The organism is Butyricicoccus porcorum, assembly GCF_051246315.1.
Lineage (GTDB): Bacteria > Bacillota > Clostridia > Oscillospirales > Butyricicoccaceae > Butyricicoccus_A > Butyricicoccus_A porcorum.
The window spans coordinates 1,496,356-1,723,928 of sequence record NZ_CP178353.1 but is presented as its reverse complement, the minus strand read 5'-3'; the positions used below and the strand labels follow the sequence as shown (position 1 = coordinate 1,723,928).

238 protein-coding genes, 5 tRNA genes, 8 pseudogenes and 1 other annotated feature (2 of these 252 only partly in view) are annotated in these 227,573 nt (G+C 50.7%); of the genes and pseudogenes, 90 read left to right on the top strand and 161 right to left on the bottom strand.

The genetic code is table 11. The features are described 5' to 3' along the window. The 3 genes from ACLM7Z_RS08500 to ACLM7Z_RS08490 all read right to left on the bottom strand — a co-directional run. Nucleotides 1–1,081, bottom strand: partial view of an IS256 family transposase gene (locus ACLM7Z_RS08500; RefSeq protein ID WP_435644879.1) — the 5' portion only. It extends 143 nt beyond the left edge of the window; only the first 1,081 of its 1,224 coding nucleotides appear in the window; its start codon is at nt 1,079–1,081; its stop codon lies off the left edge, out of view. A 189-nt stretch (nt 1,082–1,270) separates the two neighbouring features. After that, nucleotides 1,271–1,513, bottom strand: a complete 243-nt coding sequence (locus tag ACLM7Z_RS08495) for a helix-turn-helix domain-containing protein (RefSeq protein WP_435644878.1) — start codon at nt 1,511–1,513, stop codon at nt 1,271–1,273. 540 nt (nt 1,514–2,053) lie between these two features. After that, complete coding sequence (locus ACLM7Z_RS08490; protein ID WP_435644877.1) at nt 2,054–2,257, bottom strand: hypothetical protein; 204 nt, start codon at nt 2,255–2,257, stop codon at nt 2,054–2,056. 384 nt (nt 2,258–2,641) lie between these two features. Here ACLM7Z_RS08490 and ACLM7Z_RS08485 point away from each other — a divergent pair, with 384 nt between their 5' ends. From ACLM7Z_RS08485 to ACLM7Z_RS08415, 15 genes and pseudogenes are all read left to right on the top strand, one after another. Beyond that, the gene (locus ACLM7Z_RS08485) at nt 2,642–3,121 is read left to right on the top strand and encodes a PcfB family protein (protein ID WP_435644876.1); all 480 of its coding nucleotides are present in this window, start codon (nt 2,642–2,644) and stop codon (nt 3,119–3,121) included. Further along, nucleotides 3,118–4,959 (top strand): VirD4-like conjugal transfer protein, CD1115 family, encoded by a 1,842-nt coding sequence (locus ACLM7Z_RS08480; RefSeq protein ID WP_435644875.1) that lies wholly within the window; start codon nt 3,118–3,120, stop codon nt 4,957–4,959. Before ACLM7Z_RS08485 ends, ACLM7Z_RS08480 begins: the two co-directional genes overlap by 4 nt. A 37-nt stretch (nt 4,960–4,996) precedes the next feature. Next, the gene (locus tag ACLM7Z_RS08475; RefSeq protein WP_435644874.1) at nt 4,997–5,380 is read left to right on the top strand and encodes a hypothetical protein; all 384 of its coding nucleotides are present in this window, start codon (nt 4,997–4,999) and stop codon (nt 5,378–5,380) included. Nucleotides 5,381–5,393: 13 nt separating this feature from the next. Beyond that, complete coding sequence (locus tag ACLM7Z_RS08470) at nt 5,394–6,215, top strand: VirB6/TrbL-like conjugal transfer protein, CD1112 family (protein ID WP_435644873.1); 822 nt, start codon at nt 5,394–5,396, stop codon at nt 6,213–6,215. Between the two features lie 14 nt (nt 6,216–6,229). Further along, on the top strand, nt 6,230–6,661 hold the full coding sequence (locus ACLM7Z_RS08465) for a PrgI family protein (protein ID WP_435644872.1): 432 nt from the start codon (nt 6,230–6,232) through the stop codon (nt 6,659–6,661). Then, complete coding sequence (locus ACLM7Z_RS08460) at nt 6,618–9,866, top strand: VirB4-like conjugal transfer ATPase, CD1110 family (RefSeq protein ID WP_435644871.1); 3,249 nt, start codon at nt 6,618–6,620, stop codon at nt 9,864–9,866. The genes ACLM7Z_RS08465 and ACLM7Z_RS08460 overlap by 44 nt, the downstream gene beginning before the upstream one ends. A gap of 738 nt (nt 9,867–10,604) precedes the next feature. Continuing rightward, nucleotides 10,605–13,043, top strand: coding sequence for a peptidoglycan DD-metalloendopeptidase family protein (locus ACLM7Z_RS08455; RefSeq protein WP_435644870.1), 2,439 nt, complete (start codon nt 10,605–10,607; stop codon nt 13,041–13,043). A 9-nt stretch (nt 13,044–13,052) separates the two neighbouring features. Continuing rightward, complete coding sequence (locus ACLM7Z_RS08450; protein WP_435644869.1) at nt 13,053–13,370, top strand: hypothetical protein; 318 nt, start codon at nt 13,053–13,055, stop codon at nt 13,368–13,370. Beyond that, nucleotides 13,367–15,136 carry a DNA topoisomerase 3 gene (locus ACLM7Z_RS08445; RefSeq protein ID WP_435644868.1) on the top strand — a complete coding sequence of 590 codons (1,770 nt, stop codon included), beginning with the start codon at nt 13,367–13,369 and terminating at the stop codon, nt 15,134–15,136. The genes ACLM7Z_RS08450 and ACLM7Z_RS08445 overlap by 4 nt, the downstream gene beginning before the upstream one ends. Beyond that, complete coding sequence (locus ACLM7Z_RS08440) at nt 15,133–16,863, top strand: SpaA isopeptide-forming pilin-related protein (protein ID WP_435644867.1); 1,731 nt, start codon at nt 15,133–15,135, stop codon at nt 16,861–16,863. Before ACLM7Z_RS08445 ends, ACLM7Z_RS08440 begins: the two co-directional genes overlap by 4 nt. After that, a complete protein-coding gene (locus tag ACLM7Z_RS08435) occupies nt 16,860–17,699 on the top strand; it encodes a class C sortase (RefSeq protein WP_435644866.1) in 840 nt (279 codons plus the stop codon). Before ACLM7Z_RS08440 ends, ACLM7Z_RS08435 begins: the two co-directional genes overlap by 4 nt. Next, a complete protein-coding gene (locus ACLM7Z_RS08430; RefSeq protein ID WP_435644865.1) occupies nt 17,689–18,411 on the top strand; it encodes a SpaA isopeptide-forming pilin-related protein in 723 nt (240 codons plus the stop codon). The genes ACLM7Z_RS08435 and ACLM7Z_RS08430 overlap by 11 nt, the downstream gene beginning before the upstream one ends. Nucleotides 18,412–18,441: 30 nt before the next feature. Continuing rightward, nucleotides 18,442–19,956: a SpaH/EbpB family LPXTG-anchored major pilin gene (locus ACLM7Z_RS08425; protein ID WP_435644864.1), complete on the top strand. Its 1,515-nt coding sequence runs from the start codon at nt 18,442–18,444 to the stop codon at nt 19,954–19,956. 21 nt (nt 19,957–19,977) lie between these two features. Continuing rightward, on the top strand, nt 19,978–20,439 hold the full coding sequence (locus ACLM7Z_RS08420) for a hypothetical protein (protein WP_435644863.1): 462 nt from the start codon (nt 19,978–19,980) through the stop codon (nt 20,437–20,439). A 1,141-nt stretch (nt 20,440–21,580) separates the two neighbouring features. Further along, nucleotides 21,581–23,482, top strand: a pseudogene (locus tag ACLM7Z_RS08415) (helicase); the annotation flags it as partial. A 43-nt stretch (nt 23,483–23,525) separates the two neighbouring features. On the opposite strand, the gene ACLM7Z_RS08410 reads toward ACLM7Z_RS08415, so the two are convergent. Continuing rightward, entirely contained in the window at nt 23,526–24,434 is a 909-nt protein-coding gene (locus ACLM7Z_RS08410) for an IS3 family transposase (RefSeq protein ID WP_435644794.1), read from the bottom strand. Continuing rightward, nucleotides 24,431–24,769 carry a transposase gene (locus ACLM7Z_RS08405; RefSeq protein WP_087021933.1) on the bottom strand — a complete coding sequence of 113 codons (339 nt, stop codon included), beginning with the start codon at nt 24,767–24,769 and terminating at the stop codon, nt 24,431–24,433. Before ACLM7Z_RS08405 ends, ACLM7Z_RS08410 begins: the two co-directional genes overlap by 4 nt. Before the next feature lie 77 nt (nt 24,770–24,846). Between ACLM7Z_RS08405 and ACLM7Z_RS08400 the strand changes: the two are divergent. The 3 genes and pseudogenes from ACLM7Z_RS08400 to ACLM7Z_RS08390 form a co-directional block, all read left to right on the top strand. After that, nucleotides 24,847–27,867: pseudogene (locus ACLM7Z_RS08400) on the top strand (DEAD/DEAH box helicase family protein); the annotation flags it as partial. Nucleotides 27,868–27,880: 13 nt separating this feature from the next. Further along, nucleotides 27,881–30,628, top strand: a complete 2,748-nt coding sequence (locus ACLM7Z_RS08395) for a DUF3849 domain-containing protein (RefSeq protein ID WP_435644862.1) — start codon at nt 27,881–27,883, stop codon at nt 30,626–30,628. Beyond that, nucleotides 30,625–30,828 carry a transposon-transfer assisting family protein gene (locus ACLM7Z_RS08390; RefSeq protein ID WP_435644861.1) on the top strand — a complete coding sequence of 68 codons (204 nt, stop codon included), beginning with the start codon at nt 30,625–30,627 and terminating at the stop codon, nt 30,826–30,828. Before ACLM7Z_RS08395 ends, ACLM7Z_RS08390 begins: the two co-directional genes overlap by 4 nt. Before the next feature lie 53 nt (nt 30,829–30,881). Here ACLM7Z_RS08390 and ACLM7Z_RS08385 read toward each other — a convergent pair whose 3' ends face one another. After that, on the bottom strand, nt 30,882–31,130 hold the full coding sequence (locus ACLM7Z_RS08385; protein WP_435644860.1) for a helix-turn-helix domain-containing protein: 249 nt from the start codon (nt 31,128–31,130) through the stop codon (nt 30,882–30,884). A 118-nt stretch (nt 31,131–31,248) separates the two neighbouring features. Here ACLM7Z_RS08385 and ACLM7Z_RS08380 point away from each other — a divergent pair, with 118 nt between their 5' ends. From ACLM7Z_RS08380 to ACLM7Z_RS08365, 4 genes are all read left to right on the top strand, one after another. Continuing rightward, nucleotides 31,249–31,581, top strand: a complete 333-nt coding sequence (locus ACLM7Z_RS08380) for a hypothetical protein (RefSeq protein WP_435644859.1) — start codon at nt 31,249–31,251, stop codon at nt 31,579–31,581. After that, nucleotides 31,548–32,471, top strand: a complete 924-nt coding sequence (locus ACLM7Z_RS08375) for a transposase (RefSeq protein ID WP_435644858.1) — start codon at nt 31,548–31,550, stop codon at nt 32,469–32,471. The genes ACLM7Z_RS08380 and ACLM7Z_RS08375 overlap by 34 nt, the downstream gene beginning before the upstream one ends. 135 nt (nt 32,472–32,606) lie before the next feature. Continuing rightward, complete coding sequence (locus ACLM7Z_RS08370) at nt 32,607–32,957, top strand: transposase (RefSeq protein ID WP_435644809.1); 351 nt, start codon at nt 32,607–32,609, stop codon at nt 32,955–32,957. A gap of 68 nt (nt 32,958–33,025) precedes the next feature. Further along, nucleotides 33,026–33,244, top strand: coding sequence for a hypothetical protein (locus ACLM7Z_RS08365; RefSeq protein WP_435644857.1), 219 nt, complete (start codon nt 33,026–33,028; stop codon nt 33,242–33,244). Between the two features lie 40 nt (nt 33,245–33,284). Here ACLM7Z_RS08365 and ACLM7Z_RS08360 read toward each other — a convergent pair whose 3' ends face one another. The 12 genes from ACLM7Z_RS08360 to ACLM7Z_RS08305 form a co-directional block, all read right to left on the bottom strand. After that, the gene (locus ACLM7Z_RS08360) at nt 33,285–34,022 is read right to left on the bottom strand and encodes a hypothetical protein (protein ID WP_435644856.1); all 738 of its coding nucleotides are present in this window, start codon (nt 34,020–34,022) and stop codon (nt 33,285–33,287) included. Continuing rightward, entirely contained in the window at nt 34,015–35,112 is a 1,098-nt protein-coding gene (locus ACLM7Z_RS08355) for an AAA family ATPase (protein WP_435644855.1), read from the bottom strand. The genes ACLM7Z_RS08360 and ACLM7Z_RS08355 overlap by 8 nt, the downstream gene beginning before the upstream one ends. Nucleotides 35,113–35,223: 111 nt before the next feature. Further along, the gene (locus ACLM7Z_RS08350; RefSeq protein ID WP_435644854.1) at nt 35,224–35,574 is read right to left on the bottom strand and encodes a hypothetical protein; all 351 of its coding nucleotides are present in this window, start codon (nt 35,572–35,574) and stop codon (nt 35,224–35,226) included. 13 nt (nt 35,575–35,587) lie between these two features. After that, complete coding sequence (gene srtB / locus ACLM7Z_RS08345; protein WP_435644853.1) at nt 35,588–36,334, bottom strand: class B sortase; 747 nt, start codon at nt 36,332–36,334, stop codon at nt 35,588–35,590. Next, on the bottom strand, nt 36,331–37,680 hold the full coding sequence (locus tag ACLM7Z_RS08340) for a relaxase/mobilization nuclease domain-containing protein (protein ID WP_435644852.1): 1,350 nt from the start codon (nt 37,678–37,680) through the stop codon (nt 36,331–36,333). The genes srtB and ACLM7Z_RS08340 overlap by 4 nt, the downstream gene beginning before the upstream one ends. A 1-nt stretch (nt 37,681) precedes the next feature. Next, entirely contained in the window at nt 37,682–38,221 is a 540-nt protein-coding gene (locus tag ACLM7Z_RS08335) for a MobC family plasmid mobilization relaxosome protein (RefSeq protein WP_435644851.1), read from the bottom strand. Beyond that, nucleotides 38,199–38,663, bottom strand: coding sequence for a helix-turn-helix domain-containing protein (locus ACLM7Z_RS08330; protein ID WP_435644850.1), 465 nt, complete (start codon nt 38,661–38,663; stop codon nt 38,199–38,201). The genes ACLM7Z_RS08335 and ACLM7Z_RS08330 overlap by 23 nt, the downstream gene beginning before the upstream one ends. Next, complete coding sequence (locus ACLM7Z_RS08325) at nt 38,660–38,998, bottom strand: hypothetical protein (RefSeq protein WP_435644849.1); 339 nt, start codon at nt 38,996–38,998, stop codon at nt 38,660–38,662. Before ACLM7Z_RS08325 ends, ACLM7Z_RS08330 begins: the two co-directional genes overlap by 4 nt. Continuing rightward, a complete protein-coding gene (locus ACLM7Z_RS08320; protein WP_435644848.1) occupies nt 38,982–39,134 on the bottom strand; it encodes a hypothetical protein in 153 nt (50 codons plus the stop codon). Before ACLM7Z_RS08320 ends, ACLM7Z_RS08325 begins: the two co-directional genes overlap by 17 nt. 134 nt (nt 39,135–39,268) lie before the next feature. Beyond that, nucleotides 39,269–40,318, bottom strand: a complete 1,050-nt coding sequence (locus ACLM7Z_RS08315) for an AAA family ATPase (protein ID WP_435644847.1) — start codon at nt 40,316–40,318, stop codon at nt 39,269–39,271. Nucleotides 40,319–40,356: 38 nt separating this feature from the next. Beyond that, a complete protein-coding gene (locus ACLM7Z_RS08310; protein ID WP_435644846.1) occupies nt 40,357–40,542 on the bottom strand; it encodes a hypothetical protein in 186 nt (61 codons plus the stop codon). A gap of 1 nt (nt 40,543) precedes the next feature. Continuing rightward, the gene (locus ACLM7Z_RS08305) at nt 40,544–40,693 is read right to left on the bottom strand and encodes a hypothetical protein (RefSeq protein ID WP_435644845.1); all 150 of its coding nucleotides are present in this window, start codon (nt 40,691–40,693) and stop codon (nt 40,544–40,546) included. 284 nt (nt 40,694–40,977) lie between these two features. Between ACLM7Z_RS08305 and ACLM7Z_RS08300 the strand changes: the two genes are divergently transcribed. Next, on the top strand, nt 40,978–41,364 hold the full coding sequence (locus ACLM7Z_RS08300) for a helix-turn-helix domain-containing protein (RefSeq protein ID WP_291236810.1): 387 nt from the start codon (nt 40,978–40,980) through the stop codon (nt 41,362–41,364). A 179-nt stretch (nt 41,365–41,543) separates the two neighbouring features. Then, nucleotides 41,544–42,560, top strand: a pseudogene (locus ACLM7Z_RS08295) (recombinase family protein); the annotation flags it as partial. 422 nt (nt 42,561–42,982) lie between these two features. On the opposite strand, the gene ACLM7Z_RS08290 reads toward ACLM7Z_RS08295, so the two are convergent. From ACLM7Z_RS08290 to ACLM7Z_RS08155, 28 genes are all read right to left on the bottom strand, one after another. Next, nucleotides 42,983–43,056 (bottom strand) — tRNA-Cys (locus tag ACLM7Z_RS08290). A 3-nt stretch (nt 43,057–43,059) separates the two neighbouring features. Continuing rightward, nucleotides 43,060–43,135, bottom strand: a tRNA-Gly gene (locus ACLM7Z_RS08285). Between the two features lie 6 nt (nt 43,136–43,141). Then, a tRNA-Phe gene (locus ACLM7Z_RS08280) sits at nt 43,142–43,217 on the bottom strand. Nucleotides 43,218–43,347: 130 nt separating this feature from the next. Then, nucleotides 43,348–43,424, bottom strand: a tRNA-Asp gene (locus tag ACLM7Z_RS08275). A 3-nt stretch (nt 43,425–43,427) separates the two neighbouring features. Further along, nucleotides 43,428–43,503, bottom strand: a tRNA-Val gene (locus ACLM7Z_RS08270). A gap of 124 nt (nt 43,504–43,627) precedes the next feature. Continuing rightward, the gene (hslO, locus tag ACLM7Z_RS08265) at nt 43,628–44,527 is read right to left on the bottom strand and encodes an Hsp33 family molecular chaperone HslO (protein ID WP_435644844.1); all 900 of its coding nucleotides are present in this window, start codon (nt 44,525–44,527) and stop codon (nt 43,628–43,630) included. Nucleotides 44,528–44,536: 9 nt separating this feature from the next. Continuing rightward, on the bottom strand, nt 44,537–45,298 hold the full coding sequence (locus tag ACLM7Z_RS08260; RefSeq protein ID WP_087018343.1) for a class I SAM-dependent DNA methyltransferase: 762 nt from the start codon (nt 45,296–45,298) through the stop codon (nt 44,537–44,539). Further along, nucleotides 45,291–45,593 carry a YerC/YecD family TrpR-related protein gene (locus ACLM7Z_RS08255; protein ID WP_087018345.1) on the bottom strand — a complete coding sequence of 101 codons (303 nt, stop codon included), beginning with the start codon at nt 45,591–45,593 and terminating at the stop codon, nt 45,291–45,293. The genes ACLM7Z_RS08260 and ACLM7Z_RS08255 overlap by 8 nt, the downstream gene beginning before the upstream one ends. Before the next feature lie 170 nt (nt 45,594–45,763). Beyond that, a complete protein-coding gene (gene gatB / locus ACLM7Z_RS08250; protein WP_273349176.1) occupies nt 45,764–47,197 on the bottom strand; it encodes an Asp-tRNA(Asn)/Glu-tRNA(Gln) amidotransferase subunit GatB in 1,434 nt (477 codons plus the stop codon). A 16-nt stretch (nt 47,198–47,213) separates the two neighbouring features. Next, nucleotides 47,214–48,671, bottom strand: a complete 1,458-nt coding sequence (gene gatA / locus ACLM7Z_RS08245) for an Asp-tRNA(Asn)/Glu-tRNA(Gln) amidotransferase subunit GatA (RefSeq protein WP_435644843.1) — start codon at nt 48,669–48,671, stop codon at nt 47,214–47,216. 13 nt (nt 48,672–48,684) lie between these two features. Beyond that, on the bottom strand, nt 48,685–48,969 hold the full coding sequence (gene gatC / locus ACLM7Z_RS08240) for an Asp-tRNA(Asn)/Glu-tRNA(Gln) amidotransferase subunit GatC (protein ID WP_087018351.1): 285 nt from the start codon (nt 48,967–48,969) through the stop codon (nt 48,685–48,687). Next, nucleotides 48,969–50,945, bottom strand: coding sequence for an NAD-dependent DNA ligase LigA (ligA, locus tag ACLM7Z_RS08235; RefSeq protein ID WP_087018354.1), 1,977 nt, complete (start codon nt 50,943–50,945; stop codon nt 48,969–48,971). The genes gatC and ligA overlap by 1 nt, the downstream gene beginning before the upstream one ends. 86 nt (nt 50,946–51,031) lie before the next feature. Then, the gene (locus ACLM7Z_RS08230) at nt 51,032–51,673 is read right to left on the bottom strand and encodes a sporulation protein YunB (protein ID WP_165761065.1); all 642 of its coding nucleotides are present in this window, start codon (nt 51,671–51,673) and stop codon (nt 51,032–51,034) included. A 117-nt stretch (nt 51,674–51,790) separates the two neighbouring features. Next, complete coding sequence (locus tag ACLM7Z_RS08225; RefSeq protein ID WP_242969798.1) at nt 51,791–53,734, bottom strand: bifunctional 4-hydroxy-3-methylbut-2-enyl diphosphate reductase/30S ribosomal protein S1; 1,944 nt, start codon at nt 53,732–53,734, stop codon at nt 51,791–51,793. Further along, nucleotides 53,734–54,321 (bottom strand): lysophospholipid acyltransferase family protein, encoded by a 588-nt coding sequence (locus tag ACLM7Z_RS08220; RefSeq protein ID WP_087018360.1) that lies wholly within the window; start codon nt 54,319–54,321, stop codon nt 53,734–53,736. The genes ACLM7Z_RS08225 and ACLM7Z_RS08220 overlap by 1 nt, the downstream gene beginning before the upstream one ends. Beyond that, nucleotides 54,318–54,998: a (d)CMP kinase gene (cmk, locus tag ACLM7Z_RS08215; RefSeq protein ID WP_087018362.1), complete on the bottom strand. Its 681-nt coding sequence runs from the start codon at nt 54,996–54,998 to the stop codon at nt 54,318–54,320. Before cmk ends, ACLM7Z_RS08220 begins: the two co-directional genes overlap by 4 nt. A 23-nt stretch (nt 54,999–55,021) precedes the next feature. Next, entirely contained in the window at nt 55,022–56,284 is a 1,263-nt protein-coding gene (locus ACLM7Z_RS08210; protein WP_242969799.1) for an NAD(P)/FAD-dependent oxidoreductase, read from the bottom strand. Further along, a complete protein-coding gene (locus tag ACLM7Z_RS08205; protein ID WP_087018367.1) occupies nt 56,262–57,125 on the bottom strand; it encodes a MurR/RpiR family transcriptional regulator in 864 nt (287 codons plus the stop codon). The genes ACLM7Z_RS08210 and ACLM7Z_RS08205 overlap by 23 nt, the downstream gene beginning before the upstream one ends. A gap of 129 nt (nt 57,126–57,254) precedes the next feature. After that, nucleotides 57,255–57,977, bottom strand: a complete 723-nt coding sequence (locus ACLM7Z_RS08200; protein ID WP_273349188.1) for a pseudouridine synthase — start codon at nt 57,975–57,977, stop codon at nt 57,255–57,257. 50 nt (nt 57,978–58,027) lie between these two features. Beyond that, nucleotides 58,028–59,143 (bottom strand): D-alanyl-D-alanine carboxypeptidase family protein, encoded by a 1,116-nt coding sequence (locus ACLM7Z_RS08195; protein ID WP_165761066.1) that lies wholly within the window; start codon nt 59,141–59,143, stop codon nt 58,028–58,030. A gap of 96 nt (nt 59,144–59,239) precedes the next feature. Further along, nucleotides 59,240–59,689 (bottom strand): GerW family sporulation protein, encoded by a 450-nt coding sequence (ytfJ, locus tag ACLM7Z_RS08190; protein WP_087018373.1) that lies wholly within the window; start codon nt 59,687–59,689, stop codon nt 59,240–59,242. 63 nt (nt 59,690–59,752) lie between these two features. Further along, nucleotides 59,753–60,442 carry a DUF2953 domain-containing protein gene (locus tag ACLM7Z_RS08185; protein WP_435644842.1) on the bottom strand — a complete coding sequence of 230 codons (690 nt, stop codon included), beginning with the start codon at nt 60,440–60,442 and terminating at the stop codon, nt 59,753–59,755. After that, entirely contained in the window at nt 60,439–60,993 is a 555-nt protein-coding gene (gene scpB, locus ACLM7Z_RS08180) for an SMC-Scp complex subunit ScpB (RefSeq protein ID WP_087018376.1), read from the bottom strand. Before scpB ends, ACLM7Z_RS08185 begins: the two co-directional genes overlap by 4 nt. Next, a complete protein-coding gene (locus ACLM7Z_RS08175; protein WP_273349193.1) occupies nt 60,990–61,748 on the bottom strand; it encodes a segregation/condensation protein A in 759 nt (252 codons plus the stop codon). Before ACLM7Z_RS08175 ends, scpB begins: the two co-directional genes overlap by 4 nt. 3 nt (nt 61,749–61,751) lie before the next feature. Further along, nucleotides 61,752–62,390: a site-2 protease family protein gene (locus tag ACLM7Z_RS08170; RefSeq protein ID WP_087018380.1), complete on the bottom strand. Its 639-nt coding sequence runs from the start codon at nt 62,388–62,390 to the stop codon at nt 61,752–61,754. 177 nt (nt 62,391–62,567) lie between these two features. Beyond that, the gene (locus ACLM7Z_RS08165; protein WP_087018382.1) at nt 62,568–63,005 is read right to left on the bottom strand and encodes an HIT family protein; all 438 of its coding nucleotides are present in this window, start codon (nt 63,003–63,005) and stop codon (nt 62,568–62,570) included. A gap of 66 nt (nt 63,006–63,071) precedes the next feature. Next, nucleotides 63,072–64,205 carry an FkbM family methyltransferase gene (locus tag ACLM7Z_RS08160; protein WP_242969800.1) on the bottom strand — a complete coding sequence of 378 codons (1,134 nt, stop codon included), beginning with the start codon at nt 64,203–64,205 and terminating at the stop codon, nt 63,072–63,074. Continuing rightward, entirely contained in the window at nt 64,196–64,534 is a 339-nt protein-coding gene (locus tag ACLM7Z_RS08155; protein ID WP_087018677.1) for an arsenate reductase family protein, read from the bottom strand. Before ACLM7Z_RS08155 ends, ACLM7Z_RS08160 begins: the two co-directional genes overlap by 10 nt. Before the next feature lie 570 nt (nt 64,535–65,104). On the opposite strand from ACLM7Z_RS08155, the gene ACLM7Z_RS08150 reads away from it, so the two are divergent. Beyond that, on the top strand, nt 65,105–66,703 hold the full coding sequence (locus ACLM7Z_RS08150) for a peptide chain release factor 3 (protein WP_087018386.1): 1,599 nt from the start codon (nt 65,105–65,107) through the stop codon (nt 66,701–66,703). Nucleotides 66,704–66,785: 82 nt separating this feature from the next. Here ACLM7Z_RS08150 and ACLM7Z_RS08145 read toward each other — a convergent pair whose 3' ends face one another. From ACLM7Z_RS08145 to ACLM7Z_RS08135, 3 genes are all read right to left on the bottom strand, one after another. Further along, nucleotides 66,786–67,343, bottom strand: coding sequence for a biotin transporter BioY (locus tag ACLM7Z_RS08145; protein ID WP_087018388.1), 558 nt, complete (start codon nt 67,341–67,343; stop codon nt 66,786–66,788). Nucleotides 67,344–67,463: 120 nt separating this feature from the next. Next, nucleotides 67,464–68,375: a helix-turn-helix domain-containing protein gene (locus ACLM7Z_RS08140; protein ID WP_087018390.1), complete on the bottom strand. Its 912-nt coding sequence runs from the start codon at nt 68,373–68,375 to the stop codon at nt 67,464–67,466. 112 nt (nt 68,376–68,487) lie between these two features. Next, nucleotides 68,488–68,979, bottom strand: coding sequence for an NAD(+) diphosphatase (locus tag ACLM7Z_RS08135; protein WP_435644841.1), 492 nt, complete (start codon nt 68,977–68,979; stop codon nt 68,488–68,490). A 119-nt stretch (nt 68,980–69,098) separates the two neighbouring features. Between ACLM7Z_RS08135 and ACLM7Z_RS08130 the strand changes: the two genes are divergently transcribed. Further along, nucleotides 69,099–70,439 carry a M20/M25/M40 family metallo-hydrolase gene (locus ACLM7Z_RS08130; protein ID WP_087018393.1) on the top strand — a complete coding sequence of 447 codons (1,341 nt, stop codon included), beginning with the start codon at nt 69,099–69,101 and terminating at the stop codon, nt 70,437–70,439. A 55-nt stretch (nt 70,440–70,494) separates the two neighbouring features. On the opposite strand, the gene ACLM7Z_RS08125 is transcribed toward ACLM7Z_RS08130, so the two are convergent. Beyond that, complete coding sequence (locus tag ACLM7Z_RS08125) at nt 70,495–71,856, bottom strand: MATE family efflux transporter (protein ID WP_087018395.1); 1,362 nt, start codon at nt 71,854–71,856, stop codon at nt 70,495–70,497. A gap of 202 nt (nt 71,857–72,058) precedes the next feature. Between ACLM7Z_RS08125 and ACLM7Z_RS08120 the strand changes: the two genes are divergently transcribed. The 5 genes from ACLM7Z_RS08120 (at nt 72,059) to ACLM7Z_RS08100 (ending at nt 75,949) form a co-directional block, all read left to right on the top strand. Then, nucleotides 72,059–72,931, top strand: a complete 873-nt coding sequence (locus tag ACLM7Z_RS08120; protein ID WP_087018397.1) for a helix-turn-helix domain-containing protein — start codon at nt 72,059–72,061, stop codon at nt 72,929–72,931. Nucleotides 72,932–72,947: 16 nt separating this feature from the next. After that, the gene (locus ACLM7Z_RS08115; RefSeq protein ID WP_087018399.1) at nt 72,948–73,901 is read left to right on the top strand and encodes a carbohydrate kinase family protein; all 954 of its coding nucleotides are present in this window, start codon (nt 72,948–72,950) and stop codon (nt 73,899–73,901) included. Nucleotides 73,902–74,089: 188 nt separating this feature from the next. Further along, nucleotides 74,090–74,623, top strand: a complete 534-nt coding sequence (locus ACLM7Z_RS08110; protein ID WP_435644840.1) for a hypothetical protein — start codon at nt 74,090–74,092, stop codon at nt 74,621–74,623. A gap of 586 nt (nt 74,624–75,209) precedes the next feature. Then, nucleotides 75,210–75,584, top strand: a complete 375-nt coding sequence (locus tag ACLM7Z_RS08105) for a CrcB family protein (RefSeq protein WP_273349204.1) — start codon at nt 75,210–75,212, stop codon at nt 75,582–75,584. Continuing rightward, complete coding sequence (locus ACLM7Z_RS08100) at nt 75,581–75,949, top strand: fluoride efflux transporter FluC (protein ID WP_087018407.1); 369 nt, start codon at nt 75,581–75,583, stop codon at nt 75,947–75,949. Before ACLM7Z_RS08105 ends, ACLM7Z_RS08100 begins: the two co-directional genes overlap by 4 nt. Nucleotides 75,950–75,955: 6 nt before the next feature. On the opposite strand, the gene truA is transcribed toward ACLM7Z_RS08100, so the two are convergent. Continuing rightward, nucleotides 75,956–76,696: a tRNA pseudouridine(38-40) synthase TruA gene (truA, locus tag ACLM7Z_RS08095; RefSeq protein WP_435644839.1), complete on the bottom strand. Its 741-nt coding sequence runs from the start codon at nt 76,694–76,696 to the stop codon at nt 75,956–75,958. Nucleotides 76,697–77,017: 321 nt separating this feature from the next. Here truA and ACLM7Z_RS08090 point away from each other — a divergent pair, with 321 nt between their 5' ends. Further along, a complete protein-coding gene (locus ACLM7Z_RS08090; RefSeq protein ID WP_087018411.1) occupies nt 77,018–78,442 on the top strand; it encodes an alanine/glycine:cation symporter family protein in 1,425 nt (474 codons plus the stop codon). A 117-nt stretch (nt 78,443–78,559) separates the two neighbouring features. After that, nucleotides 78,560–79,336: an HAD-IIB family hydrolase gene (locus tag ACLM7Z_RS08085; RefSeq protein WP_087018413.1), complete on the top strand. Its 777-nt coding sequence runs from the start codon at nt 78,560–78,562 to the stop codon at nt 79,334–79,336. 65 nt (nt 79,337–79,401) lie between these two features. Here ACLM7Z_RS08085 and ACLM7Z_RS08080 read toward each other — a convergent pair whose 3' ends face one another. The 11 genes from ACLM7Z_RS08080 to ilvB form a co-directional block, all read right to left on the bottom strand. After that, a complete protein-coding gene (locus ACLM7Z_RS08080) occupies nt 79,402–79,827 on the bottom strand; it encodes a hypothetical protein (protein ID WP_133058263.1) in 426 nt (141 codons plus the stop codon). A gap of 117 nt (nt 79,828–79,944) precedes the next feature. Beyond that, nucleotides 79,945–80,373: a hypothetical protein gene (locus tag ACLM7Z_RS08075; RefSeq protein WP_087018417.1), complete on the bottom strand. Its 429-nt coding sequence runs from the start codon at nt 80,371–80,373 to the stop codon at nt 79,945–79,947. Continuing rightward, nucleotides 80,370–80,747 carry a hypothetical protein gene (locus ACLM7Z_RS08070; RefSeq protein ID WP_133058264.1) on the bottom strand — a complete coding sequence of 126 codons (378 nt, stop codon included), beginning with the start codon at nt 80,745–80,747 and terminating at the stop codon, nt 80,370–80,372. Before ACLM7Z_RS08070 ends, ACLM7Z_RS08075 begins: the two co-directional genes overlap by 4 nt. A gap of 34 nt (nt 80,748–80,781) precedes the next feature. After that, nucleotides 80,782–81,315, bottom strand: a complete 534-nt coding sequence (locus ACLM7Z_RS08065; RefSeq protein WP_165761067.1) for a PadR family transcriptional regulator — start codon at nt 81,313–81,315, stop codon at nt 80,782–80,784. A gap of 167 nt (nt 81,316–81,482) precedes the next feature. Next, nucleotides 81,483–82,274 carry a hypothetical protein gene (locus ACLM7Z_RS08060; protein WP_435644838.1) on the bottom strand — a complete coding sequence of 264 codons (792 nt, stop codon included), beginning with the start codon at nt 82,272–82,274 and terminating at the stop codon, nt 81,483–81,485. A 24-nt stretch (nt 82,275–82,298) separates the two neighbouring features. Then, complete coding sequence (locus tag ACLM7Z_RS08055; RefSeq protein ID WP_435644837.1) at nt 82,299–82,484, bottom strand: hypothetical protein; 186 nt, start codon at nt 82,482–82,484, stop codon at nt 82,299–82,301. A 70-nt stretch (nt 82,485–82,554) separates the two neighbouring features. After that, entirely contained in the window at nt 82,555–82,905 is a 351-nt protein-coding gene (locus tag ACLM7Z_RS08050) for an amidase domain-containing protein (RefSeq protein WP_435644836.1), read from the bottom strand. A gap of 199 nt (nt 82,906–83,104) precedes the next feature. Then, nucleotides 83,105–84,763: a dihydroxy-acid dehydratase gene (ilvD, locus tag ACLM7Z_RS08045; protein ID WP_273350304.1), complete on the bottom strand. Its 1,659-nt coding sequence runs from the start codon at nt 84,761–84,763 to the stop codon at nt 83,105–83,107. A 110-nt stretch (nt 84,764–84,873) separates the two neighbouring features. Beyond that, nucleotides 84,874–85,875 (bottom strand): ketol-acid reductoisomerase, encoded by a 1,002-nt coding sequence (gene ilvC / locus ACLM7Z_RS08040; RefSeq protein WP_394273667.1) that lies wholly within the window; start codon nt 85,873–85,875, stop codon nt 84,874–84,876. A gap of 99 nt (nt 85,876–85,974) precedes the next feature. Further along, the gene (gene ilvN / locus ACLM7Z_RS08035) at nt 85,975–86,463 is read right to left on the bottom strand and encodes an acetolactate synthase small subunit (RefSeq protein WP_087018431.1); all 489 of its coding nucleotides are present in this window, start codon (nt 86,461–86,463) and stop codon (nt 85,975–85,977) included. A 15-nt stretch (nt 86,464–86,478) separates the two neighbouring features. Then, nucleotides 86,479–88,143, bottom strand: coding sequence for a biosynthetic-type acetolactate synthase large subunit (ilvB, locus tag ACLM7Z_RS08030; RefSeq protein WP_087018433.1), 1,665 nt, complete (start codon nt 88,141–88,143; stop codon nt 86,479–86,481). Between the two features lie 111 nt (nt 88,144–88,254). Further along, nucleotides 88,255–88,512 (bottom strand) — a binding site (T-box leader). A gap of 174 nt (nt 88,513–88,686) precedes the next feature. Here ilvB and ACLM7Z_RS08025 point away from each other — a divergent pair. Next, nucleotides 88,687–89,370, top strand: coding sequence for a DUF421 domain-containing protein (locus tag ACLM7Z_RS08025; RefSeq protein WP_087018434.1), 684 nt, complete (start codon nt 88,687–88,689; stop codon nt 89,368–89,370). Continuing rightward, the gene (locus tag ACLM7Z_RS08020; protein WP_087018436.1) at nt 89,367–89,747 is read left to right on the top strand and encodes a DUF4363 family protein; all 381 of its coding nucleotides are present in this window, start codon (nt 89,367–89,369) and stop codon (nt 89,745–89,747) included. Before ACLM7Z_RS08025 ends, ACLM7Z_RS08020 begins: the two co-directional genes overlap by 4 nt. A gap of 54 nt (nt 89,748–89,801) precedes the next feature. Here ACLM7Z_RS08020 and ACLM7Z_RS08015 read toward each other — a convergent pair whose 3' ends face one another. From ACLM7Z_RS08015 to ACLM7Z_RS08005, 3 genes are all read right to left on the bottom strand, one after another. Beyond that, complete coding sequence (locus tag ACLM7Z_RS08015) at nt 89,802–90,212, bottom strand: hypothetical protein (protein ID WP_087018438.1); 411 nt, start codon at nt 90,210–90,212, stop codon at nt 89,802–89,804. 126 nt (nt 90,213–90,338) lie between these two features. After that, nucleotides 90,339–91,490, bottom strand: a complete 1,152-nt coding sequence (locus ACLM7Z_RS08010) for a D-alanyl-D-alanine carboxypeptidase family protein (protein WP_435645767.1) — start codon at nt 91,488–91,490, stop codon at nt 90,339–90,341. Nucleotides 91,491–91,650: 160 nt separating this feature from the next. Further along, nucleotides 91,651–91,890 (bottom strand): HPr family phosphocarrier protein, encoded by a 240-nt coding sequence (locus ACLM7Z_RS08005; RefSeq protein WP_242969801.1) that lies wholly within the window; start codon nt 91,888–91,890, stop codon nt 91,651–91,653. A 122-nt stretch (nt 91,891–92,012) separates the two neighbouring features. On the opposite strand from ACLM7Z_RS08005, the gene mtaB reads away from it, so the two are divergent. Next, nucleotides 92,013–93,308, top strand: a complete 1,296-nt coding sequence (gene mtaB / locus ACLM7Z_RS08000; protein WP_273349117.1) for a tRNA (N(6)-L-threonylcarbamoyladenosine(37)-C(2))-methylthiotransferase MtaB — start codon at nt 92,013–92,015, stop codon at nt 93,306–93,308. A gap of 407 nt (nt 93,309–93,715) precedes the next feature. Here the strand turns inward: mtaB and glgB are convergent, their stop codons facing one another. Beyond that, the gene (gene glgB, locus ACLM7Z_RS07995; RefSeq protein ID WP_435644835.1) at nt 93,716–95,674 is read right to left on the bottom strand and encodes a 1,4-alpha-glucan branching protein GlgB; all 1,959 of its coding nucleotides are present in this window, start codon (nt 95,672–95,674) and stop codon (nt 93,716–93,718) included. Between the two features lie 285 nt (nt 95,675–95,959). Between glgB and ACLM7Z_RS07990 the strand changes: the two genes are divergently transcribed. After that, nucleotides 95,960–96,394 carry an acyl-CoA thioesterase gene (locus ACLM7Z_RS07990; protein ID WP_273349116.1) on the top strand — a complete coding sequence of 145 codons (435 nt, stop codon included), beginning with the start codon at nt 95,960–95,962 and terminating at the stop codon, nt 96,392–96,394. A gap of 162 nt (nt 96,395–96,556) precedes the next feature. Continuing rightward, nucleotides 96,557–96,808: a DUF6061 family protein gene (locus ACLM7Z_RS07985; RefSeq protein WP_087018450.1), complete on the top strand. Its 252-nt coding sequence runs from the start codon at nt 96,557–96,559 to the stop codon at nt 96,806–96,808. Between the two features lie 51 nt (nt 96,809–96,859). Here the strand turns inward: ACLM7Z_RS07985 and ACLM7Z_RS07980 are convergent, their stop codons facing one another. Then, nucleotides 96,860–97,171 (bottom strand): helix-turn-helix domain-containing protein, encoded by a 312-nt coding sequence (locus ACLM7Z_RS07980; protein ID WP_087018452.1) that lies wholly within the window; start codon nt 97,169–97,171, stop codon nt 96,860–96,862. Between the two features lie 563 nt (nt 97,172–97,734). Here ACLM7Z_RS07980 and ACLM7Z_RS07975 point away from each other — a divergent pair. The 3 genes from ACLM7Z_RS07975 to ACLM7Z_RS07965 all read left to right on the top strand — a co-directional run bounded on the left by ACLM7Z_RS07975 (nt 97,735) and on the right by ACLM7Z_RS07965 (nt 100,586). Then, nucleotides 97,735–97,860 carry a hypothetical protein gene (locus tag ACLM7Z_RS07975; protein ID WP_435644834.1) on the top strand — a complete coding sequence of 42 codons (126 nt, stop codon included), beginning with the start codon at nt 97,735–97,737 and terminating at the stop codon, nt 97,858–97,860. Between the two features lie 38 nt (nt 97,861–97,898). Then, a complete protein-coding gene (locus tag ACLM7Z_RS07970; protein WP_435644833.1) occupies nt 97,899–98,120 on the top strand; it encodes a hypothetical protein in 222 nt (73 codons plus the stop codon). Between the two features lie 84 nt (nt 98,121–98,204). Then, a complete protein-coding gene (locus ACLM7Z_RS07965) occupies nt 98,205–100,586 on the top strand; it encodes a type I restriction endonuclease subunit R (RefSeq protein WP_435644832.1) in 2,382 nt (793 codons plus the stop codon). A gap of 72 nt (nt 100,587–100,658) precedes the next feature. On the opposite strand, the gene ACLM7Z_RS07960 is transcribed toward ACLM7Z_RS07965, so the two are convergent. From ACLM7Z_RS07960 to ACLM7Z_RS07945, 4 genes are read right to left on the bottom strand one after another with little or no spacing between them, the layout of a single operon-like run. Further along, nucleotides 100,659–101,507 carry a patatin-like phospholipase family protein gene (locus tag ACLM7Z_RS07960; protein ID WP_435644831.1) on the bottom strand — a complete coding sequence of 283 codons (849 nt, stop codon included), beginning with the start codon at nt 101,505–101,507 and terminating at the stop codon, nt 100,659–100,661. Between the two features lie 37 nt (nt 101,508–101,544). After that, nucleotides 101,545–102,306, bottom strand: a complete 762-nt coding sequence (locus ACLM7Z_RS07955) for a 4Fe-4S binding protein (RefSeq protein WP_435644830.1) — start codon at nt 102,304–102,306, stop codon at nt 101,545–101,547. Between the two features lie 15 nt (nt 102,307–102,321). Then, complete coding sequence (locus ACLM7Z_RS07950) at nt 102,322–103,164, bottom strand: nitroreductase family protein (RefSeq protein ID WP_435644829.1); 843 nt, start codon at nt 103,162–103,164, stop codon at nt 102,322–102,324. A 16-nt stretch (nt 103,165–103,180) separates the two neighbouring features. After that, the gene (locus ACLM7Z_RS07945; protein WP_435644828.1) at nt 103,181–104,182 is read right to left on the bottom strand and encodes an NADP-dependent oxidoreductase; all 1,002 of its coding nucleotides are present in this window, start codon (nt 104,180–104,182) and stop codon (nt 103,181–103,183) included. 182 nt (nt 104,183–104,364) lie between these two features. Here ACLM7Z_RS07945 and ACLM7Z_RS07940 point away from each other — a divergent pair, with 182 nt between their 5' ends. After that, nucleotides 104,365–104,811, top strand: coding sequence for an Rrf2 family transcriptional regulator (locus ACLM7Z_RS07940; protein WP_435644827.1), 447 nt, complete (start codon nt 104,365–104,367; stop codon nt 104,809–104,811). Nucleotides 104,812–104,859: 48 nt separating this feature from the next. On the opposite strand, the gene ACLM7Z_RS07935 is transcribed toward ACLM7Z_RS07940, so the two are convergent. The 3 genes from ACLM7Z_RS07935 to ACLM7Z_RS07925 all read right to left on the bottom strand — a co-directional run bounded on the left by ACLM7Z_RS07935 (nt 104,860) and on the right by ACLM7Z_RS07925 (nt 107,200). Next, nucleotides 104,860–106,050: a hypothetical protein gene (locus ACLM7Z_RS07935; RefSeq protein WP_435644826.1), complete on the bottom strand. Its 1,191-nt coding sequence runs from the start codon at nt 106,048–106,050 to the stop codon at nt 104,860–104,862. A 32-nt stretch (nt 106,051–106,082) separates the two neighbouring features. After that, the gene (locus ACLM7Z_RS07930) at nt 106,083–106,718 is read right to left on the bottom strand and encodes a DUF6076 domain-containing protein (protein WP_435644825.1); all 636 of its coding nucleotides are present in this window, start codon (nt 106,716–106,718) and stop codon (nt 106,083–106,085) included. A gap of 185 nt (nt 106,719–106,903) precedes the next feature. Next, the gene (locus tag ACLM7Z_RS07925) at nt 106,904–107,200 is read right to left on the bottom strand and encodes a hypothetical protein (RefSeq protein ID WP_435644824.1); all 297 of its coding nucleotides are present in this window, start codon (nt 107,198–107,200) and stop codon (nt 106,904–106,906) included. 173 nt (nt 107,201–107,373) lie between these two features. Between ACLM7Z_RS07925 and ACLM7Z_RS07920 the strand changes: the two genes are divergently transcribed. From ACLM7Z_RS07920 to ACLM7Z_RS07890, 7 genes are all read left to right on the top strand, one after another. After that, nucleotides 107,374–107,760 (top strand): CHC2 zinc finger domain-containing protein, encoded by a 387-nt coding sequence (locus ACLM7Z_RS07920; RefSeq protein WP_435644823.1) that lies wholly within the window; start codon nt 107,374–107,376, stop codon nt 107,758–107,760. Between the two features lie 202 nt (nt 107,761–107,962). Continuing rightward, the gene (locus ACLM7Z_RS07915) at nt 107,963–109,258 is read left to right on the top strand and encodes a DNA primase family protein (RefSeq protein ID WP_435644822.1); all 1,296 of its coding nucleotides are present in this window, start codon (nt 107,963–107,965) and stop codon (nt 109,256–109,258) included. Nucleotides 109,259–109,681: 423 nt separating this feature from the next. Beyond that, the gene (locus ACLM7Z_RS07910; RefSeq protein ID WP_435644821.1) at nt 109,682–109,933 is read left to right on the top strand and encodes an LLM class flavin-dependent oxidoreductase; all 252 of its coding nucleotides are present in this window, start codon (nt 109,682–109,684) and stop codon (nt 109,931–109,933) included. 459 nt (nt 109,934–110,392) lie between these two features. Further along, complete coding sequence (locus ACLM7Z_RS07905; protein ID WP_435644820.1) at nt 110,393–111,610, top strand: plasmid recombination protein; 1,218 nt, start codon at nt 110,393–110,395, stop codon at nt 111,608–111,610. A 17-nt stretch (nt 111,611–111,627) separates the two neighbouring features. Beyond that, entirely contained in the window at nt 111,628–111,897 is a 270-nt protein-coding gene (locus ACLM7Z_RS07900; protein ID WP_055080158.1) for a hypothetical protein, read from the top strand. A gap of 77 nt (nt 111,898–111,974) precedes the next feature. Beyond that, on the top strand, nt 111,975–112,781 hold the full coding sequence (locus ACLM7Z_RS07895; protein WP_435644819.1) for a recombinase family protein: 807 nt from the start codon (nt 111,975–111,977) through the stop codon (nt 112,779–112,781). 29 nt (nt 112,782–112,810) lie between these two features. After that, nucleotides 112,811–113,359 carry a DUF4368 domain-containing protein gene (locus ACLM7Z_RS07890; protein WP_435644818.1) on the top strand — a complete coding sequence of 183 codons (549 nt, stop codon included), beginning with the start codon at nt 112,811–112,813 and terminating at the stop codon, nt 113,357–113,359. A gap of 71 nt (nt 113,360–113,430) precedes the next feature. Here the strand turns inward: ACLM7Z_RS07890 and ACLM7Z_RS07885 are convergent, their stop codons facing one another. From ACLM7Z_RS07885 to ACLM7Z_RS07740, 30 genes are all read right to left on the bottom strand, one after another. Continuing rightward, entirely contained in the window at nt 113,431–114,129 is a 699-nt protein-coding gene (locus tag ACLM7Z_RS07885; RefSeq protein ID WP_087018485.1) for a DNA alkylation repair protein, read from the bottom strand. After that, nucleotides 114,126–116,132 (bottom strand): leucine-rich repeat protein, encoded by a 2,007-nt coding sequence (locus tag ACLM7Z_RS07880; protein WP_435644817.1) that lies wholly within the window; start codon nt 116,130–116,132, stop codon nt 114,126–114,128. Before ACLM7Z_RS07880 ends, ACLM7Z_RS07885 begins: the two co-directional genes overlap by 4 nt. A gap of 113 nt (nt 116,133–116,245) precedes the next feature. Beyond that, nucleotides 116,246–117,625, bottom strand: coding sequence for an MATE family efflux transporter (locus ACLM7Z_RS07875; protein ID WP_087018489.1), 1,380 nt, complete (start codon nt 117,623–117,625; stop codon nt 116,246–116,248). A gap of 58 nt (nt 117,626–117,683) precedes the next feature. Beyond that, the gene (locus tag ACLM7Z_RS07870; protein ID WP_133058265.1) at nt 117,684–118,028 is read right to left on the bottom strand and encodes a hypothetical protein; all 345 of its coding nucleotides are present in this window, start codon (nt 118,026–118,028) and stop codon (nt 117,684–117,686) included. Between the two features lie 34 nt (nt 118,029–118,062). Beyond that, nucleotides 118,063–118,998, bottom strand: coding sequence for a magnesium transporter CorA family protein (locus tag ACLM7Z_RS07865; protein WP_087018493.1), 936 nt, complete (start codon nt 118,996–118,998; stop codon nt 118,063–118,065). Nucleotides 118,999–119,116: 118 nt separating this feature from the next. Further along, nucleotides 119,117–120,280: a cell division protein FtsZ gene (ftsZ, locus tag ACLM7Z_RS07860; protein WP_087018495.1), complete on the bottom strand. Its 1,164-nt coding sequence runs from the start codon at nt 120,278–120,280 to the stop codon at nt 119,117–119,119. Between the two features lie 228 nt (nt 120,281–120,508). Then, entirely contained in the window at nt 120,509–121,627 is a 1,119-nt protein-coding gene (locus tag ACLM7Z_RS07855) for an FtsQ-type POTRA domain-containing protein (RefSeq protein WP_273350468.1), read from the bottom strand. Between the two features lie 24 nt (nt 121,628–121,651). Then, entirely contained in the window at nt 121,652–122,776 is a 1,125-nt protein-coding gene (murG, locus tag ACLM7Z_RS07850) for an undecaprenyldiphospho-muramoylpentapeptide beta-N-acetylglucosaminyltransferase (RefSeq protein WP_087018499.1), read from the bottom strand. A 36-nt stretch (nt 122,777–122,812) separates the two neighbouring features. After that, nucleotides 122,813–124,105, bottom strand: a complete 1,293-nt coding sequence (locus ACLM7Z_RS07845; RefSeq protein ID WP_435644816.1) for an FtsW/RodA/SpoVE family cell cycle protein — start codon at nt 124,103–124,105, stop codon at nt 122,813–122,815. Nucleotides 124,106–124,145: 40 nt separating this feature from the next. Continuing rightward, entirely contained in the window at nt 124,146–125,192 is a 1,047-nt protein-coding gene (gene mraY / locus ACLM7Z_RS07840; protein WP_087018502.1) for a phospho-N-acetylmuramoyl-pentapeptide-transferase, read from the bottom strand. A gap of 23 nt (nt 125,193–125,215) precedes the next feature. After that, nucleotides 125,216–126,574, bottom strand: a complete 1,359-nt coding sequence (locus tag ACLM7Z_RS07835; RefSeq protein WP_087018504.1) for a UDP-N-acetylmuramoyl-tripeptide--D-alanyl-D-alanine ligase — start codon at nt 126,572–126,574, stop codon at nt 125,216–125,218. Between the two features lie 88 nt (nt 126,575–126,662). Next, complete coding sequence (locus ACLM7Z_RS07830) at nt 126,663–128,111, bottom strand: UDP-N-acetylmuramoyl-L-alanyl-D-glutamate--2,6-diaminopimelate ligase (RefSeq protein ID WP_435644815.1); 1,449 nt, start codon at nt 128,109–128,111, stop codon at nt 126,663–126,665. A gap of 16 nt (nt 128,112–128,127) precedes the next feature. After that, a complete protein-coding gene (locus ACLM7Z_RS07825; RefSeq protein ID WP_087018508.1) occupies nt 128,128–130,440 on the bottom strand; it encodes a penicillin-binding transpeptidase domain-containing protein in 2,313 nt (770 codons plus the stop codon). A gap of 169 nt (nt 130,441–130,609) precedes the next feature. Beyond that, a complete protein-coding gene (locus ACLM7Z_RS07820; RefSeq protein ID WP_087018510.1) occupies nt 130,610–131,089 on the bottom strand; it encodes a septum formation initiator family protein in 480 nt (159 codons plus the stop codon). Nucleotides 131,090–131,106: 17 nt separating this feature from the next. Continuing rightward, complete coding sequence (rsmH, locus tag ACLM7Z_RS07815) at nt 131,107–132,051, bottom strand: 16S rRNA (cytosine(1402)-N(4))-methyltransferase RsmH (RefSeq protein WP_087018513.1); 945 nt, start codon at nt 132,049–132,051, stop codon at nt 131,107–131,109. 18 nt (nt 132,052–132,069) lie between these two features. After that, a complete protein-coding gene (gene mraZ / locus ACLM7Z_RS07810; RefSeq protein WP_087018515.1) occupies nt 132,070–132,486 on the bottom strand; it encodes a division/cell wall cluster transcriptional repressor MraZ in 417 nt (138 codons plus the stop codon). Nucleotides 132,487–132,764: 278 nt separating this feature from the next. Next, a complete protein-coding gene (locus ACLM7Z_RS07805; protein WP_087018517.1) occupies nt 132,765–133,226 on the bottom strand; it encodes a F0F1 ATP synthase subunit B family protein in 462 nt (153 codons plus the stop codon). Nucleotides 133,227–133,271: 45 nt separating this feature from the next. Further along, nucleotides 133,272–133,757: a pantetheine-phosphate adenylyltransferase gene (gene coaD, locus ACLM7Z_RS07800; RefSeq protein WP_087018519.1), complete on the bottom strand. Its 486-nt coding sequence runs from the start codon at nt 133,755–133,757 to the stop codon at nt 133,272–133,274. Nucleotides 133,758–133,794: 37 nt separating this feature from the next. Further along, nucleotides 133,795–134,352 (bottom strand): 16S rRNA (guanine(966)-N(2))-methyltransferase RsmD, encoded by a 558-nt coding sequence (gene rsmD / locus ACLM7Z_RS07795; protein WP_087018521.1) that lies wholly within the window; start codon nt 134,350–134,352, stop codon nt 133,795–133,797. Next, nucleotides 134,349–136,193 (bottom strand): excinuclease ABC subunit UvrC, encoded by a 1,845-nt coding sequence (gene uvrC, locus ACLM7Z_RS07790; RefSeq protein ID WP_435644814.1) that lies wholly within the window; start codon nt 136,191–136,193, stop codon nt 134,349–134,351. Before uvrC ends, rsmD begins: the two co-directional genes overlap by 4 nt. A gap of 74 nt (nt 136,194–136,267) precedes the next feature. Then, on the bottom strand, nt 136,268–136,546 hold the full coding sequence (locus ACLM7Z_RS07785) for an HPr family phosphocarrier protein (protein ID WP_087018525.1): 279 nt from the start codon (nt 136,544–136,546) through the stop codon (nt 136,268–136,270). 256 nt (nt 136,547–136,802) lie between these two features. After that, nucleotides 136,803–139,199 (bottom strand): endonuclease MutS2, encoded by a 2,397-nt coding sequence (locus tag ACLM7Z_RS07780; protein WP_435644813.1) that lies wholly within the window; start codon nt 139,197–139,199, stop codon nt 136,803–136,805. 42 nt (nt 139,200–139,241) lie between these two features. Beyond that, on the bottom strand, nt 139,242–139,721 hold the full coding sequence (locus ACLM7Z_RS07775) for a DUF1648 domain-containing protein (RefSeq protein ID WP_087018529.1): 480 nt from the start codon (nt 139,719–139,721) through the stop codon (nt 139,242–139,244). Between the two features lie 28 nt (nt 139,722–139,749). After that, complete coding sequence (gene recO, locus ACLM7Z_RS07770) at nt 139,750–140,502, bottom strand: DNA repair protein RecO (RefSeq protein WP_087018530.1); 753 nt, start codon at nt 140,500–140,502, stop codon at nt 139,750–139,752. A gap of 23 nt (nt 140,503–140,525) precedes the next feature. Beyond that, nucleotides 140,526–141,419 carry a GTPase Era gene (gene era / locus ACLM7Z_RS07765; protein WP_273350472.1) on the bottom strand — a complete coding sequence of 298 codons (894 nt, stop codon included), beginning with the start codon at nt 141,417–141,419 and terminating at the stop codon, nt 140,526–140,528. Then, nucleotides 141,416–141,889 (bottom strand): diacylglycerol kinase family protein, encoded by a 474-nt coding sequence (locus ACLM7Z_RS07760; RefSeq protein ID WP_087018535.1) that lies wholly within the window; start codon nt 141,887–141,889, stop codon nt 141,416–141,418. The genes era and ACLM7Z_RS07760 overlap by 4 nt, the downstream gene beginning before the upstream one ends. Beyond that, on the bottom strand, nt 141,879–142,382 hold the full coding sequence (gene ybeY / locus ACLM7Z_RS07755) for an rRNA maturation RNase YbeY (protein ID WP_273350473.1): 504 nt from the start codon (nt 142,380–142,382) through the stop codon (nt 141,879–141,881). Before ybeY ends, ACLM7Z_RS07760 begins: the two co-directional genes overlap by 11 nt. A gap of 9 nt (nt 142,383–142,391) precedes the next feature. Further along, entirely contained in the window at nt 142,392–143,402 is a 1,011-nt protein-coding gene (locus ACLM7Z_RS07750) for a PhoH family protein (protein ID WP_087018539.1), read from the bottom strand. A gap of 71 nt (nt 143,403–143,473) precedes the next feature. Next, entirely contained in the window at nt 143,474–144,724 is a 1,251-nt protein-coding gene (locus tag ACLM7Z_RS07745; RefSeq protein WP_273350474.1) for a sporulation protein YqfD, read from the bottom strand. 4 nt (nt 144,725–144,728) lie between these two features. After that, a complete protein-coding gene (locus tag ACLM7Z_RS07740) occupies nt 144,729–144,971 on the bottom strand; it encodes a YabP/YqfC family sporulation protein (RefSeq protein WP_133058266.1) in 243 nt (80 codons plus the stop codon). 102 nt (nt 144,972–145,073) lie between these two features. Here ACLM7Z_RS07740 and ACLM7Z_RS07735 point away from each other — a divergent pair, with 102 nt between their 5' ends. From ACLM7Z_RS07735 to ACLM7Z_RS07725, 3 genes are all read left to right on the top strand, one after another. Beyond that, entirely contained in the window at nt 145,074–146,054 is a 981-nt protein-coding gene (locus ACLM7Z_RS07735; RefSeq protein ID WP_087018545.1) for a nucleoside recognition domain-containing protein, read from the top strand. Nucleotides 146,055–146,194: 140 nt separating this feature from the next. Then, nucleotides 146,195–146,680, top strand: a complete 486-nt coding sequence (locus ACLM7Z_RS07730; RefSeq protein WP_435644812.1) for a hypothetical protein — start codon at nt 146,195–146,197, stop codon at nt 146,678–146,680. Further along, nucleotides 146,667–148,262 carry a D-alanyl-D-alanine carboxypeptidase family protein gene (locus tag ACLM7Z_RS07725; protein ID WP_165761073.1) on the top strand — a complete coding sequence of 532 codons (1,596 nt, stop codon included), beginning with the start codon at nt 146,667–146,669 and terminating at the stop codon, nt 148,260–148,262. The genes ACLM7Z_RS07730 and ACLM7Z_RS07725 overlap by 14 nt, the downstream gene beginning before the upstream one ends. Nucleotides 148,263–148,349: 87 nt before the next feature. On the opposite strand, the pseudogene ACLM7Z_RS07720 reads toward ACLM7Z_RS07725, so the two are convergent. From ACLM7Z_RS07720 to ACLM7Z_RS07705, 4 genes and pseudogenes are all read right to left on the bottom strand, one after another. Further along, nucleotides 148,350–148,670, bottom strand: a pseudogene (locus ACLM7Z_RS07720) (YmaF family protein); the annotation flags it as partial. A 317-nt stretch (nt 148,671–148,987) separates the two neighbouring features. Further along, complete coding sequence (locus ACLM7Z_RS07715; protein ID WP_133058268.1) at nt 148,988–149,644, bottom strand: hypothetical protein; 657 nt, start codon at nt 149,642–149,644, stop codon at nt 148,988–148,990. 21 nt (nt 149,645–149,665) lie between these two features. Next, nucleotides 149,666–150,523 (bottom strand): hypothetical protein, encoded by an 858-nt coding sequence (locus tag ACLM7Z_RS07710; protein WP_087018551.1) that lies wholly within the window; start codon nt 150,521–150,523, stop codon nt 149,666–149,668. Next, nucleotides 150,444–150,743 (bottom strand): hypothetical protein, encoded by a 300-nt coding sequence (locus ACLM7Z_RS07705; RefSeq protein WP_273350476.1) that lies wholly within the window; start codon nt 150,741–150,743, stop codon nt 150,444–150,446. Before ACLM7Z_RS07705 ends, ACLM7Z_RS07710 begins: the two co-directional genes overlap by 80 nt. A gap of 121 nt (nt 150,744–150,864) precedes the next feature. Between ACLM7Z_RS07705 and ACLM7Z_RS07700 the strand changes: the two genes are divergently transcribed. Continuing rightward, nucleotides 150,865–151,455: a TetR/AcrR family transcriptional regulator gene (locus ACLM7Z_RS07700; protein ID WP_273350477.1), complete on the top strand. Its 591-nt coding sequence runs from the start codon at nt 150,865–150,867 to the stop codon at nt 151,453–151,455. A gap of 68 nt (nt 151,456–151,523) precedes the next feature. Here ACLM7Z_RS07700 and ACLM7Z_RS07695 read toward each other — a convergent pair whose 3' ends face one another. The 4 genes from ACLM7Z_RS07695 to fba all read right to left on the bottom strand — a co-directional run bounded on the left by ACLM7Z_RS07695 (nt 151,524) and on the right by fba (nt 156,876). Next, a complete protein-coding gene (locus tag ACLM7Z_RS07695; protein ID WP_087018555.1) occupies nt 151,524–152,252 on the bottom strand; it encodes an amino acid ABC transporter ATP-binding protein in 729 nt (242 codons plus the stop codon). Next, nucleotides 152,239–154,461, bottom strand: a complete 2,223-nt coding sequence (locus tag ACLM7Z_RS07690) for an ABC transporter permease subunit (protein WP_087018557.1) — start codon at nt 154,459–154,461, stop codon at nt 152,239–152,241. Before ACLM7Z_RS07690 ends, ACLM7Z_RS07695 begins: the two co-directional genes overlap by 14 nt. Before the next feature lie 95 nt (nt 154,462–154,556). Further along, nucleotides 154,557–155,624, bottom strand: coding sequence for a branched-chain amino acid aminotransferase (locus ACLM7Z_RS07685; RefSeq protein WP_087018559.1), 1,068 nt, complete (start codon nt 155,622–155,624; stop codon nt 154,557–154,559). Between the two features lie 283 nt (nt 155,625–155,907). Beyond that, nucleotides 155,908–156,876, bottom strand: coding sequence for a class II fructose-1,6-bisphosphate aldolase (gene fba, locus ACLM7Z_RS07680; protein ID WP_087018561.1), 969 nt, complete (start codon nt 156,874–156,876; stop codon nt 155,908–155,910). A 296-nt stretch (nt 156,877–157,172) separates the two neighbouring features. Here fba and ACLM7Z_RS07675 point away from each other — a divergent pair, with 296 nt between their 5' ends. The 6 genes from ACLM7Z_RS07675 to ACLM7Z_RS07650 all read left to right on the top strand — a co-directional run bounded on the left by ACLM7Z_RS07675 (nt 157,173) and on the right by ACLM7Z_RS07650 (nt 161,295). Further along, the gene (locus ACLM7Z_RS07675; protein ID WP_087018563.1) at nt 157,173–158,408 is read left to right on the top strand and encodes a 6-phosphofructokinase; all 1,236 of its coding nucleotides are present in this window, start codon (nt 157,173–157,175) and stop codon (nt 158,406–158,408) included. A 163-nt stretch (nt 158,409–158,571) separates the two neighbouring features. Then, nucleotides 158,572–159,021, top strand: coding sequence for a LytTR family DNA-binding domain-containing protein (locus ACLM7Z_RS07670; protein ID WP_087018565.1), 450 nt, complete (start codon nt 158,572–158,574; stop codon nt 159,019–159,021). A gap of 3 nt (nt 159,022–159,024) precedes the next feature. After that, nucleotides 159,025–159,426 (top strand): DUF3021 family protein, encoded by a 402-nt coding sequence (locus ACLM7Z_RS07665; RefSeq protein WP_087018567.1) that lies wholly within the window; start codon nt 159,025–159,027, stop codon nt 159,424–159,426. Between the two features lie 60 nt (nt 159,427–159,486). Next, on the top strand, nt 159,487–159,633 hold the full coding sequence (locus ACLM7Z_RS07660; RefSeq protein ID WP_242969803.1) for a hypothetical protein: 147 nt from the start codon (nt 159,487–159,489) through the stop codon (nt 159,631–159,633). Nucleotides 159,634–159,647: 14 nt separating this feature from the next. Further along, a complete protein-coding gene (spoVM, locus tag ACLM7Z_RS07655) occupies nt 159,648–159,734 on the top strand; it encodes a stage V sporulation protein SpoVM (protein WP_108721046.1) in 87 nt (28 codons plus the stop codon). 175 nt (nt 159,735–159,909) lie between these two features. After that, a complete protein-coding gene (locus ACLM7Z_RS07650) occupies nt 159,910–161,295 on the top strand; it encodes an MATE family efflux transporter (RefSeq protein ID WP_087018569.1) in 1,386 nt (461 codons plus the stop codon). Nucleotides 161,296–161,346: 51 nt separating this feature from the next. Here ACLM7Z_RS07650 and ACLM7Z_RS07645 read toward each other — a convergent pair whose 3' ends face one another. Next, a complete protein-coding gene (locus tag ACLM7Z_RS07645) occupies nt 161,347–162,045 on the bottom strand; it encodes an HAD family hydrolase (RefSeq protein ID WP_087018571.1) in 699 nt (232 codons plus the stop codon). A gap of 124 nt (nt 162,046–162,169) precedes the next feature. On the opposite strand from ACLM7Z_RS07645, the gene ACLM7Z_RS07640 reads away from it, so the two are divergent. From ACLM7Z_RS07640 to ACLM7Z_RS07615, 6 genes are all read left to right on the top strand, one after another. Then, a complete protein-coding gene (locus ACLM7Z_RS07640; RefSeq protein ID WP_435644811.1) occupies nt 162,170–162,940 on the top strand; it encodes a DUF3794 domain-containing protein in 771 nt (256 codons plus the stop codon). Further along, entirely contained in the window at nt 162,941–163,864 is a 924-nt protein-coding gene (locus tag ACLM7Z_RS07635; RefSeq protein WP_435644810.1) for a transposase, read from the top strand. A 135-nt stretch (nt 163,865–163,999) separates the two neighbouring features. Continuing rightward, a complete protein-coding gene (locus tag ACLM7Z_RS07630) occupies nt 164,000–164,350 on the top strand; it encodes a transposase (protein ID WP_435644809.1) in 351 nt (116 codons plus the stop codon). After that, nucleotides 164,316–165,143, top strand: coding sequence for a LysM peptidoglycan-binding domain-containing protein (locus ACLM7Z_RS07625; RefSeq protein WP_435644808.1), 828 nt, complete (start codon nt 164,316–164,318; stop codon nt 165,141–165,143). The genes ACLM7Z_RS07630 and ACLM7Z_RS07625 overlap by 35 nt, the downstream gene beginning before the upstream one ends. A 24-nt stretch (nt 165,144–165,167) precedes the next feature. Further along, nucleotides 165,168–166,646, top strand: a complete 1,479-nt coding sequence (gene spoIVA / locus ACLM7Z_RS07620) for a stage IV sporulation protein A (RefSeq protein ID WP_087018574.1) — start codon at nt 165,168–165,170, stop codon at nt 166,644–166,646. 205 nt (nt 166,647–166,851) lie between these two features. Further along, entirely contained in the window at nt 166,852–168,057 is a 1,206-nt protein-coding gene (locus ACLM7Z_RS07615; protein WP_087018576.1) for a cofactor-independent phosphoglycerate mutase, read from the top strand. A 100-nt stretch (nt 168,058–168,157) separates the two neighbouring features. On the opposite strand, the gene tagD is transcribed toward ACLM7Z_RS07615, so the two are convergent. The 5 genes from tagD to ACLM7Z_RS07590 form a co-directional block, all read right to left on the bottom strand. After that, on the bottom strand, nt 168,158–168,556 hold the full coding sequence (tagD, locus tag ACLM7Z_RS07610; protein WP_087018578.1) for a glycerol-3-phosphate cytidylyltransferase: 399 nt from the start codon (nt 168,554–168,556) through the stop codon (nt 168,158–168,160). Between the two features lie 162 nt (nt 168,557–168,718). Next, a complete protein-coding gene (locus ACLM7Z_RS07605) occupies nt 168,719–169,489 on the bottom strand; it encodes a hypothetical protein (RefSeq protein ID WP_087018580.1) in 771 nt (256 codons plus the stop codon). Then, nucleotides 169,486–169,776, bottom strand: a complete 291-nt coding sequence (locus ACLM7Z_RS07600) for a phage holin (protein WP_435644807.1) — start codon at nt 169,774–169,776, stop codon at nt 169,486–169,488. The genes ACLM7Z_RS07605 and ACLM7Z_RS07600 overlap by 4 nt, the downstream gene beginning before the upstream one ends. A gap of 12 nt (nt 169,777–169,788) precedes the next feature. After that, on the bottom strand, nt 169,789–170,061 hold the full coding sequence (locus tag ACLM7Z_RS07595) for a hypothetical protein (protein ID WP_273349086.1): 273 nt from the start codon (nt 170,059–170,061) through the stop codon (nt 169,789–169,791). A gap of 118 nt (nt 170,062–170,179) precedes the next feature. Then, nucleotides 170,180–170,983 (bottom strand): amidohydrolase family protein, encoded by an 804-nt coding sequence (locus ACLM7Z_RS07590; protein ID WP_273349087.1) that lies wholly within the window; start codon nt 170,981–170,983, stop codon nt 170,180–170,182. Nucleotides 170,984–171,189: 206 nt separating this feature from the next. Between ACLM7Z_RS07590 and ACLM7Z_RS07585 the strand changes: the two genes are divergently transcribed. Beyond that, the gene (locus ACLM7Z_RS07585; protein WP_435644806.1) at nt 171,190–171,660 is read left to right on the top strand and encodes a hypothetical protein; all 471 of its coding nucleotides are present in this window, start codon (nt 171,190–171,192) and stop codon (nt 171,658–171,660) included. Here ACLM7Z_RS07585 and ACLM7Z_RS07580 read toward each other — a convergent pair. Further along, on the bottom strand, nt 171,639–172,049 hold the full coding sequence (locus ACLM7Z_RS07580; protein ID WP_435645766.1) for a transposase: 411 nt from the start codon (nt 172,047–172,049) through the stop codon (nt 171,639–171,641). The genes ACLM7Z_RS07585 and ACLM7Z_RS07580 overlap by 22 nt on opposite strands. A 152-nt stretch (nt 172,050–172,201) precedes the next feature. After that, entirely contained in the window at nt 172,202–173,053 is an 852-nt protein-coding gene (locus ACLM7Z_RS07575) for a transposase (protein WP_435644805.1), read from the bottom strand. A gap of 29 nt (nt 173,054–173,082) precedes the next feature. Here ACLM7Z_RS07575 and ACLM7Z_RS07570 point away from each other — a divergent pair, with 29 nt between their 5' ends. Further along, entirely contained in the window at nt 173,083–173,376 is a 294-nt protein-coding gene (locus ACLM7Z_RS07570; RefSeq protein ID WP_435644804.1) for a helix-turn-helix domain-containing protein, read from the top strand. 532 nt (nt 173,377–173,908) lie between these two features. Here ACLM7Z_RS07570 and ACLM7Z_RS07565 read toward each other — a convergent pair. Together ACLM7Z_RS07565 and ACLM7Z_RS07560 are read right to left on the bottom strand one after the other, a co-directional pair. Continuing rightward, nucleotides 173,909–174,112 carry a helix-turn-helix transcriptional regulator gene (locus ACLM7Z_RS07565; protein ID WP_087018589.1) on the bottom strand — a complete coding sequence of 68 codons (204 nt, stop codon included), beginning with the start codon at nt 174,110–174,112 and terminating at the stop codon, nt 173,909–173,911. A 229-nt stretch (nt 174,113–174,341) separates the two neighbouring features. Then, the gene (locus ACLM7Z_RS07560) at nt 174,342–174,884 is read right to left on the bottom strand and encodes a hydrolase (RefSeq protein WP_087018590.1); all 543 of its coding nucleotides are present in this window, start codon (nt 174,882–174,884) and stop codon (nt 174,342–174,344) included. Between the two features lie 294 nt (nt 174,885–175,178). On the opposite strand from ACLM7Z_RS07560, the gene ACLM7Z_RS07555 reads away from it, so the two are divergent. Continuing rightward, nucleotides 175,179–175,625: a MarR family winged helix-turn-helix transcriptional regulator gene (locus tag ACLM7Z_RS07555; RefSeq protein ID WP_165761075.1), complete on the top strand. Its 447-nt coding sequence runs from the start codon at nt 175,179–175,181 to the stop codon at nt 175,623–175,625. Nucleotides 175,626–175,666: 41 nt separating this feature from the next. On the opposite strand, the gene ACLM7Z_RS07550 is transcribed toward ACLM7Z_RS07555, so the two are convergent. After that, nucleotides 175,667–176,401 carry a polysaccharide deacetylase family protein gene (locus tag ACLM7Z_RS07550; RefSeq protein ID WP_242969804.1) on the bottom strand — a complete coding sequence of 245 codons (735 nt, stop codon included), beginning with the start codon at nt 176,399–176,401 and terminating at the stop codon, nt 175,667–175,669. 527 nt (nt 176,402–176,928) lie between these two features. Here ACLM7Z_RS07550 and ACLM7Z_RS07545 point away from each other — a divergent pair. The 4 genes from ACLM7Z_RS07545 to ACLM7Z_RS07530 all read left to right on the top strand — a co-directional run bounded on the left by ACLM7Z_RS07545 (nt 176,929) and on the right by ACLM7Z_RS07530 (nt 182,171). Next, entirely contained in the window at nt 176,929–178,665 is a 1,737-nt protein-coding gene (locus ACLM7Z_RS07545; protein WP_435644803.1) for a solute:sodium symporter family transporter, read from the top strand. A 163-nt stretch (nt 178,666–178,828) separates the two neighbouring features. Continuing rightward, nucleotides 178,829–179,854 carry a LacI family DNA-binding transcriptional regulator gene (locus ACLM7Z_RS07540; RefSeq protein ID WP_273349089.1) on the top strand — a complete coding sequence of 342 codons (1,026 nt, stop codon included), beginning with the start codon at nt 178,829–178,831 and terminating at the stop codon, nt 179,852–179,854. A gap of 363 nt (nt 179,855–180,217) precedes the next feature. Next, nucleotides 180,218–181,234 (top strand): Gfo/Idh/MocA family protein, encoded by a 1,017-nt coding sequence (locus ACLM7Z_RS07535; RefSeq protein ID WP_087018600.1) that lies wholly within the window; start codon nt 180,218–180,220, stop codon nt 181,232–181,234. 46 nt (nt 181,235–181,280) lie between these two features. Next, nucleotides 181,281–182,171 (top strand): sugar phosphate isomerase/epimerase family protein, encoded by an 891-nt coding sequence (locus ACLM7Z_RS07530; RefSeq protein WP_087018602.1) that lies wholly within the window; start codon nt 181,281–181,283, stop codon nt 182,169–182,171. Nucleotides 182,172–182,308: 137 nt separating this feature from the next. Here ACLM7Z_RS07530 and ACLM7Z_RS07525 read toward each other — a convergent pair whose 3' ends face one another. The 8 genes from ACLM7Z_RS07525 to ACLM7Z_RS07490 form a co-directional block, all read right to left on the bottom strand. Continuing rightward, a complete protein-coding gene (locus tag ACLM7Z_RS07525) occupies nt 182,309–182,524 on the bottom strand; it encodes a hypothetical protein (RefSeq protein WP_273349090.1) in 216 nt (71 codons plus the stop codon). A gap of 72 nt (nt 182,525–182,596) precedes the next feature. Further along, nucleotides 182,597–182,848, bottom strand: a complete 252-nt coding sequence (locus tag ACLM7Z_RS07520) for a hypothetical protein (RefSeq protein WP_087018606.1) — start codon at nt 182,846–182,848, stop codon at nt 182,597–182,599. Continuing rightward, a complete protein-coding gene (locus ACLM7Z_RS07515; protein WP_087018608.1) occupies nt 182,845–183,294 on the bottom strand; it encodes a GatB/YqeY domain-containing protein in 450 nt (149 codons plus the stop codon). The genes ACLM7Z_RS07520 and ACLM7Z_RS07515 overlap by 4 nt, the downstream gene beginning before the upstream one ends. Next, nucleotides 183,261–184,070, bottom strand: coding sequence for an RNA polymerase sigma factor (locus ACLM7Z_RS07510; RefSeq protein ID WP_435644802.1), 810 nt, complete (start codon nt 184,068–184,070; stop codon nt 183,261–183,263). Before ACLM7Z_RS07510 ends, ACLM7Z_RS07515 begins: the two co-directional genes overlap by 34 nt. A 187-nt stretch (nt 184,071–184,257) precedes the next feature. After that, nucleotides 184,258–184,797 carry a CD1247 N-terminal domain-containing protein gene (locus ACLM7Z_RS07505; RefSeq protein WP_087018613.1) on the bottom strand — a complete coding sequence of 180 codons (540 nt, stop codon included), beginning with the start codon at nt 184,795–184,797 and terminating at the stop codon, nt 184,258–184,260. Between the two features lie 65 nt (nt 184,798–184,862). After that, nucleotides 184,863–185,423: an elongation factor P gene (gene efp / locus ACLM7Z_RS07500; RefSeq protein WP_087018614.1), complete on the bottom strand. Its 561-nt coding sequence runs from the start codon at nt 185,421–185,423 to the stop codon at nt 184,863–184,865. Between the two features lie 87 nt (nt 185,424–185,510). Beyond that, nucleotides 185,511–186,572: a M24 family metallopeptidase gene (locus tag ACLM7Z_RS07495; RefSeq protein WP_435644801.1), complete on the bottom strand. Its 1,062-nt coding sequence runs from the start codon at nt 186,570–186,572 to the stop codon at nt 185,511–185,513. A 3-nt stretch (nt 186,573–186,575) separates the two neighbouring features. Then, the gene (locus ACLM7Z_RS07490) at nt 186,576–187,457 is read right to left on the bottom strand and encodes a TIM barrel protein (protein WP_087018618.1); all 882 of its coding nucleotides are present in this window, start codon (nt 187,455–187,457) and stop codon (nt 186,576–186,578) included. A 106-nt stretch (nt 187,458–187,563) separates the two neighbouring features. Between ACLM7Z_RS07490 and ACLM7Z_RS07485 the strand changes: the two genes are divergently transcribed. Further along, nucleotides 187,564–188,334 (top strand): hypothetical protein, encoded by a 771-nt coding sequence (locus ACLM7Z_RS07485; protein ID WP_087018621.1) that lies wholly within the window; start codon nt 187,564–187,566, stop codon nt 188,332–188,334. 36 nt (nt 188,335–188,370) lie between these two features. Here the strand turns inward: ACLM7Z_RS07485 and ACLM7Z_RS07480 are convergent, their stop codons facing one another. The 10 genes from ACLM7Z_RS07480 to polA all read right to left on the bottom strand — a co-directional run bounded on the left by ACLM7Z_RS07480 (nt 188,371) and on the right by polA (nt 196,879). Then, nucleotides 188,371–188,877, bottom strand: coding sequence for a hypothetical protein (locus ACLM7Z_RS07480; protein WP_087018623.1), 507 nt, complete (start codon nt 188,875–188,877; stop codon nt 188,371–188,373). Nucleotides 188,878–189,123: 246 nt separating this feature from the next. Next, nucleotides 189,124–189,438, bottom strand: coding sequence for a DUF2614 family zinc ribbon-containing protein (locus ACLM7Z_RS07475; protein WP_087018625.1), 315 nt, complete (start codon nt 189,436–189,438; stop codon nt 189,124–189,126). A gap of 98 nt (nt 189,439–189,536) precedes the next feature. Beyond that, complete coding sequence (locus ACLM7Z_RS07470) at nt 189,537–189,680, bottom strand: hypothetical protein (RefSeq protein ID WP_165761076.1); 144 nt, start codon at nt 189,678–189,680, stop codon at nt 189,537–189,539. A 136-nt stretch (nt 189,681–189,816) separates the two neighbouring features. Next, the gene (locus tag ACLM7Z_RS07465) at nt 189,817–190,470 is read right to left on the bottom strand and encodes a redox-sensing transcriptional repressor Rex (protein ID WP_087018627.1); all 654 of its coding nucleotides are present in this window, start codon (nt 190,468–190,470) and stop codon (nt 189,817–189,819) included. Nucleotides 190,471–190,498: 28 nt separating this feature from the next. Next, on the bottom strand, nt 190,499–191,707 hold the full coding sequence (locus ACLM7Z_RS07460) for an NADP-dependent isocitrate dehydrogenase (protein WP_435644800.1): 1,209 nt from the start codon (nt 191,705–191,707) through the stop codon (nt 190,499–190,501). 320 nt (nt 191,708–192,027) lie between these two features. Then, entirely contained in the window at nt 192,028–193,080 is a 1,053-nt protein-coding gene (gene tsaD, locus ACLM7Z_RS07455) for a tRNA (adenosine(37)-N6)-threonylcarbamoyltransferase complex transferase subunit TsaD (protein WP_087018631.1), read from the bottom strand. A gap of 16 nt (nt 193,081–193,096) precedes the next feature. After that, entirely contained in the window at nt 193,097–193,423 is a 327-nt protein-coding gene (locus ACLM7Z_RS07450; protein WP_242969805.1) for a hypothetical protein, read from the bottom strand. A 2-nt stretch (nt 193,424–193,425) separates the two neighbouring features. Then, nucleotides 193,426–193,875, bottom strand: a complete 450-nt coding sequence (gene rimI, locus ACLM7Z_RS07445; protein ID WP_087018633.1) for a ribosomal protein S18-alanine N-acetyltransferase — start codon at nt 193,873–193,875, stop codon at nt 193,426–193,428. Continuing rightward, nucleotides 193,872–194,243, bottom strand: a complete 372-nt coding sequence (locus ACLM7Z_RS07440; RefSeq protein ID WP_435644799.1) for a hypothetical protein — start codon at nt 194,241–194,243, stop codon at nt 193,872–193,874. Before ACLM7Z_RS07440 ends, rimI begins: the two co-directional genes overlap by 4 nt. Before the next feature lie 2 nt (nt 194,244–194,245). Beyond that, nucleotides 194,246–196,879 (bottom strand): DNA polymerase I, encoded by a 2,634-nt coding sequence (gene polA, locus ACLM7Z_RS07435; RefSeq protein ID WP_435644798.1) that lies wholly within the window; start codon nt 196,877–196,879, stop codon nt 194,246–194,248. 238 nt (nt 196,880–197,117) lie between these two features. Between polA and ACLM7Z_RS07430 the strand changes: the two genes are divergently transcribed. Continuing rightward, entirely contained in the window at nt 197,118–199,004 is a 1,887-nt protein-coding gene (locus tag ACLM7Z_RS07430; RefSeq protein ID WP_087018638.1) for an LTA synthase family protein, read from the top strand. Nucleotides 199,005–199,115: 111 nt separating this feature from the next. Here the strand turns inward: ACLM7Z_RS07430 and spo0A are convergent, their stop codons facing one another. The 4 genes from spo0A to spoIVB form a co-directional block, all read right to left on the bottom strand. Next, nucleotides 199,116–199,892 (bottom strand): sporulation transcription factor Spo0A, encoded by a 777-nt coding sequence (gene spo0A / locus ACLM7Z_RS07425; protein WP_087018640.1) that lies wholly within the window; start codon nt 199,890–199,892, stop codon nt 199,116–199,118. A gap of 254 nt (nt 199,893–200,146) precedes the next feature. Then, nucleotides 200,147–200,332, bottom strand: a complete 186-nt coding sequence (locus ACLM7Z_RS07420) for a SpoIVB peptidase S55 domain-containing protein (protein ID WP_435645765.1) — start codon at nt 200,330–200,332, stop codon at nt 200,147–200,149. Between the two features lie 107 nt (nt 200,333–200,439). Next, nucleotides 200,440–200,970: a GNAT family N-acetyltransferase gene (locus tag ACLM7Z_RS07415; protein WP_087018646.1), complete on the bottom strand. Its 531-nt coding sequence runs from the start codon at nt 200,968–200,970 to the stop codon at nt 200,440–200,442. Nucleotides 200,971–201,111: 141 nt separating this feature from the next. After that, a complete protein-coding gene (gene spoIVB / locus ACLM7Z_RS07410; protein WP_435644797.1) occupies nt 201,112–202,119 on the bottom strand; it encodes a SpoIVB peptidase in 1,008 nt (335 codons plus the stop codon). Nucleotides 202,120–202,364: 245 nt separating this feature from the next. Here spoIVB and ACLM7Z_RS07405 point away from each other — a divergent pair, with 245 nt between their 5' ends. Next, nucleotides 202,365–202,772, top strand: a complete 408-nt coding sequence (locus ACLM7Z_RS07405) for an SLOG family protein (RefSeq protein ID WP_108721048.1) — start codon at nt 202,365–202,367, stop codon at nt 202,770–202,772. 134 nt (nt 202,773–202,906) lie between these two features. Here the strand turns inward: ACLM7Z_RS07405 and ACLM7Z_RS07400 are convergent, their stop codons facing one another. Both ACLM7Z_RS07400 and ACLM7Z_RS07395 read right to left on the bottom strand, forming a co-directional pair. Then, on the bottom strand, nt 202,907–203,050 hold the full coding sequence (locus ACLM7Z_RS07400) for a hypothetical protein (protein WP_165761079.1): 144 nt from the start codon (nt 203,048–203,050) through the stop codon (nt 202,907–202,909). Between the two features lie 780 nt (nt 203,051–203,830). Then, nucleotides 203,831–204,055, bottom strand: a complete 225-nt coding sequence (locus ACLM7Z_RS07395; RefSeq protein WP_435644796.1) for a hypothetical protein — start codon at nt 204,053–204,055, stop codon at nt 203,831–203,833. A gap of 949 nt (nt 204,056–205,004) precedes the next feature. On the opposite strand from ACLM7Z_RS07395, the gene ACLM7Z_RS07390 reads away from it, so the two are divergent. The 3 genes and pseudogenes from ACLM7Z_RS07390 to ACLM7Z_RS07380 all read left to right on the top strand — a co-directional run bounded on the left by ACLM7Z_RS07390 (nt 205,005) and on the right by ACLM7Z_RS07380 (nt 206,208). Further along, a complete protein-coding gene (locus ACLM7Z_RS07390; RefSeq protein ID WP_087017840.1) occupies nt 205,005–205,301 on the top strand; it encodes a transposase in 297 nt (98 codons plus the stop codon). A gap of 62 nt (nt 205,302–205,363) precedes the next feature. Beyond that, nucleotides 205,364–205,609, top strand: a pseudogene (locus tag ACLM7Z_RS07385) (IS3 family transposase); the annotation flags it as partial. A 125-nt stretch (nt 205,610–205,734) separates the two neighbouring features. Beyond that, entirely contained in the window at nt 205,735–206,208 is a 474-nt protein-coding gene (locus ACLM7Z_RS07380; RefSeq protein ID WP_435645764.1) for a transposase, read from the top strand. A 13-nt stretch (nt 206,209–206,221) separates the two neighbouring features. On the opposite strand, the gene ACLM7Z_RS07375 is transcribed toward ACLM7Z_RS07380, so the two are convergent. From ACLM7Z_RS07375 to ACLM7Z_RS07335, 9 genes and pseudogenes are all read right to left on the bottom strand, one after another. Then, nucleotides 206,222–206,659 carry an RNA polymerase subunit sigma-70 gene (locus ACLM7Z_RS07375; protein WP_435644795.1) on the bottom strand — a complete coding sequence of 146 codons (438 nt, stop codon included), beginning with the start codon at nt 206,657–206,659 and terminating at the stop codon, nt 206,222–206,224. Between the two features lie 167 nt (nt 206,660–206,826). Then, nucleotides 206,827–207,654 (bottom strand): bacitracin resistance undecaprenyl-diphosphatase BcrD, encoded by an 828-nt coding sequence (bcrD, locus tag ACLM7Z_RS07370; protein WP_002576322.1) that lies wholly within the window; start codon nt 207,652–207,654, stop codon nt 206,827–206,829. Further along, complete coding sequence (locus tag ACLM7Z_RS07365) at nt 207,654–208,403, bottom strand: ABC transporter permease (RefSeq protein WP_002576323.1); 750 nt, start codon at nt 208,401–208,403, stop codon at nt 207,654–207,656. Before ACLM7Z_RS07365 ends, bcrD begins: the two co-directional genes overlap by 1 nt. Then, nucleotides 208,396–209,313 (bottom strand): bacitracin ABC transporter ATP-binding protein BcrA, encoded by a 918-nt coding sequence (gene bcrA, locus ACLM7Z_RS07360; protein WP_002576324.1) that lies wholly within the window; start codon nt 209,311–209,313, stop codon nt 208,396–208,398. Before bcrA ends, ACLM7Z_RS07365 begins: the two co-directional genes overlap by 8 nt. Nucleotides 209,314–209,493: 180 nt before the next feature. After that, on the bottom strand, nt 209,494–210,108 hold the full coding sequence (gene bcrR, locus ACLM7Z_RS07355; protein ID WP_002576325.1) for a bacitracin resistance transcriptional activator BcrR: 615 nt from the start codon (nt 210,106–210,108) through the stop codon (nt 209,494–209,496). 168 nt (nt 210,109–210,276) lie between these two features. Further along, entirely contained in the window at nt 210,277–211,185 is a 909-nt protein-coding gene (locus ACLM7Z_RS07350) for an IS3 family transposase (RefSeq protein ID WP_435644794.1), read from the bottom strand. Next, nucleotides 211,182–211,520 (bottom strand): transposase, encoded by a 339-nt coding sequence (locus ACLM7Z_RS07345; RefSeq protein WP_087021933.1) that lies wholly within the window; start codon nt 211,518–211,520, stop codon nt 211,182–211,184. Before ACLM7Z_RS07345 ends, ACLM7Z_RS07350 begins: the two co-directional genes overlap by 4 nt. 133 nt (nt 211,521–211,653) lie before the next feature. Continuing rightward, nucleotides 211,654–215,598 carry a hypothetical protein gene (locus ACLM7Z_RS07340; protein ID WP_435645785.1) on the bottom strand — a complete coding sequence of 1,315 codons (3,945 nt, stop codon included), beginning with the start codon at nt 215,596–215,598 and terminating at the stop codon, nt 211,654–211,656. A gap of 93 nt (nt 215,599–215,691) precedes the next feature. Then, a pseudogene (locus tag ACLM7Z_RS07335) lies at nt 215,692–216,069 on the bottom strand (C-type lectin domain-containing protein); the annotation flags it as partial. Nucleotides 216,070–217,038: 969 nt separating this feature from the next. Between ACLM7Z_RS07335 and ACLM7Z_RS07330 the strand changes: the two are divergent. The 3 genes from ACLM7Z_RS07330 (at nt 217,039) to ACLM7Z_RS07320 (ending at nt 220,088) form a co-directional block, all read left to right on the top strand. Beyond that, complete coding sequence (locus ACLM7Z_RS07330; protein WP_435644793.1) at nt 217,039–217,968, top strand: hypothetical protein; 930 nt, start codon at nt 217,039–217,041, stop codon at nt 217,966–217,968. Nucleotides 217,969–218,019: 51 nt separating this feature from the next. Further along, nucleotides 218,020–218,220 (top strand): helix-turn-helix domain-containing protein, encoded by a 201-nt coding sequence (locus tag ACLM7Z_RS07325; RefSeq protein ID WP_087021924.1) that lies wholly within the window; start codon nt 218,020–218,022, stop codon nt 218,218–218,220. Between the two features lie 461 nt (nt 218,221–218,681). Further along, nucleotides 218,682–220,088 carry an IS1182 family transposase gene (locus ACLM7Z_RS07320; protein ID WP_435644792.1) on the top strand — a complete coding sequence of 469 codons (1,407 nt, stop codon included), beginning with the start codon at nt 218,682–218,684 and terminating at the stop codon, nt 220,086–220,088. Nucleotides 220,089–220,337: 249 nt separating this feature from the next. Here the strand turns inward: ACLM7Z_RS07320 and ACLM7Z_RS07315 are convergent, their stop codons facing one another. After that, nucleotides 220,338–220,559, bottom strand: a complete 222-nt coding sequence (locus ACLM7Z_RS07315; RefSeq protein ID WP_087021921.1) for a hypothetical protein — start codon at nt 220,557–220,559, stop codon at nt 220,338–220,340. 67 nt (nt 220,560–220,626) lie between these two features. Continuing rightward, nucleotides 220,627–221,031 carry a hypothetical protein gene (locus tag ACLM7Z_RS07310; RefSeq protein WP_133058309.1) on the bottom strand — a complete coding sequence of 135 codons (405 nt, stop codon included), beginning with the start codon at nt 221,029–221,031 and terminating at the stop codon, nt 220,627–220,629. A gap of 121 nt (nt 221,032–221,152) precedes the next feature. Between ACLM7Z_RS07310 and ACLM7Z_RS07305 the strand changes: the two genes are divergently transcribed. Then, nucleotides 221,153–221,446 (top strand): helix-turn-helix domain-containing protein, encoded by a 294-nt coding sequence (locus ACLM7Z_RS07305; RefSeq protein WP_087021918.1) that lies wholly within the window; start codon nt 221,153–221,155, stop codon nt 221,444–221,446. Nucleotides 221,447–221,495: 49 nt separating this feature from the next. Here ACLM7Z_RS07305 and ACLM7Z_RS07300 read toward each other — a convergent pair whose 3' ends face one another. Both ACLM7Z_RS07300 and ACLM7Z_RS07295 read right to left on the bottom strand, forming a co-directional pair. Further along, nucleotides 221,496–222,140 carry a hypothetical protein gene (locus ACLM7Z_RS07300; RefSeq protein ID WP_087021915.1) on the bottom strand — a complete coding sequence of 215 codons (645 nt, stop codon included), beginning with the start codon at nt 222,138–222,140 and terminating at the stop codon, nt 221,496–221,498. Beyond that, nucleotides 222,140–222,337 carry a hypothetical protein gene (locus ACLM7Z_RS07295; protein WP_133058308.1) on the bottom strand — a complete coding sequence of 66 codons (198 nt, stop codon included), beginning with the start codon at nt 222,335–222,337 and terminating at the stop codon, nt 222,140–222,142. The genes ACLM7Z_RS07300 and ACLM7Z_RS07295 overlap by 1 nt, the downstream gene beginning before the upstream one ends. 255 nt (nt 222,338–222,592) lie before the next feature. Here ACLM7Z_RS07295 and ACLM7Z_RS07290 point away from each other — a divergent pair, with 255 nt between their 5' ends. The 8 genes and pseudogenes from ACLM7Z_RS07290 (at nt 222,593) to ACLM7Z_RS07255 (ending at nt 227,173) form a co-directional block, all read left to right on the top strand. Beyond that, nucleotides 222,593–222,940: a transposase gene (locus tag ACLM7Z_RS07290; RefSeq protein WP_242969783.1), complete on the top strand. Its 348-nt coding sequence runs from the start codon at nt 222,593–222,595 to the stop codon at nt 222,938–222,940. Continuing rightward, on the top strand, nt 222,891–223,340 hold the full coding sequence (locus ACLM7Z_RS07285) for an IS3 family transposase (protein WP_435644791.1): 450 nt from the start codon (nt 222,891–222,893) through the stop codon (nt 223,338–223,340). Before ACLM7Z_RS07290 ends, ACLM7Z_RS07285 begins: the two co-directional genes overlap by 50 nt. Nucleotides 223,341–223,352: 12 nt before the next feature. Then, nucleotides 223,353–223,748: a transposase gene (locus ACLM7Z_RS07280; RefSeq protein ID WP_435645763.1), complete on the top strand. Its 396-nt coding sequence runs from the start codon at nt 223,353–223,355 to the stop codon at nt 223,746–223,748. A gap of 279 nt (nt 223,749–224,027) precedes the next feature. Beyond that, nucleotides 224,028–224,987, top strand: coding sequence for a polysaccharide deacetylase family protein (locus ACLM7Z_RS07275; RefSeq protein ID WP_087020564.1), 960 nt, complete (start codon nt 224,028–224,030; stop codon nt 224,985–224,987). Between the two features lie 98 nt (nt 224,988–225,085). Next, nucleotides 225,086–225,259: pseudogene (locus tag ACLM7Z_RS07270) on the top strand (transketolase family protein); the annotation flags it as partial. Nucleotides 225,260–225,352: 93 nt separating this feature from the next. Next, nucleotides 225,353–225,673, top strand: a pseudogene (locus ACLM7Z_RS07265) (amidoligase family protein); the annotation flags it as partial. Between the two features lie 295 nt (nt 225,674–225,968). Then, entirely contained in the window at nt 225,969–226,265 is a 297-nt protein-coding gene (locus ACLM7Z_RS07260; protein WP_087017840.1) for a transposase, read from the top strand. A 32-nt stretch (nt 226,266–226,297) separates the two neighbouring features. Beyond that, entirely contained in the window at nt 226,298–227,173 is an 876-nt protein-coding gene (locus ACLM7Z_RS07255; RefSeq protein WP_435644790.1) for an IS3 family transposase, read from the top strand. A 176-nt stretch (nt 227,174–227,349) separates the two neighbouring features. On the opposite strand, the gene ACLM7Z_RS07250 is transcribed toward ACLM7Z_RS07255, so the two are convergent. Continuing rightward, nucleotides 227,350–227,573: the final stretch of a GGGtGRT protein gene (locus ACLM7Z_RS07250; protein WP_273350364.1), read on the bottom strand. Its footprint extends 778 nt past the window's final position; 224 of the gene's 1,002 nt are visible here — the last part of the coding sequence; its start codon lies off the right edge, out of view; it ends in the stop codon at nt 227,350–227,352.

Sequence of the window (227,573 nt, the reverse complement as noted above, 5' to 3'; positions counted from 1 at the left end):
ACGGCTTGTTCTTCGTCATTTGCCGGAACTGGCGGTTCAGCCCCTCAATAATGTTCGTCGTGTATATGATCTTCCGAATCTCCATGGGATATTCGAAGAAGGTGCTGAGCACGTCCCAATTCTCTTCCCAACTCTTGACGCAGGAAGGATATTGGCTGCACCATTTTTCTGCAAAGTTTTTCAGTTGTTGTATGGCCTCGTCTTCTGTCACTGCCGTGTAGATTTTCTTCAGATCGGCAACGACTTGACGGATGTCTTTGTAGCTAACATATTTGGTAGAACTGCGAATCTGGTGCACGATGCAGCGCTGCAGCCTTGCCTTGGGATAGACCGCCTCAATCGCCTGGGGCATTCCACAGAGACCATCGGTGCAGAACAGATAAACATCCAAAACTCCTCTGCTTTTCAGGTCATTCAACACATTTAGCCAAAATTTGCTGCTCTCGTGCTCTCCAATCCAGACACCTAAGATATCCTTCTGACCGTCCATCGTGATACCCAGCACTACATAGGCAGCCTTGGTCACATATCGGTGATCCTCCTTGACCTTGTAGTGGATAGCATCCATAAAGATAAATGGGTAGACCGGTTCCAGCGGGCGATTATGCCAGGCTGTAACTTCTGGCATAATTTTCTCACTGATCTTTGTGACCAACTCAGGAGAAATGTCCACGTCATACAGGCTCTTGATCTGCTCTGCAATATCCCGCTGGCTCATCCCGCAGGCGTATAGGGCCAGAATCTTGTCCTCCATCCCATCCGCATTCCGACTATACTTGCCAATAATCTTTGGCTCAAAGCTGCCGTTGCGGTCACGCGGGACCCTGATGTCAATCTCGCCTAACTGGGTTTTTACTTTCTTCTGGGAATAGCCGTTGCGGTAATTCCTGGGTTGATCTCCTGCTGTAGGGGCAGAACGCTGGCATCTTTCATGACCGAGTTCCTCCTCCATCTCCACTTCCATCACCTGCTGAATGACGTCTCGGAACATCTCTTTCATAGCTTGCATGATGTCGGCTGTGCTGGTAAAGTGTTGGCTTTTCACGTATTCCCGTAATAAATCCTGTGGTACTCTCTGCATGATTATTGTCTCCTTTTCCGTTTAGGTGGTTGCTTCCATTCTTGACGGATTGGAGTTCAATCATACTGCCGAAGCTTGTCGTTTACACGAAATTTTCAGGGGTCTCGTAATCAAGGCAGGGCCTTTTGCAGCGGCTATCGCCTTCCGTTGCCCTTCATTTGCATTTCCAAAATCAAACATATCAGCGCCCTACATTCTTTCCTGTAACTGCTTCTCGGATGCGAGACTTCCATCCGGTACGACTTCCATAATATCAGAAATGTCACACTGAAGCGCAGTACATATCTTCAAGAGAACCGCTGTGCTGACATTCTCCCCGTGAGCGAGCTTCGCTACTGTAGATGAGCTGAGTTGCGCAGCCATCCGCAGATCCTGTTTCTTCATGTCCTTGTCTATAAGTAATTTCCATAATTTTTTATAACTAATAACCATGCGTTTACCTCTCGAATCCGTAACCTTTTGTTTCCATCAAAGGTATTCCTCTTTAAAGTAACTCAGTATTTAAAGATAGTTATAGCACATTATGTTTCTAAAATCAATGGTAGAGTTCGAGAACGAAAATATTATGTTTCTAAAGTGAGTAGATAAATCTTGTATATGTTTATAAGTTCATTTCAGTTTACTCAGATAAATTATATCACTTAAGCAAGCAAAATCAATTTATAGTTCTTCGCTATAGTATTTTGAATAAGTAATCTGCTTGGTGCTACACATCATCCCAAGTAGGGATGATGTGTACACTGTGTCTCTCGCCAAGTTGGCGAGAGATACAGTTCTTTACCCAATTATAGCTTTTCAATAAAATAGCGCAAAATCTTGACATTGGTGACATGCTTAAGTCAAGAGGTGATTATGATATTACACAACGAAGCCAGAAAGCTTTCCATTGCAGCACTATGCTGTGATGCTTTTTCGTCTGCAAAAAGAAAACCTCCAGCTGTTTCCAACTGAAGGTCATCAAAGACTCTGTATTCAGTTCTCTCTCCGTGCTGCGTCAATCAGCAGATTCATATACTCCGTCATGGAAATTCCCAGCATTCTTGCTTTGCGATGCAGGAACTCATAATTTTCCGGTGTGTATGCCATGTTGATGCGCTTCTGTTTATGTCCCTTGCGTCCTTGTGTGGGCGGGAACTTTGACCGTTCCATATTGTTCTCCTGCGGAATCATACTCATATCGTTCACTCCTGTCTATCCAGTCCCGATTATCAAAAAATGATAGTCGGGATTTTGTTTTGTCCGAAATCACGTTACATAAAGTATACCACATTACTTTGCATCTTTCGATAGCTATTCTGTAAATATTCCGCAGTTTTCCGAACTTTTTCAACCACTTCTTGTACATCGTGTGCAGACCTCCTGTACACGATTTTTTCATGTCATTTTTTCAAAGTTATAGTTGCATTGCTATAAATTCTCAGCCTCTTGTTCTATTGTCTTATACTTCGTATTCCAACCTCACACCACCTCATGTACAGCCATAAATAGTGTCTTGATTTCGCTTATTTCTATGATATAAGTGGTTTTAAGGCAATTCAAATTCAGATTGGAGTGAGGAAAATGAGTGAATACCAAGATAAAGTCATACAGCTTAGCTGCAAGATTTCCGCATCAACCGGAAAAGAACTGATATACATTCTTCCGCAGCTCCTGAGAAGACTGCATAACCGGAACTATCAGATTGTTCACGGTGAGCAAAGTCTGAAAAAGCTGAACCTGCAAAATAGCGAGATACAAGCCATTCCCATCACAGATGAGGACATCAAAAACCTGAAAAAGCAGCTGAACCGCTATTCTGTGGATTTCAGCGTACTCAAGGAGCCAGACGGCACCATGCAGGTTTATTTTAAAGCACAGGATGTTGATCGTGTTTACAGCGCGCTCAAGCACATTGTAAAGAATCTGAACCCAGATCAGTCCAAACGGCTTTCGCAGACGATTGCAGCAGCCAAAGCAAAAGCAGAACAGCTCAATCAGGCACAGGAACAGAAATCTCCGCATCGTGCTCATGAGCAGAATAAGGATACACCGAAACAATGAAAAAGAACCACAAACAGCTTCTTATTTTCGCCGGTATCTGCTCTGCTCCGGCTGCTTTTGTCTCTGACCGTATTGCTGCACTCTGTCTGTCCATGGGCGGTTCTCCGATTCTGAATATTCCTGATGCCTGTAACTCTGTCTGGACAGATATTGTAACTCGTCCTTTTTATATCAGCCTGCATCCGTACGCTCTGCTGATTGCTGCCATCGCATTGACGGCAATCTGGCTCAGTGTGCTGTACAAGCTGGCTGATACCGGCAATTATATGCCCGGTATCGAGCATGGCTCTGCACGTTGGGGCACAGAAAAAGACAGCAAATATTTCAAGGATGCTGAATTTCAAAACAATATCATTCTTACACAGACCGAATGGATTTCCATTCAATCCAAATTCATCAAGATTGGTCTGGACACCTATGACCCAAATCATAATGTCCTGATTGTCGGAGGCTCCGGTTCCGGTAAAACCCGTCGGTATCTGGCTCCGAATGTGATGCAGATGCACAGCAGTTATGTCATTACAGACCCAAAGGGCAATCTGCTGTATCAAATGGGCGATATGCTGCAGGAAAACGGTTATACCATTCGTGTTCTGAATCTGGTTGATCTGGCGCATTCAGACCATTACAATCCGTTCTGCTACTTGAAGGACGATCTAGACATCATGCGTCTGGTGGACAATCTGATGAAAAACACCAAAGACCCGGATGCGTCATCCGGTGATACCTTTTGGCTCGATCAGGCAAGAGGTATTTACTGTGCTTTGTTTGCGTATTTGCTGTACGAAACCGAACCGGCAGACCGGACAATGAAAAATGTTTTGAATCTCATGCTATTGGCAGAAGTCCGAGAGGATAATGACGATTTACATACGCCGCTGGATGTCATGTTTGACGAGCTGGCAGAACGCAAGCCGGACTGCTTTGCTGTCGTGCAGTACAAAAAGTTCAAGCAGTCCAAGGGACGAACTGCAGCTTCTATCCTTGCGACTGCAAACAGCCGTCTGGATAAATTTTATGTCGATTCCGTAGCGGAACTGACTTCCAAAGATGATCTGCATTTTGATCATATCGGCGATGACCCGGAGCATCCGGTGGCACTGTTTATTGTTCTGTCTGATACAGACAGCTCCTTGAATTTTCTTGCAGCGATGATGTATCAGCAGCTGTTCGACATGCTCATCCGCAGAGCCGATAACGTCTATCACGGCAAGCTGCCGTGTCCGGTGCGCTTTCTGCTCGATGAGTTCTCCAATATCGGTGAAATTCCTGATTTCGACAAGAAACTGGCAACCATTCGTTCCAGAAATATTTCCGCAGATATTATCCTGCAAGGTCTGTCACAGCTCAAAAAGATGTACAAAGACCACTGGGAAATCATCGTTACCAACTGCGACAGTCTGCTGTTTCTCGGCAGCATGGAGCAATTCACGCTGGAGTACATTTCCAAGCTTATCGGAAAAACAACCGTAGACAACAAAAATGCCAGTGAAAGCAAGGGTATGAACGGGTCATATTCCATTGCAAATCAGATTCTTGCCCGTGAATTGATTACGCCGGATGAGCTTGCCCGTCTGCACAGTGAGGAATGTGTGCTGCTGATTTCACACAAAATGCCGTTTCGGTCATTGAAATATGATCCGGCGAAGCATCCGAACTATTCCAAGACTGCACTTGCTGACAAAAACAAATGGTTTGATCTGCGGAAACGAAAAGATCTGTCTGATGACGAAGAACCGGACATTCCCGAAGATGCAGAAGCAGACAGTAAGATTCTTTCGATTGAAGTAGACGAATCCTTAAAGCAGGAAATCAACGATTCTGTACAGGAATCCTGATTCAATATAACATTTTCGCAAGAAAGGAGACTTTCCCATGAAGAAAAACATCTGGTTTTCTGAACGCAAAGCCCGTCTGCATCAGCAGCTGGCACGGTATCCGTGCATCCGCAAAACGGCAAAAGCTGTCCGCAATATTGCTTCATCCGCTGCTCCGGCACTGGCTGGCGCATTTGTACTATCTATGCTCGTTCCATCTGCATTTGCAGATGATCCAGGAGCAGCCACCTTGAATACAGTACTGACCACCTTGACCACCTATGTCAAGCTGGCAGGCGGTGTCCTGTGTGTCTGGGGTGCTGTTGTGCTCGGCTCCGGTCTGAATGACCATAACGGTCCCGGTATTCAGCAGGGCATCTGGCGTATTGTCGGCGGCGGTGTCATCATTGCAGCTGCTGCGCTGTTCTCCAGCCTGAGCTGACGGAGGAATCCGCATGACAGATTTCATCTTGATGCTGCTGGAGAGCATAAACGGCGATCTGACCAGTCTGTCAGCCAGCAATGCACTGACCGGCACAATGGACAGCTTTTCCGGCAGTCTGTATGGCTACATCACCAGTATTCAAACCAATGTGGCGCTGCCGATTGCCTATGTAGTGCTGTCGCTGTTCTGCGTACTTGCGCTCTATGATGCAGCGGTCAAATCTGAAGGCTCCGGCAGTACGACAATGGGTGTGGAAATTGTAGTGCATCTGCTCATTAAGCTGACACTGTGCATCTGGGCGATTGATAATTGTCCTACCATCCTGAATGCAATTTATGATGTCTCGACCAGCTTCACCTCACAGGCAAGTCATTATTTCAGCTCTGCAAGCCTGACCGGTCTGGATATAGATGCACTCAAGGACATCATAGATGATCTGGATTTCTGGTCAAAATTTGGTGCCATGATTATTATGCTGCTCACATGGCTCATTATGAAATTTGCAATGCTGATGGCAAAAATTATCGTCATTACCCGTTTTATCGAGCTGTATCTGTATTTCTGCGTTGCTCCGGTGCCGATTGCAGCACTCCCGTCACCGGAGCTGTCCCAGATCGGCAAGGGCTTTCTCAAATCCTTTGCTGCTGTCTGCATACAGGGCACATTGATATTCCTTGTATTGTCATTCTTCCCGTATATCGCAGGCACGGTATTAAGCGGCAGCAGCGATTTCCTTGCCATTGCAACCGGATTGATTGGCTATGGTGTCGTTCTGATTATCGCCGTATTCTCAACCAGCAAATGGGCAAAGTCCATCTGCAACGCTATGTAAAGGAGGCCGGAATATTGCTGCAAACATCCATTCCAAAGGAAATTCGTGACTATCAGGAGAAAATCATCTTCGGTCTTTCCATTCGTCAGCTGGGCTTCGCTTCTCTTGCCGTTGCAGTGGGTATCGGCTCATATTTCGTGCTGACCCATCTGCTTTCCGTTCCATTATCCATTGCATCGTATTGCATTGTCGCAGTCTGTGCGCCGTTTATGGCACTCGGATTCATCCGCATTCACGGACGCACATTTGAACAGCATCTGCTTCTGGTTTACCGGCACCGCAAGCGTGGAACCCAGCCAAGATTATATGCACGGACATTGCTGCCGGATTTACTGGAGCCGGATGCCGTTCACGAAATTCCATACCACAAACCCACATCGAACCTGAACAGGAGGCGAAAATATGAAGCACAGCAGGAAGCAGCGTCTGTCCGGAAAACAGAATAAATCCCGCAGAAAGCAGGAACAAAGCCGTCTGACTGCACAGGATTCCATCTTTTATGAGCAGATGATGCAGGATGGTATGTGCGTGCTTGCTGATAATATGTACTCCCGTACCTATGCGTTCGATGATGTCAATTATCGGCTGAGCCGACGGGATGATCAGGTCGAGTTTTTCACTAAATGGTGTGAAATTCAGAACTATCATGATCCGGAAACCTTTTATCAAATGCTGCTTATCAACCGTACTGTTGACCGTGATGATTTCATGGATAAGATGTATTCTCCGCTCCGTGGAGATCAGTACGACATCTACCGCAAGGAGATGAATGCGGTTCGTGCTCAGCGCGGCATGGAAGGCAACAACAGCATCGTCAGAGAACGATACATTACCTACGGCGTGCAGTCGCAGGATGCAGACCTTGCCCGTCAGAAGCTCAACCGTCTGGACACCGATGCAGCAGCACAGTTCAAGGCAATGGGCAGTGCCATGCACCAGCTCGACGGTGAACAGCGGCTTGCTGTCATCAGCAGTCTGCTTCGTCCGGCTGAGCCGTTCCAGTTTTCCTATGAAAATCTGGTCATCAGCGGAGGCACGACGAAAGACGCTGTCTGTCCGTCCTCGTTTGATTTCAAACCGGTACGAACCTTCCGGTTTGGCGATAAATACGGACAGATTTTATGCGCAACCGGTCTGCCGGATACGCTTTCTGACAACATTCTGTCTGACATTGCTGACCTGCCGATTAACCTTGCTCTGTCACTCCATGTACAGGCAGAAGATCAGAACAAAGCTCTGGAATATGTCAGACGGCAGATCGGCTTTATGGATGAAGAAGCATCCGAAAAACAACGCAAAGCAACCAAAGCCGGATATTCCGCTGAACTGGCACTTCCGCATGAATTCAAGTTCACCTATGACAAAGCAACAAACCTGATTAACGATATGCAGTACAAGGATCAGCATTTGTTCCGCACAACGCTGATGGCGTTTACTTACGGCGATACGGAAGAAGATGTCTTGAAAGATTCCGCACAGATCATTGCCACTGCCCGTAAGCTGGGTGTTACGTTTACCACTCTGGATTATGAGCAGGAATACGGCATGAACAGCATTCTTCCATTAGGACGCAACTTTGTACAGTATCGCCGGACATTAACCACCGCTGCCGTTTCCATTTTCATGCCGTTTATGGCTGTGGAATTGCAGCAGCCGGGCGGTATCAACTACGGTGTCAATGCCCGTTCCAATGCCATGATTTCCTTTAATCGTCTGATGCTCCGTGCAGCAAACGGTGTCATTCTCGGCACACCGGGCAGCGGTAAGGGTATGTTTACCAAGCAGGAGCTGGTCAATGTTTTCCTTGACCGGCTGAACGATGACATTATCATCATTGACCCGGAAGCAGAATATGCGCCACTTGCGGATTGTTTTCCGGAGGATTCTGAAGTGCTGCGTATTTACGGCGGCAGTGACACCCATCTCAATCCGCTGGATATCACCGAAAATTACGGCGATACCGATGATCCTCTGGCAATGAAGCTGGATTTCATGTGCTCATTTATCGAGCAGTTGTCTGCAAGCCGTGCTGGTCTGGACGGCAGCGACATCAGTATCATTGACCGTGCGCTGCATGAAACCTATCGCAAATATTTCCAGAATCCCGAACCGGCACAGATGCCGACACTCGTTGATTTTTACAACGTCCTGAATGATCAGGAAGAACCGAGAGCCAGAGCGATTGCGCTCCAGCTGGAAGCCTACATCACCGGTTCGCTGAACGTATTCAGCTACCGCACCAATGTCAACACGGAAAAGCGTCTTGTCATCTATGACATCAAGCAGTTGGGCAAGCATCTTCGCACTGTCGGTATGCTGACCGTGCTTGACCAGATCTGGAACAAGGTCACTTCCAACCGTGAAAAGGGTAAGCGCACATGGATTTATATTGATGAAATGCAGCTGTTGTTCTCCAATGACTACTGCTCTACCTATTTCTTTGAATTGTGGTCAAGAGCAAGAAAATGGGGCGCAGTTCCGACTGGTACAACGCAGAATGTAGAAACACTTCTGCTGTCCGATACTGCACGGCGAATGCTGTCCAACTCTGATTTCGTAGTCATGCTGAACCAGTCCAAAAATGATAGTGTACAGCTTGCCGAGCTGCTGAACATTTCCTCTCAGCAGCTGCATTATGTGACCAATGCGCCAAAGGGTCATGGCCTAATGTATGTCGAAGGTCGGATTATCCCGTTCAATTCGGAGTTCCCGAAGCACACCAAACTGTATGCAGCCATGACCACCAAGCTGGAAGAAGTCTCAGCTCAGCGGTATCACAAGACGTTATCCCATTATTCGCAGGCAGCCGAAGAACCTGAACCAATTTCTGAAGAAGCTCTGTTCACGCTGACCTTGCAGGTATTCGGCAAGCAGTTCACCACTGTCACTGAAGATATTCCGCTGTTTGAACAGATCGGTATTGGTGACGCAGCGTTTGAAATTCAGAGCGAAACAGAACCGGACAAGGTGCGAAAAATCCGCACAGACCAGTCCGGCAAATGCATGATTCATCTGCCTGCCGGACGGTATGCCGTCTCCGCCGCTCACGTACCCGACTGCTATCAGCTGCCGGATGTTCCTCGTATCATCGAGATTGCAAACGACACAAATATTCCGATTGTTCTGCCGGAAAAGTCTGTCAGAATTGAATTTCTGACCAATATTGCAGCATCTGAGCCGTTTGGCTTAACTACAGCTGACCGAAAGATGGATTTCATTCTGTACGCAGATCATGATTTGACCGCACTTGACGGTACGGTCCTTCCTGCCGGAAGTGCTGCGGCTCACGCTGAACGTGACGGTGAAACATGGAGCATCTCAACCATGCTGACCGGTAAATTCCTGCTCGGGCAGACAGGACAGCCTGCGGATGCAGAACTGGATCTACAGCCGGAAGTGCATGAACAACTCATGCAGCTGCCGGACATCATCCCTGCACCGGTACTGTATCAGCCGTTCTCCGGTACAAAGTACGATGAGGACGGTCAGCCTATGGCAGATCAAATTGTTGCGCTGTTCCATGCAGAAAGCAATGATTTTGCACTCGAAACTGCTGTTTTGGCAACAAAAACCGATGCCGAAGGACGATATTCCTTTGACATTCCGACAGAGCTTGCAGATACGCTCTGGAAAACAAAAATTCTCACTTAAAATCATCTGAGAGGAGGACACGATATGGAACAGGAAAAGAATTCGCTGATTACAGATACCGCTGAAAGCATAATTCATCCGGAAAACAGTTCAGCTTCACCAAAGAAGCTGTACAAGCCTGCATTTGATGATGTGCTGAATTCCGTTTCTATGCCGTCCTCCTCTCAGGAAATATATCGGCACGAAACCGGTCACTCCGGCAGTACCGTAGTTCATACCGCTTCTGAAACTACTATATCCAGTGGTCCTTCATCCTTTCTGCCGCCAAATATAGAGAATCAGGAGCCGTTTTCCTCTTTTTCTATACACGGCGATGTCCCTGCATCCGCTCCCCCCCTTTTGACGGATGCAGGTTTCCGCCCAAAACAAAAATCCAGCATACCTGAACGCAGAAATGCCGTGTCCGGTATGGCATCTCATTCTATAAATGAAACAAAGAATCAAGAAAACAGTCCTTCCTCTGACCTGCTGCATGATGAACATCCGCCGGATTTTGTTTCACCTGTACCGCCAGTTGTACAGGTATCAGGAACCAGTTATTCCGCTGAAATTCTGAACGTCCCGGTTTCTCACTCTGACGAGATACCATCCAGGGAGCCGGATGTTTTCAAATCAGTTTCTCACGATAAATCGAACGCAACCCCCAAACAGCCAGGTGTTCCGAATATAGTTCCGCCGAACAGTTCTAAAACAGAACGAAATCAGCCGGATATTCCGGCAGAAAACCACTTCGCAGACATGCTTTCCACCGGCAGTGCACAGACTTTTGCTCAAGCTGTTCGTGAGCCAGAAAATCCGTCCTCCATGCTTTCCGGTATGAAGCAGACCGCTTATCGTGGTGTACTCCATTCTGCCGGAGCCGGTGACGATTTTACAGATCGTGCAGGCGGTCAGGGCAAGCGCGCCGTGATTTCCGGTGCTGTAATGACCTATGGTGCTGCAAAGGCAACCGCAAAATCTGTAAAGCGTATCGGTAAATTCGGTTTAAGAACCCATCAGTATAGGATGGATGGACTGATAAAAGACCGGAAAACTGCCGCTTTACAGGCTGGAAAGTTCAGCTTACAGGAAGGCAAAGGCTTGATTGCCGATGCCGGAAGCCGATTGGTCAAGGAAGGTCTGGTCATTGCGGAAGATTTTGAAGGCTCGGATGATCTTGGCATTCAGGCGATAGTGAAAACCAAGAACACTGTCCGCAATGTGTCCTATGCCCGAAGATTATTTGGAAATCAGCCGAAACGCTCTGTTTGGCAGACACTCCGGCAGGCACCGGCGTTTGTTTCCAATACTGTTTCCAGTGTCGGCAGAATTGCTTCTAAAATCACTTCTGCCGCTGTATCCGGTATAAGCTCTCTCAGTTTGATTTCCGGTGTCTCGCTTCTGCTCGTTCTGGTCATGACCATGATTCCGGCAGCGTATGCGCTGACCGGTGCTGCATCCATTGCAGCAGATGACGAAACAATTACCGAAGTATATTCCTACATCACAGAGCTTGACGCAAATCTGTCCAAGAAAATCTATGACTACCGCTCGGATGCAGATGTTGTGGATTACTACTTAAACGGCTCTCAGACCGTCGATACCATCGAAATTTTTACCGACGCAGACCAGATGCTGAATTATCTGGACTGTGTATATGGCGATTACAAATTTGCGGAAGTCAAGGACAAAATCAACGAAATATATTCCGATTTGTACCAGATTGATCTGACCAAGTACACGCAGAATGTCGGCACAACCAGCGAAAGTGATACAGTCGTTGATCCAGATACACAGGAACCCAGCTCACCTGATCTGATTTCCACTTATACACCGGTTTATGGTAATCCGGTCAGCAAAAAGCCCGGCTCAACACTCAATACTGCAATATTAAGCAATTCTATCTGTGCCGGAACCTTTAAGCTGACATTTTACTGCGGCTGTGTCATCTGCTCCGAACAATACGGCAACATGACTTCAACCGGCGTAACAGCACAGGAAGGACGCACGATTGCCGTTGACCCGACAGTGATTCCTTACGGCACCAAGGTACATATTGACGGCTGGGGTGACTTTATCGCAGAGGACTGCGGCGGTGCGATTAAGGGCAATCACATAGATGTTTTCGTCGCAGATCATCAGCGTGCGAATTCGCTTGGCGTTCAGTATGCGTCAGTCTACATCATGAACGGCTCAATTGCAGGCGGCATTTATCTTCCGGCTGTCGGCTCCGGAACTGTTTCTCACATGAAGGTCAAAGTCACAACACAATCCGTGAGAAGCTATCTGCAGGACCGGATGGACGATGACCAGAAAGACAAGTCTCAGCTGATGAACCAGATCGGTCAGTATACAACCCGTATGAATTATGCTTCTCCGCTGGAAACCGATTCGTGGTATGTCTCCCGCAGATACGGCTACTACTATTCCGGCTCAGTCAAACAGCATTTCGGTGCTGATATTGCCGCAAATGCCGGTGCAGCAGTGCTTGCCGTCTGCTCCGGCACAGTGACGAAAATCGGTTCCAATACTGAAAACGGAACCTATCTGATTCTGCAAAGCGGAAACAACAAATTCCTGTACGGAAATCTTGCCCGTACGCTGGTTTCTGAGGGCGATACCGTTGAGAAAGGCGACGCAATCGCCAAAGTCGGCAGTGCAGGCTCCGGCTGTGTGAGCAGTTCACTGCACATGGAATACACGAAAAATGGGATTTCTCTGAATCCATGCTTTTATCTCTATAACGCTTCGACCGCTGGAACCGGTTCCAACGTCGGCTCCACAGATATTGTCGAGGTTGCACGTTCCCAGCTCGGACAGCAGGGCGGTCAGCCATACTGGTCATACATGGGCTTCAGCAGCCGTGTTGCATGGTGTGCATCGTTCGTATCATGGTGCGCCAATCAGTGCGGTTACATTGATGCCGGTATTATCCCGAAGCATGCTGCGTGTGCATCCGGTGTCAGCTGGTTCCAGCAGCATGGTCAATGGCAGAACCGCAATTATGTTCCGTCTCCAGGCGACATCATTTACTTTGACTGGACCGGTTCCGGTGTCAGTCATCATGTGGGCATTGTCGAAAAGGTTGAGGGCAGCACCGTTTACACCATCGAAGGCAATTCATCGGATGCCGTGCATGAGCGTCATTACACCATCGGTGAAGCAGATATTCTCGGCTACGGTATCCCGAACTATTAGGAGGCAGATATGGCAGAAAAGAAAGAAAAATTATCTAAATTTGACCGTCAGCGTCTGGAATTGCAGAAATTACAGCAGCGTATCCGTGCTGACACAGAACGGGCAAAGCAGCTGGAAATCAGCAGCAGACAAACCGGTCAGAACGATTTATGGAACAAGGCAAAGAAAACCGGCCTGACGATAGATCAGGTCTTTGATTATATCGACAAGCTGGCTGCACTGGTCAGTCACCGCATGACCAGACCGGAATTTGATGATTTTCTGCTGGAGCTCCATGAACAATACGAGCAGTCCGCAGACAAGCAGGATGGGAGTGAAAACACATGAAAACCTTAATTATTGCAGAGAAAAAAACTGTTGGCGAAGCGATTGCAGCGGCAATCGGCGTGAAGAACCGTCATGCCGGTTACATGGACGGCAATCACTACATTGTCAGCTGGTGTCAAGGGCATTTGATCAGCTTCTGCAAACCGGATGAATATGACAAACGCTATCATGTCTGGAGCATGGATGATCTGCCGATTATTCCAGTTGACTGGAAAACAGAGATTCTGGCAAAGACGGAAAAACAGTTCCGTATTCTGAAAGGTCTGATGAATGATTCCGCTGTGCATGAAATCATCTGTGCAACAGATGCCGGACGTGAGGGCGAACTGATTTTCCGGCTCGTCTATGACAAGGCGAATTGCCGCAAGTCAGTCAAACGCTTGTGGGTAAACAGTATCGAAGAAGAAGCCATTCGGAACGGCATGGAAAATCTCAAACCGGCTTCGGAATATGACGGCCTGTATCTGGCTGCGCTCTGCCGTGCAAAGGCAGACTGGCTGATTGGCATGAATCTTTCCCGCATATTTTCTTTGAAGTATGACAATCGGCTGACCATCGGGCGTGTGCAGTCTCCGACAGTGAATCTGATCGTCCAGCGTGACAAGGAAATTCACGGATTTTCACCGCAGTTTTACCGGTTGATTACCGCAGATACCGGAGGCTTGAAGCTGCAAATGCGTGTGGAAACCGAAGCGGAAGCAAATGCAATCTGTGAAGCCTGCATCGGACAGAATGCGGTCATCACTTCTGTTGAAAGCAAAAATGGTCAGAGCAGACCACCAAGGCTCTACAACCTGACCGACATGCAGAGAGATGCCAACCGCATTTACGGCTATTCGGCACAGAAAACGCTGGACACAATTCAGTCATTGTATGAGAAAAAACTGTGCACCTATCCGAGAACGGACAGCCGGTATCTTCCGCATGAAATGCACTTCCAGACTGCACGGCTGATTGAACAGCTGATGGATACACCCAATCTTCTGCCGGACCGCTTCCGCAAATCCTTTCCGATCCAGTTTCTGGAAACAGACCAGCTGATCTGTGACGAGAAAATTACAGACCATCACGCACTGGTTCCGACTGCTTCTGTCATATCGGAAGATCTTTCGGAACTCTCCGAAGCACAGCACAATCTGCTGTATCTCATGGTCTGCCGTCTGATTCTGGCAGCGGCTCCGCCGCAGGAATTCCGCACGCACACGATTAAAGCGGATATTGCAGGCTATGCGTTTGAAACCAAACTGAAAGAGATCACCAAACGAGGCTGGAAGGATTTGTACTCTGTGCTGTTTGGTAAACCCGCCGAAGAAAACGAGCCGGAAGAAGTTTCTTCCATTCCGAAGCAGAATGATTCCTATCCAGTTATCAATCTGCTCAATGAACCGAAACAGACCGCTCCGCCGAAGCCATTCACCGAAGATACCTTGCTGGCCGCAATGGAGCACGCTGGTAAAAGCATTGAAGATGCCGAACTCCGTTCTGCTGTCCGTGACTGCGGTTTGGGAACACCGGCAACCCGTGCCGGAACGATTGAAAGCATTATTCGCACCGGTTATGTGAAGCGTCAGGGCAAAACGCTGATTCCAACAGAGAAAGGAATGCAGCTGATTGCCATTCTGGATGACCGCATTACTTCACCAGAGCTGACAGCACACTGGGAACAGATGCTTTCTCTGATTCAGAACGGCAGTTATCCGCCGGAGCAGTTTCTGGATGAAATTATTTCGTACATCAAAGAAGTTCAACAGGAGGTGCTGAAATGAAATTTCTGAAACGTGTCATCGGCGGTGTATTATCCGCTTTCATGCTGGTCAGCAGTGTCGCACCGGCTCTGGCAGCTTCTGATATTGTTACCACTACTTCTTCCGGTTATCAGTATCTTTCCGGTGTCTCATCCAAGCTGGGTTATCGCTCACAAACAAAAGCCACTGTTTCCAGCGGCAATTACAAGGGACTTCCTGCATATTGTCTGGAATTCCACAAGGACATGACAACCGGTGTTGCTCTGACAGAAACCACCTCTTTCTGGAATACACTGCAAAGCGCAGGCTTGAGTGATGCACAGATTTCCGGTATTGCATATACATCCAATTTCGGTTATCCGAACTTTAACTACGGTATAACTGATGAAAATGCACTGTATGTCGCAACGCAGTGGATCATGTGGGAATATGCGCTGGCATACCGCACCTCTGCGGATGGTGATAATCCGACAGCAGGACTGAATGGCTCATTTCTGAGCGAGTATGCAGATTTGGAGAAAACACATCAGTCCCGACTGCGTGAATATCTTGGAGATTCCTCCTTTGATATTCGGCAGCGTTTCTGGTATGCGATGAATGACAAAGGCTATTCCAATGTCATTACTGCATACAGGGGCATTCTAAACAATATTAAGAACGCCACCACCCAGCCGAGCTTTCTTGGCTCATCTACGACACTGAAATGGTCTGACACCAATCAGCGGTATGAGGCAACGCTGACCGATACCAACAAGGTCATCAACAGCGGCTATTACTGGTCTGCATCCTGCTCCAACAGCAATGTGAATTTTTCATACAGTGGAAATACGATGACGATTTATACGACAGCCGATCTGTCCAATGTGCAGATTACGATGACCAAAAATCTTCCGACCGATGAGCTTACCAGTGTTATCCTGATTAACTCCTCAAACAGCAGTGCGCAGAAGATGCTTGTCGGTACATATCCGATCAATGCGCAGACCGGAACGCTGACGATCAGTACAGAAGTCCGAAAAGGCACGATTCAGCTGACCAAGGTGAATGCCGATGATACCAGTGAAAAGCTGTCCGGTGCAGCCTTTACCGTCTATACCGACACCAATAAAAACGGAACCTTTGATTCGGGAACCGATACTCAATACGGTACAATGACCGAAAGCTCCGGTGTATATACGCTGAAAGATGTTCCGGTTGGTATGTATCTGGTCAAGGAAACCAAGGCACCAGCCAATTATGAGATTGACCCAAAATATTATTCGGTAACGGTCACAGCCGACACCACTTCAACGGTAGCAAATCTGGACAGCAAGTATTTTGCTGATACGCCGACACCGGTCGATGTTCCATTCCTCAAGGTAGATGAAACCGGCACACCGCTTGCCGGTGCAAAGCTGGTTGTCTACGATTCCTCCAATAAGCAGGTTGAAGCATGGACTTCCGGCACCTCTGCTCATGTGATCTCTACACTGACTATTGGCAAGACCTACCGGCTGCATGAAACCGCTGCACCGGATGGCTATTTCACAGCAGATGATATTACATTCACTGTCACTGCCAACAGTAGCGGAAATGTCGTGACCATCAGCGGCAAGGCTGCTTCTTCTGTCACGATGGCAGATGAACCGCTGATTGTTATGCCGGAAACCGGAGGCATGGGAACACGGTTGTTTCCCATTACCGGTGTCAGTCTGATGGGTGCTGCTGCAATGCTGTTTCTGTATAGAAAGAAGATTCATAGAAAATGAAGAAGCACCATGCCGGAACAATCCTGATGCTGATGTTTTTTCTCGCAGGTGCGCTGGTGTTCCTCTATCCCACGATCAGCGACTGGATTGTGCAGAAAACCAGCAGAGTTGAGATTGAACAGTATAACGCCGTTGTCTCCGACATGACCGATGCACAGTCAGCGGAAATGCTCAAACATGCACAGGAATACAACGAAAAGCTGTCCGGTTCCGCAATTACAGACCCGTTTTCGGACACTTCATCTTCCACTGATTCCAACGATTATGATTCTCTGCTTGATATGAGCAACGGCATTATGGCGTACATTGAGATTCCATCTATCAACGTTTATCTGCCGATTTATCACGGTACAGATTCAGAAACGTTGGAAAAGGGTGCAGGACACATTCAGGGAACATCATTTCCGGTCGGCGGTAAAGGCACACATGCAGTTATCGCCGGACATACCGGACTGCCGGGGAAGATGCTGTTTACCAATCTGGAGCAGCTGCAAAATGGTGATACATTTATCATCCATGTACTCGGAAAAGAGCTAACCTATCAGGTCGATCAGATTCTTGTTGTCGAGCCGGATGATACCAGTGCTTTGCAGATTGATTCCAACAAGGATTATGTAACACTTCTGACCTGTACACCGTATGGTGTAAACACCCATCGGCTGCTTGTTCGAGGTGTGCGGGTTGAAGATGCGCAGAAAACAGATACAGTATCTGGAACCAGTCATACAAGTCATCTGCATTTCGTCATTTCTACGCTGTTTCTGCTGGTATTTCTGGCTGGTATTCATCATTTTCGCAACAAATTTCTGATTGGAGGCAAACACTATGAAACATAAATTCAAACGCACGGTCAGCTCATTGTCTCTGTGTTCGCTGCTCGTATTGTCTGCGGTTCCTGCGTTTGCAGCTGAGGACGTTCCCCCTGGTGACACAGAAACGATTCAGCAGCCCGATGAAACCGAAACCGGCTCTGCTGTAGAAATGCAGACCGGAACCATTACTGTTTCCTATTTGTATGACGGTATCGGTATTTCAAATGCTCAATTCAGCATCTACAAGGTTGCAGAACGCAGAGAGCATTTATCTCTGGCGTTTCAGCTGATTGATGCGCTGTCTGATTTGAGTGTCAACATCACGAAGCCGGACAGTGAGGATATTTCCAAGCTGAACGCTGCCATTACGGAAAAGAATCTCTTTCCTGCCGGAACAGCCGAAACTGATTCTTCCGGACAGGCTGTCTTTCATGATGTGGAAGAAGGCTTATATCTGCTGGTACAGACCAATTCTCTGGACAATTATGAGGTGACTTCTCCGTCTTTGATTGCCATTCCGTCCGAAGATGGTTCCTATTCTGTGACAGCAGAGCCGAAAGCAGAACATACACCAGAAACTACTGCCACACCGCCAACCTCTTCATCACCGAAAACCGGTGTAGACGCCGTGAATTACACCTTTCCAGCCGTCATTTCAGCAGTTTCCTGTGTACTTCTGGCAGTCGTTACATTTATCAAGCGTAAATTTACCAGCTGCTCTGCCGGTAAAAAATAATTTCTCATCTACCCGAAGGAGGAACTCTCTATGAAATTCAAATCTATGTTAAAGCGGTTCAGTGCCATTGCACTGGCTGGTGCAATTACTATCGGCACAGCAATCTGTGCCTCTGCTGCCGATGTACAGATGTCCGGCTTTCAGCCGACGGCTGCCACCGGCACACTCACCGTCAGCAGTGATGGTAAGTATGATGTCTACAAGCTGTACACTGCTATTCCCGGCAACAATGCCTACACCTATGAAGCAAACAGCAAGTATTCCTCTATGCTCAATGGTGTAACTGCCAAGCAGCTGAGCAAGTACGATTCTGCCGAAGTACAGAATTTTCTGAATACCATGATGGGCAAATTCAGCAGCTCTATTGCAGCTGACTACACCATTGACGGCAACTCTGCCTCTACCCTGCCGATTGGCTATTACATGGTCGTGCAGAAGTCGGATGCAGCTGTTCCGGGTACAGTAACCTCTCCCCTGCTGGTTGCAATTCCATCCGCTGCGGATGATCAGTGGGTTTACAACGTCACAAAGAAGCCGAAATCCTCTTCCACCAGCCTGACCAAAAAGATCATTGAGGACGATACCGGTAATCTGGTGGATACCTCTAATTCCAAGATCGGCAGCGACATCAATTATCAGATTGATTCCACTGTTCCGGCTTACGGCGATGACATTGACAAGTCGAAAATTACCTACAAGATCACTGATAATCCATCCAAGGCACTGACTGTCAAGATGGAATCTATAACCGTAAAGATGGGTGATACCAAGCTGACGGAAAAGTCTCATTACAATCTGATTCCGAACAGCGACGGCGGTTTCTCTGTTGATTTTGATTACTCTAGGCTGACACCGGGTGCAACAGTAACTGTAACCTTTGCAGCTGCACTGAACCAGAATGCCGTTATCAACAAGAATACCGGTCTGACCATTGCAGATTACACTTCTGTCGAGGATGAAAACTACAACGGTACCGGTAACCCGAATGGTGCAACACTGGAATATACCAACAACTATTACACCGGCACAACATCCAAGATTCGTGACATCGTAACCTCTTTCACTACCATGGTCGGTATCGAGAAGATTGATGAGGATGATGCCAACACCAAGCTGGCAGCAACCTTTGGTGTGTACTCTGATAAGGACTGCACCAAGCTGCTGGAATCCCTGACCACCAATGAAACCACTGGCACCATTCATTCCAGCACGCTCAAGCCAGGTACATATTACCTTCAGGAAATGATTGCACCGGAAGGCTATGCAATCTCTGACGCAGTTTACACCATCAATGTTTCTGCGACTAAGAACGCTTCCGGCGAGTATGACGGTACTTTCGTCATCAGGGTCAATGATTCCCAGCTGAACAACGCCATTTCTATCGGTGATTATCAGAATGTCGAAACTCTGACCATTACCAATGTCAAGGGTGTAAAGCTGCCGGGCACCGGCGGTATGGGCACTGCCCTGTTCACCATTACCGGTATCGGTCTGATGGGAACCGGTGCATTCCTGTTCCTGCGCCGCAGGATGAAGAAGCACTGATCTTGTAACGAGGTGATTTCCATGAAATTTTTCATTAAACGCCGGATTTCTGCAGCGGCTCTGGCTGCAGTGCTTTCTACTGCTGCACTCGCTGGAAATGTTGTTCCGGCTTCTGCTGCCAGCACCGCACAAACTGTCAAGCTGGCAAGCAGTTCAGCATCAAAGCTTGCTGCACCTAATGTAAGGATCAGCGTCAGCTATCCCTCTAAGACAAAAGCAGCGGTCAAACTGTCGTGGAGCAAGATTTCCGGAGCTTCCGGTTATCAGATTCTATATGGAGGTAATTCCAGCATGACAGTCGATGACGGCTCCTGCAATACAACAGCAGTCTCCAAAACCTTTACTTCCACTCGCAGCTCTAAAGTATATAACCGTTATTTCAAAGTTCGTGCGTATAAAACCGTGAACGGCACAAAGGTTTATGGCAGTTGGTCTGCTGTGAAAAGCGTTTCCATTGCAAGAAAATACTCATCCATCCATTGAACCGGAAGCTCCGGTTATCAAGGCGGAGCTTCACTGCTCCGCCTTTTCTTTTTGAAAGAAGTGAATTTTCATGCCAAACAAAATACAGCAATACAGCCAGCTTGTCAGCGAAACCATGCAGCGCATTGCAAGCAGTCCGTCTCAATGGGCAGCATTTCTGTCCACTGCTGCAAACAACTATAAATACAGCTATCCCGATCAGCTGATGATTTTTGCACAAAAACCGGAAGCTACTGCCTGTGCGGATTTCGTGTTCTGGAATAAGCGGATGCACCGTTCCATCAATGCCGGAACCTCCGGTATTGCACTGTTTGACGCAAATTCAGATTATCCGAGAATGCGCTATGTCTTCGATATATCGGATACTTCTCCAAGAAAGAATGCCGTTCCGGTGCAGCTCTGGTCTATGTCAGATGAACACCGTCAGACCGTTCACCAGTCTTTATCTAACCGATTCGGTGTTCCATCTGAGCATTTCACCTTGGAAGATCAGATGGCACGCACTGCCGTTAAACTGACCTCTGATTTCTGGAATGCAAACCGTACCTATTTCGAGGAACGGATTCCGGCAAAACAGGCAAAATCCTTTTATGATACAGCGGTTTCCAGCGTGATTTTCTCACTGTATATGCGCTGCGGAAATAAGATCAATCCGCAGGATTTTCATACATTTGAGACGGTTTCCATGCTGAATCCACAGGCAGTCACTGCATTAGGTGCAACAGTCAGCAATGTTTCATCACAGATGCTGCGAACGATTGAAGCTGCAATCCGTAAATATGAACAGGAAAGGACACAGGAACATGAACGAGACAACCAACAATCAGAACCACAACCGTCCGCTGGGCAGGTACGGCAGGCTGCGCCGGAGCTTTCTTCAGGAGACCAATCTGCTGCTGTTCAACGAAATGCTGCTGAACGGGAGCCTGTATCCGCACCTGTACCAGATCGAGGAACAGGCGAACCGGTTGCACGAACAGATCATGAGCGAACTGCTCCGGAGGAATCCTCCGCTGGACAAGAAAAACAATCAGATGGAATGGGTACAGCACATGAACAGTCTGCAAGCACAGACGGAGGAAATCGTGATGCAGGAGCTGATTCTCAATTAAACCTGTTTTCTGCAGAACCTGCACCAGCTGTTGAAAAACCTGTTTCCGTCCCCAAACAAATCTCAGCTTCCAATTTCCATATCACGGACGATCATCTTGGCGAAGGCTCCGCAAAGGTTAAATTCAACCGCAATATCGAAGCCATACGAACACTGTTCACGTTGGAAGAAGAAAATCGTCCTGCAGCACCGGAAGAGCAGCAGATTCTGTCCCAGTATGTCGGCTGGGGCGGTCTGTCAGATGCGTTTGATGCCAACAAATCTGCATGGGCGCAGGAATATCAGACCTTAAAGGAACTGCTGCCTGAGGATGCATACGGCATGGCTCGTGCCTCTACCCTGAACGCCCATTACACCAGTCCTACCGTTATCAAGGCAATTTATGAAGCTGTTGGACAGCTCGGATTTCGGACCGGCAATATTCTGGAGCCGTCCTGCGGTATCGGCAATTTCTTCGGACTTCTGCCGGAAGAAATGCAGGAAAGCAGGCTCTATGGCGTGGAGCTGGATTCCATCACCGGACGCATCGCACAGAAACTCTATCCCGATGCAGATATTACGGTTGTAGGCTTTGAAACCACCGATAAACGTGATTTTTATGATTTAGCAGTCGGAAATGTGCCGTTTGGCAATTATAAAGTAAATGATAAGGCATACAACAAATTAGGCTTTTCCATCCACAATTATTTCGTTGCAAAAGCACTTGATCAGGTGCGTGCCGGAGGCATTGTCGCCTTTGTGACCAGCCGCTACACAATGGATCAGCGTTCGCCGGATGTACGCAAATACATTGCCCAGCGTGCAGAACTGCTGGGAGCTATCCGTCTGCCGAACAATGCGTTTCGTGCGAATGCCGGTACGGATGTTGTATCCGATATTCTGTTCCTGCAAAAGCGTGAAATGCAGATGGATGTAGAACCGGATTGGGTGCATCTCTCACAGACAGAGGATGGCATTACGCTCAACAGCTATTTTATTGAGCATCCTGAAATGGTGCTGGGACAGCTGACAACTGCCAGCACACAGTATGGCAAAGAAGAGTGTACCGTTCTCCCGATAAAGGGAGCTGATCTTGCGGAGCAGCTGCATGAAGCTGTCAGCCATATTCACGGCAGTTACCAGCCTGCGGAAATCATTGACCATGCCGCCGAAGAAAATACAGATATTCTTCCGGCTGACCCGGATGTAAAGAATTTTTCGTATACCGTTGTTGACGGTGAAATCTATTATCGGGAAAACTCTATCATGACCCGTGCAGACATCAATGCGACTTCCAAAGGCAGAATTGCCGGTATGGTCAATCTGCGCCAGATCGTCAATGAGCTGATTGAATATCAGTTAGAGGATTATCCTGATGCTGAAATTATCGCCAAACAGCAGGAGCTGAATACGGCTTATGATGCATTTACAAAGAAATACGGTCTTATCAACTCCCGTGCGAATACTTCCGCATTTTCGCAGGATTCCTCCTATTATCTGCTCTGTTCACTGGAAAATCTGGATGAAAACGGCAATCTGGAGAGCAAAGCAGATATGTTCACCAGGCGCACCATCCGGCCGGCACACAGCATTACTTCTGTTGATACGCCGAGTGAAGCACTGGCTGTCAGTCTCGGCGAACATGGCAAGGTTGATCTGCCCTACATGGCACAGCTGCTGGGGACGCCGGATGAATACGATACGATCATCGCTGACTTAAAGGGTATTATTTTCAAAGATCCGCTGGCAGACAAAAGCATAACATCCGGTTGGCAGACTGCGGATGAATACCTTTCCGGTGATGTGAGAAGCAAGCTGCGTATCGCACAGATGGCGGCGAACCGTGATTCCGCTTTCAATATCAATGTGGAAGCACTGCAAAAGGCACAGCCGAAGGATTTAGACGCTTCCGAAATTGATGTCCGGCTGGGTGCAACATGGATTGACGCTGATTGAAGTTGTCAAGATCAGTTGACACATTTTGCTCAAGGATTTGCTAAGCAGCTTTCTTTAGGGAATGATAGTATCTCTGGCGTTTTACCATCGGAGGCAGCCCGCCATTTCTGGAACAGATACGGCGGTTATTCCAATACCCGATAAAGAATCTCCAAATCAGCGTCTTGAGTTCATCAATGGTCATCTTTTCGGTGTTGTAACGTCCATAAAGTAGTTCAACCTTCATTCTGGCCCACATGCTTTCGCAGCGTGCATTATCATGGCATCTTCCACCAGCACTGTTCATACTCTGAAGGATTCCATATCGGCCGATGGCTGCCCGATACTCCTGACTGGTATATTGTGCTCCTCTGTCACTGTGAATGATAACGCCACGCAGATCGTGGCAGGCATCATGGGCATTCTTCAGCGTCTGAACACACAGGGATGCTCTCATGTTGGTATCCATTGCAAGCCCCAGAACACAGGAATCGTAGCAGTCAAAGACAGCGGATACATATAGCTTTCCATCTTTTCCTTTGACTTCAGTAATATCCGTAACGCACTTCGTTAGTGGTTTGTCTGCGTCAAAATTGCGTCTTAGCAGATCATCGGATTTACGAGTTTCCTTATCTGCTCTGGTAATGCCATTGGGCTTGCGCCTTGGTGTGTGGCTGATACCCAGTTCCTCCATGATCCGGTATACCGTCCGTTCACTTGGAATTTGCACGCCCTGTGGCTGTTTCAGACGTAAAGCCTGATACATGCGGATTCGACCGTAAGTATCGTTGCATTCGTCTTCTGCAAGGATCTCCAGCATGGCATCAGCCAAATCCTGATACTTCCATGGGCGAGTCTGGGCCTTCAGATATTTGTAGAACCCCTGCCTGCTGACATGGAGCAACTTACAGTAGAATGCAATTTTCCCCGTGTTCTGGCCATCGTTGGTTTTCAAGGCAATGAATTTCATTCTTTCGTTCTTGCAGACCTCCGACGGCTCGCGGCGAAAAAAGCGCTGGCTTCCTCCAGAAATTCATTTTCTTCTCTGAGCCGTTTGATTTCCTTGTTCTGCTCTTTAACCTGTTTGCGAAGCAGCTGAATTTCTTCACTCAGAGTCATGGCTCTTTGCGGTGTCTGTGTGCCGGCTCCCAGGCTCAAGTTGCCCAGACGGTACTGACGCATCCATGTATGCAGGGTGTTCGCTGGAATACCAAGTTCTTTGGCTGCCTTCGTTGTACCAATTTCCAACGCCAGTTTAACTGCTTGTACTTTATATTCCATATCATAGGTTCTGTTTTGTGGCATCGTTGTTGTCTCCTTTTTCTCTTGATTATATTTTTAATCCTTGAGAATCAGTTGTCAACTAAAATTATACAACATCAGATTACATCCATGATTTCATGATTGAAACCTTTGAAACGCCGTTTTATCTCCGTGACAACATTCAAGTGCAGTTTTCTGCTTACACCTCTGAATGGCGCATCACAAACAAAAGCCACCCAAGTCATAACGATGTTGCCGCTTATGTGACCTACGGCACAGACCGCGCAAACGCTTATAAGATTCTGGAAGATACGCTTAATCTGAAGGATGCCCGTATTTATGATACCGTCGAAGATTCCGAAGGAAAGAAAAAGCGCTTGCTCAATAAAAAAGAAACCATGCTTGCCCAGCAGAAACAGCAGGCAATCAAGGATGCTTTTCAGGAATGGATTTGGAAATCTCCTGCACGCAGAGAAGTTCTGACTGCTAAATATAACGAATTGTTCAATTCAGTACGTCCCCGTGAATATGACGGCTCACATATTCAGTTCATCGGCATGAATCCCGATATTCGTCTCCGTCCGCATCAGATCAATGCGATTGCCCGTGTTCTGTACGGCGGAAATACACTTCTGGCACACGAAGTAGGCGCTGGAAAGAGCTTTGAAATGGCAGCGTCCGCAATGGAAAGTAAACGGCTAGGTTTGTGCCAGAAAAGTCTGTTTGTTGTGCCGAATCACCTGACTTTACAGTGGGCAAATGAGTTTCTGCGCTTATATCCCAGTGCAAAGCTGCTGGTTGCCAGCAAAAAGGATTTTGAAACGGCAAACCGCAAGAAATTCTGTTCCCGGATTGCCACTGGCGATTATGATGCCGTCATCATCGGTCACAGTCAGTTTGAACGGATTCCGGTTTCGCCGGAACGTCAGGAACGATTGCTGCGAAGTCAGATTGATGACATTACCGCTGCGATTGATGAGGTAAAGCGAAGCAACGGCGAAAATTTTACCATCAAACAGATGGAGAAAACACGCAAAACGCTGGAATCTCGTTTGGATAAGCTGAATGATACAACCCGTAAGGACGATGTCATTTACTTTGAACAGCTGGGTGTCGACCGGTTGTTTGTAGACGAATCACAGGCATTCAAAAATCTGTTTTTATACACGAAAATGCGGAATGTCGCCGGATTATCCACTTCCGAATCCCAGAAAAGTTCTGATATGTTTATGAAGTGTCAGTACATGGACGAGCTGACCGGAGGCAAGGGCATTATTTTTGCAACCGGTACGCCGGTCAGCAACTCCATCACGGAGCTGTATACCGTCATGCGTTATCTGCAATATCATACCTTGCAGCAAAAGGGACTGACGCATTTTGACGCATGGGCAAGTACATTTGGAGAAACCACAACAGCGATTGAGCTTGCACCAGAAGGTACCGGTTACCGTGCCAGAACACGCTTTGCAAAATTCTTCAATCTGCCGGAATTGATGACGATGTTCAAAGAGGTGGCGGACATCAAGACATCAGACCAGTTACATCTTCCGGTTCCGGAGGTTGAAACGGAAACCATTGTTGTGCAGCCGTCTGAAATTCAGAAGGATATGGTTGCCTCCCTGTCTGACCGTGCAGCGGACATTCACGCCGGAAATGTTGACCCGTCAATTGACAATATGCTGCGTATTACCTCAGACGGACGCAAAATCGGACTGGATCAGCGTTTGATGAATCCGCTGCTGCCGGATGACCCGAACAGCAAGGTTAATGCCTGCGTACAGAAAGTATTTGATATCTGGGATGAAACCGCCGATGACCGGCTGACACAGATCATCTTCTGCGACACCTCTACTCCGAAAGCAAACGGTGAATTCAATGTATATGATGATGTGAAAGCCAAGCTGATTAAACGCGGCATCCCGGAAAACGAAATTACCTTCATTCACAATGCAAATACGGAAGTACAGAAAAAGGAACTGTTTGCAAAGCTGCGTTCCGGTCAGGTGAGAATTCTGCTGGGAAGTACACAAAAATGCGGTGCAGGTACAAATATTCAAACAAAACTGGTTGCTCTTCATCATTTGGATGTTGGTTGGAGACCGGCTGATCTTACACAGAGAAACGGCAGAATCATTCGTCAGGGCAATGAAAACAAGCTGGTACATATATATCAATATGTGACGAACGGCACATTTGATAGTTATCTCTGGCAGACGCTGGAGAATAAACAGCGTTTTATCAGTCAGATTATGACCAGTAAATCACCGGTACGCTCCTGTGAGGATGTGGATGAACAGGCTTTGTCCTATGCAGAGGTCAAGGCATTGTGTGCCGGGAATCCGCTTATCCGTGAAAAAATGAATCTGGATGTTGAAGTTGCAAAGCTGAAGGTTTTGAAAGCTGACCATCAGAGCAAACAGTTCCGCTTAGAGGATAGACTGCTGAAATATTTCCCATCTGAAATCCGCAGTCAGAAAGCTCTGATAGCCGGATTAACTGCGGATTTGAAAACCTTTGAGGCTCATCCGCAGGGCAAAGACTCATTCTGCGGAATTGAACTGAACGGACAGCAGTTTACAGATAAAAATGATGCTGGCCTGATTCTGCTCAGCTTGTGCAATACCATTTCCGGCTCCGAACCAACTCTAGTTGGACGGTATCGAGGCTTTTCGTTAGAGCTGTGCTTCAACAGCTTTGAGCAGAATTTTGATGCCATTCTTAAGGGTGCCATTCGGCACAGAGTAACGCTTGGAACGGATTCCAGAGGCAATTTTCTGCGTCTGGACAACCATTTAGCGACGATTCCGAAGCTGCTTGAGAATGCAATAGCTGATCTGGATAATCTGCATCAACAGGAAGCTGCTGCGAAGGAAGAAATCGGCAAACCATTTCCGCAGGAATCCGAATTAAAGGAAAAATCAGCTCGTCTGGCAGAACTGGATATCGAGCTGAATATGGGAGACGAACCGGAACGATCCGCAGAGCCGGAAGCGGAAACACCGGAAAAGTCATCCGAAGCCGCTGAACGTCCGAAGCTGTCCAGAAGTCTGTCTGAACGTATCATCACTGCGAAAAAGATTGCGGATGAATATAACAAAAGCCACGACGGGAATAACCGGAATCGTGACTTAGCGATGTAAAGGAGCTGATATTATGCCAAACAAACAGGAAAACCAGCAGGCTCGTGCTGAAAAAGTCAACGCTCTGCTGAAACAAATTGAAACCGGTACGCAGGAGGTATTCACCAGCGAACGCTATCTGCATTTTCTGCGTACCATGTCCAAATTTCATCAATATTCTTACCGCAACTGCATGCTGATCGCCATGCAGAAACCGGATGCTACTCATGTGGCCGGATTTCAGACATGGCAGAAAAAGTTCAAACGAACTGTTATTCGAGGTCAGAAAGGTATTCAGATTCTCGGCTACACGCCTTACAAAAAGGAAGTTGAGGTCGAGATGAAGGATGCAGACGGACGCATTATATATGGTAAAGACGGCAATCCGATCATGATCATTGAAGAACATTTGATCCCGCATTACCGTCCGGTTTATGTCTTTGATGTCAGCCAGACCTATGGCGAACCGCTGCCGGAGATTGGAGCCGAATTGACCGGTCTGGTGCAGAATTATGCGGATTTAATTCCGATTTTGCAGCATATTTCGCCGTTTCCGATACTCTTTGATGACCTGAACAGTCATTCGCCGGATACACATGGATATTGTGATTTTCTCATGCAGGAAATTCATGTCCGTCAGGGTATGAGTGAAGTTCAGACAGTAAAAACTGTCATCCACGAACTGGCTCATGCTGTGCTTCATGCGCCGGAACGGGATTTGCCATCAGAGAAACGGGCGGATCGTGCTACCCGTGAGGTGCAGGCTGAAAGCGTCGCTTTTGTCGTCTGCAATCACCTCGATGTAGATACATCTGATTACACCTTTGATTATCTGGCAAGCTGGAGCAGCAGCCATGAACTCAAAGAGCTGCAAGCCAGTCTGACTGTGATTCAAAAGCAGGCGTGTCAGCTAATTGATGCGATTGATAATGAACTGGAAAAGCTCCGTGAACAGCAGCTTTCGCAGGCTCTGGATGAGAAATATCAGGCTGTCGAGCTGTTTGAGCAGCCTGCATTGTTCACCAATGGCAGAGTTAATCCCGATATTCTGCCGGATGGATTGTACTTATATGACTTGAGAGGCTCTGACGATGATCCCGGTATTCCGGTTACGATTGAATCCGCTGTCACAGTCAATCATGCCGGTTCGGTTATCACGGCAGCTCCGCTGGAAATACCGGAACAAGGCTTTCTTTGTCTGGGAAATGGTCTGAATTTTGCAGATGGTGAGCTGAGTATTCGGGAATATCAGCACTGTTCCGAACAGGTTCTGATGCGTGCTGCCGAGCCTCGATTTGGTATTTATCAGCTGCGTGCTGCTGAGGAAAATGCAATGCTACGTTTTACCGGAATGGACTATCTGGAAGAACAGAATTTAACGGTTGACGGTGCGAATTATGAATTTATCTACGGCGATACGCTGGCAGAAAATGACACATTAGACACCATCTATACACGCTTTAGTCTGCATCATCCCGAAGATTATTCCGGTCATTCGCTGTCTGTCAGCGATGTCATCGTCCTGCATCAAAATGGCAAATCAGAAGCGCATTTTGTGGATTCTATCGGATTTACCGAACTTCCTGACTTTGTATCGGAACGAGAGAAAATTTTGAATTATAAGATTCCAGAACAGAATTACCAGCCGGAATATCGTATTGAACTCGATGAAACTGCTCAGACTTTCCTCGTTAAAGCAGAGAACAAGACGGTTTATGAGAGCACAGTTCGTGCGGACTGTGTACAGTTCATCACTGACCACACAACACCCAGTGAATGGCGGTATTATATCATTCCTGACCTGAACACATGGGCAGCCAATTCCGCAGATCAGACACCGATTGAATACTATCTGACCTTTGAAGAAGCAAAGGCTCGTTTTGATGAGCTGCGTCCGCAGGCATACAATCAGGAAACTATGTTGAATCGTTCCGGTTTGCCGTCTGCACGGCTGACGCTTGGCATTGACCGTCTGGACAAACCGAGTGCCACTGATATTCTTCATGTCAGAGACGGTAAAAATGTCATGGTAACAGATTTTGTCCGGCAGAATGATTTGAACACAGATGCTGTTGTCCTTGATATGATTTCCGAAACAGCTCAAAAAATCGGCTATGAGCAGGTGCAGGATTATCCGCTTCAGCCGGACGGCAATTATGCCAGCAAGCCGGTTATTCTGGATTTCACAGAATGGAGCAAAACACAGCCATATCTGAAACTGTCTGCTGAACCGCTTCCTGTCTATCCGTTCCCATACACTTATGCAAAGGAACATGGTGAATTGGAACAGTATCAGGCATCCAGAACAGCAAATATCGCCTGTAAAGATGCGATTGAACAGTCAATTCATGATAATTTTGATGGAATGCGGCTGAATCATGATGCCGCTAAAGACGTTATTACATCGTTTGGAAAAGAACGTGTTGCGTATGTGCTGGCAACTACGGTGCAGCTTCTTGAGCATGACGGCAGATTTTCTCCACGAAACAAAAGCTGGGCGCATACAATTGACAGCCAACCGGACAACAACGTTTTTGACGAAGATCGCCGTTCCAGCTTTCGGGTCGACAGCCATCCTGCTGTCTTGGATGGTTTTATTCATCTGTTCCGTCAGGAAACTGAACCAAAGCAGGAGCAAGCTGTCCGCAAACAGCCGGAGAAGTTCCATGATGCGCTTTCATCCCGTCTCTCAGATAGGATTTCGGCAGCAAAAAAGATTGCACAGACGCAAAATACGGGCAATTCTCACGAATTCCAGTCAAGAAAGGAGCCGCAGGTATGAATGAAATAAATTTTACAGTCTATGAAGAGGATTTGATTCGGATTTATCATCTAGACAACAATCCTACGTTGGCTGGTACGATTGCCAATATCCAGAAGAATCTGCCGTATATTGAAGATCAGGATGTGCGAGATGATGTGGAGGTGGTGCGAAGAAAGCTGGAACAGATTTCTCAGACAGATTTTGAAAAACTTTTCTGAGCAGAAATAAGGACGGAACATTACAGATGATTCTGGGGTGTTCCGTCCTATTTTTATTCCGTATTATCTAATCCTGCAAAGAATTCATCATACGAACAGTTATAAAGCTTTCTCAACTCAATCAATACGCTGGCTCGAATGTTCAATTCACCAGCTTCATATTTTGCGTATGTTGTTCTGCCAATGTCACAGCCTCTCTGTTGAAGCTTTGTACACAATTTTTCCTGAGAAATGCCTGCATCAGCACGGAGCCGACGTAAATTATCGCCCATATTTCTGTCTCGTCTGATTTTTTGCTCCATTTCCTTACTCCCGTAAATTGACCAGTATTGGTTGCAACTACGGATATTGTATGATAAAATCAAGCAAGATATTGACCGCTATACTGGTCAATTATTGTGATTGGTGAGGACTTAGGATATGGACATTATTACAGAAAAATTTTATTATTCCGATGATCGGGAATATTGGAATGAACAGTTAGAAATTTCAAAAGAATACCTCATGCTGCAGTCTGAGGCTTTGCAGGACGTTCCGAAAGAAGATTGTCAGCACCTTATGCAGGAACTGGACAAATCTATTTCTGAGGTATTATCACAGCTTCTTCCGCTCCCGGACAAGCTCTGCACAATCGTTGATCCCGCCAAATACAATACGTTCTGTTCGCTTGTCAATGGGGCCTGCGGACAAAAAGTTGGACTCCAAAAGGAGGGAACTGAATGTATACAAAAGAGCAGGAAGAAATCGCACTAAGAGAATACGAGCGGCTGGGATCAATAGCTGCTGTAATCCGTCGGTTAGGATACCCGAGCGAGTCTACGCTTTACCGCTGGTATGAGCGCAAAAAAGCCGGGTTAGAGAACAGACATGGCCACACAGAAGAGTCTCCCACAGAGATGGATCATCACTGCAACACATCGGGGCATCCAAGGCATCCCTCAGCAGAATTCAAATATGAGGTAATTCACCGTTGCTTTGAATTAGGCGAAGATGTAGAATATGTATCAAGGGAAATCGGATACAGCCGTATGAGCATATACGTCTGGCGCAGGAAATATCTGAAGTATGGGATGGTGGGTCTGATGGCGAAGAGAAAAAGCATACCAAGGGAGCCGTTGCCTCAGGATCATGCATTGCCTGAATCTGAGGAACTGGAGAATCTTCGAACGCAACTCCAGGAACTGCAGTTTGAAGTAGATGTGCTGAAGGAGACCATCTCAGTTTTAAAAAAAGACCCCGGCATCGATCTAACGGTACTCAGAAACCGTGAAAAGGCAGTGATCATCGATGCCTTGAAGGGGAAATATGCACTGCCAGCGCTGCTGTCCCGTTTTAAGATGGCCAAAAGCAGTTACTATTACCAGCAAGCTGTTATGAACAAACCCGACAAATATCTATCCCAACGGGCACAAATCACCTCGATTTTTCACGAAAACAGGGGCATATATGGTTACCGTCGCATTTATCTGGCGCTGAAGCGCAAAGGGATTATGCTCTCCGAGAAGATCATCCGCCGGATCATGAAGAAGAAAAACTGGTGGTTTTGCGCTCGAAGAAACGAAAATATAGTTCGTATTTGGGGAAATCACACCCGAAGTAGAGAACATCATTTTACGCGATTTCCATGCAAATCAGCCGTATGAGAAGTTGCTGACGGATATCACAGAATTTGCCCTTTCGAACGGCAAGCTATATCTCTCCGCCATGATCGATTGTTTTGATGGAATGGTTGTGGGCTGGACGATCGGAACCCGCCCAATGCCGATCTGGTCAACACCATGTTGGATCAAGTGATTGCCGATCTGCCAGAGGGCTGTCATCCGATTGTCCATTCTGACAGGGGCTGCCATTACCGATGGCCCGGATGGATTGAACGGATGAATGGGGCCGGTCTCATTCGCTCTATGTCTAAGAAGGGCTGCTCCCCCGATAACGCAGCCTGCGAAGGTTTCTTTGGAAGGCTCAAAAACGAAATGTTCTATGGCCGCTCTTGGACAGGAGTCTCGCTTGACGATTTTAGCCGGGAGATTGACCGCTATATCAATTGGTATAACCATAAACGCATCAAGTTATCTCTAGGTGGGATGAGCCCGATTGAGTATAGACATCATCTTGGTTTTGCTGCATAATCAGTCCAAGATTTTGTCCGCACCCCCATGCCTGCAATTTATTTGCAAAAGATCGTCGGCTGAATCTGATGATTTATACCGAAGATATGACCGGCTGTATCAGCTTTGTTTCTGAAGAACTAACCTGTTATCCAGACAGCAAAGAAATTCTGATTCAGCTTTGTAATGCTGCCGATGAAATTCATATTGCTCCGTCTGTTGATGCCGGAGAGGGGCGTTCTACCGATATAGATACTGGCGTTCGGATTGAATTCTGGTTTGACTTTTTTCAACAGGCAGAGATATAAAAAACCGCCTGCAGCTGCAAGCGGTTCAACAAGATTTTAGTCATGTACCATCAGTCAATAAGTTGGGATTATACTCGGCAATATAATATACACAGGTGCACAGAACAGAAACACTGTCATCACACTTTATTTTAGCTAACTGAACATTAAGAATGGATTCTGATTCAGGTAAAATATTTTGTGTATCTTCCGCAACACCTGTCATCCACAGTCCCTTTTTGATATTCTGCCAGATTACGATATTGCATTCATCGCAATCAATTGCAAATTTTCTATAATCCTTATTCCGATTTTCGTTTCGTACACGAGTTTTGTAACTTCCGTTTTTCAGTTCCCGCATCGTTGCAGCATACGAATTGTACATTTCATCCGGTATTGCTTTCATGTGATAAAATGCTTCAACCATAGGATAATTCAAGTATAATTTGCCTTGGTCAGTGGATTCTGAAAAATATCGGAGCATTTCCAGAATATGCTCTGGTGAAAATTGCGGATCTTGCGGATCAAGATCAAAAATCAGCAGAATATCTGAATATCTGTCATCAAATATCTTCTTTTTCTCTCCATCTTTTTCCTTTTCTTTTAAGATCTGCAATAAATCACAAGAATCCTGCTGTCCATCTCTGAACATCCGATTATATAATTCATAAATGTTTGTGTTATAAGAAACAATCTGATGACTTTCATTAATGCCATACACGTTTAGCAGATGCTGCATTAGTTTTACATCTGTTTTTGCTCCTTCAACAAGCATAAGAATTTTTGCTTTCTTAGCCATCAAATTCACCGCTCATATATAATTTCTCCAGATTATGTCCTTCACGCAGTTCACGGTCTGTTGCATCTACAATAGATGTTAATTTATTCGGAGTAAGAATAAAATAGCAGTCCGGACGCATGATGCGATTGCTTAATAAATTGGTATTATGAGAAGTGAAAATGACCTGCGTATGTTTCATTTGTTCAGCTATCTTTACAATAGTTTCAGACAGTTCATAATGATAATACGCATCGAATTCATCCAAAAACATAAAAGATACATCCTCTGCTGTTTTATACCAGTAGAAAAAAGTATACAATGCCTTTGTTCCACTCGAAGCAACGCTGAAGAATGGAAGCGGCACTTTCGCATTAAAGTACAGCCGTTTCTTGCCATCCGGATCAGTCAATGCAATCAAGTCTTCATGAACACCGGCTTTATGGAGAAATGTCTCAAACTCCTGTACAAGATCATTCTCGAAAATAAAATCAAAGTAATTCTTGCTGCTGGCTGTATAGCCAATGTAGCGGTTTTCATCCAGCACACGGAACCACAGCATATGATTTACATAATACATCATTTTGCGCAATGGATGATTCTCTTCAAGAATTGTATTATTTACGATATACGTCAAAACACAACCAATATCATCAAAATCGCAATTCAGTGTCGGAGAAATCTTTGCAATTCCCGATAAATCACCTGTCTTCTTCACATAATCAAAGGAAAAGAGAAGTTCATCATCGATGTGCAGCTGTTCATACAGAAGCTCCTGCTTATCGTTCTTATGGTAAACATAATCCACGATTCTGTTTTCAAAAGCAAACACATAGTGAAAAGCCGCATACCCGTTGCTGTTATCCGCATTTAAATAGTAATCATATAAATGTGGTGATACATTTTTTGTAGTCAAATGCGCAACAATATCAAACAAAGCCAAACCAAAGTTCGTCTTGCCCACAGAGTTCTTTCCATAGATAATCATTTTTCCAAGGAAGTTATCTGTAATACATTCTTTATTAAAACGATAATCACGGACATTTGAAAAATCCAAAGTGATTCGATCTCGAAAGTTTTTAAATCCTTCAACCTCAAATAATCTCAGCATATCATTCCCTCCTTCCCATTAGGATAACCAATTCATTTTAATAAGTCAACCGCTTCCGTAAAGAAATTACGGAACTCATTATTATGTTTTGGTAACTTTTTATTTTGTCCTTTACATTGGCTCTTTCACCACCTTTATCAACTTCTCTGTCAGCCCTCTCAGCAGCATCGGAACCGCTGCCTGTCCGACTGTCAATGCCAGCGTCAGCAGAATCAGAAACAGCGCACAGCCTGATGCCATCAACAGATATTTCAGTGCAAACGTTCCGCTGATAACCATGACAACAATAGCCAGTATAGACATAGACGCACCGATACCGCACAATCCAGCTATGAATGCCAGAATAAAACTGCCTGTTGAGAATAACAGCAGCAACGCCATTGGAATGACAGCTAACACAGCGCAGATTATCTTCATCAGAATTTTTACTATCTTCGGTATTTTCTTATAAATCGTACCCATAAAACTTATCCTTTCATGAAATGCGGATTCCCTGAACCACAACACGTTTATTAAAATTCTTTGCGTAACAGCACACCAGCGTGACAACCTGATTATCCGTGTTCACTTCTGTTCCGGTATCATACTGTGCATTCTCACAGGCAGATTGCAGAAAACCGGAAAAAGAATTTTCGTCCAAATCCGGATTGAATGCAATGCTGTCTGCACCGCTCAGATAGACGGCAAAAATCATATATGTATACCGGCTGCCATCTTCGCAGTCAATTACAAACTGTTTGTGATCGTTCCAGAAATTCTCTTCCAGATAATTGTTCAACTGACTGAACATTGTATGTTTGGCAGAAAGATAATGTCCGTAAATTACCGTATTGTAGTCCGAAAAATCCGGTTTATTGCGGTAATCCATAAAAATACTTCCCATCCAGTTTCGTTTTCCGTTGTAAGCATAATTCAGATAATGCGAATTATTTGTACCCTGTACAATCGGATAATCTATGTTCGTGTCAGGAATGGTAATCCATCCGATAACATCCTGGTTTACTGCGTTCAGTGCATCAAAGTCAATTCCGCTGCTGTCCGCAGGCTGATCTTCTTCTGATTCCTGCGGAGTATCTTTCGATATTGTTCGGTAAACCAGACGGCATTCATCGTACATGGCCATGCTGTCCTGTTCCTGAAAATGCAGATATGCCAACACTGCACCGGCTGCAATGCAGATAACGATTAGAATAACCTGCAAGACGGTCAAAACTTTTCTCATAGGCTGTAATCCTCCGTCCGGTGTTTTTTCTTCTCCTGCTCATCCTGCTTCTGATGCCGGATGAATACATACTCTTCGCCATTTTCCAACCGGTCTACGATGTTCTGTGCATCCACCAGCCGATCAATTCGATTCTCAATATTCTCTAAGGTTTGATGCAGGTCATCTGCTTCACCCTCACTTCGGGTAATGATACGTTCCAGTGCATCCGTCCGAATATGCAGAGAAATGCCCTGCTGCTCCAGTTTTGCCTTTGCCGACTGAAACAGCTTGAGCTCCTCGGAATATGTTTTCTGAAAGGCTTTCTTTCCGAAAACCGTTTTACTCTCCAACTCATCGGCAAGCGGTTTATATTTCTGATAGATGCCAACAACCTGCACCAGCCATTCTGCCTGATGGATTTTATCATTCAGTTTGGAAATATCTGCTTTGGTATCGGCAGCCTGTTTTCGCAATGCGGAAATCCGCAAATCAAAATCGGAAAACTGCTCGATATCCTCACGGCGCATGGTAAACAAAGCATCTGCCAAATCCTTTGCCGCAGAAATCCGCTTGCTGCGTGACAGTGTATGTACCCGATTTGCATACTGATTTTTCTGGTCAATGCGATGAATGATTGCAGCTTTTGAAAACAGATCGCCCAGTGTTTTATCACGGACAAACCGCTGCTGACCAGACATACGAAAGGAAAGATATTTTCCTTCCTTGATTTCCACACCTTGCTCCTGCATGAGCTGCCGGAAGTCCTGAAAATCGGCTGAATGTCGAATGGTTTCATTGATGATCGTCCGAAGCTGAGAACGATAGGATTTCGGATTCGGATGAATCGGAGCCTGCGCTTTGCCTTCGTCCACTGTGATCTGTAAGCCGTACCGACGGCGCACCTCGTCATTTTTTGCTCTGAAAAATGCAATGGTTTTGTTTTTCTGTGAATGAAATTTCCGTCCATCCGCATAGGAAACTGCGTTAAAAATTAGATGATTATGCGGATTCTCCGTATTCACATGCGTTGCAAGTATAAATTCAAACCGATCTCCCAAAACCTCATGCACCCATTCCATGCCGATTTCATGAATTTCTTCCGGTGTCAAATTATCATCTGCATCAAAGGACTGAATCCAGTGATAGGCAACAACCTCTTTTTTGCCATTCTCCAACTTTCGATTTCTTCCAGAAATATGCTTCTGCAAATCAGTAGTTTCTTGAAACCGCACAGCTGCATCCTGCGGATTACAGCCGAATCCGGAAACTAACGTTCCATCTTTCGTTTTCGCATCGTTGATGATGTACGCAATCGCTTTTGCCAGCGTGTTGTGAATCGGTCTGCTTGCTTTCACGATGCCCATTTCAATCAGAAACCTTGTCGAGCAGATCGTCCAGCTTCTCAAAGACTTCTGCATACAGATTCAGCAAGCGGAAGATTTCTGTCAGCTGATTTTGAAGCTGCCGAATCTCATCATAGTAAATGCGGTGTGTGGCATTGACCCGAAACGCAATCTGATTGATGTTGGTGGCAATGCCTGCAATCTGACGTCGGATATTGGAAATCTCTTTCCAGTCAAGAATCAGTATATGACCTGCAAGCAACATCCGACGGGCATACTGCCCGAAATCATTACAGTGATACTCTTTCATGATTCCCTGAATTTTTTCTTTTTCCTCTGGTGTGACGCGAAAATGCAGGTTCACATGACGAGTTCGTTTCTCCAAGTCCGCACCTTCTTTCGATTTCAAAGGGTTTGGGATTTTCCCAAGTTTCAGTTTTTCAATTTTGACGAAATTGTAAACTGCCGCAAATGGGTCCCAGTTTGCTATGCTTGCTGGGTAGTAAATTTGTGCCAAAAGCGGCATAAAAATATTGCGGTTATGACTTTGATAAAAGTTCAATTTCCAACTGCTCCAGCTTTTGTCTGGAGAATTCATTTTGTTTCCAATCCGACTGCGAATAGAGATATTCCCAGTGAATCAAATCTGTCAATGCAGATTTCGGTATATGTACAGAAAATCGTAAGGAATCCGGCTTCAAATGCTGTGTTTCATCCCGTTCACCATCCAGCAGGAATATATGGGAACGGTGCAGCAGCATGAGCAGAAACAACAGATGATTGGGGATTCTGCTGTCCGGCTGATAAACTGAAAAGCCGGTCAGCGCACATGGATGAATTTGAAATGCGTCTGCAATTTTCTGAATGGTATTTGCATTCGGCTGTAAATGACCGCTTTCATATTTGCTGTAATTGGATTGGCAAATATGGGACTGCTGTGCTGCATGGCTCTGCGTCCATTCCCGTTTGCCTCTCAGATACAGCATTCGTTCTGCTGTAGTCATGACATCGCGCTCCATGTCCGGCAGTCGGTACGGTTGATGCAGCTGGTGAAAAAGGATTTCTGAAAATCCATCGGCGGTGCATAATAATCGCAAATTTCTAAGAGCAGCTTCTGCTCCCAGTCCATCAGATACATCATGACCATTCGATGCTCTGCGTCAAAATAAGAAAATCGGCACAGTGCTTTCTGCAAACAGTGCAGACTGTAATGAATGCGTTCCATACCTCTGGCAGAGGAAATGAGCTTCTCTATCTGTTCCAGTGCATCCATGATGCAGTCGAATTCATGTGCCGACAGGATGCAGGTATATGGGTATAAATCATTTGTCGGATTCATGTTTCTTCTCCTCACGCATACGCTGTGCCTGTTCCATCATTCGATCATCCTGTGCGCCGATAAGGATGCAGCAGTAAAGCGCAATAGAATCCAAAACCGCAAACACGCCCAGAACACTTAAAATAACTTTTACCAAAATTCATTCACCTCGTTAAGTCATGAAAAAAAGTTTAATCTGTGACGGGTGTGACGGCTGTGACGACAAATATCGGGGCTAAATAACCCGTCACACCTGTCACACCCGTCACGCTCCGAACAATTTCTATGTTATTACGATTGCTCATAATCAAGCGTAATATACCTCTTTTCCCGTGTGCGTCTACGCTCATACCGAATCTGATAATCCAGATACAAGCGTCCCGCACGGCAGTTTAATTTTTTGAAAAAGCTGTTTGCAGATTCTTCAATTTTAAGTTCTTCGAGTAATTCAGATGGAGTGCCTTCCCAATGCGGATGTTCTTCTGTGATAAAAGCTGCGATTGCTTCCAGCTCCGGTTCAGCCGGAACACGATAAATTTCGCCTTCTTCTTTTTCCAGCTCCCAGATCAGCCGTTTTGGATTTCTGGAAAGCAAAAGCCGCTGGCTCGGCTGATCCCGTCCGATTACATCAAGAACCGCATTTGCGCTGATCCGTTCATCGGTATACAGCACAAGTGCGCCATCGGCTGCACCTTGTATTCCGTTGGTTCCGCTTATCATTTCAAACTTATCATTGGAATTCATTTTTCTGGTGTGATGAATCAGCAGGATGCAGATATTCCATTCGTCAGCCATTTGTTTGAAAGCTGTTACGGCCTCATAGTCTCTCGCATAGCTGTAAGTATCTCCGCCGTCACTGCGGACTTTCTGCAGAACATCTACAATGATGAGTTGTGTATCCGGATATTCCTGCACAAAACCTTTCAGCTGTTTTTCCAAACCACCGCCAAGCGGATGACACCAGATGGCCAGCTTCAATTTTTCGCTGTTGTCTGCACCGAACATTCGATACAATCTATCCTGCAATCTCTGAAATGGGTCTTCCAGTGCAAGATAGAGAACGGTTCCTTCGTAAACGGCTCGTCCCCAAATCGGGAGACCGTTGCTCACATGATATGCCAGCTGTGCTGCCAGAAATGATTTTCCTATTTTCGGAGCACCGGCGAGTATGTAGGTTCCGGCATACAGCAGATTCTCTATGATACACTTTTTTGCTGTATAAACGGTGTCATACAGCTCAGTCATCGACATATACGGAAGAAAGTCAGCATCGTTGACATGCTGAAGAGTACGGCGCCGATATTCGCTCATATTCTCGTCATAAATTTCATCCTGTTCCATGTATGTCACCTCGTTTTCTTCGCTGTACTCTGAGCCTATCATTCAGAGCAGTCTGTCTGCTGCCAATCATTGTCCTCTTCATCACCCCTCTTTTTTCCACTGCATGATTTCCGTTGTTCTGTGTATTTTTTCTCCACAATGTCTACGAAAATCTGTGCGATAAAATCAGCTCCCCCATTTTTCACTTCATCAGTTAACTCAATGTCAAAATGCAGCTGATTCATTTCAAGCACCTGCTTTCTTTGTCTCAAGCACTTCCTTAAAAAGATAATCAATTTCACAATCAGGAAAACAGCTCTGCTGAATCCTTACTGCTTCATCAAGGTACAGCTTTTTCTTTCCTGAAAATTTTGCCCCCAGCGTATTTCGATTCATACAGGTAGCCTCACTGATGTCCTTTAACGAAAGACATCTGCGGGCCATCTCTACTCTGAGGTTCTCGAAAAAAACATTTTCATACATTTCGATTCTCCTAACGTATAAAAATTATTACAGTTTTTGGAAACTGCGTTTCTATACTATATTTCACCGCATTTGTTGTCAATATATTTCAAAAAATATAATTGCGTTGCACGATAAATTGTGCTATAGTTTTTATAAAAGAAGCATCATGCCTGCAAAACGAAGAGGAGATCATAAAAAATCGAAAGGAGTATCCTATGGATTTCTATAAAATTCTTGAGGAAATTTTAAATGAACAAGATATTGGTATCCGTGAGGCTGCAAAAATGTGTGACGTTTCTGAAGCCACTCTTCGCAGCATCTTTAACCGGAAGCAAAAGCGTATCGCACTTGACGTCGCTTACAAGCTCCATCTTGGATTGAATGTTTCACTGGAAAGACTGAACGGTGATCCACTTCTGACAAAGCCGCCAGTTCATCCACGCCGACGTAAGGATGACCCGAACCTTAGAATTCTTGCAGACACATATGAAGATTTGTCTGAAGAAGGAAAAGAAAAAGTGATGACGTATCTGAAAGATATTCATTCTATCAAAAAATATCGTCGGGACAAAACCGCAGAAAATTCAGATTCACAGCTTTAAAGTTTGTTGAGCGGATTCTGCAAAGACAGACAAAAAAATAAAGCCACTATCATTTGCATGATAATGACTTAAAAAATCCCGTTCCGGTGCTGTAACGCCGAAACGGGATCAAAGAGCAGATAAATTGCAAAAACCCATCTGCTCCTCTATTATAACCGATTATAGGAGGAAAAAACAATATGAATGCAGTTATTTACGCAAGATATTCTTCAGAAAACCAATCGGAAGAATCGATTACCGCACAGCTTCGAGCCTGCCGTGATTATGCCCGGCATAATAAAATGGTGGTAGTCGGAGAATACATTGACCGAGCACAATCTGCACGCAGTGACAAGCGTACCGATTTCCAGCGAATGATTGCGGATTCTAAAAAGCATCTGTTTGATGTTGTCATCGTTCATAAACTGGATCGTTTCAGCCGAGACCGATATGACCACGCATATTATCGGCGTGAGCTGCGCAATGCCAAAGTACAGCTCCGTTCCGTACTGGAAAATCTGGATGATTCACCTGAGTCCGTCGTTCTGGAATCCGTTTTAGAGGGATTTTCAGAATACTACTCCAAGAATCTTGCCCGTGAAACCCGAAAGGGACTTCGAGAGACTGCGCTGGAAGCACGATACACCGGCGGTAATGTTTTATACGGTTACTATGTTGGTGAAGATCAGAAATATCATATCAACGAAGAGGAAGCAGTCGTTGTCCGAAAGATTTTTGATTGCTGTGAATCGCAGTGCGGCTATGGAGGTTTGCTTGAAGAACTGCGGAACAAAGGCATCCATACCCGTCAGGGCAGAGTTTTTACAGCCAGTACATTTTATTACATCCTGAAGAACAGAAGATACACCGGTGATTACGTCTACTCCCCTGTTGGCAATCTGAAAGAACATCGCTCACAGCCGATTATCGTGGAAAACGCAATTCCTGCAATCGTTTCTAAACCACAGTGGGAAAAGGTTCAGGCGATTCTGCATAAACGTCAGACCAAGGGAATGGTAACAGCCCGTGAACCGTATCTTCTCTCCGGACTGCTGTTCTGCGGTGAATGCGGTTCTCCGATGTCCGGACATCGAAGCAGAAAGAAAAAGAATGGCGGAGAATATGTTTACTATTCATATGAGTGTCAGGCAAAGGTACGGAAGCACGCCTGCAAAAAACGGTGTGTACCTCGTGATGAGATCGAAACAAAAATTCTGGACTACGTAAAAATGCTCTTTTCACAGCAAAGTGTTGCATACATTCAGAACTATATCCAGACCCACGCCAATGAATTAAATCTGGATATTCTCACCCAGCAGGAGCAGCTTCGGAAATCTGCCGAGAAACTGGATCGAAAAATTGACAACACGATTGAGCTTCTGATTGACTCCCCGTCTGACCGTCTGCGTGAAAAGCTGGACGAGCTGGAAGCACAGCGCAGAAAAATTGATTATCAGATTGATGAGCTGAACACACACAAGATTGATTCAGATATGCTGAAGGATTATATTGTGGAGGTCCGCAGCCTTGAAAATATGTCTCGTCTGGAGCTTCAGCAGATTATCCGGAAAATCATAAAAAAAGTGACCATCTATGAAGATGGTCACTATGATGGTTTTTCGGTTTTCTACACCGAAAATGGAGGTGCCACCCAGAATCGAACTGGGGATCAAGGAGTTGCAGTCCACTGCCTTACCGCTTGGCTATGGCACCATATGGAGCGGATGACGAGGCTCGAACTCGCTACCTCCACCTTGGCAAGGTGGCGCTCTACCAAATGAGCTACATCCGCAAATTGTGGTGCCTCCGGGCGGAATCGAACCACCGACACGGGGATTTTCAGTCCCCTGCTCTACCAACTGAGCTACAGAGGCATATGCTTTCTTGTCAGACAACGTTTGTTATTATATCACTTTGTTGACCGATTGTCAAGCATTTTTTCTTCTTTTCAGAAGTTTTATCCCGATTCATCGTCCGAAGACGATGAATCGAAACAAATCTTGCTGGCGACCCAGAACGGGCTCGAACCGTCGACCTCTAGCGTGACAGGCTAGCGTTCTAACCAACTGAACTACTGGGCCAGATGGTGGAAGTTACAGGGCTCGAACCTGTGACCCTCTGCTTGTAAGGCAGATGCTCTCCCAGCTGAGCTAAACTTCCGTACCGTCCAGCGACTATTATAGTATACTCAACGGACGGCATTTTGTCAACAGTTTTTTTCAGTTTTTTGACTTTTTTCGAAAATGTTCTTTTTGGTGTCGAAATTGCGCAGAAATGGCGGAAATCAGCCGTTTTTCTGCTCTCTTGCAGTCGCCGCCGTGAGCAGGACATCGATATCTTCCCGCGTGAGGTTGTAGACCTTGTCGCAGAACTGGCAGGTGACCTCGATGCCGTCCTCCTCATCGCGCAGGCGCGTCAGCTCGTCCTTGCCGAGGCTGATAAGAGCACGCGTCACCTTGGCATGCGAGCAGCCGCAGCGGTAAGAAATCGGCACGCGCTCAAGTACCTCAATCTCAAAGCCATCCAGCACAGCGCGCGCAATGTCCTCCAGGCTCATGCCCTTCTCGAGCATAGTCGTGAAGGCGCCCGCCGCCGCAATGTTATGTTCCAGCCGCGTGATGTCCTCATCTGTCGCGCCCGGCATCAGCTGCACGATATAGCCGCCCGCCTGCTTGACGCTCTGGTCGGTGTCCACAAGCACACCAAGTGCCACAGCGGATGGAACCTGCTCACTCTCCGCGAAATACTTCGTGATGTCCTCGGCAATCTCACCGTTATGCAGCGCCGTGGTACCCGTAAACGGCTCACCTACGCCGATATCCTTGATGACCATCAGATAGCCGCGTCCGACGCCGCTGCCGACGTCCAGATGTCCATTCGGTTCGAGCGGCAGCTCTGCTGCCGGATTCTGCAAGTAACCGCGTACACAGCCATCACAGTCGCCGACAGCCGTAATCGTACCCAGCGGGCCGTTGCCCTTGATTTGCAGCGTCACAGAGCCGTTGTCATCCTTCAGCTCACGCCCCATCATGGACGCCGCGGACAGCGTGCGCCCGAGTGCCGCTGTCGCCAGCGGCAGGGTGCGGTGAATCTGGCGCGCGCGCTCGACCAGTTCAGTCGTGCGCACTGCAGTAAACTTGATCTCCGCATTGCGGCAGATCACGCGAATCAGTGTATCATTCATGCTTGTTCCTCATTTCAATGGTTTGCGCGCAATGAAAAAGATGCGCTCCTCATCCGCGCGCGGCGCGTCATCCGACAGTTCTCCGCGCAGCTCGATTTCTGCAAAGCCCGCCTGTTCCAGCATACCGCGCAGCATATCCGGCTCATAGATGCGCTCGACATGGTGCTCCTGATAGCGGTTCCACGCGCCGTCCTCATTCAGCTCAAAAATATCGAAATCATAGTGGCACAGAGCACCGTTTTCAATCACAGCCTGCCAGACACAGAATACATCCTCATCTTCGCGCACGAAGCTCTGTCCGTCGATGCGCTCGAGCTTTTTCCTCGTGTTGATATCAAAAATAAATACACCGCCCGGTTCCAAAAACAGATGCACGCGGCGGAATGCCTCGCGCAGAACATCCGGGTCGGTCACATAATTAACCGAATCCAGACAGCAGACACACGCGTCTATGCTGCCGTACAGGTCAAGCTGCTGCATCGGCTGGTGCAGCAGCAGGACAGGGGATTTGACATCCAATCCGCAGCAGTTCTCCTGCGCCATCATCAGCATATCCTCCGACTGGTCAGCACCAATCATGTCATATCCTCGCTGCGCGAGAATGCGCGTCAGCGAGCCGGTGCCGCAGGCGAGGTCGAGGATAATATTCGGCTTAACCTGCTTCTGTGCAAAAATCCGCTCAAAAAAATCCGCCCACCGTTCGTATGGTACGTCATCGGTGAAGCGGTCATAGTATTCCGAGAGCAATGCGTACTCTGAATATTCACTCATGCCTGCCGTTCCCCTTCATACGGTCGAGCGCCGTGCGATAGCCGTCCGAACCATAGGTCAAACACTTGTTAACACGGCTGATGGTCGCGGTCGATGCGCCGGTTTCGCGCGCAATATCACTGTAGATGCGCCCTTCGTCCAGCATCTGCGCAACCTGAAACCGCTGCTCCATGGCGCGCAGCTCACTGATTGTGCACAAATCCTCAAAAAAGTTGCTGCACTCGTCGATGTCCTTCAAATTCAGAATGGCCTGAAACAGATCATCCATAGATTTTCCTCTGAGCTTGCTGTTCATCAATTCTATGCCTCCGCCGGGAGTATTCTCCCGTCCCTTCGTTAATATCAGCTATATTGTAACACGTTAGTTCGTGAAAGTAAACATATAACCAATGGAAAGATAGGGACAGGCGCGCCGTTTCACAAAAACAGCACGCCTGTCCGGTTATCTGACGATACGTTTGGGTTTTACAGCTTCGCCAGTGTCTTGTTCAGGCACTGGTTAATCATCTTCGGGTTGCCCTTGCCCTTGGAGGCCTTCATGCACTGGCCAACCAGGAAGCCGACAACATTCTTCTTGCCGCCCTTGTAGTCTTCCACAGACTTCGGATTCGCAGCCAGAACCTCATCGACGAGCTTCTGAATGGCACCCTCGTCGGAGACCTGCTTCAGGCCGAGCTTTTCAACGATGGCATCGACCGAATCGTCCGTCTCAAACAGCTGGATCAGCACCTTCTTGCCTGCGTTGCCGGAGATGACATTCTTCTCAATCAGCTCGATCATATCAACCAGCTTGGCAGCCGTCAGCTTGGTATCCTTCAGCTCAATGCCCTTGTCGTTCAGGTACTTGGAAATATCGGACAGAATCCAGTTTGCAATCGTCTTGGAATCGACACGATTCATGCCAACACCCTCGTCGAGCAGACATGCCTTGTCAAACGCGTCGGAAATGATGCGCGCTTCCTTCGGCTGGAGGCCGATTTCCTCGATATAGCGCTTATAGCGCGACTGCGGCAGCTCCGGAATTTCCGACTTGATCTGTTCCATCCAGGCGTCGTCGATTTCCACTGCAACCAGATCCGGGTCCGGGAAGTAACGGTAATCCTGTGCATCCTCCTTGGAACGCATGACAAGGTTCTTGACCTTGGAGTCGTCCCAACGGCGGGTTTCCTGAATGATCTTGCCGCCGTCCTCGAGTACCTCAATCTGACGGTTTACCTCGTAGTCAATGGCGCGGACAGCCGCGGAAAACGAGTTGATGTTTTTCATCTCGACGCGGGTACCCAGCTCCTCAGAGCCTTCCGGTCTGACCGATACGTTGACATCGCAGCGGATGGAGCCTTCCTCCATGCGGCAGTCACAGATCTGGAGATAAGATAGCGTGGTTTTGATGGTCTCCAAAAACTCCTTTGCCTCGGCGGAGGAATGGATATCCGGCTTGGTTACCATCTCAATCAGCGGCACGCCGCAGCGGTTGAAATCGACAACCGTGCCCTCGCCCTCGTCGTGCAGCAGCTTGCCTGCGTCTTCCTCAAAATGAATGCGCTCAAAGCGGACACGCTTCGGCTCACCGTCGACCTCGAAATCGACATAGCCGTCTTCACAGATCGGTACATCGAACTGAGAAATCTGATATGCCTTCGGCAGATCCGGATAGAAATAGTTCTTTCGGTCGGACTTGCACAGCTGGTTGATGCGGCAGTGGGTCGCAACACCCATCTTCGCGGCATAGTGGACAACCTGCTTGTTGAGCACCGGCAGCGCGCCCGGCTGACCCGTGCAGACCGGGCACACATGTGTATTGATTTCTGCGCCGAATGCAGTGCTGCATCCGCAGAAAATCTTTGTCTTGGTAGAAAGCTCGGCATGGACCTCCAGGCCGATGACTGGCTCGTATCTCATGATTGTTGTTCCTCCCTTACAGCGCGACGATGTTGGACAGGCCGGATGCCTTTTCAAATGCCAGACCTGCGTTGACCAGCTTCTGCTCACCGAAGCGCGGGCCGATCAGCTGCATGCCAATCGGCAGCTTTTCCGCATCATAGCCGCACGGCTGAACCAGTGCCGGCAGGCCTGCGATATTGACCGAAACCGTGCAGATATCGCCCATGTACATCTGAAGCGGATCGCTGGTCTTCTCGCCGATTTTGTAAGCAGTCGTCGGCGCAACCGGTGTCAGAATGACGTCAACCTGCTCAAATGTCTTTGCATAGTCCGCACGGATGGCGCGCTGTGCGGCACGTGCCTTTTTATAGTAGGCATCGTAATATCCGGAGGACAGAACATAGGTGCCGAGCATGATGCGGCGCTGTACCTCCGGTCCAAAGCCCTCGCTTCTGGACTTGACATACAGGTCAACCAAACCGTCAAAATCCTTTGCGCGGTAGCCGTACTTGACGCCGTCGAAACGTGCCAGGTTGGATGATGCCTCCGCGGAGGACAGGATATAATAAATCGGCAGCGCATACTTGGACAGCGGCAGAGAGATTTCCACAACCTCTGCGCCCAGCTGCTTGTAGGTTTCCGCAGCCGCGAGAACAGCCTTGCTGACCTCCTCAGAGATGCCCTCCCCGAAGTATTCCTTCGGCAGGCCGATCTTCATGCCGCGGATGTCCGCATTCATGCCCGCGGTCAGGCTCGCATATTCGCGCGGCACGCTGGTGGAATCCATTTTGTCATGACCCATCAGCACATCTGCCAGCATGGCAGCATCTTCAACACAGCGGCCAAACGGGCCAATCTGGTCGAGAGAGGAAGCAAACGCAATCAGACCATAGCGGGAAACCGTGCCATAGGTCGGCTTCATGCCGACGACACCGCAGAACGACGCCGGCTGACGGATGGAACCGCCGGTATCCGAACCGACTGCAATCGAAACCTCGCCTGCTGCAACCGAGGCCGCCGCGCCGCCGGACGAACCGCCGGTGACATGGTCGAGATTGTGCGGATTGCGCGTCTTCTGGAGTGCGGAATTCTCACAGGAAGAACCCATGGCGAATTCGTCCAGATTGGTCTTGCCGGTCATGACAAGGCCTGCCGCATGCAGCTTGTCCATAACGGTCGCATTGTACGGCGGCAGGAAATTCTCCAGCATTCTGGATGCACACGTGGTCTTGACGCCCTTCGTACAAATGTTATCCTTCACAGAAACCGGGACACCGGCCAGCGGAGACAGTGTCTCACCTGCTGCGCGCTTTTCATCGATCGCAGCGGCATCTGCCAGCGCCTGTTCTTCGGTCAGCGTGATATATGCGCCGACCTTGTCCTCGACCTGCGCCGTGCGTGCAAAGGCCGCCTTCGTCAGCTCGACCGAGCTGACCTCTTTATTGTTCAGCATCGCCGAAAGCTCGGCTGCTGTTTTCTGGTACAGTTCCATTGTGTTGCCTCCCTTATTCTACGACACGCGGTACGCTGACACCGCCGCATTCCACGCTCGGTGCATTCGCCAGAATGGTTTCCTTGTCATACGACGGTACCGGCACGTCCTCACGCATTGCATTTTTGCGTTCGGTATCAATGACGTCCGTGATGTCGCCCAGATCCAGCTCCTGAAGCTGGTCGACCATCGCGACGATGCTCTGCATATCCTCCGCGATTTTGTCAAAGCCCTCGCCTTTCGGGTCGAGCCGCGCAAGATTGGCGATATATTCGACGTTTTCTCTGGTGATAGCCATTATTGTTCATCCTCCTGTATCAAATCCCGGAATTCCTGTTCGGTCAGAACCGGAATGCCGAGGTCATTTGCTTTTTTGAGTTTGCTGCCCGCGTTTTCACCCGCGACAACATAGGTGGTCTTTTTAGAGACTGAGCCGGAAGCGCGCCCGCCGAGGCGTTCGATGATCTCGGTCGCCTGCTTGCGCGTGAACAGCGTCAGCGTACCGGTCAGGACAATCGTCTTCCCAGCGAGCAGGTCGCTCTTGACCGTCTGTTCGCCTTTGAAGTTGACACCCAGCTCGCGCAGCCGCGCAATCAGATGCTTCGACTGCTCCTGTCCGCGCCACGCCACGATGGCCTGTGCGGTTGCACCGCCGATATCGCGCACCTCGGTCAGCTGTTCCACATCCGCTTCGAGAATTGCGTCAAGTGAACCGAACGTACCGGACAGAACCTTCGCCGCCTTCTGTCCGACATGGCGGATGCCGAATGCAAACAGCAGACGCGACAGATCATTCTGTTTGGATTTTTCAATTGCCGCAATCAGGTTTTCCGCCGACTTGTGCCCCATGCGCTCGAGCGGCTCAACCTCCTCCACCTTCAGTGTGTATAAATCCGCGGCAGAGTGAATCAAATCCGCATCAATGAGCGATTGCAGCACCGCCTGCCCGCAGCCGTCGATGTCCATCGCATCGCGCGAAACAAAGTGCATCAGGTTGCGCAGCAGCTGTGCGGGACATTCCGCACCCGTGCAGCGGATTGCGGCTTCATCCTCGTCCTCGAACACCGGCGCGCCGCACACCGGGCACACCTTCGGCATTTCATAGGAAACGCTGTCTGCGGGGCGCTTTTCCGGCACATATCCGAGAATTTCCGGGATAATTTCGCCCGCCTTGCGCACGCGCACAGTATCGCCGATGCGCACATCCTTCTCGCGGATAAAATCGCGGTTGTGCAGCGTCGCACGACTGACCGTCGTGCCCGCCAGCCGAACCGGTTCCAGCACCGCATTCGGTGTCAGCACACCAGTGCGCCCGACCGTTATGACGATATCGCGCAGCAGAGTCTCCTTGATTTCCGGCGGATATTTATACGCCGATGCCCAGCGCGGATATTTTGCCGTCGAGCCAAGCGCCTGCCGTCTGGCAAAGCTGTTGACTTTGACAACCGCGCCGTCGATGTCAAAATCCAGCTCGCCGCGGCTGTCGCCCATGCGCCGGATTTCCTGCTCAATCTCACCCGGGTCAGTATATACCGGATAGCGCGGAGAAACCGGAAAGCCCAGCTGCTTCAGATAATCCAGCGCCTGCACATGTGATGTGAGCGGCAGCTCACTGCTGTTCTGGATGTTAAAGCAGAAAATCGAGAGCTTGCGTGCGCGCGTCACCGCGCTGTCCAACTGCCGCAGAGAGCCTGCCGCCGCGTTGCGCGGATTGGCGAGCAGCGGCTGTCCGTCCAGCTCCCGCTGGGCATTGATGGCATCGAACACCGACCGGCGCATATATACCTCGCCGCGCACCACCAATTCGGGCGGTGCATCCTTCAGCACCTTCGGGATTTCCTCAATGGTGCGCAGGTTGTCGGTGACATCCTCGCCCGTCACGCCGTCGCCGCGCGTCGCGCCGCGCACAAAAATGCCGTTCTGATACTCCAGCGACACTGACAGGCCGTCAATTTTGTATTCGACCACATATTCATCCGCCTGTGCGCGCGTATAGAACTCCGCGAGTTCGTCAAACGAGAACACATCCTGTAAGCTTTCCAGCGGCCACGGATGGGTAACGGATGAAAACTTATCCGACGCACTTCCGCCGACATGATGCGTCGGGGAATCCGGGTCATCGTACTCCGGATACGCCTGTTCCAGCGTTTCGAGGGAACGCAGCATGCGGTCGTACTCGAAGTCCGAAATTTCGGGCGCGTCCTCATCGTAATATTTTTTGTTATGATAGCGCAGGGCTTCGCGCAAAGCCGCGACCTGCTGTGCGATTTCCATGCTGTTCATCCTTTCCAAACGTACATTTTATTATATCAAAAATATTCCTGTTGGAAAAGGGAAAAATACGTGTTTTTCCGCCTGTTTTACGAATTTGCGGCGATAAGGGGCACATCTCCGACAACAATCGTCTCTTCCAGTGGATATTCCGCCGAAACGGTGACTGTTTGCGCCCGTCCGAGCGTGCGAATGGAGAAATCCGCTGTCATACGGATGGTCAGCGTGTGAATCGTCTGGTTGATGCCCGCGTTGGAAAAATCCGACTTTACCTTCGCGCTCACGCAGCCGAGCGCCGTCACGCCGAACGGCAGCTCCGGCCCCACGCCTGCCAGATACTGTGGATCAACCAGTGTCCCAAGTGACACAGCTGTGTGCGCGTTTTCCAATGTGCCGATGTTGTCATACACCTGCCGTACCACAGCTGTGCGCAGACGATTGACTGCCGCCGTGTCCGTCGTGAGTGAGGTGACTGCACCGGTCTCATCCGTCTGCATGCGGCCGATTTCCTCCATCTCTCCGGCGCACGCCGCCACCGATTGCTCCATGATAGACGTAACCTGATACTGTACGTAGTTGACCGCGTATTCCGTCAGCCGCGGACGCAGCGCATGCAGTCCAACCGGGCAGGCAAACAGCACTACCAGAAAAATCCATCCGTATGTGTGGCCGCGTCCCGCGCGCCTTCTGGTGCGGTGGCGCGCCAGTGCCGTTCGTATGTGCAGATTCATACCCATTCCCCTTTCGGCTGACAGCAGGGTATGCGGGCACCGTGCGGGCGGTTCCTCTTTTTTTCCACGCAAAAGGAGCACCCGCAAAGGCGGATGCTCCTCGTGAATTCTTAAAAATTACTCGTCGTCCTGATTCAGCAGAGCGCGGATCGACAGGGAAACTTTCTTCTTCTCGGTATCGATGTCGATGATCTTAGCCTCTACCTCTTCGTCCTTCGTCAGAACCTCTTCCGGCTTCTCGATGCGGCGGTTTGCGATCTGAGAAATGTGGATCAGGCCGTCAACGCCCGGGATGATCTGAGCGAATGCACCGAACGGCATGAACTTCAGGATGCGTACGGTAGCGGTGTCGCCAACCTCATAGTTGGTGGTGAAGACGTTCCACGGATTGTCCTCCGGACGCTTGTAGCCGAGGGAAATCTTCTTGTTCTCGCGATCCAGGCCGATGACGTAAACATTGACGGTATCGCCGACGTTGACAACCTCGGACGGATGCTTGATGCGGCCCCAGGACAGCTCAGAGATGTGGATCATGCCGTCAACACCGCCGATGTCAACAAATGCGCCGTAGGAAGTGAGGGACTTTACGGTACCGGTGTACTCGTTGCCGACCTCGATGGTCTCCCAAACCTTCTCAGCAGCAGCGCGGCGCTCTTCCTGCAGAACCGCACGGATGGAGCCGACAACGCGCTTTCTCTGGCGGTTGATCTCGGTGATGCGGAAGCGTGCAACCTGGCCGACCAGCTGGCTCAGCGGCTGACCCTTCGGGATACCGGTCTGGGAAGCCGGGATAAAGACACGGACGCCGAATGCGCTTGCAACAACGCCGCCCTTGTTCTCTTCGCTGACCTTGCCCTCGATGACGGTCTTCTCTTCCTTGGCAGCCTCGATGGACTCCCAGCCCTTCATCTGGTCAACGCGCTTCTTGGACAGTACGATGGTACCCTCCGCGTCGTTTACGCGAACAACAACTGCCTCGATCTCGTCGCCGACATGGATGCTCTCCTCCAGGTTGAAGGACGGATCGTCGGACAGCTCATGCATCGGGATATAAGCTGCATGCTTGACGCCCAGGTCGACATGCACTTCATTCTGAGAAATCTTCAGAACGGTACCCGTTACCTTATCTCCTGTATTTAAAGTCTTGAAGGATTCCTCCAGCATAGCAGCGAAGTCTTCGCTGCCGGTTTCAATTCTTGTCTCGTCACTCATCATGTTTCTGACCTCCTTAATTATCCAAGCCGGTGTGGACGCGCCTGCTGTAATCCCGATGAATGGTCGCTCCATACCCCGGACCTCCTGTCCTGTCAGTCCGCTGGCATCTTCGATGTATAGCACACGGTCACAAAGAGATGTGCTGATTTCATACAGACGCTTTGTGTTAGAGCTTTTCCTGTCGCCAATCACAATCATAATGTCCGACTTACCGGCCAGCAAACGAGCTTCCTTCTGACGCTCGTCTGTCGCATTACATATTGTATCAAATATTTTGGCATTTGTACACTCTTTTTTTATAAATTTACTGCAAATATCAAATATTTTTCGATTGATGGTTGTCTGCGCCACGATTCCAACCGGCTTTTCGCGCAGCTGTCTGGCTTTCTCCGTGTCGCCGGAGAGCGCTTTTTCCAGCTCCTCCGGTGTCTCGAAGACGTCCGACGCCCCACACCAGCCCTGAATCCCTACCACTTCCGGGTGATTTCTCGAGCCGATTATGATAATATGCCGCCCATTCTGGCTCTCTTCCCGCACAATATGGTGTATTTTGCCGACAAACGGGCAGGTAGCATCGACCGGTGTACAGCCCTTTTCCTTCAGCCGGAGCATGACCGACTCCGGCACGCCGTGCGCGCGGATGAGCACCGGCACATTGTCCGGCACATCGTCCACATGCTCTGCCTTGTGCACGCCGAGCGCTTCCAGACGCTCGACCTCATGCGTGTTGTGAATGATATCGCCCAGCGCCCAGATGCTGCCGTACTGCGTGCACGCCTGTTCAGCCATTTCGACCGCGCGGCGCACGCCGAAGCAGAACCCCGCCGTTTTGGCAACTGTAACCATTAGTCAGTCTCCTTCAGTGCATAAATGCGGCGCATGATCTCATCGGCCAGCTCACGGTAGCCCTCCTTGGAACGGGTCGGCTCCGGCACAAATGGCTCACCGATAATCACGCACACTTTGGATCGGAATTTCTTGTTTTCCGGAATATAAATCGGCAGAATCGGCGCACCGGTCTTGAGCGCAATGCGCGCTGCGCCTTCCTTTGCCTCGTCGCCTTCCTTGTGCTTGGTCGTCCCCTCCGGGAAAATCAACAGCTTTCTGCCGTCGCGCACCGCCTTGAGTGCCAGCTTGATGGCATTGATGTCGGCACGGCTGCGGTCGACCGGGAACGCTCCCAGCGCCGTAATCAGCGGGGACAGGCCCTTGATATCAAACAGCTCTTTTTTCGCCATTGCGGCGAAATCGTGCTTGTTGCCGAGCGCGGTGGCGACCATTGTCGGGTCTGCCCACTGGCTGTGGTTTGCCACGACAACACATCCGCCCTCCGGGATATTCTCACGGCCGACGACGTGGTAATCGTACTTAATATGGTCATACAACGTCACAAATGGAATGGCAAGCCATTGAAATCTGCGGTGATACTTCATACCTGTCCCTCCAGTACGCGGCGGATGACAGCTTCAACCGCATCCATGGACTCCTCAAGTGTCAGCTCACTGGTATCGACCAGAACGGCATCTTCTGCCTGACGGAGCGGTGCTTCCGCACGGGTGGTGTCATCACGGTCGCGCTGGATCATATCCGCCAGCACCTCATCCAGTGTCACGTTCTCACCCTTCTGTTGCAGCTCCAGATAGCGGCGTCTGGCGCGCGCCTCCGGCGAAGCGGTCAGAAAAATTTTGACCTCCGCATCCGGCAGAATGACCGTGCCGATATCGCGCCCATCCATGATGACGCTGCACTTTTTCGCCATATCGCGCTGGGTGTCCAGCAGGAACGCGCGCACCTCCGGTACAGCGGATACAAATGACGCATATTTCGACATTTCGGGTGTACGAATGAGGTCGGATACATCCTCCCCGTTGAGCAGGACATGCTGCACGCCGTCCTCATAGCTCAGATTGACCTCAATACCCGGCAGCACCGGCAAAATACCCGCCGTGTCGCCCAGCTGTACACCGGCACGACAAACCGCCAACCCAATGGTGCGGTACATCGCACCGGTATCTACATAGACAAAGCCAAGACGTCCCGCAGCAGCGCGCGCAATCGTACTCTTCCCCGCGCCGGATGGGCCGTCAATGGCAACCGCAATTGATTTCATGTCAATTCTCCTACCTTATCTCTTTATTCTCCCGTGCTCTGTCCGGCATTCAACCCTGCCAGGTAGCCGGTTGACCACGCGATCTGCAAATTAAAGCCGCCGGTATACGCATCCACATCGATGATCTCGCCGGCAAAATACAGGTTCGGCACCTTTTTCGATTCCATTGTCTTCGGTGTGATTTCACGCACCGAAATACCGCCCGATGTGACAATGGCGTCTGAAACCGGGCGTGGCTCCGTGATTTCCAGTTCAAAATGCTTGAGCACGCGCACCAGCGCATGCCGCTGCTTTTTGGTAATTGCATTGACCTTCTGATGCGGATCAATGCCGGAACGCTCCACGACAATCGGAATCAGCTTGCGCGGCAAAAGCGCGCCGAGCGAATTGCGGAAATCCGTGTTCAGCTCACCGGAAAAATCCGAAAGAATGCGCTTGTCCAGCGTCGCCTCGTCCAGTGCGGGCTTGAAATCGATCTCCGCGCGGTATGTCGCCTTATCCCATTTACGCATGTGCGACGATGCGCTGAGCACCAGCGGGCCGGAAATGCCGAAGTGCGTAAACAGCATCTCACCAAAGCCCTCATGCAGCTTTTTGTTGTTTTCAAATATGGTCAACGTGACATTTTTGAGCGACAGCCCCTGCAAACGGGGGCAGTCCTTTCCCGCACAGACCAGCGGTACAAGGGATGCGCGCAGCGGTGTCACTGTATGCCCGAGCTTTTCCGCCCAGACATATCCGTCACCGGTCGAGCCGGTCAGCGGATAGGATTTTCCGCCGGTGGCAACAATCACGCGGTCAGCGCGCCGCAGCCTGCCGCCTGCCATCACACCGCAAACGGCACCCGTTTCTTCTTCCACGCAGAGATCCGTCACCTCATCGTGCACAATCGTCACACCACACCGGCGTACCCAGCCATACAGCGCATCGACGACATCCAGTGCCCGGTCGGAAACCGGAAACACACGGCTGCCGCGCTCGGTCTTGAGCGGTACGCCCAGCTTTTCAAAAAACGCCATGGTGTCCTGTACGGAAAACGCGCCGAGTGCGCTGTACAGAAAGCGCGGATTTTGCGGCACATTGGTCAGAAAGGTCTGCGCATCACAGTTGTTTGTGACATTGCAGCGACCTTTGCCTGTAATGGCGAGCTTGCGCCCGACCTTTTCATTGTGCTCAAACAGCAGCACACAAGCGCCCTGTTGTGCCGCTGTCCCCGCCGCCATCAGTCCAGCCGCACCGGCACCAATGACCGCAACGGTCAGATTATTCATTGTCGAGTTTTTCATATACCTGATATTCGTCCCAAATTGCTTCCAGCTTGTTAAAGGTATCGCTGATTTCATTCTGCTTGCGCATGCCGATGGCGACAATCAGCGCATTGATAACGCTGAGCGGCGCAACGAGGGAATCGACAAACGAAGCCATATCACTCTTTGCAAGCAGCGTATAATCCGCCGTCTGGCTGAGCGGTGACAGGCGGCTGTCGGTCAGCGCAATGACAGTTGCACCGGATTTTTTGGAATACTCCAATGCCTTGAGCGTGCGCTTGGAATAGCGCGGGAAGCTGACGCCGAGCACAACATCACCCTCGCCGACGCGCAAAATCTGTTCAAAAATCTCGCTGACGCTGTTGGTATGGATCAATCTTGCATTGTCAAACAGCAGGTTGAAGTAAAATCCCAAAAAGCTGGACAGCGCAGCCGAAGAACGCACGCCCAGAATATAAATATGTCTGGCTCCCAGAATCGCCTCTACCGCACCTTCAAAGGATCGGCGGTCGATTTCATCCAGTGTCATGCGGATTTTATCAATATCAGACGACAGCACGGTGCGCAGAATATCCTGATCGCCCATACGGTCGCTTGTGACCTCCATACGCTGGACGGCGGTGAGCTTGTTGCGGATCATCTCCTGCAATGCCTTTTGCAGATGCGGATAACCGTCATATCCCAGCTCCGTGGCAAACCGGACCACGGTCGATTCGCTGACGCCGACGGTCGCGCCCAGCTTGCTTGCGGTCAGAAATGCCGCCTTGTCATAATGCTCAATGATATACTTCGCAATCAGACGCTGCCCTTTGGAGAATTTAGACAGATTATTCTGGATTTTGCTCATTAAATCATTCATAGTTTGTGCCTCTTACCCTCACATTTTCTTGATATTCCATGTATCTTTCATTGTATCTGCTGCTGCAAAAAAATGCAAGTGTTTCCGCTTCCAATTGCAAAAATTATGCAGGATTCGCTTCATATTGTATCATTTCTGTAAAGTATCCCGGCGAAGCACAGCCATTTCGCCGCCGGACAGCTCGCGCCACTGTCCCGGACGCAGCGAACGGTCGAGCCGGAGCTTTCCCACCGCGATCCGGCACAACCGAAGCACTTTGAACCCGCACTGTGCACACATCTTCCGAATCTGCCGGTTGCGCCCCTCATGAATGGTCATATGCAGCACGAAGGTACCGTCCGGCTGCCGGGCGGTTACCCGGACCTGTGCCGGGCGGATACGGTAGCCGTCGATGTCCATCGGCTCGGACAATCTGGGGAGATTCTGCTCCTGCCCGCGCACTGTGACTTCATAGGTCTTATCCACATGATATCGCGGATGGGTCAGCGCATCGAGCAGCGCGCCGTCGTTGGTCAGCAGCAGCAGTCCCTCGGAATACTGGTCGAGCCGCCCGACCGGCAGCACGCGTACCGGACAGCGCTGCACCAGCTGCGCCACTGTTCTGCGGTTTTTCTCATCCGACATCGTCGTAACAACACCCGCAGGCTTGTACAGCATGATGGTATGCAGTTCTTCATGTCCGCCGATGCGTTTTCCGTTGACACAAATATCATCGACCTGCGTATCCGCACGGTCTCCCGGTTTTGCGGTCACACCGTTGACGGTCACAGCCCCACTCTCCATCAGCTTTTCCGCCGCCCGGCGCGAGCATACGCCCGCCCCGGACAGGATTTTCTGTAATCTTTCCTGCACGTTTTTTCCTCTTTCCGCTCTAGGCTTCTCTATTTTCTATCAATGCATCCTCACTGCATTTCTTCTATTTCCCGTCCGCGTATACGGTCGAGCCACAGCAGAAACCGTTCCCACCAGCCGGTGTCCGCCTGCGTTTCATCGGCGGCGACGGCGTTTGCGCACAGCAGCTCTGTCTCACACAGCACGGTATCACCGCACACCACCTGTGCGAAGCCGCAGACCATACCCTTCTCGACAGGCGCATACAAAAATGGTGCACAGAAAATGCGCAGCTCTGCCTGTTCCCCCGCCAGCATCGTCGCACTGAGATCGTCTGCATACACCGCAGAAACCGTCTCTGCCTGCCCGGTCTGTACCGAAATCTCGCAGGCAGCTTCTCCCTTCTGTGCCCAAGAGGTTTCTTTCATACCGGCAAATGCCGCGTCCAACATGGAAATATGATCGTTCCAATCATTTCCGTCGTTCAGCGTCACAACGACAACGGTGCGCCCGTCCCGCTCTGCCGCACTGACCAGGCAACGCCCTGCTGTCCGGGTAAATCCGGTTTTGACCCCGATTGCACCGTCATACAGCCGCAGCATTTTGTTGTGGTTGACCATGGTTCGCGTGCCATACGTATGGCTTGTCGTTGCAACGACTTCGGCAAATGTCTCATTTTTCAGGGCAAATGCCGCGAGCTTCGCCAGTTCATACGCGGTTGTGTAATGCGTCTCGCCGTCCAGCCCGCTCGGATTGTCAAAATGCGTGTTGGCCAGACCGAGCTGCTCTGCGCGCGTGTTCATGCGCGCAATGAAATCCTCGCGCCCGCCGCATACCGCTGCGATACATTCTGCCGCGTCATTACCGGAACACAGCATCAGTCCATACAGAATCTCTCGCAGCGGCAGTTTTTCCCCCGCCTTGAGGTACATTGATGAGCCTTCCACACCTGCACACGCCGCGGGAACCGTGATTTCCCGTTCCAGATCGGGGTCCTCCGCCGCAAGCAAACCGGTCATGATTTTTGTCGTGCTCGCCATAGGCAGGCGCTGGTTTTCCTGTGAGCCGTCCAGCAGGACGCCGGTATCCGCCGACAGTACGGCATAGGCCGACGCGGAGTAGGCCAGCGCATGCCGCGCGCACAGCAATACTGCCAGACAGATACAAAAGAGCAGCCGTTTTCTCATGCGCATCCCCTCCCCCTCATTTTTACGGATCAAGGCGGAGATTTATGCGCACAACCAAAAAGAGGAGCAGCGCATCCTGCCCCTCTTTTGTTCGGTTTATTCCGCTGTCGGTGCAGTCTCTCCCGTCTGAACCGGCGCAGAGGAATCACTTTCATCCTGCTTGCCGCGGCGTCCGGATACAAAGTTCTGAATGCCGTTGATTGCACCCGGAATCATCTCAATCAGGCGATCCGTGCTGTTTTCTGCCGGCATATTGACCGGAAGAATGCGCGCATCCCCGCCGTTGACAATCAGAAACGCGATCGGCGTGATGCTGACGCCTGCACCACCGCCGCCGCCAAAGCACAGCGGCGCATTGTCCGAGCTGTTTCTCGATTTAAAATCGCTGCCGCCGGAACCAAAGCCAAATGTGACCTTGGAAATCGGTATGAGCGTCGTGCCGTCCTGCGTAACAATCGGGTCGCCGATGATCGTATTGACATCCACCATCGAACGGATTTTTTCCATTGTCTCTGCCATCAGGCCATTTACTGCATGTTCTGCCATTTCGTCCTCTTCCTTTCTGCCGGGCGTGTTCGTAAAAATGTCCCCGCCCTCATTCTGTATTTGTTATCTCTGCTCCATGGGCTGTGAAGCTGCGTGCTCCGCTTCCCATTGTTTTGCTTCTTCCTTTGTCGTGCGGATGGATTTCCACAGCGCCCAGAGTGCCTTCCTCCTGCGCCAGAAGACGCGCGGAAAGCGGCCAATGCGCGTCATAACGGAACAATCCACGCCCCAAACGGTCTGTTCCGCGTCAAAATCCGCATCGAGTACAATTTTCGTATCCTTCAGTACAAAGGCGCGCTCGAAATACGGATACAGATTGCCGATCAGTGCAGACAGAGCACCCAGCAGGTTGCCTGTCTGTGCCGCGTCCGGCGTGTGCAGGATGACGGTGACATGCAGCCGCTCCCATGTCATGGTTCCCGCCATATCGTCAATCAGATCGAGTGCGAGCGAAAGCGCCTGCTCATAATCCAGCTTCCTGACGTCAATCATCGGGGCGCGCGGCTTTTTTTCTTTGGGCTTTGCGGGCACTTTTTCCGGCTTTTTCTGTCGTTTTTGTTTGCTTTTTCCCGTCTGTCCCAGCGTCCACACCCGTCTGACCGGGCCGAAGCCAATGCGCACACGCAAAGGGCCGTCCGGCAGGCGCCGCCTGACCTCAACACGCGCCGGCAGGCACATCAGCAAAACCGCAAGCACAATCCCCAGACCGAGGACTGCCAGCAGCAAAATGCCGATGATTTTGAGAACAATCATGCCTGTTCCTCCGCGCGTTCTGCCTCTCTTTTCTGTTCCAGCTCCGTCAGCTCCGGCAAGTCAGGCAGGTCATCCAGCGAGGAAATGGAGAATGCCCGCAAAAACGCCGTTGTTGTGCGGTAAATCATCGGCCTGCCCGGCACATCCAGCCGCCCACAGCCCTCAATCAGGCCTTTATCCAGCAGCGTCAGGATGGTGTTTGAGCTGTCCACGCCGCGCAGCTGTTCGACATAAGCGCGTGTGACCGGCTGTCGGTATGCGACAATCGAAAGCACCTCAAGTGCCGCTGCCGAAAGTCCCGGCGCACGCCGCACCTCCAGTGCGCGGCGGATGGTATCCGCATATTCCGCGCGCGAAACCATCTGATAGCTGTCCTGCAAATGGATCAGCTGAAAGCCACGTTTTTCCGCGTCATAGCTGTCCGCAAGGTTCTGTGCCAGGCGGTGCAGCATGTCCGCATCGATGCCGAGCACCTGCATCAGCTTTTGCTCATACACAGGTTCACCCGATGCAAATAAAATGCCCTCCAGCAGGCAGGACAATTCATTCATGAAATGCGTTCCTCCCGAATTTCTGTGCGCTCCTCACCGGTGCACAGCGAAAGCTCTGTCTCATCGCCCTCGCCGTCAATATGGATGCGGCGCGTCTTGGACAGCTCCAGCACGGCGAGAAATGTCGCAACAATCTCCGACCGGCTGTGCGTATCGTCAAACAGGCTGCGGAAATTCAGTGTTGCCTTCCGGCGAAACCGCAGCAAAATCGATGTAATGCGTGTATGCACCGGCACGCGCTCACGTCCGACAATGCCGGAAAATGCACTGACTGGCGGCGGCAGCTTGCGCCCGATGCGCGTCAGCATGCGCCGCGCGGCATCCGGCAGCTTCTCCGGCGGCAGCGTGCCTTCAAACTTTTTTTTGCGCTCCAGCGGTTCAGGCGGACGCGTCAGAATATCGCGCGCCGCGTCGCTGTGCGCACGGAAAAACGGCTGTACCTCACGGATGCGCTGGTATTCCAGCAGCTGCTCCACCAGCTGTGCGCGCGGGTCGTCGTCTTCGTCTTCTTCGTTTTTTTCCTTCGGCAGCAGCATACGCGATTTAATCAGCATCAGCTGCGCCGCCATTGTGATAAAGTCGCCTGCAACCTCCATATCCGCCGACTGTACCTCACGCAGCACCTCCATGTACTGCTCGAGAATCAGCGAAATCGGAATGTCATAGATATTGACTTTGTTTTTCGCAATCAGATGTAACAATAAATCCAGCGGGCCGTCAAAGGCGGTCAGATGGAAGGTCATTTTCTCCGTCATAAATCACAGCACCAGTCCGACAACCGCAGACAGGATGCGGTAAACAAAATTGATGACAACATTGATCGGCGTATCCAACACACCGAGCAGCAGCAGGATCAGCAGGCCGAACTGGATATACTGCTGATACCGCGCAAATTTAAATTCAGCCTGATACGGCAGAAAGGAAAACAGAATTTTCGAGCCGTCCAGCGGCGGCACCGGGATGAGATTGAACACACCGAGACCGATACTCATAACCGCGGTCGAATAGCAGAACAAGCCGAGAGCAAGCAGGATCGTCGAATTGCCTGACATGAAGATCCGCTGTAAAAACAGCGCGATGAGCGCAAGCAGAAAATTGGACAGCGGCCCTGCCAGTGAAACCAGCGCAATATCGCGCCGTGGCTTTTTAAAATAACGCACATCGACCGGAACCGGCTTTGCCCAGCCGACATGGAACAGAAGCAGGCAAATCGTGCCGATCGGATCCAGATGATGAATCGGATCGAGCGTCAGCCGCCCCGCATTTTTCGCGGTTGGATCGCCCAGCGCATTCGCCGCAAAGCCATGCGCGGCTTCGTGCACGCTCAGGCACAGCAGCACAGCCGGGATGCTGATAAGCAACTCTATCAAAATGTCGTTCCAATTGCCCGAAAACATAAATCAATCCTTCTCCTGAAAAGCAAATTGACACCTGTATTGAAAAATACAGGAATATGCATTATAGTATAGCCGGAAAACAGGCAGATTTCAAGCAAATCAGGGGGATTTTACAAACCGGACAAAAACAGAGGGCAAAGCGCCATGCACTCTGCCCTCCTCCGTTTGTGATAAAAATCAGTCGATGTTCAGCTCTGCCTTGAGCTGTGCGATCATTTCGGCATACTCGTCGTCAGACAGGAATACCGGATTCTCATAGCTGATTGCGAACGAACCGCCGAACTCCGGGCCGCCCTCGTACTTCGGTACGATGTGGAAATGCAGGTGCGGCAGCTTGTCGCCGTATGCACCCAGATTCACCTTGGTGCAGCCCCACAGCTTCTTAACAGCTGCGGCAGCGGCAGCAACGTCGTCCATGTAATCCTTGCGCTGCTCTTCGGTCAGGTCAAACAGCTCGGACTTGTGATCGTTGAGCGAAACGATGCAGCGACCCTTATGAGCCTGATCCTTGAACAGGTGCAGGGTGCTGACCTTCATCTTGCCAACCGGGATCATCAGCGCCAGACGGCCCTCATGATTCGGATCACAATAAAAACAATTCGGTGCAGTTGCCATTGGTATCGTCTCCTTTTCCTACTATTTCTCTTTTCGTTTCTTTGGGGTATCTTCAGTATACCGCAATCACACCGAATTTTCCAGACCTCTGGAAAAAGTTACATAAAAATTTGTCTCCCACGCCGGGACATACGGATGATGCAGCATCCCGATGTATACCTCCGGGCACATATCGTGCAGCAGCAGCGGCAGCTCATATAAATCCTCACTGCGGTGATACGCGGAAAGGGCAATGCGCGGGCGGTATTCCTGAATGGTATCCCGTGCGCCCACAAGGGCCTGATATTCCGCACCCTCGACATCCAGCTTGAGCAGCGTGCACGGCGCGCCGTCCAGCACATGGTCAACCGATTCAACCGGTACGGATACCGTATGTTTGTCATGCGAAACCGCATGCATGACCGGTGTGAGTGCAGAATTGCGCCCCGCCTTGCCGCCGAACAGCATCTCTCCCGGCTCTGACCACGCACCCGCATTCAAAATACGGATATGTTCCAGTTCCGCCTGTTCCACATATTTTTTCAGCTTTTTGAACGTCTTTTTATCCGGCTCCAGCGCAGTAATCGACGCATATTTGCCGTCCGTATACTCCAGTAGCTCACGAATGGTATCGCCGTTGTATGCGCCGAGATCAACAAAATGCTCCTGCTCATGCGGCTTGAGATACGTCCGGAACGCGTTTTCCCGGCTGTCGGTATAATCGCGCAGCCAGTGCAGCTTTCCGCTCAGCTTGAAGTTGACCGTCGCGGCGAACACAGCGCGCGAACGGTCATCTGCAAGCAAATCATACGCCTGCTCCAGCTGTTCGCAGTGCGCCTGTACAAAAGCGAGGTCGAACAATGCGCCATCCGCGACCGGAACATCCGGCGCATATGTCGTATGCGTGCGATCCAGGTCGTCAAACAGAGTCAGTACTTCCGGGCGGCTGGACGCAAACGCAATCACGGCGACAAAATCGCCCAGCTCCTGCTCCAGCTGCGACCGCTTTTTCACCGGATAACCCGCAAAGCTGTGCCCGCGTACAAATTCATCCGATGCAAAAATACCTGCAATTTCGATGCCACGCTCCCCGCACACGCGCAGAATTTTCTCCGCACCGTCACCCATGCCGTACAGTGCAATCGGGCGTGTTTCGCGCTGCAAAACGTCCCAGATCGACTCGGTTTCGGTCACAAAATGCGGCAGACAGTTCATTCCCATGTCTTCCACACATCCGGACAGTAGCCGACAGTCGCCTGCTTTCCGTTGCGCACAATTGGGGTGCGCAGCAGCTTCGGGTTTTCCATCAGCTTTTCCATTTTCGCCTCATCGGACGCGAGATAGGGCAGCATCGCCGCATCCGGATCCTTTGCCTTCGGGTCAATCATCGCCTCTAGTCCAACCGCACGGCAGACAGAAGTGAATTCCCCCTTGCTCATGCCGTAGCGCAGCAGATCGACCGACTGGTATTTGACACGGCGCTCTTTGAAATATCGTTCCGCCTTCTTTGTATCAAAGCATTTGCTCTTGCCAAAAATCTGAATGTTCATGTTATTCTCCTTTGATTTCTGTCCCTTTCCGCTCTGCACACAGGCGACAAATGCAAGAAGGACAGATTCCATCTTGCTATCATCTTACCACAGCGGCTTGCAAAACACAATGTCCGATACCCTCCGCCGTGTCCTTCGCTCACGGGCATGTCTATCGCATGAATACATCGTGTGTACATTTGTTCAATCTGCCGCACCATTGCATCGAAATTTTCCATATTTTATGAATCCTGTCCATTGCTTTCGCGCTTTATTCTGCGTATACTATAGGTGTACTAAAGAGAAGGCAAAACAAAAGAAAAAAACCGTTTTCCTTCACTTTAAGGCTTCTTTTCTTAGCCTGCCACCGCACAGTTTTCCCATTCTGTGCTTTCATATATCTCTCTCTTTACTGTATGGCGCGCCGAATCTCCTACCAAATCGGCGCGCCGCTTTTCTGCCTATTTTTCGCCGGTTATGTGATTGTATTTTCCGGCGAGTTATGTTATATTAAATATGTATGCGCCGCATATTGTTGTCGGCGCTTTTTTACTGAATTATTCTGAATCACCCTGATCGGAGGTTATTCATTTGTCAGATCTGAAATCAGAAATCACCAAACGCCGCACGTTTGCGATTATTTCGCACCCGGACGCCGGTAAAACGACCATCACGGAGAAATTCCTGCTCTACGGCGGAGCCATCCAGCTCGCCGGCACCGTAAAGGGCAAGAAAAACACCCGCCATGCGGTTTCCGACTGGATGGAAATCGAAAAGCAGCGCGGTATTTCCGTCACCTCGTCCGTCCTCCAGTTCGAGTATGCAGGCCACTGCATCAACATTCTGGACACGCCAGGCCATCAGGACTTCTCGGAGGACACCTACCGCACGCTGATGGCGGCAGATTCCGCTATCATGGTCATCGATGCCTCCAAGGGTGTCGAGGCTCAGACGCGCAAGCTGTTCAAGGTCTGCTCCATGCGCGGTATCCCGATTTTTACGTTTATCAACAAGATGGACCTTGAGTCGCGTGATCCGTATGACCTGCTGGATGAGCTGGAAAAGGAACTCGGCATCGACACCTATGCTGTCAACTGGCCGATTGGCTGCGGCAAGGAGTTCAAGGGCGTCTATGACCGCCAGAAAAATCACATCATGGCGTTCGAGGCAGCTTCTGTTTCCGGCGTCAAGGAGGCAAAGTCCACCATCTATCCCATCGATGACCCGGCACTTGAGTCGCTGATCGGGGAACGTCTGTGGGATACCCTTCAGGACGACATTGAGCTGCTGAGCGGCGCCGGCGAGGACTTCGACCTCGACCGCGTGCGTGAAGGCACACTGTCCCCTGTCTTCTTCGGCTCTGCCCTGACCAACTTCGGCGTCGAGCCGTTCCTCCAGTACTTTTTGGAGATGACGCCGCCCCCGACCGCGCGTACTTCGCATGGTGAGATTGTCGACCCGTTTGACGAGCATTTCTCCGCCTTTGTTTTCAAGATTCAGGCGAACATGAACAAGGCGCACCGTGACCGCATCGCGTTCATGCGCATCTGCTCGGGCAAATTTGAAAAGGGCATGGATGTCTACCACGTGCAGGCAGGTAAAAAAATCCAGCTCGCACAGCCGCAGCAGATGATGGCACAGGATCGCGCCATTATCGACGAGGCGTACGCAGGCGACATCATCGGCGTATTTGACCCGGGCATTTTCTCCATCGGTGACACGGTCTGCACCCCGGGCTTTGACTGCAAATTCTCCGGTATCCCGACCTTCGCCCCGGAGGTCTTCTGCCGCATCCGCCAGAAGGATACCATGAAGCGCAAACAGTTCATCAAGGGCATGGAACAGATTGCACAGGAAGGTGCCATCCAGATTTTCCAGGAGCCGCACACCGGCATGGAAGAGGTCATTGTCGGCGTTGTCGGCACCCTTCAGCTGGACGTGCTCGAATACCGTCTGAAGAACGAATACCGCGTAGATATCGTCATGGAGAGCCTGCCGTACCAGTACCTGCGCTGGATTGAAAACGAGGAAGTTCAGCCGGATGAGCTGAAAATCACCTCGGACAGCAAGGTTGTTCAGGATTACCGTGGACGCTACCTGCTGCTGTTCACCAGCATGTGGAACATGAACTGGGCGATGGACAAAAACCCCGATCTGCGCCTTGCCGAATTCGGCCGTGCAGAGGAATAAATTCATACAGACGCAAACAGCGCTTCGCACTGAGGTGAAGCGCTGTTTTTTGCTATCTTTTTGTCATCCGAAGCTGTCTGTTTTATTTTGTGGTCAGACCTGCGCGTGCCAGCTGGCGGCGAACCTGCGGGCCGATGACCGCGGCAATCACCATCTTGACGAGATCGCCGATGATAAACGGCAGAACACCTGCTGCCAGTGCCGCATAGAACGACATCCCAGCCTGATATGCCAGCCAGACCGTGCCGAACACATAGCACACAATCGTGCCAAGCACCATGCCGACAAAGCTGGGCACCAGCTTGCAGTCAAATTTGTCGATAAACCAGCCGCAGATCAGCGCCATAAAAATGAAGCCGATGAGGTAGCCGCCGGTCGGCCCAAACAGTTTGCCGACACCGCCGGTAAAGCTGGAAAAGACCGGCACGCCAACCAGTCCGATCAGCAGGTATACGATGTAGCTGATTGTGCCGCGCTTGCAACCGAGCACATAAATCGCAAGGTAAACCGCGAGGTTGGTAAACGAAATCGGAACGACGCCGATCGGGACGGACAGCGGGCCGAGCACACAGGTGACTGCCGCCATAACCGCAATCAGTGCCATTTCACGTACATTTGTCTTGGTTTTTTTCTGTTCCATTGTCTTTTTTCACTCAATTCATTTAAAAAATCCCTGTCCGATTTTCCGGACAAGGATTAGTATACACGCATGCAAAGCGATTGTCAACCTATTTTTATTTTCAGGTTAACGATAAATTATTTATGTATTTTCTTCGCGGTGTTCCTCCATTGCGGCGCGGCGGAACTGTTTGGGTGTACAGCCGACATGCTCACGGAACGAGCGAATGAAGTTCGTCGTACTGTGGAAGCCGCACTCCTCCGCGATGCGTTCGACCGATTTCTGTGATACAGTGAGCAGCTGGCGCGCCATGGTAATGCGCAGATTGACCAGATAGGCGTGTGGCGACATGGATGTACAGCGGCGGAACAGACGGCTGAAATAATATTCACTCAGGTTGACCTGATCTGCAATCTGCTCGATTGTGAGCTTTTCAAAGAAATGATGCTCCATATATGCAATCGCATGCAAAACAGCGGCGTTCTGCACGGATTCGCCGCGCCCATCCGAGCCGGAGAGTTCAGCAAGAATCCGGTACAGCTGTACCGAGACTCGGTGCTCGTCGTACATGGTATCGGTAACAAGCGCGAAAATGCTCTGGATCGCACTCTGAACCTCGACGGAGCGCGCCGGGCGGGTAAAATATCCGTTTTCTCCCGCCAGCAGCCGGTAATACGCATCGCTGCTGCCGCCGCGGAAATAGATATACCGGAACGAAACGCTGTCAATCGCGCCATAGGTATGCGGTCTGCGGCAGTCGAGCAGGATCACTTCCCCCGCATGCACTTCAAACCGTTCGCCATTGTACTGAAAAAACATCCCTCCGCTGTCGACAACGGCAAGCATATAATAGTCGAACTGGTTGCGGTGGACGGTATAGGTATGATCGCAAAAGTAGTGCCCGACATAGGCTGCGTAAATCAGCGCAGACCGCGCAAACTCTGACGGAAGGTGCAGAAACATCTGCGAGGACGGCAGCACACCGCCGTTGTCCATTCCCCCGTTTTTGTCCTGAAACTCGGCGGAAACCGCCGTATCATCGTAATTTCTCATGTAATTATCATACCATGCGGCGGATTTTCTGTAAAGGCTTTCCGGAGAAATTTATTCCAGATTTTGGATATTATTTTTTGAGCTGGATCCGCACGGCTGCCCGAAGCGTATGTCACTGCGCGCGATGCTGTAAAAAGTTATTCAGGAATGCCTGTGCGAGACTGTTCTGTGCGATTGCCTGCGATGCCTCCTCCAGTGGAAACCATGCCGCGCGGTCAACCTCGTCCGTGATGCCGCTCAGATCTTCGCTGTCTGCCACACAGGAAAAATTCAGCATGAGTGTATTACTCGGCTCAAAAAACTGGCTCTTCCGAAAGGTAATATCGTGCACATGCAGTCCGGTTTCCTCCTGTACCTCACGTGCTACAGCCTGCTCTGCCTGCTCACCGCGGCTGACATAGCCCGCAACAAGGATATTCCGCGTTTTGCCGTACTGCTGGATCAGCAGCACATGTGTCTGTGCCGGGTTGAGCACTTCCATGCTGACGGCGGTATGAAAGATCGGAAATCGGAACTGTTTACATTTCGGGCAAAACTGCACCATGCCCTCTCGTTCGAGATATTTTTCCGTCAGCTCGGTGCCGCATTCATAGCAAAATTTCATGTTCATCTACTCCTTTTGTCCTATGTTCTGTCTGTCACCTCCCATTATACCGCGATATTTGCGCCTTGCAACCGTTTTTCGCGCGCGGTATACTGAGAGACAGCAGGAGGGATTTTTCCATGAACACGATCGAAGCACGCATCTGCCGCATTCTCGATGACCATGCGTCCGAACTGGCGGCATTTGCCAACGATATTTATGCGCACGCCGAGCTGGGCTATACCGAACACCGCACAGCACAGCGCGTTGCAGACTGGCTGGAGCATCTCTGTGGGCTGCACCCGGAAACCGGCCTCGCTGTCACCGGTGTGCGTGCACAGGTGGGTACAGCGCGTCCAGCCGTCTGTCTGATCGGCGAGCTGGACGGCATTCGCTGCCCGGAACATCCATTGGCGGTACCGGAAACCGGTATGTCCCACGCCTGTGGCCACCATATGCAGCTGGCCGCCCTTGCGGGCGCAGCACTTGCACTGAGCGACCCGGAAATTGCAGCAGAGCTGGGTGGAAGTGCGGTATTTTTCGCCGTCCCATGCGAGGAGCATGTGCCGATGAACCGCATGGCACAGCTGCAGCAGGATGGCGTGGCAGATTACTGCGGCGGCAAGCCCCAGCTGTTGATGGACCGTGCTTTTGACGGCATCGATGTGGCAGTGACCACACATGCACACATGGTGCACTGTGACAGCGATTTCCTGCTCGGCAGCAACTCGACCAGCGGTTTCCTGTCCAAGCTCATCCGCATCAAAGGGCGCGCTTCACACACCGCCATTTCACCGGAAAAGGGCATCAATGCGCTGGATGTCGTGACACTCGCGCGCAGTGCCATCGGCATGCTGCGCAGTACCTTCCGCGACGAGGACTGTATCCGCATCGGCGAAGTCGTGCGCATGCGCAGCACGGCAGTCAACGTAGTGCCGGACGAAGTCATTGTGGATTTGCAGGTGCGCGCAAAGACCTGGGATGCTCTGCTGGAAACCGACAAAAAAATTGACCGCGCCTACCGCGGCGCGGCGTATGCCTTCGGTGCCGACGTTGAAATCACCGACGGCATGGGTTATCTGCCCACAGTACCGTGTCTGCCGTGCGAAGCGCTGACACAAGCCGCTTCTCTGCTCGCAGACGCGGACGGAAATACCTTTGAATCGGTCAGCCCGCTTGTGCACAACGCAGCATCGACTGATGTCGGCGATCTGTCACACCGCATGCCGGTCGTAAACTTCACGTTTTCCGGCTTTTCCGGCACACTGCATGGCGCGGATTTCCGCATTACTAATGAAAAAGCGGCCTATGTACAGCCCGCAAAGCTCGCTGCACTGACAATATACCGCCTGCTGCGCGACAATGCTGCGCAGGCGCGTGCGCTGACCGACCGCTTCCAGCCGACCATGACCGCAGAGCAGTACCGTGCGTATGCCGCGCGGTTTGACAGCGGCTTTGTCGGTGAGCCGTCCCCATTCTGATCCTTCCGGTAGATACACAAAAGCTGCCCGCGCTTGCGGGCAGCTTTTGATTTCATTACCGGGTAACCTTGTGAATCCACTTGAACGAGCGGATGCGCAGGAACACAACCGGGCATTTTCCGAGCTGATCCATCTTCAGGCAGAAGAAGACAACAGCAGGTGGAAAATGGAACACAAATGCGCACAGGAACGCACTCGGCAGACAGATGAGCCATGTCCAGATATTGTTGTTAATCATGCTGAATTTTGTGTCGCCGCCGGCGCGGAGGAAGCCGCAGTCGGTCGCCATCTGGTAACATGTGCCGACCGTCGTGACCGCCAGCACTGTGATAAACTGACCGGTCAGCTCCGCAGCGCGCGGGGTCAGCGTGTTGTAGATCATCAGAATTGGCCACTGAGACAGGTACAGAACCACGCCCGTGACTACGCCGATGGCAAGAAAGACAATTTGCAGCGTGTGCAGCACGGGCTTAATGCCGGCGACCGGGTCATCCTCATGCTCACCCAGCGTGCGCCCGGTGACAATCGCCGCCGCGCTCGCTGCGCCATACCCGACAACAGAAATAATCTGATAGACGATAACTGAAATTGAGTTTGCCGGCAGAACCGATGCAGAATCGTCCATGTTGCCGATGATTGCGGTCTGGAAAATGGAATTGATGCCCCACAGTGCCTGTGTAACGAGCAGCGGCAGGGAAATGCGGATATAATCCGCCATATACCGTGTATCAATGCAGATCAGCTTTTTCAGCGTGAGGTTGAGCGTATGCTCCCGGTATTTCAAATACCAGATGACAATCAGCAGCTCTACTGTGCGCGAAACCAGAGTGGCAATGGCAGCGCCGCGCACACCGAGCGCAGGTGCACCGAAATGGCCGTAAATCAGGATGTAATTGAGTACGATGTTAATGCACAGCGTAGAGCCCGCAATGATATATCCAATTTTTACAATGCCAATGGAGCGCAGCGAAGACGCCAGCATATTGGTGATGGCAAAAATAATATAAGTAAAGCAAATAATGCGCAGATATTTGATCGCTTCTTCTGCAACCGCCGCGTCATTGGTCATCAGACCGATAAGTTGATGCGGGAACAGCAGTGCCAGTACAAACAATACTGCCGCCAGTCCGCCGCCGAAGCGCAGGCCGCAGCCGATGATGCTGGGAATCGGCTTGATCTCCTTTTTGCCCCAGTACCGTGCGCCGAGTACGACAATGCCCTCACTCACACCGACAACCAGCATCTGTAAAAAGAACTGGAACTGGTTGCACAGTGAGACACCGGACAGGGCATCCTGCGAATATCGCCCGATCATGATATTATCTGCCAGATTGACCGAATAGGTCAGCAAGTTTTGCAGCGCGATACTGAGCGTCAGAATCGCAAAGGTTTTATAGAACTTTTTGTCCCGAATCATAGTGAATCCTTCCCTTTTTTCCCGTTATTTGATGCAAATATTTAGAAAAAACGCGATCCAATCCCATCCGCAATACATGCGGTACGTTCGCGTTCTTCCGGTTCTTTTCTTACAGTATATTCATTTCTTTTTTTAAAACAATAAAAAAATCAACCAATTCATTTTGATTTTGTGCTATAATAAAAAAAAGGAGGAATGTGCTGTGGGAAAATGCAATGAACCCGGTGTTCTGCTGGAATCCGACCGTTTTTTCAACACCCCCAGTGCGGCCGCAAGCCAGCTGTTTTACTATATCACGCGCTGTGGCCACTACTTCTGCACAACCGAATACAATTTCACCGATGACTCTGAGGTTGCCCGCCTGCCAAGCCACCGGAATTGCATGCTTTTTTATATCTGCTCCGGTTCGCTGTTTGTCGAAAACGCAGGTATGAGCGCCATTGTGATGCCCGGACAGGTGGCCCTGATCGACTGCACGCTGCCGCACCATTATTACGCGCGTGAGGATACGGAAGCGCTCTGGATGCATCTGGAGGGCTGCAATACAAAGGATTTCTTCTCCTATATCCGCACGATGAACGGCGAACGGCTGGTACTGACTCCCCCGTCCTCGCACAATACCAAGACCGCCATGCTTCAGCTCATCAATGCCTTCCGCCTGCCGGGACGCATGAGCGAAGGCGAGCAGTCACAGCGCATCCACCGCCTGCTGTGCGAGCTCATTGTCGTGCCGCATTCCATGCAGCAGGACGATGACAGCGACGCAGTCTCTCAGGTCATCGATTACATCACGCAGCACCTGTTTGAAGACCTGTCGGTCAGCGATGTGGCTGCTTCCGTCAACCTCAGCCCATCGCACCTGTCGCGTTTGTTCAAAGTACGCACAGGCTTTTCCCCGCATGAGTTTATCACGCTGCGCCGCATCGACGCCGCCAAGGAACTGCTGCTGACCACGAAGCTGTCGGTCAAGCAGATTGCTTTCCGCGTCGGTTATCACAGCGAAGCGAATTTTATCACATCTTTTTCCGGAAAAACCGGTCTGACCCCCGCGGTCTTCCGTAAAAATCCGATTTGATTTGGAGGAATGCTTTATGTCTGACTGCTGTGACATTGTCATTGCAGGCGCTGCCATTATCGATATCCCTGTTGTGCCAGCAGATGCATCTGTCTTCACACGGATCTCGACGCCCGCCGGACGCATTATCCTTACCTCCGGCGGTGACGCGATGAACGAAGCGCTCGTGCTGTCCCGTCTCGGCAGGCGTGTGCGGCTGGTCACCCGCATTGGATGCGATGACGCAGGCGCATATCTCAAGCGCACCTGTGCTTCTGCCGGAATCGACACACAGCATTTTCGTGAAATGGAAGGTCTGGACACGGGTATCAATGTCGTGCTGGTCGACAACAACGGCGAACGCCGCTTTTTCACCAATCCACACGGCAGTCTGCGCGCACTGGAGGCGTGCGATATCACGCCGGAGGCGCTGGACGGGGCAAAAATCTTCTGCTTTGCGAGTATTTTTGTATTCCCGCTCATCGGTCCCGATGAGCTCGAGCAGCTGTTCCGCAGCGTGCGCGGGCGCGGGCTGATTACCTGCGCAGACATGACACTGCCCAAGCACGGCGAAACACTCGCCGACCTCGCACCTGCCCTGCGCTATCTGGACTATTTCTTCGCAAACCTCGCAGAAGCACAGCAGATCACAGGCATGACATCGCCCAGCGCTGTCGCAGACGCGCTGCTCGACACAGGCGTGCGGCATGTCATCATCAAGCTCGGCGCAAAGGGCTGCCTGATCGCTGACGAAGCCGGACAACAGCACATCCCAGCCTGCCCCACAAACTGCATCGATACCACCGGTGCGGGTGACAACTTTGCCGCCGGCTTTCTCTCCGCCCTGCTCGATGGACACAGCTTTGCAGGCTGTGCGCGCTATGCCAACGCATGCGCTTCCGTTTCGGTGGAAACAGTCGGCGCAGCGACCGGCGTGACTGATGCCGAACAGGTTCTGCATCGATTGCGTTCCGTCTATCCGGATTGCTGAACATACCGGAATTTGACAATTCTGTCTTTTTATCGCAGACAATCCGCGAACAGCTTGTGCAAAATGCCCCGAATCGGTTGCAGATTCGGGGCGTTCATGCTATAATATATCGCAATATCGCAATCGGTTGCTCCAGGGACGCGGAAATGCCGCCGCATTCTCTGAAATCCATTAGGAAGAGTGAGTGTATGAGTTTCTTTAACCAGTTGAAAGACGAAATAAACGACCGCAACATTGACAAATCGAAAATTCATCCGGTATCCGACGAGCCGGAGGAGACCGAAGTCCAGCCGGAACCGGTCAAAGATCCGGAAACCGATCCGGACTATCCGGTACATCCGGATTACATCGCGCTGAAGCCCAATTTTACCGAACGTCAGCTGTGGCGCATGCCCGCCATCCGTTTTTATATGGCCATTATCGGCTTCTGTGCCGGTATGGTTGTATTCGGTGTCATCAACCAGGTATTTGCCCTCGGCATGATAAAGGGCTCTGTCGGCTGGTACCAGCTGTTTGGCGCCGCCATCGGTTTCCTGTTCAGCCGGGAATATCTCGAACCGCACTGGAAAATCCCGTTCGCCCAGGGCACGCCGGAGCAGAAAAAAGCGGCTGCCGAAGCCTATGTTGCAGAAATGGACGCACTGGATGAACACATCAAGGAACTGCGCAGAATGCGCGGCGTGGAGGAAAATGAAGAAGACAATTCTTCTGAGTCCTTATAAAAGAAAAATTCCGCCATTGCTTGCACAATGGCGGAATTTTTTGTGGGTACGCTGCAATCGAGAGTCAGAGAGAATTGATCTGTTCTTTCATAACAACAAGGATAAGGAGAGAAGAGAGAATTATTTCAACATTCAGCGAACAGTTCTCCCGACGCTTATGTACCCTGCGGCCCCCACCGCATTTATCAGAATATAGTAGAAAAGGAAGGTAAAAGAAAGGATGTTTTTGAAGGGCTTTCTGTGTGTGTGTTGTTCCCTTCAACGATCTTTATTATAGTCATTTACGACAAAAACGCAACAGATGAATTGTTCAATATTACGAACCCAAAGACAATTGTATTTGGCAAGTGTGCATATCATGTCGAAAACACGGCGTAAATTGTTCTTCACTGTTGTTACAATATACAAATATTTTTGTCAAAATTTCAACAAAAGCCAAAAAATCACGTGATGTATGCCTGTTTTTGTGCCGGATTTTGTGCATTTTTGATTTTCGGACACGAAAATTTTTTCTCAATTCCTTGTTTTTTGCGGTACTCCTGTAAAAAGAAGCTATCGAACTCACGAAATCAGAAAGGATGTTACTATGTATTTACAGATCGGGCTGTGCGGTGCGCTGGGCGCCGTCAGCCGGTACGCCATTTCCTGCTGGGTCGGAACGCATCCGTTCCCACTTTCCACCCTCATTGTCAATCTGGCCGGCTGCTTTGCACTTGCGCTGGTGAACAATCTGTCAGGTGTCCCGCAGAAGGTCAGAACCGCTGTCGGAACGGGCTTCATCGGCGCATTTACCACGTTCTCGACGTTTTCAAAGGAAAACGCCGTGCTGCTGCTCGGGCACAACTATATCCTGCTCGCCCTGAATATCGCAGTCAGTATGCTCGGCGGTCTGTGCGCGGCCTATGCAGGCACACGCTGCGGGCTGATGCTGTGCGCGCGCGCAAAGGAGGGCAAACAATGACACCGGCATGTATTCTTTCTGTCGCACTGGGCGGCGGTATGGGCGCTGTCTGCCGCGCGGCTTGCTCTCATTTCATCAAAGCGTATTGGCATGGCAGCTTTCCGCTCGCCACGTTCTGTATCAACCTGCTCGGCAGCTTTGTGCTCGGCATTCTGGGTGCATGGAGCCTGTCTGCCCAGCTGTATGCGCTGCTCGGCACCGGCTTTCTCGGCGGCTTTACAACATTTTCCACACTGCATGTGGAAGCGCTGAATCTATTGCGCGGCAAACTTCCTGCTGTCGGCATGGGGTATCTGTGCGCAAGTTATCTCTGCGGCATCGCCGCAGCTGTTGCGGGGCTTGCACTGGGCATGCAGTGCCTGTAAACGCCATCAGTAAAAAATTTCCTCCAGCATCAGGCCGTGCGGCGGCATGGTCATGCCCGCCTGCTGGCGGTCACGGCTGATTAAAATGTCCGGCATGGACTGAGGGGCGCGTTTGCCTTCCCCGACTTCTACGAGCGTTCCGACGAGAATGCGAACCATATTATACAAAAATCCTGTGCTCTGTACGGAGATCCAGAGCTCCTGTCCCTTCCGTTCGATTTCCAGTGCGGTAATCGTGCGCACAGTGGATTTCTTAAACCGCTTGTTGACGGAGGAAAACGCGCGGTAATCATGCGTCCCGATGAGATATGCTGCGGCCTCCCGCATGGCAGACTCATCCAGCCGGTTGTCCCACGCACATACATAGCTGCGTGTGAACACATCCGGCACGCCGCTGTCACACAGTCGGTAGCAATACCGCTTTCCCTTTGCATTCAGTCGCGCATGAAATCGCTCCGGCATTTCCGCACATGCAGTTATGGCAATATCCGCCGGAAGGTATTGGTTCAGATATGCCATAATTTCTGCGGCAGTTTTATCGGTATTCATCTTTCCATTTGCAACCTGTGCCCGCGCATGCACTCCCGCATCTGTGCGTCCTGCGCCGTTGATCTCCACGGCATGCCCGGTCATACGGCTCAGAATCTGCTCTATTTTTCCCTGTACGGTTTTGTCCGTATTCCCCTGCCGCTGCCAGCCGCTGTATCTCTTGCCGTCGTATTGTACGGTCAAGCGAAAATTCTTCATGTTTGTGCTCCTCCTGCGTTCTTTCTGTTCTGATTGTATCATATCATAAAACGGATATCCTGCAACAGAAAACTGTTTCGCAATACGCAAAAAGTGGTATTTTACTCCGTCATGCCTGCACTTTTTCTTCTTGTATGTTATTTTAAGCAGCAATTTACAAATTATTAACAAAATTTCTGAATTTTTCTTGAAATCATCCTGCAAATACGGTATGATAAGAATAACCTACCAAGTGCATGATTGCAGACAGACAATGGCGTCTCGTTCCCGCTATTTGTATGTCTGCATTTTTTGTACGCTTATGAAGGGAGTTAAAAAACTATGGAAACATTTTCAAACATTGTCTCCGCTGTAGACAGCTTTGTCTGGGGTCCGGTCATGCTGATCCTGCTGGTCGGCACCGGTATTTTCCTGACAGTCCGCATCGGTTTCCGCACCTGGCTCAATCTGCCCTATGCACTGAAATCCGTCCTGAGCAAGGAAGCCAGAACGACAAACCGCGGTACCGGTGATATCTCACCGTTCGCTGCACTGATGACGGCGCTTGCCGCTACCATCGGTACCGGCAACATCGTCGGCGTTGCAACTGCTCTTGTCAGCGGCGGCCCGGGTGCTCTGGTTTGGATGGAAATTTCCGCAATCTTCGGCCTGACCAGCAAGTTCTCCGAGTGTATGCTCGCCATCAAGTACCGCACAGTAAACGATCAGGGCGAAATGCTCGGCGGCCCGATGACCACGATGAAGCGCGGCTTCAAGAATAAAACCGTTGGTGCTGTTCTGGCCATGCTGTTCGCAATCTTCGCTGTCATCGCATCGTTTGGCATTGGCAACATGACGCAGGCAAACTCCATTTCCTCCGCCCTGAAGAACACCTTCTCCGTTCCGACCTGGGTTACCGGCGCACTGATTACCGTTCTGGTTCTGATTATCCTGCTCGGCGGCATCACCCGCCTGTCCAAGGTTTCCTCTGTCATCGTACCGATTATGGCGGTTTTCTATCTGATTTTCGGTATCATTGTTATCATTGGCAATATCACCCAGATCCCGGCAGCCATTGTTCTGATGTTCAAGTGTGCCTTTACACCGGGCGCTGTCACCGGCGGTGTACTCGGTACGATTGTTTCCGGCATGATGAATTCCATGCGTTACGGTGTTGCCCGCGGCGTATTCTCCAATGAGGCCGGCATGGGCTCGGCAGCAATCACCGCAGCGGCTGCCACCACGGATGATCCGGTGCGTCAGGGCTATATCAACATGACGGGTACCTTCTTTGACACCATCGTTATCTGCACCGTCACCGGCCTTGCGATTTGCAGCTCCGGTGTTCTGGGTACGATTGATCCAGCTACCGGCGAACTGCTCACCGGTTCTGCACTGACCATCGCAGCCTTTGAATCCGTTCTGGGTACCTTCGGCGGCTGGATGGTTACCATCGGCATCGTCCTGTTCGCCTTCTCGACCATTCTGGGCTGGGAGTACCACGGCGAAAAGGCACTGGAATACATCGTCAGAAAGCCGTCTATCTGCATGGCTTACCGTGTTATCTTTGCACTTATCGCTTTTGTCGGTGCAACGACTTCCCTCGATCTGGTCTGGAACCTGTCCGATATCGCAAATGCGCTGATGGCAATCCCGAACCTGATCTCCCTGCTTGCACTGTCCGGTGTCATTGCCAAGGAGGTCAAGCGCTTCCAACCGACCATTGACGCGGAGCGCGCAGCCAAAAAGACCGCAAAAACAAGATAAGTTGCTTCCTCAGGAACGACATTTGCCCTTCCCTGCATCCACTGCGGGGGAGGGTTTTCTTGTTCTGCCGGATATGCTACAATAAAAGAAAAAAACAACTTCAGGAGCTATTCTTTTATGATTCGATTACTTGCAAGCGATATCGACGGTACGCTGATGCGCGAAGGCGAATATGCGATCCCGCCCGCCCTGTTTCCGCTCATCCGCGAGCTGCGTGCACGCGGGGTCTATTTTGCCGCATGCAGCGGCAGACAATACAGCAATCTCCGTCATCTGTTCGCACCGGTTGCCGATGAAATCGGCTATATTTGTGAAAACGGCAGTCTTGTTGTTTGGCAGGGAGAAATTCTCTCGAAGGAAACCATTGACCGCACCATTGGACAAGCATTGATGCGGAAGATTCTTGCACAGCCGGACAGCGAAGCGCTGCTCTCCGGCGTGCACACCTGCTATACCCAGCCAAACAACCCGGACTTTGTCACCCACCTGCGCGATTATGTGGGCAACGACACAACCGTTGTCGATGATATCTGTGCGGTTGAAGAGCCGTTCATCAAAATTTCTCTCTATCGCAAACGCGGTGTGGACGCTGCGCTCGCGTCGCAGTTCACCGAATTTGCCCCATACCTCGTCCCGGCAGTCGGTCGCAGCAGTTGGATGGATTTTCTGCGCGAAGGCTGCGGCAAGGGCACGGCATTAGATGTGCTGTGCACCCACCTGCATGTAGCGCAGAGCGAATGCGTTGCCTTCGGCGACAACGAAAATGACCTCCCGCTTGTCGGCCACACGGGCACGCTGTACGCGATGGCGGACGGACATCCGGCACTGATTGCGCAGGCGGACAAAACGACGATGGATGTCGTGGAGGAAATCCGCACATTATTCTCAATATAATAACGAAAGCTCCCCTGTTCGCCGCAAAAAGCGGCTGGCAGGGGAGTTTCCGATTTTCTCTTTAATCATGTATAACCTTCCACGTGTATGATCCAGTTTCCATTTTCATCCTGTGTCAGAATCCATTCAAAAAAGTCATACGTCTTACCAGATTTCAAAAATTCAAAATCGTTGTTTCCTTCTTCGCTATTTACATCAAAGACTGTTCCAAGAAGCATTGCCCTGTCGGCATCAAACTGTTCTGCCCAGTCTTCTCCCTGCATTTCATTGATTTCCTCGTCATACGTTACCTTGGTCAGCGTACATCCCTTCATATCTTCTTCAAAATAAGCAATCACAGCGTCCATTGCAACATCAATTTCCTCCGCACTGTATATTGATGAATCGGAAAAAGATTTTTCTACTGTACTGGCTGATTCCCTGCTTCCGCACGCACCTAGTAAAATACCTGCAATAAGCAATCCCACGCACGCCAAAACTTTCCTTTTCATATACATGCTCCTTAAATATTTTTTATTGAAAATATTTTATCACGATTTTATATATTTGTCAATGAAAAATATTATTTATCAAAAATTCCCGCTGGTTTTGCCAAGCAGGAATTTCTATTATGAAATTTTCCCGTTTTTGCTGCATGAGAGGGTTAACCGAACTGTTTTTTCTGTTTCTCCATTGGAAAACACTGCCTTTGCATGTTTTCCGTCAAAGCTGTCCTCCTGTTTCTCCCAGCCCTCTGAGACATAAAACATAGTAAAGTGTCCTGTGTCCTCTGCTTTTGTTCCGTCATAAACATATCGTGTCTTGATGATATAGGAAAACAGGACGTTTCCCTGCGGATCATAATAGGTAAACTGTTTTGATCCCATGACCATCTCTGTCCAATCCTTTGCCCGTTCTTCTGTGCCTGTTACCTCCGCATAGGAGCCATCGAAATATTGGACAGCTCTGGTTTCCGTATCACTGGCTGACGCAGCTACGCTGCTGCACAGACAAAGAATGCACAACAGGGAAAGGATTCTTTTTGCTCTATGTATCATTCTGTTTCCTCCGAAAGAGTTCCGTCTGCTGACTCATACTTTAATTGATCTAACGGTATACCATTCTGATCGATTTCAACGGTATTTCCGTCTCTATCTGTTGCTGAAATAATATTTCCCTCTTCATCCATTTCATAACTTAATCCATACTTTTCCGCATATTTCCAATATTCCGGTATATGATCTTCATCTTCATATATGACAGTTGTAATCTCAGCCGTATATGGGTATCGGATAAAATAGGCAACCGTACCGCATGCGCCGACCGCCACAGCCGCCAGACAGGCTGTCAACGCAATCCGAATCCACTTTCTGTTGCGCTGAACGCCTGCAATTTCCTGTTCCGGCACATCGCGCAGCATCTCTGCCGCCATCTCTGCAGGGCTGCCGAACGCCTCCAGAAAATCCTCATACGAGGCATCCGGACAGTCGTCCAGAAAAATCCCAATCGTCCGTTTCAGGTCGCTCATCAGCCTGTGTTTCTGTCTCATGCCGCAGGTCAGCTTCCTGCCCGTCTGTTTCAGGTACTTCCGCGCCGCTGTATTCTTCCTGTTCATATGTCTCCCCCTCAGATGCCAGAATGGTATCTACTCCCTCAGAAAACTGTCGGAACAATCCTCGCAATTCCTTCAAATATGTCCTGCCCTTTTCGGTAATCGCATAATACTGCCGTTTTCTGCCGTCCGGTGCAATGCGCTTCTTGCACTCGTCGATATACTCGAATTTCACCATCCGGTAGATGATCGAATACGGGAACACGATCTGGAACGTGCCGCCGCTGCGGCGGTTCAGCTCCTCCGGGATTTCCCCAATATACATATCGCGCTCGTTCAGCAGAAACAGCACCAGCATCTCTGCAACGGCCTTTTTCAGGTTGTCTTCCATGCCGGCGACCGAGCCGCTCCGCTCCGGTGCGCCACTCTCATTTGGCTTTCTCGGCATATAATCCACCTTCTCCATTTTTATTTTACTTAATTATTATAGTATAGCCAATCTTTGAAATTTTATCAACAATACGAAAAGTTTTTTATTAAAAATTTACTATGACACAGAGTAATCCCCGTCTGTTTACCATTGATAAACAAACGGGGATCCATATCTGTTTATTGTTAGTTTTCAATTCTGTTCAATAGCAGCTTAAACGGGTTAATTTCATCCGGATTCAAACTTTCCGCAACTGCCAACGCTTCGTCAAATGTCTCATATTCTGTCAAACAAGTTTGTTCTACATATTCGTCAATGGTTTCCATCTGCTTGACCTGATCATCAGAGTACGCACTGATGGCTACAGTCTCCTCTCTTTGTTCCTCCAGTTCATTGATCGCATCTCCAGCAAATTCCACATTCATCTCGTCAATATTCTGGAGCTTCCACAGACCATCCTCTTTTACCATCGTTGCAGTTATAGTATTTTGATTGATTGGAGCAGTAACTTCTAATTTATCATTTTCATTTTGTTCTACCCAGTTCCCCCATACCTGACATACAGCTTTTACAGTTGCTGTCTGTCCATCTTCACTAATATTCACGTTACGAAATGTATAATCAAGCACTCCTGCATCTGCAACATAACATACTCTATTCTTTCCAATTTCACGAAGTATCTTCTCATTTGTCTCTTTATAAGTTTGACGGCAAACATTGCTCTCAGCATAATACTGATCCATTTTTGTGTTAAAATCATCAATATATGCCTGAATATGTTCCTCTGTCAACATATCAGTCTTGCCATTTTCTGATTCAAAATATCCAATCTGATATGAAATATCCTGAGAGCCGATAAATGCCTCTTTTACCGCTTCTACTTCTGGCGATGTCTGCGAGTCTGCCCATGCGGTTCCACCGACTAAACAGGCGCTTATCAACACAATTGCCAATGTTCGCTTCCATTTCTTCATCATAGGTCAACTCCTCTTATTACTGAATCATGTGGGTAGTTCAAACGCATAGATTCTTGTATAATCACGACGCTGATTTTCTTTATCTCGATTCCAAATAACATGATATCTCTCTATACTATGCTGATTTATGAGATCTCCTGTTACATTACCATCATGTGCTGTATCCTGCGTTTTTGCATTATTAACAACATAAAAAGAAGAGTGATCCATTTCTCCATCCCCATACCAGTCATAAAAAATAACAACTTTTCCGATATTAGAAGATGTAAGATTTGCGCTATTATTTTGCGCTATTATTTACATATGCATACGTTCCTGTAACGCCATTTTTGCTCCAATTTCCCAATCTATTCCAGTTTAAACTCTTCACATAATTCTTAAATGAATCGGCCTTGTTCCAATTCGTTGTCCCACACTGTTGACCATCATTATTGTAACTGGTAGTCCAACTCGCACTCTTTTTCATGCCACCTGCGTAAAAGCATTGTGAAACGAAATTTGTACAGTCCGCTCCTCCATAAAACTTATACGCCGGATTTGGATCAAGCGCATACTGATTTGAATAATTGATAGCTGCTGTTCTGCTGTATGCAAATGCCGATGATGCTAAGCAAAGCAGTGTACAAAACATACACAAAATTCCCCTTTTTCACTTCTTCATCATAATACATCCTTCCTACACGATTCAGCTTCCATAATCTTCTTTTTTATATTATAATCATAAAACATATTTTTTTCAATACAAAATTATAATTTTTAAAAATATTTCCCTGTTAAAAAACCCCTCGCCTGCCGCGGCAGACGAGGGATGCTATGCAATTGCTTCCTGCTTACTTGAGGACAGCACCCTTGTTCGCAGAGGTGACCAGGCGCGAATAGCGTGCCAGCCAGCCGGTCTTGATCTTCGGCTCCTTCGGAATGAAGGTCTCACGGCGCTTTGCAAATTCCTCATCGGAAACCTTCGCATTGACAGAATGCGCCGGGATGTCGATCTCGATGATATCGCCTTCCTGAAGCAGGCCGATTTCACCGCCCATCGCAGCCTCCGGGCAGACATGGCCGATGGATGCACCACGGGACGCACCGGAGAAACGGCCGTCGGTAATCAGTGCAACATCCTTATCCAGCTTCATGCCGGCCAGTGCAGAGGTCGGGTTAAGCATTTCGCGCATACCCGGACCGCCCTTCGGGCCCTCATAGCGAATGACAACGACATCGCCCTTGTTGATCTTGCCGCCGTAAATCGCTTCGATTGCCTCTTCTTCGCTGTCGAACAGACGAGCCGGGCCGGTATGCTTCATCATTTCCGGTGCAACTGCGCTCTGCTTGACGGCACAGCCTTCCTTGGCAATGTTGCCCCACAGAATTGCAATGCCGCCGGTCTGCATGTACGGATTGTCAATCGGACGGATAACCTCCGGATTGGTGTTATAGCAGTGTGCGATGTTCTCGCCGACCTTCTTGCCGGTAGCAGTGATCTGATCCAGCTCGATCAGATTCTTTTTGGACAGCTCATTCATAACTGCATAGATGCCGCCTGCCTCATTCAGCTCCTGAATGTAGGTACGGCCTGCCGGTGCCAGATGGCACAGGTTCGGCGTGCAGGCAGAAACCTCGTTCAGCTTATTCAGATCCAGCTCCAGACCTGCCTCATGTGCGATGGCAAGCAAATGAAGAACCGTATTGGTCGAACAGCCCAGTGCCATTTCACATTCCAGTGCGTTGTGGATGGACTTTTCGGTGATGATATCACGCGGCTTGATGTCCTTTTCCAGCAGCTCCATGATCTTCATGCCAGCATGCTTGGCAAGCTGGATGCGGTCGGAATAAACCGCCGGAATCGTGCCGTTGCCCGGCAGTGCCATGCCGATTGCCTCACACAGGCAGTTCATCGAGTTTGCGGTGTACATGCCGGAGCAGGAACCGCAGCCCGGGCAGGAATGCTGCTCAATATCAGCCAGCTCAGTATCGTCAATCAGGTTTGCCTTGCGCGCACCGACTGCCTCGAACGTGTAGGACAGCGAGACATTCTCGCAATTGTGATGGCCTGCCAGCATCGGGCCGCCGGAGCAGACGATAGCCGGGATGTTCAGACGAGCTGCCGCCATGACCATGCCCGGAACGATCTTATCGCAGTTCGGGATGAGTACAAGTGCGTCAAACTGGTGTGCCTGTGCGAGCGTCTCAACAGAGTCCGCAATCAGCTCACGGGACGGCAGCGAAAACTTCATGCCGATGTGGCCCATTGCAATGCCGTCGCATACGCCGATGGCCGGAACCAGAACCGGCGTACCGCCAGCCATACTGACGCCAGTCTTGACTGCATTGGCAATTTTGTCCAGATTGATGTGACCCGGGATGATCTCACTGTACGCAGAAACGACGCCGATAATCGGGCGGTTCATTTCTTCCTCGGTCATGCCGGTCGCACGCAGCAGCGAACGATGCGGTACACGCTCCACGCCCTGCGTGACGTTATGACTTCTCAATTCCATAAGTACCTCCTGACAGGCGGCAGCTGCCGCCGATTAAAAAACGGGGACGGAGACCTGATGTCCCATCCCCGTTTGTCTGTTTGGATGATGTGGTATGTATATCCTTACTTCTTCAGCCAGGACATCATGCCGCGCAGCTCCTTGCCGACCTCTTCCAGCTGGGACTCAGCTTCCATCTGACGGGTAGCCAGGAACTTCGCACGGCCGCCCGCACGGTTCTCCTGAATCCACTCGGAAGCAAAGGTGCCGTCCTGAATCTCACGCAGGATCTGCTTCATTTCCTTGCGGGTCTCCTCGGTGATGATACGGCGTCCGGTGCGGTAATCGCCGTACTCAGCGGTATCGGAGATGGAATAACGCATCTTTGCGAAGCCGCCTTCGTTGATAAGGTCAACGATCAGCTTCATCTCATGAACGCACTCGAAATAAGCATTCTCCGGTGCATAACCTGCTTCTACCAGCGTCTCAAAGCCAGCCTTCATCAGTTCGCAGACGCCGCCACACAGGACAGCCTGCTCACCGAACAGGTCAGTCTCTGTCTCGGTGCGGAAGGTTGACTCGATGATGCCCGCACGGCCGCCGCCGATACCGGAAGCGTATGCCAGCGCGATGTCCAGTGCCTTGCCGGATGCATCCTGCTCTACGCATGCCAGGCACGGAACACCGTGACCCTCAACATACTGGCTGCGAACGGTATGACCCGGGCCCTTCGGCGCGATCATAATAACGTCGACATCCTTCGGCGGGATGATCTGCTTATAATGAATATTGAAGCCGTGTGCAAAGGCCAGAACATTGCCGGACTCCAGATTCGGCTCGATTACATCCTTGTAGATGTCAGCCTGCTTCTCATCCGGGCACAGCATCATAATGATATCGCCGGCCTTGGCAGCCTCTGCCGGGGTCATAACCTTCAGGCCATAGCCCTCTGCCTTTGCCGTGTGGCGGGAACCCGGACGCAGACCTACAACGACATCGACGCCGGAATCCTTCAGGTTCATTGCATGTGCATGACCCTGCGAACCGAAACCGATGATTGCAACGGTTTTGCCGTCCAGCAGCGACAGATTGCAGTCAGCATCATAAAACATCTTAACAGTTGCCATTTTGCTTTCCTCCTAATTCGCGGAACCAAAGTCCGCTAACTTGTATATTATAAAATAATACAGCCCACAAATCAAGCCCGAAAGCCGATAACATCCGTCTCAGGCGTTGTTTTTGTCCTTATGGACAGCTGTGACGCCGGTGCGGCTGGATTCCACGATATCAAAGCTGCTGATGACAGACAGGAACGTGTCAATGCGGGAAGGTGTGCCGTCCATGCGGACAATAATGGTCTCATCACTGGAAGAGACAACGTCTGCATGGTATACGCCGCAAAGCTCACGAACCGCCTCGCGGTCGTTGACATCGCCGCGGATTTTGACCAACACCAGTTCCCAGCAGAATGCCTCGTCCTCTTCAATGTGAACGACCTCGATACACTCTTCCAGCTTTGCCATCTGCTTGAGTACCTGACCGAGTGTGTACTCATCGCCGATGACAACAATGGTAATGCGGGAAATCTCAGGATCCGTCGTCGGAGATACCGTCAGCGAATCGATGTTAAAGCCGCGGCGTCCAAACAGGCTGGAAACACGCGCCAGAACGCCGGAATGGTTCTGAACGAGGGCTGAAATAATATATTTTTCCATATTTTACTACCTCCGTCAGTCAATCACAACGTTGTTGATGGTCTGGCCTGCCGGGATGAACGGCAGAACACGCTCGTCCTTATCAACAATCGCATCGATGATAACCGGGCCGTCCGCCTTCAGAGCCTCGCGCAGCGCCGCTTCAAATTCCGCCAGCGTCTTGCAGCGGATTCCCTTTGCACCGAATGCCTCTGCCAGCTTGACGAAGTCGGTCTTTCTGTGCGGATCGGTATTGGAATAGCGGTGGCCATAGAACGAGGTCTGCCACTGGCGAACCATGCCGAGTACAGCATTGTCGACAATGACCGTGACAACCGGCAGATGATAGCTGACAGCGGTGCACATCTCCTGCAAGTTCATGTGGAAGCTGCCGTCGCCGGTGATATGTACAACCTTTCGGTTCGGGCATGCCACCTGTGCGCCGATGGCTGCACCGTAGCCATAGCCCATTGTGCCGAGGCCACCGGAGGACAGGAAGGTGCGCGGCTTTTCACGGCCGGTGAACTGTGCCGCCCACATCTGATGCTGGCCGACATCGGTTGCAACGATATCGTCCTTATCCAGCAGCTCGTTGATCTTCTTCATCAGCTGGTGCGGACGAATGACGGAATCGTCGTCCTTCGGCCGATAATCCATGCGCTTCTTCCAGGTTGCAATCTGCTCCTTCCACGGAGTGTGATCCGCGTGATCGATGAGCGGAAGAACAGCCTCCAGTACATCGCGCGCATCGCCGATGACGTTGTGGTCAACCTCAATGTTTTTGTTGACCTCTGCCGGGTCGATATCAACCTGGACAATCTTTGCCGAGGTTGCGAAATCGCCCATCTTGGTGGCAACACGGTCAGAGAAACGCGTGCCGAGTGCGATCAGCAGGTCAGCCTTGTCGACCGCGCGGCCCGCAGAAACCCAGCCGTGCATGCCGATCATGCCCATATTCAGCGGATCGTCACACTTGAGTGCGCCGATGCCCATCATGGCATGGCATGTTGGAATGTCTGCGCGGTGAATCAGCTGTTCGAGCAGGTCGGATGCACCGGATGTGATGACACCGCCGCCGAAGAAGATAACCGGGCGTTCACTCGCGTTAATCATATCCGCCATCTTCTTGATCTGTTCGTGCTGAATCTGCGGATGCGGGCGCGGCTGAACGGCCGGCTTGTGCTCAAATTCACAGACCGCTGCGGTGACGTCCTTCGGAATATCGATCAGAACCGGGCCCGGGCGTCCGCTCATTGCAATTTCAAATGCGAGGCGAACGGTATCCGCCAGCTCCTCGACCTTGCGGACAACAAAGTTATGCTTGGTAATCGGCATGGTGATGCCCGCGATATAGACCTCCTGGAAGCTGTCGCGGCCGATGAACGACGTGCCGACGTTGCCGGTGATGGCAACCATCGGGATGGAGTCCATATACGCCGTTGCAATGCCGGTGACCAGGTTGGTTGCACCCGGTCCGGAGGTCGCAAGGCATACGCCAACCTTGCCGGTCGCGCGCGCATAACCGTCCGCTGCATGGGACGCGCCCTGCTCATGTGCCGTCAGGACATGGTGCATGCGGTCGGAATACTTATACAGTTCGTCATAAATGTTGAGTACTGCGCCGCCCGGATAACCGAAAATGGTATCGGTTCCCTGTTCCAGCAGCGTCTCAATGAGAATCTGTGAACCATTGAGTTTCATAGCAATCTCTCCTGAAATATTTTTTCGTATCTTGCGCGCCCGGACGGAAAACGCCATCGCGCTCCGCGCCGACGCCCGATGCAGGCAAATAAAAAAGCCCTTATCTCCTGAAAAAGAGACAAAGACTGTGCTCTGCGGTACCACTCTTATTGCCGCCTCAAATACGGCCACCTCAACGCATCGATGCAGAATCTGCACGTAATGCTTGCCCGTTAACGGAGGCTGACCCGATTCCGGTTACTAAAGCCAAGGCCTGTTCGCCCGAACTGCTCGCGGATGACGTTCACTTCTCCTCCCCTGCTGCCTTGCACCAAGCGACAGCTCTCTGAAAGCTTCGGGGAAGCTACTCCTTCCGGTCTCTGCATTTACATATCTCGTAAGATTTATTATATCTCGTATTTCCAAAATGTCAACCGATTTTTCGATTTTTTTCATATTGGCTGCCAGATGTGACAGATACAGGAAATCTTTCGCGCGGGATGCATGCTTTTGCGCAATGTGTGAAATACTGTATCCATATCCGTTTTGGCGAGGTGATTTTGCTTGTTTCTGCTCTTTCTGCGCACACTTCTGGTCTATGCCGCTGTCATCGGCGGGCTGCGGTTTACCGGGAAGCGGCAGCTCGGCGAGCTTTCCACCTCGGAATTTGCCGTGACCATTCTGGTTTCCGAGCTGGCATCCATCCCGCTTCAGGACACCGCCGTTCCGCTGCTCGGCGGCATTGTCCCGCTTGTGACGCTGCTCGCAGTAGAAGTCCTGCTGTCCTGTCTGTGCCGTCGCAGCCGCCGTGCCCGCCGGCTGTTGTGCGGCAATCCATGCGTCGTCATCCGGGATGGGACGTTTGACACAAACATGCTGCGCATGCTCCGGCTCGCGCCGGAGGACATTCTGGAAGGTCTGCGCATTGCGGGTGTGACACGCATGGAGGATGTGCGATATGCCATCATCGAGACCAACGGACAGCTCAGTGTCATCCCGCGCGCTGCACAGCAGCCGCTGACGCCGGATGACCTCCATATGCAGCCCACAGAACAGGGTATGCCACTGGTTGTCGTGTCTGAAGGGAAGCTGGTTCACTACAATATCCGGCAGCTGTACAGGACAGAGGACGAAATTATCCAATTGTGCCGCGAACGGGGTGCCGATTCCCTGGACAGCGTATTTCTGCTGACATTGGATGACTGCGGCAATGCTTTCCTCCAGCTGCGCGGCGGTGGGACATCATGAAGCGGTTTTGGGCAGCCGTCGTGCTGCTGGTTTCCGTCGCCGCAGGCGGATTGTATAACCTTTCCTCCGTTTCCAGCACAGTGCACGACATCTCCGCCACACTCACGCAGGCACAGAATGCTGCACAACAGGAACAGCTTTCCACCGCCGCACAGCTGACCGCGCAGGCACACGACGACTACCAGCAGCACGAAGCATATCTGTCCGCGGTCATCGGTGAAAAGCTGCTCGATGAGGTGCGTCTGGGCTTTGCGCGCACACAGGCCGGCGTGCAGGCAGGTGACTGTACGCAGCTCGCGCTCGAACTGGCCGGGCTGCGGCAGGCAGTGGATGACCTGTTGCGTGCCGAAGCCATCGGGCTGAAAAACATTTTCTAAAACAAGAAAAAGCCCGCCGGATACACAATCCCGCGGGCTTTATGGTCAATTGAATTACAGGTACTTCTTCATCACGTCACTGGCAGAAGCCGCGTCGCCGGACAGAGCAACGGTAAATTCTACGCTGTGCTTGGAAGAGAACTCATCCAGAGCCAGAATGAACTGATCCGCATCCTCCGGCTTGTCATCACATGCAACCTTGTACAGGCTGTCGATGAAGATCTTGGTGATGTCGTAGTTTCCTGCATGAATGCCGGCCACGAAGCCAAGAAGCGAGGAGTAATTTGAAACACTATAGTCCTGAACGTTAATCAGTCGAGCCTTGTGAGAAATGTCAAAGTTCAGCTGATTGCCCTTTGCGATGCAGACGATGGAGCCCGGCTCCTGTGCTGCCGCCTCGTTGACGAGATCGATAATGTTCTTGGTCTTACCGCTTCCGGTAGCCGCCATAATTAATTTAACCATTTTAGTTTTCCTCCCAATCTACTATGAGGTTGTTACAATGGTATCATAAATTGCAAAAAATTACAACGGATTTTGTAAAGAAAACCGAAGGTTCCGCTGCAAGATTTACAGTCCTGTAAAAAATTTTTAAAATGCCTGCCGTTTCATAAGCAGATATGCGAGCAAATCGCGGTAAATCGCAGAAATTCCCTTGCGCGCAACGTCTTCCGCTGCCACAATATCCCGACGGGCAATTTCCTCCTCTCCGCGCCGCAGCACGACCTCTCCCAGCTTTTCGCCCTGTTTCACCGGTGCCTGCACGCTGTTCTCCTGTATGATCTCCCGCTCAAGACCTTCCGCGCCCGCCTTTTCCATCAAAATCGGTGCGTCATCGGCGAGCTGTACGGATACAGACGACTGCATGCCCAGCTCAACCGGCACGCTGTCCAGCTTCTGCCCGTCCTCCAGAATATCTGCCATCGCATAATTGGCAAAGCCATAATTGAGCATCGCGGTGATGTCTGAATTGCGCGATTCCTTATCCGGTTCCCCCAGTACAACCGCAATCAACCGCATGCCGTCGCGCTCTGCAACAGCGGAAATACAGTATCCCGCTGTACTTGTATAGCCCGTCTTGAGCCCGATCATACCATCATACAACCGCAGCATTTTATTGGTATTGGCCAGACCAAATGCGCCGTCACGCACGGTATCCATCCAAATGGAAGTATACTCCAAAATCTTTTCATGGCGCAGAAGTTCGGCGGAAATTTTGGCGAGATCAGCTGCCGTCGTGCGCGTCTCCTCCCCATCGGTATCCAATCCGTTCGGATTGACAAACGTCGTACCCGTACAGCCCAGTTCCTTCGCGCGCTCATTCATCATGGAAACAAAAGTCTCCTCGCTGCCGCCCAGATGCTCTGCAACAGCAACTGCCGCGTCATTTGCCGACGCGACTGCGATGGATTTGAGCATATCGTCCAGCGTCATTTGTTCGCCTTCCTTGAGGTAAATCTGCGAACCGCCCATCTCCGCCGCATGTGCCGACGCCGTTACAAGATCATCCAGCGACGCCTTTCCGCTGTCAACCGCCTCCATTGTCAGCAGCATCGTCATAATTTTTGTCACTGATGCAGGTGGAAGCGCCTCGTCCGCATTCTGCTCGAACAGCACCTGCCCGTCTTCCGTCGTCAGGATCGCAGATTTTGCCTTGACTTCTCCCAACCCGGCAGCGGACGCCGGAACGGATACTGCCAAAAGGCAACACACCACGGCGCCAATCACACAGATTCGTTTCATCCTCACACACCAGTCCTCTCCGGCACAGCCCCTTCTGTCGCATCTTTGTCTTCCCCTCAACCATATGCGGCGCGGCGGCACGCCATGCCGATTTTGCGCGCAAAAAAGCCGCCTGCACCGCAGGCGGCCCTCTGCTTCAGGCAGCATGTCTTACTTTTTCCTATCGTTCGACCATCATCGGGCGGAGATACCGCAAAAACGGCTCCGCACTATGTCTGTCTGTATAGATATCCACACGGATCGGCGAGGACAAATCCAACCCGAACAGTCCTACCATAGACTTTGCATCTGCTACATACCAGCCGGATACGAGGTCAATATCAAACGGCATGCGTGTTGCTGCCGCATTGAGCTCTGCCAGATCATCCAATCTGTCCAGACGAATCCGAACCTTAATCATCTGCATGTACCCCCCATTGTATCTCTTTGTAAAATTTATTATAATATTTTTGTTTGAAACAATCCATGCCTGGAACCAAAAGTTCACAGGGAGTTTACAGGCTTGATACACGGAGGACTATCATGAAATTCTGCTTTGCCACGCTCGGCTGCAAGGTAAACCAGTTTGAAACGCAGGCGCTGGCGCAGCTCGCGCAGGCGCGCGGGCACACACTGGCACAATCCGGCGCTGATGTGTGCATTTTAAATACCTGCACCGTTACATCATCCGGCGATCACAAAACCCTGCGCGCACTGCACAAAATGCAGCGGGATAATCCGGATGCCGTTGTCGCACTCTGCGGCTGCTTCGCGCAGACCGAACCGGAACGCGCGGCACAGCTGGACGGCGTAGACATTGTCTGCGGCACGGCAGACCGCGCCGCTGTGCTCACGCTGTGTGAGCAGGCGGTGCAGAACCGAAAAAAAATCTGTACCGTATCGGATATCCGCCAGAAGCGCACCTTTGAGGCGCTGCCCGCAGGCGTCCTGCCCGGGCATACACGCGCTCTGCTCAAGATACAGGATGGCTGTGACAACTACTGCACCTATTGCATCATTCCGTATGCACGCGGGCATGTCCGCTCACTCCCTCTTGCGCAAGCTGTCGAACAGGCTCAGCGACTCGCGCAAAACGGCGTACGGGAAATCGTTGTGACCGGTATTGAAATCGCAAGCTATGGACGCGACCTGCCGGATCAGCCGGATTTAACTGCACTGACTGCGGCGCTCTGCCGCACTGTACCACAGGTACGCATCCGACTCGGCTCACTGGAGCCGCGTATGGTCACACAGGAATTTTGTGACACGCTATGCGGTTTCCCCAACCTCGCGCTGCATTTCCACCTGTCCTTGCAGTCCGGCTGTGACGCAACACTGAAGCGCATGCACCGGCGCTATACAACCGCCCAGTACCTCGCCTGTGTTGAGAGCCTTCGGAAAGCATTTCCATCCAGTTCGATCACAACCGATGTGATTACCGGCTTTCCCGGAGAAACCGAACAGGAATTTGCACAGACAAAGCAGTTCCTATGCCGCTGTGGGTTTGCGGCTGTACATGTATTCCCCTATTCCGAACGCGCAGGTACGCCCGCCGCATCCATGCCGGATTCTGTGCCGCAGACGGTGCGCGCACAGCGCGCAGATGAGCTGCGCACCCTTGCGTTCGGACTGACCAGTGATTTTCTGCGCGACTTTGTCGGAAAGACTGTTCCCGCCGTGCTGGAGCATGCTCGCGCAGACTGCCAGCCCGCACACAGCCGCTGGCATTTTGCCATCGAGCTCCCGCTCGGCTGCGGCAATCAGGGCGACGAAATCGATGTTGTCCTGACAGAGGTCTGCGGCAACAGCATGCGCGCCATACCGGCGAAAAAAGACTGAATATCCATCAACCAGATATCTTTCGTTATTTTAAACCTAATGAACCTAGGCCTGTCTGGTTACGGTCTTTTGCATTTTTCATTTGGTATGCATAAGTATCTTATCAGACAATGTGCGCAAAGATCGGTGCAACTCCATCATCCGTTATCTTTGCAACATAAATCTTCTACAATTCATATCTTCAACTGGAAGTTACCGCCCATCTATTTTTTCGGCAAGGCATCACTTGCTGCGAACATATTCAGACTTATAATCCCCACATCTTTTCTGTTTTCCTGTCCTTTTACCGACATATCACATTTCTTCTTTGCTATATCAAAAAAGCATCGCTTATGCGATGCTTTTTCGACAAGTTGCCAGCTGGCAACAGCCTGCCAGCCGGGTTTATCTGTGTGAGAACAAAGAGATCAGAACTTAAATACTGCCACACCGTAAGCCGGGAGCGGATATTCAAACGAGAACGGCTGTCCGTCACATTCACTCTTTTCAGACTTGTAAATCTCCGGCGTCGTATCGCCTGCACCGCCAATTTCCGGCGCATTTGTGCTCAGAATCTTGGTATAACGCTTTTTCTTCGGCACACCGACACGATAATCCGGACGGTCAACCGGAGTGAAGTTGACAACAAACAGCAGGTTATTGCGTTTCGACGGAGAATAACGAACAAAGCTGAAAATGCTGCGATCTCCATCGTTTGCATTGATCCACTGGAAGCCATCCCATGTGTCATCCATCGCATACAGCGCCGGATATTTCCGATACAGCGTCAACAGCTGGCTGACAAACTCCGACAAGCCCTGATGGCGCGGATCCTTCAGGCAATCCCAATCCAACTCACGCGCTTCGCTCCATTCGCGGCGCTGACCGAATTCCTGACCCATGAACAGCAGTTTTTTGCCCGGATGGCCGAGCATGAATGCATATGCCGCCTTGAGGTTTGCAAATTTCTGATCCTCATTGCCCGGCATTTTCTCGATCATCGAACCCTTCAGGTGAACAACCTCGTCGTGCGAAATAACAAGGACATAGTTCTCGCTGTACGCATACGTCATCGAGAATGTCATCTTGTTGTGGTTGTACTTGCGGAAATACGGGTCACACTTCTGATATTCCAGGAAGTCATTCATCCAGCCCATGTTCCACTTGAGGTCGAAGCCAAGTCCACCGTCAACTGGGGAACCGGTGACCTGCGGCCATGCGGTGGATTCCTCCGCAATCATAACTGCACCTGGGCGGCGCTGATGTACGATGGAATTGAGGTGGCGGAAGAACTCAATTGCTTCCAGGTTCTTGTTCTCACCATACTGGTTTGCAATCCACTGTCCATCCTGCTTGCCGTAGTCGAGATACAGCATTGATGCAACGGCGTCAATGCGCAGACCGTCAACATGATATTCCGTCAGCCAATACAGTGCATTGGCAATCAGGAAGTTCTTGATTTCATTGCGCCCGTAATCAAAAATCTTAGTACCCCAGTCCGGGTGTTCGCCCTTCTTCGGGTCGCCATATTCATACAGCGGATAACCGTCGAAATTGGCAAGGCCGTGCTCATCGCGCGGGAAATGTGCCGGAACCCAGTCGAGAATGACACCGATTTTATTCTTGTGTAAGTAGTTGACAAAGTACATGAAATCTTTCGGTGTACCATAGCGGGAGGTCGGCGCATAATAGCCGGTAACCTGATAGCCCCAGGAGCCATCGAACGGATGCTCGGCAACACCGATCAGCTCGACATGGGTATAGCCCATTTTTTTGAGATAGGCGACCAGCTCAGGTGCCAGCTCACGGAAATTGTAATATCCCGGGTCATCCTCATCCTTCGGCTCATGCTTCTTCCAGGAGCCCGGATGAAGTTCATAAATCGCCATCGGTTCCTTCTTGAACTGGAAGGTCTTGAGCGCTTCCATCCAGCGGGTATCTGCCCACTTGAAGCCATCAATCGAGGCAACCTTGGAAGCCGTACCCGGACGCAGTTCTGCGCTGAAGCCATACGGATCGGATTTCAGGACAGTTTTGCCTTCCTGCCCGGTAACAGCGTATTTATACAGGTCACCTTCCTGCATGCCCGGCACGAAGATTTCATAAATGCCGAGCGGCTCAAGTCGTTCCATCGGGGTTGCCTCCGGATCCCAGCCGTTGAAATCACCGGTCAGGCAGACACTTTTCGCATTTGGTGCCCAGACAGCAAAATAAACGCCCTTCTCGCCATCCTTTTCCGCGGCATGTGCGCCCATTTTTTTATAAATTTCATAATGAACGCCCTGGCCGAACAGATACTGGTCAAATTCCGTGATAAATGGAACCTGTGCAGCCGGCTGTTCTGCCTTCTGTACCGGGCGCTTTCTCGTACTCTTTTTCTTCTCCATGTGACATTCTCTCCTTATTATCAATTGCCTGCGTTCTGCTAAAGCCCTCAGTTTTTATCTACAGAACGCGGAAGGTCGATTCACACCGTTTGCTATATTATAATATGTTTCCGCGCATTTGTAAATTATAAACAAAGTATTTTCTCAAATTACCCGAAAACTCATACACATTTTCTCATAAGTGTGGAAAAAAACCGGTCGAATCAAAAAAGTTCTTCCATTCCTCTGTTCTTTTTTCCAGAAAAAGTGTATGCTAAAGAAAGCAAAAAAGCAGGAAGGGATCACATGGACAAAATATTTTCCTATCAACACCGCATACAGTATTATGAAACCGATGGTATGCGCATCGTACATCACTCCAATTATATCCGCTGGATGGAGGAAGCTCGTACCGCAATGATGGAGCAGCTCGGCTATGGCTATGACCGGATGGAACATGATGGCATTTCCATCCCTGTGCTGTCTGTCAGCTGTGACTATAAAGAAATGATGCACTTTGGACAGACCTGCCGCATCGAGGTGCGCGTGACAGCAGTCTCACAGGTGCGCATGGCGGTTGCCTATGAATTCTATGATGTCAAAACCGGGCATCTGTGTGGGACCGGCACAACGAGCCACTGCTTTGTCGGACAAAACGGACGTCCGGTATCGCTCAAAAAGAAGCTGCCGGACATTTATGAGCTGTTTTGCAGCACACTCTATACACCGGATGAAGCATAAAAAAAGTCCTGAATCGGTTGGCTTAACAGTGATAAGGAACTAAATCGCTTATCAACTGTTAGCTGACGGTTTTCGGGTGCATACGAAACTCCCGTCTGATTCCTAACAGGAATTAGGCAGGAGTTTTTCTTGTTAACAGAGCTTATATTGGAGGATAGCATTATGAAAACATTACTTTCTTGTGAATTTAACATGGATACCGGCTGCGTTGAACTAAGATATTCTGACGGCAGCATGATTTCCATTAACTGCACCGATGTTGAGGCTGAGGTTGCGAATAGCCGTTTCCAGCGTTCTGAACTGGATTGGCTTATTTACAACGACCCGCTGTCCTATGCGGAATTGATTTTGAATGGTGATCCAGAAAAATACTTACGAATCGTCACGGAGATACCACAGTCAGATTTCGATTGATAAGCAAAACCGCCAGAGGCACATCCATGCGATGCTGCTTCTGGCGGTTTTTTACATTTTGTCAATCAAAGCAAACACTACGGCTTGTTGCTCTTCACTTAATCTCGACCATCGTTTCAAGAGCTCCCTTTGTGAATCGGTTAAAGAAACCGGTGAATCTTCTTCTGCAAATAGCTGAGAAAGCGTGATGCCAAAAGCCATGCAGATTTTTTCCAACGACGGAATAGTGGGAACCATATTCTTGCGGTACCACGAGGAGATCGTAGACTGCGGCAAACCAGAGCGTTCTGCAAGCTGATACTCCGTCCAGCCCCGATCCTCTCGATATGTGGTTATGGCAGAGAGAATATCTTTCACCTGCATCACCCCTTTGCTTGTGTTTTTCGTAAATTATACTTTTATTTGTCGTTGCCTTTTAATAATTCTAATCGTATAATTTTAACGATATACACAAGCAAAAGGAGAATGATTTCAGTGAGACAGAAGAGCTGCTTCTTTATTGGGCATAGAGAAACATCGGAAGAAATTTACCCAGTGCTATGCGCCGTTGTTGAGGAGCATATAGTCCGCTACGGTGTTACTGAATTTATTGTTGGTCGTTATGGATGTTTTGACGGTCTTGCCGCATAATGATTTATAAGAAAAAGTCATTACTTTTATTTGGTTTTTTATCTTGCGAAAAGTAATGACTTTGTGTTAAAATTAAGATGAAACTTTGAGTACAGAAAGAGAAAAAGTCAGACTGACGTATTGCTCCTCAGGTGATAATTTTTCAGAAGCCTGCAGATTTCAAAACCTGCTGTGGAGATTCGACAAGGAAATGAGCAAAAGAGCGTGGGGAGACGAAATTCCACATGCTCCAAGCATTCACCGGGAACATGGATGGTACTTACCAAACGATGATTAACTGTAAGAGGGTGAAAGAAATGACCAGAGAGGAACTGAAAGAGCAAATTGATGAGCTAATGAGGCAGTATGCCGATGAAGAAATTGATGGGGATACCTATGCACAAAAGATGATGGAATTGACCACGTCCGCTCAGAATGACTAAACTCGATTACTCGACAATAAGTGAAAGGAGGCGAGATTATGCAGATGTGTCCATATTGCGATAAGGTTTACGATGAGTCTGAATATAGCCATTGCCCATATTGCTCTGGTGAATTATCCGACAAAGAGGGTGAAAGATACTTTAAGAACTGCCCGAATTGCGGTGGTATTATGTACTGGGACGGAGAGTGGGAATGCACTAATTGCGGCGAAACCGTCGATTCTGATGAAGATGACAACGATGGAATCATCGAAGGATAACCGTAGTATCCTACTCAAGATAATATTATAGAAAAAGCGCCTCACCGCTGGCATCAAAACCAGTGGTGAGGCGTTTCTGCGTCTATGGATTTATGCCTGTACTTCCTGTCCGTTCTTGAAGGTGAAGCGGATGTCGTTGATGCTGTAGACGGTGGCGAAGTCCACCATGCTGTGCCAGCTTTCAAGGGAGAACTCCGTCAGTGCATCGGGCATCTGTTCAAAGGCATTCAGGAAGGTTCCCATGTTGGCGCTGGCCGTCTGCTTTTCCTGAATCTCTGCGGTCACTTCTTCCAATCGGGTCTTGGCCTGGTCGAAGCGCTGCACCAAGCTGTCGTAGCGTTTCTGGTATTCGGTCTGGTTCGGAGCAGTGCGGGAAGCGGAAAATCTAACTCTATTTCTTGGCTGGCGCATCACCTGTCTAACCTGCACGACAAAAATGACAAGGTTGTATTCAACGGCATCATTGTGATTACAGATCGTCTCGTATTGGACAAACAGCTTCAGGATACCATCTACCAGTTTGAGCACGTGGAAGGCGTTGTAACTAAAATCGACAACAACGCCGCACAGCTGGCAGATGCTTTGAACACAGGCAAGAAAATCATTATTACCACACTTCAGAAGTTCCCGTTTATCCTTGAAAAGGTAGATGATTTAAGCGGCAAACGGTTTGCGGTCATTGTGGATGAGGCCCATTCTTCCCAGACCGGAGAAGCCAGCAAAAAAATGAAGGCGATCCTGGGAAACGCTGAGGGGCTAACGGAAGAAGAACAGCTCCAAAAGGTTGCGGATGAGGAGGCCAAGGAAGAACGCAAGCAATCCGACAGCGAGGATGAAATCGCAAAAGAAATGGCTACACATGGTCGGTTGCCTAACCTGTCCTTCTTTGCCTTTACCGCAACACCCAAGGCAAAAACGCTGGAGATGTTTGGAATCCCGGATGCAAGCGGTATTCCTCATGCTTTTCATATTTACTCGATGAAGCAGGCCATTCAAGAAGGGTTTATTCTGGATGTTCTGAAAAACTACGTGACCTACGATACCTATTTCAAAATCGGCAAGAAAATTGCCGATGATCCCCGCTATGAAAAAAGCAAGGCGAATAAGGCGCTTGGCAAATTTTTAAGTCTGCATCCGCATAATCTGGCTCAGAAAACTCAGATCATCGTAGAACACTTCCGCACTATCACCAAAGACAAGATTGGCGGCAAGGCCAAAGCAATGGTAGTGACCGGCTCACGCCTGCACGCAGTCCGGTATTATCAGGAGTTTCAGCGTTACATCAAAAAGATGGGATACGAAAATGAGCTGGGTATCCTGATCGCATTTTCTGGGACTGTCCATGATGGCGGCGAGGAATACACCGAAGTTAGTCTAAATGGGATAAAAGAAAGCGAACTGCCGGAAAAATTCCACAGCGGCGAGTACCATGTGCTTTTGGTTGCGGAAAAATACCAAACTGGGTTTGATGAGCCGTTGCTGCACACCATGTTTGTAGACAAAAAGCTGAGCGGTGTAAAAGCTGTTCAAACACTTTCCAGATTGAACAGAACCTGCTTCGGAAAAGATGATACATTTGTTCTGGACTTTGTAAATTCTGCCGAGGATATACGAGCCGCTTTTGCCCCCTATTATGAAGAAACAAGTATTGAGGAGACAACAGACGCCAACATCGTATATGAATTGAAATCCAAATTGGATGAATTTCGTGTGTATTGGCAGAGTGAGATTGAGGCCTTCTCTAAAGCATTTTTCAAGCCTACCAAGAAACAGGGAAATATGGATTTTGGCGTACTCAACAGTTTCCTTGACCCGGCAGTGGATCGGTATAACGGTTTGGATGAGAACGAGCAGGAAGAATTCAAGTCTACCCTCGCAAAGTTTGTTCGTACCTACACGTTCCTCACCAACATCATCCGATTAGATGATGCCGACCTGCATAAGTTCCATGCTTACGCAAAATTTCTTCAGAAGAAACTGCCAAAGCGAGAGGGCGGCGGTCCTATTTTTCTGGATGATGAAGTATCGCTCCAATATTACCGGGTTCAGAAGATTTTTGAAGGGTCTATTGCGCTGGAGCAGAGTGAGCCGTTGCCCAATAAACTTCATCCCGGAAAACCGAAGCCAGAGGAAGAAAAGGCTCCCCTGTCTGAGCTGATTGATAAAATCAACGAAAAGTTTGGCACAGAGTTTACTAACATCGACAAGGTCTTGGAACAAATTGTTTCTGATATGGATGCTAACGAGGAATTGCGTGTCCAGGCTCGCAACAATTCACAAGAACATTTCCGTTTTCCCTTTAACGATGCGTTTATGGACGTGGTTATCGGACGCATGGCACAGAATCAGCAATTCTGCGAAAGGGTTCTGGATGATGCCAAATTCGGAGATACCGTTCGTGATTTGTTGGTGGGTGTCGTCTATGAACGATTGCGGAGTTCCACGGGAAGTGAGAGTCGGCTTTAAGTCCTTGTTTATTTAAGCAGAAAATACCGCCACCCAGTTTCCCGTTGAAGAAATAGGGTGGCGGTATTTTCCTTATTTTATGGCGAGCAGAAAGTCCGAAATCTTTTTCCCGTCTGCATACCCCTTATCGTATAGACGTTGTAGAGAAGTCCTATCTTTTTTTAGGGTGCTGACACCACAGGTATCGTCCGGTGAGAGGATGAGAGCTTTGCCCTGCCGGACATATTTCTGTGCCGCCGATACGCCTTCATTGTATCTTTGCGCCCGCTGACACAGCTTTTCCGCAGCTTTTGGATACTTTTTTCGGATGCGTGCAGCCAATTTTTCATCTTTATCTGCGGTTCTCAACTCGCCCTCTGGCTTGGTGAGGATGACAACAACCTGGTCGCATCCCAGTTGAAAGGCTTTTTCCACCGGAACCGGATCACCCAAAGCGCCGTCATAATACGGGATGTTCTTCACTTCATACGGCTTACAAACAAAGGGGATTGCACAAGAAGCCTTAAAGATGCTGTAATCATCTTGGCTAATATCTGTCTTATCGAAACACTTCGCCTGTCCGGTTCGAGCATCTGCTGCAATTACATAGAATTCCATCGGGTTATCCCGCAAGGCGCAGTAATCCAAGGGATTTTCTCCGTTTGAACAACTCAGCGTCCCATACACATAATCCATATCGATAAAAGATCGCTTGAGGATGAAATTCCCTACACTCATATACTGCTTGCGAAATGCGTATTCCATATAGAATTGATGGTTCCTTCCTCTTTGACCTGCTGCGAAGGACGCCAGGTTTGCACTCCCTGCTGAGATTCCGATTCCCAAATCAAAATGAATGTCGTGATCCATACAATAGTCGAATATGCCGACGGCATAGATACCTCTCAGCCCGCCGCCTACATCTATCACGCCTGTTTTCATACTATATTCTCACCTTCCAAGCGGGATGTTTCCAACATCAAAGGAACAGCTCGCATTCTTTCCGCTCAGAGCAAACCTTCTTCAGCATCAGGCTGGCCGCACAGAGCATGACAGGATTGATCTTGCGAGCACCCTGCGGACATACAGCGATACAACGCATACAGGAGATGCACGCCTTCTCATCCACTTTCTTCGGGTCTTTCTTGTCGATGGCCTTCACAGGACACTCTGCTGCACAGACCCCACAGTTGGTGCACTCCTTTGTTGCTTTGGGCACCATACCAGCTCCTCCAGCTTTCTTATAAGGACGATTACCGGGCATCGCAGGTTCTGAAGTGTCTGCCGTAGAAAGCTTATGCTGAATCTGTTTGGCAAAATCGGAAAGCTGTGTTGCGTCCTGTGCATCAGGCCGACCGGCGGCAAACTGACGGGCGATGGAATGTTCCGCAATGGCGGCAACTGCCGCAATCACCTGAAAACCAGCCTGCTTTGCGGTATCCTCCAATTCTACCAACGTATCCTCATAGGCACGGTTACCATAAACACAAACCAGAACGGCTCGGGCACCGTTGCCATGTACCATGCCCAGCCGCTCTACTGCTACAGCGGGAACACGACCACCATAGGACGGCACGGAAATGACTGCTACATCCTCTTTTGTCAGTGAAACGGCATTAAAATCCTGCTTGCTGTCGGTCAGATCAACGGTGGTTACATCCCCCTCCAGTGCATCGGTTAAATAGTCGGCCACCTTTTTTGTTCCGCCCGTGGGACTGAACACGATGTCATAAAGTTTCATCAGAATATCCTCCTTTTACTCGGCAATACGCCAGGAAATCATGTAATGTATGTTCTCAGGAAGGTTTTCATCTTCCCGGGCCATCTGTTCAAAGGCTCCAGTCAGCCCCAGCTCCAAAGCTGTCTGATGGAAATGGGACAGAGCAATGCCCAGATCCACCTGTTTGATGGTTTCCTCTCCTTTGGAAAGTCCGGGTTTATAATCCGTATAAAAGTGATAGGCGTTTTCGGTTTTACGCACCCGCCAAGGCTGGGCATTTTTTGCCGAGGGAGCCAACCGCACCATTTCCAGCGGCTGAGCATAGGCTCCGGCCATGTTCTTGGTAAGCGGAGTGCGAAAATCCGCCTGATAGAATAGCTCTTTCCACTCTTTTCGGGAAGAAGATTTCATGGTGGAGCGCATCAGGTTTTCCGTCAGGCTGCGTTTGGCTGCGGGATAGCCTACCGGTGAAATCGCCGGAAACAGTTCGTCCTTTGGAATCTTCATGGCAGAAGCAAAGCCGTCCCGGTTGAAGGTCGCAGCCAACCACACCGTACCCAGTCCCATATGTGTGGCTAACAAGATGAGATTTTCAAATTCATATCCGGCCGCCAAGGGTGCCAGCTTTGTATCCGGGATGGAGATTCCCAGGAAAGTGCTTGCTCCCTTGATGACGCCGTAGGTTCCCATCTTTTCCCCATCTGCATTCAGTTTCTGATCAATGATGTATGTATGAACAGGAACATCAAAGGGATTATCCAGCTGTTTCATACACATAAGCAGGGCTTCTCGATCTTTGGGTAGCAAGGGCTTACTCTCATAAGTGCGGACACTGTGCCGTTTTTGAACGGTTTCTACAACAGGAATGGACAATTTCATTGTATTTCACCCTCTCTCACAGCTGAATCATAACTTTGCCGTTGAGCTGACCCTTAGCCACAAGCTGTAATGCCTCATTGGCCTGATCCAGAGAAAAAACACGAGAATCGACGGCAGGCTTGACCTGTTGCTTCTCCACAATCTCGGTGATTTTTTGCAGCTGTGCCCCATTGGAACGGACAAACACAAACCGATATTCTTTGCCCTGCTTTTGAGCAGCCTTGTCTAATTTACTGCCCGCCAGGGTGAACAGCTGTTTTTTTAGGACGCCAAACTGATGCCGCAGGGCAAAAGCTTTATTGGGTCCAGTTCGCAGGCTCACCAACCGCCCGCCTTGTTTCAGCACTGCTAATTCATGTTCAAATTCAGCAGGACCCAGGGTATCGATCACATGGTCCATATCAGACAACACTTCCCAATAGTTTTCTGTCTTGTAGTCGAGATACCGGTCAACTCCCATGGCAAGAAACTGCTCTTTCGCCCGTGCGTTGCCTGTCACAATCACTCTCAGTCCCAGCGCCTTGGCGATAGGAACCGCCATCTGACCGAAACTGCCCGAGCCGCCGGGAATCAGAATCGTTTGACCAGGCTTTGCTTCCAGCTCTTCCACGATAGCCTGATAGGCCGTCAAACCGGTCAGCGGGATAGCAGCGGCAGTATTGAAATCATACCCCTCCGGCATTTTGGCAACGGCATCCTGCTCGACCGCTACATATTCTGCAAAGGCACCAATTTTGCTGATCGGCAGGCGGGTGTAGACTCGGTCTCCTTTTTTGAATCCCTCAACCTTGCTGCCTACCTGCTCCACAATACCGGAGCATTCATTGCCCAGTGTCAGGGGCATCGGATAATCCTGAATCAGTTTTACGCTTCCTGTCAGGATCAGCAGTTCCACTGGATTAACTGCCGCAGCCTTTACCTGAATCAGTACTTCAGAATCTGAAATCTGAGGCTTCGGGATGTCTCTCAGGGTCGTATTGATTTCTTTTGAGTAGTTTTTGATTTGGACCGCTTTCATATAAGACCTCTCTGCATGAATTTTGTTTTATAGAATCTCTCTTGCTTTTTTTCGCAAGAACCGATAAAATATTAGATGTAATACATAGAATTACATCTTCGTTAGTTTAGCACTTGTTAGATGTAAAGTCAATAATTACATCAATAATAACCTGTTTGTTTTTGAAAGGATATAGAGTTTCTATGCAGATCAGTATAAAATGTTCCGTTGCGGTTCACTGCCTGATTTTTATCCATGAAGCGAAAGGTATTGCAAAAGTGACCAGCAATCTTTTGGCTGAAAGTACAGGGAGCAATCCCGTTGTAATCCGCAACATTCTCAGTGCCCTGAAAAAGGCAGGGCTTATTACGGTGCCCCGTGGGACCGGCGGTGCAGAATTGTGCGCCGACCCATCCCAAATCACCTTATACCAAATCTATTCTGCACTGGAGCCAGATGGCGTGACCTCCATCATTGGAATTCATCCCTGTGATGGCCGCCCTTGTCCGGTTGCACAAAATATTCGCAAAGTGCTGGAGCCGCCGTATCATAAAATTGAAGATGCCGTCAAGGAAGCGATGGAAGAAATTACGCTACAATCCATGATTGATGATTTTCATGGCATAGTTCAGCAAAGCTCTACCACCTAAAGGAGCTTACAATAAAACACAGCCATGGCAAATACCATAGCTGTTCTATCATTGAATGATAACTGTACTATTTTGCGAAAATGAGATGCTATTGGGACTTAACAAGCACTGAATAATTTGCTTTGCAAATTTCTTGCTTACCGTCGTATCCCACTCCGCCAACCGGATGATCTCCGCTGTTCCGGCCTCAAAATCAAATGAAATCTCGCCCCATTCGCCGTCGTTGTCCACCTGGTAGAGGTAGACAGCGGCGGCGATTTTCTTTTTGCGTTTGGTCTGGGATTTGCGTTTTAGGCGAATCATGTGAAGCACCCCGGCTTCTGCCAGCAGACAGGCCAAATGATCCACGGCTTTGCGGTAGGCTCGTTCTGCGCCGCTGGCCGTGCTGCCCTCAAAGAGGACTGCCAGTTCTTCAAAGGTCAGCCGGGTGCTGATGGGGCTGACCCGTCCACAGGTCATACAGATGGCGTTTCGTTTTTCCAAAAGGGTCTGCTCCCGGTAATTCAGCTTTTCAAATGCTTCTCGGACAGCTTCAGCCTGGATGCCGTTCCATAGAATCTCCGCATAGTCCCAATGGTCATCTCGGCTGACATCTTCGCCGGTTTCTTCGCTGTCCTCGTCCTGCACGGTCTGATAAAATGGAACACGGCTTCGATTTTGTTTGGCCAATGCCAAAAACTTTGCTGCGGTTTCCTCGGTACAGCCGTTTTTCTGAGCATATTTCTGGATCGCCGCCTGCTCAGACTGGCCGGATTGATTATAGAGCCATGCAATCCCACGCACGGCCTTGTACTCATCCACATTTTCAAAGGAACCGCCCTCCTCCTGCATCCGGCAGATTAAAAGGGCATTCCCGATAAAATGATGGGCATAGGTCAGAAAATCCGCCCTTTGTGCGGGATCGTATTCCCGGAGACAATCCAGCATGGCAAGTACACAGCCTATTTTGTAGTCCAAAAAGCGTTCTGGGTCATAGCAATCCAGCCCCTCCCGCAGCAGGAAACGGCGAACACGGCCATTAAGCCGATTTTCATAGCAGTGCAGGAAAAAGGAGAACCAGCATAGTTCTCGGCTCTGCACGGCCTTAATGATATAATCATTCAGATTTTCATGGACAGGCGGTTCCGAGTCAAGCTGAAAGATACGTTCCACTTCCCGCATGGTCAAGCCCTTGGATTCCGTCAGAAAACTGTATTTTGCACAGTAGCCGGACAGCTCCCATATCCACGCTGTATCCATTTTCCCTCACCGCCTTTCTGATGTTTCGCAGCTTATTTCTTTTGTACTGCTTCTAAAAGTGCCTGCTGGGTCATTTCCTGCTCATAGACAGTGCAGGCATAACGCTGATCTGAGAGCGCACGGAGCATCTTATCTTTTGCCAGCTTTTTCATCGCCGATGCAACTCCTTCATCCAGCTTTCCCCGGCGGGTACTCTGCAGGATGGTATTCATGCGCCGGTTATAAATTGCCTTGATGGGATGATCGTCGGCAAGCTCCCGCTGTTCCCGACCCCTTAGATTGCCAATTTGCCGACACGTCCGTCCACGCTGGTCACCGGGGGCCAGACCGCCGCAGTATTTGGTATGCCGTGCGTCAATGGTAAGAAACCATCTGCCGCAGATGAGGCATTTCTTGGGCGCATGGCCCACACAAAGTCCCTCAAACAAATCGGAACGGAACATCCCCACAAAGGAGACATAGTGCATCCGCTTGACCAGCTGTGGCTCCGTCTTTCCGGGCCGAGTGGCGGCTACATACTGCACCGAAGCATTGGTCAGGGTCATCCAGGCCGGGTTATCCAGCGATAAAGTTGGCTCGCCTTTGAAGAACTGCCCGAACATTGCCGCATAACCGTCCGGGGTACGGTCATAGCCTGGTTCATTCAACCGCTCTGCAAATTTCGTCAAGGCTCCCTTATATTGCCCCCAGAGAATAACTCAAATGCCCCAGCACCTGCGCTATTCGGATGAGCATTGTTGCCTTGCCGTGCTGACCAGTCAAAGCACAGATTAGTTGCTCCTGCTGAGTAAGCTGTAAATAGGCTTTGGTGTCCTCCATATATTCTTCGGAAAAGATGGCTGCAAGTTTTTGCTCAAAATAGCTTCGATTCAGGCGGGAGAACGGTGGCGTGGCCTGCAAAAAAGGAGATGATCTCGCCAGCGGCCTGCTGTACCTGCGGCAGCAGCTCCATATCCACGGAACCGGTGTTCATCCCCTGAAGCAGCTGATTCAGCACATTGCAGGGAGTATCCAGCTTTTCAATGGTGCTGTCTGGGATGTTCAGCACCTCGCAGCCAATGGTTCCTGTGGGCATGGTACACCCCTCATAGGTCACGGTGTCCTGCCAAAAATCCAGAGATAAAACCGCATGGTTGATGATCTGATCCATCTTCTCCCTCCTGTCATGTTTTTCTATTTTCATAATAGCACACAACAAAGACTTGGTCATGTTTTTTGAAAACGGCTTGTCATGCCATTAGCCTGTTTTTTTCGATTTTCCCCATAACCTATACAGAGGAGTGAGAAAACTGCCCCATCAAAAAGGAAATGGAGGAAATCTGTATGAATCTGTTTGAAGTGGTGAAAGCCAGTATCAACACACGGGAAGCAGCGCAGGCGTATGGAATCGACGTCAACCACCATGGCATGGCGCTGTGCCCGTTCCACAACGACCATCACCCCAGCTTGTATGTATCGGATGACCACTACCACCGTTTCACCTGCGGAGAACGCGGGGATGTAATCGACCTAACCGCCAAACTGTTTGACCTTCGGCTGTATGATGCGGCCCAAAAACTGGCGTCGGACTTTCACCTTGAGCCGGACAAGCCCTTGCCGGAAGCCATTCGCCGGAAAATGAAACACAAAACCAAAGCACAGCAGCTTCGTGAGAACGAGCAGCTGTGCTTTTCTGTTTTGAACGAGTATCGGAGGCGGCTTCTGGATTAGGAAAAACGGTATGCGCCGCAAGCGCCGGAAGATGTGTTGGACGAGCGGTTTGTGGAAGCCTGCCACAGGCTGCCCTGGGCAGAGTATCAGCTGGACATCCTGCTGCAAGGCGATTCCTATGAACGAGGCGAAGTAGTGAGTGAACTAACGGCAGGCGGATTTATCCGCAAATTACAGACCTGCCTGAGAGAGGAGCGATACCATGAACAACCCTGTTTGGATCGATGATAAGGGGAAAATCGTTGAGCCGGAATACTGCCGGGATTTTCTTACCCGGCATCCAATGCGCTGTATCAACGAACGCTTTTATACTGTGGATGGACCGTTGACGGATGAGAGCAAATTGAAGCGGACGATTTATGAGGAAATCTCGCCCTGGCTTCATGCCAAGGTCGCACAGACGGTGGAGCAGATGATCAAGGCGTTGAAGCTGGCGGCATACGCAGACCCTTTGCCCCTGCAATGTGACCGCATCCATGTGGCGAACGGCACTTATTTTCTGGACGGTACATTTACAGAGGAAAAAGAGTATTGCGGCAACCGCCTATCGGTGTCTTATCGGGCAGATGCTCCTGCACCGCAACACTGGCTACGTTTTCTTTCGGAACTGTTGGAGCCGGAGGATATTCCCGCTTTGCAAGAGTATCTGGGCTACTGCCTGATTCCCTCCACCAAGGGACAGAAAATGCTCATGCTGATTGGCAAGGGCGGCGAGGGCAAAAGCCGGATCGGTGTGGTGATGAATGCCATTTTCGGGCTCAACATGAACACCACTTCTATCCAGAAGGTAGAAAACAACCGTTTCGTCAGAGCCGATCTGGAGGGCAAGCTGCTGATGATTGACGATGATCTGGATATGAATGCCTTGACCAAGACCAACTATGTAAAATCAATCGTGACAGCAGAACTGCGGATGGATTTGGAAAGGAAGAAAGAACAGAGCTATCAGGGACAGCTTTATGTACGCTTCCTCTGCTTCGGCAACGGGGCATTGACTGCGCTTCACGACCGCAGCGACGGTTTCTTTCGCCGCCAAATCATTCTGACCACCAAGGACAAGCCTGCGGATCGGTTCGATGACCCGTTTCTTGCCGAGAAACTGATTGCCGAAAAAGAGGGGATCTTCCTCTGGATGCTGGAGGGACTGCGGCGGTTGATCGCTAATCACTATCACTTTACCATTAGCCAGAGAGCCAGGGACAATATCTCTTCCGCTGTTCGGGATGCCAATAACATTCTGGACTTTCTCGATTCTGAGGGTTATGTGGCATTCAAGGCCGATTATGAATCCAGCACCAAAAATCTGTACGCAGCCTATAAGCGGTGGTGTGAGGACAACGCAGAAAACCCACTGTCCCCAAAGAGCTTTGCAAACCAGCTTAGCCAGAACGCAGAACGCTACCATTTGGAACCGGTCAGCAATCTGCACATCGGCGGCGGAAAACGGTGCCGGGGGTATATGGGCATTTATGTTCTGCTCTCGCCTATGGAGTTGTAATGAAACTTCAAAACCTTCTGTTCGTGCGTTCATGCGTTCCTGATCGGGTGCAGCCTTTGGAACGAAGGAACGCACGAACACAAAAATTCAAAGTTTATTTTTATATTGTTCAGCTCAGATACTTCCTAAAATAGCCGCTTTCCTGTCAATGATTGTGCAAACAGTGAAGAACATTACCGTAAGCAGAATACAAATCATCATTCGGTGATTTGCGGAACAGTGACGCTGGTATGCGGAAAGGTGGCTATTCTTGCGGTTTCGCTTGCAAGCCCACTTAATGGCAAAGTCGATGGGGTGCTGTTGCGAACAGTTCTTCATGGACATAGTCCGGAGCATTTTTTTGAATATTATCTGTGTTTGTCGAGTCGTGCAGTGAGTATGCTCCCCGGCAAACTAATTTTACGAAAGAATGAGGTATTTTCTATGAAATCCAATTTAAGAAATAAAATCAAGTCGTTCATCGTGCGTTCCGGCTACACGATGCAGGAAGTCGTTGACCGGCTTTCCGAGGATTATGGCTGGAGTGACAGCGTTTCCAACCTGTCCAACAAGCTCCAGAGAGAGTCTCTGCGGTATGTGGAGGCGGTACAGCTTGCCGACGCCCTTGGCTATGACATTATTTGGGGACCCCGCAAGAGTGAAACTCTTGTGGGGAGAGGAGGAGCAGCGAAGTGAACGAGCTTTTGTGCTTGCACAGAAGCGAGCGATACGGAACTTGTGACGACGAGGCAGAAGCGGAGGGACAAATGATGCCTGCCGTTCCTATTCTCCGTATCTCTCGTCCCCATGGCAATACCGCAGTATTGCTATGGACGGGCGGCGAAAACATTCGATTTTTCGCTGCCGCCGGATGGCTGATGTTTCGCAAAACATCGGCTGTCCGGGCTGAACAACAGGAAACGATGCAGACGGTTTCCGGGCAGTTCAGCAGGGGTCATCGCAATGACCGCAATTCTCCCTCGGAGAGCCCACGGCACTTTGCAGCCCTCTGGGATGAAAGTGTCATAGTGGGTTATTACACTTCCCGCAGGAAGTGCATCCCCGTCCCCAAGCCGTCTGCCACGCAACAGAAAGGAGCTGATTTCCATGGCCAGAAACGACGGAATCGACCGCACCTTTGCCCGTAACTAGGACTTGCCCACCCTTGATGATGTGGCGAAGGTTCAGGAGCATAACGAACGAGAAAAGAAGAGCTACTCCAACCAGGATATTGATACCACCCAGACCTACCGGAATATCCACTTCAAAGCCCCCACCGGCAGCTATGCTGCCATGTTCGATCAGATGATTGCCGATGGGGTTATCTCCACCCGTGGCCTGAAATCCGATGCGGTGAAATACGGGGAAATGATTTTTGATGTGAACTCCGCTTACTTCCACAATCACGGCGGCTATGAATACGCCAAGCAATTTTACACCGACGCATATAACGCTGCCGTAGAGATCGTGGGCGGTGAGCAATATATTCTCTCCGCTGTTATGCACGCCGATGAACGCAACCGAGCTATGTCAGAAGCTCTGGGGCAGGATGTGTACCACTACCACCTTCATGTGGTCTATGTCCCGGTGGTGGAAAAACAGATTCTCTGGTCGAAGCGGTGCAAGGATAAATCCCTTGTGGGTACAGTCAAAGAAACAATCATGCAGGTCAGCCGGAGCAAAAAGTGGGAATCCAAAGTTGCTCTGGATGAGCAGGGCAATCCGCTTCTGACCTCCAAAGGCAAGAAAGTCCTGCGGACATCGTACAGTGTCCTGCAAGACGATTTCTTCAACTATATGAAAGCTGCCGGATATACCGATGTGGAGCGTGGAGAGCGTGGCAGCACCGAGGAACATCTGACTGTGACCCAGTTCAAGGTGGCACAGGAGCAACAGCGGCTGGAAGCTGTGACTGCTCAAATCACTCAGTCAGAGCAGGCGCTGGACACCGCACAGGCAGCCGTTGAGAAAAAACAGAAGGAGCTGCAATCCCTGCAAAAGCAGACCAAAGAACAGCGTACTGCCGCCCTGACTGTGCAGGAAATCCGCTCCATGGGGAAAAAGACGATCACCGGCAACATCACTCTGACCCCATCCGAGTGCAGCACGCTCAAGGATTATGCGGTCAATGGAATTCTTGCCAAGGCGGAAAACAGCCGCTTGGAAGAAAAGCTGCAACAAGCGCAAAAGAGCGCCGCTGTCTGGAAACAGCGATATGAATCGCTGAAAGAACAGGCACGGCCCTATCTGGACGCTGTCAAGCTCGCACCCGAAAAGGTGCGGGCTTTTCTTGACGCCATTTTGACCCAGGCCCGGCAAACAAGGCAGCACGATCAACCTTCCCGCCGCAAATCGCAGAATATGGAACTTTAATTGATGGAGGAAACTGCATGAGAAAATACAAAGATTTTATGAGTGAACCTGACTATGGTTATATCGACATTGAATCTTGCTTTGACCCAATTTTTGAGCCGCCGATTGATTTTCTGGAAGAATGCCGGAAACGCTGGGAAAACCGGATGAATCCGTTCACCGGTACGGTGGAACGGAAAATCGGGAATACCTGGTATCTGCTGGAGACTGTATGTGACGGAAATGAGCCGCTTACCCACAAGGTAAAACGGCTCATTTTTTCGGATAAGGAGGTGCTTTGTTCATGACACAGACTCAAATTCATGCTACAATATCACCATGCACACCGATTCTGTCAGCTGAGCCAACCGTAAAGGAGGACGCTATGTTGGATCAGCAGAAAATTACCATCCTGTACTGCCGCCTCAGCAATGAGGATGCGCTGGATGGAAAATCAAATTCAATACAGAATCAAAAAGAGTTTTTAACCCGGTACGCAGCCGAGCATGGCTACACCAACCTGAAAATTCTGGTGGACGACGGATATACGGGAACCAATTTTGACCGTCCCGGCGTACAGGAAGGCTTTGCACTGGTTAAGCAGGGGCTTGTCGGTTGCTGGCTGGTCAAAGATCTCAGCAGGTTTGGCCGAGATTACCTGACCGTTGGGCAGTACACGGACATCATTTTCCCCAGCTACGATGTACACTTTATCGCCGTCAACGATGGTGTGGACAGTGAACGAGGCGACAGCGACGGCTTTGCCGCTATTCGTAATTTGTTCAACGAATGGTATCCACGGGACACCAGCAAAAAAGTCCGGGTCGTATTCCGTCAGAAAGGCACCAGCGGAAAGCATCTGGGAAAACCGCCCTATGGCTATCGCACCGATCCCGCCGATAAAGACCATTGGATCATTGACGAGGATGCCGCCCCAGTAGTCAAGCGCATCTTTGACTTGGCCATTGACGGCAAGGGGCCGGAACAGATTGCCCGTATACTGGAGCAGGATAAGGTGTTGACTACCAAGGCGCTGTATGCCAAACAGTCGGAAAACCATCCTGACCCCAAAAAGCGGAAGAAGATGCCGGAGCGTCCTTACCATTGGATTGCTCAATCGGTTGCGGGTATTCTGGAACGGATGGAGTACACCGGCTGTACCTGCAATTTTAAGACCTATTCCAAGTCCTAACCCGGGGAGATGTACTGCGGGAACTGGTGTTGGAGCGCATTCAGGCGGTCAATGCCTATATCTGGCAGGACGTGGAGAGTTTTCAGGAGGAGTGGCTGCAATGCCGTCGCTCCGATCAGGAACGCAACATCCGTGAAGATCGGAAGCGAGTGGAGCAGGCCAAGAAGCGGCTGGCTGACTTGGATGTTCTTCTGTCCCGACTCTATGAGGATTTTGTCCTGGGCGATCTGAGCAAGGAGCGGTACAAGAAAATGACCGCCGATTACGAGGCGGAACAGGAACGGTTAAAACTCGAAATTGAAGTGACGGAAGAATGGCTGGAAACGCAGGAAACCATGAGTGCAGATGTAGATGCCTTTGTCGCTCTGACCCAGAAGTATGTGGATGTGCCGGAATTAACACCTACGATAGTCAATGAGTATATCAAGAAGATTGAGGTGTTTGCGCCGGACAAATCCAGTGGCAAGCGGGTACAGAAGGTAAAAATCTATTTCAACTTCGTGGATGACGTAGAGATTCCTGTGATTTCCGAGCCTGTTGTTGCAAAATCTACCCTTGGACGCAGAAAAACGGCGTGACCATTGCGGTCACACCGTTCTCTGCCCCTCGCAAAGCTAAATAGTACCTTATCACTATTAAGTCTTTCGATTCAGGATTTTTTCTTTTTCCGCTGCTCCCGCAGCTGTACGATGCGTTCACGATCTGCCCCGGTCACACGGCGCGAATCAAGGATTTTCTGTATTGCCATGCGTGCAGTTTCCGTGTCCAGTGTGACCCGCTGCATCCAGTCCCATGTATCATCCGGATCACGGACATAACACACAGACACAGCCCAGCCGACTGCCATTCTGACATAATACCCCGGATGCGATACCTGTTCCAGCTGCGCCAGCACGCGCGGCAGCCATTCGCCCTGCGCGAAGTGGAAAAGCAGCATGACCACGCCAAACCGCACCGCAAACTCCTGTTCACCGGAAAGATATGGCAGGATAAACTCCCAATAAGCCTCCGGTTTTTTCTTCGCTTCCTTCAAACCGTTACAGAAGCTGTCACACACTGACCAGTTATCAATGAGCGGGATAAAATCCCGTATGTGCTGCATGCGCTGATCCGTCGGACACTTCATGCAGCCGATGACCATACCGCGCAGCATAATCTCCTCAAACAGGTCGCCGCACGGTTCGGCAAAATACGCGTCGGCATCTGTGGCAATTTCCTTTGCCAACGCACGCAGGCGCGGCAGGCGCACACCAATCATGGTTCCACAGCCCGGAACGAGTGCGGACGAAAAATCGCGGTATTCCCTTTCCGCCATCGCAAACAGCCGCGCACGAATTGTGTTCTTCATGGCTCGCGCACCCGAATGCCGCACTGCTTACAATACTGCCAGGCATAGCTTCCGCTGTGTGCAATGACAGTCAGCTTGCCAAACCGCCCGCGCAGCAATCCTCCGCCCGCACCAAAGGCTTCCTCTCCGATGTGCTGTACGGAATCCGGCACACGAAGGACTGTCAGGCTGTCACACTGTGCAAACGCCTGCCTGCCGATGCGGCGCACACCCTCCGGTATCACAATCTGTTCCAGCGCCGTGCAGCCGAAAAAGGCACGTTCCCGGATTTCCGTCAACCGGAACGGCAGATCAAACTGCCGCAATGATACACAACCGGAAAAGCACTCTCGCGGTATCACTGCCAGCCGCAGGGAGAGCTGTACCGAAGCGAGACTCCGACAGCCCGCAAAGGCGGCTTCTCCCAGCCGGATACAGCGGTCCGGCAAGAGGAGCTTTTTCAGCCCACTCCCCCGGAATGAAGCATGTCCCACACTGCGCAGCCCGGATGGCAGCGTAACCTGATGCAATCCTGTGCAGCCGTCACACAATCGATCGCCCAACACCTGCACGCCCTCCGGCACGCGCAGTGAGCCGAGTGCCGTACAGCCTGCAAACGCACGCTCACCAAGTTCCTGCACAGTATCGGGCAGGTGGAAACGCGACAAACGCACGCAGTCTGCAAACGCGCCGTCCAGAATCTTTACCAGTCCGCGCGCACACTCCACCTCACTGAGATTGCCGCATCGCAGGAATGCCTCTGTACCGATGCTCTTCACGGTCTTGCCGCATGAAACCGCAATAATGTCTTTGCGTCCGCGGAATGCGCGGTCACCAATCGACGAATATCCGCGTACAGACAGACGGTTGAACGGAAACCATGGCATACGGATACGCCATGCGGGCAGATGTGCCGCCGTGCGCGGTGTCAGTACCCCAGTCGGCTGTGCCGCCCCGCGCTGTACCGGATAACCGGCAAGCTGCTGCGCCATATAGCGCATTTCCGGTGATACTGTGGCCGTCAGTCCGAAGATACCCAGCAAATCAAACCGGGGTTCCTGCGGCCTTTGCCAGAAATCCAACGCAGTCTGTGGTTTGCTCTCCGGCACAGATGCCGGACGACCCAGCGCATCCAACGCGTCATACAGCTCCTGTGCCGATGAGAACCGGTCAGACGGACGAAATGCGCACGCCTGTAAAATCACACGGCTGAAGGCAGCATCTGCCTGAGACGGCGGCGGGAATTCCTCCCCGCTCAGCCGGCGTGCCACTGCGGTATCCCAATCGCGCGGCGGCATGTCCCTGTGGAAAAATGGCAGATAGCCGCCATTTGCCAGCTGATACAGCACGATACCGAGCGAATAGATATCCGCGCGCGCATCATACTCTTCTCCGGCAACCACCTCGGGTGCCGCATATTTTTTCGTGCCGATTGCCGTACCCGCATGCACTGTACCTGCCAGCTGCTTGGCAATGCCGAAATCACCCAGCTTATAACTGCCGAACCGGCTGCGGAAAATATTATTGGGATTGATATCGCGGTGCAGAATGCTGACGCTGTGGCAACAGATCAGGCCACGGCTCAAATCCATACCGAGGCGGCGAATCTCTTCTGCCGTGTACAGCTTTTTCTCTCCTCGGCCAAGCAGTGTGCCGAGGCTCTCCAACAGCTCCATGCGGATCAGCAAGTCACAGCCGACCAGCCTGTCATCTTCATACAGCTCCATCACGGCATGATCGTCCATATGCACGACATGGTCTGCACCGCGCAGGGTATCCATCGTGCCAACCTCACTGTCATATGCCTTTTTTGCGAGCGCACGCACCCGTTCCGGCGTATCTGCCAGTGTGCGATCCGGCAGAATTTCCACCACCTTGAGCGCCGCAGTATGTACCCCGCCGAACAAATCGCGTGTTTCCACGCGATAGACACGCCCGAAATTGCCGCTTCCAATTTCCCCGCACACGTGCCAGCTGCCAAACAGCGGCTCATACCCGTGCAGGCGCTGTTCCAGCCCCAGCATACCGTTGCCCCCTTTCGTTTTTCTCTCTGCCTCAAATTATAACAAACGATGTATGTCCCGTCAAACCGAAGGCAAAAAGCGGAGCCGCACATTCTGCGCGGCTCCGCCCCGGTTTAATTTTCCGATTCCCTCTGCATCTTGCGCAGTGGGATAAAAATCTTTTGATTGATTTTGTACATAAATGTGAGCGACAACGCCAGCGAAGCGACTTCTGCAATCGGGAACGACCACCAGACTGCATGGATGTTGCCGGTCAGGGACAGCAGATAAGCTGCCGGAAGCAACACAACCAGCTGGCGGCCAAACGAAATGGCCAGGCTGTACAGGCCGTTGCCCAGCGCCTGGAAGGTGGACGAGCTGATGATACAGATTCCCGCGACCAGGAAACTCCACGAAATGGTACGCAGCGCCGGCTCTCCAATGGCAAGCATCTCCGGCGAAGCGTTGAAAAAGCTGAGCAGCAAATCCGGCTTGAGTTTGAATACCAACAAACCGATCAGCATGATGCACTCTGCATAGACCATCGCCAGAGCAATGGTTTTCTTGATTCGATCCGGTTTACAGGCACCGTAGTTATATGCAATAATCGGAACCATGCCGTTGTTCATGCCAAAAATCGGCATGAAAATAAACGACTGGAGCTTGAAATATACACCGAAAACCGCAGTTGCCGTCGAGGTAAACGCGATCAGAATGCGGTTCATGCCGTACACCATGACCGACGAAATTGACATCATCAGGATGGACGGGATACCGACCGAATAAATCTGTCCAATGATATGCCCGCTCGGACGGAATCTGCCCTTCAGGCTGACATCGGTGTTAAACTTAAAGTTGAAGAAAACCGCCATCACACTGGCGATAATCTGTCCGGCAACCGTTGCGACCGCCGCACCCGCGATGCCCAGCTTCGGCAGGCCAAACATGCCGAAAATCAGGATCGGGTCGAGAATGATATTGATAATCGCACCGGTGCCCTGTGTGAACATGGTATAAATCGTGCGGCCGGTCGCCTGAAGCAGCCGTTCAAACATCATCTGGATGAACATGCCGAACGAGCAGATCATACAGATGCTGAGATACGTATCACCATATGCAATAATGGTCGCACTATCGGTCTGCGTGCGGAAAAACAGATTGCATGCCGTGAGTCCCAAAATCAAAAAGACCAGATAGCTGCAAATCGCCAGAAAAATGCCGTTTTTCGCTGCTTTATCCGCAGCTTCCTGATTTTTTGCGCCGAGTGAGCGCGAAAGCAACGCATTGACACCGACACCGGTACCGGATGAAATCGCAATCATCAGATTCTGCACCGGAAACGCCAGTGAAACGGCGGTCAGCGCGTCCTCACAAATGCGCGATACAAAGATACTGTCAACAATGTTATACAACGCCTGTACAAGCATGGAAATAATCATCGGCAGCGCCATCGAAATCAACAGCTTGTTTACCGGCATGACACCCATCTTGTTTTCCTGTTTTGTCTCAGCCATAAGCAAACCCTTTCCCCACCTGATACATCTTCAATTCTGTCACATCTTCAAGTTCAAATCAGCACTCGTATTCGTCAATTTCAAAGCGGTTGCCGTCATCATAGCCCACATCGAGGTATTCCATGACAGCCAGCGCCTCCCAGCAGTCGCACAGACGAACCTGCTGTACAATATCCATCTTATCCCACTGTGAACGGGTGCACAGCTTGCGCGTGCAGGCAATGCTGTCCTTGTAATTGGTGCGAATCCAGCGCTCCGGGTCCTCCTCATGAATTTCGCAAATCTTGTTGCCTTTTGAGTCAACCAGCTGCATCGGGAGATCCTTTTTAAAGCGGCCGGAGATAAAAATGCTCTTGAGCAGACCGGCCAGAGATACCACCGAAGTGATTGTCTTGGTTGTCATACGCATTATCCTTTCCTATCGTCAAATCAAATACTCAATACAGCTTGTGTTTTTTGAGAAACTGCCATGCGACAATGCAGCCGATGACCGCAATAATCACCGGGATAAAGCTGATTGCGCCCGGCAGGTGTGAAACATTCATGCCGTAAAAGCCGAACACCATATTCGGGATGGTCATAATCAGGGTGATGACAGTCAGAGCCTTCATGATGTCGTTCATGTTGTTGGAAACAACCGAAGAATATGTCTCCATCGTACCCGCCAGAATGGAGGAATAAATACCTGCCATCTCGATTGCCTGACGGATTTCGATCAGCGCATCCTCCAGCAGGTCGCGGTCATCCTCATACAGCTTGAGGATACGTCCGCGCAATACCTTTTCCATCGTCACCTCATTGCCCTTGAGGGAGGCGGAAAAATAGACGAGGGATTTTTGCAGGCCGAGCAGCATCATAAGTTCTTCGTTGCGCAGGCTGTCATACAGGCGGCGCTCGATATCGGTGAAGCTGCGCTCAATGCGGTGCAGGTAATTCAGGAAGCGCCCCGCCACGCGGAGCAGCAGCTGAAAGACAAACCGCGTGCGCATGGCGGTCTGCACGCCGCGCACCTTGCCCGATGCGATATCACGCGTGACACTGGTGTCCTCCAGACAGACCGTAATGACGACATCTTCCGCCACGACAATGCCCATTGGGAGTGTTGCATACATCTGTACATCGCGCGTGATGCTATCGCTTTCCTCCTCAACCGGGATATCGACAATAAGCAATGCCTGGTCATCCTCCAGCTCCACACGGGAGGTTTCTTCCGGGTCGAGCGCAGCATTGATGAAGCCCGCATCCACATGCTGGGACACGATCACGCTGTCGATTTCTTTCCGCGTCGGATTGACCAGATTGATCCAGCAGCCAGGTTCTGCGCGTTCCAGCGCGACCACCGTCCCTGCATCTGCCTTGAAGTATTCAATCATCGCATGCACCTCCCATTTCACTTTCGTCCCGATGAAAAGCCCTTCCTCCGAAGAAGAAGGGCCATTCGCCTTTATTTCTGCTGTATCGGTTCGAAAAGGCTCGAACCTGTCGGCAAAATTACTTGCTGCTGAAAATCTTCATGATATCCGCGAACGGATCATCCGCTTCGACCGGATTTCCGTCAGCCACGCTCGCCTCAGCCTGAGACTGCTGCGGAGCCGGCGCTGCCGGTGCGCTGAAGGTCTGCGCCGGTGCGGAGAATGTAGAAGCTGCCTTCTTCGCGTTGGAGAAGATGGAAGAGGTCTGCTCCTGCTTGGCAGCCGGAGGCGCGTCGAAGCCGGTTGCGATGACAACAACGCGGATCTCATCGTCTACATCGTCGTCAATGGATGCACCGAAGATGATGTGTGCATCCGGATGCGCCGCAGCCTGAACCATGCTTGCTGCACGCTCGATTTCATCCAGACCGATATCGGAAGAACCGATGATGGACAGGATGACGCCGTGTGCGCCGTTAATGGAGGTCTCGAGCAGCGGGGACTGGATTGCCTTCTTCGCAGCTTCCTCTGCCTTGTCCTTTCCGGCAGCAGCGCCCACGCCCATGTGCGCATAGCCTGCGCCCTTCATAACGGAGGTAACGTCCGCAAAGTCCAGATTGATGAGACCCGGGACAGTAATCAGCTCGGAGATCGAAGCGACTGCCTGACGCAGTACGTTGTCGGCGATTTCAAATGCGTTCTTGAAGCTGATCTTCTGCTCGGAGACATACTTCAGACGCTCGTTCGGGATAACAATGAGGGAGTCTACATTTTCCTTGAGGTTTTCAATGCCCTCGTTCGCCTGCTGCATGCGCTTCTTGCCCTCGAAGCCGAACGGTCTGGTGACAACGCCGACGGTCAGAATGCCCATTTCGCGCGCGATCTGCGCAACAACCGGTGCGCCGCCCGTACCGGTGCCGCCGCCCATGCCAGCGGTGATGAATACCATATGTGCGCCTTCCAGTGCCTTGGAGATATCCTCGCGGCTCTCCTCAGCAGCCTTGCGTCCGGTTTCCGGTCTGGAGCCTGCACCCTGGCCCTTGGTGAGCTTGGCGCCGATCTGGATCTTGACGGAAGCCTCAGAACGGTTGAGTGCCTGCTTGTCCGTATTTATTGCGATAAACTCAACGCCCTGTAAGCCGCTGGTAACCATGCGGTTTACCGCGTTGTTGCCGCCGCCGCCAACACCGATGACCTTGATGTTGACAATGGTATCGTAATCCATTTCAATCTCGAAACCCATGTTTGATCTCCTCCGTTGTGTTATATGAAGTAATTTTCATTTTCAAATTCAGATGAGCGCCGCACCACCGGGTGCAGGAGCCCATAACCCTATTTTCTTCATTCTACCTCTTTCCCGCTGCTTTTGCAAGATAAGATGGCAGATTCGTTCAAAAAAACTTCCGGATTTTGCAGAATCCGCCGTGCGCAGCGGCACAGCAATCAGAAAAAAGGATGCTATGGCAACAGGTTACAGGATAATTTTTCCATACAGCACCACCCCTGTGGTCTGTCCATCCGAATTCTCCTGGCTGCTGTCCCCATCCTGTGCGCCGGTATCCGCCTGTTCCTCCTGTCCGGAAGCATCATCCGCACCAGTTTCCTCCTGCTCTGCGGAATCATCCGTGCTGTCCTGCTCCTGCCCGTCGTCCGTGCTGTCCCCGGACTGTCCGGTTTCAGCCGCATCGTCGGCCTCTTCGGTGTCATCCTGCTCTTCGCTCGTGCTCACAGTATCATCCGGACGGTAATGCGCCTTTTTGTCATCCGTCAGGTCAATGATGCCGGTCTCCGGCAAGGACGGCTCTTTCAAAATAGCCTGTAAAAACTGAATTTTATGCTCCAGATCGCTCAGGTTTCCAAGCAGGATGGTATACCGGTCGTCAAACCGCATGCGCACATCATAGGCTTTTTCAATATCAATGCTGCCAACCTTGTCGTTCATTTCATATTGCGTCATCAGGTTCATCAGGTCGAGTACTGTCTGCAACTTTTCCTGCTCGTCCCCGACCGTATCGCCGACCTTGAGTTTTTCTGCCTCCGCGCCGACAACTTCAACCGTATTGTCTGCCACCTGCCCGTTCTTCTCCAGAACCTTTCCCGTCATATCCATCAGCAGGTATTCGCCGTTTACCTCTACCGACAGCGCCGCAGTGCGCTCGGTGATTTCAATTTGCAATGTGCTCGGCAGCCTGCGGTGCAGCTTCACCGTATCCAGATAGGGATATTTCGCCTGTAGGATCTGCGCGATATGGCTGGAATCGAGGAAAAACATGTTGTCGCCCTCGCGCACACCGCTCGCATCAATCAGCTCCTGTTCGGTATAGCGGGTATCGCCCGTGACTGTGATATGCGATACACGAAAAAAAACCGTCGGTGCAAGCACAATCGCCGCGCAGATCAGAAGCCCGCACACCACCCGGAACACCAGCTTATTCCGTCTGCGCCGCCGTTGCCGCTGCTGCCGCGCCCGCTCTGAGTTGCGCGAGGTGCGCGCCGGGCGGGCAGGCTGCCCGGCTCTGTTTGCCTGCTGTCCGCTGCGGGATGACACCGGACTATTTGTTTTCCGTCGGGGCTCCGTTTGTTTTGCCATGTCCCCCTCCTCTCCGACTGCCGGTTATCTGCGGGCAGCCTCCAGAATATGCTGATAAATCTTCTCGCTGGCGTCAACGATCGCCATTTTTTTGGCGCAGCGCCCCATTTCCGCGAGCTTTTCATCGTCTGCCAGCAGCTCAGTCACCGCCGCATACAGCTTTTCCGGCGTACATTCCGGCTCAGTGATGACCTTACATGCGCCATTCTGTTCCAACGCTCGCGCGTTTTTTTCCTGATGGTTCTCCGCAACATACGGGGACGGCACGATAATCGACGGCTTGCCCAGCACGCACAGCTCGCCCAGTGTTGCCGCGCCTGCACGGCAGATGACGAGGTCAGCGGCTGCCATGACATCCGCCATGTCGTAAATATATTCGCGCAGCTCAATATTCGGGTGCTTGTCCAGATCTACACCCAGCTCGCGCACGCTGTCCGGCAGCCACTTGTATGCCGCCGTACCGGTCGCATGAATATGGCGGAACGCGTCATGCTCGCTCTCCAGCTTGATAAAGCCCGCCATGTGGCGGTTCATATACAGAGCGCCCATGCTGCCCCAGAACGAAACAACCAGCTTTTCTCCGTCCGCAAGGCCGAGCTTGCGGCGCGCGTCCTCGCGGCGGACAAAGATAATTTCGCCGCGCACCGGTGCGCCGGTCAAATGGATATTCGGGCGATTTTCCAGCAGTTTCCGTGTGTTTTCAAAGCAGATCAACACGCGATCTGCCTTTTTCGCGCATGCCTTGGTCACGACGCCCGGAAACGCGTTGACCTCGAGCAATACAGTCGGAATATGCAGCTCCTGCGCAGCACGCACCATCGGGAAACTCGCATAGCCGCCGCAGCCGACGACGACATCCGGGCGGTATTCCTTCAGGATTTTCTTCGCCTTCGAGGTCGCAGTCAATGACTTTTGCAGCGTGGCAATGTTATATGCAATCGCGGACGGTGAGAAGGAGCGCTTGAGGCCCCGCACATCTATCGTATACAGCTGATAACCCTCGCGCGGAACGAGTCGGGACTCGATACCGGTCGAGGTGCCTGCGAAGCGTACCTCTGCGTCTGCACGGCGCGACTGGACATATTTTGCGATTGCGAGACCGGGGTTGACATGACCTCCGGTGCCGCCTCCTGTGATGAGCAATTTCATATCGGATTACCCCTTTTCGTCAGATCCAACCTGCCGTCATTCTTTTTTTGACGGCGGAATATTGCGGGAAATATTGAGCAGAATGCCAATCTCAACCAGCTGCATGACAAGTGCTGTGCCGCCGTAGCTGAACAGCGGCAGAGACGCGCCGGTGACCGGAAACAGGCCGGAGACAACGGCGAGATTCAGCAGAATCTGGAACGCAAACTGCATCGTGATGCCCGTCGCCAGCAGACTGCCAAAGCGGTCCGCCGCGCGGCGCGCGATGGAGAAGCCGCGGTAGACAAAGTAGGCGAACAGCACCAGAATCAGTGCCGCGCCGACAAAGCCCAGCTCCTCGCAGATGACCGAAAAAATAAAGTCGTTCATCGGCTCCGGCAGATACAGGAATTTCTGCCTGCTCTGTCCGAGACCAAGCCCGAACGCGCCGCCCGAACCGATGGCAATGAGCGACTGCACTGCCTGATAGCCGGTGTCCTTCGCGTCGAGAAACGGATTGAGGAAAATATTGATGCGTTCCTGTACGTGGTTGAGCGTAAAATACGCAATGACCGCGATAATGCCGCCGCCGATACCGACCGGAACAAGAAACCAGACATGCATGCCCGCGACAAACAGAATCACAAAGCCGATGACAATCAGGATCATTGACGCCGACATATGCGGCTCCATTGCGAGCAGCAGGATATACACGCCGATCAGCGCGACATAGACCAGCAGTCCCTTCACCTTGCGGACGCTCTCCGGCTTCGCACTCGCCATCGTCGCAAACAGCAGGATAATCGCCAGCTTCGCAATCTCAGACGGCTGAAAGCCGAACAGCCAGCGGCGTGATTTATTCAGTGTCGTTCCGAGTGGCGTAAGCACCAGCACCAGCATGACAAAAGAGATAAAATACAGGATAAATGCCCATCTCTTGTACATGGTATAGTTGATACAGGAAACGCCCCACATCAGCACCAGCCCCACGACCGCCATGCCGAGCTGACGGATGAAATAATAGAACGGGCCGATATTGCTGCTATAATATCCCTTCGGATAGCTGGCTGACAGCAGCGCGATCAGGCCGACAACCAGCAGCATCACCGTAATGAGCAGCAATGGTGCATCAATTTTTTTCTTTGACTGTTCGAGCAGCCCCGCCTGAAACGCATTGCGCGGCTGCACCGTCCTGACCTTCGCGCGTGAACGCCGGACACGCCGCTTCCCACGGCTGTCCTGCCGGGACTGCGCCTGTGCCTTCTGCGGGGATCTGCGGGACGCCGCGCGCCGCCGCGGGGAACCCCGTCGCTTTGTATTGGACGCTGTAGGCAGAGAGACCACCTCCATTTCCCGTCACAGCAATCAGTTTCTCCGTTGATTTGTTGATTTACAGATAGCGCGGTGCAACACCGAAATACGACAGGATGCACATCAGCGCGGTAATTCCGGCAAAAACCAGAACGATCTTCTTTTCGCTCCAGCCGCACAGCTGGAAATGATGGTGCAGCGGTGCCTTGCGGAACACACGCTTGCCTTCCATTTTAATATTGCCCTTCGCATCGCGCACCGGATTGCCGTTTTCATCCAGCACCGGCTTTTTGGTCATCTTGTAATAGGTGACCTGAATGATGTCGGACAGTGTCTCAATGACGTAGATCAGGCCGACCAGCGCGAGGATCAGCGGCTGGTCACAGGCAAACGCAAGACCGGCAACCGCACCGCCGAGAAACAGCGAACCGGTGTCGCCCATAAACACCTTCGCTGGATTGAAGTTGAAAATCAGGAAGCCTGCGAGACCGCCTGCCAGCGCAGACGCGAATACGACAACCGGCAGATTGCCCGAAACCGCACCGATCACGATGAAATACACCGCTACCGGCAACGTGACGCCCGCCGCCAGACCGTCCAGACCGTCGGTCAGATTGACCGCATTGTTGCAGCCGACCATGATGAACGCTGCAATGACGACGTAAATCAGCCACGGAATGTCGAGCGAAACGCCGACAAACGGAATATACAGGCTGGGCATCAGATAACCGCCCATATGCACGACTGTCAGGAAGACCAGCGCCAGCACCAGCTGAAGCGCAAATTTTTGACCGGAGGTCAGGCCTTCATTTTCCGCCTTGCGAATCTTCGTACGGTCATCGATGAAGCCGATCACGCCGTAGCACAGCGACAGCACGAGCACCGTAAACGACTGTACGCTGAGACCGCCCAGCACGAGATTGACGACAATCGTCACAAGCGTAATGCTGATGATGAACATAAATCCACCCATCGTTGGTGTGTTCTGCTTGCCCGCATGTTCGGGCACATAGGACAGAATCTTCTGTCCAAAGTTCATTTTCCGTAAGTATCGAATCAGGAACGGTCCGATTGCCGCTGTAATCAAAAACGACGCAATGACCGACACCGCAATAATGGTTGTCATGTACAAAATCCCCGTCTTTCTTTTTATTTTTCCCGGAACAGCTCGAGTGCTTTTTCCATCTTCCAGTACCGGCTGCCCTTGAACAGCAGCGCGTCGCCCGGCTTTGCCGCGCGCTTCAGCGCACAGGCAAGGCCCTCATGCGAATACAGGATATGCATGTTTTCCTGCGGCATACCCGCTTCTGCGGCACCCGCGCAGTAATCCTCCGCACCATCGCCATAGCAGTAAAGGAAGTCTGCACACGCCGCCGCCTTTTTGCCGCAGCGCCGGTGCTCGACTTCGGCAAACCGCCCAAGCTCGCGCATGCCGCCGAGCACGGCAAACCGCCTGCCGTTGACACTCAGGCTTTTGAGCACCTCCAGCGATGCCTCGACCGCATCCGGGCTGGCGTTGTAGCACGCATCAATAATGGCAAAGCCGTCTTCGTAGGTAATCGTCTGGTGCAGATCGTGAAACGAGGCAAGCCCTACCGCAATCTGCTCATGCGACAACCCGAGACACAGCCCCGCTGCTGCCGCCGCCAGCGCATTGTATACGTTGTGATAACCCGCTGTATTCAGCACTGCGTCAAAGCTGCCGCCGGGATGTACAATTGTCAGCTCAACACGGTCGTCATGCAGCACGATATGCTCCGCACGCACGTCGCATTCCGGATTGTCGATGCCGAAATACAGCGTTTTAACGCCCAGCCAGTTTTTCTTGCACCAGAGCAGCGGCTCGTCGCCGTTGAGCACCGCTGTGCCGCCCGGGCGCAGACCCTCCAGAATTTCCAGCTTCGCATCACGGATCCCCTCACGAGAGCCGAGAAATTCAATGTGCGCCGTACCAACGTTGGTAATAATGGCGACATCCGGCTTTGCCTGCACAGTCATGTGGGAAATCTCCTTGAAATTGGACATACCCATCTCTACCACTGCCGCCTGTGTATCTTCCTCCAGGCGGAACAGTGTCAGCGGCATGCCGATTTCATTGTTCAGGTTGCCCTGCGTATAAATGGTATTGAACTTCTGTGCGAGCACTGCCGCTGTCATTTCCTTGGTTGTCGTCTTGCCGACCGAGCCGGTGACGCCGACAACCGGGATGTCAAACAGGCTGCGATAACCGCCTGCCAGCGCCAGCAGCGCGCGGCGCGTGTCATCGACGCGAATAACCGGAACCGGAAGGTCGACATCGCGTTCAGACATCACTGCCGCCGCCTGTGCCTCGACCGCCTTTTCCAGAAAATCATGCCCGTCGAAGCGCTCACCGCGCAGTGGGATGAACAGGCTTCCCGCCGGAATCGACCGCGAATCGGTGGATACGCCGGTCATGCGCGTATTGCCGTCTCCGACGACCACGCCGCCCACAAATGCGGCAGCCTGCGCAGCCGTAATTGTCTTCATAATTCGGATTCTCCTCTTATCATTCTCTTACCCCCGCAGGAGCATTTGAGCGTATCTGAACAGTCAAAAACTGGGGTTCAGACAGCGCTTACTTCTTTTTTTCAAAATATTCTGCAACCACTTCGCGCTCATCCAGATGATGCTTGACGTGGTTGATTTCCTGATAGGTCTCATGCCCCTTACCCATCAGCACGATGGTATCACCCGCCTGCGCGATATCCAGCGCGTGCCAGATCGCCTCCGGACGATTGACAATGACCTCATACGGCGTTTTGGTGTCCTTCATGCCCTCGAGGATGTCGTCGATGATTGCCTCCGGCTTTTCGGTGCGCGGATTATCCGACGTGACGATACACAGATCGGACAACTGTGCCGCAATAGCACCCATCTTCGGGCGCTTGGTGCGGTCGCGGTCACCGCCGCAGCCGAACAAACCGATCAGGCGACCCTTTGTGAAGCCGCGCGCCGCCTTCAGGACATTTTCCACGCCATCCGGGGAATGCGCATAGTCAATGAGTACGGTGTAATCGGTATCGGTCGGCACGACCTCAACGCGGCCCTTGACGCCATGTGCACAGCGCAGAGCAGCGGCTACCGCAGCGATGGAAATACCCAGCGCTTTTGCACAGGACAGCGCGCACAGCGCATTGTAGACGGTAAACTGTCCCGGAATCCCCAGCGAGACCGGAACGCATTCACCTTCTGCCACGCAGTTAAACTGAATGCTGTCTGCATGCAGCTGAATGTCCTGTGCGCACAGATCACAGCCCTCTTCCTCGCCATAGGTAAGGAACGGGCACGCCTGCTCCGCGAGAATGATCCGGCCATCCGCATCGTCGCGGTTCATGACGCCGGTTTTGCTCTGATGGAACAGCAATGCCTTTGCATCACGGTATGCCTCCATCGTCTTATGAAAATCCAGATGATCCTGTGTCAGATTGGTAAATGCGCCGACGGCAAACGTGATACCGTACACGCGGTCGAGCACGAGCGAATGCGAGGAAACCTCCATCAGCACGTGCGAGCAGCCCGCATCGCGCATCTGCGCAAACAGGCGCTGTAATTCAAATGACTCCGGCGTGGTGCGCTCGGTCGGCAGAATCTCATCGCCGATCATGTTCTGGTTGGTGCCGATCAGACCGACCTTATGACCCTGTGCCTCAAGAATGGTCTTGAGCAGATAGGTTGTCGTCGTCTTGCCGTTGGTACCGGTGATACCGACCATGGTCATACTGTCCGCCGGGTGGTCGAAATAATTTGCTGCCATCTGCGCGAGCGCGCGGCGGGATGACGGCACGCGCACATACGGCACGGAAATGCCGCCCTCCGGGACATATTCGCAGACAATGACGCCTGCACCCAGTTCAATTGCCTTGCCGATGTATTTGTGTCCGTCGGTCTCAAAGCCGGTGATGGCGACAAACACATCGCCCGACTTTACCTGACGGGAATCATACTTCAGTTCGCCGATTCCACATGCAGCGTCTGCGGTCTGCTCCACAATTTCAACGCCGCTGAGGATTTTTTCCAATTTCATTGTATGCGTCCTCCTTTTATTCCTGGCTGGTAACCGCATTGCCAAATGCTACCGTGACAACCGAGCCGGGGGAAACCTTGCTTCCCGCTGCGGGACTCTGCTGCATGGCGACCGATGCGCCGCTGGCGCGCCAGTCCGCAATGCCGTTCTGCTTCATATATAATCCGTAGTCCGCGAGCTGCTGGCGTGCCGCCTCAATGCTCATGCCGCTGACATTCGGAACTTCTACCTTATCCACCGGTTTGTTTTCGCCGCAGTACAGAACAACCTTGTTGTCCGGCTGAAGCGAAATGCCCGCCACCGGAAGCTGGTCGGTGACTGTGTCGCCATCGCCCTTGACCCGATAATCCAGCCCAAGCTCTTCCAGCGCGGCCTCGGCGTCCTCGACCGACTTGCCGACCAACGACGGAATCGTGATCTCCTGACGGTCAGTTTCATCCTCCGAATAAATTGCTTCCACGCCGAGATACGGCAAAATATCCTCAAAAATACGTCCAACTGTCGGCGCTGCAAGCGCGCCGCCGCCCTTGACCGAGGTCTGCGGCTCATCGATCATGACAAGCACAGCATACTGCGGGTCATCCATCGGCGCGACGCCGATAAACGATGCGATACGCAGCGAGTCATCGCTCTTCGGCTGCTTCTGCGAGGTTGCTGTCTTGCCGCCGACACGGTAGCCCGCGACATAGGCATTCTGACCAGTGCCCTGTGAAACGACATTCTCCAGATAAGTCCGGATCAGATCGCTGGTTTCCTCCGAAATAACCTGCCGCTTGACCTCTGTCGAAATTGTCTGTTTGACGTTGCCATCGGTGTCGACAATCTCCTTCGCCACATGTGGTGTGACCAGATCGCCGCCATTGCAGGCTGCTGCGACCATACACAGCTCCTGAATCGGCGTGACCTGGAAGTTCTGACCGAACGATGCAGTCGCCAGGTCGACCTCACCCATCGGATCGTCGAAGAAAATACCGGTCGCCTCACCCGGCAGATCGATGCCGGTCTTTTCCATCAGGCCGTACGCCTCAAAGAATTTGCGGAACATGTCTGTCCCCAGCAGAGCACTGATATCCATCATCGCGACGTTGCACGAATTTTCCAGCGTCTGCCCGAGCACCTGCGTGCCGTGACCGCCGCTCTTCCAGCATCGGATGGTGCGATCCTTGACGATCTTGGAGCCACCGCAGGTAAACGTGCTGCTGTCCTCCACGACACCCGCCTCCAGTGCGGACGAAACCGTAAAGACCTTGAATGTCGAACCGGGCTCATAGGTATCGTTGATGGCCTTGTTGCGCCACAGGCGCAGCAGGATCTCACTGTATTTGCTGCTGTACTCCTCGCCGCTGAGATTATCCAGCTCAGCGAGCAGCGAGGTGTATTCCTCCGGAATGGTGCGCGGATTGTTCAGATCGAAGTCCGGCTTGGTGGACATGGCGAGGATTTCGCCCGTCTTGATGTCCATGACAATGCCGCACACGCCCTTTTTCGCCTGATAGTCGTTCAGCGCCTCCTCCAGATGCTTTTCCAGATAGTGCTGCACGCCTTCGTCGAGTGACAGCACGACGCCGTCACCATCCTGCTCCGGCACATACTTTTCATAATCATACGGCATATCCGAGCCAAGTGCATTGGTCGCCTTGACCACGCGGCCCGCGACGCCCTTGAGCACATCGTTATATTGCAGCTCGACGCCATACAGCCCTTCGCCGTCGTTGTTGGTAAAGCCGATCACCTGCGAGGCAAATGTGCCATAGCGGTAATAGCGCTTGGAATCCGCCGTCGTATACACGCCGGAGAGGTTCTCCTCCTCCAGCGCCTGCATCAGCTCGTCGGCAATATCCGCGTCCACGCGGCGCGCAATGCGGACATACGACACTTTTCGCTGAATTTTTTCCAGTGTTTCGTCATAATCCAGCTCCAGCTTTTCCGCGAGCACGCTGGCGACTTTCTTCTGATAGGTTTCGACCGCTGCGGCGATTTCTTCGTCGGTCGGATCGATGGTCTTGCCATTGGCATCTGTGCGTTTTTGCACGGATGCCTTGCCCTTGTCACGAATGATGGAAGGGTCTACGCTGATTTCCTGCGTTGTCGCACTGACGGCAAGCTCTGTCATATTGCGGTCATAAATGGTGCCGCGCATCGGCGTAATAATCAGATCCTTGGTCTGATTTTCCGCCGCTTTACTCTGATAAAAATTGGTGTTAATCACCTGCATGTAAAACAGCTTCGCCGCAACCACAACGAAGCCCAGCACGGCAAACACCAGTATCAGAAAGGAAACCCTCTGGCGCATGGATTTATTCGGTTTGCTGGGGCGTTTTTGTGCCATGTGTCTGTTCTCCTATCGTTCCTTCCTGCCTGATACCTGTATCAAAACGGAATACATGTTATTATATCACAACTATAGCGTCATTTCATCGTCATTGTGACAAAAAACAGGAGTCAGAAGGTTGTTCACACTTCTCACTCCCACTGCTTTCAATATGTATATGGTTTCATCACCGCAAAAATGATAAAATGGCGTTGAAGCTCTTTACAAAGCTGGAGACCAGCTTGTCCACCCCACTGGAAGCCTCATTCACCTCGACCTGGTCAGTCTTCTGGAGTTCGAGGTATTCCTCCTGGCTGCGATCCATCTTGACGAGACCCAGGACATTCTTGGCGTAATCCTCCACCTCATCCAGATCCACCGAATTTTCTTTTTTCGCGTTGAGCGAGACATACTCACTGTTCAGCTGCGCAAGGGTCGCCTGTTTCTGCTCGACCTGCCCCTTGAGTTCGGTCATCTGGACGTAGCACGACACCGTAGTGACCGCGATAAATGCGCAGATCACACCGATGAGTCCCATCGCCAGCATATGAATCCGTCTGCGGCGGCGCAGCGCACGCTGACGCTCCCGCTTTCTTCTGCTTGCACTTATGTTTTTATCTTGAACGGCGCCGGCAGTTGCTCCGCCGCGCCCGGAATACTCTCTCATTGTTGAGCCGCTCTCCCTTAATGATCCGATAATTTCTCACACACTCTCAATTTGGCGCTCCGTGCGCGGGGATTTTGAGCGATTTCCTGCATAGACGGCAGCATCGGCTTGCGTGCCACCAATTTCACCTTTGCAGTCTTCCCACACACGCAGACGGGGAAGTCCTTCGGGCAGGTGCAGCCCTGTGCGGCCTTTCGGAACGCGGTCTTGACGATACGATCCTCCAGAGAATGGAACGTGATGACCGCCAGACGCCCGCCGGGTGCCAGCGCGTCAATGGCGCGATCCATCGCCTCCTGTACAGCCATCAGCTCATCATTGACCGCAATGCGGATCGCCTGAAAGCTGCGCTTGGCAGGATGCTGTTTTTCGCGGCGTGCTGCCGGCGGCATTGCGCTGCGGATGATATCCGCGAGTTGGACCGTGGTTTCAATCGGCTGCTGCTGTCTGGCGCGGTCAATCGCCGCGGCAATCTGCGGCGCATAGCGCTCCTCGCCGTATTCCTGTAAAATGCGGCGCAGCTCTGCACGATCCCACTGGTTGACAACCTCATAGGCAGACAGCTGCTGCTGCTGATCCATGCGCATATCGAGCCGTGCATCCTGCATATAGGAGAAGCCGCGCTCGGCGATGTCCAGCTGCGGCGATGACACGCCGAGGTCAAACAGGACGCCGTCGACCTGATCCACGCCGCACGATGCGAGCGCCGTGTCTAGATTGCGGAAGTCACTCTTGACCAGTGTAACACGATCCATGACATCCGCCAGACGATCCTTTGCATTTTCCAACGCCATGTCGTCGCGGTCGAGCGCGATCAGCCTGCCGCCTGCGGTCAGCCGCTGCGCGATGTGCAGGGAATGCCCCGCGCCGCCCAGCGTCGCGTCCACGTAAATACCATCCGGGCGGATGTTCAGGCTGTCAAGGCATTCGGAAAGCAAAATCGAAATATGTTGAAATTCCATTCCTGTCTGAATCCTCCGTTAAAAGCCCAAATCTTCCATCGCTTCCGCGATACTGCCCGCGTCAAGCTGTCCGTTGTATTCGTCCCATTTCTGCCTGTCCCAGATTTCCGCGCGGTCAAGCACGCCGATGATCGTAACGTCATGTACCAGCTTCGCGTGACTGCGCAGGACGGGCGGAACGACAATGCGACCCTGCTTGTCCACGGTGACATCAGCCGCCGCCGACAGGAAGAATCGCTGCAAGTTTCTTGATTTCGACATGGGGAGCTGCCGGATCTTATCTTCCAGCGCCTTCCATGCATCCAGCGGGTACAGGAACAGGCATTCATCCAGCCCTTTGGTCACAACAAAGCTGTCGCCCAACTCCTCCCGGAGCTTTGCCGGGATGAACAGGCGGCCCTTGGCGTCCAAGGTATGCTGATACTCACCCTTCACAGCTGCGCCCTCCTGCTCCGTTCAGCGGAAATCCGTGGTATTTTGCGCCACCTTTCCCCACCGTAGTTTTATTATACGTTTTGTAATCTGAAAATGCAAGGACATGCGGGATTTTTTTGAGTGGAAAGCAAGACTTTTTTAGTGATTTGTGAACAGATTGCGAACATTCGAACGTATGTTCGCCCGTTTTGGTTGTATTTGGCAACTTCGTCCAAAGCAACAAGGGCAGAGAACGAACCGAGTCCATTCTCTGCCCTGTATCTGCTCATGTAAGACACTTATTTCTGGTTGGCGCTTTCAAACTGCTGGCGGCACTTGCGTACCTCCTCCAATGTCGCCTGTGCGCAGGCCTCAGTTGCGTTCAGCTTGTCGCTGCAATAGGTGCTGACTGCGCTGCGCAGCTGTGCTGCCTGCTGCTCCGCGCTGGAAACGATTTCGTCCGCCTGCTTCTGTGCTTCTGCAACCAGTGCGCTTTCGTTGACCGTCTTGCGCACATATTCCTCCGCCTTGCGGCGCAGGTCATCCGCTTCCTTTTTGCCCGCCGCAACCATCTCATTGCGCTTCTCGACAATCGCGCGCGCCATCTCGAGATCCTTCGGCATGCTGGTGCGGATTTCGTCCAGAATATCCAGCGCCCGTTCGCGGTCGATCATGCACTTTTCCGTGCTGAGCGGGACGCTGCGCGCCTCCTGAATCATGTCATATAACGAATTTACGAGTTCTTCTAAAACAGCAACCATATCTTGAGCCCTCCCATGATTGTAATCTATCTGACGTTCGGACGCTCACCTTGTCCGATCCAGTTTTTTCATAATATCGTCGCGGATCTCCTCCGGAACAAAACCGGTAATGTCCCCACCGTGGCGTGCAATATCGCGCACGATTGTCGAACTCAGGAACAGATACTTCTGTCCCGTCATCAAAAAGACGGTATCCACATCCGGATTCAGCTTTTTGTTTGCAAGCGCCATCTGGAATTCATATTCAAAATCGGACACTGCGCGCAGTCCCTTGACGATGGCGCAGGCGTTTTTTTCCTTCACATAATCCGCCAGCAGCCCGCCGAAGCTCTCGACCTCCACGTTGGGAAGATCGCGCGTCATGCGCCGAAGAAAGTCCACCTTTTCCTCCATCGTAAACGACGAATGCTTTTCGCCGTTAATCATCGGTGCGACAATGAGCTTGTCAAACAGACGGGATGCACGCTGAATAATGTCCAAATGTCCGAGCGTGGCAGGGTCAAAGCTGCCGGGATATACCCCGATTCTCATACTGTGCCTTTCCGGCTCCCCTGTGCGGAAAGCCTCCTCAGTCGTTTTCTGCTCCCTTTCGGCGCATCGCCGTCAGGCAAATCGTGCCGTACCGATAGGTTTTCTGTACGGACAGGCTGTCTGGGCAAATGACGGTATCCTCCACGGAACTTTCACATATTATTATACCATCCGGCGACAGGATGTCAAACAATTCTACAGCATTCAGCGCAGAATTTAATATCTCGCCGCCATAGGGCGGATCGAGGAAAATAATGTCAAATTTCTGTCCACGCAGCCGCTCAAGCGCCTGATGGAACTCCGCTCGGATGACCTCCGCACGCGCCTGCACGCGTGCACCCGCGATATTTTTCTGAATGACGGAGACCGCCTTCTGTGCCTGATCGACGAACACCGCGCGTGCTGCGCCGCGGCTGAGCGCTTCAATCCCCATCTGCCCGGTTCCTGCAAACAAATCGAGCATTGTTGCGCCGACGACACGAAACTGTAAAATATTAAAAACCGATTCTTTGACGCGGTCGGTCGTCGGGCGTGTATCCATGCCCGGCACAGCATCCAGCATCTTACCGCGTGCGCTTCCGCTGATGACTCTCATTTCTCTGTCTCCTCCTGCGCGCTGTGAAAATAATGATAGACCGCCTGTGCGGTGGAATGCGGTACAGCCGCTTCCAGCTGCTCCACAGTCGCCTCACGAATGCGTTTGACGCTCTGAAAGGTCTTCAGAAGCGCCGTGCGCCGTTTTTCCCCGACGCCCGGAATGTTGTCCAGCTCGGAGCGCATGGCATCTGCCCCGCGCAGCTGACGCTGATAGGTGATCGCAAAACGATGCACCTCCTCTTGGATGCGCCCGACCATCGCAAAGACCGCAGGTGTTGCCGAAATGCTGAATTCCCTGCCGTCCGGCGCGACAAGGCCGCGCGTGCGGTGGTGATCGTCCTTGACCATGCCGAACACCGGCTTTGTGCAGCCGAAGTGGTCGAGAACCTGCTTCGCTATGCGCACATGCCCCAGGCCGCCGTCAATGAGGAACACACTGGGCAGCTCGGTGAATTTTTCGTCACCGTCCTTCCAGCGCTGCATGCGGCGCGCCAGCATTTCTTCCATCGCCTTATAGTCATCCTGCCCGTTCGCAACCGATTCAATGCGGAACCGGCGGTATCGGCTGCGCCTGGGCTTTCCGTTTTCAAAAACGACCATCGAGCCGACGGTATTTGTCCCCGCAAGGTTGGAGATGTCATATGCCTCAAAGCTAACCGGTGTCTCTGTCAGCCCCATCATGCTGCCGAACAGCTCCAGTGATTTCTGGCGGCGCTCCGCATTTGTCTCCATGCGAATAATCTCTTCTTCTGCGTTTTTCTTCGCCATGTGCATCAGCTCACGCCGCCTGCCGCGCTGTGGGACGGTCAGCGTGACTTTCTTGCCCGCGACCGAGCGCAAAAATGTCTCGACCGCTGCCATGTCCTCAATTTCCTCCGAAACGAGCACCAGCGGCGGCACAACCCCGCGCAGCGAGTAATATTGCTTGATATAGCTGCCGAGCAGCTCTGCACCGTCCTCACTCGACGTGCCGTCCAGCATGGTGTATTCCTTGTCGTGGAAATTGCCCGCGATATAGTGCAGTGTGACAATGCAGCCGCGCGTCTCACCCTGCACGAATGCGATGATATCGGTATCGGAAAATCCGCTTGCGACGACCATCTGGTGCTGTCCCGCGCGCATAATCGCGCGCATGCGGTCGCGCAGCTGTGCCGCCTGCTCGAAGTGCTCCTCCTCCGCAGCCTGCATCATCTGCTGTTCCAGCTGTTCCGCGAGCTGTTTGTAATTGCCCTCGAGTACATCAATCGCCTGCGCCACACGCTGAGCATATTCCTCCTGCGTGACTGTCCCGGCACACGGCGCACAGCAGCGGCCAAGCTGGGCATTCAGGCATGGACGCGATCTGCCGATGTCGCGCGGCAGCACACGGCGGCAGGTGCGCAGGCCGAGTGCCCGGCTGACCGTATCAATCGCCTGCATGGCAGCGCCGCGCCCGGCATACGGTCCGAGATACCGCGCCGTGTCCTTCCCGCGCCGCCCGACGGCCGTGAACTCCGGATAGGGGCGGTCTGTCGACACGCGGATAAACGGATAGCCCTTGTCGTCCTTGAGCAAAATATTATACTTCGGCTTGTATTTTTTAATCATCTGGTTTTCGAGCACAAGCGCCTCGAATTCCGATTCACACACAATAATATCGAAGCTATCAATATTTTCTACCATTTTCCGCGTCTTGGGCGTATGCTTTGCCTCGTTCTGGAAATATTGGGAGACACGATTTTTGAGCACCTTTGCCTTGCCGACATAAATAACCTGCCCCTGCCGGTTTTTCATGATATAGACACCCGGCTCACGCGGCAGTGTCAGCACCCGCTGGTGCAGCTCTTCCCTGCTGGACATGCAGCCTCCTTTCCCGGAGAAAAAAAGAGACACCGCAAAACAAGCGGTGTCTTCTTGCGTGCGTTGGATTGAAATCAGTCGCTGAAGTTCGAGTCGCTGAAATTGGACTGGATGAGATCGGTCAGCGCATTGACAGCCTCAACCTCGTCAACGCCGTCTGCAATCAACGTGATGGTCGTGCCCTTGGTGATGCCGAGGGAAAGAATGCCGAGCAGGCTCTTCGCGTTTACTCTGCGCTCTTCCTTTTCAACCAGAATGGTGCTCTTGAACCCATTGGCGCACTGAATGAAAAATGTAGCCGGGCGCGCATACAGCCCAACCTGATTGGTTACCTGAACTTCCTGTGAAAACATTTCAACATCGCTCCTATAAACAAAATTAAAACTAAACCTATACAAACACAATACAACATCGTTCCGATCTGGAATCGATAACAGATTATATATAGAATACCTGTTTTTTTTCGTTTCGTCAATATGCTTTTGTACCAAAAGAGAGCATTTTCCTGCCGGAATTTGTAGGCGCTTACACCCTCTCTCACGAAATAACAGGGCAAATCTACACAAACGTGCACAATTCGCGGCGAAAATTTAGCTTTTGTGCCAAAGACTATTTTAATTCGACAACGGTAACGCCGAGGTCGCCCTCGCCATAGCGCCCGTTGCGCACGGACCGGACATGTTTGTCATGCTTCAGATGCTGCTGAATCGCAGCGCGCAGGGCACCTGTGCCCTTGCCATGGATAATCGTCACCAGATCGAGGTGCGACATCAGGCAGTCGGACAGATAACGGTCGACCTCAAGCAGCGCTTCCTCGACGGTCATGCCGCGCACATCCAGCTCGCTTTTTGCGTGGGCGCGCTTTATTTCCCGCATTCCACCCGCCGGTGTGCGATAGGTCGTCTTCGGCTTCGCGGGCTTTTTCTTTTCGACAAGGCGCAGCTCGTTGAGCGGAACATTGACCTTCAGGATGCCCGCCTGTACATAAACTGTGCCGTCTTTATCCTCCGGCTTGAGCACAACGCCATCTACGCCGACATTGAGCAGATGGACGGTATCGCCCACCTTGAGCGGACGCACGCTGTCCGGCTCAACCGTCTTTTTCTCGCGGCGCATTGCTTTTTTCTCCGCCTGTCCCAGCGTGCTGCGCAGAGCGGCACGCGCGGCAGCGAGGTTCTGGTCGGCAGCATTGGTCTCCGCCTTTTTCTTCATTTCGTCCAGCTGGGCAAATACAGTCTCCGACGCCATGCGCGCTTCGCGCAGAATGCGCTCCGCCTGATCGCGGGCCTTTTCCAGGATCGCATCGGTTTCATCCTCTGCGCGTCCCTTCAGCGTCACCGCCTTATCCTTCTCCGACTGTGCGGTACGGCGCAGTCGGTCTGCGTCCTCGCGCTGCTTCTGCAACTGGTGTCGCTCGCGCTCCAGTGTCTCCAAAACGTCCTCAAACCGCTGATTTTCCGCAGAAATCTGTTCCTTTGCGCGATCAATAATGGCTGGGGGCAGGCCGAGCCGTTTGGAAATCGCAAAGGCATTGGATTTGCCCGGTACGCCCGTCAGCAGATGATACGTCGGCTGAAGCGTGCGTACATCAAACTCACACGACGCGTTTTCAACGCCTTCCGTCGTCAAGGCGAATACTTTCAGTTCAGAATAGTGCGTCGTTGCCGCGACGAGCGAGCACATTTTACGGCCATATTCGATGATTGCCACAGCGAGCGCTGCACCTTCCTCCGGGTCTGTACCGGCGCCCAACTCGTCAAACAGAATCAGGTCATCCGGGCCACACTTATCCATGATTGCAACGATATTCTTCATATGCGCCGAAAACGTGGACAGCGACTGCTCAATCGACTGCTCGTCGCCGATATCCGCATAGATGTTCTGGAACAGACAGACCGAGCTCTCCTCATTTGCCGGGATGTGCAGACCGGATGCCGCCATCAGGCACAGCAGACCGAGCGTCTTGAGGCTGACCGTCTTGCCGCCCGTGTTCGGGCCGGTGATGACCAGCGTATCATACTCCCCGCCGAGCGCGATGTCAATCGGCACTGCCTTTTTCTGGTCGAGCAGTGGATGGCGCGCACGCAGCAGATTGACCTGCGTTGTTTCGCTGATTTCCGGCGCACAGGCATTGAGTGCAAACGAGAACCGCGCCTTGGCAAAGATAAAGTCCAGCTTGCACAGTACATCATAATCCGCCGCAATCGCATCGGAAAAGTCCGCGACATCCGCGGTCAGCTCGGCGAGAATGCGCTCAATTTCCGCCTTTTCCTTGCCCAGCAGAATTTTGAGCTGGTTATTTGCATCGACAACCTGTGCCGGCTCAATAAACAGCGTCGCGCCGGAGGACGATACATCGTGTACCATGCCTGGGATATCGCCGCGGTGTTCACTCTTGACCGGAATAACAAATCGTCCGTCACGCTGGGTAATCAGGCTCTCCTGCAAGTATTTGGAATACGTCGGAGACGAGACAAAATGGTTCAGTGTCTCGCGCACGCGCACATTCTGCGCGCGCATCTGGCGGCGCAGGTTGGCAAGCGTCGTGGACGCCGCATCTGCAATCTCCTCCTCACTGATAATCGCACGGTTGATTTTTTCTTCGAGATATTTGTTGCTGTTAATGCGCGAAAAATACAGATCCAGCGTCGTTGTCAGACCCTTTTCCTGCTGCTCCGCGCCATATTTGCGCACCTGATTTGCCGCATGCAGCAGCGATGCCACATCCAGCAGCTCGCGCGTGGACAGTACGCCGCCCATCTCAGCACGGCTGAGCGCGGCGGATACTTCGCGGATGCCGCCGAAGGCGGGCGCGCCGCCTGTCGTCATGAGGCGCTTGGCATCGTCGGTCTGGGTCAGCAGCTCGCGCACATCCTCGGCATCATGCAGCGGACGCAGCGCCTTCGCCGCCTGCTTCGCCTTCCGGCTGACACAGTGTTCTGCCAGCATGTCGAGAATGGTGTAATATTCCAGCGTTTTCAAGCTTTTTTCTGATAATTTACTCATAATATGTGAACTCCAAAGATCATTGTCATAACAGGATACGGATCACCGGTTGTGCCGGTATGCGAGGATACACAGGCCGATGATGGTAACCGCCAGTGCAGCTGTCAGCAGCACGGTCGCCAATACAAGCCCATCACCGCTCTGCTGATAGCTTTTCACCTGCATATACAGGGAAAAGCCCGCAATTTCCAGCTGAATCGCATGCAGCATCGTCAGTATGTCCCCATATACTGGTGCTTTGCGCTCTTCCCTGACCGCAAACGGCATATTCCACTGTGCAGGGTCTACCAAATGCGCAATCAGGCTCACGATACCCAGACAGGGCACCATCAGAAGCGGCGTAAGGAATAGGATAGCCGGAGAACCGTAGCCGTCCGGTGTTCCGTCAAGCGCGAAATGCGTCGCGATCTCCTCCGGCAGCGTGCGCACGCCGTACACGGCGACGAGCAGTGATGCCAGCAATATCAGCCATGCCCCAAGCTCCAATATCCGGTGCAGGCGCGTTCGATACCCTGTCTTCATCCTTTTTCACCTTTCCCTTCTTTTGTCCTCACTGCATCTGGAACAGAGAGTGATAAAAATCCAGTGTTGTGCAGTGGACGTCCAGATGGTACAGCAGATACCTCTCACAGATCAGCCCGAGCTGCTCTGCCGTCTGTGCATTCACCGCAAACGCAAACAGCCTTTTGCCGTCGCACGACAGGATATACCGCATGGCATCGAGCACACCCTGCGGCATGTCGTAATATGTCCCGCCGACGCGCTTGCGGCAGCCGCTGCACACAAGCGCACCGTTCTCCAGCAAAAGCGACCACGCCTCACATTGAGCTGCTCCGCATACGGCACATCCAGTCAAATCGGGTGAAAATCCCAGCTCAGACGCGAGCCGCAGCTCAAACGCCGCCTTGACGGTCTGCACCGGACGCTTCTGTCGGTCAAGCGCATACAGTGCACGCAGGAACATCGGCAGCAGACCGCTGACATCGCTGTCCGCATCCGCTGCCATGTTGACCAGCTCCGCAAAGTAACAGCACAGCGCATATTGCTCAATGTTTCCCGTAATGCCCCAGAACTGCGTGTCAATTTCTGCATCACTCAGCGTATAGCGCCTGCCGGAAAACAGCGTGAATTCGCTGTAGCAGAACAGCCCCACTGCGTTGGCAAGCCGTCCTTTTTTGCGCCGGATTCCGCGGCACAGCACCTCAATTTTGCCCAGCTCGGCGGTCAGTACGGTGATATAGCGATCCGCTTCGCCGAAATCCGTCTCGCGGATGACCAGTCCCTTCACCGTAACGTGTGCCATATCCGTTGTCCTTTCGTTTTCCGTTATTCGTCCTCATAGCCAAAATTGCGCATCTGGTACTGGTTGTTGCGCCAGTCCTCCTTGACCTTGACCCACAGCTCCAGAAAGACACGGGCGTCAAGCAGTTCCTCAATGTCCGCACGCGCCTGCGCGCCGATCTTCTTGAGCATCGAACCGCTCTTGCCGATGATGATGCCCTTATGGCTCTTTTTCTCGCAATAAATGGTCGCATTGATTTCAATCAGCCCGTCGTCACGCTCGCGCATGCGCTCGACAGCGACCGCTGTGCCATGCGGCACCTCGCGGTCAAGCAGACCGAGCATCTTCTCGCGGACAATTTCCGCGACGAGCTGACGCTCCGGCTGATCGCACAGCATATCATCCGGAAACAGCTGCGGGCCTTCAATCGCAAATTTGGCAAATTCCTCGAACAGAATGTCGCAGTTTTCGCCGGTCTTCGCGGACAGCGGCACAACCGCGTCCCACTCGTGCGCCTGCGAATATGCCGCGATGACGGCAAGCAGGTCTTCGTTTTTGACCGTATCAATTTTATTGATAATCAGCACCGACGGCATATGATACTGCTTCATGCGCGCAATCAGCTCCTGCTCCGCCGGGCCGATGCGCGGCACCGGGTCAACGACCAGTGCGGCAATGTCGACATCGGTCACCGTATCGTTGACGACCTTTACCATATAGTCGCCCAGACGGGACCGCGGCTTGTGCAGGCCGGGCGTGTCCAGAAAGACAAACTGGCAGTCATCCTTTGTCAGCACGCCGGTGATGCGTGTGCGCGTCGTCTGCGGCTTGTTGGACACAATTGCGATTTTCGCGCCGACCAGCTGATTGAGCAGGGTCGATTTGCCGACATTCGGCTTGCCGACAATGGATATGATAGCACTTTTTGTTACACTCATTTGAGTTCTCCCTTTTGTTCTACTGCAAAAACAAACGCAACCGCAGCCGGAACAGATACCAGCAGCAGTGCGTCAATCCAGATATGCTGCGTCAGCTTGGTAAGTATGGCGCGGATGGGCGCGGGATGGGCAAACAGCACCAGCCCAACCGCCGCGCTGAACAGCGCGGTCATCAGCACCGCGCCCGCCGCGATGTCCTTCGCGTCGCGGATCAGCGGGTCATGCTGCCGCGTGACGCGGTCGCACAGCGTTTCCATCGCCGTGTTGACCAGCTCCGCTGCTGTCACCAGCCCAAAACACAGGCATAGCACGGCGATTTCTGCACGGCTCAGGTCTGCCAGGAATCCGGCAGCCGTGACATAGCATGCCGCCGTCAGATGGATGCGGAAATTGCGTTCGCGCAGGGCGAGACACACACCGCGCGCCGCCCAGTGAAACGACCGGCGCAGGCCGCCGATGTCAATCCGCATCGCGGATCAGTCCCAACGAGGACAGCACAGCCTCTTCCTGTGTGCGCTGAATGCGGCGCTCCTCCTCGCTGCGCTCATGGTCATAGCCGAGCAGGTGCAGCATCGAATGCACGGTCAGAAAGCCGCACTCGCGCTCCACACTGTGCCCGTACTCCGCCGCCTGCTCGACAGCGCGGTCATAATTCAGAACCATATCGCCGAGGAACAGCGATCCATCCTCCGGATTGCGCTCTTCCTCCACATCTTCCGGCCATTCGCCGTTGAAAAATTCCAGCATTGGGAAGGACAGCACGTCTGTAACGGCATCCTTTCCACGGTTTTCGCGGTTGATCTCGCGGATGGTCTCTCCGTCCACGATGGTCACATCGACAAAGCAGCCCTCCGGCGCGTGCTCCATTTCAAACGCAGCCTTCGCACAGCGTTCGATCAATGCACTGACCGCCTCCAGGCCGTCCACTTCCACCTCCGGGGTGATGCGAATGCGGTGTTCCATGTGATTCCCTCACTTTCTCGCGGCTGGGCGGCGCTTCTGTGCTTCCTTCGCCTGCCGCATAACCTTCTGCTGCTCGTACTTTTCATAAGCGCGGACGATGCGCTGTACCAGCTCATGGCGCACAACGTCGCGGTCAGTCAGCTGGCACTGGGCAATATCCTCGACATTTTTCAGCACCTTGACCGCTTCCTTCAGGCCGCTTACGCGGTCGCCCGGCAGGTCGATCTGCGTGATATCACCCGTGACAACCGCCTTCGAGCCAAAGCCGATGCGTGTCAGAAACATCTTCATCTGTTCCGGTGTCGTGTTCTGCGCCTCGTCGAGGATGATGAACGAGTCGTCCAGTGTGCGTCCGCGCATATATGCCAGCGGTGCGACCTCAATGCTGCCGCGTTCGAGCAGCTTGTTAAATGTCTCTGCACCCATCATATCGAACAGACCGTCATACAGCGGACGCAGATACGGGTCGACCTTGCTCTGCAAATCGCCCGGCAGGAATCCCAGCTTCTCGCCCGCCTCCACTGCGGGGCGCGTCAGGATGATGCGGCTGACCTGCTTGTCGCGAAACGCCGCAACCGCCGCAGCGACGGCGAGATAGGTCTTGCCTGTACCCGCGGGGCCGATGCCAATCGTGACAGTATGTGTGCGCATGGCGTCCATATACCGCTTTTGTCCCAGCGTCTTCGCCTTGATCGGCTTTCCCTTCGCCGTGATGCACACCACATCCTTGCCGATTTCCGAGACCTGGTTCTGTCGTCCATCGCGCACCAGTCCGAGGACATACTGCACGGTCTGCGTGCCGATGCTCTCGCCGCGCTCCGCCAGCTGCATCAGTGACTGGATGGTCTTCATCGCCAACTCGACATTGCCCGCATCCGCACCGGTCACCTTCAGCTCGGTCTCCCGGCTGAGCACCGTCACGTCCAGCTCCTTTTCCAGTACCTTCATATTTTCATCGAACGCACCGAAGATGCCCATAATCAGATCAATCGCATCGATGTGCATGGTCATTTCTGCCATATATGTTTTCGCTCTCCTTGTGTCTGAACATCTAGGGCGTATCTGAAACGCAACAATCAAACGCGCCCTGTTTATGATTCATCCGGTTGTTCCGTTTCGTCCTTCTGTGGCAGGTCAGCTTCTGTCCTGCCGTCCTCCACGCTTTCGGCAATCTGTTCATAGCACCAGACTGTGGCGCGCAGGACTGCCGCGCCGTCCTCCTCGCTGACATCCGCCTGCATGGAGGATACGCTGCCCTCCGCAAGCTGCGCTTCGACTGCGCGCTGCGCGCCGTATTCCAGCTGTGGCTGTACGTCGGCGGCCTCATGCATCACAGGTTCCGTTGTGTACGGCGTGATGGTCTCACGGTACAGCGAAACCGGAAGCACCAGATGGTCGTTGAGCTTTACCGTCTCAATCGATATTATTCTATCACAATTCCCCTGTATTAGACTACTGCCAAAATATAAATTTATCCGTGTTTTGCCAAAACATATGGCATATCGCGTTTTCGACGCGCCAGTTTTGTGTTTTTTGTCCGCTTCCAGCGCCATTTTCCGCGTCACCGCATACCGTGTTGACGCCCAGATGTCCGCATTTGCGTCAACAAGCTGCGGCGTGCCCAGCTCGCTCTGCTGTTCATCCTTTGGCTCGACAAGCGCATCGACAAGGATATCTCCTGCCAGCACGGCATCTCCCGGTTTACATTTTGCCGTGCCGCGCCGGACAATCATCTTGTCAATCACACCGTCGCGCAGGGCAACGACATTGCGCACACCGTTGTTCTGGTCTACCTCCGGCACTTCGGTCGCTGCCGCAGTCTGGATAGACAGAATATTGCCATCGACGTTGACCGCAAAAAATTTCAAATCGTCCAGCGTCGTCATCATATGCACCTTTACCGCATGCGCATCGATATCCGAACTCTTTGTGCCGACACCGATGCCGAGCTGATCGAGCTCCTCCAGCACCGCATAGCCGTCCACCCCCTGTGGAAAATCCGTTTCAATCACCCAGATACGTGTTCCCAGCTCATAACACACCAGGCACAACAGCAGCAGACCGCCCCACAGGGCATATCGCCGCCGCATTCTGTACAGCAGAAACGGCAGACCGCGCCGCCGCAGAATGTGAATGCGGCACCGTTTTCTTTTTTTCAGCCGCGCAAGGCGACAGAAATCGTACAGCGAAATTTCCGCATGCAGCTCGTCGATATCAATGCGCTCAATGCGGCGCAGGCGGATGTGTTCCTGTGTGCACAGGTTCAAAAACCGTTCCAGCTCCGCGCCGCGTACGCGCACGGTCAGTATGCCGCCGCACAGGCGGATCCATCTGGAAACCATGCGCTCACCCCTCTCCGGTCAGAAAGCCCACTTCCGCAATCAGCCCGACAATGGACAGCTCCGCTTCATCCAGCGTGCGCAGCTCCAGCCCGTCCCCGCTGACGCGCACCGTCAGTCCGCCGCACCGCACGCGCATCTCTGTCTCGCTGTACAGTGTAATGGCGCAGCGTCCGGTAATGACAACACTTCGATTTCCATCCAGTTCCACCGTCGGGTCGCCCATGTGTGTGTGAAACCTCTGCTCCAATCTGCTCCGACCCCCTTCGGTGCCTCTCAAAAATTTGTATGCGGGGTGGGCATGTTTGTTGCCTTGTTTCGATAGGATGAAGCAAAGGAGGGGATTGTCTTGATGCGAAAGCTGTGCGTCTGTACCGGCTGTGTGCTGTTCCTCGCGCTGCTGTGCCGGTATTCTACAGACTGCGCGGACGCCGTGCGCGCAGCGGTTACGCTGTGCCTGACCTCCGTCATCCCGTCGCTGTTTCCTTTTTTCGCGGCGAGTTCGCTGGCTGTCTCCTGCGGTCTGGCACAGGAGCTGGGGCGTCTGCTGTCCCCATTCATGCGGCGCTGCTTCCACCTGCCCGGCTGTGGCGCGGCAGCGCTGGCACTCGGCTTTCTCGGCGGCTATCCCGCGGGAGCGCGCATGTCCGCCGAACTGTATCACAGCGGGCTGTGTACCCGGGAAGAAGCCTCCGCACTCGCGGCCTGCTGCAACAACACAGGCCCCGCCTTCCTGGTCGGCATGTGTGGCGGCGGACTGTTTCACTCACTGCGCGCGGGCATATTCCTGTATGCGGTGCACATCGCGTCCGCACTGCTCACCGCGCTGCTGCTGCGTCCAAAACGCACACAGTCCGCCGTATATGCGGCAAATCAGACCAAACCGCTTCCGTTTTTCCACTGTCTGGTGCAGGCGGTCACCTCCGCCGGGCATTCCTGCCTGATGATCTCAGCATTCATCCTGTTCTTTTCTGTTGTGCTGTGCCTGCTGCGCCTGACCGGTATGCTGTCCGTATTATGCACCGCCCTTACGCCACTGCTGTCAATTTCCGGCCTGTCTGCCTCCGGTGTGCACAGCCTGCTGACCGGCTGCGTCGAGCTGACACAGGGGCTCGCCGGACTGACAGACCATGCCGGGACCATTTCCGCCCGCCTGACTGCGGTTTCCTTCCTGTGCGCCTTTGGCGGGCTGTCTGTGCTGTTTCAGACCGCCGCCGCCACGGAAGGCCTGGCGCTCACCCGCTGCGTGTACGGCAAATGCATACATGCCTGTCTGGCGGCACTTCTGTGCGCGCTGCTGCTTCTGATCTTCCCCAGTCTTTCACAATTGTGACGTTTCTCCCCACATGCCGGGATTTAGGCGCCATAATCCCGTTTTTTTATCGATATTTTCAAATAATAGCTCTGGAAACAGCGTGTCTTTTGCGCTATAATATTGAAATAGTGCCCTATGATACGAAAAGGAGACTTACTATGTTCAATCTGTTCCGCAGGAACTGCTTATACAACGAGTCCATCGATCCGCACTGCGCATACTGTGCGCACTGCAAGCCGGACAATGAATATCAGGGTGTCTGCGATTTCCGCGGCATTGTAGCGATGGCAGGCAGCTGCCGCCGCTTTGAATATGATGCGCTGCGGCGCAAGCCACCCAAGCCCGCGCGTATCCGCGGCCGGTTCACCGACGATGATTTCTTTTTTGAGGAAAAAGAGACCGATGACCAGCCGCACCCGGCCGAATCCAAACCGGAGGAGCCGGAAACGCCGCCGCAGAAGCCGTTGATCTCCGACGATCTGAGCCAGTTTGCCGATCTTTGGGAGGATGACGACGACATGGCACCTGCTCCGAAAACGACAAAAACTCCGGAAACAGCTGAGCCGGAAACTGCATCCGAACCAAACGAGGAACCGGCAGAAAAACCAGACGCACAGGAGGACAATGGGCATGAAATGGAATAAGAAACTGGGGGCACTGCTGTTGTCCGTTGCACTGCTCGCCGGAACGGCGCTACCGTCGTTCGCTGAGCCGGAGCCTGCGGACACTGAAACACCTGCCGCTTCCCAGACCACAACGGATACCACCCCGACCGCAGAGGGGACGGACGGCGCCACCGACACCGGCACAACCGACACCGGCACAACCGACACCGACACAACCGACGCTGGCACAGCAGATAGCAATGCCGATGCCGCAGACAGCGCGCAGACGAATCCAACCGAACAGCAGCCTGCCGAAACGGAGCAGCCGAAAAACCAGACCGGCGCCGAGGCAGAGGATGGTTCGATCCAGATGCCGACCATCGACATCGATGCAAAGGCGTCCATTCTGGTCAACGCCGAGACCGGCGAGATCATTCATGCAAATAACGAAAAAGAAAAGATGTATCCCGCATCGTGCACCAAAATCATGACTGCCCTGCTGGCGCTGGAAAAGTGCAATCTGGACGATGTCGTGACGATGCAGGAGGAGGATTTCACCGATGTCAAAAACGGCGCGAGCAATGCCGGTCTGAAAATCGGCGAGAAAATCACCGTGGAGAATCTGCTGTACTGCCTGATGCTCCCCTCCGGCAACGAAGCTGCCAATGCGCTCGCGCGCACCGTCGCCGGTTCCGTGGATGAATTCGTCCAGATGATGAACGACCGCGCCAAAGAGCTGGGCTGTGTCAACACACACTTTGCCAATCCGAATGGCTTACATAACGACAACCACTATACCTGTGCCTATGACCTGTATCTGATTGCGCAGCAGGCCATGCAGAATTCCACCTTTGCAACCGTGGTCAATACAGCGCAGAAAAAACTCCCGGCAACCAACAAAAACCCGGAGCGTGTCATTTATACAACCAATCATCTGATTCTCAGCAGTTATTCGTCTATCTATTATGACAACTGCTACGGCATCAAGACCGGACATACCTCACAGGCGGGCTACTGCCTCGTGTCCTACGCCAAGCAGAGCGGATATACCTATTACTCCGTCGTACTCGGCGCGAAGGATGGCGCGGATTATGCGGGCAGCTTCACCGAGACCAAGCGCATGTTTGAGTGGGCATTTGACAATTTCCGCATGCAGACTGCAACCTCTGCCGGCTCCGCCGTCACGGAGTGCCCGGTTCGTCTGGCGCGCGGCACCGACCATGTGACGCTGGTTACGGCAAATGATGTTCCGGTACTCGTCCCGAAGGGACTGGATATGAGTGAACTGGACATCGATATTTCCGTCGAAGACAGCTATGACGCACCGATTGCCAAGGGAGAAAAGCTGGGCACAGTCACCTATTCTTACGAGGGCATGGAATGTGCCACTGCCGATCTGGTCTCCCTGACCGAAGTCAAGCGCTCGGTCATCCTGTTCATTCTCGACCAGATCGCGAAATTCTTCCGTCTGACACCGGTTCGCATCATTGTGGGCATTGCCGTTGCCGCTTTCCTGCTGTACCTGATCCTCTCGTTTATCGCGGGACGCAACCGCCGCAACCGCAGAAGACGTCGTGCACAGAAGCGCAGAAAGCAGAGACAGAACCAAAACCGCAGATAATGTACAACAGTCCGGCTTTGCCCGGACTGTTTTTATATTGCAAGACAGAAACAGGCAGCCCGCAGGCTGCCTGTCATACTGTCGCGTTTATTTGTCAATCGGCGAATCGATGAGCGACGCAACACGGAAGCAATGTCTGTGTCCGTCTTCCTCTTCGGTTCTTGCTTCGGCAAAATGGACATGACGGCCGCCGCCGACAAAGACAGCGCCGCCGGTGCGGCCCTTGAACTCGTGGAAATGTCCATCAGCAAAGTCCGTGTGGAAGCAAATTTCATGCACATGGTCATTGCCGCCGATCGGGATGGCTTCACCACTTACGGTCGCAAAGCGATGGTTGTGGGCGTCATTGCAGCAGCCAAAGATCTGCGTGCTGCCCTGAACTTCATGAACATGTTTCTGTCTGCGTCTGCGGTCACGGTCACAGTCGCGATCCCGATCACGCTTCCGATCACAATCGCAGTCGCGGTCACGATCTCGGTCACGGTCGCGGTCACGGTCACAATCACAGTCGCGATCACGGTCACGGTCACGATCGCGGTCGCACGGTTTCTGCTCCTGACACTCCGGCCCGCCGGCGCGTGCCATAATGGTCTCGAAATCCATAAGAATGCTCTCCTGTCTGCATAATCTGGGGGGCGCGTTTGCCGTCCCTGTATCATTCTATGCCTGTTTCCGCCCCATCGTGACACGGGGAAAGGGCGCAGCCGGTGGGCTGCGCCCTTACTTTATGCACACGCATTGCTCTCTGCGGTGCTCTGTTCTTTTTTCTTTACGCCATGCAGGCAGAAAATATAGATCACATCGAAGACAAAGCAGATCACACCAGTGACCAAAATAAAGCGGTTGCCCTCTATTGTGCCATAAATTGTCGGCGTCAGCGTGCCGATGCATTTGCTCACGGCAATCGTCATGGTCTGGCCTCTGGACGATTTGCGGCGGTTCAGCATGTACAAATAAGCCACACTCATGGCGATGTTCTGCAAATATGCGGAATATTTCTCACCCGCTACATCCCCAAACTCGGCAATAAAAAGCAGTTGCAGCACAATGCAGCAGGCCAGCACCAGCACCGGCCATGGGATAAACGACTTTTTCCCCAGCTCACCCTGCGCTTCTTCCCTGCCATATTTGAAGTATGTAATGACAATGAAAATATCCAGCAAAAACCAAACTGTATTTGCGATGGCCTGCGCACTGACTGTTGCGCGAACAAACAGATCCGTATAGGCATATATGCCCTCCCACGCGATGTTCAGTCCGAGGGCAAACAGCGGCATGCAGTAAGTTTTCTGTTTGAAGCCGGTGCGGATGGAATCCACATATACCAGCGACCAGCATACACCGCTGGCGACAATCAGCAAATTTATTATCAGTGATCTCATGATTTTCCCATCTTTCCGGAATCAGACCTGCGCATCCAGACCAAAATACATCAGCTCCCACAGAGCCGGCGCATCCACATGCTCTACAACTGCTCCGTTTTCCAGCCGTTCCACAACAGCAGTCCCAGAAAACCGGGTATAGGTGGGATCCAGACCCTGCTGCATCATGGCGACACGGACAGCCTCCTGCTTAATCATGACATCCTGCTCCAGCATCTCCTCCATCCGGTAAGTAATGCGGTAATGCTGCCTGCCGTCGTCATAGTCATAGATCAGTGTTTTGAAATAGTGCTTGCCGGTCACCTCATCAAAAGCAAGGTCTGTTTCCTCATATACAGGCTGCACATTGGTATCACTGATGATCTCCCCGCCTTTCGCCAGCATGAACACTGGAGTATGCGCATAGCCGTACTGCGGGCCCGCAGTGATATAGCTGCTGATAATCTGATAATCACCGACCTTGCAACGCCCCCAATACCAATGGTGCATCAGGACAAACATGCCGATATTTCCCCAGTTGTGGTCATGATAACCGGTGCCTGTGTAGCTTTCCTCATTTCCATCCCGGACAATGGAAACCTGTACGCTGCCCTCCGGCACGGCGGGAATCCATGCGAAATAATCCGACTCGCCGAAGAAAATATGGCCGGTACCGGTGCGCCATGCAGGTACGTTGCCATGCAGCTTTACATCGGCGCGTACCTGTTCGGATTCGTAGTGAATCTGATAGTCGTGCAGATCGCCCTCAAACAGGCACTGACCGATTCGGACACAGCAGTGATCTTTGGCAAAGCTGAAATCACCCTCTGCCGGGTCGAGGCGATCCCTGATTTCCGTGCCATCGGGCAGCGTAAGATTCAGCGTGGCATAGGGGGGCAAACCCGCCGTTCTGGTTGTCCATCGGCGATATCGTATAAAAGACGATAACCAGATTTCCGCCGCCCTCCAGCTTGGAATCAAAATACCACCATTCGTATTCCCCCTGTGCACCACTGGTGCGCAGGCTATCCTCCCATACTTCGGGAGTTCCAGGCTTCATACCCAGCATTTTGTACTGCTCCGGCTGCGCATACAGCTCTACGGGAATCGTGTTGTTCATAAGATTCGCTCCTTTCTCCGTAGCCTTGACATATGTCAAAGATTATGATAGCATTTTATTCGCAAGTTAGATATTTGTCAACGTTTTGAGCGCAACTTATACATTGGGAGGTGCAATGTCCATGTATCAGGGAAACAACCCCACCGCGCTGCAATCCCAGCACTGGATTGCAGACAGTCTCCTCATGCTGATGCAGGAGAAGCCGTATGCGCAGATCACCATTCAAAACATCTGCAAGCGCGCGGATCTGTCGCGCCAGACCTTTTACAACATGTTTGACTCCAAGGAGGAGGTGCTGCGCTTCTGCCTGCGCGAGCAATATGAGCAGCAGCTGCATCGCTTCGGCAGCAAACCGATGATTTCTCTGCACGAGACGGTGGAGGTTTTTGCCAGCGTACTGGACGGAAACCGGACTTTATTGCAATCCATGCTGGACAATCAGCTGGGTGGCATCATTGCGGATGAAATCGCCAAATGCGTATCGCTGTTTGCAGATCGGTTTGTCAGCCACAAAGACCAAAACCTGCCTTACAGCGAAGCGCTGCTCAGCGGCGCGTTGGCACATCTGCTGCTGTGCTGGTTCCAGCAGCAACATCCCATTTCGATTCAGGCACTTACAGAGCTGCTCTCTGCGTTTCTGTCAGGACAGCTGTATCTTTTTGAACCCGATCAGAACGATCCGGTGCCTTCCGGCAGTGAACCGCGGAGATAACAGACAAATATTTGCACGCGAAAAGGGCGCAGCCGACTGGCTGCGCCCTTCTGTTTGTATCCAAGAATTTACTTGTTGGAAACTGCGCTGAGGAATGCTTTGGTGCGCTCCTGCTGCGGGTTATCGAAGATTTGCTCCGGCGTGCCTTCCTCGGTGATAACACCATCCGACATAAACAGCACACGGTCCGCTACGTCGCGGGCAAAGCCCATCTCATGTGTCACGACAACCATCGTCATGCCGTCCTTTGCGAGCGCCTTCATAACATCCAGAACCTCACCGACCATTTCCGGGTCGAGTGCACTGGTTGGCTCGTCGAACAGGATGGCCTTCGGGTTCATCGCCAGCGAACGCGCAATGGCGACACGCTGCTTCTGGCCGCCGGACAGCTGTGCCGGATAAACATCCGCCTTCTCAGCCAGGCCGACGCGCGTGAGCAGCTCCATCGCCTTTTTCTCGGCCTCTGCTTCGCTCATCAGCTTCTGCTTGACCGGTGCAAGCGTCAGATTCTGCATAACCGTCAGATGGTTAAACAGATTGAAATGCTGGAACACCATGCTCAGCTTCTGGCGGATTTTATTGATATCATTGGAACGATCCGTGACATCCTGGCCGTCGAAAATAATCTGGCCGCCTGTCGGCTCTTCCAGACGGTTGAGGCAGCGCAGGAAGGTACTCTTGCCCGAACCGGACGGGCCAATGACAACAACGCATTCACCCGGCTTGATGTGACAGTCAATTTTTTTGAGAACCTGCAAATCGCCAAAGCTCTTCTTTAAATCCTTAACGATTATCACTTTGACGCAGCCTCCTTTCAATGACAGCGAGAATCTTGGTCATAATCTTGACGATGATATAATATACAATTGCAACTGCAATCAGCGGCAGGAATGCCTGATAGGTGCGCGATACAATGAAGTCGCCCGCCTTGGTCAGGTCAACAATTGCGACATAACCGACAATAGAGGTCTCCTTGACCAGCGTAATCATTTCATTTCCGAGTGCCGGAATGACGTTCTTGATTGCCTGCGGCAGGATAATATAACGCATGGTTTCGCCATAGGTGAAGCCGAGCGAACGGCCACCTTCCATCTGTCCAACATCCACGGCAAGAATACCGGCACGAATATTCTCCGCGACATAAGCACCGCTGTTGATGCCAAACGACAGGATCGCCGCGACATAGGCATGCTGACTGCGGAAAATAACCATGAACATAATCAGCAGCTGAACCATGGCCGGTGTGCCGCGGATAATGTCGATGTAGGCGCCCGCAATGCGGGACCATACGGTCTTGCGCTTTTTGCGCGTTTCCGTCAGTTTCATCAGTGCGAGGATAAAGCCGAGCGCAATGCCCAGAATACCGGCACAGATCGAAATGCCGATCGTCACGCCGAGGCCCTTGGCCATCAGCTGATAGCCATTGGTGTCGACAAATACATACTTGAGGTTATTCAGAAATTCCTGAATCACATTGTCAGAGGTTTCTTTTTCGGTTCCCGTGTTGCCCTCAATGTACTCGGCAACCAGCTTGTCAAACGTGCCGTCTTCCTTGATTTTTGCCAGGCCGCTGTTGATCTTTTCCAACAGCTCCGTGTCTCCCTTGCTGACGGCGATTGCGTATTCCTCGGTAGACGTGTCGTCCTCAATCAGCTTGAGCTTGTCGCTGTTGCTGGCAACGAAATTTTCCGCCGGGTTCTTGTCGATGACAACCGCATCGACGCCGCCGTTGTTCAACGAAACAATGGCGTCTGTGCCCTTCTTAAAGCGCTTGACCTCCGTGTTTTCGTCGGTGATAACGTCATTATCCTCGCCCGGTGTGCACAGCAGGTCACCGGTCGTGCCTTCCTGAACCGCAATCTTTTTGCCGTTCAGGTCTGCCAGACTCTTGATGCCGCTGTCCTTTGCAACAACGATGCACTGTGTTGCGGTGTAGTAGCTGTCAGAGAAATCGACCGACTGCTTGCGTTCATCCGTCACGGTCATGCCTGCAATGACCGCATCCAGACTGCCTGTGGACAGCGATGCAATCAGCGACTTGAATTCCATATTGGTGATCTTGACATCAAAGCCCTCGGCCTCACCAATTGCCTTGATGACTGCCATGTCAAAGCCGTCCGGTTCGCCGTCATCGCCGATATATTCAAACGGCGGGAATTCTGCGTTGGTACCGACATTGACAACCTGCTTTTCACCGTCATCCGCAGGCGTTTCCTCTTCGGTTTCGCCGCCGATGTATTCCGCTACCAGCTTGTCAAATGTGCCGTCTTCCTTGATCTTCTTCAGGCCGCTGTTGATCTTTTCCAACAGCTCAGAATTGCCCTTGCCGACAGCGATGGCATATTCCTCTGTAGAGGTCTCATCCTCGATCAGCTTGAGCTTGCCTTCGTTGTTGGCAACAAAGGTTTCTGCCGGGTTTTTGTCAATGACAACTGCATCGACGCCGCCATTGTTCAGCGTGACAACAGCATCCGTGCCCTTCTTAAAACGCTTGACCTCCGTGCTTGCGTCCGTGATAACATCGTTGTCCTCTGCCGGCGTGCACAGCAGGTCACCGGTTGTGCCTTCCTGAACCGCAATCTTCTTGCCATTCAGGTCTGCCAGACTCTTGATGTCGCTGTCTGCCGGAACGACTATACACTGCTTCGCGGTGTAATAGCTGTCGGAAAAGTCCACTGACTGCTTGCGCTCGTCCGTGACTGTCATGCCCGCAATGACCGCATCCAGACTTCCCGTGGACAGCGACGCAATCAGTGACTTGAATTCCATATTGGTGATCTTAACTTCAAAGCCCTCGGCTTCACCGATCGCTTTGATGACCGCCATATCGAATCCATCCGGTTGGCCGTCGTTGCCGATGTACTCAAACGGCGGGAATTCTGCGTTGGTGCCGACGGTGATGACGTCTGTTGCCTGCGCCGGCTTGGTAACGGGAAAGAACATACCGCCCAATACTGCCAGACAGGCCAGACACATCGCCAGCACACGTTTTGTGCTCTTTTTCATGTGTTTGTCCCTTCTTTCAATTTTTTTACAAAAAAGAGGATGAGGCCTACGAAAGACACTCGCGGTCTCATCCTCTATTTTACAGATGAATCAGTTTATTCAACCGGAACAGTCCAGCCCATCTCATCCTTCAGAGTGCCCCACTGAATACCGGTCAATGTATCGTACAGCTTGTGCGTTACCGGGCCGATCTCACCGTTGTTGATGTAAGCGACCTGATCCTCAAAGCGCAGCTCGCCAACCGGGGAGATGACCGCAGCCGTACCGGTGCCGAATACTTCTTCCAGCTTGCCTTCTTCGGAAGCCTTCATGACGTCTGCAATCGGCAGACGCTCTTCGGAAACGGTGTAGCCCCAATGCTTGAGCAGGTCGATGCAGGAACGGCGGGTGACGCCCGGCAGAACGGTGCCGACACACGGAGCGGTGTAAATCGTGCCGTCGATCTTGAAGAAGCAGTTCATGGAGCCAACTTCCTCGACATACTTATGCTCTACGCCGTCCAGCCACAGAGTCTGCTCATAGCCGAGGTCATGTGCCTTGACCTGAGAGATCAGGGATGCCGCATAGTTGCCGCCGCACTTGGTAAAGCCAGTGCCGCCCGGGCATGCACGGGTGTATTCGTCCTCGACGAAGATCTTAACCGGATTGATGCCGGTAGAATAATATGCACCAACCGGGGAGCAGATGATAATGAACTGATGCGTCTTGGAGGTGCGGACACCCAGATGCGGCTCCGTTGCGATGACAAACGGACGGATATACAGCGAGGTACCCGGCTCGGACGGAACCCAATCCTCCTCGACCTTGACCAGCGTCTTGACTGCCTGGACGAAGTCCTCGACCGGCAGGGTCGGCAGGCACATACGCTTGTTGGTGTTAATCATGCGTTCTGCGTTGCAGTCCGGGCGGAACAGCTGGACGCTGCCATCCGGCTTGCGGTACGCCTTCAGACCCTCGAACGACTCCATTGCGTAATGGAGAACCATGGCAGCCGGATCAATGGAAAGCGGCTGATACGGCACAATGCGCGCGTCATGCCAGCCGATGCCCTCCGTGTGGTCGATAACCAGCATATTATCGGTGTAGAAAACGCCGAAGCCCAGATGTTTGGAATCCGGTTTAGCCTTCTTTTCTGTTGCCGGAGTAATCTTAATGTTAAGCATGTTATATTTCACTCTTTTCCCGCCATACAGCGAATTTCATTAAAATAATATGTATAAGAGTATTTTATATAACTTGCCTGCACATTGCAAGAGCCTTGCGGGATTTTTTTGCCGGGAACGCAATTTTTTGACTGATTTGCTGTTGCCATCCTGCATTTTCGCATGATTCTATGCATTTTTTCTTCTGCATGGGCTGAATGATTCGTTTTTTGGAGCACCGGCATAAAAAAGAACCGCATCCGAACGGATGCGGTTCCTGTTGGTTTCAAAAAGGAAAGATCGATTAAGCCTTGCCGTCGCAGCCCAGAACGTTGACGATCTTATGAGCAACCATGTCCTTGACAGCCTGGCGAGCCGGCTTCAGGTACTGGCGCGGATCGAAGTGATCCGGATGCTCTGCGAAGTGCTTGCGGATCGAAGCGGTGATAGCCAGACGGATATCAGAGTCGATGTTGATCTTGCAGACTGCCAGCTTAGCAGCTTCACGCAGCTGCTCTTCCGGAATGCCGATTGCATCCGGCATAGCGCCGCCGTAGGTGTTGACCAGCTTTACGAACTCCTGCGGAACGGAAGAAGAACCGTGCAGAACGATCGGGAAGCCCGGCAGACGCTTGATGCACTCTTCCAGAACGTCGAAGCGCAGCGGAGGCGGAACGAGAACGCCGTCCTCATTGCGGGTGCACTGAGCCGGAGTGAACTTGTAAGCGCCGTGGGAGGTGCCGATTGCGATCGCCAGGGAGTCACAGCCGGTGCGGGAAACGAATTCCTCAACCTCTTCCGGATGGGTGTAGCTTTCCTGACCAGCTTCAACAACGACCTCATCCTCAACGCCAGCCAGGGTGCCCAGTTCAGCCTCGACAACAACGCCGTGGTCATGTGCGTACTCTACGACCTTCTTGGTCAGAGCAATGTTCTCCTCGAACGGCTTGGAGGAAGCGTCGATCATAACGGAGGTAAAGCCGCCGTCGATGCAGGACTTACAAACCTCGAAGGAATCGCCGTGGTCCAGATGCAGAGCGATCGGGATATTCGGGTTCTCGATAACAGCAGCCTCAACCATCTTTACCAGATAGGTGTGGTTAGCGTAAGCGCGAGCGCCCTTGGAAACCTGCAGAATAACCGGAGCATTCAGCTCGCCAGCAGCCTCAGTGATGCCCTGGACGATTTCCATGTTGTTTACATTGAAAGCGCCGACAGCGTAGCCGCCGTCATAAGCCTTCTTGAACATTTCAGTAGTAGTTACGAGTGGCATTATTCATCTTCCTTTCAGAATTTAATCCGCACACATCCTGTTTACAGGCATGCGGGTCCCGTATGTGATTATTTTACCAGTCTTTCGGTATAAAATCAAGTCGATTATGTAATTTCCGCAAATTTTATCCAGCTTCCGTCCACAATTTGTGCATTTGGAAAAAGAATTGATTTTCTGTCAAAAATATGGTATATTCAATTTAACATCGGAAAGTGCGGCATAATGAAACGTTTTTGGTAACTATTTTCTGTTTCCGCCGCACATCTTTCGTCACATTATTAGGAGGTTTTTTGATTATGAGTGAGCTGAAGGGCGCAATGATCATCGGTCAGTCCGGTGGTCCTACTTCTGTCATCAATGCCAGCGCATATGGCGCAATCAAGGCTGGTCTGGATTCTGATTCCATCACCACCGTTTATGGCGCTGCAAACGGTATCGTCGGCGTTCTGAACGATAAGCTGTATGTTATGGATAAGGAAGATCCGGCTGAGCTGGAGCTTCTGAAGTACACCCCGTCTTCCGCACTGGGCTCCTGCCGTTACAAGATCGCTGATCCGGATGTCGATGACACCGATTACAAGCGCATCCTGGAAATCTTCAAGAAGTACGACGTCCGTTACTTCTTCTACAACGGCGGCAACGACTCCATGGATACCTGCAACAAGATTTCCAAGTATATGAAGAAGGTCGGCTATGACTGCCGCGTCATGGGCATCCCGAAGACCATCGACAACGACCTGTTCGGCACCGACCATTGCCCGGGCTTCGCTTCCGCTGCGAAGTACATCGCAACTTCCATCACCGAAGTTTACCAGGATTCCCACGTATATGACAAGGGCCAGGTTTCCATCATCGAGATCATGGGCCGTCATGCTGGCTGGCTCGCCGGCGCTGCTTCCCTGGCTGCTGTAACCGGTTACGCTGCTGATCTGGTTTACCTGCCGGAGGTTGACTTCAACATGGACGAGTTCCTGGAAGACGTTTCCGCTCTGTGGGAGAAGAACCACAACGTAATCGTTGCCGTTTCCGAGGGTATTCATTACGCTGACGGCTCCTTCGTATCCGAAGCAAAGACCTCCGCTACCGACGGCTTCGGCCATGCGCAGCTGGGCGGCCTTGCTGCTATGCTGGCGGATGTTGTCAAGGAAAAGCTGGGCGTCAAGGTTCGCGGCATCGAGCTGTCCCTGCTTCAGCGCTGCGCTGCTCACTGCGCTTCCCAGACCGACATCGACGAATCCTTCCTCGCTGGCCAGACCGCGGTTAACTCCGCTGTTGCAGGCGAGACCGACAAGATGGTTGCATTCGAGTGCTCCCGTGAGGGCGGCTACTCCTGCACCACCAAGCTGCTGAACCTCTCCGACGTAGCAAACTACGAGAAGAAGGTTCCGGTTGAGTGGATCAACGAGCGTGGCAACAACGTATCTCAGGCGTTCATCGACTACGCTCTGCCGCTGATTCAGGGCGAGACCAAGATGCCGAAGGAAAACGGCCTGCCGCGTTTCGCAAAGCTGGCTAAGATTGTCGCTGAGTAATCAGGATATTCCTTTTTGTATACCGGCGGATGTCATCCGACATCCGCCGGTTTTTCATGCTCCTTTTTCAACCGGTCACCGCATGCAGTAAACCGCTTATCCGAAACCACGCGACAGCGCCGCGCCCGTCTGCTATACTGTTTTCAGAAGGAGGGGATCTCTCATGAAGCTGACACTTGAACCGCAGGAAACCACCGAACTGGAGGTCATCATCCGCGGCGATCTGAACGATCCGCAGGTCTCGCAGATCATCGCCGCACTGAATGCCGTGCGCGCCATCTCCCGCCTGTTCCTGTACCGCGAAGGCAAAGCGTATCTGTGCCCCGTTGACGATATCCTGTATTTTGAAGCATCGGGCGGAAAAATTTTCGCCCACACTGCACGCGACATGCTGGAAACACAGTACAAGCTATATGAGCTGGCAGACATGCTGCGCGGCAGCGGATTTATCCAAATCAACAAAAGCGTGATCGTCAATGCGCACCGCGTGCTGTCGGTTGAGCCGGAATTTTCCGGCAACTACACAGCCGTGCTGAAAGACCATAACATCCGTCTTACCATTTCCCGCAAGTATTTTAAGGCTTTCCGCGATTATGTAATAAAGGAGCTGTGACCTATGAAATCAAACAATCTCTTCAATGTCCTGATGTATACCGCAGTCGGCATTGCCATCGGTGCTGTCGTCTGTACGCTCTCCCTTCTGGCCGTTCACGGCATGACTGATGTGCTCCGCGAGCTGACTGTCTGGCTGATCGCTTCCGCTGTCCTCGGCCTGGTCTCAATGGTATATGAGAGCGAACATTTCACCGACCTGACTGCGACGCTGATTCATGCGCCGGTCACGCTGGCAGTCGCGCTGATTGCCGGCTGGATTCTGGATTACGGTGACGGTTCCATACTGCTGCTGCTCACGCGCATGGTGCCCGCCATCATCGTGCTTTACGCACTGATCCATCTGTTCCTGTTTGTTATGCGCCGCTGTATCGTGCGTGTACTCAACAGCCATCTGAAAAAATAATTTTTGCGGACAGACACCACGCTGCCTCTCCCTGCCTATACTGCATGCAGGGGTGAGGCAATGGCTTGCTGCTGGAAAACCTTCGGGCTGACGGCGGCGGCGTTCGGGCTCGGCTTGCTGCTCGCCACGCTGCTCCCGCCCTGTATTCTCGTTCCGGTTGCGTCGATCCTGCTGATCGCGGTCGGCGTTGTCATCCATCTGCGCTGAAAGGAGTCCGCTTTATGAAAATCGTCGTTATCCGAAGTCCTAGGCTGCTCGCCGGTATCCTCCGCGGTATCTTCGGCATCAAAAAGGCTCCAACCGCGTGATAGGCAGCAATTTTCACAATTTTCGACGCCACATATGGCAGTTTTTTGTCTTGACTTTTCTCCGCTCTGTTTGCTACAATAGGCTCACCGAGTAGCGAAGAGCGTAAATCCAGGCATGCTGGATTTACGCTCTTTTTTGCTGTTCTGAATCTTTCGTTTTTCAGTGAGGTTTTATATGCAACAGGATCAGACTATGAACAAGATGGGCACGGCGAAAATCAACCGTCTGATGCTCACGATGGGTCTGCCCATCATCCTTTCCATGATGCTCCAGGCATTGTACAACATTGTCGACAGCGCGTTTGTTTCCAATATGGCAGCAGGTGGCGAAACCGCGCTGACCGCGCTGACTCTTGCCTTCCCGGTACAGGTGCTGATGGTCGCAGTCGGTGTCGGTACCGGTGTCGGTGCAAATGCGCTGCTGTCGCGTTCGCTCGGCGAGGGCAATGAGGAAAAAGTCAACCGCGTTTCCGGCAATGCCATCTTTCTCTCCGCAGTCATGTACGTGATCTTCCTGCTGTTCGGATTATTTGGCGTGCGCATTTACGTGCAGTCCCAAACCACAAACCCGGTCATCATCGATATGACTGTCGATTACCTGCGCATCTGTTGCTGTATTTCTTTTGGCATCCTGTTTTTCAACTGCTTTGAAAAACTGTTGCAGGCGACCGGCAAGACGACTTATTCCACTGCAGCACAGATTGCAGGTGCCATCACCAACATTGTGCTCGACCCGATTATGATCTATGGCCTGCTCGGCTGCCCGGAAATGGGTGTGCGCGGTGCGGCATTTGCCACCGTTGTCGGCCAGATTGTTTCGTTCCTCGTCGCGCTGATTTCACACATCGCAGTCAACAAGGAGATTTCCAACGGACTGCGCTATATGAAGCCGGATAAGCACATCATCGGCCGGATTTATTCCATCGGCCTGCCGGCGATCATCGCACAGGCACTGATGTCGATCATGACCTACGGCCTGAACATCATCTTTGGCACGATCAATGAAAATGTTGTCACCGCCTATGGCCTGTACTACAAAATCCAGCAGTTCATCCTGTTCGCTGCATTCGGCCTGCGCGATGCCATCACGCCGATTGTTTCGTTCAACTATGGCATGCACAGCAAAAAACGCATCAACGCCGGCATCAAGTACGGCATGCTGTATACGCTCATCATCATGCTTGTCGGCCTGATTTTCCTTGAGCTGTTTGCCAGCCCGCTTTCCCACATATTCGGGCTCTCGGGTGAAACCGAAGCGCTGTGCATCAGCGCCATGCACATTGTCTCGCTCAGTTTTCTGTTCGCAGGAGCAAACATTGCGTTCCAGGGCATCTTCCAGTCGCTCCAGAGCGGCGGGGAATCGCTGATTGTCTCGGTCTGCCGCCAGCTGTTGTTTGTGCTTCCGGTTGCCTGGATTTTTACCCATATCGCCATCTCAAATCCCGACCTGACCTCGCTGGTCTGGTTTACCTTCGTCATCGCGGAGGGAATTTCCGCCATCATCTCGTGCGTGTTCATGCGCCGCATTTATCGCAATAAAATCGCCGGTATCACAGAGTAAAAAACAGGGCTGACAACTTTTGAACTGTCAGCCCTGTTCATTTTTCCGGTTCTATTCTGCCTCGCTGTGAAAGGCATGTATGATATTGCACAGCTGTTCATACAGGTCATGATATTCACTGATGACGCAATCCACCTGATCTCCGATCCAGATGTCACCGCTGCTGTCCGGATCAATTACGACAATATAACCAATCCCTGCGCCGTGCGCTGCATAGGCACCGGCCAGCGCATCCTCCACAACAACACACTGTTCCGGTGGAAAGCCCAGCTCCTGCGCCGCGATGCGGTAAATATCCGGCGCGGGTTTGCCCGGAAACCTGCGGTCGCTGCAAACGACAGTTTCCCGGTTAAACCATGTCGCAAGGCCCAGGTGTTCAAAATAAAAATCCATGCTGCGCGGGTTGGACGACGTCGCAATGGTAAACAGAATGCCGTTTTTCTTCAACAGGTCAAGCACTTGGGTGATGCCGTCCGCAAGATGGAATATCTCCGGATGCGCCAGACACAGCTGTTTGTATTTTTCGCGTTTGCGCGCAACCAATTCCCCCATCTGCGCTTCGCCTACGTCGCCCCAGAAGTATTCCACCGTTTCCCTGCTTGGGCGACCGTTGGTACAGTGCAGGAATTCCTCCTCTGACAGCCCGTGCCCCAATGTTTCCTCCGCGAGGTCATTCCATGCGCGGAACTGTATCTGTGTATCAAACAGCATCGTGCCGTTAAAATCAAAAATGACCGCGAAGTCAACCATGGTTTACACACCCTTTCGTGTTACATTGTACCACACCGTTTTCCCGCGGGCAATCCCATTTTTCCGGCATAACTGTCCGCTCTGTGCCATAGAACTATACAAACACCGATAAGGAGGACGTTCTATGGATTTAACCAAAAGCAGTGTCGCCCTGAGCCGCCTGATTCTGGACGCCTGGAATAATTACGAAGAAACCACCGATGCCATCGTTCCGGACACGTTCCCGGATATTGCACGCATTGCTGCTGTGTATGGCAGCCCGCAGCTCAAGGACGATGCTCCGCAATCCGGGCGCGTCCTCATCTCCGGCGCCGTGCGTATGACTGTATTATATGTGCCGGAGGGCGGCGGTGCGCTGCGCCGGCTGGATATTCCAATCAGCTTTGCACATATTGAAGAAGCCGCGGGGATCAATGAGGACAGCCGCCTGTTTGTAACCTGCCGTGTTGTCGCCGCAGATGCACATGTCATGAATTCACGCAAGCTGTCGGCAACCGCCACCCTGTCCATCTGCTGCCGGGTGTTCGCCCCCGACACCGCACAGCTCACCGATGGCTTTGCCGAAACGGACAACGGTCTGGAACTGCTGACCACAACGCATACGGTCACTGTACCGTCCAGTGTCCTGCGCCGCGAATTCACACTAATGGAAGATGTCAACCTGCCGGATCACGAGCGTTTCCGCGAAATGTTTGCCCCGCGCGCAGAAATGCGCCTGTCCGACTGCCGCCTGATGAACGGAAAAGCCGTATTAAAGGGTGATGTCGCGCTGCACATGCTGGCGATGACGACAGATGACACGCTGGAAAACATCGACTGCGTCGTTCCGTTTACACAGATTTTTGAAGCGGAGGGCCTGCGGACAAAAAGTTGGACTCCAAAAGGAGGGAACTGAATGTATACAAAAGAGCAGGAAGAAATCGCACTAAGAGAATACGAGCGGCTGGGATCAATAGCTGCTGTAATCCGTCGGTTAGGATACCCGAGCGAGTCTACGCTTTACCGCTGGTATGAGCGCAAAAAAGCCGGGTTAGAGAACAGACATGGCCACACAGAAGAGTCTCCCACAGAGATGGATCATCACTGCAACACATCGGGGCATCCAAGGCATCCCTCAGCAGAATTCAAATATGAGGTAATTCACCGTTGCTTTGAATTAGGCGAAGATGTAGAATATGTATCAAGGGAAATCGGATACAGCCGTATGAGCATATACGTCTGGCGCAGGAAATATCTGAAGTATGGGATGGTGGGTCTGATGGCGAAGAGAAAAAGCATACCAAGGGAGCCGTTGCCTCAGGATCATGCATTGCCTGAATCTGAGGAACTGGAGAATCTTCGAACGCAACTCCAGGAACTGCAGTTTGAAGTAGATGTGCTGAAGGAGACCATCTCAGTTTTAAAAAAAGACCCCGGCATCGATCTAACGGTACTCAGAAACCGTGAAAAGGCAGTGATCATCGATGCCTTGAAGGGGAAATATGCACTGCCAGCGCTGCTGTCCCGTTTTAAGATGGCCAAAAGCAGTTACTATTACCAGCAAGCTGTTATGAACAAACCCGACAAATATCTATCCCAACGGGCACAAATCACCTCGATTTTTCACGAAAACAGGGGCATATATGGTTACCGTCGCATTTATCTGGCGCTGAAGCGCAAAGGGATTATGCTCTCCGAGAAGATCATCCGCCGGATCATGAAGAAGAAAAACTGGTGGTTTTGCGCTCGAAGAAACGAAAATATAGTTCGTATTTGGGGGAAATCACACCGAAGTAGAGAACATCATTTTACGCGATTTCCATGCAAATCAGCCGTATGAGAAGTTGCTGACGGATATCACAGAATTTGCCCTTTCGAACGGCAAGCTATATCTCTCCGCCATGATCGATTGTTTTGATGGAATGGTTGTGGGCTGGACGATCGGAACCCGCCCAATGCCGATCTGGTCAACACCATGTTGGATCAAGTGATTGCCGATCTGCCAGAGGGCTGTCATCCGATTGTCCATTCTGACAGGGGCTGCCATTACCGATGGCCCGGATGGATTGAACGGATGAATGGGGCCGGTCTCATTCGCTCTATGTCTAAGAAGGGCTGCTCCCCCGATAACGCAGCCTGCGAAGGTTTCTTTGGAAGGCTCAAAAACGAAATGTTCTATGGCCGCTCTTGGACAGGAGTCTCGCTTGACGATTTTAGCCGGGAGATTGACCGCTATATCAATTGGTATAACCATAAACGCATCAAGTTATCTCTAGGTGGGATGAGCCCGATTGAGTATAGACATCATCTTGGTTTTGCTGCATAATCAGTCCAAGATTTTGTCCGCACCCCCGGACGGCATGACGGACAATCAGCAGATCAGCGTGAGCTTTTCGGTGCGGCATCTGGATGCGGAGCTGCGCGATGACGGTCTGGTCGGCGTCGGACTTGGCGTCTGCGTGCTGCTGACCGCATTTGAAACGCATACGCTTCATGTGATCGCCGATGTCTATCATCTCGAGCACCCTGTACATGTAGAAACCCGTCCCATCACGCTGCCTGCCTGCCATCCGCTCGCAGAGCTGGGGTGTGAAGCGACGGAAACCGTGCCGGTCGGCATGAAAATCGCACAGATTGCCGATGTCACCGCAACACTCGACACGCTGCTTCACGATGCATCGCGCACGATGCTGCGCATGATGGCGTGTATTGTCTATCGTTCGGATGACGGTGAATATTATTCCGTGCACCGTGCCATCCACATGCCGCTCAGCCTGCCGGACGGCACCCAGTCAGTGCGTCTGAATGGCATGCAGTGCCGTGCCTCTGCCACGATCAGCGGAGAGGATTCGGTTGTGCTGTCGCTCAGCGGACGGTGCAGTCTGCTGTGTGATGAGCCGCTGCAATGGAACGACCTGTCCGCACTGTCCATCGATGAAACTGCACAGCCCGCCGCTTCCCCTGTCTCGGTGATCCTGCGGTATGTGGATACAGAAGAACGGCTGTGGGATATCGCCAAGCATTACCGCACAACCGTAGACGCCATCCGGCAGGCCAACCAGCTGGATACCGACCGCCTGAGCGCACGCGCACAAATGCTGCTTATCCCTGTGCGGTGACGCCGCAGGCATATGGAGGTGCATATGGAACATCAAAAGCTATATGAAGACATCAGCCGCCGTACCGGCGGCACCATCTATATCGGTGTTGTCGGGCCTGTGCGGACGGGAAAATCCACTCTCATCAAGCGGTTTATGGAAACGCTCGTCCTGCCCGGCATTGAAAATGTATACCGCCGCGAACGCGCAAAGGATGAGCTGCCGCAGTCCGGTTCCGGGCGCACCATTATGACAGCAGAGCCAAAATTTGTACCGGAAGAAGCGGCGGAAATTGCACTGGACGGTGACGGTACCTGCAAGGTGCGTCTGGTGGACTGTGTTGGCTATCTGGTGGACGGCGCACTGGGACACACCGAAGAGGATGCACCGCGCATGGTCTCCACACCATGGAGCGACCAGCCGATGCCGATGGCGGAAGCTGCCGAGCTGGGCACGCGCAAGGTCATTGCCGACCATTCCACCATCGGTCTCGTCGTGACGACCGACGGCACAGTGACGGACATCCCGCGCGAAAACTATCTCGAGGCGGAAGACCGTGTTATCCGCGAGCTGCTCGGCCTGCACAAGCCATTTCTGGTACTGGTCAACTCTGTCCAGCCGCAGGGTCCGGCAGCACAGGAAATCTGCCGCCAGATCGCGGATACCTACGATGTGACGGCACTCGCGGTTGACTGCCTGAATATGGACGCCGACCGCATGGCAAATGTCCTCAAGTCCGTATTGTATGAATTCCCCGTCCGCGAGGTCGGCATTGTGCTGCCTCCTTGGGTGGGAACGCTGCCCGCCGGGCACCGCGTCAAGGAGGCAGTGTACAGCGGCATCCGCAGTCAGGCGGCGCACATCGGACGCATGCGCGATATGAAGGCGTGCGCGGCGGCACTGGCGCAGACGGAATATGTCTCCGATGCACAGGTGCAGTCGATGGACCTCGGCACGGGTTCCGTGCAGCTGGTAATGCGCATTCCACAATCTGTCTTTTACCAGATTGCCGGAGAGCAGTCCGGGCTGACCATTCGGGGCGAAGCAGATCTCATCCCACTGTTGACAAAACTCGCAAAAATTCAGAAGGAATATGAACGCTTTGACGGTGCGCTGGCACAGGTGCGCCAGACCGGCTACGGTATTGTCATGCCGACCATCGATGAGCTCAAGCTGGATGAGCCGGAGATTGTCAAGCAGGGCGGCCGGTATGGCGTCCGGCTGACCGCCTCTGCTCCATCGATTCACATGATCCGCGCGGATATTCAAACAGAAGTCTCCCCGATTGTCGGCACGGAAAAACAGTCGGAAGACCTTGTGCAATACCTGATGTCTGAATTTAACGGTGATCCGGCGCGCATCTGGCAGACCAATATTTTTGGCAAATCGCTCAACGAACTGGTCAGCGAAGGCATGAATACCAAGCTCACGCGCATGCCGGATGATGCACGCAGCAAGCTCCAGGAAACGCTGGAGCGCATCATCAACGAAGGCTCCGGCGGCCTGATCTGTATTATCCTGTGACTTCTCTTTTTCGGACAGCGTTTGCCTGGTGCGCTGTCCGTTTTTCTTTTTCGCGTTCATTTGTGCGCGGTACACGGACAATCCATCTGTTCATCCTCCACCGGCGCACAAATCCAAAAAAGTTGCAAAATCGTGCATTTTTGCTGGACAAAGGCGCTGTTTTGTATCATAATATGGTAAGAACTTGTTGTGAAGGAGAAACCCGATGAAATATATTATTGTACTCGGCGACGGCATGGCCGACGAGCCGATTGACATGTTGGGCGGCAAGACGCCGCTGGAATATGCTTCTACCCCGACGCTGGATGCCCTCGCACCGCAGTCGGAAATTGCACTCGTACATACCATCCCGGACGGCATGAAGCCGGGCAGTGATACAGCAAATCTCGCGGTCATGGGGTACAATCCGCGCAAATATTATTCCGGACGCTCCCCGCTGGAGGCGCTGAGCATCGGTGTCGACATGAAGCCGACTGACATCGCTCTGCGCACTAACATTGTCACACTGTCTGAGGAAGAAGGCGTCCCGTTTGAACAGCGCACGATTCTCGACCACAGCTCCGGAGAAATCTCCACAGAAGATGCCGCCGTCCTGATCGATGCAGTAAAGGCTGAATTTGAGAATGATACCTATCGGTTTTATGTCGGCACGAGCTACCGCCATCTGTTGATCTGGGATCACGGTGAGGTCATCGAGCTGGCACAGCCGCATGACCATCTGGGTGAAGTCATCGCGCCGTATCTGCCGTCCGACCCGGTGCTGCGCGACATGATGATTCGCAGCTATGACATTCTGAACAATCATCCCATCAACATCGAACGCGCAAAAAAGGGTCTGAACAAGGCGAACTGTCTGTGGTTCTGGGGCGCCGGCACGCGCCCCGCGCTGTCCTCATTTGAGGAAAAAACCGGCAAATCCGGCGTCATGATCTCCGCTGTCGATCTGCTCAAGGGCATTGCGGTCGGCGCAGGCATGGATGTCATCGAAGTGGAAGGCTCAACCGGTTCGCTGAACACCAACTATGAGGGCAAGGCGATGGCAGCGGTAAACGCCCTGCTCAACGGCAAGGATTTCGCCTATATCCATGTCGAAGCACCAGATGAAATGGGTCATCAGGGCAATGTTGACCACAAGGTACAGTCGATTGAAAACCTTGACAGCCGTGTGATCCGCGTCGTCATTGACGAGATGAACAAAGCCGGAGAGGATTTCCGCCTGCTCGTCATGCCGGATCATCCGACCCCGATCCGCTGCCGCACACATACCAGCGATTCCATTCCATACCTGCTGTACGACAGCACCAAACCGGTCGCAGGCGACTGCACGCTGTACAACGAAGCACAGGCAAAGGCAACCGGCAAGCTGATTGAGCACGGCTATGAGCTGATTGACCGACTGCTGGCGGAGTAAACCGGGAATAAAAACTCCTTCAGAGAAGGGAGCTGTCACCCCAGCGACCGATTGACAGAAATATAAATGCAGAAAAAAGCAGCCTCGCGGCTGCTTTTTCTCACTTCTTTACATTTAATTCACTCTTGATCTTGGTCGTGGAAATCTCCGGCGTGCGCGGCAGATAGACGACCTCACAGCCCTCGTCTTTCAGGAAATCAAACTTGCCCTCCCAGTCATCGCCGATGACGAACGTGTCGACATGATATTCATGTACGTCGAATTTCTTCTGATCCCAGCTTTCCTCCGGAATAACCAGATCGACATAACGGATCGCTTCCACCAGCTGTTTGCGCTCCTCATAGGAGAAATAGCACTTTTTCTGTTTTTCGTTCCAGTTAAATTCATCCGTCGATACCGCAACAATCAGATAATCACCCAGCGCCTTCGCGCGGCGCAGCAGGTTGATATGTCCATAGTGGAGCAGATCAAAGGTACCGTAGGTAATCACTCGTTTCATAATTCCAGATTCCTTTCAACAGCGGAACGCTGTATGATAGCATATATAATATCATATATTATAACACGACTGCACAGGCTGTTACAATGCTTTCCTGATTTTTCCCCAGACAGACAAGTGTCCCCTCCGGCTTTTTCGCCAAAGGGGACGTCTTTTTTTCTGTCAGACAGATAACAGACCTGCTTTGTCCAGAATCGTAAATGCACGGCACAAATCTTCACTCAGATTCAGTCCGGTTCCGGTTCCGGCAATCGCACCCTTGTCCACGAGTTTTTTTACCGCCTCGCGGTAATAGTCGGGTATGTCATCCAGTGTCTTAAAATATCGCATGAGATCCTCCTCTTCCTGTTCATTCGGTTTCCTGTCCGTCACAATCTCGCGGGAAATCAGATAATAACTCGGACTGCGGTCAATGGTTGCCTTGCCGCACTGGGTCAGGCTGGTCTTGACCACGCCCTTTTGTACCACACTGACATAATTGCGGCGGATGGACGATGCGGTATATTTTCCGCTGTACCAATAGCTGTCCAGCACAGTAATCGTCTGTCCGGATGCCGCTGCTGCCGTCACAAAATGCCCACTTGTAGAAAACAGCTTGTATGCTGTGCCCGCATGCAGGATTGCTGCGCCTCCTGCTTTCAGATGCGTGAGCAGCTCGGCATTTTTGCTGGTCGTACTGTATGCAAAATGGTATTTGGACGCCGCTGCCCGCAGCAGCGGTGTCATCAGCGTACCTCCTTCAACGCGCGCGCCCGCCGCGACTGCAATGCTGCACATCGTCGGAATGCTGATATCCGCAATGCCGAGTACCTGTAAGGCATTGCACAGACTCGCCGGGCCACAGGCAGAGGAGTAAATCGTTCCCTGTCCATACCGGATGGATTTATATTTCTCTTCTGTCTGGAATTTTACTGCGTAACCGATGGTTCTCACCCTTTCGATTCATTGTCCGATTGTCCGTCTTTCTTTTCCTGTTCCAGCCTCGCCTTGCGCCATTCGTCTGCTTCACAGGCAATGCAGGTGAAGCTGTTGTTTTTCCACCATGCCACCAGAGAAGCTCCGATTGTCCAGCACAGCGAAACCAGCTGGTAAATATCGTTATCCGTGAACGCAATGGTTTCGTGTCCTACAATGGCAAGGATCTGGTTCAACAGCGCAAGCGCCAGTACAATGGTCCGCGCAATGGTATCGGAACCAATGGTATGACCCGGATTGCTCATTTCATCGCCTCCTTACAGTATCATAGATATGAGTGCGCCACAGACTGCGATACCTACCGCACTCAAAATTGCCATGATGATGTTCAATTTCGTCGAAATAACTGCAAATTCAACATTTCCGCGCTCCAGCCGTTCATCGTGCTTGGCAAGCTGCACGGTATGCTGCTGTGTCACCTTTTCCAGCTCTTTGACAGCATGGCAGGGACATTTTTCATTTTGTTCCGTCATCGTTCCATCACTTTCCGGTGTCTGCGCCTTCCCGCGCTTTCCCTTTCGATAATACACGCCGGTTTCCCGTTGTCCACGTTAATAAATTATCTGGCTGTGGAAAGCATAAAAAATCCGCCCCACAGGAAGAATAACCTGCGGAACGGATATGCTCTCATCTATTACAATTACAAGATTACAATGAATAAACCTGCTTTGCAGTCTCATAAAACACCTTATCATGCCAGCATTCAGGAACAAGCCGCGCGATAAAGGCAATATACTGCTCCAGATTGACCAGCGGCCAATCCGTGCCGTACATCAGCTTTTCATATCCCCCTGCATAGCCCATCCACGTGCGCAGCAGAGAAAAGTACCCTTCATTTTCCTGAAACAACGTATCCATATCCACACGCCCTTCCAACAGGCCGGACAGATCGGCAAATACATTCTCGTTTTTCTCCATCACGGCAGCGGCATCCGTCAGCCACGGATTTCCAAAATGGCACAGTACAAACCGCGTCTGCGGGAACTGCGCTGCGGCCTCATCTACCGTCAGCGGATGGGCATATTTCAACAGCCCCATACCGCCTGCTGTCGCACCCGTATGGATGGCGACCGGCTTGTCATACTGTGCGGCCAGTTCATACAGCGGCGCATACCGCCGATCCCCAACATATCGGTGTCTGTAGCCGGGATACAGTTTGATGCCGACGCAGTCCGGACGGCGCAAATGCTGTTCTACCAGCTCGGCAAGCCGCTGTTCGTCCAGCTGTTCCCAACCGCTGTCCAGTCCCACACAATAGTGCAAAAAACCCGGACAGACCGGTACATCTTCGTCAGGCGCCCGGTTTCCCATAACCACCGCATATTCAATCCCCAACCGGCTGAATTCTGCCTGTAAATGCTCCTCGGTATATCTGTGTCCAGCCTGCTCCGCCAGCATGCGAAAGCTCTCTATTCCCGGACAAAAGTGAATATGTGCATCGATAATTTTCATAACCAGCCTCCGGTTTGTCGGTTTCTGTCATCATACTGCATGTATATGCCTTCGGTCAAGCGCCTGCCGCGGGCTTTCCAAAAAATTGGTCGGACATTTTCATCATATGATCTCCAAAATTGTAAAAATCTGGTTGACGTTATGCCGAAATAGGTCTATAATTTTGGTATCATGTAAGAAACTGACTGCAAAGGGGGAGGCATTTTATGGCATTAAATGTGAAGCAGGAAAAACGCCTGCTGAGCTCTGCCCTGTTTGCCGGCTGTGATACGCAAAGCTATCGTCCGCTGGTACAGACGCTCTCCCCCATCAGCATTCTGAAGGGACAGCGCATCGGTTCACCTCCTCACCATGCTTCGGCGCTGGGCTTCCTGCTGGATGGCTGTCTGGATTTATGTAACTTAAACGGCGTGCTGTTCTACACCCTGGAGGCTGGAGATTTTTTTGAAATCGAACCGATGTTTTCCCAGATCCAGACCATCCTCCCGTGGCATCTGCGCGCACGCACCAATACTGTCGTGACGTTTCTTGATAAAAACATCATGCTCTCGCAATTTGAAGAGGATCCCGCATTTGCGCGCAATTACATACATATCCGCGCGGACTATACACAGAATCTGACGCGCCAGGGGGTGCGGACAAAATCTTGGACTGATTATGCAGCAAAACCAAGATGATGTCTATACTCAATCGGGCTCATCCCACCTAGAGATAACTTGATGCGTTTATGGTTATACCAATTGATATAGCGGTCAATCTCCCGGCTAAAATCGTCAAGCGAGACTCCTGTCCAAGAGCGGCCATAGAACATTTCGTTTTTGAGCCTTCCAAAGAAACCTTCGCAGGCTGCGTTATCGGGGGAGCAGCCCTTCTTAGACATAGAGCGAATGAGACCAGCCCCATTCATCCGTTCAATCCATCCGGGCCATCGATAATGGCAGCCCCTGTCAGAATGGACAATCGGATGACAGCCCTCTGGCAGATCGGCAATCACTTGATCCAACATGGTGTTGACCAGATCGGCATTGGGGGCGGGTTCCGATCGTCCAGCCCACAACCATTCCATCAAAACAATCGATCATGGCGGAGAGATATAGCTTGCCGTTCGAAAGGGCAAATTCTGTGATATCCGTCAGCAACTTCTCATACGGCTGATTTGCATGGAAATCGCGTAAAATGATGTTCTCTACTTCGGGTGTGATTTCCCCCAAATACGAACTATATTTTCGTTTCTTCGAGCGCAAAACCACCAGTTTTTCTTCTTTTCATGATCCGGCGGATGATCTTCTCGGAGAGCATAATCCCTTTGCGCTTCAGCGCCAGATAAATGCGACGGTAACCATATACGCCCCTGTTTTCGTGAAAAATCGAGGTAATTTGTGCCCGTTGGGATAGATATTTGTCGGGTTTGTTCATAACAGCTTGCTGGTAATAGTAACTGCTTTTGGCCATCTTAAAACGGGACAGCAGCGCTGGCAGTGTATATTTCCCCTTCAAGGCATCGATGATCACTGCCTTTTCACGGTTTCTGAGTACCGTTAGATCGATGCCGGGGTCTTTTTTTAAGACTGAGATGGTCTCCTTCAGCACATCTACTTCAAACTGCAGTTCCTGGAGTTGCGTTCGAAGATTCTTCAGTTCCTCAGATTCAGGCAATGCATGATCCTGAGGCAACGGCTCCCTTGGTATGCTTTTTCTCTTCGCCATCAGACCCACCATCCCATACTTCAGATATTTCCTGCGCCAGACGTATATGCTCATACGGCTGTATCCGATTTCCCTTGATACATATTCTACATCTTCGCCTAATTCAAAGCAACGGTGAATTACCTCATATTTGAATTCTGCTGAGGGATGCCTTGGATGCCCCGATGTGTTGCAGTGATGATCCATCTCTGTGGGAGACTCTTCTGTGTGGCCATGTCTGTTCTCTAACCCGGCTTTTTTGCGCTCATACCAGCGGTAAAGCGTAGACTCGCTCGGGTATCCTAACCGACGGATTACAGCAGCTATTGATCCCAGCCGCTCGTATTCTCTTAGTGCGATTTCTTCCTGCTCTTTTGTATACATTCAGTTCCCTCCTTTTGGAGTCCAACTTTTTGTCCGCAGGCCCCCAGCTCGACCACTTTACCGCAGCCTCTCCGGGAGTTGCGTTGGCGCTCTATCTTCTCGGAAACCATACCCAGCACATCCTCAAGCTGCCGGATGGGCTGGCCGGACTCGCCCGCAGACTGAACATCAGCCGTGCAACGCTGTACCGCGCGCTCGCCGACCTGGAACGCCGGCAGTTGGTGTCACACCATGAAAAAACCGTCCGCATTCTCGACCATGACGGGCTTTTCGCTTTTGCCTACAGCCAATCTCAACCGCAGGACAGCTTACCCGCCGAGTAAACAGATATTTCGATACAGAAAGAAAGCGCAGATCATTCGATCTGCGCTGCGTTTTTATATCCAGAGCTGAGCCTGCAAACTGTTTCCACCAAAAGAGTAATGTGAAGATGATTGAAGATGTGTATAGAGGAATAGAGTTTGCTTTTCATGATACGAAGGTCTCTTTTACTGTAATGTGACGGTTCAGTAAAAAGAGCTGCGAAAACAGCCTGCCGCTCATGCTCAAGATTAACAAAAAGATAAAAAAGGCGTCGCAGAAGACCTTCTGCAACGCCCTTGTTAGCATGGTTAAAGTATATCGCAATTACATCGGAATGTCAATCGGTATCACCAATTTTTTACTTGTGTTTTTTCACAATTTACGCCCGATTTCCAGTGCTTTTCTTTGTTTTTCAATATTTTACGTACTTTTTAGTTCTTTATACGTATATCATACTTCTCATCCGTTATTTTATACTTATTTAATATTATTCAGGTGTGAAAAAGCCGGAGCGGATTGCTCCGCTCCGGCAAACATACACGTTTTCCTCGCTTACTTGGAATCCGCCGGCGTTTCATAAAAACGAACCCAGTCAAAATCCAACGCTTCAGCAATACGCATTGCGGTACCGACCGGAAGGCGATAATCGCCCAGCTCGATGCGGGTATAATAGCTGCGGGCAATATGAGCTTTCTGCGCAGTAACCTCCTGCGTCAGGCCCTTACTTTTTCTCAGTTCAACTAACCAGTCACGCATAATATTCACCTCAGAAAAGAAATATAATAAGCTATCATTTTTAAAACATCTCTTGTTTTTTACGGTGTCATTATATCACCATTTTTGCAACTTGTATATGTATTTTATGACGGATTTCAGGTGAATTTGCGATGTTTTGCTGGCATGATGTTACAAATCAGATAAGGTATCCAAAAAATTGCTGAGAAGCTCTGTTTTCTTTCTGCGTATTTTTGTGCAGAATGTCAAATCACTTGACAAGCTTGGAAATGGTCTTAAATTCCGGGCCGGAAGCCTTGCGCAGAAGTTCAAACAGAACCGCCTCCGCAGTCGTCAGCAGAATGCCCTCCTGCTCTGCGCGGCGCAGGCCGATTTCCATGTCATGTGCAAAGCGGGAGCCGAGGCAGTCCTCAACCAGAACGACTGTTTTTCCCATTGCAACCAGATCCATTGCAGACTGGAGCACACAAATATGCGCCTCTGCGCCACAGATCAGGATGGTGCTGCACTCCGTCGCCTCGATTGCGGTGCGGATAGCATCGTCATCCAGGCAGCTGAATGTTGTCTTCGGCAGAACCGGAGCAATCCCCAGTACTTCCTTGATCTCCGGAACGGTAGAGCCGAGCCCCTTCGGGTACTGCTCGGAAACGACAACCGGAATATCAAGCGCATGCAGACCCTGAAGCAGCATACGGGTGCGCGGAATAAAGGCATCCTTATTGTGCATCGCCGGCATCAGCTTTTCCTGATAATCGATAACCAGAACGGCGGTATCTTCTCTGTTCAGTTTCATAATTCAATTCTCCTTTTACAAGTAGTATGGTAGCTATATTATACCACAATCCTGTAAAAATAATATACGTATGCCATGAATTTTTCTCACTTCTGGTTCAGCCTCATGACCAGACAGCAGGCGTCTGCTCCCCCCGTTTTGTCTTTCTTCCGATCTTCCTCCGGTCTTCGGCGGAACGGTTTGATGAGGTTCCTGACTTGTTGTCAAAGATTTGACAAATTTCTTTATTTCCTCTATACTAAGGGTACAAAATATCACATTTCCCCTTATCCAACGAAATTAGGAGGGACTCATATGTCCACAGATACTGCTCCGCATCTGCCACTTATCAAGCTGCATACAGCCGACCATCTGACCTATCTGCGCGCAAACCATCTGTTAAAGCAGCACGGCATCACCATTCAGCAGGCGTTAATCATCCAATATCTCGCCTGGCATGCCGGACACAGCATCAATCAGAAAAACATTGAGCTCTATCTGGGTATCAGCAATCCCTCCGTTACCAGTCTGATGAAGACCATGGTCGCTAAAAACCTCATCCGGCGCCTGCCTGACCGCTCCGATGCGCGCAGCTATCTGCTCTGCCTGACTCCGCATGGTCAACAGCTGCAGGAAAGTATCTGTAAAGCATTTGAGCAGCTTTCCTTCGAGGTCAATGCCGGTCTGACCGAAGAGGAACAAGAACAGTTGAATCTTCTGCTCGACAAAATTACACACAATCTGTCAGCGGTTCTCCGCTGAGTCATCCACGATTCCCTCCCCGCCTTTCGGCGGGGAATTTTTTATGTCCCCGAACCAAGGTCTGTCGTGTTGGGTATCTGTCTACCAGTGTGATCCATCGTGTATCCATCCGTATAAATCAGCTCAGAGACCGGCACAAATGAGAAGCCCTTTTCTACCAGACCATCAATGACATCCGGCAAAGCCGCCGGTGTATTTTTCGCCGCATTGTGAAACAGGATAATCGAACCATTTCGTGCATTTTTCACGACGCGGCTGACAATCTCAGACGGTGCAGGATCCTTCCAATCCAATGAATCAACATCCCACTGAATGGTATACATGTCAATCGAGCGCATGGTGGAAACGACTGAGTCGTTGTAATCGCCATATGGCGGACGGAACAAGGTCGGACATTTCCCTGTAATTTTCTCAATCTTCTCATTGCAGCTTTTCACCTCCTGAATCATGGCATCGGGTGACAGCTGTGTCATATGCGGATGGGTAGACGAATGGTTCATAACCTCATGCCCGGCATCAGACAGCTGTTTCACCGACTCCGGATATTTCTCCACCCACTCGCCGACAACGAAAAACGTCGCCCGAATGTCGTGCTCCCCCAGAATTTCAATCAGCTGTTCCGTATCTTCGTTTCCCCAGGCCGCATCAAATGTCAGCGAACATACCTTTTCCTGACGCTCCACACTGTAGATCGGAAGGTCGCGTTTTGTTGCAGATACCAAAACCGCGCCTGCCGCGCCCCAAATCGCGTGCACGGTCACGCAAATTCCCGCCACTACAGCGGCTCCAATTGCCAGTTTCTTTCCTGATATAACAGTAAAATAGTGCATCTTACCCACCTCTGTGAAGCATACGCCTGACATTTGTCCATTATTCCAAAATACAGCCTGGCCAGTTTTTTGTGAAGCTGCAACAATTTTCCGGTTCAATATCTGTTCAAAAAATGTTCAAAAAATACTTGCATTTCTCTCATAATTGTGTTAAATTCTTTTACAGGATACATAACGCACAAAAATCGACAGTTGAATCTGGACATAATTGTACATACCACTGTAAATTATGCACAAATTTGACCTTGATTTTTCTACATGCATCACAGCTCCTGAACACGCTGCCGGCGCATGCAGACCGCGGTTCCTGACCCGCAGCCTGCGCTTCCTGAACGCTCTGACAGCACATGTGTGCATGTAGAAATGCCGCGTGCATCCGAACTGTACCTTCATAATTTTAGACGGGCATAAAACTTCGCAATTTCCCCTGTGTCGTTTTATGCAATACAACAACAAAAGGGAGAGTTTTACACATGAATTGGAGCACAACACAACTCATCTGGATTGCTGCCACATTTCTGTTGTTTACAGTAATGGTAGCAGTCATCTCCTCCTGGAAAACCAGAGGAGATAACCTCGAAACCGCAGAGGGCTACTTCCTTGCCAGCCGTTCGCTGCCGGGCTTCGTCATCGCAGGTTCCCTGCTGCTGACCAACCTGTCCGCAGAGCAGCTGGTCGGTCTGAATGGCCAGAGCTGGAAGACCAACATGGGCGCCATCGCCTGGGAAGTTGGTTCCATGTTCACTCTGCTCGTACTCGCATTTTTCTTCCTGCCGAACTACCTGAAGATCGGCACGACCACCATCCCGTCGATGATGGAGACCTGCTATGACAAGAGCACGAAGACCATGTTCTCCGCAATCATTGTCATCATGTACTCTATCCTGAACCTGCCGGTTATTCTGTACTCCGGTGCAGTCGTATTTGAGAACATCTTCGATGTATCCGGCATGTTCGGTATCACCAAGTTTACAGCTATTGCGGTTCTCTGTGTCATCATCGGTGTCGTCGGCGGCTGTTACGCGATCTTCGGCGGTCTGAAAGCCGTCGCGGTATCGGACACCATCAACGGCGTTGGCCTGCTGATCGGCGGCCTCATGATCCCGTTCCTCGGTCTTGCGCTTCTGGCAAAGGAGACCGGCGGCAGCGGCATGATGGACGGTATCCGCTATCTGCTGGACAACGAAGCCGAGTTCCACAAGCTGAATGCAGTGAACGCATGGGATTCCGCACAGCCGCAGGTTCCGTGGCCGCTCATCATCACCGGTATGTTCTTCTCCAACATTTACTGGTGGTGCTGCAACCAGTCGTTCGTTCAGCGTTCGCTGGCCGCTAAGAACCTCGCAGAAGGCCAGAAGGGTGCCATTTACTGTGGCTTCCTGAAGTGCCTTGGCCCGCTGTACCTCGTTCTTCCGGGCATTATCGCATTCTACCTGCCGAGCATTCAGGAGCAGATGCAGAGCATCGCGGGCAATCCGGGCGTATCCCTGATGGACCAGGCATACCCGATGCTGGTCGTCAAGTGCGTTCCGTGGCCTGTCATGGGCTTCTTCGCAGCTGTCATGTTCGGCGCAATTCTTTCTTCTTTCAACTCCGTACTGAACTCCGCTTCCACCATGTTCACCCTCGACCTGTACCGCTCTGTCTTCAAGCCGTCCGCTTCTGACGTTGAGTGCGTAAAGGTTGGCAAGATCTACGGCACCATCGCCGGTATCGTAGCGATCTGCGTTGCGCCGTTCGTTTCCTTCACCGGCAACGGCATCACCACGCTGCTTAACTCGCTGGCAAACTTCATTTCCATGCCAGTTGCGTGGACGATCCTCGGCGCAATCGTATTCAAGAATATTCCGAAGTGGGCGCCGAAGTTGATTACAGTCATCGACGTCGTATTCTACGGTGCATTCCTGCTGATTAAACCGGTTTATCCGACGAACCCGACGGAAGAGATTCATTATCTGTATGCCATTGCAATCCTGTTCTTCGTTGACTGGATCGTCATGTGGGCATGCAACAAGTTCGCTCCGCGCAAGGAAGCACTCATCCTGAAGGATGTTGGTGCGGTCGACATGACCCCGTGGAAGTACCGCAAGGTTGTTGCCGTTATCGGCATCATTCTTGCCATTGCAATCTACCTCCTGCTTTCGCCTCTCGGTATCGCAGCTTCCGGCGAACCGACCAGCTGGCTGAGCGTCTGGGGTATCGCATCGTAATCTGACTTTCGCGCAGTATCTACGAACACAGGAAGGCTCCGGCAATTTGCCGGAGCCTTCTTTTCCCCCTTTTGCGTGCAGTGTGCGTTTGTTTTAAAAAATGTGCATGCTGCACGCATCTATGGTATAATAAAGCCAGACAAAAAAAGAGGTGTTTCTCAATATGGCTGTTACACTCAAACAGATTGCAGAGCTCGCAGGCGTATCGCGCGGCACAGTAGACCGCGCACTGTACAACCGCGGGCGCATCAATCCCGAAGTTGCCGAGCGAATCCGCACAATTGCCAAGGAGCTGGGATACCAGCCGAATCGCGCGGGCAAGGCGCTGGCAATGGCAAAGCATCCGATTAAAATCGGCGTCATCGCACAGGCGACGGAAACGCCGTTTATGCATCTGCTGCTGTCCGGCGTAGAGGACGCACGCAAAGAGGTTTCCAATTTCGGCGCAGAGGTGCTCATCCGCTCCATGATTGGCCTGGACGCAGCACATCAGCTCCGGCTGATTGATGAGCTGGTCGCAGAAAACATCAACGGTCTCGCCATTACTCCGGCGAACGATGACCGCATGCGCAGCCGCATCAACGAGCTGATTGACAGTGGTATTCCTGTCGTGACATTTAACGCCGATATCGACGGGACGCGGCGGCTGTGCTTCGTCGGTCAGGACAGTGAGCTGGCCGGGCGCGCCTGCGCGTCGCTGATGAGCGCCATCATCGGCAACAAAGGTCTGGTTCTCCCCATCTCCGGACACCAGTCCAACCATTCGCATACGCTTCGCATCAACGGCTTTTGTTCTGAAATGGAGCGCTGCTTCCCACAGGTCGAGATTCTGCCGCCGGCTTTCTGTCAGGATGATGATGCGCTGACACAGCAGCTGACGGAACAGACACTGCGCGAACATCCCGATCTCTCTGCTATTTATGTGGCTGCGGGCGGACAGTCCGGCGTCTGCCGTGGTCTGGCACGGCTGGGCTATACCGGCAGTGTACGTGTCATCTGTTACGATCTGATTCCCAACAATATCAAAAATTTGCTTGACAGTCGTATAGACTTCTTAATCGACCAGGATGCCCATACCCAGGGGTATCAGCCCATTATGATCCTTTTTGACTATCTGTTTGCCGGTACAGTGCCGGAAAACAAGTACTTTTTCACTGATATCGCCATAAAAAATAAATACAATGTCTGACTGTATCCGCCCTGTTTTCCAGCCGCAATCGGAAAACAGAGCGGATTTTTTTGCACCTCCAGCTCCCATGCACGGTAAAATTTTCGTCAAAATATTATCATCGCGTTCACGTGAACGCGTTTAAAAGAATATTTTTACATCACAAAAAAAGTTCGGTTTTTCTTGATTTTTTTGATTTTTACCTCTTTTCGCGTGCAAAATAGTCCAAAAAACCGCAGTTGTCTGGTATTTGTGTACAAATAAAATGTCTTTTTATCAAAAATATGCATTGATTTGCACAACAGATTGCGTTATACTAGGTGCACAACAACAAATGAAACCTGCTTGGAACGGTTTCACACTTATGATTTGGAGGTTTTTGACATGGATGAACTGAGAATTGCCCTGATCGGCTGCGGTATGATCGGCCAGCAGCACATTGACCGCATTCAGAACAGAATTAAGAACGCAAAGGTTGTCGCTGTATGCGACGTCTTCGAGGCTGGCGCTAAGAAGGGCGCTGAAATCGCTGGCGAAGGCACTAAGGTTTACACCGATTCCGCTGCTGCAATCAACGATCCTGACGTTAATGCAGTAGTTGTTACCACTCCGGGCGCTTTCCACAAGGATCCGGTTCTGCAGGCAATCGCCGCTGGCAAGCCGGTATTCACCGAGAAGCCGCTGACCAACACCGCTGCAGAGTGCAAGGAAATCGTTGACGCTGAGATGGCAAGCGGCAAGCACCTCGTACAGGTTGGCTTCATGCGTCGTTATGACCGTGGCTACAAGCAGGTCAAGGAACTGATCGATGAAGGCAAGTTCGGTGCTCCGATGGTTCTGAAGTGCACCCATCGTGCAGACGGCGTTGACCCGAGCTACACCACCGCTATGGCTGTTACCGATACCGCAATCCATGAGATCGACGTTCTGCCGTGGCTGATCGACGACGAGTGGGATGAGGTTCAGTGCATCATGCCGAAGACCTCTTCCAAGGCTCATGAAGGCCTGAAGGATCCGCAGATCATGATTATGAAGACCAAGACCGGTATCGTTACCGTTCTGGAAGTCAACGTAAACTGCGGCTTCGGCTACGACATCAACTGTGAGGTTGTCTGCGAGAACGGCGTTATCAACCTGCCGTGCCCGTCCTTCCCGACCGTACGCTATGCAAACAACGTTTCCACCAAGATCGAAGACAACTGGATTCTCCGCTTTATGGATTCCTACGACGTTGAGATTCAGGACTGGGTTGACCACGCACTGAAGGGTGAGACCGGCGGTTCCTCTGCTTGGGACGGCTATGTTGCTTCCATCACTGCTGACGCTCTGGTTAAGTCTCAGACTTCCGGCGTAGCTGAGAAGGTCGTTACCGGCGGCACCCCGGACTTCTACAAGAAGTAATTGTTTCGTTTCATACATATCGTAATCAGATAAGGAGAATATCATCATGCTTAAGATGGGTTTTAACGAAGGCTGCACTTGGGATGGCAACCGCGGCTGTGCTGACCAGTCCCTGATGGCTGATCTGAAGGCTTGTGTAAAGTATGGCATCAAGGGTATCGATATCCGCTTTGACTGCCTGAATAAGTACCTCGAAGAAGGCGGCACGCTGGAAGAGCTGAACGCTTTCATGAAGGAAAATGACATCGTTCCGCTGTCCTACAATGCGCTGTGCTTCTTCAACATGAAGTCCACGCAGGAAGAGAAGGACGCTGTTATGGCGGAACTGGATGACATCATCGCGAAGTGTGCAGCAATCGACTGCCACATGGTCGTTGTTGTTCCGTCCTGCGATCTGGCAGAGAGAGGCATCGAAGCTACCCGTCAGGAAATCCGCGACGAGGCTGTTGCTGTCCTGAAGGAAATGATTAAGAAGTGCGAGCCGACTGGCCTGAAGCTGTCCCTCGAGTTCTGCGGCGCTCCGACCATGTCCATCAACACCTTCGACGACGCTTACGAAATCGTAAAGCTGGTTGACTCCCCGCTGATGGGCGTTACCCTCGACCAGTACCACTTCAATGGCATGCGTTCCGACTGGTCCAAGCTGGAGAAGGCTGATGGCAAGAAGATCTTCGTATGGCATCTGAACGACACGGAGGACGTTCCGGCTGGCGCTGGTTACAACACCGACGCAAAGCGCCTGTGGCCGTCTGATCCGCGCGGCTGCTTGGATCACAAGCGTTTCGCTGACACCCTGAAGGATATCGGCTATGACTTTGAGAACGGCTTCATCACCATGGAAGTATTCCGTCCGGATTACTACGAACTGAGCACCGACGAGTGCATCAGAATTGCTGCTGAAGAGACTGCAAAGCATATCCAGAGATACTGCAAATAAGATTTCCGGTCAAAAACCATTCAGACTGAGCTTTGTTTCAGTCGCAGGGCCGCAGGACATTGTCCTGCGGCCCTTTTCTGTTGGCTCTTTAGCAAAAAAAACACCGGCAGACCCGTCTGCCGGTGTTTGTGTTCCATTCAGCTGCCCTGCGCGAGATAGTCGTCAATCAACTCGGGAAAATGCAGCAGCGACGCCTGCCCGGTATTCATGCGCAGTACAAATGCCTGCGCGGAATCGCCGTCCAGTGTCAGTCCGTCAGCCTGTGCAGCTGTTCTCCCGTTTTCCACAGCCAGCACGCCATACCATATGCGCTGCTGGCTGTCCCTCTGTTCTGTGCGGATATAATGAAGCATATTTGGTTCCCCTCCGGAATTTCTATGCTCCAGTGTACCACAGACACAGCGGATAACCTGTCGGTTTGTGCCTCAGTCCTCAATGATTTCGTCGACATAGGGCGTGAGCTTTGCGATCAATCCTCTGGTGTCGCGCTTCGTGTCCTGCAACAGCTCTGCGTCATCAATCAGATTGACCCACACGGCATACCGCCCGTCATCGTGAAGCGTGACCTCCAGCTCCGGCCAGAGCGAATACTGCTTCGGTGTATAGCGGTCATCGCCCTCGAACAGAATACGTGCGGCAGGCACAATGTGCTTGCCCATAAAGATCAGGCGCTTCATCCCTTGAGCATCTCCCCGACAATCTGATTGACCAGCTTGCCGTCCGCCTTGCCCTTGACCTGCGGCATCAGGTGCTTCATCACCGGGCCCTTATCGCGCGGGGTCGGCACGGTAATCTGGAGCTGATCGAGTACGGACTGTACCAGCGCGCGAATCTGCTCCTCACCCATTTCCTCCGGAGCAAATTCCTTATAAATATCCAGCTTGAACTGGCACTCGCTGCGGATGTCCTCACGGTCAGCCGGAGCAGCGTCCATCGTCTCACGGGTCTGCTTGATTTCCTTTTTGATAATCGCATCCTCTTCTGCTTCGGTCAGATCTTCCCGCTTGTCCTTTGCCTTCGCCTTGAGGGCAGAGAGCAGCAGGGACAGCGCATCCTTGCGCGCAGAATCCTTCGCCTTAAGTGCTTCCATCATTTGCTTCTGAATTTCCTTTGTCTTGGACATTTTGGTATCCTCCTGTAAAAAAATAACGGAACACAGGAAACCTCCTCCCGCGTTCCGTCCATGTGCTTCTTTATCCGAACCGCCTGGATCGGAACCATTTTTTGGAAAAATCCACTTTTCTCCTGCGTGTCTTCCATCTGCGGCACAGGTTCCTCCATCTGTACAGACGGCTCCGCTTCGCGGTATTCTGCGCCAGTCTGCACGCAGGTCAGAACCTGTTCCAGCTCTGTTGCCGCCGCATCTGCCTGTGCATGCCGCATCTCTTCCAACACGGCAATCAGCCATGCCGTATTGCAGGTTTTCGTGCAGCCGACCTGCTTCATATGTGCTGCAATGGTCTGGCGTGCGCGCCGCATGGCGCGCTTGATCTCGATATCCGGCTGGGACAAAATCTCCGCCGCCTGCGGCGCGGAGCAGCCATCTCCACAGAGCAGCAGCAGCGCCGTACGCTCCTGCCGCGGCAAGCCGGAAATCACGCGGTATGCTTCCGCGCTGTCACCCGACAGCGCAGGAATGTTGCGCCCGATATCCTCCGGCTGCCGGAGCAGCTCGTCGAACGCAATGCGTCCAATCCAGACGCGCAGGTCACTCGGGGAACGCAGCGAGGAGACCTCATTCCATGCACGGCGATAAATCTGCGTCACGGCGGTTCCGATATACGGACAGCCAAGTACGGCGGCCATCATCCAGATATTCGGCGCAGTGTGCTCGAACAGGCAGGTAAGGCCTTCGGTTTCGCCGCGGTGCGCGAGGGCAATGGCATCCGCCAACGTCATGCGGTTCTCCTCCTTTCGTTATCCCAAGAATATAATCATACACCTTTTCACATAGATTTTCCATATGTGGTTTTACCAATTTTTCTGCACAGTTTTTGGTATTTCCCGTGCCTGCGCCGTGCAGAAAGGGTAAAAAATCGCATGGCCACACAGGCAGCCATGCGATCTGTTTCAGACTTGCGAACGGTCAGTCATCATCCGTGTCGTCATCCTCGTCGAGGTCGTCCTCTGCATCCGGCTCTTCGTCGGAATCGAATTCAATCTCCGGGAAATCATCTGCCGGGATATCGTCCTCCGGAATATCGCCCTCCGGGATATCATCCAGCGAAAAATCCCCATCCAGCGCGGACATATCGAATTCCAGTTCCTCGCCGCAGGCCGGGCACGCAATGCTTCCCTGGCTGAGTGCAGCCTCATCGACATAAATTTCCTCGCCGCAGCTCGGGCAGACAACCTCGAACAGCTCACTGTCCGGATCATATGCCATGTCGTCGGGTTCGACGTCCTCTTCGTCATAGGAATCATCATCGTCATAGATATCCTCAATCATGGCGTCAATGACTTCCTGCAATGCTTCGTTTTCTTCCTCCAGGTCGGTGATGGACAGCGCCATATCCTCCAGCAGATCGATGATCTCTTTGAAAAGACGGCCCTCTTTTTTATCCACATTGACTTCAAAGCCTTCAAACAGGCCGCGCACATACGCGACGCGCTCGGTAACAGTCATGGTTCCATTCCTCCTTATCTGGCAAACGCTGGATGCTCAGGTTCCCGGCTCACAAAAAGGACAAATCAGCCCTTTGCGCGCTCGAGGTACTCGCCGGTACGGGTGTCGATCTTGATCTTCTCGCCCTGGTCGATGAACAGCGGAACCTTTACGGTTGCGCCGGTCTCAACGACAGCCGGCTTCAGGGTGTTGGTAGCCGTGTTGCCCTTGAAGCCCGGATCGGTCTCGGTGATTTCGAGCTCAACGAACATCGGCGGCTCAACAGCAAATACATTGCCCTTGTAAGACAGGATCTTGCACATCATTTCTTCCTTGACAAAGCGGAAGTCATCGCCCAGGATATCCTTGCCGATCGGCTCCTGCTCATAGGTTTCCATATCCATGAAGTAGTACAGATCGCCGTCGTTGTACAGGTACTGCATGTCCTTGCGCTCAACGAATGCTTCGTCGTACTTATCATTCGGGTTGAAGGAACGCTCGGTAACAGCACCGGTCATGACGTTCTTCATCTTGGTACGGACGAAAGCTGCGCCCTTACCCGGCTTTACGTGCTGGAAACTAACTACCTGGTAAACCTGTCCATCCATTTCAAAGGTTACACCGTTACGAAATTCGCCTGCGGTCATAAATAAAGTCCTCCATATAAAAGAATAAAATGTCTTTTTATTAAATCTCTTATTATTCTACCCTATTGTACGTACTTTTGCAAGCACTTAGCCGCAAATTACCAGTTCTTTCGGCGCATTTGTCAGGTTGCGGCAGCCATCTGGCGTGATGCACAGCATGTCTTCAATGCGCACACCGAATTTTCCGGGCAGGTAGATACCCGGCTCGGCAGAGATAATATTGCCCGCCTCGAGGGGATTGGTGTTGTTCGGCGCGGCGACAGGTGTTTCATGAATGTCAATGCCGATGCCATGACCAAAGCTGTGACCAAAGTATGGGCCATAGCCCGCCTGCACGATGACATCACGCGCCGCCTTGTCCACATCGCGCCCACTGACGCCCGGCTTAGCTGCGGCAATGCCTGCGCGCTGTGCCTCGAGCACAATGTCATACACCTTGCGCATTTCATCGGTCACATGCCCAACCGCGACTGTGCGTGTCATATCCGAGCAATATCCCTCGACGGTGCAGCCAAAGTCCATTGTCACGAAATCGCCTGCCTCAATTTTCTTATCAGACGGCACGCCGTGCGGCATGGACGATTTGGTACCGGAGACGACAATCGGCTCAAACGACATCGCTTCTCCGCCGTAATCGAGCATGCGATAGGTCAGCAGCGCCGCGATATGCTTCTCCGTCACACCCGGACGGATGTCATTCAGAACCTCCTCCAGTGCGCGCTCCGCAATGCGCTGTGCGGCAACACAGCAGTCGATTTCCTGCTGGCATTTGACCTCGCGCAGTCTGCTGAGCAGCGTACCCATCGGTCTCAGCTTCGCAGCCAGCGCACGCTCCCATTGCGCATGGTCGGCACAGGTCATAAACCCCTCTTCAAAGGCAAGCGTGTGCACATCGTCCTGTGCACAGACGGCATTGACCATCCGCGCATAGGAGCCTTTTACCTGCTCAACGGCAAAGCCTTCGCCAATGCGTTTTTTTGCCGCTTCGATATAACGGAAATCTGTAAACAGATAACCGCCCTTTTGGTCAATCAGGCACACGCCCGCCGAGGACGGAAAACCGGTCGCATACCGGCGGTTCTGCGGACTGGTAATCAGCACCGCATCGACGTCCGCCTCACGCAGTGCAGTTTGAATTTGTTTCAGCATAAGTCATACCTTCTTGTCTATTGCAGAAAATTGTTTCATATACTCTTGATAACAGCGCATCATTGCCGCGGCATCCTCCGCCTGCGTACCCGCCGATTCACAGATAAATCGGGGCGTATAGCCGCGTGCAGCGGTCTCCTGCGCGACCGCGTCGAATTTCGGGCCATACACGGTGTCGGAAAAGGTCAGATGGCGCACCTCGCCGCCCTTCCCATATTCAATCTTGGAAAAGTGGCTGTGGAATACGCGCGCACGTTCCATACCGATGGTGTTTTCCATCAGGTCAAACAGTGCCGCTACATCCTCACGGGTACACATGCCGCCGTGCGTGCGCGCATTAAGATGGCCGAAGTCGATACACGGCAGCAGCCGGTCATCGAGTGCCACCAGCTCCATGATCTCCTCTGCTGTGCCGATGACATTGATTTTGCCCATTGTTTCCAGACAAATGGTGACATCGTCATAACCTGCCGCATCGCGCTGTTCGAGAATGCGGCGCACGTTATCACGGCTGTTTTCCATTGCCTGCGCGCGGCTGCGCTTGCCCACACCGCCCGTATGCACAACAATGCGGTCTGCACCCATATCATGTGCCGCGCGGCAGCTCTCCAGCACATAGCGCGCATTCTTCTCGCGCTGTACGTCATCATCCGTCGAGAGATTGATAAAATACGGTGCATGCAGCGACAACGTAATGCCGTTATCACGGGCTGCCTGACCGATTTTCTGTGCGGTCTCCGTGCCGACGCGCACGCCGCGCCCGCACTGGTATTCATACGCTGTCAGCCCCATCTGCGCGAGCCACGCCGGTGCATCCGCAGTCGCGCGAAAACCTGCCGCGGCAAATGACTCCGCATTGCCCGCGGGTCCGAATACTGCTTCCATTTCATGCCTTCTTTCATCTTTGGGAACCATTTTGACTGTAAAAATGCAGCCTTACTTAGTGTACTTGATTTTTCACTGAAATGCAACGTGATCGGAGGAAAACAGCATGGAGAACCGAACAAACTGGATCATTGCCGCCGCCGGAATCGATGCTGTGCGCACGCGGGAGGCAGGGCTGACCTGTCTGCACCTGTGCACGCAGCTCTCTCTGGAGGGGCGTTTTGTCCCGCTGGCTCATCCCGCCAGTGCCCGTGGAGATTTTCTCGGCATTACAGACAGCGGCGGCGTGCCGCGCGGCTGTGATCTGTTTGCCGCCGAAGCGATCTCCGCCGCGCAGGAGCGCGGCTGCGCCGGCATCATGGCGGATTTTGAGCGCCCGCTGTTGCAGGAGCTGACCGCCGCACTGGACCGTGAAGCCCACCGCGCCGGGCTGCCGCTGCTCATCCCACTGCCGCTCGCGGAATATGCACCAAACGCCTGCGCCATCGCGGACACAGCGATTTCCGGCGGCAGTCTCGAGGGGCGTTTTTCTGAGCTGCTCCGACGCTTCGGGCGCGGGCGCATCGCCGCACAGCTGGTTTGCTCGTGTGCGGATTTTCCCCTCCCCTGTGCCAATCCGAACGGCACGCCACTGTCGCCTGAGGAATTTCAAAAGCTGCTGCACCGCACCGGTTCCACAGTTTTTTTCTCCCGCGAGCTGTGCGCAAAATATTTCACCTATTCCGACGGAGACCATGCACATTTCGTCCTGTTCGACGACGCGGATACGCTGCGCACCAAGGCGCGCCTGCTGCGCGGCCTGGGCGTCTCCCGCCTGCTGGCGGTATATCCCGACGCCTGTCGCATGGGGCTTCTGACCCCTGTACAAAAAAGATGACCGCAGGTCGTGTTACCTGCGGTCTGAGGAAAAAGATCAGTGATTGTTGGGGAACAGCTTTCCGAACAGCCAGTGCGTGAACGGCGCTGCCGCAAACATGTTCCAGAAAAACGCCATCGGGAAATTTTTCAGGAATGTGCCGACCCAAATGGCGGGCAACTGAACAATCGGCGCACCGCCGAGAATGAGATTGAACAAAATGGATGCAACCATGCTCATGGTCGGGCACATCACAGCGACCGTACCTGCCTGCCGCATCAGCTGACAGAAATACGGGTTGTCTGTCTCCGGATTGCAGTGGCGTGCCATAAACCGGGCGCCCAGTCGATTGCCCCACAGATTGGAAAACAGAAAGACGAACACGCCCATGTACAGCGCTTCCTTAAACGCCTCCCAGAACACGATGTCGGTCATGTTGCTGAATCCGCCCGCCGACAGGTTAAAGCCCATCTTGATAGCGATGTTGTAGACCTCCATGCCGTATGCCATCGCATACGACATAATCAGCCCGAAAATGATGCCCTGTGTCTTTGTCTTCGGCATATGTATCTCCTCCTGCGCACAATGCGCAATATAATGTGAATCCCCGCCTTGCATGCAAAGAAAAAAGCGCATAATATCCGAACTCGGATATTACACGCTTTGCGATAACCAAATACATCTTTGTGCTACACGGTATCTTTATTTTCGCACATGCTGTGGCAAAAAGTCAAGGAACATTTTTTGCAGGAGTACAAAAAAATGCGGTACAGCCGAAGCCATACCGCATTTTCCGTTTTCAGAAGTGCCTTACCAGACCTGATTTCCCTTGCTGTCCATAAACGAACGTTTGCAGTACCGGCATTCGAGCACCGGGCCGATCAGCGGCAGCGGCTTATGGCAGTTCGGGCAGCGCCATTTGACCATGTTGATGGCATAAAATACAACCACACAGAGAATGGCAGCATAGCCCAGACGGTTTGCAATCAGGTTGTTTGCATCCTGCGTTGCAAAACAGATCACGCATGAGATGACGATCATGGCAATTCCTGCCATCAGCACATAAAATGCGATGCGGTGCCACTTGCGGTACGGTTTTTCTTCACGGAACGGCGTTTTTGCCATATATGATCTCTCCTGTTACTTTTTTCTTTTTATTTTAACACATTCCCCCACGGGATGCAACGCCATGCGCTGCCATCCGCGTGAAAAACGGAAATCTCTTAGCAGCAGTCACAGGAATTGCCGCCATTGCAGCCGCCATTGCCGCCCCAGCCGAACGAACCGCCGCCGCAGCAGAAGATCAGGATCAGGATGATAATCCAGCAGCAGTCAAAACCGCCGAAGCCACACGAATTGTTGCACATAACAAATTCCTCCTGTTTCATAATTTCATTCTCATAGTATTGGGTGGACAGGCCGGAGGTGCAGGCAAAGCGAAGTTTTTTCCAAAAAGATCAGCCCGCCCCGCCAAAGCGGAACGGGCTGTATCTGTTTCCCGTGTTATTCGCCGAACTCAAACGGATCCGTCGCCTTCATGTGATAACACAGCTTCATCAGTGAATCGGAAAAATGCACATTTTCCACCGGAACGCCGAGATGATCCTGACGCAGCGACACATTGGAGAAATTCCAGATGCCGCGCACACCACAGCGCACCAGGCGCTCGGAGACCAACTGTGCCTGGTCGGCCGGAACGCACAGCACCGCGATATCCGGACGCTCACGCTCACAGAACAGCTCCAGGTCATGCAGCGCATGCACCGGAATGCCGCGGAAATCGCGGCCAATGACCTCCGCAGCTGTGTCAAATGCTGCAATTGGGCGGACGCCGCAGAAAGAAAAGTCAAAATTGCGAAGCAGGGCGCGGCCGAGATTGCCCACCCCCAGCAGGATGGCGCGCTGACTGCCGGCGACGCCGAGAATGCGTTCCAGCTCGACAATCAGCTTGTCCACACTGTATCCGTAGCCCTGCTGACCGAAGCCACCGAAGCAGCTCAGATCCTGCCGGATCTGCGACGCAGTCAAATCCATCTGCGCTGCCAGATCCTTGGACGAAATTCGTCCGACTCCTTCATTTGCCAGCTGGCGAAGTGTGCGGTAATAGCGCGGCAGACGGCTTATGACTGCCTTGGATACATGCTTTGCGTTTTCCACGGATAATCCTCCTGAGTTCCTTTATTAATCAAAGGGAGGCTTCCAGAGTTTCACGAACAGCCTTGATGAAGCCTTCCGTATTGAGTGGGGTGACATCCTCGAGCGTGGTAATCAGCGCGAGGTCTTTTGTCATCTTACCAGATTCTACGGTGTCAATGCAAGCCTTTTCGAGCTTGTCAGCAAATGCAGACAATTCCGGCAGGCCGTCCAGCTCGCCGCGCTTGCGCAGTGCGCCCGTCCAGGCAAAGATGGTTGCGATGGAATTGGTCGAGGTTTCCTCGCCCTTCAGGTGCTTGTAATAATGGCGCTGTACGGTGCCATGCGCTGCCTCATATTCATAGACGCCCTTCGGGGAAACCAGAACAGAGGTCATCATGGACAGGGAGCCGTATGCAGTTGCGAGCATGTCGCTCATGACGTCGCCGTCGTAGTTCTTGCACGCCCAGATGTAGCCGCCGTTGGAGCGAATGACGCGGGCAACGGCATCGTCGATCAGAGTGTAGAAATATTCCAGACCGAGCTCCTCGAACTTCTCCTTGTACTCGGTGTCATAGATTTCCTGGAAGATGTCCTTAAACGTGTGGTCATACTTCTTGGAAATGGTGTCCTTGGTTGCAAACCACAGATTCTGCTTTGTATCAACTGCAAAGTTGAAACAGCTTCTCGCAAAGCTCTCGATGGAGGAGGTCAGGTTGTGCATGCCCTGTACAATGCCGGAGCCTGCAAAGTTGTGTACCAGCTCGCGGGTCTCGCTGCCATCTTCAGCGGTATAAACCAGCTCAACTTTGCCCGGGCCCGGAATCTTCATCTCAGAGCCCTTGTATACGTCGCCGTAAGCATGACGTGCAATCGTAATCGGCTTAACCCAGTTCTTGACATACGGTTCAATGCCCTTGACCAGAATCGGCGCACGGAACACAGTGCCGTCGAGGATGGCGCGGATGGTGCCGTTCGGGCTCTTCCACATCTCCTTCAGGTTATACTCGTCCATGCGTGCCGCATTCGGCGTGATGGTTGCACACTTGACGGAAACGCCGTACTTCTTGGTGGCCTCCGCAGAGTCGACCGTAACCTGATCGTTGGTCTTATTGCGGTATTCCAGACCCAGATCGTAATACTCAGTCTTCAGGTCGATAAACGGACAGAGCAGCTCGTCCTTAATCATCTTCCAGATGACACGGGTCATTTCGTCGCCGTCCATCTCGACGAGCGGTGTAGTCATTTTAATCTTTTCCATGACGGATTATTCCTCCTGTCTGTATCGGAGCGGCGCAGAAGAGCATTTTCCCCTGTCTGCCGCCTGTTCGGGTGGGATACGGTATGCGATGTACTTTCCTGTATTGCTGCCCGTTCCGCCCATACTGACGGTGCTGCCATTTCCTGGAGAAAATTTTTTCTCTTTGTGCATGCCAAATTGGGAAATCCTGCAAATCTGCCCGTATGCCACAAAAGTGGAGCATCTCTGCTTATCCGGTCACACACGGCAGCTGAACAGAATCAGAAAAGCTGGTAGAATTTGAAAACCATTTCTATATTACACCTTTTTTGGCAGATTTTCTACCTTTTGGCGCGTTTTTTTGCAATTCCGTGCTTTTGACAGATTTTTTCCGAAATTTCTGCCGTGGCAAAGGCATTTTGCCAAATCGTTCCTGTATTTCCTGCAAGAAATTCATAGTACGCCTGCGCGCCGATCATAGCGGCGTTATCCCCGCACAGGCTGAGCGGCGGCATATAGACAGGCACACCGAAGCCTGCCGCCATCGCTTCCAGGTCTGCGCGTAGACGGGAATTGGCCGCAACACCACCCGCTGCGACCAGCGTGTGCACACCGGTCTGCTCTGCCGCGAGCTTCAGGCGCGGCACCAGCGTATCGCTGACCGCCGCCGAAAACGAAGCTGCAAGGTCATGCACCCGGATCTCCTCCCCCTTCTGCTCCGCATTGTGCGCGAGGTTGATAACCGCTGTCTTGAGACCGGAGAACGAGAAGTCCAGCGGCGCGCCGTCGACATGCGAGCGCGGCAGGACATATGCCTTGTCGTCGCCGCCCTGCGCAAGCTTATCAATCTTCGGGCCGCCGGGATAGCCGACGCCGAGCACGCGCGCCACCTTGTCAAACGCTTCGCCCGCCGCATCGTCGCGCGTGCCGCCCAGGATTTCCATGTCGGTGTAATCGCGCACCAGCACGATCATCGATGAGCCGCCGGAGGCCGACAGACACAGAAACGGCGGCTCCAGCTCCGGGAACGCCAACAGATTCGCCGCGATGTGTCCGCGGATGTGGTGCACCGGAATGAATGGCTTGCCGAGCGACCACGCCAGCGATTTTGCATAGTTTGCGCCGACCAGCAGTGCGCCGATCAGGCCGGGCGTACAGGTTGCCGCAATCGCATCGACATCGGCAAATTCCATACCCGCCTCGCGCACCGCCGCCTGTGCCACTGCGCTGATCGCTTCGACATGCCCACGGCTCGCAATTTCCGGCACGACACCGCCATACAGCGCATGCTCGTCCGCCTGTGAGTGAATAATATTGGAACAGATTTTCCTGCCGTCCTCGATGACCGCCGCCGCAGTCTCGTCGCAGGACGACTCAATTGCTAAAATTTTCATATGCTCTTTACCCAGTTTATTTCTTTTTGTATTTCTGCTCAATGCGTATATAAACAGCAATGAGCACAATGGTTTCAAACACCACGCCGAGCACGGACAGCAGAATCAGCGCCGACGGCTGCGGGATCAGCATCGGAATGCCGAGCACGCAGAACACAGCTGCATACGCCAGCCACAGCACACCGACTGCACGGTTATATGCCTTCACGTTCTCCATCTGCGGTGTCTCCGCATTCGCCCAGAAGCCGACCTGCTTCTTTGTAAAAAAGCACCGGATGCCGATGCCGAAAAACAACAGCCCGCACGCAAGCCAGACCAGGAAACCGATGTTCCATGCGTTCACACTCATCCTTCTTTCAACTGTGCCGTCATGAGCAGTGCGTCCTCCGTAGGATGAGAATAAAACCTGCGGCGCGTGCCGACCGGCACAAAGCCGCAGGCAGTATACAGCGCAATGGCAGGCGCATTGGACGCGCGCACTTCGAGCGTCACAAATGTCAGGTCAGCTGACCGCGCGAGCAGTGCCTGTACGAGTCTGCGCCCGATGCCGCGCCGCCGGAAGGCGGGTGCAACCGCAACATTGGCAATGTAGCCCTCGTCGAGAACGGTGTGGCAGCCGATATAGCCCGCCACCGTGCCGCTCTCATCCACCGCTGTCAGGAAACGCGCACAGATGTTGTCCAATTCCTCACGCAGTCCGTCCTCCGTCCATGGGTCAGCAAAACAGGCGCGTTCGATTTCCGCAATTGCGCCGACATGCTCCGCCGCAAATGGGACGATACAAATCTCGCTCATGGAAGTTCCTCCACCTGTGCACGGATCTCGTCCGCACACCGCGCATATGCCTCGTTTCCCATGCCGAACGGGTCTTCGATGTCCGCCATCGCATGGATTTTATGTGCCTGCTGCGGGTGTTCCTCCGCCAGATGGCGGGCAATCGCCGCCGTGACACACCACACGTCGTCCGCCTTTTCCAGCATGGCGGCAGACAGCTGCCGCGACCGGTGTGCCCCGATCAGCGGCGGACAGACGGCTTTACACAGCGCCGCGCCCTCGTCGGCATACACGCCTGCACTGTACGCCGGTTTCCCACAGGCGCGCTGATACAGCGCAGCTGCCAGCGGCGCGCGGCAGACGTCATTGATATCGACAAACAAAACCATGCTTACCCCTTTGCCGCGTACCAGTCCCGGCCCCATGCGGCATCCGCACGCAGCGGTGCGGCAAGGGCACAAGCCGCTTCCATTTCCTCTTTGAGCAGCTTTGCCGCGATCTCGATCTCATCCTCCGGTGTTTCGAGGATCAATTCGTCGTGCACCTGCAAAATCAGGCGGCTGCGCAGCTGTTCCTTTTTCAGTCTGCGATATACGCGCACCATGGCAATCTTGATGATGTCCGCCGCCGTGCCCTGAATCGGCGTATTGAGCGCAGCGCGCTCGCCGAAGGAACGGATGTTAAAATTTTTGGATTTCAGCTCAGGCAGATAGCGCCGGCGCCCGAACATCGAGCAAACATAGCCGTCTTCCTTTGCCTGCTGCTTGATGCGCTCCATGTAATCGCGCACGCCGTGATAGACGGCCAGATAATTGTCAATGTATTCGCCTGCCTGCTTGACGGAAACGCCGATGTCATTCGCCAGCGAAAATGCGGAAATACCGTAGACAATACCGAAATTGACCGCTTTGGATGAGCGGCGCATCGACGGCGTGACCTCGTCCAGCGGCACATGAAATACCTGCGACGCGGTGACAGCATGAATGTCCATGCCGGAATGGAACGCATCGATCATTGTTTTATCGTCCGCAATATGCGCCAGCACACGCAGTTCGATCTGCGAATAGTCCGCATCGACCAGCACACAGCCATCTTTTGCAGCAAACATATGCCGCAATTCGCTGCCCAGTTCCTGCCGGACGGGAATGTTCTGCAAATTCGGATTGACCGAGCTGAGCCGTCCGGTCGCAGTCACCATCTGCTGGAACGTGGAATGGATGCGTCCATCGTCCGCGATGACCTTGAGCAGCCCGTCCACATAGGTCGAACGCAGCTTTGTCAGCTGGCGGTATTCGATGACCATGCCGACAATCGGATGATAGCCCTGCAATGCTTCGAGCACATCGATGTTTGTCGAATAGCCGTTCTTGGTTTTCTTGATAACCGGAAGTCCCAGCTCGTCGAACAAAATTGTTCCGAGGGTTTTGGTCGAATTGATGTTAAACTCGCGCCCGGCCTGCTCATAGATCTGTGTAGTTAGCTCGTCAATGCGGGTGGTCAGCGTTTCGCCGAATGTGCGCAGCGCATCCGCATCTGCCTGAAAGCCGTCATGCTGCATGGAGGCGAGTACGATTTCCAGCGGCAGCTCGATGTCATAATACAGCTCATGCATGCCCTCTTCATCAATTTTCGGACGGATGATTTCTTCCAGCTGTGCAACAGCGGCAGCATGCGCACACAGTGTCTGTCCCGCTGTCTCCGCCCCGCCGAGCGGGGAAAACGCATCATCTGCCTCGTAATCAGACGCAGGCGGCAGCTCGCGGCTGAGATAGCCGAGTGCGGTCTTTTCCAGTCCATAGCCGTTTTCCGTCGGATTGAGCAGGTACGCGCCGAGCGCCGTATCAAAAGCAAAATCTGCCGCCTCAATTCCCTCTTCGAGCAGGGCAGTCAGATATGGTTTTCCGTCGTGCACAATCAGCGGATACGCACCGGAAAACAGCTGCTCCAGCAATGCATGCCACGCCTGTGTCCCGACCTGGTCGGCGCTCAGCAAATACGCAGTATCATCCACCAACACGCACAGCGCAGAGAGCGACTGCGGCGCAGTCAGCACGATGCGGTCTTTTCCCTCAATGGCGGCGAGCAGCTGCTCCCCGCTCTCTGCCGCAACGCAGATGATACTCTTTTCCGGTGCGGCTTGCTGTACCGCCTCCGGCGCGTGCAGGTTCAGGCGTGTGATGAAATTCTTAAATTCCAATCTCGTGAACAGGTTGTACAGCGCTTCCTCATCCATCTGCATGGGCGGCAGGTCAGCGACGTTGGTCTCCAGCGGCACATCGCGCACAATCGTGACCAGATGCAGGCTCTGCTCTGCACTCTCCCTGCCCTCGAGCAGACGCGTGCGCTGACCCTTTTTGATAAACGGATCGTCGATGTTGTCATACACCGCCTGCACCGTGCCGAATTTCTGAATCAGGCCCATCGCGGTCTTTTCACCGATGCCGGGCACGCCCGGGATGTTATCAGACGTATCTCCCATCAGCGCTTTGAGGTCAATCATATGAATAGGGTCAAAGCCGTACTGCTCACGGAATACCTCGGTCGTGTATTCCGTTGTCGTGGTCTGTCCCCGGCGCGTGACCGCGAGCAGCACCGTGGTGCCGCCGCCGATGAGCTGGAGGGAATCCTTATCGCCCGTGACCAGCATGCAGGTATCCCCGCGCTCGTTCGCCTGTCGGCTCAGCGTGCCGAGCAGGTCATCCGCTTCAAAGCCCGGCTTTTCCATGCGCGGGATCCCCATTGCGTCGAGCACCTCTCGGATGAGCGGCAGCTGCTGTGCCAGCTCGTCCGGCATACCCCTTCGCGTGCCCTTATAGGCTTCATATTCTTTATGGCGGAATGTTTTTTCCCTGACGTCAAAGCAGACGACGATGCGATCCGGTGCATGCTCGCCCTGTAGCTTCAACATCGTCGCCACAAAGCCGTACACCGCATTGGTAAACAGCCCCTCATGGTTGTTCATCAGGCGCACGCCGTAAAACGCACGGTTCAGCATGCTGTTGCCGTCAATTACCATCAGCTTCATTCTTCGCCCTCCTTACACATCTTGTATTTGGAAACAGATTTATTATAGCATGCCCGCCATATGGATTGCCAGTCATGACGGGAACAAATAAGACGGAATTCCTGCCCAATCGGCGCAGACTTTTGGCACAGCGCACGCAGTTCGGGAAATATATTGTTTATATGTTCCAAATTGACGCATTGTTTTGCGCTTGATATAATAGTTTTATCCGAATCTGTAAGAGAGAGGAAGTTGTTCCATGCGCCTGCTCCACATCCTGCGCCGCTTTGGCAGCTCCGCTGCGGCGGCGTTTTTGATTCCCTGGCTGTCATTTTTTCTGCCGGAATTGTTTATCTACACCTATACCGATACCTCTGCTTTTTCCCTCGCGTTCTCAGCAGTGTGGGCAGGAATCCTGGCCGGATTTTTGTTCCTGCTGCCGCGCCTGCCCGCGCGTATTTTATTCGTCCTGCTGTATTACCCGGCTGCAACACTCGCTATCTTACAGGCGGGCTATTTTGAACTTTTCGGCAAATTCATGTGGCTGACCTATCTCGTCTATCTGCGCGACGGCGCAGAATTCGCAGGCTCCGTTTTTGATTATCTTCCCGCCGGTTTTGTCCCGGCTGCAGTGCTGTTGCTTCTGTGGGGCGCAGCTGCCTGCCGCCTGCGGCCGAACACCACAGCCAGCCGTGCCAAAGTGCTCGCAGTGTGCTTCTGTGCTGTCACCGCAGCTGCCGCACTGCCGTACCTGCTGAATGCCGCCTGTGCGGGAGATGAGCTAGAGCGTGGGCTGGGAACCGATTACTATGCCGGAAAATCGCTGCGCCGTGCGTATGACCTGATGTATGACGCGCACAAGGTCTACACAATGTGCGGGCTGTACCATTCCGCCGGACGCGATATCTGGGTTCACCTGCTCGAGCCGCAGCTGCCCGGCAACAAATCAGAAGAAAACCAGAAGCTCGCGCGCATCGAGTCATATTTTGCCCAACGCGAATCCGCTACAGAAAACGAAATGACCGGAACACTGGCGGGCAAAAATGTCATTCTCGTGCTGATGGAAAGTGCAGATGACTGGACCATCCGCGAGGATACCACGCCGACCCTCTGCCGTCTGATGCGCGAAGGCATCAACTTCACCAACCTGTACACACCGCTGTACGGCAGCGTGCGCACGTTCAACACGGAATTTACCGTCAACACCGGCGTGTTCTCCCCGACCGACGGCAGTCTGACCTTTACCTACTGCGGCAATGACTATTCTGAAAGCCTGCCCAACACCTTCCGCGCCGCGGGCTATTCCGCAAATGCATTTCATTACAATTCTCCGAGCTTTTACAGCCGGGGCGTCATGGACCCCGCGATGGGGTATGAAACCTACATCTGCTATGCCGATTACGCAGAGCACAGCAACCAGTTTTCCAGTGAGCTGTATGAAGATACGTTTGTGCTGACCAATCCCGACCTGCGTGCACAGCTGCTGCCGGACAAGCCGTTTTTTAACTTCGTGATCTCGCGCAACGCACATATGCCGTATTCTTCCGATGACTCGGTCAGCAAATACGCCATGGAACAGTATCCGCAGTATGCCGACGCGGACGAGTGTGAAGAAGTTGGCTACTACCTCGCAAAAATGAAGCTGCTGGACAACTTTTTTTCACAGCTGCTGGCCGAGCTGGAACGCGCCGGCCAGCTGGAAAACACGGTTATCGTCGGCGTTACTGACCACTATTCCTACTCGATGAAGGATCAAGAGCGCGTGCGTGCATTGTCAGATGTACCGGTCGACCTCATGGTGGAAAAGACGCCGTTTTTCATCTGGTCGACTGACCTCCAACCGATGACAGTGGACAAGACGCTCAACACAAGCGATATCGCACCCACACTGCTCAATCTGTTCGGCCTGTCCTCGGGTACATACTACATCGGACACGATGCCTTTGATCCCAATTACGCCGGTTATGCCATTTTCAGTGACGGCAGCTGGATTGACGGCAATGTTGTCTATCAGGACGGTGAAATCATCCATGAATTTTCCGATGGCGCAGCGGCGAGGACAGATATTGCAACCATGAATCAGACTGCACAGGATTTTATCGAAATCAATAACCTGATTTTGGAAACTGATTACTATTCCAAATAAAAAATACACCACAGACCGCAGCTTGCGCGCAGTCTCTGGTGTAAAAAAAGAAAAAACTGTGATGCAGGGCGTACCCGGAGGATGGTATTGCCCTGAATTTTTTTGAAACAATCAGCTGATTTTCAGCTCCAGCCGCAGGCGATCCGCAACCATAGAAATAAATTCGCTGTTGGTCGGTTTTCCTTTTGTGCCAGAAACCGTAAAGCCGAAATATTCCTGAAGCGTATCGACATCTCCGCGATCCCAGGCGACTTCAATCGCATGCCGGATGGCGCGCTCCACGCGGGAGGATGTTGTTTTGAATTTTTTTGCCACAGTCGGATATAATATCTTTGTGATCGCATTGATGGCTTCCATATCGTGAATCGTCATAATAATGGCTTCACGCAGATACTGATATCCTTTGATGTGTGCCGGTACACCAATCTGGTGAATGATATTGGTCACGCGCATTTCAATTTCCAAATCCTCATCCGGCATACGCACTGCCGGTGTACGCGAAAAATTGCGCTGTCCGCCATAGCGGCTGACCCGCTGTGCGAGCGCCTGCAAATCCACCGGCTTGCGCAGATAAAAGCTGACGCCGAGCGCATTGCATTCCGCTGTCATCTCCTGCGAGGCAAAGCCGCTCAGGACAAAAATAACCGGCATTTTGGCCGGTGCAGCGTCATTCAGCTCGTGCAGGACGGTCAGTCCATCCGTGCCCGGCAGCATCGGGTCGAGCAGCAGCACATCCGGCATACTATCCAGTATGTGCTGTGCCAATCCTTTTCCCTCTGCGAATGAACCAACTATTTCCACGCGATTGTCCCGTGTCAATGTTTCGTCGAGCAATTTGCGAAACTCTGTATCTTCGTCGGCAATCAGCACCCGAATTCTGTTCTCCATGATGTCATTCCCTGCCTTCCAGCATATCCGTAATTATTTGCCGCATTTACGACGGTTTTAGATTACCATATTTTCCGAATTAAGACAATGAATTTTACCCATTTATTCATAAAAATCGTACGACGACATTCCTGCTTTTACACCCGGTAAATCCAGTATTTTTTTGTCAATCCGATAATCTTATGCTCGAATTATGTGATTTTCTGTCAAATTTCCCCGGAAACAGGAACATTTTTTTCGACAGAAAATCCAATTTATAAACATAGAAAGCAAGCAAAAAGAAAAGCCCACCATTGGGCGAGCCTTTCCGTTTCCTCTCTTATCCTGCTGCTTCGAGCATTTTTCAATCGAGCTGTCAAACCTCGCGCCGGGTTGTTCACCAGCACATGTTTCACCGCGCCGACCAGCTTCCCATTTCGTATTGTTGGCAAGTTGCTCACGAGTGATTGTAATTCAGGGAACCATTTTGCAGACGCAAAACAGCCATGCACCGAAGTGCATGACTGCTAGGTAAACAACTCTGGTTATATGCTGAGGAAACTGGAATTTATGCGAATGCATGATTCATGATTCTGTTTTGCAGATAATCATAAAAGGCATCATACTCCACTTGTGAAATCGGCATAGGGTTACTCATGACGACCAGCTCATGCCCTTTATTTCCCTTATGGTACGGAGGGTGAACATGCGGATACGGATTCCCAACAAATCCGCATCGCTCATAAAACGCCTTTCTTCTGATGGATATCGCATCAATCGGGGGATCGATTTCAAGTATGAGCGTCTTCTGCTTTTCCTTTAAAAGCGAGAGCACCCTCTGCCCATATTGCTTGTTTCGCATTTCCGGCAGAATGCAGAAATGCTCGATGTAGACATTGTCTAATCTCTCCCAATACAAAACAATCCCTACAAAAATGTCCGCATCGTAAATCAGATCGAAATGATAGTCATCATCACGCAAAATCTCAGCCTGAGAAAAAGCCTCTCTCTGTTCATGAAGTGGGAAACTAATTTGATACAGTTCTAAAGCTCGGTTATACATGGAATGCAATGGATTGGTAATTCGTTCAAGATGCATAGTTGCTGCCCTCCCAAATTCTGATTTATCTGCACCAAGTATAACATATAACTTTCATTCTGCAAAGAAATTGTTGTCCCTACGATCAATCACACATCCCGCAATTGTCAATAGGGACAACAAGATAAAGGCTATAATTATTTATTCAGCCGCGTCCAGCATATTTTCTATAAAGATTCCATAACCTCTTGCCGGGTTGTTCACCAGCACATGTGTCACCGCACCGACCAGCTTCCCATCCTGCAAGATCGGGCTGCCGCTCATGCCAGGTACGATCCCGCCAGTTTTTTCCAGCAACTCCGGGTCTGTGACACGAATGGTCAGCGAACGCCCATCCACGGCGTTCATTGCCACCTTCTCAATCACAATTTCATAATACTCTGGTGTCTTTCCTGACACACACAACAGAATTTCCGCCTTTCCGGTATAAATTTCCTCTTTCTCTGCCGTATCCACAGCATAAGCGGCAGAATACAGCGAGCTGTCCGTCAGTGTGCCAAAAATGCCGCACGCCGTATTTTCGTTCAGCTGACCAATCTCCCGGGAAAATTCATACGTGCCGACCAGCTCGCCCGGTGTACCTGCTTCACCCGCGACAACACCGATCACACTCGCAGATACAATAGAACCAGTTTCCAACGGCATCAGCGCACCGCTGTCAATATCGCTGACCGGATGACCGAGCGCACCAAATTCACCGCTCTCCGGATCCACATACGTCAGCGTGCCAATACCTGCCATGCTGTCACGCACAAGAATCCCAATTTGATACGTTCCAGTGGTCTTGCTTTTGACCGGTTGGACTGACACGGAAATATCAGTATCTCCGCGCAGTCCGGTAAACCGAATTGGGTTACCTCTGCTCTGCTTCACAATTTCCGCAAGCTGGCTGCTGGACGAAAGGGTTTCCCCGTTTGCCGCTTGTAAAATGTCGCCTGCCTCCAGTCCGGCCTGTTGACCAGGGCAGATCTCCCCAGCCGGACTGTCTACTGTCGTCATAGCTGACACGACGACGCCCGCCGCTGTCATGCGCACGCCGACCGGTACGCCCAGCGGAACCAGTTTCTGCGACGCCGCCTGTGCGCTCGGTGACAAAGCACAAACCAACAGCAGTGCCGCACACCATTGCTTTGCCAATGTTTTCCGCATTGCATCCTCTCCCTTCCTCTTTTATCGTGACCGCAATGCGGCAATCACATTCGTGCGTTTGTCTGGGTCTATGGGCAGAGTCTGCACGGCATGTCCGCCGCTGTCCTCTGACGGAAATGTCTGTCGGCTCCTCCATGCATGCAGGAAGCAGATGACAGATGCGGCATTTCCGTGTATAATAAACATCACAGAATAGACATCTATGACGAAACAGGAAAACACAGGAGAAAAAGGGAGAGTTTGACATGAGGGTAGCGATTGTAGGCTCACGGTCTATCACGATGGATTGTTATTCGGACATATTGCAGTACATCCCGCGCGGAGCAAGCGAAATTGTCTCCGGCGGTGCTGAAGGTGCAGATGAACTTGCACAGAAATATGCACAGCGTGCCCATCTTCCCTTAAAAATTTTCCATCCGAATTATGCGCGTTTTCGCAAGTCTGCACCGCTCCAACGCAACATTGAACTCATCCGGTACAGTGATTATGTTCTTGTCCTGTGGGATGGCAAATCGCGCGGAACCGCACATGTCATCGATAACTGTATTCGAGAGTATACCCCGGTTCATGTACTGATTATCCGCGACGGCAAACTGGTGCAGACGCTGTTCGGACAGAAAGACGGATATCTATTATCCCCTTCCAGAGAATAATCCCATCTGCCACGCACCTGACAACAGGATTCTGCCCATCAGACAGTCCGTCCGTACCAGCATAAATAAAATCAATAAACAGGATTTATCCAAAAATCTGCCCCGCAAATCCAACTCATGGCTGCGGGGCTTTGCTATTGCTTCCCATTTGGTTTCTTTGGAATTTTCATCTGCTGCGCCGCCTTGTCTGTTCTGCCAGCGACAACGCAGCATGCATATACAATCAACACGCTGACAATTGCAGCGGTCGCCAGAACGGCGCGGATTATTTGAATCATACTGCCTCCTTATACTCCGCCAGCGTATCGTACGCCCATTGACCGATGCTGTGCACACGCCAGTCAGCACGCGCTTCCGCAAGCAAACAATTCATATTTACACACTTTGCTGTTCTCCATTTTCAGCCGCTCCCGAACACCTGCAACATTTTGACTCAGACTGCGATGAATATTGCCCTGAATTTTCCTTCTTCCCATCTGCATGATAGTTTTTGTGTCCTGCATCCATGATATGCACGCATCTTTGCTTTGTTGTTTATAATAACGAATTTATATTTTTTGTAAACAGTAAATTTATACTTCCCCTGTGTATTGTGTGGAACAATCGGCGTTTTTTCCGCAGCTGGTGTTATACAAACCCACTCGTCATAGACAGATCCAAAGAAAATCTCCCTCCTGTCACCCGCTGTAATGCAGGTAACAGGAGGGAGATATGGTATAAATCTGTTTTAAGATGCTAAGAAAGCTGCAAAACCAGCAACTTACTTGTTCATAGCAGCAGCTACGTCAACTGCAACAGCAACGGAAGCGCCAACCATCGGGTTGTTGCCCATAAGAAACAATTTATACTCAGAATATCAAATCTGAACTTACTATCCCTTATTGTATGGTAATTTTGCCTTTTTCCCCGATGAAAATAAACTTGTTTGAGCCATTCATATTTTCTTGTATTTTACAGTGCTTTGCTCGTATGTGGACGTATTGTGGACGCGATATGGGTTAAACTGTCAGTCTCTTTATATATAATAACATACGCTCGGCTACTAATGGGCGCATTTTTTATGTCTTTCCTTTGTGTCTTTCTATGTAATTGAATACAGCAGCCTTTATCCCATCATCCGGTAACTGATCCAGCGCATAGTCCCTATAGCTGCCCACATAGTATTCATGATATCGTTTCTTTTTCAGCTCCCGCCAGATTTCCGGGCGGTATTGACGCTGATAAACAACGTAAGTAATAAAATTTTTGTGTGGCTTTTCGCGTACAACATAGTAGCTCTTCATTTTTGTCACCTGCCTTTGCTCCACCAGATTATGCTTTATGTATTCGTGGGTATTAAAAAAAGTAGATAGACTTGCAATCAGCGAGCCAATACATTCACCAAGAACAAGCCTATCCATTAAAAAGGAAAGAGAAGAAAAATATGAAACGGTAATTTATGTAAGTAAAACCGGAAGCAAAACGGAAAGCCAAACCGAACATAAAAACCGGACACATCTTTTGTATTCATAAACAGGCAGAATGTCCGCACAATATATAAAGTTGATCCTGCGCTGATCTGTTTCTTGTAGTTTACAAGGGCTTTGGCTTTCATCCCTTATTATTTAATGATATACATGCAAATTCATTCACATTTTGTGACATTTCCAAGTATACATATCAAAAAAAGTATGCTGTCTAATTCTTAAAAAAATAAGTTTAATTTTAAATCTTCAAACTTTCTCAGTCATTTTCCTCCACATTTTGAAGTATTTTTGTCATTTTTCGGTCTATTTCTTCGATTTTTGCAATGATATATACCGGTTTTATGCTATGTTTTTTGAACCAATATTATAATATGTTTGAATTTCAAGCACAAATTGTGAAATATTGTCATGCTGTTATCATATGGGTTTAATATTTTTCAATTTAAAACCAATCCTCCCAATCATATATCCTAGTATTTTACTATGATATATCATTAAAACATACTATATTTTTTTGTTAGTAATTCCCACAATTTAAAGCCATAAATCAATATATTATACCTAAAAAAGTTTGAATAAGGTAGAAGGTGAAATGTTTCCTACTTCTACAAGGTCTTGAATTTCTGATGGGAGAGATGCAAGTTTCTTGGCACGTTTTAAAGTGTCAACTCCAATACCCAATTTTGAATGGAGTGGTATCATTTAAGTAGAGTCGGAAAACTCACCAAACTATGATAGAATAAGAACAAAGGAACGGTGAGAAATCATGGCAAGAAGCTACGATAAAGATTTTAAAGAAGAAGCATTGAAGCTCTCAGATGAAATCGGAGCAAAGAAGGCGGCTGACCAGCTTGGAATCCCCTACAATACAGTCACAACCTGGCGAGGTAAGCGAAAGAAATACGGAGATCAGGCATTTGTAGGAAGTGGTCATAAACAACTGCCGGCAAGCGAGCAGGAACGAAGAATGCTTGAGCTGGAGAAGGAAGTCAAAGAGCTCCAACGAGCTAACGATATACTTCAGGAGGCTCTTGGTTTTTTCGCAGCGCGCCGAAAGAAGTAAAAGCACATGAGCGATACCGCTTTATCCACTCTATACAGACAGATTCAGATAAGGAGTGGAGTGTGGAACTATTATGCAGAATTCTTCATGTAAGCGAATCTGGATATTATCGATATCTGAAGAATCTCAGTAAGCCGTCTAAGGACGCGCTTCTTTCGGCGGCAATAGACAGGATTATGAATGAATCCGATTATAATGACAATTACGGCGTGGAACGAATGCAGCTTGCCTTGGAGCAGAACGGATTCCACACAGGAAAACGTAGAATCAGGCGAATTATGCACGAAAAAGGTCTGATTCACGGCAGACCCAGACGTCCGCATGGTTTAACACGCGCTGCCACCGAAATTCAAGAGGAGGAAAATCTGATCAAGCAGGATTTTCGGGCTGATACCCCGTATCAAAAACTGCTGACAGATATCACGCAGATCGGCTGCCTGGACGGAAAACTCTATATTTCCCGATTATGGATTGCTTTAACGGTGAGATTCTTTCTCTTCAGATGGATGACAATATGCGAAAAGAACTTTGTATCAATACACTCAAGGCAGTTGCCTGCCGGTATCCGGTTCGAGGCGCGACACTTCATAGCGATCGCGGAAGCCAGTATACCAGCGAGGCGTTCAAGAAAAAACTTTCTGAATATGGTATGCTGCAGAGCTTAAGCGGTGTGGCACACTGCTACGATAACGCCCGAATGGAGAGCTTCTTCGCAACTTTGAAGAAGGAACTGCTCTATAGAATTCCTACTTACCGAATGCCAATGGCGGAGGTTAAATCTATTATCTTTCGATATGTGTTTATCTACTATAATCGGAAGCGAGTATATACGTCGAATCCCTTAGGGCTTCCACCCGCTGTTTATAAGACACATTACCACAATATGTATCATTCATCTGCTGCTTAAAATTTGTGAGTTTTTAGACTGCACTTTTCTTGACAATTCCACAATGCCAAAGACGTGCTACATCAATTTGACGATAACCATCCACAAAAAGTAATGTCAATAGCTCCAAATCTTTCTTCGACAGCTTCTTCAATCTCAACAGTAGTTGTTCGTTTTCCACCGAAGCCAACCATCCATATCGCGTTTGATCAATCTTATCAACATCCCATTGATAAGATAACGATGCAAACTTTCGGAACAGCTGTGATTGACCACATACTTCATCATATTGTTCACAAGGTATTGGTTGCGTATGGTTTTGAAAAACCCTTTGACTGCAAAACCATGCCCAGTCATATTCTTTCATGGCAGCAATCTGTTCTTCGCTCATCCCTGCATCACAATACTCAACTTCTAAACGCTTCCATCTACTATCAAACTTCTTTTTCTCATATCCATAATTAAATCCCATTATTAACCTCCTGTAGATTCAATTTGCAAAATTCACCATGCAAACTAAAATCAGGAGGAGATCGACAACGAGAATCTCTGGGTTGTTTTCCATCCCCAGAAACAAAAATGCCAGCTGATCTTAAGGACCAGCTGGCATTTTTATTCGCGCACAAAGAAAACGCATTATTAAGATTTTATAAGTACAACAAGTATACCAAGCACAATTCGATACCAACCAAACACCTTAAAATCATGTTTTTTGATAAAGTTCATTAGGAATTTAATTACTAAGACAGATACCGCAAATGCCACAGCCATACCGAGAACAAGAGCGAGCAGTTCTGCACTTGTAAATTCAAACCCGAATTTTAACAGCTTAAAAGCACTTGCTCCAAGCATAGTAGGTACTGCGAGGAAAAAAGTAAACTCTGCTGCTGCCACTCGTGAAACTCCTATGAGTAAAGCACCTATAATCGTTGCTCCCGACCGTGATGTGCCGGGTATAAGTGATAACACTTGAAATGCCCCTATCAAGATTGCTGTTTTATAGCTGATGTCAGAAAGTGCCATAGTAGTAGGAGTACGCTTTTTATTCCAATTTTCTATGAGAATGAATAACAAACCATAAAAGATTAACATGATTGAAATCACAATGGGGGTTTGGAGGTAAGCATCCAAATAATCATCAAATAGAATCCCCATAATAGCTGACGGTACACAAGCTACCGCAACCTTGAACCACAACGAGAAAGTATCCTTTTTAACAATTGACTGTGCTTTGTTCTTAAATTGAAAGGGAAACATCTTGTTCCAAAACATTACAACCACTGCGAGTATAGCTCCAAGTTGAATAACAACAAAAAACATTTCTTTAAATGCTTCGCTCATATTAAGTGTGATAAATTCGTCCACAAGAATCATATGTCCTGTGCTGCTGATAGGTAGCCACTCAGTAATACCCTCAACAATTCCAAGAAAAATAACTTTTAAAATTTCTATAAAATCAAGTACCATTATTTCAAATCCTCCTTTTTAAAATGATGAAAGGTCATAAGAAAACCAACTGCTGATACAAGAATAATAATAGATACAGACAGCAGTGTAGGATAGCCGGTACTCTGAAGTTTACCCTGCACCAAGAAATAGGTGGCTGTCCACGGATACAACGCTCCCCATTCTTGATTTGAAAGTGCGGCACTTCCCATGACAATCACGGCAGAGCCAATCATCGGGGCGACAAATCCTTTTGTTTTCATAGCAACAAACACAAAAGGAGAAACTGTTAAAAACATCAGGATACTGCCAAACAAAAACTTGGGGAGCCATACTATTGCCACTAGTAAGCTATATCCCTCCAATGTAAAGACAGCGTCATATAGCCCACAAACGATAAATATACCTGCCCATGTTACAAGGGTTAGCATAACAATCCAAAGAAGCAGGGTGCAAAATTTTCCAATTAATAGTTTTGTCCTTGAAATGGGTATGGGCAATATGGTTTTGAGGGTGCTTTCTGTGTACTCTCTGCTAAACAAGTAAGCTGCAATTGCCACATATATCATAATGTTTACCAGCAGCATGATATACAGTACACTGTCGCTGTATATGTCAGACAAGGTAAAGATAATCTCCGGCTTATCAAAATGTGTTTGCAAGGCTTCTATTAACATCAAAAGTGGGGTAGATAATACCCCTGCCACACTAATTAGCACCATTTTTGAACGCTTTAGTTTTAATAATTCACAAGAAATAAGATTAAGCAATACCGCCACCTCCAATCAGTTTAGAAAAGTAGTCCTCTAAGTTTTCCTCACTATCATTTATCCTTGTCACGAGCAGTCCATTTCGTGCAAATTCTCGATTGATTTCTCCAACACTTTGGCTAAAGTCATAAATTCTCACCGTACCGTCCTGCACTGTAAAATCCGTCATGTGGTAGTGGTTTTCTAAAATCTTTCCGGCTATCTCACTGTCAGATAAATCAAATTGAATGTATTTTCGATTCCTTTTGTGAAGCTCGGATATATTCACTTCCTCTACTAAATGCCCCTCGTGCATAACGCCGATAATATCTGCTATCTGTTCAATCTCGCTTAAAACATGGCTTGAGATAAAAATGGTAATGCCATGATTGTGACTAAGTTCAGATAAAAATGAGCGTATTTCAACTATTCCAATGGGGTCAAGTCCGTTAATCGGTTCGTCAAGTATTAAAAGCTCCGGCTCGTGCATAATGGCGGCGGCAATACCAAGCCGTTGCTTCATTCCGAGGGAATAATCGGAAAAGACTTTTCTTTTCTCCTTATGCAGCCCCACAACTTCAAGAGCTTTTTCTACTCCACTTTTAGATACTCCCCCTCGCAGTTTAGCGAGAATTTGCAAATTCTCATACCCTGTTAAATTACTGTAAAATCCCGGTGTTTCGATAATAGAGCCTACTTTGCTATAAAGGGTATGGATATTTTCCTTATAGTTTGTGCCAAACAAGCGTACCGTTCCCTCCGTTGGGAAAGCAAGCTGCAACATCATTTTCATTGCTGTGGTTTTGCCTGCTCCGTTTCTGCCGAGCAAACCATAAATTTTGCCCTTTGGCACATGAAGATTTACCTTATCGACAACGGTGGCTGTTCCGTATCGCTTCGTAAGATTTTCTGTTTCAATGATATAATCCATATTTGATTCTCCTTTCCGTGGGTTGCTGTTCTTGTTTTCGCTGACCACAATCTTATTATCCACGAGTATTGCATAGAAGCCAAGAAATCTACCGTCACAATGCCGACACAATAGATGTCAGCACGAAAAAAGCTCCGACACTTATCGTGTCAGAGCCTATTTTAAAGGGTTTATGGCATTTTACTTTGTTTGGGTTTGCTTTATCCAGACAAATATTTTAGCAACAAATAGCAGAAACATAAGGGCGGTTACATAGGGTTGTCTTGCCGCAGCGAAGAAGCAGATAAAAAGCGTACTCAGCACGAGAGAGCATTTTGTGATTATGTTGCTCCATGATTCCTTTTCAAAACAAACACACATCAGTTTCGCTATCCCAAGTGCAATCAAAACAATAAAAACAATCCAATAGATTGCAAGATATATTGGGGTAGTGTCTGTAAATGAAAGTAGATTGACAGAATAAATATATCCGTCAACAAGGTTACCATACAACGGCAAAAGTATAAAAGTAACCGCCATCATATCTAATATTCCATAAATGAAACTGTAAATTTTTTTCAAGTTGGAACGATTTTCAGTTTCGGCAAGTGTAATCAGTTCTTCGCCCGATAGCAGTTCATCTATGGTCACAGAAAAGAATTTAGAAATACACTTGAGCGACTCAATGTTAGGGTAACCCTTGCCGCTTTCCCATTTTGAAATGGCTGTTCTTGATACATATAATTGCTCCGCAAGTTGTTCCTGCGTTAAGTTCTTTCCAGTCCTAAGCTGTTGTAGCTTTTCATTAAATTCCATGATTCTCCTCCTGTTTGTTCCTTGTTTTCATACGTCCATCAACGGGTTTTTCTGCATCTTTTGGTATCATCCATGCACGACCAAATTTTTCAGTTCCGTCAATGCGATTTTCCTCACATAATTTTTGAAGTTGTCAAGATCAGTTGACACATTTTGCTCAAGGATTTGCTAAGCAGCTTTCTTTAGGGAATGATAGTATCTCTGGCGTTTTACCATCGGAGGCAGCCCGCCATTTCTGGAACAGATACGGCGGTTATTCCAATACCCGATAAAGAATCTCCAAATCAGCGTCTTGAGTTCATCAATGGTCATCTTTTCGGTGTTGTAACGTCCATAAAGTAGTTCAACCTTCATTCTGGCCCACATGCTTTCGCAGCGTGCATTATCATGGCATCTTCCACCAGCACTGTTCATACTCTGAAGGATTCCATATCGGCCGATGGCTGCCCGATACTCCTGACTGGTATATTGTGCTCCTCTGTCACTGTGAATGATAACGCCACGCAGATCGTGGCAGGCATCATGGGCATTCTTCAGCGTCTGAACACACAGGGATGCTCTCATGTTGGTATCCATTGCAAGCCCCAGAACACAGGAATCGTAGCAGTCAAAGACAGCGGATACATATAGCTTTCCATCTTTTCCTTTGACTTCAGTAATATCCGTAACGCACTTCGTTAGTGGTTTGTCTGCGTCAAAATTGCGTCTTAGCAGATCATCGGATTTACGAGTTTCCTTATCTGCTCTGGTAATGCCATTGGGCTTGCGCCTTGGTGTGTGGCTGATACCCAGTTCCTCCATGATCCGGTATACCGTCCGTTCACTTGGAATTTGCACGCCCTGTGGCTGTTTCAGACGTAAAGCCTGATACATGCGGATTCGACCGTAAGTATCGTTGCATTCGTCTTCTGCAAGGATCTCCAGCATGGCATCAGCCAAATCCTGATACTTCCATGGGCGAGTCTGGGCCTTCAGATATTTGTAGAACCCCTGCCTGCTGACATGGAGCAACTTACAGTAGAATGCAATTTTCCCCGTGTTCTGGCCATCGTTGGTTTTCAAGGCAATGAATTTCATTCTTTCGTTCTTGCAGACCTCCGACGGCTCGCGGCGAAAAAAGCGCTGGCTTCCTCCAGAAATTCATTTTCTTCTCTGAGCCGTTTGATTTCCTTGTTCTGCTCTTTAACCTGTTTGCGAAGCAGCTGAATTTCTTCACTCAGAGTCATGGCTCTTTGCGGTGTCTGTGTGCCGGCTCCCAGGCTCAAGTTGCCCAGACGGTACTGACGCATCCATGTATGCAGGGTGTTCGCTGGAATACCAAGTTCTTTGGCTGCCTTCGTTGTACCAATTTCCAACGCCAGTTTAACTGCTTGTACTTTATATTCCATATCATAGGTTCTGTTTTGTGGCATCGTTGTTGTCTCCTTTTTCTCTTGATTATATTTTTAATCCTTGAGAATCAGTTGTCAACTAAAATTATACAACATCATCGGTCTGGTTGCCGGTCTGCGACGACTTCTGCCAGGAATTGGAGCCCGCATTCTGCTACTGCCACTGATAGCTCAGATTTTCGCCTTCGGCTTCTACTGTGAATGTTGCAGTGTCGCCGACCGCACCGGTATAATCAGCTGGCTGCGTTTTAATCGTGATCGCAGCTTCCTCCACATGCAGTGTTGCTGCGTTCGATGTAAGTGTATTACCGTCTCCATCTGTAATCACGACGCGGTACTTCTGACCGTCACGCTTTGCCGTAATCGGCACACATACCGTGTCGGTCTGGTTGCCGGTCTGCGACGACTTCTGCCAGGAATTGGAGCCCGCATTCTGGTACTGCCACTGATAGCTCAGATTTTCGCCTTCGGCTTCTACTGTGAATGTTGCAGTGTCGCCGACCGCACCGGTATAATCAGCCGGCTGCGTTTTAATCGTGATCGCAGCTTCCTCCACATGCAGTGTTGCTGCGTTCGATGTAAGTGTATTACCGTCTCCATCTGTAATCACGACGCGGTACTTCTGACCGTCACGCTTTGCCGTAATCGGCACACATACCGTGTCGGTCTGGTTGCCGGTCTGCGACGACTTCTGCCAGGAATTGGAGCCCGCATTCTGGTACTGCCACTGATAGCTCAGATTTTCGCCTTCGGCTTCTACTGTGAATGTTGCAGTGTCGCCGACCGCACCGGTATAATCAGCCGGCTGGGATGTAATCGTAATAGGATCCGGCTGAACATGCAGCGTTGCTTCCTCCGAAGTAACTGTATTTCCGTCACCATCCGTCAGTATAACGCGATACTTCTGTCCATCGCGCTTTGCTGCGATCGGTACGCTCAGTGTACAGGTATCATTTCCTGTCATAGTGGAATTTTTCCATTCTCCTGTCGTGTTTACCTGCCACTGACAGGTAAAGTTCTTGCCTGTCGCATCAACCGTAAAGCTGGCCGTTTCGCCAACTATGCCGCTGTAATCTTCCGGCTGAGTGATGATACTGAGCTCCGGCACATCCACCGTCTGCTGTAAATCGCCAAATACAGTACGTGCATCATTGTTGTCTGAGCGGCTCTCCTGCGTATCCGTTGTTGCCTGTACGCAAATTTCATACATCATGCTGTCATTCAACAGCGACCAGTATTGTTCTGGCAGATAATACGCAAATTCACAGCTTTCTCCCGCCTCCAGAGCAGTCGAAAGTGTGAGGGTATCCAGCTCTGTCTCTTCTGCATTCGGGTCAAAGATGTTCAATGCAATATTTTCAACCGTTTCATACCCGCGATTGACCAGATTGCCCTTCAGTACCGGAACGCCTTCCTGCATCGTTGCTTCCAGATTCTCTACTGCAAGATCTCCATAGCCCAGCTCGGCGCTCGCAGAGTTATTATCCTCTACAGCCTCCGCATGCTCATCGCTGATTCTGACAGCAATTATCTGGCGGTTCAGGTCTTCCGGCAGCGTATACGATGTGCTAACCTCTGCGCTTTCACCGGATGGAATAGACACATCAACCTGATTGGTCTGCAAAACATTTCCATCTGCATCCAGAATTTCCGCAGTCAGACTGCTGACTGCTTCATTGCTGTTGTTGTGAACCGTCAGAGTCAGCGGAAGTTCCTGTCCGGGAACAACATTTTCCGTATCATAGTAGAGATCCTCCTCCACTGACAGATCAAAATACTCTGTCTGTCCGGTAACGCGAAGCGATGCATCCCCATACCGGTCTTCGTCACTGTCTGTCAGCTCCACCAGATTGTTTGCCAGCTCCAGACTGCCTGTAGATTCCATCACAGCGCTATAGCTGCGGATATAAGTATGATAATCCGAAATCTGTACCAGCGGCGACCAGATGTCCTGTGTTGCATTGTAATCGCTGCGATAAATTTCACCGCACTCCCCATCACTGACAATCGTCGTCAGGCAGGTCTGCGTGCCGTTGGTTGTCAGATCGAAATTGCTCAGATCGGTCAGATTGGTCTGTGTGGAACTGATACCATCGTAAACATACAATACAGAATCCTTTAAGTAATACAGCTTGCCGCCAAACCACATGGATTTGGTAACAGGTGCATTCTCCTCAATCGTCTTTGTCTGTCCGTTGTCGACATACAGAGACACCGCTCCGGTATCATCGCTCAACTGATAGGTGACAGAAACAGTTCCATCGGTTACCGAAAGATCGACATCCGAAATAATATCCGTTGTGGAAACAATCTGTTCGATTGTCTGCCAGGTGCCCTCCGAGCAGGAGCGAACGTACAATACATTGGTCCCTTCCGTATACAGCAGATCATTTGCCGAATTTTCCAGCCATGCAACTGCTGTCGTCGAGCCATCCGTTGCAACGGTGTATTCGGCCTTTGCCAGTCCGTTGTCCTGTTCGGAAATGCAGACCGGTGTGGTGAAGCTGCCGTCCCTCAGCTCAGAATACCACAGATCAAGGCAGGCACTCACGGCATCCAAATCGCCGGATGTTCCCAGCGTCTGGCTTGCCCGCTGCCATACGAGGAATACAGTATTCCCATTGACACACAATTGCGGAACGCCGTTATATGCATTGTTTTCCAGTGCCGGTTCAATATCTCCCCATGCGCCTGCTTCCACATCATATACACAATAATACAAAGTCGTCCGGTCATCGTCCGCCTTTTCGCTGTTTTCTCCCAGCCACATCAGCACACGGTTGCCGTTCTCCAGCATAACCATTTGCGGACTGCTGTGCCCAAAGGTATTTTCGATCCAAAGTTCATCGATGCCGGACTCCCGTTCTTGCCTGATTGCGCTCTGAGCTGCCCGCGTGCGCGGCTCCGGTACCAACTCGTCCTCTCGCACTGTAATATCCTGCAGCGTGTTCCGCGCTTTGGATTTTTCATTTGACGAATATATCTGAACCGGGTCGCCCAAATCCATTGTGCCGGTCTTTTTAAAGATACCCAGTACCTCTGTCTTCCAGTAAAGCGACCCCTTCAGGTTTACCTCTACGCTGTTTTTAGAGGAATTTGTCGATACCTGAATCGGTGCTTCCATTGTTCCCTGGAAGCCGCCTTCGACATATGTCTTGGCCTTCTTCTCTCCGACACCAATGCCAATGTTTGCAGTGAATGCCGGTGTAATTTTCATCAAAGCTGCAACGGTTTTTGCATCCAGATTCGGCGTCAGGGCAATGCTGCCGTCGGCTCCAACCTTTGCACCAAATGTAATATAAACCGGTGGGTGTACGTGGCAGTCTACGCTTCCGTTTGCAGAAACTGCTAGCGTTGCACCGCATTCCAGCAACTCCGGCTCGCCGCTTGCATAACTGAATTCCGCATACAGGGCAAGCTGTCCATCTACACCGATAACCATTGTGGACTTTGTCTTTTTGAGATTTTTACGCAGGGTTTGATATTTGTTCCACAGCCGGGTTGTATCTACCTTCTTTCCGGTAACATCCTGATACATAGATTTTACCTGGTCATATGATTTCTTCCACTGGTCTGTATTACCGGTTTTCTTTCCATCCGGTTCAATGCTGGCATTTTCCGCCTGCTTCATGCCTGCCATAATCTTGATGGTCTTGTCTGTTCCATCCACCAGAGTCTGAAAATTTGCTTCACCAAAGCCCAGTTCAACCGAACCGGACAATTCAAACAGATTAAATTCTTTTTTTCCAAGTTGGATGACAGGGCCTTTGATGTCTCCCAGAGAAAGTTTAATGTCATCCGGTATAATACAGTCTTCACTAATGCCAGCCTGCTCCATCGCTGTATTTGCCTGTGCATGAATATCAACTGATGGCTTGTCCACGACATTCAATGTAATGGTTTTTGTCACATCGTCACTGCATTTAACGGTCAGTTTGGTGGAGCCAATTTCCTTGCCAGTAACCCGGACTGTGAAAAATGCAATTTTGCTGTCCGGCAGCTTGGTAATACCGTTTACCCTGCTGGCAGATGCGATTGTGGTGTTTTCAACCGAAACCTCTGCTTTTTGAGCCAGTTTATTCGCACTGCCGTCTTTCATACATACGCCAATGGTTAAATCATTTGTTTCTCCAACAACAATGCTCTGGTCTCCTGTTAAAATCCCCTCATCAAAGTCCCATTCACATAAAAATGTACAGAGCCTCTGATCTGGATTTATATCATCCCACTCACCCACAGCACTTCCATCTCTTGCCTTTTTACAAATAACAGCATAATTCTGATTTGGCGACCACCCATCATTAGGTTCACCGGATCCCCAGTTTGTATATATAACAGGCTCTCCCGTAACCCAATGTGACCAATCCCCTTCTGAATGAGAATCTGTCAAGCCTATCCAAATGTCTTCTGCTGATGACGCATAATCTGTTATATATTCTAAAATAAAATCCTGCTCCTCTTGGGATGTAATTGTTACCAGATGCCCGCCCATTGCTTCGCAGTACGCCTCTGCTTCTGTCCACGTTGTTTTATTATCAATCCATTCATAATGATGCCCTCGAAAGTACATTAACGAAAGCTGTTCTGTAGAATTTTCGTCCGTTTGCTCTACCGCAAATGCTGGTACTATTCCTGTCACAGCAAATACGACTGTCATAGCAAACGCCAGCAGTCTTTTTTTCATACTTTTCCTCCTTATTTTGTGAAACTATATATAAAAAAATCCGACACACTGCGGAAACAGTGCGTCGGATGAATTGTTTCTTTCCCCCTGCTTGTCTCCATATTTTATTATACATAAAATATCACAAAGTTGGAAGGTATTACACCCAAAAAATAATCCGGTCTTTTCTCCGGTAAGCATCAAAGCGAATGATATATTATATAATATATCAGCATCTGAAAAAATAAACCATAGTGTAGGAAACTTGGATTATGTTGATACTACAAACCAGTTAAGGGCAAATGCTTTTTGCATTTGCCCCTTTGTTTTATCAAATCCTCTCCCCGTCCACGTCCACACGTCCACATTTTTCAATTGCGTGGACGCGGGCAGAAAAACAGGCACCCGAGAAAATCTCAGGTGCCTGAAAAGTTTTCTATTCCAGTAAATTCAGCAAGAATTACTTGTTCATAGCAGCAGCTACGTCAACTGCAACAGCAACGGAAGCGCCAACCATTGGATGTTGCCCATAAGAAACAATTTTTCCAGAGGGCTTTCTTAATATTTAAAGGATTTTTAAATCTTAATTTTCATTTAAAAAAATATGAACCGTTTTGGTTCATATTGCCAATAGATTTCCTTTTCATATTCCTGTATGATTTATTTGCAAGGTAGTTCTACAGCCGGAACAAGTCGTTCAGATGCACTGAAAAACCGTTCAAAAGTAGTGAAAACACCGTTCAATTCATCGAACGAACCGTTTTTAACGCTGAAAAGTAGCAGTAAAAAAATACTTTAGAGCCTGTATACACTAAGATTTTGCAGGATTTCTCATGGTTTGCAGGTCAACGAAAGCAGGGAGGGGAAGTTGATCCTATGAAAACATGTAAAAATTTCATACCGTTCATACCGTTGCCAGTCATCATATACTATGGGGCTGTTCAAGCCGGAACAATTCAGATGTATGTGGACTGTATAGCGGCTCTTGTGATTTTGTTCTTATTATGCAATCCATTTGGGTTATTGGACGTATTAGCCGGAAAGCTGCGGCTATGCCTGTCACTTGTGATATTACTTGCAGTAGCTGCCGTGCAGCTTCCAACAATCACTACATACGCAAGGATTTGGCTGTTGGCTGCTGCCGTCTTTATCATACTGATATGCCGTGTTAAATCCGGTATATGGAAGATGGAAGAGGCGGTTAAACAGTCACCGGAAGTTGATAAGGTGCTTGAACATCTTCAGTATTCCGGTGAATTTGAAGCACGGGATGCATGGTCAAACTATGGTGCAGGAGAAACGAGAGCCTTACTACATCAGATTATCGGTATAGAATGCCCTGAAAATCTGATATCATCGGCTTATATGCCTGTTTACTGTCTGGCTTATCTGCATGGTTGCCTGAAGGCTGAAGGACTTCAGGATAAACTTGAAGAGCTGGAAGATGCACAAGATAAGCTCGAAGACATGTCGGAACGACTGGAGGACTTACAGTCCGATGTTGCTGATCTGATTCAGGCTAATAATGAATTAACGGAACAATCCCAAAAATACTACAGAGAAGCCCGCGACAAGGAACGGCAATTAGCAGAATCAAGGGAATTATTAAAAGCCATGCGTCAGCAGCTGGAAACAGTCAAATCTTCTGCTCCCAAAACCCAGATTGACAGAGATAACGAGATTCTTGCTCTGGTTGAGGCGGGAATGAGCCTATCACAAGTCGGTGATAAATTTGGGCTTTCAAAATCTTCCGTGCACGCTGCCAAAGAACGGGCAAAGAAACGGCGCGAACAGAAAACAGCATAGACATAAAAAAAACGGCATGGTATACTAACCTGTAAAGGGGAGGTCAGATCCATGCCGTTTCGTTATAAAATTGATATCATTTCTGCGTTAAAAGCTGCGGGATACAGCAGCTATATTATCCAAACCCAAAACTTGATATCCCAAAGAAGTATGCAAAAAATGAGGGAAAATAAAATGGTTACGCTGGACACCCTTGATAAGATTTGCACTTTGCTGCATTGCCACATAGAGGATTTAATTGAACATTTTTAAAATATTAACTTCATTATGTTTTCATAGATAAATAAACCGCCGGATTGCCCAGCGGTTTATTTTTTGCACAAATTTTGATAAATCTTGACCTTATATGCCGATTTTGGTATAATAATTGCAGGAACTTTGTTCCGGGAAAGGCATACCATAACGGTAGGCGGCATGTCCTCCAAACGGAGGGCAACTTCTTTGCCCTCCGATTTTTAGGAAAGGAGGGCTTGCCCTATGAGCGATTACGAAATGCTTATGGTTGTACTTACAATCATTTCCATTGTTGTTATGTTGTTGATAGAGTTGATAAACAAAAAGAAGTAACCGCCCGCCAAAGTAGTTACTTCTTTTTGTAAAGAAAGATAAAATATTTTGGACATACCGTCTATCGGTATGTCTCAGCCTGTCGAAAAAGTCGCCGAAAGGCGGCTTTTTCTGTTATAATAAAGATAAGAGAGACAGGTGATAAAATGATAGTAAAAGGGAAGGAAAACAGAGAGGCAGTAGAGATTGTAAGTCTGGATATGTTAGTGCCCGAGGATCATCTACTGAGGAAAATAGATGCAGCAGTAGATTTCAAACAAATTTATGAATTTGTAGATGATTTGTACTGCAAGGACAACGGCAGGCCAAGTATCGATCCGGTAGTATTGTTTAAGATTGTAATGATACAGCACATATATGGGATACCATCGCTCCGGCGGACGCTGGAAGAAGTGAATATGAATGTTGCATACAGGTGGTTTATCGGTTATCCATTGAATGAGCAGGTGCCGCATTTTTCAACAGTAAGCTATAATTTTAAGCATCGTTTTACAACAGCAACTGTAGAATATATATTTCGGTGGATATTGAACACAGCAGCAAAGGAAGGATTTCTGGATACGAGTGCAATTTTTATCGATGGGACACATATCAAAGCAAGTGCAAACATGAAGAAAAAAGCACGAAAAGCTGTTCCAGTTGAAGCAAAACGATATGCAAAGGAGCTGCGGGAAGAAATTAACAGAGATCGCGAAGAACACGACAAAAAGCCATTCAACGATGATGACGATTCAACACCGCCAAAGGAGAAAGAAATAACAGTTTCGACAACGGATCCGGATGCCGGCGTATTCCATAAAGGTGAACACAAGAAGTGTTTTGCCTACGAAGCGCATACAGCCTGTGACAAGCATAATTTTATTCTCGACGTAGAAGTAACAGCAGGAAATGTACATGACAGTGTAGCATTTGACCCGTTATATGACCAGCTTTGCGAACATTACCCAGAACATAAAACGATAGTAGCAGACAGCGCCTACAAAACTCCTTCGATTTGTAAACGTATTTTTGAGAGTGGAAGAGTATTATCTACAGCATATAAACGTCCAATGACAAAGAAAGGCGGTCATGAATGGTGGAAATATGTTTATGATGAGTATTATGATTGTGTAATCTGTCCGGAGTATAAAACACTTCATTATGCAACAACGAACAAAGATGGATATCGTGAATATAAGAGCAGGTCATACGTCTGCGAACATTGTCCGACCAGAGAGCTGTGTACATCGAGTGCAAAGTTTGAAAAGACTGTCACCAGACACGTATGGGCTGATTATGTAGAGTTGGCAGAAGACGCACGTCATATGACTGAATATCGTGACTTATATAAACTCCGACAACAAAAGATTGAACGTGTATTTGCAGATGCCAAAGAAAAGCATGGTATGCGCTATACACAATATCGAGGCTTGGCTCAAGTTACCAACTGGGTGAAGCTTAAATTTGCTGCCATGAATCTGAAAAAGCTGGCTATGTGGAAGTGGAAGATCCATTTCCCTATTCCAGTTTTCCGGCTTTTTCCCTATATGTGCCAAAATCTGGCTCTCGCTTAATGCGCAGCCGGGTTCTTCGACAGGCTCGGACATACCGTCTATCGGTATGTCTTTCCTTTTCTATTGTTATCTTATCACAAAAACAGAAAAAAGTCAAAAGGAAATAACCGCCCAGCGTGACAAACTTAGGCGGTCATTTCTTTATGTAGCCTGAGGGAGAACGCACCGTATATCGGTGTGTCTTTTCTATGTATATAGAATACATAAATGCAGGATAATATCAAGGATTTTCTATAAACTATACCTCTATTAATTATCCCATTGGCTATATGTCTGCGAACTATTTTTTTCTTTCCAATCAAGGAATCCCTTTGCTGCTTGATATTCTTCTTTTGTCATACTTTCGCCACTGTAGTATTTTGAAACACCACTTTTAACCGTATCGGCATACTTATCATTACTTCCACATCCAGATAGACCGACTACCAGAAAAGATGATAGCAATATACATGCACAGATTTTCTTAGCCATAATAATACCTCCAACTATATATCAATTTTGAGAACGTAGAGAATTTTAAGCAATCATATATCCAACATCAGGTAATAATGTCAACTCTTTGTATATCAAGTTTTGTTCGCAACCTCGCAAATACAGGTCTAGGACGAACTACAAATATATTACTTGAAGTTGGACTGACAGTTGCTGTACACTCACCATCGCCAACCGATAAAGTCGAGTGATAAAGTATTCTGATCTGTCCAGCTTTGTGAATACAAAACTCTGCAACTTGACCAGTCGTTCCACGCCAAGATGCACCGCAACCGCTTATAGTAACTTTTTGGCTTATAACTTTCGGAGTTGGCTCTAATTTAATGCGAACAGTTCCATTAGTACCTTCAGAATTAGATGAAATATTTGCGATTGGAAAACCGCAATGTGGGCATACAGCAGCTCTATCAGATACCTGATTCCCACATTCACAGCACTTAATTAAAGACATTTAACATCACCTCCATTGATAGAATAGCATATTCACCAGAAAAAATCTACTATTTCATGAATATTTTCTACCATATTGTAAATTTTATATATTACCATCAATGTAGAATGAGGTATATATTATGGTAGAATTTGGCAAAAAGCTTAAGCGATTACGCAAACAAAAGCACTTAACGCAACGACAACTTGCAGATCTGATAGGCGTACAGCATACAATCATTTCTTTTTACGAATTGGGCGATAGGGTTCCTTCCCCGGAAGTGATTGTTAAACTTGCGTCTGTTCTTCATGTAAGCTCCGATTACCTGCTTGGTCTGGAAAAGAAAGAAACTGTCGATATCTCCGGCCTTGCTCCAAATGACTGTGGTTTGGTTAGAGCCTTAGTTGATTCTCTGAGAGAAAAGAATATAGATTGAACCGATCCGCGCCATGATAAGCGCGGATTTTATTTTTAAAACTAATATTTTATTGAAAGCATTCATCATACAAAGCATCTAAATCATTATGTTTGAGTAAATATTCCCCTTCATTTTTGAATGGGACAAGTATCTTATAGGAATTAGATTTGCTCTTTATGTTAGAATTACCAGCCCATTGAAATTTCCATGACGTTGTTTTCTGCTCTTCGGATTGGATTTTTTGAACATATTCAAACATTATCAGCTCCGGCATGTACTTTTCACACATCTGCGTGCTGCCAATGCCTACCCAATTACTAAAAGATACCAGTGAAAGTGGGAATATGCCGTCCTGATCTGCTATTGCCTTAGCAGTGCAAAGCAATCCCAAGGCTGCTTTGCGAACTTTTTTACCATCAAATCGGGCTTTGATTGCTTCTATATCATCTTTTGATACTCTGATAATATCTTTATCCCGGATTGAACGCCCATCATGCCGTGCTTTATAGATAATCTGGTTAACATTGTATTCGTCCGCAATCCAGATTTTCTGCTGCCCTGCCCATGTGAAAATCAATTTCCGTGTCTCCGCTTCGTCATTCCCTTGCGATAAGTAATACTTTGCAAGCGTATAAATGTGGGAATACATACATTTTTTATTGATTCCTACACCATTTAAAAGGTTTTCCGCTAAAGCTACTTCATTTATCATCAATCATTTTCCTTTCCAATATAATCTATGTGGTATTTTAAAACTGCCATGTCTGCAATGACTTCCAGTAAAATCCTATCAAGGCGTTCATATTCCGCCTTGAGAGCGTCCATATCGAGTTTTTCGCAGTTGTTGGTCAAACTATATTCCTCCACATCAAAATCAAATACAGGCGTTCTCATGCCACCTAAAACCATGTACCCCCGATGCAGAAATAAAAAACTGCATCGGGGTTTTTATCATCCAAAGTGACTTTTCATAGTTTCTTTTAATTTTTGTCCAATAGCACTTTCAGAGCGTCTCCAAAATCCACCATTGCCCTTGATGCCATAGGTATGAGCTTCTGCTGCTGGCAACAGTGTATAATGGTCTCATAAATTAAGACACTTTTTCGTACAGATTTTAATGAATCTGATATACATAAACCAGTATGTAAGAAAGGATCCATTATCATGTCCAGACAAAGAAGAAGTTTTAGTGCCAAATTCAAGTCAAACCTTGTAATTGAGCTGCTTAAGGGTGAGAAAGATCTCAATACCCTGGCAGCTGAAAATAGCATCCAACCAAATCTGCTCCGTAACTGGAAAAAGGAGTTCCTGAACAATGCTTCGGTTGTGTTCGACGACAAGCGCGAGGAAAACCTCAAAGAAAAGCTTGCCGAAGAGCGAAAAGAGAAAGCGGAGTATGCCAAAAAGGTTGGTCAGTTAACCATGCAGGTTGACTGGCTCAAAAAAAAATCTGAAGAAATTTGTGGACCTGACTACGAGAGTAAGTTTAGTCCAAAACCTTTTGACGACTAAGGAAATTCCGGCTTCCGTTGGTGCCAGGTTGCTTGACATCAACCGTACAAGCATTTATTACAAGGGCGCCCCTATTTCAGATGAGGAACTGGCCTGCAAAGAGATCATTGATCATCTCCATACAGATAATCCCACTTGGGGCGCAAGACAAATGTCTGCACAGTTAAAAGCCCGTGGTTACCAGGTTGGGCGCCGCAAGGCAAGACGCTACATGAATGAGATGGATATTTACCCGATCTATCCAAAGATGAATCTTTCCAAGCGAATGCAGCAGGCGAAAGTATGTCCATATCTTCTTCGTAATGCGGTCATAGACAAGCCAAATCAAGCATGGTCTATTGACATTACATATATCCCGATCAAGCGCGGATTTCTGTATCTGACAGCCGTGATCGACTAGTACAGCCGTTGTATTGTCGGCTGGGAAGTGGATGACACACTTGATACCAGAATGGTTATCAGTGCCCTGAAAAAAGCTTTCAAAGTAGCAAAACCTCAAATCCTGAATTCAGATCAGGGTTGTCAGTTTACAAGTCAGCAATACATTGACTTTGTAAAGGAAAACGGCATCCGCCAGAGTATGGATGGAAAAAGTCGCTGGGCAGACAACATCATGATTGAGCGCTGGTTCCGCAGCTTCAAGTATGAGGAAGCCTATCTGACACAGTACAACAACATCAGGGAAGCAAGAGTTGCTATCGGACAGTATATCCACATCTACAACTTTGAGCGGCGCCATTCTGCACTTGATTACCAAACACCGGCTGAATGCTACTATCCGGCAATGTTGATGCCATATGTAGCTTAGCATATATTGAATCTGGGGAGTGCTCCACTGTTCTCCCCATGTTTCTTGTAACTTGTCCACTATATCAGTTCATTATAAAAATCTTAGATTTTTGTCTTGACAACTGAGCCACTATACTACTATAATCGGAAGCGAGTATATACGTCGAATCCCTTAGGGCTTCCACCCGCTGTTTATAAGACACATTACCACAATATGTATCATTCATCTGCTGCTTAAAATTTGTGAGTTTTTAGACTGCACTTTTCTTGACAATTCCAACCTGAGGGGGAGATTTATATGAGTAATAAGGAAAAATCAAAAAGGATTAGAAAACTATGGGGGATAATAATCGCATCAACACTGTTCATTTTATTATATCAGTATGGAACTCAGATTATATACAGTGAGCAAGTTCAAACGGTATTTGGTGTGAGTAAGAATGCAGAGGAAAAGATATCCGGAGAATCTAAGCCTGCCCAAAAAGCAGTAATACCTATTTTGATGTTCCATCATATTGATGATGAGAGCAGCAACCCGTGGGTCATAACACAGGCAACTCTGGAAAAGGATTTGAGGACGATCCGCGATGCGGGATATCAACCGGTTTCGATGTCTCAACTGATAGAGTATGTTTATTATGGAAAAGATTTACCGGCTAAACCGATGTGTATTACGTTTGATGACGGATATTTGAGTAATTATGAACGGGCATATCCTCTGTTGAAGGAATATCAAATGAAAGCAATTATTTTTGCAATCGGAAAAACAATTGGATATCAAACATATGGCGATACTAATATCCCGATCACACCACATTTTTCTTACAAACAAGCAGTAGAGATGATGAATTCAGGATTGATAGAGGTACAGTCTCATACCTATGACATGCATCAGACGGCAAAATTAGAAACACAGAAGCCTGTTCGGGAATCTGCAGCGCAGTTAGAGGGGGAAGATGATGATGTGTATATCAAGGCACTCCGGGATGATTTAAAAAAATATCAGGACGAGTATACTGTACATACTGAAAGCACATTATTTGCACTGGCCTATCCGAAGGGACAGTATTCTGAGCTGACAGAACAAGTTGTACATGAAATGGGGTATAAGATTACATTAACTACGAAAAGTGACCATAAAAATATTATTGTTCAAAATCGACCGGAAACTTTATATCAATTAGGGAGGTTTAATGTGTCAGAGGATACAACAGCAGTTGAACTGTTGCAGTATCTGGCAGAGGGATACGTGAAATAATGATTATAAAAAGGATCCGTTATGAAAATGAGAAGATGGATATTTACCCTGCTGCTTATTGTTTGCGCAGTAGCTGTATATGTACAAAATAATGTTGTGGAAAGATTGTTACCGTTGAGGAGCATAATATTATTGGCGGCCTGGGCAAGGCAGTTTGCAGTGTCTTTGCCAAAAAAAATCCAGTACGGGTTAAGCGAATCGGCGTCAATGATGAATTTGGTCTGTGCGCCGAAAATATTGTGGAGCAGACAAAGACTCTGATGAGTAAGTAAGCAAATTTCTCTTTTTTGATAGGAACAAATGCACCACTGGGACATACGCCTTCCCAGTGGTGCATTATTTTTAAAATCATTTTTAAAGCCAGACATATGCTGAACCTGCATGCAACCTTTACGAAGGGAACGATTGAATTCCGACTTTTCCAGTTCGACGAACCGGCAAACGGAAAGCAGAACGGACTACACGCCGGTCAGCTGAAAGCAATGATTCAGCTTTGCCTCGCCATGAGCCAGCTCGCTAAGCAGATTCGATTTGCAAGCCCGAAGCCACAGCAGACGGAGAACGAAGCATACGCATTCCGGTGCTGGATGCTGAGACTGGGCTTCATCGGAGAAGAATTCAAAACTGCGAGAGAATTCTACCTTGAAAACATGAGCGGCAACAGCGCATGGAGATATTTAGATTAACTCCACCACCCCAAACGAAAACAGAATCGGGAATCCTCCGGGCAGCTTGGGCTGCCCTTGGGGTGGTAGGAAAAGGAGGTAGACTGCATGAAAAAAGTACAAAAGCAGGAACCAACAACCAGAAGAGACATTTTGGAAGGGGATGATTGTTAATGGGATTGGATGAATATACCCCTGACCTTGGTATCAGATAGTCAAGAAATCCATTATAAAAAATTGGAGTGGTATCATTTAAGTAGAGTCGGAAAACTCACCAAACTATGATAGAATAAGAACAAAGGAACGGTGAGAAATCATGGCAAGAAGCTACGATAAAGATTTTAAAGAAGAAGCATTGAAGCTCTCAGATGAAATCGGAGCAAAGAAGGCGGCTGACCAGCTTGGAATCCCCTACAATACAGTCACAACCTGGCGAGGTAAGCGAAAGAAATACGGAGATCAGGCATTTGTAGGAAGTGGTCATAAACAACTGCCGGCAAGCGAGCAGGAACGAAGAATGCTTGAGCTGGAGAAGGAAGTCAAAGAGCTCCAACGAGCTAACGATATACTTCAGGAGGCTCTTGGTTTTTTCGCAGCGCGCCGAAAGAAGTAAAAGCACATGAGCGATACCGCTTTATCCACTCTATGCAGACAGATTCAGATAAGGAGTGGAGTGTGGAACTATTATGCAGAATTCTTCATGTAAGCGAATCTGGATATTATCGATATCTGAAGAATCTCAGTAAGCCGTCTAAGGACGCGCTTCTTTCGGCGGCAATAGACAGGATTATGAATGAATCCGATTATAATGACAATTACGGCGTGGAACGAATGCAGCTTGCCTTGGAGCAGAACGGATTCCACACAGGAAAACGTAGAATCAGGCGAATTATGCACGAAAAAGGTCTGATTCACGGCAGACCCAGACGTCCGCATGGTTTAACACGCGCTGCCACCGAAATTCAAGAGGAGGAAAATCTGATCAAGCAGGATTTTCGGGCTGATACCCCGTATCAAAAACTGCTGACAGATATCACGCAGATCGGCTGCCTGGACGGAAAACTCTATATTTCCCCGATTATGGATTGCTTTAACGGTGAGATTCTTTCTCTTCAGATGGATGACAATATGCGAAAAGAACTTTGTATCAATACACTCAAGGCAGTTGCCTGCCGGTATCCGGTTCGAGGCGCGACACTTCATAGCGATCGCGGAAGCCAGTATACCAGCGAGGCGTTCAAGAAAAAACTTTCTGAATATGGTATGCTGCAGAGCTTAAGCGGTGTGGCACACTGCTACGATAACGCCCGAATGGAGAGCTTCTTCGCAACTTTGAAGAAGGAACTGCTCTATAGAATTCCTACTTACCGAATGCCAATGGCGGAGGTTAAATCTATTATCTTTCGATATGTGTTTATCTACTATAATCGGAAGCGAGTATATACGTCGAATCCCTTAGGGCTTCCACCCGCTGTTTATAAGACACATTACCACAATATGTATCATTCATCTGCTGCTTAAAATTTGTGAGTTTTTAGACTGCACTTTTCTTGACAATTCCACTATTCTCCCGTCCACGTCCACACGTCCACATTTTTTAATCGCGTGGACGCGACGTGGACACGGACAAAAGAATAGGCACCCAAGAAAATCTCAGGTGCCTAAAAAGTGTTCTATTTAAGCCAATTTAGTGAAAATTAGCCATTCATAGCAGCAGCTACGTCAACTGCAACAGCAACGGAAGCGCCAACCATCGGGTTGTTGCCCATGCCCAGGAAGCCCATCATTTCGACGTGTGCCGGAACGGAGGACGAACCTGCGAACTGTGCATCGGAGTGCATGCGGCCCATGGTATCGGTCATGCCGTAAGAAGCCGGGCCAGCTGCCATGTTGTCCGGATGCAGGGTACGGCCCGTGCCGC

Bases quoted from the DNA above. Each gene is read 5' to 3' on its own strand.
- ACLM7Z_RS07700 (WP_273350477.1), top strand. From the start codon at position 150,865: ATGTATCAGGGAAACAACCCCACCGCGCTGCAATCCCAGCACTGGATT.
- ACLM7Z_RS08330 (WP_435644850.1), bottom strand. From the start codon at position 38,663: ATGACTACAGCAGAACGAATGCTGTATCTGAGAGGCAAACGGGAATGG.
- ACLM7Z_RS07920 (WP_435644823.1), top strand. From the start codon at position 107,374: ATGAATCTGTTTGAAGTGGTGAAAGCCAGTATCAACACACGGGAAGCA.
- ACLM7Z_RS07405 (WP_108721048.1), top strand. From the start codon at position 202,365: ATGAGGGTAGCGATTGTAGGCTCACGGTCTATCACGATGGATTGTTAT.
- ACLM7Z_RS08170 (WP_087018380.1), bottom strand. From the start codon at position 62,390: ATGTTTTCGGGCAATTGGAACGACATTTTGATAGAGTTGCTTATCAGC.
- rsmD (WP_087018521.1), bottom strand. From the start codon at position 134,352: ATGAGAGTCATCAGCGGAAGCGCACGCGGTAAGATGCTGGATGCTGTG.
- ilvN (WP_087018431.1), bottom strand. From the start codon at position 86,463: ATGGAAAAATATATTATTTCAGCCCTCGTTCAGAACCATTCCGGCGTT.
- ACLM7Z_RS07985 (WP_087018450.1), top strand. From the start codon at position 96,557: ATGAAAACATTACTTTCTTGTGAATTTAACATGGATACCGGCTGCGTT.
- ACLM7Z_RS08205 (WP_087018367.1), bottom strand. From the start codon at position 57,125: ATGAATGATTTAATGAGCAAAATCCAGAATAATCTGTCTAAATTCTCC.
- ACLM7Z_RS08225 (WP_242969798.1), bottom strand. From the start codon at position 53,734: ATGGTTACAGTTGCCAAAACGGCGGGGTTCTGCTTCGGCGTGCGCCGC.
- ACLM7Z_RS07530 (WP_087018602.1), top strand. From the start codon at position 181,281: ATGCTTAAGATGGGTTTTAACGAAGGCTGCACTTGGGATGGCAACCGC.
- ACLM7Z_RS07910 (WP_435644821.1), top strand. From the start codon at position 109,682: ATGAAATCCAATTTAAGAAATAAAATCAAGTCGTTCATCGTGCGTTCC.
- bcrA (WP_002576324.1), bottom strand. From the start codon at position 209,313: ATGGATTATATCATTGAAACAGAAAATCTTACGAAGCGATACGGAACA.
- truA (WP_435644839.1), bottom strand. From the start codon at position 76,696: ATGAAGAATTTTCGCTTGACCGTACAATACGACGGCAAGAGATACAGC.
- ACLM7Z_RS07825 (WP_087018508.1), bottom strand. From the start codon at position 130,440: ATGGCACAAAAACGCCCCAGCAAACCGAATAAATCCATGCGCCAGAGG.
- ACLM7Z_RS07900 (WP_055080158.1), top strand. From the start codon at position 111,628: ATGAGAAAATACAAAGATTTTATGAGTGAACCTGACTATGGTTATATC.
- ACLM7Z_RS08080 (WP_133058263.1), bottom strand. From the start codon at position 79,827: ATGAAAAGGAAAGTTTTGGCGTGCGTGGGATTGCTTATTGCAGGTATT.
- ACLM7Z_RS08130 (WP_087018393.1), top strand. From the start codon at position 69,099: ATGAACACGATCGAAGCACGCATCTGCCGCATTCTCGATGACCATGCG.
- ACLM7Z_RS08010 (WP_435645767.1), bottom strand. From the start codon at position 91,490: ATGAAACGAATCTGTGTGATTGGCGCCGTGGTGTGTTGCCTTTTGGCA.
- ACLM7Z_RS07350 (WP_435644794.1), bottom strand. From the start codon at position 211,185: ATGAAATTCATTGCCTTGAAAACCAACGATGGCCAGAACACGGGGAAA.
- ACLM7Z_RS07945 (WP_435644828.1), bottom strand. From the start codon at position 104,182: ATGAAAGCGGTCCAAATCAAAAACTACTCAAAAGAAATCAATACGACC.
- ACLM7Z_RS08355 (WP_435644855.1), bottom strand. From the start codon at position 35,112: ATGCTGAGATTATTTGAGGTTGAAGGATTTAAAAACTTTCGAGATCGA.
- ACLM7Z_RS07340 (WP_435645785.1), bottom strand. From the start codon at position 215,598: ATGAAAGACGGCAGTGCGAATAAACTGGCTCAAAAAGCAGAGGTTTCG.
- ACLM7Z_RS07395 (WP_435644796.1), bottom strand. From the start codon at position 204,055: ATGAAGAGCTACTATGTTGTACGCGAAAAGCCACACAAAAATTTTATT.
- ACLM7Z_RS08105 (WP_273349204.1), top strand. From the start codon at position 75,210: ATGTATTTACAGATCGGGCTGTGCGGTGCGCTGGGCGCCGTCAGCCGG.
- ACLM7Z_RS07525 (WP_273349090.1), bottom strand. From the start codon at position 182,524: ATGCTTCATTATATCCGCACAGAACAGAGGGACAGCCAGCAGCGCATA.
- ACLM7Z_RS08420 (WP_435644863.1), top strand. From the start codon at position 19,978: ATGAAATTTTTCATTAAACGCCGGATTTCTGCAGCGGCTCTGGCTGCA.
- ACLM7Z_RS08050 (WP_435644836.1), bottom strand. From the start codon at position 82,905: ATGTTTTGTACACTGCTTTGCTTAGCATCATCGGCATTTGCATACAGC.
- ACLM7Z_RS08005 (WP_242969801.1), bottom strand. From the start codon at position 91,890: ATGATTAAGGTTCGGATTCGTCTGGACAGATTGGATGATCTGGCAGAG.
- ACLM7Z_RS07845 (WP_435644816.1), bottom strand. From the start codon at position 124,105: ATGGAGGTGGTCTCTCTGCCTACAGCGTCCAATACAAAGCGACGGGGT.
- spoIVB (WP_435644797.1), bottom strand. From the start codon at position 202,119: ATGCGGAAAACATTGGCAAAGCAATGGTGTGCGGCACTGCTGTTGGTT.
- rimI (WP_087018633.1), bottom strand. From the start codon at position 193,875: ATGAGCGAGATTTGTATCGTCCCATTTGCGGCGGAGCATGTCGGCGCA.
- bcrD (WP_002576322.1), bottom strand. From the start codon at position 207,654: ATGGTACTTGATTTTATAGAAATTTTAAAAGTTATTTTTCTTGGAATT.
- ACLM7Z_RS07315 (WP_087021921.1), bottom strand. From the start codon at position 220,559: ATGGCTAAGAAAATCTGTGCATGTATATTGCTATCATCTTTTCTGGTA.
- ACLM7Z_RS08220 (WP_087018360.1), bottom strand. From the start codon at position 54,321: ATGAAGTATCACCGCAGATTTCAATGGCTTGCCATTCCATTTGTGACG.
- ACLM7Z_RS08175 (WP_273349193.1), bottom strand. From the start codon at position 61,748: ATGACGGAGAAAATGACCTTCCATCTGACCGCCTTTGACGGCCCGCTG.
- ACLM7Z_RS08365 (WP_435644857.1), top strand. From the start codon at position 33,026: ATGATTTATACCGAAGATATGACCGGCTGTATCAGCTTTGTTTCTGAA.
- ACLM7Z_RS07880 (WP_435644817.1), bottom strand. From the start codon at position 116,132: ATGCTGGGGCTGGAACAGCGCCTGCACGGGTATGAGCCGCTGTTTGGC.
- ACLM7Z_RS07485 (WP_087018621.1), top strand. From the start codon at position 187,564: ATGGAGAACCGAACAAACTGGATCATTGCCGCCGCCGGAATCGATGCT.
- ACLM7Z_RS07665 (WP_087018567.1), top strand. From the start codon at position 159,025: ATGAAATCAAACAATCTCTTCAATGTCCTGATGTATACCGCAGTCGGC.
- gatB (WP_273349176.1), bottom strand. From the start codon at position 47,197: ATGAGATACGAGCCAGTCATCGGCCTGGAGGTCCATGCCGAGCTTTCT.
- ACLM7Z_RS07615 (WP_087018576.1), top strand. From the start codon at position 166,852: ATGAAATATATTATTGTACTCGGCGACGGCATGGCCGACGAGCCGATT.
- uvrC (WP_435644814.1), bottom strand. From the start codon at position 136,193: ATGTCCAGCAGGGAAGAGCTGCACCAGCGGGTGCTGACACTGCCGCGT.
- bcrR (WP_002576325.1), bottom strand. From the start codon at position 210,108: ATGGAATTTAATGAAAAGCTACAACAGCTTAGGACTGGAAAGAACTTA.
- ACLM7Z_RS08185 (WP_435644842.1), bottom strand. From the start codon at position 60,442: ATGATTGTTCTCAAAATCATCGGCATTTTGCTGCTGGCAGTCCTCGGT.
- ACLM7Z_RS07835 (WP_087018504.1), bottom strand. From the start codon at position 126,574: ATGAAGACAATTACGGCTGCGCAGGCTGCCGCATTTGTGGGCGGCGTG.
- ACLM7Z_RS08340 (WP_435644852.1), bottom strand. From the start codon at position 37,680: ATGGGCATCGTGAAAGCAAGCAGACCGATTCACAACACGCTGGCAAAA.
- ACLM7Z_RS07715 (WP_133058268.1), bottom strand. From the start codon at position 149,644: ATGAGATCACTGATAATAAATTTGCTGATTGTCGCCAGCGGTGTATGC.
- ACLM7Z_RS07780 (WP_435644813.1), bottom strand. From the start codon at position 139,199: ATGAGTAAATTATCAGAAAAAAGCTTGAAAACGCTGGAATATTACACC.
- ACLM7Z_RS07490 (WP_087018618.1), bottom strand. From the start codon at position 187,457: ATGGAAGCAGTATTCGGACCCGCGGGCAATGCGGAGTCATTTGCCGCG.
- ACLM7Z_RS07935 (WP_435644826.1), bottom strand. From the start codon at position 106,050: ATGGATACAGCGTGGATATGGGAGCTGTCCGGCTACTGTGCAAAATAC.
- ACLM7Z_RS08110 (WP_435644840.1), top strand. From the start codon at position 74,090: ATGAGTTTCTTTAACCAGTTGAAAGACGAAATAAACGACCGCAACATT.
- ACLM7Z_RS07345 (WP_087021933.1), bottom strand. From the start codon at position 211,520: ATGCCACAAAACAGAACCTATGATATGGAATATAAAGTACAAGCAGTT.
- ACLM7Z_RS08370 (WP_435644809.1), top strand. From the start codon at position 32,607: ATGTTGGATCAAGTGATTGCCGATCTGCCAGAGGGCTGTCATCCGATT.
- ACLM7Z_RS07775 (WP_087018529.1), bottom strand. From the start codon at position 139,721: ATGAAGACAGGGTATCGAACGCGCCTGCACCGGATATTGGAGCTTGGG.
- hslO (WP_435644844.1), bottom strand. From the start codon at position 44,527: ATGAATGATACACTGATTCGCGTGATCTGCCGCAATGCGGAGATCAAG.
- ACLM7Z_RS07260 (WP_087017840.1), top strand. From the start codon at position 225,969: ATGGCAAGAAGCTACGATAAAGATTTTAAAGAAGAAGCATTGAAGCTC.
- ACLM7Z_RS07685 (WP_087018559.1), bottom strand. From the start codon at position 155,624: ATGCTTAACATTAAGATTACTCCGGCAACAGAAAAGAAGGCTAAACCG.
- ACLM7Z_RS07440 (WP_435644799.1), bottom strand. From the start codon at position 194,243: ATGGTTTTGTTTGTCGATATCAATGACGTCTGCCGCGCGCCGCTGGCA.
- ACLM7Z_RS07460 (WP_435644800.1), bottom strand. From the start codon at position 191,707: ATGGAAAAGATTAAAATGACTACACCGCTCGTCGAGATGGACGGCGAC.
- efp (WP_087018614.1), bottom strand. From the start codon at position 185,423: ATGACCGCAGGCGAATTTCGTAACGGTGTAACCTTTGAAATGGATGGA.
- ACLM7Z_RS08305 (WP_435644845.1), bottom strand. From the start codon at position 40,693: ATGAATCGAAATACGCTGGGGGCAAAATTTTCAGGAAAGAAAAAGCTG.
- ACLM7Z_RS07635 (WP_435644810.1), top strand. From the start codon at position 162,941: ATGTATACAAAAGAGCAGGAAGAAATCGCACTAAGAGAATACGAGCGG.
- ACLM7Z_RS08020 (WP_087018436.1), top strand. From the start codon at position 89,367: ATGAAGCGGTTTTGGGCAGCCGTCGTGCTGCTGGTTTCCGTCGCCGCA.
- ACLM7Z_RS07330 (WP_435644793.1), top strand. From the start codon at position 217,039: ATGAAAACATGTAAAAATTTCATACCGTTCATACCGTTGCCAGTCATC.
- ACLM7Z_RS07295 (WP_133058308.1), bottom strand. From the start codon at position 222,337: ATGGTTTTAGGTGGCATGAGAACGCCTGTATTTGATTTTGATGTGGAG.
- ACLM7Z_RS08470 (WP_435644873.1), top strand. From the start codon at position 5,394: ATGACAGATTTCATCTTGATGCTGCTGGAGAGCATAAACGGCGATCTG.
- ACLM7Z_RS07705 (WP_273350476.1), bottom strand. From the start codon at position 150,743: ATGAACAACACGATTCCCGTAGAGCTGTATGCGCAGCCGGAGCAGTAC.
- ACLM7Z_RS07820 (WP_087018510.1), bottom strand. From the start codon at position 131,089: ATGAGAGAGTATTCCGGGCGCGGCGGAGCAACTGCCGGCGCCGTTCAA.
- gatA (WP_435644843.1), bottom strand. From the start codon at position 48,671: ATGGAACTGTACCAGAAAACAGCAGCCGAGCTTTCGGCGATGCTGAAC.
- ACLM7Z_RS07670 (WP_087018565.1), top strand. From the start codon at position 158,572: ATGAAGCTGACACTTGAACCGCAGGAAACCACCGAACTGGAGGTCATC.
- ACLM7Z_RS07535 (WP_087018600.1), top strand. From the start codon at position 180,218: ATGGATGAACTGAGAATTGCCCTGATCGGCTGCGGTATGATCGGCCAG.
- ACLM7Z_RS08395 (WP_435644862.1), top strand. From the start codon at position 27,881: ATGCCAAACAAACAGGAAAACCAGCAGGCTCGTGCTGAAAAAGTCAAC.
- ACLM7Z_RS08475 (WP_435644874.1), top strand. From the start codon at position 4,997: ATGAAGAAAAACATCTGGTTTTCTGAACGCAAAGCCCGTCTGCATCAG.
- ACLM7Z_RS07660 (WP_242969803.1), top strand. From the start codon at position 159,487: ATGGCTTGCTGCTGGAAAACCTTCGGGCTGACGGCGGCGGCGTTCGGG.
- ftsZ (WP_087018495.1), bottom strand. From the start codon at position 120,280: ATGGGTTTCGAGATTGAAATGGATTACGATACCATTGTCAACATCAAG.
- ACLM7Z_RS07640 (WP_435644811.1), top strand. From the start codon at position 162,170: ATGGATTTAACCAAAAGCAGTGTCGCCCTGAGCCGCCTGATTCTGGAC.
- ACLM7Z_RS08385 (WP_435644860.1), bottom strand. From the start codon at position 31,130: ATGGAGCAAAAAATCAGACGAGACAGAAATATGGGCGATAATTTACGT.
- ACLM7Z_RS07875 (WP_087018489.1), bottom strand. From the start codon at position 117,625: ATGGCTGAGACAAAACAGGAAAACAAGATGGGTGTCATGCCGGTAAAC.
- ACLM7Z_RS08360 (WP_435644856.1), bottom strand. From the start codon at position 34,022: ATGGCTAAGAAAGCAAAAATTCTTATGCTTGTTGAAGGAGCAAAAACA.
- ACLM7Z_RS07305 (WP_087021918.1), top strand. From the start codon at position 221,153: ATGGTAGAATTTGGCAAAAAGCTTAAGCGATTACGCAAACAAAAGCAC.
- ACLM7Z_RS07310 (WP_133058309.1), bottom strand. From the start codon at position 221,031: ATGTCTTTAATTAAGTGCTGTGAATGTGGGAATCAGGTATCTGATAGA.
- ACLM7Z_RS08115 (WP_087018399.1), top strand. From the start codon at position 72,948: ATGTCTGACTGCTGTGACATTGTCATTGCAGGCGCTGCCATTATCGAT.
- ACLM7Z_RS07925 (WP_435644824.1), bottom strand. From the start codon at position 107,200: ATGGATCAGATCATCAACCATGCGGTTTTATCTCTGGATTTTTGGCAG.
- ACLM7Z_RS07300 (WP_087021915.1), bottom strand. From the start codon at position 222,140: ATGATAAATGAAGTAGCTTTAGCGGAAAACCTTTTAAATGGTGTAGGA.
- ACLM7Z_RS08055 (WP_435644837.1), bottom strand. From the start codon at position 82,484: ATGGATCACTCTTCTTTTTATGTTGTTAATAATGCAAAAACGCAGGAT.
- ACLM7Z_RS08125 (WP_087018395.1), bottom strand. From the start codon at position 71,856: ATGATTCGGGACAAAAAGTTCTATAAAACCTTTGCGATTCTGACGCTC.
- ACLM7Z_RS08090 (WP_087018411.1), top strand. From the start codon at position 77,018: ATGGAAACATTTTCAAACATTGTCTCCGCTGTAGACAGCTTTGTCTGG.
- ACLM7Z_RS07545 (WP_435644803.1), top strand. From the start codon at position 176,929: ATGAATTGGAGCACAACACAACTCATCTGGATTGCTGCCACATTTCTG.
- cmk (WP_087018362.1), bottom strand. From the start codon at position 54,998: ATGAAATCAATTGCGGTTGCCATTGACGGCCCATCCGGCGCGGGGAAG.
- ACLM7Z_RS07510 (WP_435644802.1), bottom strand. From the start codon at position 184,070: ATGACGTTGGCGGATGCCATTGCCCTCGCGCACCGCGGCGAAACCGAA.
- ACLM7Z_RS08085 (WP_087018413.1), top strand. From the start codon at position 78,560: ATGATTCGATTACTTGCAAGCGATATCGACGGTACGCTGATGCGCGAA.
- ACLM7Z_RS07555 (WP_165761075.1), top strand. From the start codon at position 175,179: ATGTCCACAGATACTGCTCCGCATCTGCCACTTATCAAGCTGCATACA.
- ACLM7Z_RS07730 (WP_435644812.1), top strand. From the start codon at position 146,195: ATGTTCAATCTGTTCCGCAGGAACTGCTTATACAACGAGTCCATCGAT.
- ACLM7Z_RS08390 (WP_435644861.1), top strand. From the start codon at position 30,625: ATGAATGAAATAAATTTTACAGTCTATGAAGAGGATTTGATTCGGATT.
- ACLM7Z_RS07785 (WP_087018525.1), bottom strand. From the start codon at position 136,546: ATGTTTTCACAGGAAGTTCAGGTAACCAATCAGGTTGGGCTGTATGCG.
- ACLM7Z_RS08435 (WP_435644866.1), top strand. From the start codon at position 16,860: ATGAAGAAGCACCATGCCGGAACAATCCTGATGCTGATGTTTTTTCTC.
- ACLM7Z_RS07650 (WP_087018569.1), top strand. From the start codon at position 159,910: ATGCAACAGGATCAGACTATGAACAAGATGGGCACGGCGAAAATCAAC.
- ytfJ (WP_087018373.1), bottom strand. From the start codon at position 59,689: ATGGCAGAACATGCAGTAAATGGCCTGATGGCAGAGACAATGGAAAAA.
- ACLM7Z_RS07990 (WP_273349116.1), top strand. From the start codon at position 95,960: ATGGACAAAATATTTTCCTATCAACACCGCATACAGTATTATGAAACC.
- ACLM7Z_RS07390 (WP_087017840.1), top strand. From the start codon at position 205,005: ATGGCAAGAAGCTACGATAAAGATTTTAAAGAAGAAGCATTGAAGCTC.
- ACLM7Z_RS07735 (WP_087018545.1), top strand. From the start codon at position 145,074: ATGCGAAAGCTGTGCGTCTGTACCGGCTGTGTGCTGTTCCTCGCGCTG.
- ACLM7Z_RS07805 (WP_087018517.1), bottom strand. From the start codon at position 133,226: ATGGTTGCTGTTTTAGAAGAACTCGTAAATTCGTTATATGACATGATT.
- ACLM7Z_RS07745 (WP_273350474.1), bottom strand. From the start codon at position 144,724: ATGGTTTCCAGATGGATCCGCCTGTGCGGCGGCATACTGACCGTGCGC.
- ACLM7Z_RS07960 (WP_435644831.1), bottom strand. From the start codon at position 101,507: ATGAAAACAGGCGTGATAGATGTAGGCGGCGGGCTGAGAGGTATCTAT.
- recO (WP_087018530.1), bottom strand. From the start codon at position 140,502: ATGGCACACGTTACGGTGAAGGGACTGGTCATCCGCGAGACGGATTTC.
- ACLM7Z_RS07970 (WP_435644833.1), top strand. From the start codon at position 97,899: ATGCAGATGTGTCCATATTGCGATAAGGTTTACGATGAGTCTGAATAT.
- polA (WP_435644798.1), bottom strand. From the start codon at position 196,879: ATGAAGCTGATGGTAATTGACGGCAACAGCATGCTGAACCGTGCGTTT.
- ACLM7Z_RS08380 (WP_435644859.1), top strand. From the start codon at position 31,249: ATGGACATTATTACAGAAAAATTTTATTATTCCGATGATCGGGAATAT.
- ACLM7Z_RS08195 (WP_165761066.1), bottom strand. From the start codon at position 59,143: ATGAGAAAACGGCTGCTCTTTTGTATCTGTCTGGCAGTATTGCTGTGC.
- ACLM7Z_RS08255 (WP_087018345.1), bottom strand. From the start codon at position 45,593: ATGAACAGCAAGCTCAGAGGAAAATCTATGGATGATCTGTTTCAGGCC.
- ACLM7Z_RS07320 (WP_435644792.1), top strand. From the start codon at position 218,682: ATGATAGTAAAAGGGAAGGAAAACAGAGAGGCAGTAGAGATTGTAAGT.
- ACLM7Z_RS07895 (WP_435644819.1), top strand. From the start codon at position 111,975: ATGTTGGATCAGCAGAAAATTACCATCCTGTACTGCCGCCTCAGCAAT.
- ACLM7Z_RS07565 (WP_087018589.1), bottom strand. From the start codon at position 174,112: ATGCGTGACTGGTTAGTTGAACTGAGAAAAAGTAAGGGCCTGACGCAG.
- ACLM7Z_RS08300 (WP_291236810.1), top strand. From the start codon at position 40,978: ATGGATTTCTATAAAATTCTTGAGGAAATTTTAAATGAACAAGATATT.
- ACLM7Z_RS07540 (WP_273349089.1), top strand. From the start codon at position 178,829: ATGGCTGTTACACTCAAACAGATTGCAGAGCTCGCAGGCGTATCGCGC.
- ACLM7Z_RS07830 (WP_435644815.1), bottom strand. From the start codon at position 128,111: ATGAAATTGGAAAAAATCCTCAGCGGCGTTGAAATTGTGGAGCAGACC.
- ACLM7Z_RS08495 (WP_435644878.1), bottom strand. From the start codon at position 1,513: ATGGTTATTAGTTATAAAAAATTATGGAAATTACTTATAGACAAGGAC.
- ACLM7Z_RS08440 (WP_435644867.1), top strand. From the start codon at position 15,133: ATGAAATTTCTGAAACGTGTCATCGGCGGTGTATTATCCGCTTTCATG.
- ACLM7Z_RS07690 (WP_087018557.1), bottom strand. From the start codon at position 154,461: ATGAAAAAGAGCACAAAACGTGTGCTGGCGATGTGTCTGGCCTGTCTG.
- ACLM7Z_RS07415 (WP_087018646.1), bottom strand. From the start codon at position 200,970: ATGCATCTTGAACGAATTACCAATCCATTGCATTCCATGTATAACCGA.
- ACLM7Z_RS07470 (WP_165761076.1), bottom strand. From the start codon at position 189,680: ATGTGCAACAATTCGTGTGGCTTCGGCGGTTTTGACTGCTGCTGGATT.
- srtB (WP_435644853.1), bottom strand. From the start codon at position 36,334: ATGAGAAAAGTTTTGACCGTCTTGCAGGTTATTCTAATCGTTATCTGC.
- ACLM7Z_RS08015 (WP_087018438.1), bottom strand. From the start codon at position 90,212: ATGGTTAAATTAATTATGGCGGCTACCGGAAGCGGTAAGACCAAGAAC.
- ilvB (WP_087018433.1), bottom strand. From the start codon at position 88,143: ATGAAACTCAATGGTTCACAGATTCTCATTGAGACGCTGCTGGAACAG.
- ACLM7Z_RS08490 (WP_435644877.1), bottom strand. From the start codon at position 2,257: ATGAGTATGATTCCGCAGGAGAACAATATGGAACGGTCAAAGTTCCCG.
- ACLM7Z_RS08140 (WP_087018390.1), bottom strand. From the start codon at position 68,375: ATGAGAAATTACGATGATACGGCGGTTTCCGCCGAGTTTCAGGACAAA.
- ACLM7Z_RS08100 (WP_087018407.1), top strand. From the start codon at position 75,581: ATGACACCGGCATGTATTCTTTCTGTCGCACTGGGCGGCGGTATGGGC.
- ACLM7Z_RS08310 (WP_435644846.1), bottom strand. From the start codon at position 40,542: ATGAATCAGCTGCATTTTGACATTGAGTTAACTGATGAAGTGAAAAAT.
- ACLM7Z_RS07675 (WP_087018563.1), top strand. From the start codon at position 157,173: ATGAGTGAGCTGAAGGGCGCAATGATCATCGGTCAGTCCGGTGGTCCT.
- ACLM7Z_RS07885 (WP_087018485.1), bottom strand. From the start codon at position 114,129: ATGAAGAACACAATTCGTGCGCGGCTGTTTGCGATGGCGGAAAGGGAA.
- ACLM7Z_RS08410 (WP_435644794.1), bottom strand. From the start codon at position 24,434: ATGAAATTCATTGCCTTGAAAACCAACGATGGCCAGAACACGGGGAAA.
- ACLM7Z_RS07600 (WP_435644807.1), bottom strand. From the start codon at position 169,776: ATGAGCAATCCGGGTCATACCATTGGTTCCGATACCATTGCGCGGACC.
- ACLM7Z_RS07325 (WP_087021924.1), top strand. From the start codon at position 218,020: ATGCCGTTTCGTTATAAAATTGATATCATTTCTGCGTTAAAAGCTGCG.
- ACLM7Z_RS08075 (WP_087018417.1), bottom strand. From the start codon at position 80,373: ATGATACATAGAGCAAAAAGAATCCTTTCCCTGTTGTGCATTCTTTGT.
- ACLM7Z_RS08405 (WP_087021933.1), bottom strand. From the start codon at position 24,769: ATGCCACAAAACAGAACCTATGATATGGAATATAAAGTACAAGCAGTT.
- ACLM7Z_RS07515 (WP_087018608.1), bottom strand. From the start codon at position 183,294: ATGTCCAAGACAAAGGAAATTCAGAAGCAAATGATGGAAGCACTTAAG.
- ACLM7Z_RS07580 (WP_435645766.1), bottom strand. From the start codon at position 172,049: ATGGAATGGTTGTGGGCTGGACGATCGGAACCCGCCCCCAATGCCGAT.
- glgB (WP_435644835.1), bottom strand. From the start codon at position 95,674: ATGGAGAAGAAAAAGAGTACGAGAAAGCGCCCGGTACAGAAGGCAGAA.
- murG (WP_087018499.1), bottom strand. From the start codon at position 122,776: ATGAAATTGCTCATCACAGGAGGCGGCACCGGAGGTCATGTCAACCCC.
- ACLM7Z_RS07950 (WP_435644829.1), bottom strand. From the start codon at position 103,164: ATGAAATTGTCCATTCCTGTTGTAGAAACCGTTCAAAAACGGCACAGT.
- ACLM7Z_RS08165 (WP_087018382.1), bottom strand. From the start codon at position 63,005: ATGGCAACTGCACCGAATTGTTTTTATTGTGATCCGAATCATGAGGGC.
- ACLM7Z_RS07975 (WP_435644834.1), top strand. From the start codon at position 97,735: ATGACCAGAGAGGAACTGAAAGAGCAAATTGATGAGCTAATGAGGCAG.
- ACLM7Z_RS08480 (WP_435644875.1), top strand. From the start codon at position 3,118: ATGAAAAAGAACCACAAACAGCTTCTTATTTTCGCCGGTATCTGCTCT.
- ACLM7Z_RS07915 (WP_435644822.1), top strand. From the start codon at position 107,963: ATGAACAACCCTGTTTGGATCGATGATAAGGGGAAAATCGTTGAGCCG.
- ilvC (WP_394273667.1), bottom strand. From the start codon at position 85,875: ATGGCAACTGTTAAGATGTTTTATGATGCTGACTGCAATCTGTCGCTG.
- rsmH (WP_087018513.1), bottom strand. From the start codon at position 132,051: ATGGAATTTCAACATATTTCGATTTTGCTTTCCGAATGCCTTGACAGC.
- tagD (WP_087018578.1), bottom strand. From the start codon at position 168,556: ATGAAACGAGTGATTACCTACGGTACCTTTGATCTGCTCCACTATGGA.
- ACLM7Z_RS07505 (WP_087018613.1), bottom strand. From the start codon at position 184,797: ATGACTGTTACCGAGCGCGTCGCGTATGTGCGCGGCCTGTTTGAAGGC.
- ACLM7Z_RS07375 (WP_435644795.1), bottom strand. From the start codon at position 206,659: ATGGGATTTAATTATGGATATGAGAAAAAGAAGTTTGATAGTAGATGG.
- fba (WP_087018561.1), bottom strand. From the start codon at position 156,876: ATGCCACTCGTAACTACTACTGAAATGTTCAAGAAGGCTTATGACGGC.
- era (WP_273350472.1), bottom strand. From the start codon at position 141,419: ATGAGTGTAACAAAAAGTGCTATCATATCCATTGTCGGCAAGCCGAAT.
- ACLM7Z_RS07575 (WP_435644805.1), bottom strand. From the start codon at position 173,053: ATGTATACAAAAGAGCAGGAAGAAATCGCACTAAGAGAATACGAGCGG.
- ACLM7Z_RS07560 (WP_087018590.1), bottom strand. From the start codon at position 174,884: ATGAAACTGAACAGAGAAGATACCGCCGTTCTGGTTATCGATTATCAG.
- ACLM7Z_RS07855 (WP_273350468.1), bottom strand. From the start codon at position 121,627: ATGGCAAAACAAACGGAGCCCCGACGGAAAACAAATAGTCCGGTGTCA.
- ACLM7Z_RS08135 (WP_435644841.1), bottom strand. From the start codon at position 68,979: ATGAAATTTTGCTATGAATGCGGCACCGAGCTGACGGAAAAATATCTC.
- ACLM7Z_RS08455 (WP_435644870.1), top strand. From the start codon at position 10,605: ATGCTTTCCACCGGCAGTGCACAGACTTTTGCTCAAGCTGTTCGTGAG.
- ACLM7Z_RS07585 (WP_435644806.1), top strand. From the start codon at position 171,190: ATGGCATTAAATGTGAAGCAGGAAAAACGCCTGCTGAGCTCTGCCCTG.
- ACLM7Z_RS07480 (WP_087018623.1), bottom strand. From the start codon at position 188,877: ATGCCGAAGACAAAGACACAGGGCATCATTTTCGGGCTGATTATGTCG.
- coaD (WP_087018519.1), bottom strand. From the start codon at position 133,757: ATGAGAATCGGGGTATATCCCGGCAGCTTTGACCCTGCCACGCTCGGA.
- ACLM7Z_RS08210 (WP_242969799.1), bottom strand. From the start codon at position 56,284: ATGAAAAACTCGACAATGAATAATCTGACCGTTGCGGTCATTGGTGCC.
- ybeY (WP_273350473.1), bottom strand. From the start codon at position 142,382: ATGGAACACCGCATTCGCATCACCCCGGAGGTGGAAGTGGACGGCCTG.
- ACLM7Z_RS08070 (WP_133058264.1), bottom strand. From the start codon at position 80,747: ATGGCGGCAGAGATGCTGCGCGATGTGCCGGAACAGGAAATTGCAGGC.
- mraY (WP_087018502.1), bottom strand. From the start codon at position 125,192: ATGACAACCATTATTGCGGTGTCGGTCATTGCGTCGTTTTTGATTACA.
- ACLM7Z_RS07275 (WP_087020564.1), top strand. From the start codon at position 224,028: ATGAGTAATAAGGAAAAATCAAAAAGGATTAGAAAACTATGGGGGATA.
- ACLM7Z_RS07430 (WP_087018638.1), top strand. From the start codon at position 197,118: ATGCGCCTGCTCCACATCCTGCGCCGCTTTGGCAGCTCCGCTGCGGCG.
- spoVM (WP_108721046.1), top strand. From the start codon at position 159,648: ATGAAAATCGTCGTTATCCGAAGTCCTAGGCTGCTCGCCGGTATCCTC.
- ACLM7Z_RS07475 (WP_087018625.1), bottom strand. From the start codon at position 189,438: ATGGCAAAAACGCCGTTCCGTGAAGAAAAACCGTACCGCAAGTGGCAC.
- ACLM7Z_RS07965 (WP_435644832.1), top strand. From the start codon at position 98,205: ATGGATTTATGCCTGTACTTCCTGTCCGTTCTTGAAGGTGAAGCGGAT.
- ACLM7Z_RS07255 (WP_435644790.1), top strand. From the start codon at position 226,298: ATGCAGACAGATTCAGATAAGGAGTGGAGTGTGGAACTATTATGCAGA.
- ACLM7Z_RS07400 (WP_165761079.1), bottom strand. From the start codon at position 203,050: ATGATTCAAATAATCCGCGCCGTTCTGGCGACCGCTGCAATTGTCAGC.
- ACLM7Z_RS07940 (WP_435644827.1), top strand. From the start codon at position 104,365: ATGCAGATCAGTATAAAATGTTCCGTTGCGGTTCACTGCCTGATTTTT.
- ACLM7Z_RS07645 (WP_087018571.1), bottom strand. From the start codon at position 162,045: ATGGTTGACTTCGCGGTCATTTTTGATTTTAACGGCACGATGCTGTTT.
- ACLM7Z_RS07630 (WP_435644809.1), top strand. From the start codon at position 164,000: ATGTTGGATCAAGTGATTGCCGATCTGCCAGAGGGCTGTCATCCGATT.
- ACLM7Z_RS08460 (WP_435644871.1), top strand. From the start codon at position 6,618: ATGAAGCACAGCAGGAAGCAGCGTCTGTCCGGAAAACAGAATAAATCC.
- gatC (WP_087018351.1), bottom strand. From the start codon at position 48,969: ATGGCTATCACCAGAGAAAACGTCGAATATATCGCCAATCTTGCGCGG.
- spoIVA (WP_087018574.1), top strand. From the start codon at position 165,168: ATGGAACATCAAAAGCTATATGAAGACATCAGCCGCCGTACCGGCGGC.
- ACLM7Z_RS08315 (WP_435644847.1), bottom strand. From the start codon at position 40,318: ATGGAACAGGATGAAATTTATGACGAGAATATGAGCGAATATCGGCGC.
- ACLM7Z_RS08260 (WP_087018343.1), bottom strand. From the start codon at position 45,298: ATGAGTGAATATTCAGAGTACGCATTGCTCTCGGAATACTATGACCGC.
- ACLM7Z_RS07725 (WP_165761073.1), top strand. From the start codon at position 146,667: ATGAAATGGAATAAGAAACTGGGGGCACTGCTGTTGTCCGTTGCACTG.
- ACLM7Z_RS07760 (WP_087018535.1), bottom strand. From the start codon at position 141,889: ATGCGGATTGACATCGGCGGCCTGCGCCGGTCGTTTCACTGGGCGGCG.
- ACLM7Z_RS08060 (WP_435644838.1), bottom strand. From the start codon at position 82,274: ATGATGAAGAAATGGAAGCGAACATTGGCAATTGTGTTGATAAGCGCC.
- ACLM7Z_RS08445 (WP_435644868.1), top strand. From the start codon at position 13,367: ATGAAAACCTTAATTATTGCAGAGAAAAAAACTGTTGGCGAAGCGATT.
- ACLM7Z_RS07980 (WP_087018452.1), bottom strand. From the start codon at position 97,171: ATGCAGGTGAAAGATATTCTCTCTGCCATAACCACATATCGAGAGGAT.
- ACLM7Z_RS07495 (WP_435644801.1), bottom strand. From the start codon at position 186,572: ATGCTGAAACAAATTCAAACTGCACTGCGTGAGGCGGACGTCGATGCG.
- ACLM7Z_RS08425 (WP_435644864.1), top strand. From the start codon at position 18,442: ATGAAATTCAAATCTATGTTAAAGCGGTTCAGTGCCATTGCACTGGCT.
- ACLM7Z_RS07290 (WP_242969783.1), top strand. From the start codon at position 222,593: ATGTCCAGACAAAGAAGAAGTTTTAGTGCCAAATTCAAGTCAAACCTT.
- ACLM7Z_RS08430 (WP_435644865.1), top strand. From the start codon at position 17,689: ATGAAACATAAATTCAAACGCACGGTCAGCTCATTGTCTCTGTGTTCG.
- ACLM7Z_RS07520 (WP_087018606.1), bottom strand. From the start codon at position 182,848: ATGAAGCGCCTGATCTTTATGGGCAAGCACATTGTGCCTGCCGCACGT.
- tsaD (WP_087018631.1), bottom strand. From the start codon at position 193,080: ATGAAAATTTTAGCAATTGAGTCGTCCTGCGACGAGACTGCGGCGGCG.
- ACLM7Z_RS08145 (WP_087018388.1), bottom strand. From the start codon at position 67,343: ATGGAACAGAAAAAAACCAAGACAAATGTACGTGAAATGGCACTGATT.
- ACLM7Z_RS08450 (WP_435644869.1), top strand. From the start codon at position 13,053: ATGGCAGAAAAGAAAGAAAAATTATCTAAATTTGACCGTCAGCGTCTG.
- ACLM7Z_RS08375 (WP_435644858.1), top strand. From the start codon at position 31,548: ATGTATACAAAAGAGCAGGAAGAAATCGCACTAAGAGAATACGAGCGG.
- ACLM7Z_RS08325 (WP_435644849.1), bottom strand. From the start codon at position 38,998: ATGAATCCGACAAATGATTTATACCCATATACCTGCATCCTGTCGGCA.
- ACLM7Z_RS08155 (WP_087018677.1), bottom strand. From the start codon at position 64,534: ATGAACATTCAGATTTTTGGCAAGAGCAAATGCTTTGATACAAAGAAG.
- ACLM7Z_RS08350 (WP_435644854.1), bottom strand. From the start codon at position 35,574: ATGGGTACGATTTATAAGAAAATACCGAAGATAGTAAAAATTCTGATG.
- ACLM7Z_RS07865 (WP_087018493.1), bottom strand. From the start codon at position 118,998: ATGATTGAATACTTCAAGGCAGATGCAGGGACGGTGGTCGCGCTGGAA.
- ligA (WP_087018354.1), bottom strand. From the start codon at position 50,945: ATGGAAATCGCACAGCAGGTCGCGGCTTTGCGCGAAGCCCTGCGCTAT.
- ACLM7Z_RS08485 (WP_435644876.1), top strand. From the start codon at position 2,642: ATGAGTGAATACCAAGATAAAGTCATACAGCTTAGCTGCAAGATTTCC.
- ACLM7Z_RS07750 (WP_087018539.1), bottom strand. From the start codon at position 143,402: ATGGCAGAAATGACCATGCACATCGATGCGATTGATCTGATTATGGGC.
- ACLM7Z_RS08160 (WP_242969800.1), bottom strand. From the start codon at position 64,205: ATGGGAATGAACTGTCTGCCGCATTTTGTGACCGAAACCGAGTCGATC.
- ACLM7Z_RS07590 (WP_273349087.1), bottom strand. From the start codon at position 170,983: ATGAAAATTATCGATGCACATATTCACTTTTGTCCGGGAATAGAGAGC.
- spo0A (WP_087018640.1), bottom strand. From the start codon at position 199,892: ATGGAGAACAGAATTCGGGTGCTGATTGCCGACGAAGATACAGAGTTT.
- scpB (WP_087018376.1), bottom strand. From the start codon at position 60,993: ATGAATGAATTGTCCTGCCTGCTGGAGGGCATTTTATTTGCATCGGGT.
- mtaB (WP_273349117.1), top strand. From the start codon at position 92,013: ATGAAATTCTGCTTTGCCACGCTCGGCTGCAAGGTAAACCAGTTTGAA.
- ACLM7Z_RS08230 (WP_165761065.1), bottom strand. From the start codon at position 51,673: ATGAATCTGCACATACGAACGGCACTGGCGCGCCACCGCACCAGAAGG.
- ACLM7Z_RS07870 (WP_133058265.1), bottom strand. From the start codon at position 118,028: ATGACAACCAAGACAATCACTTCGGTGGTATCTCTGGCCGGTCTGCTC.
- ACLM7Z_RS08065 (WP_165761067.1), bottom strand. From the start codon at position 81,315: ATGCCGAGAAAGCCAAATGAGAGTGGCGCACCGGAGCGGAGCGGCTCG.
- ACLM7Z_RS07955 (WP_435644830.1), bottom strand. From the start codon at position 102,306: ATGAAACTTTATGACATCGTGTTCAGTCCCACGGGCGGAACAAAAAAG.